The sequence below is a fragment of the Bacteroides sp. D1 genome (assembly GCF_000157095.2).
GTDB classification, from domain to species: Bacteria; Bacteroidota; Bacteroidia; order Bacteroidales; family Bacteroidaceae; genus Bacteroides; species Bacteroides xylanisolvens.
The window spans coordinates 434,802-665,487 of the sequence record NZ_JH114343.1; the positions used below are offsets into that span (position 1 = coordinate 434,802).

At 41.1% G+C, this 230,686-nt stretch carries 141 protein-coding genes, 3 tRNA genes and 2 pseudogenes (2 of these 146 only partly in view); 106 read left to right on the forward strand and 40 right to left on the reverse strand.

Annotated features, from left to right (window positions below; all coding sequences use genetic code 11):
• The 16 genes from BSAG_RS09285 to BSAG_RS09205 form a co-directional block, all read left to right on the forward strand.
• Positions 1-69: the end of a DUF1080 domain-containing protein gene (locus tag BSAG_RS09285; RefSeq protein WP_004317107.1), read on the forward strand. 1,281 nt of this gene lie to the left of the window's left edge; the window shows 69 of its 1,350 coding nt (coding positions 1,282-1,350); the start codon falls outside the window, past its left edge; the stop codon is at positions 67-69.
• Between the two features lie 167 nt (positions 70-236).
• Positions 237-1,034, forward strand: coding sequence for an FAD:protein FMN transferase (locus BSAG_RS09280; RefSeq protein WP_004317108.1), 798 nt, complete (start codon positions 237-239; stop codon positions 1,032-1,034).
• A 500-nt stretch (positions 1,035-1,534) separates the two neighbouring features.
• Complete coding sequence (locus tag BSAG_RS09270; RefSeq protein ID WP_008770548.1) at positions 1,535-5,563, forward strand: two-component regulator propeller domain-containing protein; 4,029 nt, start codon at positions 1,535-1,537, stop codon at positions 5,561-5,563.
• 93 nt (positions 5,564-5,656) lie between these two features.
• A complete protein-coding gene (locus tag BSAG_RS09265) occupies positions 5,657-7,666 on the forward strand; it encodes a hypothetical protein (protein WP_004317111.1) in 2,010 nt (669 codons plus the stop codon).
• Positions 7,667-7,853: 187 nt separating this feature from the next.
• On the forward strand, positions 7,854-9,863 hold the full coding sequence (locus BSAG_RS09260) for a glycosyl hydrolase family 95 catalytic domain-containing protein (protein ID WP_008770549.1): 2,010 nt from the start codon (positions 7,854-7,856) through the stop codon (positions 9,861-9,863).
• A gap of 240 nt (positions 9,864-10,103) precedes the next feature.
• Positions 10,104-12,134 carry a hypothetical protein gene (locus BSAG_RS09255; RefSeq protein ID WP_004317113.1) on the forward strand — a complete coding sequence of 677 codons (2,031 nt, stop codon included), beginning with the start codon at positions 10,104-10,106 and terminating at the stop codon, positions 12,132-12,134.
• A gap of 165 nt (positions 12,135-12,299) precedes the next feature.
• Complete coding sequence (locus BSAG_RS09250) at positions 12,300-15,404, forward strand: SusC/RagA family TonB-linked outer membrane protein (RefSeq protein ID WP_004317114.1); 3,105 nt, start codon at positions 12,300-12,302, stop codon at positions 15,402-15,404.
• 17 nt (positions 15,405-15,421) lie between these two features.
• A complete protein-coding gene (locus BSAG_RS09245) occupies positions 15,422-17,314 on the forward strand; it encodes a RagB/SusD family nutrient uptake outer membrane protein (RefSeq protein WP_004317116.1) in 1,893 nt (630 codons plus the stop codon).
• 19 nt (positions 17,315-17,333) lie between these two features.
• Positions 17,334-18,479, forward strand: a complete 1,146-nt coding sequence (locus tag BSAG_RS09240; protein ID WP_004317118.1) for a SusE domain-containing protein — start codon at positions 17,334-17,336, stop codon at positions 18,477-18,479.
• 24 nt (positions 18,480-18,503) lie between these two features.
• Positions 18,504-19,016 carry a hypothetical protein gene (locus BSAG_RS09235; protein ID WP_004317120.1) on the forward strand — a complete coding sequence of 171 codons (513 nt, stop codon included), beginning with the start codon at positions 18,504-18,506 and terminating at the stop codon, positions 19,014-19,016.
• 31 nt (positions 19,017-19,047) lie between these two features.
• Positions 19,048-20,112 carry a family 43 glycosylhydrolase gene (locus BSAG_RS09230; protein ID WP_004317122.1) on the forward strand — a complete coding sequence of 355 codons (1,065 nt, stop codon included), beginning with the start codon at positions 19,048-19,050 and terminating at the stop codon, positions 20,110-20,112.
• Positions 20,113-20,197: 85 nt separating this feature from the next.
• Positions 20,198-22,744, forward strand: a complete 2,547-nt coding sequence (locus tag BSAG_RS09225; protein WP_004317125.1) for a glycoside hydrolase family 31 protein — start codon at positions 20,198-20,200, stop codon at positions 22,742-22,744.
• Positions 22,745-23,172: 428 nt separating this feature from the next.
• Positions 23,173-24,603: an IPT/TIG domain-containing protein gene (locus BSAG_RS09220; RefSeq protein ID WP_004317127.1), complete on the forward strand. Its 1,431-nt coding sequence runs from the start codon at positions 23,173-23,175 to the stop codon at positions 24,601-24,603.
• Positions 24,604-24,632: 29 nt separating this feature from the next.
• A complete protein-coding gene (locus BSAG_RS09215; RefSeq protein WP_008770554.1) occupies positions 24,633-27,689 on the forward strand; it encodes a SusC/RagA family TonB-linked outer membrane protein in 3,057 nt (1,018 codons plus the stop codon).
• 8 nt (positions 27,690-27,697) lie between these two features.
• The gene (locus BSAG_RS09210) at positions 27,698-29,710 is read left to right on the forward strand and encodes a RagB/SusD family nutrient uptake outer membrane protein (RefSeq protein WP_004317131.1); all 2,013 of its coding nucleotides are present in this window, start codon (positions 27,698-27,700) and stop codon (positions 29,708-29,710) included.
• Between the two features lie 19 nt (positions 29,711-29,729).
• Positions 29,730-30,716 (forward strand): DUF4973 domain-containing protein, encoded by a 987-nt coding sequence (locus BSAG_RS09205; RefSeq protein ID WP_004317133.1) that lies wholly within the window; start codon positions 29,730-29,732, stop codon positions 30,714-30,716.
• A 515-nt stretch (positions 30,717-31,231) separates the two neighbouring features.
• Here the strand turns inward: BSAG_RS09205 and BSAG_RS09200 are convergent.
• From BSAG_RS09200 to xerD, 5 genes are all read right to left on the reverse strand, one after another.
• Entirely contained in the window at positions 31,232-32,758 is a 1,527-nt protein-coding gene (locus tag BSAG_RS09200; RefSeq protein WP_008016141.1) for a sensor histidine kinase, read from the reverse strand.
• 124 nt (positions 32,759-32,882) lie between these two features.
• On the reverse strand, positions 32,883-34,421 hold the full coding sequence (locus BSAG_RS09195) for a YifB family Mg chelatase-like AAA ATPase (protein WP_008770556.1): 1,539 nt from the start codon (positions 34,419-34,421) through the stop codon (positions 32,883-32,885).
• A 13-nt stretch (positions 34,422-34,434) separates the two neighbouring features.
• The gene (locus tag BSAG_RS09190; RefSeq protein ID WP_004317149.1) at positions 34,435-35,505 is read right to left on the reverse strand and encodes a TlpA disulfide reductase family protein; all 1,071 of its coding nucleotides are present in this window, start codon (positions 35,503-35,505) and stop codon (positions 34,435-34,437) included.
• Between the two features lie 111 nt (positions 35,506-35,616).
• Positions 35,617-37,311, reverse strand: coding sequence for a tetratricopeptide repeat protein (locus tag BSAG_RS09185; protein WP_004323056.1), 1,695 nt, complete (start codon positions 37,309-37,311; stop codon positions 35,617-35,619).
• 135 nt (positions 37,312-37,446) lie between these two features.
• Positions 37,447-38,406: a site-specific tyrosine recombinase XerD gene (gene xerD, locus BSAG_RS09180; protein WP_004317151.1), complete on the reverse strand. Its 960-nt coding sequence runs from the start codon at positions 38,404-38,406 to the stop codon at positions 37,447-37,449.
• A 62-nt stretch (positions 38,407-38,468) separates the two neighbouring features.
• Here xerD and aroQ point away from each other — a divergent pair, with 62 nt between their 5' ends.
• From aroQ to BSAG_RS09080, 20 genes are all read left to right on the forward strand, one after another.
• Complete coding sequence (aroQ, locus tag BSAG_RS09175; protein ID WP_004311171.1) at positions 38,469-38,888, forward strand: type II 3-dehydroquinate dehydratase; 420 nt, start codon at positions 38,469-38,471, stop codon at positions 38,886-38,888.
• A gap of 35 nt (positions 38,889-38,923) precedes the next feature.
• Entirely contained in the window at positions 38,924-40,381 is a 1,458-nt protein-coding gene (gene pyk, locus BSAG_RS09170) for a pyruvate kinase (RefSeq protein WP_004317152.1), read from the forward strand.
• Positions 40,382-40,401: 20 nt separating this feature from the next.
• Entirely contained in the window at positions 40,402-41,058 is a 657-nt protein-coding gene (locus tag BSAG_RS09165; protein WP_004317153.1) for an O-methyltransferase, read from the forward strand.
• 16 nt (positions 41,059-41,074) lie between these two features.
• Positions 41,075-41,407 (forward strand): 30S ribosome-binding factor RbfA, encoded by a 333-nt coding sequence (gene rbfA, locus BSAG_RS09160; protein WP_004296522.1) that lies wholly within the window; start codon positions 41,075-41,077, stop codon positions 41,405-41,407.
• Positions 41,408-41,424: 17 nt separating this feature from the next.
• On the forward strand, positions 41,425-42,651 hold the full coding sequence (locus tag BSAG_RS09155; protein ID WP_004317154.1) for an FtsX-like permease family protein: 1,227 nt from the start codon (positions 41,425-41,427) through the stop codon (positions 42,649-42,651).
• A gap of 145 nt (positions 42,652-42,796) precedes the next feature.
• Entirely contained in the window at positions 42,797-43,348 is a 552-nt protein-coding gene (locus tag BSAG_RS09150) for an RNA polymerase sigma factor (protein ID WP_004317155.1), read from the forward strand.
• A gap of 156 nt (positions 43,349-43,504) precedes the next feature.
• On the forward strand, positions 43,505-44,620 hold the full coding sequence (locus tag BSAG_RS09145; RefSeq protein ID WP_004317156.1) for a FecR family protein: 1,116 nt from the start codon (positions 43,505-43,507) through the stop codon (positions 44,618-44,620).
• Positions 44,621-44,771: 151 nt separating this feature from the next.
• Complete coding sequence (locus BSAG_RS09140) at positions 44,772-48,161, forward strand: TonB-dependent receptor (protein ID WP_008770558.1); 3,390 nt, start codon at positions 44,772-44,774, stop codon at positions 48,159-48,161.
• Positions 48,162-48,172: 11 nt separating this feature from the next.
• Positions 48,173-50,119, forward strand: a complete 1,947-nt coding sequence (locus tag BSAG_RS09135) for a RagB/SusD family nutrient uptake outer membrane protein (protein ID WP_004317159.1) — start codon at positions 48,173-48,175, stop codon at positions 50,117-50,119.
• 32 nt (positions 50,120-50,151) lie between these two features.
• Complete coding sequence (locus BSAG_RS09130; RefSeq protein ID WP_008770559.1) at positions 50,152-51,792, forward strand: SusE domain-containing protein; 1,641 nt, start codon at positions 50,152-50,154, stop codon at positions 51,790-51,792.
• A 98-nt stretch (positions 51,793-51,890) separates the two neighbouring features.
• Positions 51,891-53,453 carry a hypothetical protein gene (locus BSAG_RS09125; RefSeq protein ID WP_004317161.1) on the forward strand — a complete coding sequence of 521 codons (1,563 nt, stop codon included), beginning with the start codon at positions 51,891-51,893 and terminating at the stop codon, positions 53,451-53,453.
• 11 nt (positions 53,454-53,464) lie between these two features.
• Positions 53,465-55,114: a hypothetical protein gene (locus BSAG_RS09120; RefSeq protein WP_004317162.1), complete on the forward strand. Its 1,650-nt coding sequence runs from the start codon at positions 53,465-53,467 to the stop codon at positions 55,112-55,114.
• Between the two features lie 223 nt (positions 55,115-55,337).
• Positions 55,338-57,545: a glycoside hydrolase family 3 N-terminal domain-containing protein gene (locus tag BSAG_RS09115; RefSeq protein ID WP_008770560.1), complete on the forward strand. Its 2,208-nt coding sequence runs from the start codon at positions 55,338-55,340 to the stop codon at positions 57,543-57,545.
• A 79-nt stretch (positions 57,546-57,624) separates the two neighbouring features.
• Positions 57,625-60,075 (forward strand): beta-glucosidase, encoded by a 2,451-nt coding sequence (locus BSAG_RS09110; protein WP_004317167.1) that lies wholly within the window; start codon positions 57,625-57,627, stop codon positions 60,073-60,075.
• Positions 60,076-60,104: 29 nt separating this feature from the next.
• Positions 60,105-61,217: a glycoside hydrolase family 105 protein gene (locus BSAG_RS09105; protein ID WP_004317169.1), complete on the forward strand. Its 1,113-nt coding sequence runs from the start codon at positions 60,105-60,107 to the stop codon at positions 61,215-61,217.
• A 53-nt stretch (positions 61,218-61,270) separates the two neighbouring features.
• Positions 61,271-63,139 (forward strand): FAD-dependent oxidoreductase, encoded by a 1,869-nt coding sequence (locus BSAG_RS09100; RefSeq protein ID WP_008997604.1) that lies wholly within the window; start codon positions 61,271-61,273, stop codon positions 63,137-63,139.
• Between the two features lie 7 nt (positions 63,140-63,146).
• Positions 63,147-65,213, forward strand: a complete 2,067-nt coding sequence (locus tag BSAG_RS09095) for an alpha-galactosidase (protein WP_004317172.1) — start codon at positions 63,147-63,149, stop codon at positions 65,211-65,213.
• Between the two features lie 234 nt (positions 65,214-65,447).
• The gene (locus BSAG_RS09090) at positions 65,448-66,746 is read left to right on the forward strand and encodes an acetylxylan esterase (RefSeq protein ID WP_004317173.1); all 1,299 of its coding nucleotides are present in this window, start codon (positions 65,448-65,450) and stop codon (positions 66,744-66,746) included.
• Positions 66,747-66,860: 114 nt separating this feature from the next.
• Positions 66,861-68,657 (forward strand): glycoside hydrolase family 2 protein, encoded by a 1,797-nt coding sequence (locus BSAG_RS09085; RefSeq protein WP_004317174.1) that lies wholly within the window; start codon positions 66,861-66,863, stop codon positions 68,655-68,657.
• Between the two features lie 21 nt (positions 68,658-68,678).
• Positions 68,679-69,533 (forward strand): DUF4886 domain-containing protein, encoded by an 855-nt coding sequence (locus BSAG_RS09080; protein ID WP_004317175.1) that lies wholly within the window; start codon positions 68,679-68,681, stop codon positions 69,531-69,533.
• 146 nt (positions 69,534-69,679) lie between these two features.
• Here BSAG_RS09080 and BSAG_RS09075 read toward each other — a convergent pair whose 3' ends face one another.
• Positions 69,680-70,885 (reverse strand): ATP-binding protein, encoded by a 1,206-nt coding sequence (locus BSAG_RS09075; RefSeq protein WP_004317177.1) that lies wholly within the window; start codon positions 70,883-70,885, stop codon positions 69,680-69,682.
• A 166-nt stretch (positions 70,886-71,051) separates the two neighbouring features.
• Between BSAG_RS09075 and BSAG_RS24995 the strand changes: the two are divergent.
• A pseudogene (locus BSAG_RS24995) lies at positions 71,052-71,174 on the forward strand (N-acyl-D-glucosamine 2-epimerase); the annotation flags it as partial.
• Positions 71,147-71,347, forward strand: coding sequence for a hypothetical protein (locus BSAG_RS25685; protein WP_004317180.1), 201 nt, complete (start codon positions 71,147-71,149; stop codon positions 71,345-71,347). The pseudogene BSAG_RS24995 and the gene BSAG_RS25685, both read left to right, overlap by 28 nt.
• Positions 71,348-71,448: 101 nt before the next feature.
• On the opposite strand, the gene BSAG_RS09070 is transcribed toward BSAG_RS25685, so the two are convergent.
• Both BSAG_RS09070 and BSAG_RS09065 read right to left on the reverse strand, forming a co-directional pair.
• Positions 71,449-72,459: a 2-oxoacid:ferredoxin oxidoreductase subunit beta gene (locus BSAG_RS09070; RefSeq protein WP_004317182.1), complete on the reverse strand. Its 1,011-nt coding sequence runs from the start codon at positions 72,457-72,459 to the stop codon at positions 71,449-71,451.
• 3 nt (positions 72,460-72,462) lie between these two features.
• Positions 72,463-74,313, reverse strand: a complete 1,851-nt coding sequence (locus tag BSAG_RS09065; RefSeq protein ID WP_004317185.1) for a 2-oxoacid:acceptor oxidoreductase subunit alpha — start codon at positions 74,311-74,313, stop codon at positions 72,463-72,465.
• A 203-nt stretch (positions 74,314-74,516) separates the two neighbouring features.
• On the opposite strand from BSAG_RS09065, the gene BSAG_RS09060 reads away from it, so the two are divergent.
• A tRNA-Arg gene (locus BSAG_RS09060) sits at positions 74,517-74,588 on the forward strand.
• A gap of 173 nt (positions 74,589-74,761) precedes the next feature.
• Here BSAG_RS09060 and secDF read toward each other — a convergent pair.
• The 5 genes from secDF to BSAG_RS09035 form a co-directional block, all read right to left on the reverse strand.
• Positions 74,762-77,773, reverse strand: a complete 3,012-nt coding sequence (secDF, locus tag BSAG_RS09055) for a protein translocase subunit SecDF (protein WP_004317186.1) — start codon at positions 77,771-77,773, stop codon at positions 74,762-74,764.
• Positions 77,774-77,938: 165 nt separating this feature from the next.
• Positions 77,939-80,023: a M3 family metallopeptidase gene (locus BSAG_RS09050; RefSeq protein WP_085929003.1), complete on the reverse strand. Its 2,085-nt coding sequence runs from the start codon at positions 80,021-80,023 to the stop codon at positions 77,939-77,941.
• 30 nt (positions 80,024-80,053) lie between these two features.
• Positions 80,054-81,139, reverse strand: a complete 1,086-nt coding sequence (locus BSAG_RS09045) for an endonuclease/exonuclease/phosphatase family protein (RefSeq protein WP_004317192.1) — start codon at positions 81,137-81,139, stop codon at positions 80,054-80,056.
• A 4-nt stretch (positions 81,140-81,143) separates the two neighbouring features.
• Positions 81,144-82,049, reverse strand: a complete 906-nt coding sequence (locus BSAG_RS09040) for a rhomboid family protein (RefSeq protein WP_004317194.1) — start codon at positions 82,047-82,049, stop codon at positions 81,144-81,146.
• Complete coding sequence (locus BSAG_RS09035) at positions 82,030-82,707, reverse strand: rhomboid family intramembrane serine protease (protein WP_004317196.1); 678 nt, start codon at positions 82,705-82,707, stop codon at positions 82,030-82,032. Before BSAG_RS09035 ends, BSAG_RS09040 begins: the two co-directional genes overlap by 20 nt.
• Positions 82,708-82,928: 221 nt before the next feature.
• Here BSAG_RS09035 and BSAG_RS09030 point away from each other — a divergent pair, with 221 nt between their 5' ends.
• From BSAG_RS09030 to BSAG_RS09020, 3 genes are all read left to right on the forward strand, one after another.
• Positions 82,929-83,201, forward strand: coding sequence for an HU family DNA-binding protein (locus tag BSAG_RS09030; RefSeq protein ID WP_004296482.1), 273 nt, complete (start codon positions 82,929-82,931; stop codon positions 83,199-83,201).
• A gap of 83 nt (positions 83,202-83,284) precedes the next feature.
• On the forward strand, positions 83,285-85,102 hold the full coding sequence (gene argS / locus BSAG_RS09025; RefSeq protein WP_004317197.1) for an arginine--tRNA ligase: 1,818 nt from the start codon (positions 83,285-83,287) through the stop codon (positions 85,100-85,102).
• 63 nt (positions 85,103-85,165) lie between these two features.
• Positions 85,166-86,353 carry a low temperature requirement protein A gene (locus tag BSAG_RS09020; protein WP_004296480.1) on the forward strand — a complete coding sequence of 396 codons (1,188 nt, stop codon included), beginning with the start codon at positions 85,166-85,168 and terminating at the stop codon, positions 86,351-86,353.
• 236 nt (positions 86,354-86,589) lie between these two features.
• Here BSAG_RS09020 and BSAG_RS09015 read toward each other — a convergent pair whose 3' ends face one another.
• The 3 genes from BSAG_RS09015 to BSAG_RS09005 form a co-directional block, all read right to left on the reverse strand.
• Complete coding sequence (locus BSAG_RS09015; protein WP_004317199.1) at positions 86,590-88,614, reverse strand: LruC domain-containing protein; 2,025 nt, start codon at positions 88,612-88,614, stop codon at positions 86,590-86,592.
• Positions 88,615-88,686: 72 nt separating this feature from the next.
• Positions 88,687-91,032 (reverse strand): type I DNA topoisomerase, encoded by a 2,346-nt coding sequence (gene topA, locus BSAG_RS09010; RefSeq protein ID WP_004317201.1) that lies wholly within the window; start codon positions 91,030-91,032, stop codon positions 88,687-88,689.
• 178 nt (positions 91,033-91,210) lie between these two features.
• Complete coding sequence (locus BSAG_RS09005) at positions 91,211-95,239, reverse strand: hybrid sensor histidine kinase/response regulator transcription factor (protein ID WP_008016645.1); 4,029 nt, start codon at positions 95,237-95,239, stop codon at positions 91,211-91,213.
• A gap of 448 nt (positions 95,240-95,687) precedes the next feature.
• Between BSAG_RS09005 and BSAG_RS09000 the strand changes: the two genes are divergently transcribed.
• From BSAG_RS09000 to BSAG_RS08925, 16 genes are all read left to right on the forward strand, one after another.
• A complete protein-coding gene (locus tag BSAG_RS09000) occupies positions 95,688-96,287 on the forward strand; it encodes a DsbA family protein (protein WP_004317206.1) in 600 nt (199 codons plus the stop codon).
• A gap of 549 nt (positions 96,288-96,836) precedes the next feature.
• Positions 96,837-97,925 (forward strand): hypothetical protein, encoded by a 1,089-nt coding sequence (locus BSAG_RS08995; protein WP_004317208.1) that lies wholly within the window; start codon positions 96,837-96,839, stop codon positions 97,923-97,925.
• A 12-nt stretch (positions 97,926-97,937) separates the two neighbouring features.
• Positions 97,938-99,269, forward strand: coding sequence for a DUF6055 domain-containing protein (locus BSAG_RS08990; RefSeq protein WP_004323096.1), 1,332 nt, complete (start codon positions 97,938-97,940; stop codon positions 99,267-99,269).
• A gap of 384 nt (positions 99,270-99,653) precedes the next feature.
• On the forward strand, positions 99,654-101,795 hold the full coding sequence (locus BSAG_RS08985) for an alpha-L-fucosidase (protein WP_004323098.1): 2,142 nt from the start codon (positions 99,654-99,656) through the stop codon (positions 101,793-101,795).
• A 159-nt stretch (positions 101,796-101,954) separates the two neighbouring features.
• Positions 101,955-105,065, forward strand: a complete 3,111-nt coding sequence (locus BSAG_RS08980) for a SusC/RagA family TonB-linked outer membrane protein (protein ID WP_004317214.1) — start codon at positions 101,955-101,957, stop codon at positions 105,063-105,065.
• Between the two features lie 20 nt (positions 105,066-105,085).
• Complete coding sequence (locus tag BSAG_RS08975) at positions 105,086-107,068, forward strand: RagB/SusD family nutrient uptake outer membrane protein (protein WP_004323099.1); 1,983 nt, start codon at positions 105,086-105,088, stop codon at positions 107,066-107,068.
• Between the two features lie 21 nt (positions 107,069-107,089).
• Positions 107,090-108,520, forward strand: a complete 1,431-nt coding sequence (locus BSAG_RS08970; RefSeq protein WP_004314235.1) for a DUF1735 domain-containing protein — start codon at positions 107,090-107,092, stop codon at positions 108,518-108,520.
• Between the two features lie 26 nt (positions 108,521-108,546).
• A complete protein-coding gene (locus BSAG_RS08965) occupies positions 108,547-110,670 on the forward strand; it encodes a DUF1735 domain-containing protein (protein WP_004314236.1) in 2,124 nt (707 codons plus the stop codon).
• Positions 110,671-110,706: 36 nt separating this feature from the next.
• Entirely contained in the window at positions 110,707-112,377 is a 1,671-nt protein-coding gene (locus BSAG_RS08960; RefSeq protein WP_004314237.1) for a DUF6055 domain-containing protein, read from the forward strand.
• Positions 112,378-112,497: 120 nt separating this feature from the next.
• Entirely contained in the window at positions 112,498-114,531 is a 2,034-nt protein-coding gene (locus BSAG_RS08955) for a glycoside hydrolase family 2 protein (protein WP_008016636.1), read from the forward strand.
• Between the two features lie 82 nt (positions 114,532-114,613).
• Complete coding sequence (locus BSAG_RS08950; RefSeq protein WP_004315086.1) at positions 114,614-116,809, forward strand: alpha-galactosidase; 2,196 nt, start codon at positions 114,614-114,616, stop codon at positions 116,807-116,809.
• 20 nt (positions 116,810-116,829) lie between these two features.
• On the forward strand, positions 116,830-117,552 hold the full coding sequence (locus BSAG_RS08945; RefSeq protein ID WP_004315087.1) for a gamma-glutamyl-gamma-aminobutyrate hydrolase family protein: 723 nt from the start codon (positions 116,830-116,832) through the stop codon (positions 117,550-117,552).
• Positions 117,553-117,684: 132 nt separating this feature from the next.
• The gene (locus tag BSAG_RS08940) at positions 117,685-120,543 is read left to right on the forward strand and encodes a sugar-binding domain-containing protein (protein ID WP_004315088.1); all 2,859 of its coding nucleotides are present in this window, start codon (positions 117,685-117,687) and stop codon (positions 120,541-120,543) included.
• Between the two features lie 224 nt (positions 120,544-120,767).
• Complete coding sequence (locus tag BSAG_RS08935; protein WP_004323102.1) at positions 120,768-122,969, forward strand: glycoside hydrolase family 3 N-terminal domain-containing protein; 2,202 nt, start codon at positions 120,768-120,770, stop codon at positions 122,967-122,969.
• A gap of 8 nt (positions 122,970-122,977) precedes the next feature.
• Complete coding sequence (locus BSAG_RS08930) at positions 122,978-124,066, forward strand: hypothetical protein (protein WP_004315090.1); 1,089 nt, start codon at positions 122,978-122,980, stop codon at positions 124,064-124,066.
• Positions 124,067-124,233: 167 nt separating this feature from the next.
• Positions 124,234-126,234 (forward strand): glycoside hydrolase family 97 protein, encoded by a 2,001-nt coding sequence (locus BSAG_RS08925; protein ID WP_004315091.1) that lies wholly within the window; start codon positions 124,234-124,236, stop codon positions 126,232-126,234.
• 116 nt (positions 126,235-126,350) lie between these two features.
• Here the strand turns inward: BSAG_RS08925 and BSAG_RS08920 are convergent, their stop codons facing one another.
• The 4 genes from BSAG_RS08920 to BSAG_RS08905 form a co-directional block, all read right to left on the reverse strand.
• Positions 126,351-128,072 (reverse strand): hypothetical protein, encoded by a 1,722-nt coding sequence (locus BSAG_RS08920; RefSeq protein ID WP_004323104.1) that lies wholly within the window; start codon positions 128,070-128,072, stop codon positions 126,351-126,353.
• Positions 128,073-128,092: 20 nt separating this feature from the next.
• The gene (locus BSAG_RS08915) at positions 128,093-131,110 is read right to left on the reverse strand and encodes a tetratricopeptide repeat protein (RefSeq protein ID WP_008016629.1); all 3,018 of its coding nucleotides are present in this window, start codon (positions 131,108-131,110) and stop codon (positions 128,093-128,095) included.
• Between the two features lie 23 nt (positions 131,111-131,133).
• Positions 131,134-132,444, reverse strand: a complete 1,311-nt coding sequence (locus BSAG_RS08910) for an ATP-binding protein (protein ID WP_004315096.1) — start codon at positions 132,442-132,444, stop codon at positions 131,134-131,136.
• Between the two features lie 754 nt (positions 132,445-133,198).
• Positions 133,199-133,723 carry an NUDIX hydrolase gene (locus BSAG_RS08905; protein ID WP_008770568.1) on the reverse strand — a complete coding sequence of 175 codons (525 nt, stop codon included), beginning with the start codon at positions 133,721-133,723 and terminating at the stop codon, positions 133,199-133,201.
• Between the two features lie 213 nt (positions 133,724-133,936).
• On the opposite strand from BSAG_RS08905, the gene ahpC reads away from it, so the two are divergent.
• Both ahpC and ahpF read left to right on the forward strand, forming a co-directional pair.
• Complete coding sequence (gene ahpC / locus BSAG_RS08900) at positions 133,937-134,503, forward strand: alkyl hydroperoxide reductase subunit C (RefSeq protein WP_004307892.1); 567 nt, start codon at positions 133,937-133,939, stop codon at positions 134,501-134,503.
• Between the two features lie 84 nt (positions 134,504-134,587).
• On the forward strand, positions 134,588-136,138 hold the full coding sequence (gene ahpF / locus BSAG_RS08895; protein WP_004307893.1) for an alkyl hydroperoxide reductase subunit F: 1,551 nt from the start codon (positions 134,588-134,590) through the stop codon (positions 136,136-136,138).
• A 250-nt stretch (positions 136,139-136,388) separates the two neighbouring features.
• Here the strand turns inward: ahpF and BSAG_RS08890 are convergent, their stop codons facing one another.
• Together BSAG_RS08890 and BSAG_RS08885 are read right to left on the reverse strand one after the other, a co-directional pair.
• Positions 136,389-137,096: a hypothetical protein gene (locus tag BSAG_RS08890; protein WP_004307894.1), complete on the reverse strand. Its 708-nt coding sequence runs from the start codon at positions 137,094-137,096 to the stop codon at positions 136,389-136,391.
• A 187-nt stretch (positions 137,097-137,283) separates the two neighbouring features.
• The gene (locus BSAG_RS08885) at positions 137,284-141,231 is read right to left on the reverse strand and encodes a two-component regulator propeller domain-containing protein (protein WP_008016627.1); all 3,948 of its coding nucleotides are present in this window, start codon (positions 141,229-141,231) and stop codon (positions 137,284-137,286) included.
• Between the two features lie 367 nt (positions 141,232-141,598).
• Between BSAG_RS08885 and BSAG_RS08880 the strand changes: the two genes are divergently transcribed.
• From BSAG_RS08880 to BSAG_RS08860, 5 genes are all read left to right on the forward strand, one after another.
• A complete protein-coding gene (locus tag BSAG_RS08880) occupies positions 141,599-144,559 on the forward strand; it encodes a SusC/RagA family TonB-linked outer membrane protein (RefSeq protein WP_004315105.1) in 2,961 nt (986 codons plus the stop codon).
• A 20-nt stretch (positions 144,560-144,579) separates the two neighbouring features.
• Positions 144,580-146,214 (forward strand): RagB/SusD family nutrient uptake outer membrane protein, encoded by a 1,635-nt coding sequence (locus BSAG_RS08875; RefSeq protein WP_004323860.1) that lies wholly within the window; start codon positions 144,580-144,582, stop codon positions 146,212-146,214.
• Positions 146,215-146,237: 23 nt separating this feature from the next.
• Positions 146,238-147,911, forward strand: a complete 1,674-nt coding sequence (locus tag BSAG_RS08870) for a BACON domain-containing protein (RefSeq protein WP_004323859.1) — start codon at positions 146,238-146,240, stop codon at positions 147,909-147,911.
• A 60-nt stretch (positions 147,912-147,971) separates the two neighbouring features.
• The gene (locus tag BSAG_RS08865; RefSeq protein ID WP_004315658.1) at positions 147,972-148,955 is read left to right on the forward strand and encodes a glycosyl hydrolase family 18 protein; all 984 of its coding nucleotides are present in this window, start codon (positions 147,972-147,974) and stop codon (positions 148,953-148,955) included.
• 171 nt (positions 148,956-149,126) lie between these two features.
• Complete coding sequence (locus BSAG_RS08860) at positions 149,127-150,953, forward strand: endonuclease/exonuclease/phosphatase family protein (RefSeq protein ID WP_008997607.1); 1,827 nt, start codon at positions 149,127-149,129, stop codon at positions 150,951-150,953.
• 145 nt (positions 150,954-151,098) lie between these two features.
• Here BSAG_RS08860 and BSAG_RS08855 read toward each other — a convergent pair whose 3' ends face one another.
• The 11 genes from BSAG_RS08855 to BSAG_RS08810 form a co-directional block, all read right to left on the reverse strand.
• A complete protein-coding gene (locus BSAG_RS08855) occupies positions 151,099-152,811 on the reverse strand; it encodes a hypothetical protein (protein ID WP_008016624.1) in 1,713 nt (570 codons plus the stop codon).
• Between the two features lie 73 nt (positions 152,812-152,884).
• Positions 152,885-154,153, reverse strand: a complete 1,269-nt coding sequence (locus BSAG_RS08850; RefSeq protein ID WP_004315655.1) for an MFS transporter — start codon at positions 154,151-154,153, stop codon at positions 152,885-152,887.
• Between the two features lie 2 nt (positions 154,154-154,155).
• On the reverse strand, positions 154,156-154,761 hold the full coding sequence (locus BSAG_RS0223280) for a YhcH/YjgK/YiaL family protein (protein WP_229128455.1): 606 nt from the start codon (positions 154,759-154,761) through the stop codon (positions 154,156-154,158).
• Positions 154,758-155,687, reverse strand: coding sequence for a dihydrodipicolinate synthase family protein (locus BSAG_RS08845; RefSeq protein WP_008770573.1), 930 nt, complete (start codon positions 155,685-155,687; stop codon positions 154,758-154,760). The genes BSAG_RS0223280 and BSAG_RS08845 overlap by 4 nt, the downstream gene beginning before the upstream one ends.
• Before the next feature lie 26 nt (positions 155,688-155,713).
• The gene (locus tag BSAG_RS08840; protein ID WP_008770574.1) at positions 155,714-157,468 is read right to left on the reverse strand and encodes a glycosyl hydrolase family 32; all 1,755 of its coding nucleotides are present in this window, start codon (positions 157,466-157,468) and stop codon (positions 155,714-155,716) included.
• 26 nt (positions 157,469-157,494) lie between these two features.
• Positions 157,495-159,315, reverse strand: a complete 1,821-nt coding sequence (locus BSAG_RS08835) for a RagB/SusD family nutrient uptake outer membrane protein (protein WP_008016622.1) — start codon at positions 159,313-159,315, stop codon at positions 157,495-157,497.
• Between the two features lie 27 nt (positions 159,316-159,342).
• Positions 159,343-162,540, reverse strand: a complete 3,198-nt coding sequence (locus tag BSAG_RS08830) for a SusC/RagA family TonB-linked outer membrane protein (RefSeq protein WP_115484414.1) — start codon at positions 162,538-162,540, stop codon at positions 159,343-159,345.
• A 73-nt stretch (positions 162,541-162,613) separates the two neighbouring features.
• On the reverse strand, positions 162,614-163,600 hold the full coding sequence (rbsK, locus tag BSAG_RS08825) for a ribokinase (RefSeq protein ID WP_004315649.1): 987 nt from the start codon (positions 163,598-163,600) through the stop codon (positions 162,614-162,616).
• Between the two features lie 39 nt (positions 163,601-163,639).
• Complete coding sequence (gene rbsK / locus BSAG_RS08820) at positions 163,640-164,563, reverse strand: ribokinase (protein ID WP_004315648.1); 924 nt, start codon at positions 164,561-164,563, stop codon at positions 163,640-163,642.
• 227 nt (positions 164,564-164,790) lie between these two features.
• On the reverse strand, positions 164,791-166,332 hold the full coding sequence (locus BSAG_RS08815; protein WP_008016618.1) for a hypothetical protein: 1,542 nt from the start codon (positions 166,330-166,332) through the stop codon (positions 164,791-164,793).
• Positions 166,333-166,471: 139 nt separating this feature from the next.
• Positions 166,472-166,954 (reverse strand): DsbA family protein, encoded by a 483-nt coding sequence (locus tag BSAG_RS08810; protein ID WP_004317468.1) that lies wholly within the window; start codon positions 166,952-166,954, stop codon positions 166,472-166,474.
• A gap of 496 nt (positions 166,955-167,450) precedes the next feature.
• Between BSAG_RS08810 and BSAG_RS08805 the strand changes: the two genes are divergently transcribed.
• The 3 genes and pseudogenes from BSAG_RS08805 to BSAG_RS26190 form a co-directional block, all read left to right on the forward strand.
• Entirely contained in the window at positions 167,451-167,858 is a 408-nt protein-coding gene (locus BSAG_RS08805; protein ID WP_008770576.1) for a hypothetical protein, read from the forward strand.
• 66 nt (positions 167,859-167,924) lie between these two features.
• The gene (locus tag BSAG_RS08800; RefSeq protein WP_004317470.1) at positions 167,925-168,875 is read left to right on the forward strand and encodes a toll/interleukin-1 receptor domain-containing protein; all 951 of its coding nucleotides are present in this window, start codon (positions 167,925-167,927) and stop codon (positions 168,873-168,875) included.
• Positions 168,876-168,954: 79 nt separating this feature from the next.
• A pseudogene (locus BSAG_RS26190) lies at positions 168,955-169,098 on the forward strand (topoisomerase C-terminal repeat-containing protein); the annotation flags it as partial.
• Between the two features lie 308 nt (positions 169,099-169,406).
• On the opposite strand, the gene BSAG_RS25955 reads toward BSAG_RS26190, so the two are convergent.
• On the reverse strand, positions 169,407-169,529 hold the full coding sequence (locus BSAG_RS25955) for a hypothetical protein (RefSeq protein ID WP_255344333.1): 123 nt from the start codon (positions 169,527-169,529) through the stop codon (positions 169,407-169,409).
• Between the two features lie 251 nt (positions 169,530-169,780).
• Here BSAG_RS25955 and BSAG_RS08790 point away from each other — a divergent pair, with 251 nt between their 5' ends.
• On the forward strand, positions 169,781-170,104 hold the full coding sequence (locus BSAG_RS08790) for a hypothetical protein (RefSeq protein ID WP_229128454.1): 324 nt from the start codon (positions 169,781-169,783) through the stop codon (positions 170,102-170,104).
• 61 nt (positions 170,105-170,165) lie between these two features.
• Here BSAG_RS08790 and BSAG_RS08785 read toward each other — a convergent pair whose 3' ends face one another.
• Positions 170,166-170,765, reverse strand: a complete 600-nt coding sequence (locus BSAG_RS08785) for a DsbA family protein (RefSeq protein ID WP_004317472.1) — start codon at positions 170,763-170,765, stop codon at positions 170,166-170,168.
• A 419-nt stretch (positions 170,766-171,184) separates the two neighbouring features.
• Between BSAG_RS08785 and BSAG_RS08780 the strand changes: the two genes are divergently transcribed.
• The 24 genes from BSAG_RS08780 (at position 171,185) to BSAG_RS08665 (ending at position 207,954) form a co-directional block, all read left to right on the forward strand.
• Positions 171,185-174,604 carry a TonB-dependent receptor gene (locus tag BSAG_RS08780; protein WP_008016612.1) on the forward strand — a complete coding sequence of 1,140 codons (3,420 nt, stop codon included), beginning with the start codon at positions 171,185-171,187 and terminating at the stop codon, positions 174,602-174,604.
• Positions 174,605-174,624: 20 nt separating this feature from the next.
• The gene (locus BSAG_RS08775) at positions 174,625-176,358 is read left to right on the forward strand and encodes a RagB/SusD family nutrient uptake outer membrane protein (RefSeq protein WP_004317477.1); all 1,734 of its coding nucleotides are present in this window, start codon (positions 174,625-174,627) and stop codon (positions 176,356-176,358) included.
• Positions 176,359-176,377: 19 nt separating this feature from the next.
• Complete coding sequence (locus tag BSAG_RS08770) at positions 176,378-177,169, forward strand: endonuclease/exonuclease/phosphatase family protein (RefSeq protein ID WP_004310723.1); 792 nt, start codon at positions 176,378-176,380, stop codon at positions 177,167-177,169.
• A gap of 28 nt (positions 177,170-177,197) precedes the next feature.
• A complete protein-coding gene (locus tag BSAG_RS08765; protein ID WP_004317479.1) occupies positions 177,198-179,354 on the forward strand; it encodes an alpha-N-acetylglucosaminidase in 2,157 nt (718 codons plus the stop codon).
• Between the two features lie 8 nt (positions 179,355-179,362).
• Positions 179,363-180,505, forward strand: coding sequence for a glycerate kinase (locus BSAG_RS08760; protein WP_004317480.1), 1,143 nt, complete (start codon positions 179,363-179,365; stop codon positions 180,503-180,505).
• Between the two features lie 6 nt (positions 180,506-180,511).
• A complete protein-coding gene (locus tag BSAG_RS08755) occupies positions 180,512-181,768 on the forward strand; it encodes a GntP family permease (RefSeq protein WP_008016609.1) in 1,257 nt (418 codons plus the stop codon).
• Between the two features lie 14 nt (positions 181,769-181,782).
• On the forward strand, positions 181,783-182,868 hold the full coding sequence (locus tag BSAG_RS08750) for an acyltransferase family protein (RefSeq protein ID WP_004317486.1): 1,086 nt from the start codon (positions 181,783-181,785) through the stop codon (positions 182,866-182,868).
• 6 nt (positions 182,869-182,874) lie between these two features.
• On the forward strand, positions 182,875-185,058 hold the full coding sequence (locus tag BSAG_RS08745; RefSeq protein WP_008016606.1) for an alpha-N-acetylglucosaminidase: 2,184 nt from the start codon (positions 182,875-182,877) through the stop codon (positions 185,056-185,058).
• Between the two features lie 118 nt (positions 185,059-185,176).
• Positions 185,177-185,758 (forward strand): RNA polymerase sigma factor, encoded by a 582-nt coding sequence (locus tag BSAG_RS08740; protein ID WP_004317492.1) that lies wholly within the window; start codon positions 185,177-185,179, stop codon positions 185,756-185,758.
• A gap of 108 nt (positions 185,759-185,866) precedes the next feature.
• On the forward strand, positions 185,867-186,823 hold the full coding sequence (locus BSAG_RS08735) for a FecR family protein (RefSeq protein WP_004317494.1): 957 nt from the start codon (positions 185,867-185,869) through the stop codon (positions 186,821-186,823).
• A 31-nt stretch (positions 186,824-186,854) separates the two neighbouring features.
• The gene (locus BSAG_RS08730; RefSeq protein ID WP_004296439.1) at positions 186,855-187,628 is read left to right on the forward strand and encodes an endonuclease/exonuclease/phosphatase family protein; all 774 of its coding nucleotides are present in this window, start codon (positions 186,855-186,857) and stop codon (positions 187,626-187,628) included.
• 7 nt (positions 187,629-187,635) lie between these two features.
• The gene (locus BSAG_RS08725; RefSeq protein WP_004317496.1) at positions 187,636-188,415 is read left to right on the forward strand and encodes a hypothetical protein; all 780 of its coding nucleotides are present in this window, start codon (positions 187,636-187,638) and stop codon (positions 188,413-188,415) included.
• A 13-nt stretch (positions 188,416-188,428) separates the two neighbouring features.
• Positions 188,429-189,958, forward strand: coding sequence for a hypothetical protein (locus BSAG_RS08720; RefSeq protein ID WP_008016601.1), 1,530 nt, complete (start codon positions 188,429-188,431; stop codon positions 189,956-189,958).
• 320 nt (positions 189,959-190,278) lie between these two features.
• Positions 190,279-191,265, forward strand: a complete 987-nt coding sequence (locus BSAG_RS08715; protein WP_004317500.1) for a FecR family protein — start codon at positions 190,279-190,281, stop codon at positions 191,263-191,265.
• Positions 191,266-191,427: 162 nt separating this feature from the next.
• Positions 191,428-194,643 carry a SusC/RagA family TonB-linked outer membrane protein gene (locus BSAG_RS08710; protein WP_004317501.1) on the forward strand — a complete coding sequence of 1,072 codons (3,216 nt, stop codon included), beginning with the start codon at positions 191,428-191,430 and terminating at the stop codon, positions 194,641-194,643.
• Positions 194,644-194,663: 20 nt separating this feature from the next.
• On the forward strand, positions 194,664-196,142 hold the full coding sequence (locus BSAG_RS08705) for a RagB/SusD family nutrient uptake outer membrane protein (protein WP_004317504.1): 1,479 nt from the start codon (positions 194,664-194,666) through the stop codon (positions 196,140-196,142).
• A 23-nt stretch (positions 196,143-196,165) separates the two neighbouring features.
• On the forward strand, positions 196,166-197,242 hold the full coding sequence (locus BSAG_RS08700; protein WP_004317506.1) for a cellulase family glycosylhydrolase: 1,077 nt from the start codon (positions 196,166-196,168) through the stop codon (positions 197,240-197,242).
• 36 nt (positions 197,243-197,278) lie between these two features.
• Positions 197,279-199,156, forward strand: a complete 1,878-nt coding sequence (locus BSAG_RS08695) for a hypothetical protein (protein WP_008997612.1) — start codon at positions 197,279-197,281, stop codon at positions 199,154-199,156.
• Between the two features lie 26 nt (positions 199,157-199,182).
• Positions 199,183-201,072, forward strand: a complete 1,890-nt coding sequence (locus BSAG_RS08690) for a hypothetical protein (RefSeq protein WP_008997613.1) — start codon at positions 199,183-199,185, stop codon at positions 201,070-201,072.
• 39 nt (positions 201,073-201,111) lie between these two features.
• Positions 201,112-204,366, forward strand: a complete 3,255-nt coding sequence (locus BSAG_RS08685) for a DUF5107 domain-containing protein (RefSeq protein WP_004317512.1) — start codon at positions 201,112-201,114, stop codon at positions 204,364-204,366.
• 226 nt (positions 204,367-204,592) lie between these two features.
• A complete protein-coding gene (locus tag BSAG_RS08680) occupies positions 204,593-205,114 on the forward strand; it encodes an RNA polymerase sigma-70 factor (RefSeq protein ID WP_004317513.1) in 522 nt (173 codons plus the stop codon).
• Between the two features lie 29 nt (positions 205,115-205,143).
• The gene (locus BSAG_RS08675; protein WP_008770585.1) at positions 205,144-206,283 is read left to right on the forward strand and encodes an aldose epimerase family protein; all 1,140 of its coding nucleotides are present in this window, start codon (positions 205,144-205,146) and stop codon (positions 206,281-206,283) included.
• Between the two features lie 116 nt (positions 206,284-206,399).
• Positions 206,400-207,203, forward strand: coding sequence for an inositol monophosphatase family protein (locus BSAG_RS08670; protein ID WP_004317517.1), 804 nt, complete (start codon positions 206,400-206,402; stop codon positions 207,201-207,203).
• 43 nt (positions 207,204-207,246) lie between these two features.
• Positions 207,247-207,954 (forward strand): ComF family protein, encoded by a 708-nt coding sequence (locus tag BSAG_RS08665; RefSeq protein ID WP_008016591.1) that lies wholly within the window; start codon positions 207,247-207,249, stop codon positions 207,952-207,954.
• A gap of 718 nt (positions 207,955-208,672) precedes the next feature.
• Here the strand turns inward: BSAG_RS08665 and BSAG_RS08660 are convergent.
• Both BSAG_RS08660 and BSAG_RS08655 read right to left on the reverse strand, forming a co-directional pair.
• Positions 208,673-208,746, reverse strand: a tRNA-Asn gene (locus BSAG_RS08660).
• A 28-nt stretch (positions 208,747-208,774) separates the two neighbouring features.
• Positions 208,775-208,848, reverse strand: a tRNA-Asn gene (locus BSAG_RS08655).
• A gap of 77 nt (positions 208,849-208,925) precedes the next feature.
• Between BSAG_RS08655 and BSAG_RS08650 the strand changes: the two genes are divergently transcribed.
• Together BSAG_RS08650 and BSAG_RS08645 are read left to right on the forward strand one after the other, a co-directional pair.
• Positions 208,926-209,915, forward strand: coding sequence for an adenosine kinase (locus BSAG_RS08650; RefSeq protein WP_004317522.1), 990 nt, complete (start codon positions 208,926-208,928; stop codon positions 209,913-209,915).
• 46 nt (positions 209,916-209,961) lie between these two features.
• Entirely contained in the window at positions 209,962-211,650 is a 1,689-nt protein-coding gene (locus BSAG_RS08645; protein ID WP_004317524.1) for a S41 family peptidase, read from the forward strand.
• Positions 211,651-211,786: 136 nt separating this feature from the next.
• On the opposite strand, the gene BSAG_RS08640 is transcribed toward BSAG_RS08645, so the two are convergent.
• Entirely contained in the window at positions 211,787-212,977 is a 1,191-nt protein-coding gene (locus BSAG_RS08640; protein WP_004317526.1) for a PAS domain-containing protein, read from the reverse strand.
• Positions 212,978-213,160: 183 nt separating this feature from the next.
• Between BSAG_RS08640 and ahcY the strand changes: the two genes are divergently transcribed.
• The 6 genes from ahcY (at position 213,161) to BSAG_RS08610 (ending at position 222,574) form a co-directional block, all read left to right on the forward strand.
• Complete coding sequence (ahcY, locus tag BSAG_RS08635) at positions 213,161-214,579, forward strand: adenosylhomocysteinase (protein WP_004317528.1); 1,419 nt, start codon at positions 213,161-213,163, stop codon at positions 214,577-214,579.
• Positions 214,580-214,730: 151 nt separating this feature from the next.
• On the forward strand, positions 214,731-217,244 hold the full coding sequence (locus BSAG_RS08630) for a YfhO family protein (protein WP_004317529.1): 2,514 nt from the start codon (positions 214,731-214,733) through the stop codon (positions 217,242-217,244).
• Positions 217,245-217,527: 283 nt separating this feature from the next.
• On the forward strand, positions 217,528-218,859 hold the full coding sequence (locus BSAG_RS08625) for a TolC family protein (protein ID WP_004317531.1): 1,332 nt from the start codon (positions 217,528-217,530) through the stop codon (positions 218,857-218,859).
• Between the two features lie 22 nt (positions 218,860-218,881).
• On the forward strand, positions 218,882-219,973 hold the full coding sequence (locus tag BSAG_RS08620; RefSeq protein WP_004317533.1) for an HlyD family secretion protein: 1,092 nt from the start codon (positions 218,882-218,884) through the stop codon (positions 219,971-219,973).
• 49 nt (positions 219,974-220,022) lie between these two features.
• A complete protein-coding gene (locus BSAG_RS08615) occupies positions 220,023-221,660 on the forward strand; it encodes a hypothetical protein (protein WP_004317535.1) in 1,638 nt (545 codons plus the stop codon).
• A 38-nt stretch (positions 221,661-221,698) separates the two neighbouring features.
• Positions 221,699-222,574, forward strand: a complete 876-nt coding sequence (locus BSAG_RS08610) for a helix-turn-helix domain-containing protein (RefSeq protein WP_008770588.1) — start codon at positions 221,699-221,701, stop codon at positions 222,572-222,574.
• A gap of 4 nt (positions 222,575-222,578) precedes the next feature.
• Here BSAG_RS08610 and upp read toward each other — a convergent pair whose 3' ends face one another.
• A complete protein-coding gene (gene upp, locus BSAG_RS08605; RefSeq protein ID WP_004296418.1) occupies positions 222,579-223,232 on the reverse strand; it encodes a uracil phosphoribosyltransferase in 654 nt (217 codons plus the stop codon).
• 280 nt (positions 223,233-223,512) lie between these two features.
• On the opposite strand from upp, the gene pckA reads away from it, so the two are divergent.
• The 5 genes from pckA to BSAG_RS08580 all read left to right on the forward strand — a co-directional run bounded on the left by pckA (position 223,513) and on the right by BSAG_RS08580 (position 230,298).
• Positions 223,513-225,120, forward strand: coding sequence for a phosphoenolpyruvate carboxykinase (ATP) (gene pckA, locus BSAG_RS08600; protein ID WP_004317539.1), 1,608 nt, complete (start codon positions 223,513-223,515; stop codon positions 225,118-225,120).
• 150 nt (positions 225,121-225,270) lie between these two features.
• Positions 225,271-226,578, forward strand: a complete 1,308-nt coding sequence (locus BSAG_RS08595; protein WP_004317543.1) for a MutS-related protein — start codon at positions 225,271-225,273, stop codon at positions 226,576-226,578.
• 117 nt (positions 226,579-226,695) lie between these two features.
• Positions 226,696-229,188, forward strand: coding sequence for a glycosyl hydrolase family 95 catalytic domain-containing protein (locus tag BSAG_RS08590; RefSeq protein WP_004317544.1), 2,493 nt, complete (start codon positions 226,696-226,698; stop codon positions 229,186-229,188).
• 31 nt (positions 229,189-229,219) lie between these two features.
• On the forward strand, positions 229,220-229,777 hold the full coding sequence (locus BSAG_RS08585) for a chromate transporter (protein ID WP_004317546.1): 558 nt from the start codon (positions 229,220-229,222) through the stop codon (positions 229,775-229,777).
• Positions 229,774-230,298, forward strand: coding sequence for a chromate transporter (locus BSAG_RS08580; protein WP_004317547.1), 525 nt, complete (start codon positions 229,774-229,776; stop codon positions 230,296-230,298). The genes BSAG_RS08585 and BSAG_RS08580 overlap by 4 nt, the downstream gene beginning before the upstream one ends.
• Before the next feature lie 89 nt (positions 230,299-230,387).
• On the opposite strand, the gene typA is transcribed toward BSAG_RS08580, so the two are convergent.
• Positions 230,388-230,686, reverse strand: the final stretch of a protein-coding gene (gene typA, locus BSAG_RS08575) for a translational GTPase TypA (RefSeq protein WP_004317549.1). The gene runs 1,501 nt beyond the window's last position; 299 of the gene's 1,800 nt are visible here — the last part of the coding sequence; its start codon lies off the right edge, out of view — the gene reads right to left on this strand; its stop codon occupies positions 230,388-230,390.

Consider the following 230,686-nt stretch of genomic DNA (forward strand, 5'->3'; position numbering starts at 1 on the left):
AATATACTTCTTCAGGATCACGGAGACGAAGTATGGTTCAAGAACGTGAAAATTAAAGAACTGAAGTAAGGCGTATTCCATATTATTGTGGGAGATACGTCAAAATTCTTTATGACTTTTTATTCAGGCACGGATTGCGCGAATTTCACGGTTGTTCTAATGAAATAGCAATCGTGTAATTTGGGTAATCCGTGCCTAATTTGTCCTGCTATACGATGCAAGTCCCTATTCAACATATGTATAAGCCGTCCCATGAAGGCAGTGGACTGCTTTATGCCTGGTTTCTTTCCATGCATACACGGGTGGATATTATCCTGTATAGCAAGAAAACGGAAGGAGAATTGTTGTTTGTGGTCAATTGTATTTATGATGCATTGTGCCGGTTGGAAAAGATGGCGAACTTTTATAATCCGGCCAGTGAATTGGCTTATGTCAACCGGACAGCTTTTGTTTCTCCGGTCGTTCTTAGCGAAGAACTCTATTCAATGATTGATCTATGTCTGGAATATAATGGGAAGACTCTGGGGTGTTTTGATATTACAGTCCATTCAGAAAATTACAATCAGAACACGATACAATCGGTCCATTTATCAGCTGAAGATCATAGTATCTATTTTTCACGACCGGGAGTTGCTGTCAACTTATCTGGTTTCCTCAAAGGGTATGCTTTGGAAACAATTAAAAGCATATTGAATGAGTGTGTGATAGAAAATGCATTGATAAATATGGGAAACAGTTCCGTCCTTGCTTTAGGTAATCATCCGGTAGGAACGGGATGGAAAGTCAATAATATACTTCTTCATAATGAGTGTCTTACAACCTCTGGTAATGACTCTCCTGAACGTCGGCATATTGTTTCTCCTCGAGATGGAAAATTGGTGGAAGGTGCTCGACAGATATCTGTAGTTACAACTAATGGGGCAATAGGAGAAATATTGTCTACCGCTTTGTTTGCTGCTGACAGCGAACTGCGCAAGGATTTACTGGCTGAATTCTCTTCTGTATTAAGCCAGTTTTTCTTGATTGGTTATTAGGTATTTCTCTGATGTGCTAATATTTGTTTTCCTAAGTAGCTATGTTTGATTTTAAAGTATTCTGATGGGTTTTTCAATTATTAATAATTAAGGAGGTAGTTATTAATAGTTGAGGTGATAACTACTGATATCTGACAGGGCTTTTTGGGGCATATAGATACAAAATAGATACGGTAACTATTGTCAGGGAATGAGAACGCTATATGATAGAGATGCTCAATAATTCTGTTTCAGGTATAAATAAGGTATTGTTATTGCTAAAAGTGACAGTGTGGTACTTTGCGGTTTGGGAGGTGTTTTTGTGGAGGTGCTGAAAGATGTGTCTTCCGGTCTGGTTCCTTTTTTAGCTACACCAAAAGCCGTTGTAGCAGTTGACGCGGCGTATCCGAATAGAAAAATAGGACTATTCTTTCATTCATTGAGACATATTTACTATCTTTCCGCTGTGATTTTGCCTACATTTGGTAACTCAAACGGAAGGATAGAAAATATGTATATTTATGAAGAAAGTTCTAATACTTTTAATCTGTTTAATAGGCTATCAGATAAGCTGCCATGCACAAATGGCGGATGAACATTATTATTTTAAAAATCTAAGTGTACAAAACGGCTTATCCCAGAATACGGTTAATGCGATTTTGCAGGACAGGCAAGGCTTTATGTGGTTCGGCACCAAAGATGGCTTGAATAGATATGACGGTTTATCATTCCGTAAATTCAAACATGATGACCGTACTCGACGGAGTATCGGAAATAATTTTATCACAGCACTTTATGAAGATACGAAAGGAGATATTTGGGTAGGTACTGACGTGGGACTTTATATCTATGATCCTGAAAAAGACTCTTTCCGGCACTTTACCGAATTGAGTGAGGAAAACACTAAAATAGAACATACTGTAACCGCAATTTCCGGAGACAACGAAGGATGCGTTTGGGTGGCAGTGGAATCACAGGGACTGTTCTGTTATAATCTCGAGAAAGGAGAGCTTCAAAACTATACCTTACAGAACTTCTCCTTTCTTACTACTAATGTTGAGACCTTTGCTTTTGACAATAGCGGAACCCTTTGGATCGGCTGTTATGGTGATGGACTATTCTATTCGAAAGACCGTCTGCAAACCCTTCATCCTTATCTTTCGCCTCTGGATAACAAGGAATTTTATGCGAACGACGTAGTGACCTGTATTGTGAAAGGTGCATACAATTGTCTGTATGTAGGTTCTTTAAAGGGAGGGGTGAAAGAGCTGAACCTGACCTCTAACAAATTGCATGACTTGCTTTCAGAAGATGAAAGTGGAGAGCCTGTTTTCTGTCGTGAACTGTTGGTCGCTTCTGACAATGAACTATGGATTGGTGCAGAGTCGGGACTTTATATTTATAATTTCCGGTTAAGTAAGTACGCCCATTTGCGCAGTTCGATCAATGACCCTTATTCTTTATCCGATAATGCCATTTATTCATTGTGTAAAGATCGTGAGGGTGGCATATGGATTGGTTCTTACTTTGGTGGTATAAACTACTATCCCCGTTTTTATACGAACTTCGAGAAATATTATCCCAAAGGGACTGATAAAGGTTTGCATGGGAAACGGGTACGTGAGTTCTGTCAGGATAACCAAGGAATTCTGTGGATTGGTACAGAAGATGGCGGTCTGAATCGTTTTAATCCTAAGACCAAGACTTTTTCTTTTTTTACACCAAGCAATGCTTTTACAAATGTTCATGGGCTGTGTTTAGTTGATGATAACCTTTGGGTGGGCACTTTTTCGAAAGGAGTGAAAGTGGTGGATACGCGTACGGGAGCTATTGTGAAAACCTATCAGAAGACAGATTCGCCCCGCTCATTGATAGATAACAGTGTTTTCTCTATTTGTAGAACGACGACAGGGGATATTTATCTGGGTACTTTATTCGGTTTGTTGCGTTATAATAGACAATCTGACGATTTTGACCGGATACCAGAGCTGAATGGCCGGTTTGTATATGACATAAAAGAAGATTTCGGAGGAAACCTTTGGCTGGCCACTTATGCAAACGGCGCTTACTGTTATAATGTAAGCGAGAAGAAATGGAAGAATTATCTGCACAATGAAAATGATCCGAAAAGCCTTCCGTATGATAAAGTGGTAAGTATCTTCGAAGATTCTCACCGGCAAGTTTGGTTGACAACTCAAGGCGGAGGGTTCTGCCTGTTCCACCCGGAAACGGAAACTTTTACCAGCTATAATCTGGCAGACGGATTGCCAAACGATGTTGTTTATCAGATTGTAGAAGATAAAGACGGATTTTTCTGGTTGACAACGAATAATGGGCTCGTATGTTTCCAACCTACTACCGGAACAATGAAAGTATATACTACCTCTAATGGTCTGTTGGGCGATCAGTTTAATTACCGCTCCAGTCTGGAGACGGAAGACGGTACGATTTATTTGGGAAGTATCGACGGTTTTATCGCTTTCAACCCGAAAACTTTTTCAGAGAATAGGTCGCTTCCATCTATTGTGATTACGGATTTCCTGTTGTTTGGTAAAGAAGTGTATGTCGGTGAACCGGGATCTCCATTGAAAAAGAGTATCACTTTCTCTGATGAACTCATTCTCCAGTCTAACCAGAACTCTTTTTCTTTCCGGGTAACAGCATTAGACTTTCAAGCTCCAAGAATGAGTAAAATCATGTATAAACTGGATGGTTTTGATGCAGATTGGCTGACAATTGGCGAAAGTCCTATCGTTACTTATTCCAATCTGCGATATGGCAATTATACATTCAAGGTGAAAGTTTCTAATAGTGACGGAGTATGGAATGAAAACGAAATATCATTAAAAGTGCATATCCTTCCGCCTTTTTATTTTTCTGCTTGGGCTTATTTTGTGTATGCTTTGTTGATTATAGGTTGTTCTTTGTATATAATTATGTATTTCAAAAGACGTAGTAATAATAAGCATCGCAGGCAGATGGAGAAGTTTGAGCAGGAGAAGGAGCGTGAGGTTTATCATGCAAAGATTGACTTTTTCACGAATGTAGCTCATGAGATACGTACACCGCTGACATTGATTAAAGGTCCGTTGGAAAACATCATACTGAAAAAACAAGTGGATGCTGAAACCCGTGAGGACTTGAACGTCATGAAACAGAACACGGAACGATTACTTAATCTGACCAATCAGCTACTTGACTTTCGCAAGACGGAAAGCCAGGGATTCCGGTTGAACTTTGCAAAATGCAATATAACGGAAGTACTGAAAGAAACCCATGTACGTTTCACTTCTCTTGCAAAACAGAAAGGGTTGGATTTTACCCTACAGGTTCCAGAGAAGGACTTCTATGCTCATGTTAATCAGGAAGCATTTACGAAGATTATTAGCAATCTGCTGAACAATGGAATGAAATATGCCGAAAGTTATGTACATGTAATGTTGGAAGCTCCCCAAAGGGATGATAATAATCTATTCCGTATTCGCACAGTGAACGATGGAGTAATTATTCCTGATGCAATGAAAGAGGAGATTTTTAAACCTTTTGTTCGTTTTAATGAACAAGAGGACGGAAAGGTGACTACCGGTACTGGAATCGGTTTAGCACTCTCCCGCTCGCTGGCTGAATTCCATCTGGGAACGTTGGTTATGGAGGCAGGAGAGGAAAGTAATATTTTCTGTTTGACTTTACCGGTTGTTCAGGATACGACAATCACTTTGACTCCGGAGGCGGAGGTTGAAATTGAAAGGGTTAACGAAATTCCTGCAGAGCAGGCAGGAAAGAAAGATAATCGCCCCGCTGTGCTGGTAGTGGAAGATAATCCTGATATGCTAACTTTTGTTGTCCGTCAATTGTCGAGAGATTATACAGTGCTGACAGCCACTAATGGTGCAGAAGCCTTACAGGTGCTCGATGGCAATTATGTGAACTTAGTGATAAGTGATGTTGTGATGCCCGTGATGGATGGTTTTGAATTATGTAAGACTATTAAGTCAGATTTGAATTACAGTCATATTCCTGTCATCCTGCTGACTGCCAAGACCAATATACAATCAAAGATAGAAGGGATGGAACTGGGGGCAGATGCTTATATTGAAAAACCTTTCTCTGTAGAATATCTGCAAGCATGTGCTTCTAATCTTATTCAGAATAGGGAAAAATTACGTCAGGCTTTTGCAGAGTCTCCTTTTATAGCTGCTAATACAATGGCCTTAACAAAAGCTGATGAGGAGTTTATTAAGAGGTTGAACGAAGTAATCCAAATTAATTATGGCAACCCTGAATTTAGCATGGATGATATGGCGGATAAGCTGAATATGAGCAGGTCTAACTTTTATCGGAAAATAAAGGGAGTCTTGGATTTGAGCCCGAATGAGTTTTTACGCTTGGAGCGTTTGAAAAAGGCGGCCCAATTGCTGAAAGAGGGAGAAAACCGTGTGAATGAAATCTGTTATATGGTAGGATTTAATTCTCCGTCTTACTTTGCTAAATGTTTTCAAAAGCAATTTGGAGTATTGCCTAAAGATTTTGTTAATTCGAAAGAAGAGTAGTTTATACATAAAGCTGTATTTCATTCTATTGCATCTATTATATTGAGATTTTATAATTTATTAGTGTAAATTTTTTTAATAATACTATAAGATATGATGACCAGACAAAAGACAGTGTGGCTTGCACTATTACTAATTGGATTATATACTGATTTTTTGAATGCCAGTGAGATAATGAGATGGATGATTGCTTCTTCCGATAGTATTTGCTGGAAAGTGAATGGGGCGCATAATGACCACATTGAAATGAGTGGACTGAAAGTTTCAACGGTATTGCGCTATGGTGTTAATGAGGCAGGTGAATGGGTGATTGACCGGAATATGGTTTTACCTACTTTTCGTACTATCCCTAATGATACCCATGGTAGTTTACAACACCATTTTAATGGGGACTGGGCACATTTATGTCTTGTAAATGGCCAGCCGTTAGTAGGGGAAAAGGTGGAGACTGTATCGTTGAATGGAATTATGACTGTAAAGAGTATATATGCTGCTAGGGGGATTTCATTGACACGTACGCTTTTTCCTTCCACATCACAACCGGCCTTCTGTGAGAAATATGAGTTGGAGAATACGACAGATCACCCACAGACAGTTCAATTCCCATCGACCACTCTTTCTTATTCTACTGATGAGACAAAAGGAGTGGAGGGTAGCTATACATTAACGGCCACTCTTTCTTCTCCAGTAAAAAATGGTACTTATCTACTGAAAGCCGGAGAAAAAGCTTGGTTTCAGGTAGTCTATGCAGGATATAAGAAACATGATCAGGAGTTGGCGCTGGATGTTAATAATGAACTTTTGGCACGTCGGAGATTTTTGAGACGGATACAAGGTAACCTTGTGTTAGAAACTCCGAATGACGTAATCAATACCATGTTTTCTTTTGCCAAGATACGTGGTTCGGAAAGCATATTTGATACCAAAGGCGGATATATGCAAAGCCCTGGCGGAGAAGCTTATTATGCTGCTGTTTGGGCAAATGATCAGGCTGAATATATCAATCCATTTTTTCCATATTTAGGTTATCAAGCCGGAAATCGTTCGGCTATGGATTCATTCGGCTTGTTTATGCGCTATATGAATGATGAGTATAAACCTTTACCCTCGTCTATAATTGCAGAGGGGATTGATTGTTTTGGTGTTGCGGGTGATCGTGGTGATGTAGCAATGGTTGGCTATGGTGCAGCACGTTATGCTTTGGCATCCGGTAATCGTAATGAGGCTGAAAAATTGTGGCCGCTGATTGAATGGTGTCTGGAGTATTGTCATCGCCAACTGAACGTAGACGGGGTAGTAAAATCAGATTCAGATGAACTTGAAAATCGTTTTCCTGCCGGAAAAGCTAATCTATGTACATCTTCATTATATTATGATGCCTTGATTTCAGCTGCTTATCTGGGGAAAGCGTTGAAAAAAGAACATAAACAGATAAAGTCTTATCAGGATAGGGCTGCTGAACTTTATAAGAACATTGATGTATATTTTGCCCGTAATGTAGAGGGGTATGATACTTATCGCTATTATGATGGTAATACTGTACTACGTTCATGGATTTGCATTCCTTTGACTATGGGTATTTATGAGCAGGCGAAAGGTACTGTAGAGGCTCTATTCTCTGATAAACTATGGATGGAGAATGGGTTGTTAACTCAGTCGGGTACTTCTACTTATTGGGATCGTTCTACACTCTATGCTTTCCGGGGGGCTTACTCTTGTGGTGCTAGAGACATAGCTACTGAATATTTGGATAAATACTCTGCTACTCGTTTGTTGGGTGATCATGTTCCTTACGCAGTGGAAGCGTGGCCGGAGGGAAACCAAAGGCATTTGTCCACAGAAAGTGCTTTGTATTGTCGCATTATGACTGAGGGCTTGTTCGGCATCCGTCCCATAGCATTGGATGCTTTTGTGATGACACCGCAGTTGCCGGAAAGTTGGAACATGATGTCATTGAAACGTGTCTGTGCATTTGGTTCCATATTCGATATTGAGGTGAAGCGTGATAAAGATAACAAACTGTCGGTTTTGATAAAAAAGGATCATAAGATTGTAAAAAGAAGCAAGATAATGAACGGAAAACCGATCGAAGTGCGCATTTAAATAAGATAAAATAATCTGCCCTTTGGTTTAAGCCAATTTTGGTAACAAAATTGGCTTAAATATTATTTTTTAGTACGATTCTGGTTGATTTGTTATATCATTTGGTCTGGTTATTTCCTAATGATTGGCAGATACGCCCTATTTTTGTGTCGGATGTCATTAACAAATTAAATATATTATTTTTTATATGAGAAGTCTATTGATCGTATTTTATTGTCTAGTATCAGCTCTCACCATTAAGGCAAATGGACAGGATCGTTTGTGGAAGATACAGACAACTGATTATCACGGAACTTATTACGGGGCAACAGTAGCCAATGGAGGTATTGGTATCCTGCCGTGGAAAGAGCCGTTTTCTATTCGCCATGTCATGCTGAACCATGTTTTTGATTCTGCTACTCCTCAAGATGTGAGCCGTGTTTTACGAGGAATCAATCCATTCAATTTACAGATGCAAATTAATGGACAGACTGTAAATGGCGATAATATTTCGGGATGGGAACAGTGTATAGATATGAAAGAAGCTACTCATAATACGCATTTCATTTGTGATGGAAAAGCAGATGTGTCTTATAGTATCTGTGCTCTAAGAAATTTGCCTTATGCGGGACTAGTTCGTGTGGAGGTTACGGCACTGGGGGATATGTATTTGACAGTGTCAAATCCTATCGAGGTGCCTGATGAGTATAAAAACATAGGTTCGAAACTGGTCAATGTGAATGTTAATGGGAATGATATAAAAATAGTGCGTACTTGGGCTTTATCAAAACACCGTGAACAGAAAGTTTCGGCTTCTTCCGCATTTATTTATGATAAGAATTCTAACGTGCAGCAACAATATAATGGGAATGGGCAGATTTCTATTCCATTAAAGAAAGGAGAGAAATTCTTCTTTACTTTATTAGGTGCTGTTTGTACCGGGCGTGATTTTATAGATCCGTACAATGAGGCGGACCGTGAAGTTATTTATGGTGCGAAAGAGGGATTGGCGCGTCTGATGGATGGGCATCAGAAACTCTGGGACGAGATGTGGAAAGGTGATATTGTGATTGAGGGGGATGACGAAGCGCAGCGTGCTGTGCGTTTTGCACTTTATAATCTGTATTCCAATGCACGCAAAGGAAGTCGGTTGAGTATACCTCCTTTTGGGCTTTCTTCACAGGGATATAATGGACATATTTTCTGGGATACCGAATTTTGGATGTATCCGCCTATGCTCTTTATGAATCAGGGGATTGCACGAACAATGATGGACTATCGTACTGACAGGTTGGAAGCTGCTTGTCAGAAAGCATTAAGTTATGGATATGATGGAGCTATGTTTCCTTGGGAAAGTGATGATGCAGGAGAAGAGGCGTGCCCAACTTGGGCGTTGACTGGTCCTTTTGAGCATCATATCACTGCTGATATCGCTATTGCGGCTTGGAATTATTACTGTATGAGCGGAGATCAACGATGGTTGCGTGAAGAAGGGTTCCCTTTAATGGAGAAAGTGGCAGAATTTTGGGTAAGTCGTGTAGAAAAGAATGACGATGGTTCCTATTCGATTCGTAATGTTGTTTGTGCCGATGAATATGCAGAGGGTGATGATAATGCCTTTACGAACGGTACTGTTATTCGCGCATTACAGGATGCTACTAAGGCTGCTTTCATATGTGGGGTTAAAGCTCCGGTAATTTGGAAAGAAATAGCAGCAAAGCTACGTATCCCCAAATTTGAAAATGGAGTGACTATGGAGTATGATGGTTATAGTGGACAGGTTATCAAGCAGGCGGATGCTAATTTACTGGTCTATCCATTAAACCTGATTACCCGTCCGGAAGAAATTCGTAAAGATTTGGAGTATTATGAGGGGAAGATTGACAAAGGAGGTCCTGCAATGTCTTTCTCTGTATTGGCTTTGCAATATGCACGCCTTGGTGAGGGAGATAAGGCATATGAGCTGTTTGTGCAGAGCTTCCGTCCTAATCAGTTACCGCCGTTCGGTGTTCTTTCTGAGGGTGCAGGAGGTACTAATCCTTATTTCTCAACTGGTGCGGGGGGACTTTTGCAGACTGTAATCAATGGCTTTTGTGGTTTGGAAATTACAGATAACGGCATTAAACAATTGCCATCGAAATTGCCGGAACATTGGAGAAGGTTGGTAGTTAAAGGAGTCGGACCGGATGGTAAAACATATGTCCGGCTGCAGAAATGAGTTCAATTTTTTTGGTTGTGTAAATAAAAGTCAGAGGATGTATGCTTTGGGAGGGAAATTGAGACTGGAATTTCATTTATTGACCTGTTTTTAATATCCTAAGCTGGTAGAATTCCATATTTTTGTTGCGTATCACACAAGCTACAAGATGTTAGCTGTTGCTCAAGTTTGAAAATGAATTATTAATGTATTAACAGAACCAGTATTTATTTTATTACTGATTCATTTAATTGAATTTACATGAATTTAAAATGCTTATTTTGTGGAATACTTGTTGGGTTATATGTTGAGGCTATTGAAGCTGTCAATTATACTCCAGAAAAGATTTCAGCATCTATTTCCTTAAAAGTACCGGGAAATGAATCGGAAAAATACTCGCTGGATATGCGGCAGTTGAAGAATGACCGTTCATCTTATCTGTTGGAACCTTCAAAAGGTATTCCGATGGTAATAACTCAGAGAATGGAGGATATGAATGGTAAGTTACGCATCAATGTCAGTCTAACTGCATTAGAGGATGTTTATTTTAATTTTAGCGAGCAGTTGTCAACCGGTTTTAATCATGATGATTGCCAGTTCTATATGCCGGGGTTCTGGTATCGTCGCAATCTGCGATCTCCTAAGGAAGCACCTTCATTTCATACATCAGACAGCTGGTTGGTACGTGAGGATAGATTGAGTGCTCCTCTTACAGGTATTTATTCAGAAAAGGAAAAAAGCTTTGTGACAGTGAGTCGTATAGACAATTTTGCTAATGAGGTTTTGTCTACTCATCGAGAGGGAGAAATCATTCTTTCAGGTAAAACTTCAATAGGTTTTACTGGATTCGAAAATCAGAATGGAGTGGCAACACTTTCTTTCGGTTTTCCTTACCGTGAAGCACCTAAAAGCTATATTCGAAAATTAACATTGGCTCCGGCGGTAGAGGCTTTTCAGTCTCTGAAAAAAGGAGAAACAATGTTACTGACATGGGAGATTATGGAGAATAAAGCTGATGATTATTCTGATTTTATTCGGAATGCGTGGGAGTATAGCTATGACACTTATGCTCCGGCTCCGGTTGATACTCCTTATTCTATTGAGGATATGAAAGAAGTAATGAGCCGTTTCTTTGTCAATAGTCTGGTGACTGGTAATTCGTTGACTTTTAATTCGGGTATTCATTTGCGGACTGCTGATTGTCAGAGTAACGGCCAGGCAGAAGTAGGTTTTATCGGTCGTGTGCTTCTTAATGCATTCAATGCTTGGGAATATAGTTGGCAATGTGGCAGAGAGGATCTGAAAGAAAACAGTATGAAAGTATTCGATAGTTATTTGAAGAATGGCTTTACCCAAGCTGGTTTCTTTAAAGAATCGGTAAACTTTGATAGAGGGTATGAAGATCCTGTACATAGTATTCGTCGTCAATCAGAAGGAATTTATGCTATGCTTCATTTTCTTGCTTATGAAAAGGAGAATGGTCGTCGTCATCCTGAATGGGAGCAAAAGATGAAAAATATGCTTGATATACTTCTACAGTTGCAGCATGCGGATGGCAGTTTCCCCCGTAAATTCCACGATGATTTTACAGTAGTTGATGACAGTGGGGGAAGTACGCCTTCGGCCACTTTGCCTTTAATAATGGGATATAAATATTTTAAGGATAAACGTTATTTAGCCAGTGCTAAAAGGACAGCAGATTATCTGGAGAAAGTCTTGATATCTAAAGCTGACTATTTTTCATCTACTCTCGATGCCAATTGTGAAGATAAAGAGGCTTCTCTTTATGCTGCTACAGCAACTTACTATCTTTCGTTAATAACGAAAGGAGACGAGCATCGTCATTATGCCGACCTGACAAGAAAGGCTGCTTATTTTGCATTGTCATGGTATTATGTATGGGACGTTCCTTTTGCTCAAGGTCAGATGTTGGGTGATATCGGTCTGAAAACTCGTGGTTGGGGCAATGTCTCTGTAGAAAACAACCATATTGACGTGTTTGTTTTTGAATTTGCTTCGGTACTGCAATGGTTGTCAAAGGAATATGAGGAGCCACGTTTTGCCCATTTCGCAGAGGTGATCTCTACCTCCATGCGCCAATTGCTACCTCACGAAGGGCATCTATGTGGAATTGCTAAATCCGGTTTTTATCCGGAAGTCGTTCAACATACCAACTGGGACTATGGCAAAAATGGAAAAGGGTATTATAACGATATCTTCGCACCAGGATGGACAGTTGCATCTTTGTGGGAGTTATTGACTCCGGGACGTGCGGAACATTTCTTAAAATGACAGAAATAGGTCAGAAGATATCTCAATTATATTTTAATTTCATTTTGAACGATTTTTTTTAATTATTGGTTTATATGTTTTATTATATTTTATGTTGGTTGTCTACTTTTGCTCTCACTCAATATGAGATAAAGTATTTATTATGAGTTTTTTAAATTTAATATTATGGATTTGAAGAAAGCATTGTTTGTTTGCTTGTTGTTGTATTATGGAATAAGTGCTAACTCCGCTTTACCGGAACATTCTTCTATGTTTGGTAAGACTAATATGTCGGAGCAAGCGAAAGGTATTCGTATCAGTGGTACGATAACCGATAAGGACAAGAATCCTCTTCCTGGTGTGAATGTACGTGTACTGGAACAGACAGGGACTGGAGTGATTACGGATATGGACGGACACTTTTATTTGGATGTACCCGGAAAGAATTCCGTAATAGAGATTTCGTATATTGGTTTCAAAACTCAACAAATAAAAGTTGGAAGTAAGATTAACTTTGATGTAATTTTAGAAGAAGATATTGAAGCCTTGGATGAAGTTGTGGTTACTGGATATGGTAGTCAGAAGAAAATGTCGGTTATCGGTTCTATCGAGACATTACAGCCTAAGAAGTTACAGGTTGGTGCCACGCGCTCTTTGTCTAATAATCTGGCAGGACAGATTGCCGGTGTGATAGCGGTTCAACGTTCGGGAGAACCGGGTTACGATTCCTCGAATTTTTGGATTCGCGGTATTGCTTCTTTCTCTGGTGGACAATCTCCGTTAGTGTTGGTAGATGGTATTGAGCGCGACTTGAATAACATAGACCCTGCTGAAATTGAATCTTTCTCAGTATTGAAAGATGCATCGGCGAGTGCTATGTATGGTGTACGTGGTGCAAATGGTGTCATCGTTATCAATACGAAGCGTGGTAAAGTAGGAGCTCCTTCTGTCAATCTGCGTGTGGAACATTCTATTGCAGAGCCGACAAAACTTCCGGATTTTATTGGGGCAGCCGATCATATGACATTGATAAATGAAATAACAGAGAACAAGTCGCGTTTGCCTTTCAGCCAGGAGCAGATTGACAGAACGAGATATGGTTATGACAGAGATTTGTATCCGGATGTAAATTGGCTGGATGAAATAACAAAGGATTATGCTTATTCTACTCGTGCGAATCTGACCGTATCAGGTGGTTCTGATTTTCTGCGTTATTCGTTGGTTGGTTCTTATTTCGGTGAGAAGGGAATTATGGAGACGGATAAATCATTGCCTTATGATACGGGAACGAAACTAACTCGTTATAATATGCGTGCGAATGTTGACTTGGATGTGACTAAGACAACAGTGCTGCGTTTAAATGTCGGTGGGTTCCTTCAAACACACCGCAGACAGGCATTTAGTACGGACGATGCTTTTGATAGAGCGTTTATAACTTCCCCTTTTGTGTATCCTGCCCGCTATTCAGATGGGACTATTCCAATTATGGCTATTAATGATGTGAACCCTTGGGCAGCGGTGACACAGCGAGGTTACGACGTAGTTACAGCTTCACAGATTCAGTCACTCTTTGCTATTGAACAGAATCTGAAGATGATCACGCCGGGATTAAAAGCGAAAGTAACCTTTTCTTTCGACCGTTGGAATCAGAGTTCGATTACAAGGGGAAAGGATGCTACTTATCATAGTATTGCTACCGGACGTGACATTGAAGGTAATCTGATTCATTCGGTACTTAAATATGGAGATGAGTCTTTGGGACATGGAAATAAGGGGGAATATGGAAATTCGAGGGTGTATTTTGAAGGAACATTAACGTATGCTCGCACTTTCGGAAAGCATGACGTAGATGCATTGTTTCTGTATAATCAGCAAAGTTATGATAATGGTAGTGTACAACCTTATAGAAAACAAGGTATTGCGGGTAGATTATCTTATACTTTCGATAGCCGTTATGTGACGGAGTTCAACTTTGGATATAATGGTTCAGAGAATTTTGCTAAAGGTAAACGTTTCGGCTTTTTCCCTTCTGTGGCAGTCGGATGGTTATTGTCTGAAGAACCTTTCATGGATCGTTTCAGAAATACATTGAGTAAATTGAAATTAAGAGGTTCTATAGGAAAAGTAGGTAATGATGATATCGGAGGACGCCGTTTTGCCTATATAACAACATTGAATACCAATGCAGATAAGTATAACTGGGGTGATACAGGACAGATTGGTCGTACCGGTATTTCAGAAGGAGAAGTTGGAGTTGAAAATCTTACCTGGGAAACAGCTCTGAAAATGAACCTTGGTTTTGAGCTGGGATTATGGAATGAATTGGAATTACAGGTAGATGTTTTCAAAGAAAAACGTACCAATATCTTTATGCAGCGTAAGATTATTCCTTCACAGACAGGATTCTTGACTAATCCTTGGGCTAATTTTGGTGAAGTGACTAACCGCGGTGTAGAATTCTCCTTAAACTATAATAAACAAATTAATAAAGATTGGTTTGTAGGTTTCCGTTCTAATTTCACGTATGCTATCAACAGGGTGGACGAATACGATGAACCAGAAACTGTGAAAGGTACATACAGAGGATTGACAGGTCGTTCATTAAATACTTTGTATGGATTGCAGGCAGAAAGATTGTTTACAGAAGATGATTTCGATGCGAATGGTAATTTGAAATTCGGTATACCGACACAGGACGTTGGAGCTTCAAAAGTACGTCCCGGTGATATCAAATATATAGATATGAATGGTGATGGCATTATCACTGATGCGGATGAAGGATACATTGGTGGAACGGTAGACCCGCGTATTGTTTATGGTTTCGGAGGTAATGTAAGCTACAAAAACTGGGATTTGAATTTCTTCTTCCAGGGAACAGGTGATACTTATCGTGTGATTGGTGGAACTACGTATTTCATTCCGGGTAGCGGACAAACATTACAAGGGAATATTTACTCTAATTATAACGACAGATGGACAGAAGAGAACCCTGCTCAAGATGTCTTCTGGCCGAGACTGACGGAGGAGCCTAATAGACAGAATTACCGGAATTCCACATGGTGGAAAAAGAATATGCGTTTTATGCGTTTGAAAACGTTGGAACTTGGATATACTTTACCGCAATCTGTAACTGATAAGATACATTCCAAAGCTATTCGTTTTTACGTGAGTGGTAATAACTTATTTTGTTTCTCTCCTTTCAAACTGTGGGATCCGGAATTAAATACGAACACCGGTCTGCGTTATCCGGCTATGCGTTCTGTAATGTTTGGAGTTGACCTGAATTTCTAATTAAAAAAATGACGATAATGAAACTTAAGAAATATATAGTTGCCGGTTTAATAGGCATTGTATCGTTGGGTTCCTGTACGTATCTTGATAAAGAACCGGATACGGAAATTGACATAGACATGGTCTTTGAGAATAAGACAAAAGTAGAATCATGGCTGGCCAATGTATACAGCCGTATCCCTAATCCGGGTAATGACTGGCTAAATACGTATGGTTGGGAAGTGTTTGCAGATGACTTGACTGCTTCTGCACGCTGGCAGCAATGGGACTGGCCCAATATCACCAAGATTTTTGGTGGATGGACACCGAATACACAATGGGCAGGAAATTTCTGGGATGGTCTTCCGAGAAAAATACGTCAGGCTTATATTTTTATAGAACGTGTACACGCATTACCTGATTCCGACCTTCCTCAGAGAGAAGTGGATTATATGAAAGCGGAAGCACGTTTTCTTGCAGCTTATTATTGGTGGCAATTATTGGAAGCATATGGGCCTATTCCATTCAGACCGAATTATATTGCCCCGACTGACTTTACTCTTTCAGATTTGATGGTGGGACAAAGGCCATTTGATGAAGTTGTCAGTCATTTGGATAATGAAATGTTGGAAGCATCTAAACAATTACCTGCTGTATGGCAGAGTGTGGAGAAATATGGGCGAATAACTTCAGTCATGTGTCTGACTGTTCGTGCGAAGATGTTATTATTTGCTGCAAGCCCGTTAGTAAACGGAAATGAGTGGTATATCGGGCATAAGAATAAAGAAGGTGAGGAATTGTTTAACTCTACTTATAGCCAAGAGAAATGGGTGAAAGCGGCAGAGGCTTGCAAACAATTACTTGATGTGGCAGAGCAAGCTGGTTATCGTTTGTATGTAGAATATAATGATGAGGGAGAAATTGATCCGTTCACTTCACTTGAGAATCTTTGGTTTACAAAATTTCAGGATGGAAACAAGGAAATATTGTTCCCATATACAAAAGAAGATGCTTATCAAAGTTATCAGTTCTACACAAACAAGGCGGTTACTAAAGAATATGGTGGCGGAAATGGTTTGGGCGTATATCAAGGATTGGTGGATGCTTTCTTTATGAAGAACGGACTTCCGAAAGACGATGACAATTCAGAATATGTAGAAGAAGGTTTCTCGACAAAAGTAGAAGCTAGGTCTACCAATTGGACTGGCGGAACAGGGCAAAAGGGAGAAATAACTGCCGAAGGTACATATAATATGTATTGTAACCGAGAGCCACGTTTCTATACGGCAGTGAGCTATAATGGTTCGTGGTATGCTTTGGCAGGGCGTAAATTTGAATTTTTTAAGAATCAGAGAGATAATGACTATACACACGATGCCCCCCAAAATGGTTATTTGGTTCGTAAAAAAGTATATCCGCAAGATAGTCCGAAGAATGGTAGTTATAAATGGCGGCAAATGTTCTTGTATCGTTTGGCAGCTTCCTATTTGGATTATGCCGAGGCCGTTAATGAGGCCTACGATAATAGAGCATCTCGTGAGGATGCATTGAAATATGTGAATAAAGTCCGTGAACGTGCGGGTGTACGTCAATATACGCTGAATACTGTAGCACTGGATGATCCCAAATACATCCATGTTGATGATAATCAATTAGCTGTGCGTGCGATCGTTCGTATGGAACGTCGTGTTGAACTTTGTTGTGAAGGATCACGCTGGTCGGATATTCGCCGTTGGAAAATTGTAGAACAACTTCCGGAGATGTGTGGAGATGATTATGGTATGAACTTTGCAGGAATAAATAGTCAGGAATTTTACAAGAGAACCGTTTTTCAGACCCGTGTTTGGAAAAAGGCGATGTATTGGCTGCCGGTATATATAGATGAGATGAATAAGAACACGAACTTGGTCCAGGCGCCTTTCTGGAATTAATAAAATGAAAAGCATAATTATGAATAAGATAATGAAACTAATATGCTTGCTCTTTCTTATGTCGATAGCAGCGAGCTGTAATAAAGATCCGGAGTATTACGCGCTTGAAACTCCTGTAGATCAGATGCTTTTGAAGGCTTCTTCTACTGAAATTACTTTGGAGAAAGAGAAGGAGAATGAAGTTGCTGTTTTATTTACATGGGATGCTGCGGCTCAACGTGGGGGAGCTGATGCTACTATCACCTATTTTTTCAGAATGTATATGGCAGATTTACATTCTAATGTGACAGATTTGTATGAGATTGAATCGGAGGAACGTTCCATTAGTTTTACGCATAAGGAGTTGAATGATATACTGGCTTCCTGGAGTGTACTTCCTGGAGATAAGGTGACTATTGAAGCAGAGGTTATAGGACAGGTCAATTCATCTGTAGAATACTTGAAACCGGAGTTGTCGAAGACGCAATTGGATGTGATCGGATATGATAAGAATGCTACTGCGATATATATGGTGATGGTGGATGATGCTGGAGAGAAAACTGTTCGCCGAATGACCGAGAAGGTTGTGGGTTCAGGAGTATATCAGTCGACAGCAGAATTGAAGCCATGTGAGTACTTCTTTGCACTTAGTCCGGATTCTGATTATCCATGCTACATGAAAGCTGAGAATGGAGATAATTCTTTGCAATATGTGGCAGAAGCAGGGAATGGTGAGATGTTTGAAAACACAAAGAGCGGTACCTATACAATAGTTGTGGACTTAAATCGTTTGGATGTGAATATCGTTAGTATTTACCCTTTACCGCAAGATGGGATTTGGATTGTTGGCGATGCCAGTACCATCGGATGGGATTGGGGTAAAATGAAAAAGGAAGGTGCATTTGTGAATAATGATCCACGCCATCCAGAACGTTGGACGTATACAGGTAACTTTTATGGCGGTAAAGAGTTTAAGTTGGCGTTGGAGCCGAATGGAGCAGATTTTGCAGGAAAATTCTTTTTTGCTCCTTCACAAGGAGCAAATCCGGGCGTAGAACATGAACTCGGAGAAGCAAGGTATCAGGATAATGGCGGTGACTTGAAATGGATTGTTGCTGATGATGGTAAATACATTTTGACAGTAGACCTTAATGAGATGAAGATATATTTGGAGCCGACTGAATAATCTCCATAAGAAGTAAATTAAAATATGAAAATCATGAAAAAACTGTTTATAATACTATATCTGCTTACTAATATATTTGTATTGGGAGCATGTGGAGATGTGGAAAGTGAGGGTGACCCACAACCACGTGTACCGAGAGTAGAAGTGGAATCTGATGATTATTATGTACAGATTACACAGGAGAATATGGATGGGGTTGCTTTTGTCTACCGTTGGCTGGATATAGAAACAGCATCGAAGTATGTTATGACTTTAGGACTGCAGGTAGATGGAGAAATAACTGAAACAATGGGTGTGGAAGATAAAAGCATACTTACTTATAACGGAGTACGCGAACAGCTTTTTACCAATCAACAGATAATGGAATATATGAAAGCTTTTGGAGTGGACGAAAAAGAAGCTCAGTTTAGCATTACATTGGAAGCGTTTCAGTCGGATGGTATGCCAATTACTTCAGAAATGGACAAAGAATCAAAGACTTCCATAATCCATATTGTATTGGGACCTGGTGTTGAATTGAATTCGAGTATGGAATAGATTAGTAAAATTAATAAAAAACTGAGAACTTATGTTATACTTACAACATACGATTACGCTTGGAATACTCTCCCTGCTTACATGGGGGTGTGGTAACAGCGATAAACAAAAAGGTGAAGCAGAACAAGCTCCATTGGCAGACAAAGTGTGGTATTCAAATCCTGTCATCGATTCCGATAATCCGGATCCGACAGTGATAAAAGCGGAAGACGGATATTTCTATTTGTATGCTACCGGAGGAAATACATGGATACACAAATCCAAAGACTTGGTTCACTGGACTTATGTGGGCGGTGCTTACGAGGATGATAAGAAACCGTCATGGGAACCGGAAGCAGGTATTTGGGCACCGGATATCAATTATATCAATGGAAAATATGTGATGTATTACTCCTTGTCCAAGTGGGGAGGTGGAGCAACTTGTGGTATTGGTGTTTCTGTTTCGGACAAGCCGGAAGGACCGTTTACTGATCAAGGCAAATTATTCCGTAGCAATGAGATCGATGTTCATAATAGTATCGACCCTTTCTATATTGAAGATGATGGTAAAAAATATCTTTTCTGGGGAAGCTGGTATGGTATTTGGGGTGTTGAATTGACTGAAGACGGTCTTGGACTGAAAGGAGGTATTGAAAATGCAAAAGCGACAAAAATACAGGTCGCTGCCAATACTGGAGGTACCAATGCTTATGAAGGATCATATATCTTGAAAAGAGGTAAATACTATTATTTGTTCTGCTCTACAGGCACTTGCTGTGACGGTGCAAATAGTACATACCAGACAGTTGTGTGTCGTTCCACCGAGCTTTTTGGTCCTTATTTGAATAAATCAGGTGACAACATGAATGATAATAAACATGAGGTACTGATACACAGAAATGATGCGTTTCTAGGGACAGGGCACAATGCTGAAATAGTGCAGGATGATGAAGGTAAAGATTGGATTATCTATCATGCTTACCGGACTGCCGATCCATCTTTAGGGCGTGTAGTATTGCTTGATAGAGTTTATTGGGATGACGATGATTGGCCGTATCTCGTAGGGGACGGACCGGTTGTGAAGGCGGAAGCTCCGACTTTCAAGAAGAGTAAGTAGTTGACATAGGGTGGTTGTAGCTATGATAACTGCAACGACCCTATTTTATTCTCGAATTATAAATTTATTGCTTTTAAATGTTATCATGAAAAGAGGATTATTGCTTTTACTCTGTGTCATGCAGAGTTTTATATTTGTATTGCATGCGCAAAACACACAGCGAAATATTGCTTATACAGATGATAATGTAAGATTTACAGTCATTTCTGATGGAGCAATCCGTCTGGAATATGCACCGGATGGGAAATTCGTAGACGATAGATCTCACATCGTTGTGAATCGTAACTATCCCCAGGTAGATTACAAGCTAAAAACAAGAGGGGGATGGGTTGAAATAACGACTTCCAAAATGAAGATGCGTTATAAGAAAAACAGTGGACAGTTTACAGATAAGAACTTGGTTATCACTGCCTCTAAAGAAATATTACCTTTTACTTGGAAACCCGGTATGCAACAGAAGGGCAACTTGAAAGGAACCTATCGTACATTGGATGGTATGGATGGTGATACACAGACACAAACATGGGTGGCTGATACAAAGAAAGGTGATAAACTGAAACTGGAAGATGGTCTGTTGGCTACTGACGGTTGGACTCTGATTGATGATTCTCAGGGACTTTTGTTTGATGATAATAAAGATTGGGATTGGGTGAAAGAGCGTCCGGCTAATGGCGGACAGGATTGGTATTTCATCGCATATGGACATGACTATAAAGCTGCCTTGAAAGATTATACCCTCTTTGCGGGAAAAGTACCATTACCTCCCCGGTATGCATTTGGTTATTGGTGGTCACGCTATTGGTTATATTCTGACAGGGAGTTCCGTAATCTGATTGATAATTTCCATACTTATCAGATTCCTTTGGATGTATTGGTGGTAGATATGGACTGGCATTATACAGAACAAGGAAAAGGTGGTTGGACCGGTTGGACATGGAATCGTGATTTATTCCCGAACCCAAAGGAGTTTTTGGGATACTTGAAACAGAATGATGTGAAAATCACCCTTAACTTACATCCGGCGGATGGAGTAGCTTCTTATGAAGAAAAATATCCTGGATTAGCAAAAGATATGGGAGTCGATCCTCAGTCCAAACAGACTATTCCATGGATAAATTCAGATAAGAAGTTTATTAAAAATATGTTTAAGAATGTATTGACGCCAATGGAGAAAGATGGTGTTGATTTTTGGTGGCTGGACTGGCAACAAGGGATATATGATCCGAAGGTGAAGAATTTGAGCAACACTTGGTGGATTAATTATGCTTTCTTTAGTAATATGGAAAAGAACAGGGACACACGTCCGATACTATATCACCGTTGGGGAGGTTTGGGTAATCATCGCTATCAGGTGGGTTTCTCCGGTGATGCAGTTGTTTCATGGAAATCATTAGATTTTCAGCCTTACTTCAACTCGACAGCTTCCAATGTATTATATGGTTATTGGAGTCATGACCTGGGAGGACATATCGGTGAAAGTATAGATCCGGAAATGTACACTCGTTGGTTGCAATTCGGAGCCTTAAGCCCGATTATGCGTACACATTCTCAAAAAAGTGCCGGTTTGAATAAGGAACCATGGGTATTCAACAAAGAATATTGTGATGTTCTTCGTAAGACAATCCAGCAACGTTATGAGATGGCGCCTTATATTTATACAATGGCTCGTAAAGGTTATGATGAAGGATTAGCACTTTGCCGTCCGATGTATTATGATTATCCGGATAATAAGGAAGCATATGAATTCCGTAATGAATATATGTTTGGAGATGATATTCTGGTTGCTCCTGCCACAGCTCCTGCAAAAGATGGTTATGTACAAGTGCGTGTGTGGCTGCCCGAAGGTGAATGGTATGAGTTGCATACAGGCACCTTACTGAAAGGAGGACAAATAGTGGAACGTCCTTTTGCTATTGATGAATATCCGATTTATGTAAAAGCGGGAGCGGTATTACCGATGTATACAAGAAAGGTGATGAACCTGAACGGTAATGATGAGGAGGTTGTTGTTACCGTATTCCCTGGTGGAAATGGAATTTCGTCCTTTAATTTCTATGAAGATAATGGAAACGATAAGAACTATGCTTCGGAATATGCTGTGACTAAATTAACATCTTCCAGCCAAGGGCAGGAACGAACGATTGTTATCGGTAAACGTGATGGTCAATATAAAGATATGCCTGAATCTCGTTCATTCAAAGTGAAAGTGCTCTCATCACTTGTTCCTCAGTCTGTCACTGTAAATGGTCAACCTGCCAAATATGAATATTTGGGTGAAGAGTTTGCTCTTTCGGTTGATTTGTCTGTTTTGTCGTGTGATCAGGAAAAGGTTATTAAAATAGTTTATCCTACGGAAACAGCTGATATGAACGGCTTGTTGGGAGTATCTAGACGAATTGCTAAATCTATGGAGCAGTTAAAATACCGTGATTCATATATTTGCTTCAAGGAAGAATTTGGTAAAATGGGAAGTCTGAGTGAAGCGGTAATCTATGCACCGGAGAAGATCTCTTCTTTAGTTTCCGATTTCTGGAAAAGTTATACTGACCTCCCGGAGGTTTTGAAGCGTCAAGGTTTGAATGACGAAAATAAAGCTTGGTTTTTGCAATCTATTTGCTGGAGCAAGCAATAGTATGAGAAATGTAATAGTGGGGTGATAAAAGCATCCCACTATTTTTTTTATAAGTAATGAAGGGCAAGCCAGATACTGTAGTTGATATTTTCTGATGTTGCTCCGTTTTAGAAAATGTTTGTATTTTTATGACCATTTATATAACTATGCTATATGTAACATCACTTTCGGGGGGGGAGATATAGGCTGGATGATAATAGAGGAAAGCACACAACATAATAAAATAGTAAAAGTGCTCCAAAACATACTTGAGATAGTCGTTTTATAGGTTCTTGACCTGTTTTTGTCATTTATTGAACCGTTATTTTTATTCTATTAATAGGATAGCGTTTTATTTTGCATTTCGTTAATAGTGCGCATTGGAATAATGTATAGTTATTTTTTTCTTTTGATTTTTATATTTATTGTTTAACGAATAATTAAATACAATGAAAAACCTTTTTAAAACAAAAAAAGGAGGGAAACAGGTTAGGTTTGTATTGTTTTCCTTGATTTGCCTGGGTGGATTGGGTAGTTGCATGGACAAAAATGTGGAAGTAAATCTTCCGTCTTATGTAGCTTCTGATCCTAATGTTGAAGTTGTTTTTACTGACTATTCTCCCTTAGAAGGTGCTGTGCGCACGAACATGTTTATCAATGGTAGTAATTTTGGGACTGATCCTTCACTGATACGAGTGGTTGTTGGTGGTAAGGAAGCGAAAGTTGTTAGCTCTTCCGGTACACAGATTTATTGTATTGTTCCTTCCCGTGCGGATGGAGGATTTGTGCAGGTGGATATATTGAATAAGGATAAAAGCTTGAATGCCACCTATACATTTGAACAAAAGTTTTCTTATCAGTATAATGTAGTTGTCGGCACGTTGTGCGGTGTAGTAGATAGTGAAGGTAATACTTCTATTACGGATGGTAATTTTGATAAAGCAGGAACTCAAACTCCTCTTGCCATGTACTATGACGAATCATCAGGCGAACGTTGCATTTATTTTTTCGAGAATGAACATAGTTTACGTAAAATCTATCTAGATAAAGATTCCATAGCTACTGTGATTACCAATGGTGCTGCTGGTTGGAGTAGTGCTCCGAGTGGGCTTGGCTGGAGTGTGGGCAGGGATACTATGTTTGTGAACTGTCCGCAGGGGAATGTAGAACGTGCAGGAGCTTATTATCTACTTCGTAAAGAAAATTTTAAAAATTCTTATCCGGCTTTAAATGGGGATGATTTCAATACATTATTCACACATCCTATAGATGGTACTATCTTTTTGTGCCGTGGTCGTGATGCTACGCTTCATAAAGCGGTTTGGAATGAGAAGACACAAATGTGGGATCCGAAGCAGATTGCCAAGATGGGACCAAGCGGCTGGTTTCAATGTGTTACTTTTCATCCAAGTGGAAACTTTGCTTATTTAATAGCACGTGACAAGCAATGTGTGATGAAAGCAGAATATAATTGGGCTGGTAAATATCTGGAAACTCCTATTACTTTTGCTGGAGAGTTCGGGTCATATGGTTACAAGGACGCATCCCAAAATTCAGCCCGTTTCGATAATCCAATGCAGGGGTGTTTTGTGTTGAACGAAGAATATGTGGCAGAGCAACGTTTAGATGTATATGATTTTTATCTTACTGATGCTGCCAATCATTGTATTCGTAAGATCACTCCTGATGGTATTGTTACAACGTTTGCTGGTCGTGGAAGTTATTCGACAGATCAAATAGTATCAGGATATATTGATGGTGATCCTCGTGAAACAGCACGTTTCAACTATCCTTTAGGACTTTGTTATGAAGAGTCTACAGGTACTTTCTATGTTGGTGACAACGGTAATCACCGTGTTCGTACCATTGCATTGCAGTAAATTGATGATTAATACACAATTCTTATTTTATGAAGAAATTTTTATTTATGATATTATTGCTGACAACAGGTTGCGTCATTGATATGTATGCCCAGAGTCAAACGATAGAGGTAACCGGTATGGTCAGAGATGCCGAAAAGATACCTTTGGCTGGAGTCAATATTTCGGTAAAGAATGTTGCAGGTTTGGGAGTTATCACTAATATTGATGGTGAGTATAAGATCAAAATAGCTCCTTACAGTACGCTGATCTTTTCTTATATAGGATTTGAAACACAAGAAGTCCTGATAAAGGATAATATGAGTAAGGTTGATGTCACATTGCGCGAATCTTCTGCGAGTGTGATCGATGAAGTGGTTATCACTGGTACAGGTGCTCAAAAGAAGATAACAATGACAGGTGCAGTCTCTACGGTAGATGTGGATGTGCTGAAGTCATCTCCTACTTCAAGTCTGGTAAATGCATTGGCAGGAAATGTTCCTGGTGTGTTAGCGAGGCAGACTTCCGGTAGACCGGGAGCCAATATGTCGGAATTCTGGATTCGTGGTATTTCTACTTTTGGGGCAGGCTCCGGAGCATTGGTTTTGGTAGATGGATTTGAACGTAGCCTGAATGAAGTCAATGTGGAAGATATTGAGTCGTTCTCCGTATTGAAGGATGCTTCGGCTACAGCAATTTATGGTAGTCGTGGTGCGAATGGCGTAGTGTTGATTACTACTAAGAGAGGTAAGGCTGGTAAAATTAATATCAATGCGAAAGTGGAAACTTCTTATAATACACGTACCATGACTCCTGACTTTGTAGATGGTTATACTTACGCTACCATGCTGAACGAATCACGTACAACTCGTTCTCAACAGCCAATGTATTCCCAAGATGAGTTGAGACTGATTCAGACAGGACTGGATCCAGATTTGTATCCGAATGTGGACTGGATGGATGTATTGTTAAGAGACGGTGCAATGACTTATCGTGCTAATCTTGATATAAGTGGCGGTGGTTCTGTGGCACGCTACTTTGTGTCAGCAAGCTATGTTAGCGAGGGGGGGATGTATAAGACAGACGGCAAGTTGAAAGATTATAATACAAATGCCAATTATCAGCGTTGGAACTATCGTATGAATGTAGATTTTGATGTTACAAAGACCACCATGGTGACGGTGGGTGTTTCAGGCTGGCTTTCTACTCAAAATGATCCGGGACTTGGTTCTGATGCATTGTGGAAGTCTGTAATGGGACAGACACCTATTAATATGCCAGTGATTTTTTCGAACGGAAGAATTCCGGCCGCTGGAACAAGTGAGCGTACTAATCCATGGGTAATTGCTACACAAACTGGTTATTATGAGGAGTGGCAGAACGTAATTCAAACGAATGCAACTTTGGACCAGAAATTGGATTTTATAACGAAAGGTTTGAAGTTTACCGGACGTTTTGGATTTGATACTTATAACAATAACTATCGTAATCATAAGCAGTGGCCTGAACAATGGCAAGCCGAACGTCAGCGAGATTCTAACGGTGAAATCGTTTTCAAAAAAGTGGCAGAGAAACAGTTGATGTTTCATGAGTCTTCTGCTTCAGGTAACCGCAGGCAGTTTTTGGAGGCTATTCTGCAATATGATCGTAGATTCGGCGATCATTCGGTGGGCGGTACGTTGAAATATACTCAGGATGAATATGTCAACACACAAAGTACAGCCGGCTATGATTGGCTACCTAATAGGCACATGGGACTTGCTGGCCGTGTTACCTATGGATGGAAATATCGCTATATGGTTGATTTCAACTTTGGTTACAATGGTTCAGAAAATTTTGCCCCAGGTAACCAATTTGGTTTCTTTCCTGCATATTCAGTAGCATGGAATATTGCGGAAGAACCTATTATTAAGAAGAATCTGAAATGGATGAATATGTTTAAGCTTCGTTATTCTTATGGTAAGGTAGGTAGTGACAATATTGGAACTCGTTTCCCTTATCTGGAGCTTTTTGAAAGTAGAAATCCTTATAATTGGGGAGATTACAATACTCCTAATGTGGATAATGGACAGATTTATAAGCAGATATCTTCTTCTGGTGTGACATGGGAGATTGCTACTAAGCATGATATAGGTGTTGACTTCTCTCTATGGGATGACAGGTTTACTGGTACTGTAGATTACTTTCATGAAACACGTGATGGAATCTTTATGCAGCGTCAAAGTTTACCAGGAACTTTAGGTCTGAGTTATCTTACCCCTAGTGCGAATGTAGGTAAGGTACGTTCTACCGGTTTTGATGGAAATGTTGCTTTCAAACAGGATATCGGCAATGTCAGTCTGACTGTACGCGGTAATTTCACTTATAGTAATAATAAGATTCTAGCTGCTGACGAGGCAAATAGTGCATATCCTTATATACGTGATACTGGGTATCGCGTCAATCAGGCGAAAGGTTTGATAGCTCTTGGCTTATTTAAGGATTATGATGATATACGTAACAGCCCTCAGCAAACAGAATGGGGAACAGTAATGCCTGGTGATATTAAGTATAAAGATGTGAACAGTGATGGCGTGATTAATGATAGTGATAGGGTGCCTATTGGTTCTACAACCCGTCCGAATTTGATTTATGGTTTTGGTATGTCTGCTACATGGAAAGGGTTTGATGTGAATCTGCATTTCCAGGGTGCTGGTAAATCCTCTTTCTTTATTGATGGGTTCGGAGTCAGGCCGTTTAGTGGTGGTGATTGGGGTAACATTCTTACGGATGTAGTAGGAAACTACTGGAGTCTTGGCACGAATGAGAATCCTGATGCCAAATATCCTCGTTTGACTTGGCAGAATAACAGTAACAATAACCGTGAATCGACATATTGGTTGCGTGATGGTTCATATTTACGTCTGAAAACGGTAGAGGTGGGTTATACACTTCCAAAGAACATCAGCCGTGCCATCTTGATGAATAATGTACGCATCTTCTTTATCGGGACAAATCTGTTAACATTCTCTAAGTTCAAATTATGGGATCCTGAAATGGGGAGCTCTAACGGGCAGCAGTATCCATTGTCTAAAATACTCACTTTAGGTTTAACTGTTAATATATAATACGAAATATGAAAAAGAAACATATATTGTTTTCCACCATTATCAGTATGGGAATGATGGTTTCCTCTTGTTCTGATTATTTGAGCGTGGAGGGGAAATTGGGAGAAAATACCCAGAGTTTGGAAAATATATTTGAAAATAAAGAATGGTCGGAACAATGGTTGGCGACTGCGTACGCTTGGCTGACATGGAGTAACATCGATATTGGTTCGAAAGATAACTGTATCACTAACTTTTCCGACGATATGTGTTATAGCGACCGTAATCTTGAATATCGTGTATTCAAATATTGTGAATATGATGAGAATTGGAAACAAGACTCTTGGGCACAAGCTTATGATGGTATTCGTCATGCCTCGATTTTTATTCAGAATATTGACCGAAATAAAGAAATGACTCCGGATGAAATTGTTGATTATAAAGCACAGGCCCGTTTTGTACGCGCTTATTTCTATTGGAAGTTGTTGCAAAAGTACGGTCCTATACCAATTATACCTAATGATGGTGTGATGGACTATAATGCTGCTTATGAGGATCTTTATATCCCACGTAGCACGTATGACGATTGTGTCAACTATATTGCAGAGGAAATGAAGCTTGCAGCGAAAGACCTACCATTGAAACGTGATACACGTAATATGGCACGTCCTACTCGTGGAGCAGCTTTGGCAACTCGCGCAAAAGCATTGCTTTATGCTGCCAGCCCTCTCAATAATCCGCGTCCAACTGATACTGAACGTTTCACGGATTTGGTGGATGATGAAGGACGCTATCTGATGGCTCAAGAATACAATGAAGAAAAGTGGGCAAAGGCGGCAGCAGCTGCTCGTGATGTGGTAGAACTTGGTCGTAAGGGTGTGTATGAGCTACATACGGTCTCAGCTCACTCTACTGGTACAATTGATAATCCGGCAACGATTGCTCCTCCTACGCATGCGGTATATTCTCATGCGGATTTTCCTGCAGGATGGCGGAATATTGACCCGTTACAGTCTTACGAGACACTTTTTAATGGAGTGATTTTTCCTTCGGAAAACAAAGAGATGATTTTTACAACCGGACAGAACAACGGAGATATCAATACGATGATTCAACATCAGATGCCAATAGCATTCGGAGGTTATAATTGTCATGCTATGACAGGTAAGCAATGCGATGCCTATCAGATGAATACCGGAAAACCTTTTGATAAGACGAAAGACTGGACGGGTGATGAAAATTATGTGAGTGCCGAGGAAGCAGCTAGTGGTGATTGGGCACCATTGGTGGAAGGTGTGAATAAACAATATGGACATCGTGAACCACGTTTTTATGCTACGGTAGCATACAATGGTTGCTTATGGAATGGTACTAATGCTGTACAGTCGTATGACCGGAATCTAATCATATGGTATTATCGTGGTGAAGAGAGTGGCTGGAGTAATTCAGGTGATCGTTGGTTGGCTACTGGTATTGGGATCAGGAAATTTGTTAGTTCTCGTGACAACTTTAAGACAGAGGGAGGGGTTATCTCAAAGCCTGTGATTGGTATTCGTTATGCTGACGTGTTGTTATGGTATGCAGAGGCATTAAATGAATTAGGTGCGAGTACTTATCAGATTCCTTCATGGGATGGAACTCAGTCTTATGATATTTCACGTGATAAGAATGAAATGAGTTATGCTATTTCCAGAGTTCGTATTCGTGGAGGAGTTCCCGATTTTGGATCAGATGTTTATGAGAATGCTGATGAGTTCCGCAAGCATTTGAAGCATGAGCGCCAGATAGAGTTATTTGCAGAAAACAGTCGTTACTTTGATCTGCGCCGTTGGAAGGATGCCGAATATGAGGAGTCGCAGCAGATGTATGGTTGCAATGCATATATGAGTAAAACAGAAAGAGACTTATTTCATACTCAAGTGATCAATTCGAACTTGCCGACTACTTTTAGCCGTAAAATGTATTTCTGGCCGATTTCCCATGATCAGTTGAGAAGAAACTTGCGTCTGACTCAGAACCCGGGATGGACATATTATGATTAACCTTATTAAATGGAAAAATATGAAAAATTATATCGTATATTTTATATTGTTATTAACGCTTGTTCTGACTGGTGCATGTAACAATGAATGGGTGGAAGAAGTGTATGTGCAAAATGTCGGATTGAAAGCCCCTGTCAATAGTAAGGGAGTGACTGATGTATATTTGCGTTATCAAGCGAACGGTGAAGTGACTTATCGGCTACCGGTGATTGTAGGTGGCTCTACTATGAATGAAAGAGATCTGGATGTTGCTATTGATGTGGATCCGGATACATTGATTGGTTTGAATGAAGCTCGCTGGAAACAACGTGAAGACTTGTATTTTCAATTACTGGATAAGAAACACTATGAGTTTGCCTCTCCTACTTGTCATATTCCGGCTGGGGAATGTCAAGGTTTGTTTGATATTAAATTCAAATTTAACGGACTGGATCTTGTTGATAAATGGGTACTTCCATTGACGATTTTGGATAGTGACTTGTATGATCCGAATCCACGCAAGAATTATCGTAAAGCACTTCTCCGTGTGATGCCGTTTAATGATTATTCAGGATCTTATGGAGCCACCAATATGTTTGTATATATGATGGATAATACGAGTGCTATGGTTTCAAGTACACGTACCTTGCATGTAGTGAGTGAGAATCAATGCTTCTTCTATGCCGGAGTCATTAGTGAAGAATTGAAGGATAGAGATAAATATAAGATTGTGTTGACTTTTAACGAAAATGGGACACTGACAGCTGAACCTGCCGATCCGACTAATGCCATGAACTTCCGACTTATAGGAGATGCGCCTACTTATACGACTAGCATGTCTTTAGATGAAGTAACTCCTTATTTGGAACATCATTTCACGACGATTTATATGTCATATACGTATGATGATGTGACAACGTATGAAGATAAAGATATCGTTGTACCTTGTCGTGCTGAAGGTAGTATGTTGATGGAACGAAAAGTTAATAGCTTGATTCCTGATACAGACCAAGCTATTCAGTGGTAAAAATGGGAAATATGCCGCAAGAGTAAGATCTTATTGTCTGATATTTATTGATACAAAATATCGTGAGATGATATTCTGTAGAATAAAGCGGAAAGTCAGTTTATAAATAGAGAGAAGGCTATCTTATTATATATAAGTTAGTTTTCTCTTTATTTTTTCAGCAAAAAAACAATAGGTTCTTGACAAATGCTTTTTATTTCCTGATTAGTATCAGAAATGGTGTATCGACTATAGGCAAAAAGGCTACAAATTTCATGAAATTTGTAGCCTTTTTGTTGTAATAGATAGAGTTGAGAACTCGGAAATCCGATTGCAAAGTTTTTAATAAACTCAAATACTGTTCTTAATAAACTACTCAAAGATTTATTTAAAACGTGATATCCGTTTATATGGGAAATTGTTCATATTTTTGTATGTTTTCAAGTTTGCGTTTGGAATACTCTTTGCTAAAGGTAACTATAATAAACAAATTAGAAAGTAATCTAATGATACAAGTTATTCGTTTTATGCAAAATTTAGACGTGAAGTTCCAGTATGAAACGGGTTCCTTTGGTATAACTGGTATCTAGCGTCAGGCTACCATTCATTTTTGCGGCGATAAGTGAGCAGATTGGTAATCCTAGCCCATCTCCTGTAGTGAGGTCTTTCACTTCCGTGAAAGGCTTGAAGATATTTTCCTGTTGCTCTGCCGGAATACCGATTCCCGTATCCGTCACGATAAACTGATGAGTGTGTGCACCACGTTTCTTGAACTCAAGGCTGATACGTCCTTGTTCGGTGTAGAAGGCTGCATTTTTCAGTAAATAGAGAAGGATACGTTCCAGTTGCTCTTTGTTTGTCTTTACCTGAAGTTTGGGAGCATTAACTGAAGGAGTAACATCTATTTTTATATGCTCCTTAACCTTGTCCATTACATTTTCGCAGAAAGTACCTACGTTGATTTCACCCAATTCATAGAGTTCGGTTAATGAATTCTCTAATGAAGACAGCTCCTGGATATCATCGCTGAATTTCTTTAGAGCAGCGACCTGGCTCTGCATTTGGCTCGCTTCTTGAGGGGCTTTCTGTAAAAGTTCATTCGCAGAAGTAGCTAACGTATTCAAAGTCGGCTCCATCTGTGAAGATATGTTCTGTATGAATTTGGTTTTTAATTCATTATGTTCATTGGCAATCTTCACACTTTTCTTTAATTTGCGGTTGCCGGCGATAAATTTCAGTAATATGGCGGCCAGTATTGCCAGTCCGGCTACGAGGATGACTACAAGAACACACAGGCCTATAATGATGTATTGTTTGGCTGATAGCGTGTCGTCTTTTTCTTGTATAGTCAGTTGGCTTTCGTCATATTTCCTTTTCAGTACATTCAGTTCGTCTTGAGCTGTCAGCGCTTTCACGGAGTCTGTCCAAACGATGTAACTTTCATAGGTGCGTTCCATTAAAGGGGCGTTATTGGCTTTACGGGCAATTCCGATAAGTTTTTTGTAGCAATCACTCACTTTGGCGTAGTCTTTCTTTTCCTTGTATTGATTAATTAGTTTGCGGAAACAGGCATCACCTTGTGTGTTTTGGTTAAATGTATAGTAATAGTTGGCTTTTGTGTACAGTAAAACCTCTGTCAGTGAGTCATTCTTGGCAAGGTTAGCAGTTTCCTCCAGTTTATTCAGCTGTGTTTTTGCCTGAGCTGGATTTTTAAGTGCCGTGTACATCTGCAACCGCTCCTTGTTCACGAGGAAGCGGAGGTCATAAAAGACTTTCTTTTGATTTTGCTCTCCGGCCCATATAAGTTGGTCCATGTCACGACAAAGTTCGAATCCTTCTTTGTAAAAGTTCTCTCTGACGTATAAAGCGTTGGCCTGAACACCACATTCTATTGCCTGTGGATAGTTTTCGCGGGTTGCAAATGCTTCGTATGCCTTTTTGAATAAGTAACGTGCTTTGATGTAATCTTTTTGATTGAGGCTACTTTGTGCTTGTTCTTTTAATTCTGTGGCTCTGTCACGGGGAGTTTGAGCATAAGTCATTATACTCAAACAAAATGTCATTAAAATAGCTATTATCGATTTTCTCATATTAGAATTTATTTATTTGTTACAAATGTAAAACAAATATATGAAAAAAGATAGTGCTGATGATGAAATAATTCTCTTCTGTTTGTATTCATTGTTATTATCCTGCCCAGTTCTCTCTGTCGAGATTCCGATAACTGATAGCCTCTGCCAAATGATTGGGGAGTATTTGTTCTGCTCCTTCCAAATCGGCGATTGTACGGGCAACTTTTAAAATCCGGTCATAGGCTCGGGCAGACAGATTGAGCCGTTCCATAGCATTTTTCAGTAATGCGAGCCCTTTGGCATCCGGTTGAGCATACATTGCAAGCAGTTTGCTGTTCATTTGTGCATTGCAATAAATTCCGGTATATTCGGTGTATCGTTTTTCTTGCATTTGACGGGCTTTTATCACTCGTTGCCTGATGATATTGCTCGATTCTCCCTGTCTTTGATCGGAAATCTTATCAAAGGGTACAGGTACAATCTCTATCTGAATGTCGATGCGATCTAATAATGGACCGGATATCTTATTCAAGTACTTTTGAACCTGTCCGGGGCTGCATACGCATGCTTTTGTCGGATGGTTGTAATATCCACAGGGGCATGGGTTCATGGATGCAATCAGCATCAGATTGGCCGGATAGCTGATAGTACTTTTGATGCGGGAAATACTGATCTGGCGGTCTTCCAATGGTTGACGCAACACTTCCAGCACTCCTCGGTTGAATTCCGGCAATTCGTCTAAGAAAAGTACCCCATTATGTGCCAGACTGATTTCTCCGGGTTGTGGAAAACTACCTCCGCCAACCATCGCCACCTGGGAAATTGTGTGGTGAGGGTCGCGGAATGGGCGTTGGGAAATCAATGAGGACCCGCGTTTCAATTGTCCGGTAACTGAATGTATCTTGGTGGTTTCCAGACTTTCCCCCAGTGAAAGAGGAGGAAGAATGGAAGGAAGGCGTTTGGCCATCATCGATTTACCGCTACCCGGAGCACCTACCATTATTAAATTATGTCCTCCGGCTGCTGCAACTTCTAGTGCCCTTTTTACATTCTCTTGCCCTTTAACGTCTGCAAAGTCCAAGTCACAGTTCGTCTGTTGTTGATAGAATTCTTCCCGTGTATTAACAACAGTCGGCTCTAATTCGCGTTCATTATTGAAGAACTCGACGACCTCCTTGATATTACTGACTCCGTATACTTTTAATTGATTGACAACGGCCGCTTCCCGTGCGTTTTGTTGGGGGATGATTAGTCCTTCGAAACCATCTTCGCGCGCTTTGATAGCAATGGGAAGCGCACCTTTGATAGGTTGTATACTTCCGTCCAGACTTAGTTCGCCCATTAACAAATAGCGGGAAAACTTCTCGGAAGAGATTGTTTCGTTAGCTCCTAACAATCCGATGGCAAGAGGCAAGTCATAAGCTGAACCCTCTTTACGGATGTCCGCTGGTGCCATGTTGACCACTATATTGCTAGTGGGCATTTTATAACCATTCACCAGCAATGCGGAGATAATACGTTGATGGCTTTCTTTGACCGCAGAATCCGGAAGGCCGACGAGATAGAACATACAGCCGCGCGAGCTGTTGACTTCGATTGTGATGAGTGTTGCATCAATCCCTTGAACAGCCGCTCCGAATACTTTAATTAACACGTTTGATTATTGATTATTTTTTCTTCTTATTGTCTTGTTTTTCCTTTTCTTCAGCAGCAGTGACTACTTCCTCAATTTTCTTCTTTAATTGTTCTCCTTTGAGGTTTTTCGCGAGAATCTTACCGTCTGCCGACAGAAGAATGTTGCTGGGAACTTGCTTGATGGCGTATTGTTTGGCTACTTCGGAATTTAGTCCGCCAAAATCACAGACTTGCTCCCAATTGAGCGTATCACGTTTTATAGCATCTTGCCATTCTTGTTTATCTATATCAAGGGAGATACCGAGCATGGCTATATGTTTGTTCTTCTTATATTTCTGATAGATCTCTTTTAACTCGGTATTGCTTTGGTGATTGGAAATGCTATCTCCCCATGAAGCCCAAAAGTTGATTAACAGGTTCTTTTTCTTGAAATCTTCTGATGACCGGGTAATTTTCTCTCCTTTTATATTAGATAGACTGAAAAAGGGGGCATATTTGCCTGTCTCTGTTTTCTCTGACAGAGAGATGGCTTCGTTGAGCTGTTCAATATACAGCTTGTCTTGCAATATTCCTGTCATGATTTCAATTAGCTTCTTTATTTTGTTGAAATCGGGCGAATCTTTCTGAACAAAGTATTTATCCAACAAGTAGAGGCTGACAAAAGAAGAATGATGCTTCATGATGAATTCTTCTGCTTTTTGCTCTAAATCTTTCTCGGATGGGGTAGGCAGGCTATTTAGTTCTTTCTGAAAGTTTGTAAACTCTTCATTATATATATTACCATTGATATCCAGATATTCCGGGTGATTGACATCTCCTTTTATTTTGATTTGATTTCCTTTGTCAAGGAAGATTGGATATTCTGTCTGATTGTCAATAAGTAAAAAGGCAGAAGTAATGGTGTCTATTGAAGCTGTATAAGAGAATTTATCGTTCTTCGCGAAAATGGTATCTATCCGGTCGAATGATTCGTCCATTCCATACAGATAAAGCGTATCTGTGCCCAGACCTTTGATTTCCCCGGTTATGCTAACCTTCTTTGAAGATTTACCACAACTGCATAGACAAATGATTATGAGGATTAAAATGCTACTCTTTTTCATTGCTTTGATTTCTTTTCTGCGAAAGTACGGTTTTTACAGATAAAAAAAAAGAATTGCCCGTCATTTATAATGACAGGCAATTCTTAATATTTAAAATAGAGTGCAATTCTCTTATTTAATGATGTTCATGAAATCTGCATTTGTGAAGAATTTAGCAAATTCCAAGTCAGTAGCTGCTTTCTTAGCTAATGAAGAATCTTTAGCAACTGCGCTCTTCAAGCTGCTTGTTACCATAGAAGAATTATTAGTTCTAGCACCTAAAACTGCCATCAGGTAGTCAGTGTAAGCATCAGGTCTTTCTACGTTAGCCAACGTGTTTTTAGCTTTGTTATAGTCCTTAGCAAGGATTTGAGCCAAAGCAGCACTGTTAGTCTTAGAGTCACCGAATGAGTTTACTGCTCTTTCATATTGACCTTGAGCGATGTACAGGTTACCCATAGATTCGCCAAGTTCTTTTGTGCCGGCAGCTTTACCGAAGTATGCTTCTGCAGCAGCTTTGTCACCCTTCATCAAAGAGATCAAACCTAAGTTCATGTTAACTTCAGGAGTAGCATTAACGCTGGCAGCTTTCTTGAAGTAAGATTCTGCTTTGTCAATGTTACCGGCTTGGTAAGCTAATTTACCTAAGTTGTTATAACCACGGTAATCGTTCGGGAACTGTTTGGTAGCTTGAGTGTAGATAACTTCTTGCTTAGCAGGATCGCTAGTCAGTGTAGCAGCATACAGCAATTCTTCTACGTTCAGTTCAGAAGGATTAGAAGAAGCCAACTTAGCGATTTCTTCGTCAGACTTACCGATGATTTCATAGTTCAAAGTCAAACGAGAACGACGCAATTGAGGAAGAATAGTGTTAGCCAATTCTTTGTATACAGCAGAGATGTTCTTGATTTCGCTTTCTCTTTGAGCAGGATCTTGGTACATTGCAATAACGCGGAGAATCAACTCTTTGTCTTGGATGTTAGATTTAGAAACCAGTTCTTGGAAACCTTCCCAGTCCTGTGCAGTATATTTAGCATCGATTGGAGCATCGATTTTTGCTTTCTTCAGGTCTTTGCTCAACATCTTAGTTGTGTTGCCTTCACGGTTTTCAGCAAGAGTAGTATTCAAGCTTACACCACCATCAGGAGAAGCGTATGCAGAAACTTCGATGTTGCTGATCTTCTTGTTAGCAGCTTCGTTAACGTTAGCTACTTCTTTGTTGAATTCTTTAGCAGTCTTCAATTCGCTGGAACGAATGTTAGCTTGTTGGATCAAGAACATGATGTTGGCATCGTGTTTTTCTTTGATGATACGTTGGAAAGCGTCTTCGCCCAATGCAGGGTTAGCGTTACCTAATGTATTGTTTACTAATTCAGAAGTAGAGATTACACCATCAGCTATTTTCACAGCAGGAATAGTCACCACTTTCTTTCCGATAGTAGCTTTGAATTCCAGATACAATTCTGACTTAGCCATTTCAGGAACATAGTCAAAAGAAGTTTTCATCGTGTAGCTACCGCCCATCTTGTAAGAGATAGTCTGGTCGTTACCTTCCACTTTTTCACCTTGGAAAGTAGCTGGTTGGCCTTTAGCTTCGCCGCCATTCCATTTCAAAACCGGAGTAACTTCTACAACCGCTTTTTTGTTGAAATACTTTTCAGGAAATTTACCATTGATGGTCGCAGGAACTTTACCACCTACTGCCTCCAGCACTTGCGGAGTAACAGTGAAGTAATCAGCTGACAATTCACCCATTTTTTTGCTGCAAGAAGAGAATAATGCAACAACCATTGCCATGAGTAAAGGCAAGTACAACTTCTTAGTCATTTTAGGTATAAATTAAATGTTTGTAATTGAAATATCGTCTATTTGCCAACCTCCTTCTGCTCACACAGAAAAAGTAACGCAAAGATATTAATTCTTAATATAATTATATAGATAAGGGGGCGATTTTATCATAATTTAATGAAATAACTCCTCTTTTTCTTTCCTATACTTGATATTTCGTGGGTGATGCTCGATAATCTCACTACGAAGCATATTGCGGTCGATGTGGGTATAGATTTCCGTTGTCGCAATGGATTCATGTCCGAGCATACATTGAATGGCTCTCAAATTGGCCCCACCTTCCAGTAAATGAGTGGCAAAGGAGTGCCGGAAAGTGTGTGGACTGATGTTTTTGGTAATGCCCGCTTTTTGTGCTAATTCTTTTATCATATGAAAGATCATAATCCGGGAAAGACCTTTGCCTCTCCGCTGACTGACGAAAACGAAATCCTCATGCCCTTTTTTCACTTCAATCTGGTTACGGTCTGTGATGTAAAGCTTTATTTCATTAATAGCCCGGGGGGAGATCGGTACGAGTCGTTGTTTGCTTCCTTTTCCTTCTACTTTGATAAAGCCTTCATCAAAATAGAGGTCGGATAGTTTAAGGGTGATAAGTTCTGATACCCGAAGTCCGCAGCTGTATAGTGTTTCTAAAATAGCTCTGTTTCGCTGTCCTTCAGCTTTGCTGCGGTCGACGGCGGAGATAATCCGGTCAATTTCCTCCACAGTCAGTACTTCGGGAAGTTTGAAACCTATTTTAGGGCCTTCTAATAGTTCACTGGGATCTGCTTCCAGATAGTTTTCGAGGATGAGGAAACGGAAAAATGATTTGATTCCTGATAAGATGCGGGCTTGTGAACGGGGATGAATGCCGATGTCATGTAATCCGGCCGCAAAACGTTGAAGATCGGACAGGCATACGTCCAATACGTAAATCCCTTCCAATGTCAGAAAGCTCATCAGTTTGTCCAGATCCGTCAGATAGGCATCCAGAGTATTAAGAGATAAGGACTTTTCGAGTTTGAGATACTGCTGATACTTCCTGATTATCAGCTCTTGTTGTTCCTTCTTATGCTTTTTTTCGTTGATTTCCATTTCTTTTTTCTACCTTTGCACATTCTTTCAGATACAAAGGTATAAAAAAACAGGATTGCGCGATGAAGATACAAATTATTAATGGCCCGAATATTAATCTGTTGGGTAAGCGTGAACCTTCCATTTACGGAAGCGTTACATTTGAAGATTACTTGGCTGATCTTCGCAAAAGATACGTTGACGTGGAGATCGACTATTTTCAATCGAACATCGAGGGAGAAATGATAGACTGCATACAGCAGGTGGGATTTGATGTGGATGGTATAATCTTGAATGCAGGTGCGTATACACATACTTCCATAGCTTTGCAGGATGCTATTCGTTCTGTGACATCTCCGGTGATTGAGGTGCATATTTCTAATGTGCATAGTCGCGAGTCTTTTCGGCACGTATCGATGATTGCTTGTGCTTGTAAAGGAGTGATTTGTGGCTTTGGGCTAAATTCGTACCGTTTGGCTTTGGAGGCTTTATTGGATAGATAATAAATAAGGTAATAATATAAATAGGTAGAAAGACTATGTTATTGAAACAGACTAAGATTGTGGCTTCCATCTCGGATAGACGTTGTGATGTGGATTTTATAAAACAGTTGTTTGAAGCTGGGATGAATGTAGTGCGTATGAATACAGCGCATGCTAGCCGTGAAGGTTTTGAAGCTTTGATTGCAAATGTACGTGCTGTGTCCAACCGTATTGCGATTTTGATGGATACAAAAGGTCCGGAAGTTCGTACAACGGCTAATGCAGAGCCGATTCCATATAAAATAGGAGAGAAAGTAAAGATTGTAGGTAATCCGGATTTGGAAACAACCCGTGAGTGCATTGCTGTTTCATATTCGAACTTTGTGTCTGACCTGAATATCGGTGGTACGATTCTGATTGATGATGGCGATCTGGAACTGGAAGTTATTGATAAGACGGATGGTTATTTGCTGTGTGAAGTTAAGAACGATGCTACTTTGGGAAGCCGTAAAAGCGTAAATGTCCCGGGTGTTCGTATCAATCTTCCTTCATTAACGGAAAAAGACCGTAACAATATTCTTTATGCTATCGAAAAGGATATTGATTTTATCGCTCACTCTTTCGTACGTAACCGTCAGGATGTACTTGACATACGTGAAATTCTGGATGCACATAATAGTGATATTAAGATTATTGCTAAGATTGAGAATCAGGAAGGGGTGGATAATATCGATGAAATCCTGGAAGTGGCAGATGGCGTAATGGTTGCTCGTGGTGACTTGGGTATCGAAGTGCCTCAAGAACGTATTCCGGGGATCCAGCGTGTATTGATTCGCAAGTGTATTCTGGCAAAGAAGCCGGTAATCGTTGCTACTCAAATGCTCCATACAATGATAAATAATCCTCGTCCGACTCGTGCGGAAGTGACTGATATTGCCAATGCAATCTACTATCGTACAGATGCTTTGATGTTGAGTGGAGAAACTGCTTATGGTAAGTATCCGGTAGAAGCGGTGAAAACGATGACTAAAATTGCGGCTCAGGCAGAAAAAGATAAACTGGAAGAAAATGATATCCGTATTCCGTTAGATGAGAATAGTAATGATGTTACGGCGTTCCTTGCTAAACAAGCAGTAAAAGCTACTTCTAAGCTAAAAATACGTGCTATTATCACTGATAGTTATAGCGGACGCACTGCTCGTAATCTGGCTGCTTTCCGTGGAAAGTATCCAGTGCTGGCTATCTGCTATAAAGAAAAGACAATGCGTCATTTGGCTTTGTCTTATGGTGTGGAAGCTATCTATATGCCGGAATTGGCTAACGGACAGCAATATTACTTTGCGGCATTGCGTCGTCTGTTGAAAGAAGGCCGTTTGCAGCCTTCCGATATGGTAGGTTATTTAAGTAGTGGTAAGGCAGGAACAAAGACCTCATTCCTCGAAATCAATGTAGTGGAAGATGCTTTGAAGCATGCAGAGGAGACTGTATTACCTAACAACAACCGTTATCTTTAATTTTTAGAGAGGTAAGTTTTATGCAGGAAACCGAATCGATAGACGAATATATTTTGCAGCATATTGATCCCGAGAGCGATTACTTGAAATCGCTCTATCGGGATACGCATGTAAAGCTCCTTCGTCCTCGTATGGCTTCCGGGCATTTGCAGGGACGGATGCTGAAGATGTTTGTAGAAATGATTCAGCCTCGTCAGATATTGGAAATCGGAACGTATAGCGGCTACTCCGCCCTTTGTTTGGCGGAAGGTCTGCCGAAAGGTGGACTGTTGCATACGTTTGAGATCAATGATGAACAAGAGGACTTTACCCGTCCATGGCTGGAGAAATCACCGTTTGCCGATAAAATTCGTTTTTATATAGGTGATGCTTTAGAACTTGTTCCGCGTTTAGGTGTTACTTTTGATATGGCTTTTATTGATGGCGATAAACGTAAGTATATTGAATACTACGAAATGACATTGGCGTATCTTTCCGAAGGCGGATATATCATTGCTGATAATACTTTGTGGGACGGGCATGTGCTTGAACAGCCTCGTAATACGGACGCTCAAACAATTGGTATTAAAGCCTTTAATGATTTGGTAGCACAAGATGTGCGAGTGGAAAAAGTAATACTTCCTTTGCGTGACGGATTAACGATCATAAGGAAGAGAATAGTAAGTAGTAAATCGTAAAACAGTAAATAACTTTATGGAAACAACCAGACAGAATAAGATATCTCGCCTGTTGCAGAAAGAGCTAAGTGAGATATTCCTGCTTCAAACAAAGTCCATGCCGGGTACATTGGTCTCTGTTAGCGCAGTTCGCATCAGTCCTGATATGAGTATTGCCCGTGTCTACCTCAGTGTTTTTCCTTCAGAGAAAGCAGAAGAGATGGTGAAGAATATCAATAACAATATGAAATCCATTCGTTATGAGCTTGGGACTCGTGTACGTCACCAGCTACGTATCATTCCTGAACTGAAATTCTTTGTGGATGATTCATTGGATTATATTGAGAAAATAGATTCATTGCTGAAGTGAAATAACTCATTGCAGAGGTGAACTTCCCTTTTTATATAGCCAGGCGTTATCTTTTTTCAAAGAAAAAGCATAATGCTATTAATATCATATCCGGCATTTCCGTATGTGGGGTGGCTCTTGCTACACTTGCTTTGGTTTGCACTCTTTCTGTTTTTAATGGTTTTCAGGATATGGTGGCCAGCTTTTTTACGGCTTTTGATCCGCAGTTGAAAATTACGGTCCGTGAAGGAAAAGTCTTTGATGCACAAGATGAACGGATTCGTACTGTTTGTGCGCTTCCTGAAGTGGAGGTGTTTACAGAGACGCTCGAAGAGAATGCAATGGTGCAATACAAGGACCGTCAGGCTATGGTTGTACTAAAAGGGGTGGAGGATAATTTTGAAGAACTGACGGCCATAGACAGCATACTTTATGGCGCGGGAGAATTCGTTCTTCATGATTCGATCGTGAATTATGGCGTCATGGGAGTGGAATTGGTTGCGACTTTGGGAACTGGTTTGGAGTTTGTCGATCCTCTTCAGGTATATCTTCCCAAGCGAAATTCCAAAGTGAATATGGCAAATCCCGGCGCTTCTTTTAACCGTGATTATCTGTATTCTCCAGGTGTCGTATTTGTGGTGAATCAGCAAGAATATGATGGAAAATATATTCTGACTTCTCTTGGTTTTCTTCGTCAGCTTCTAGATTATACTACAGAAGTCTCTGCGATGGAATTGAAATTAAAGCCTAATGTAAATACTTCATCGGTACAATCTAAAATAGAAAACATACTAGGTGATGATTTTGTTGTTCAGAATCGTTATCAACAGCAGGCAGATGTTTTCCGTATTATGGAGATAGAGAAACTAATCTCTTATTTGTTCCTCACTTTTATTTTAATGATAGCCTGTTTTAATGTGATAGGCTCCCTTTCTATGTTGATCTTGGATAAGAAGGATGATGTAGTAACTTTGCGGAGTCTTGGAGCTAGTGATAAACTCATCTCCCGAATATTCCTCTTTGAAGGACGTCTCATTTCTCTTTTTGGCGCTATTTCCGGTATTGTCCTGGGCTTAATCCTATGTTTTATCCAACAGAAATTCGGTATAATTTCATTGGGAGGCGGTGGTGGTACTTTTGTTGTAGATGCCTATCCTGTCAGCGTTCACGCTTGGGATGTCGTATTAATCTTTATCACAGTTTTAGCCGTTGGTTTTCTCTCCGTATGGTATCCTGTACGTTATCTAAGTAAGAGACTTTTATAGTTAAATGGTAATGTTTTTATTATAGTCATTTTTCTATAATTGATAACTTTTAATTCCTTTTTATGGTGTTTTATTTTCGTAATTGATACGATACTGCTATATTTGGCTCAATTTTGTTAATTGGAAATAATCTATAAATACTTCTGTGAAACTTGAGAATAATGAAATATGTAGAATAGTAGACGGCGATGAAATTGCTTTCAATCGTTTTATGGAGCATTATTCTTCGCGTTTATATCACTATACATTTGCGCTACTTGGCCAGAAGGAGTCAGCTGAAGAGATTGTGAGTGATGTTTTTTTTGAAGTTTGGAAAAATAGAAAAGGTCTGGCTGAAATTGGCAATATGAATGCTTGGATCCAGACAATCACCTATCGAAAAGCGATTTCTTTTTTGAGGAAGGAAACTGGAAAGTATGAATTATCATTTGATGATATCGAAGATTTTATTTTTGAGCCGGTTCAATCTCCAGCCGAGGAGATGATTAGTAAAGAAGAAATGGCTAAAATTAATGACGCCATTCAACAACTTCCTCCCAAGTGTAAACATGTCTTTTTCTTAGCAAAAATAGACGGACTTCCCTATAAAGATATCGCAGATATGTTGAACATATCAGTGAAGACTATCAATAACCATATTGCTTTTGCGTTAGATGAAATTGCTAAAAGATTGAATATGAAATCTCGCAAGAGCTAAGTTTTTTACTCTCCTGCATTATTAATGCCTTATTTTTTCACATAGCTAATCCCACTTTTATTTGTTTTCTAAGAAAAATGAAAAAAAATCATTTTTGACTAGGAGATTTTTTTTTTAGTTGCGTCTTTATCTATAGAACAACATTAAAAAAGGATTATGAGCTTGAAAGAATACCATCGTCTCGCAGATTTATTTAGTAATTTGAATTCTCAAGAAAATATTGAGGATGATTTTACTTCTATGCCTGATGCTGAGAAGTTGAAATTCTTTTGGGAAAATTGTGCGCAGGAAAAGATTGATCCATCTTCTATCATAGAGAAGACTCAACGAAAGATGCGAAAAGATGCTATGAAGCGCAGAAAGAAATATTTTTTAGTTGCTTCAGCTTCTATTGCTGCTTCCTTTTTGATTTGCATTTCAACTATTTATTTTTTGAATCAGAATGGAAGTGTTAATTTAGACTTTCAGGCTATTGCTAAGGAAATGGATAGCCAATCTGTTGAGGAAGTGACTCTTATTACTTCCAAGGAACAGCTTAATTTGGATGAAGATGTTTTCATTAAGTATTCGAAAGAGGGGAAAGTTGCTGTCAATTCACAAGTGATAAAAGAGAAAGAAGAGAAAACCAAAGAGGAACAAGAATATAATCAGCTACTTGTTCCTGCGGGGAAAAGGGCTAGAGTAGAATTGTCTGATGGGACTCGGCTGGTCGTTAATTCCCAGTCAAAAGTGATTTATCCTCGTTGTTTTAAAGGAGACATTCGTAAAATCTATGCCCAAGGAGAAGTTTTCCTGGAAGTTGCGCATGATAAGAAACATCCTTTTATAGTGGAGTCTGATGATTTTAAACTGCAAGTGTTAGGAACGAAGTTCAATATCTCGAATTATAAAGGAGGAACAACTAATATTGTATTGGTGGAAGGTGCGGTAGAAGTTACTGATAAGAATGAAAAGAAAGCACGTTTGAATCCTAATGATCTGTTGAATATAGCAAATGGTACAATTGCTTATCAGAAGCAAGTTGATGTAGCAGAGTATATTAGTTGGGTAGAGGGGATCATGTTATTGAATGGTAATGATTTGTCGCAGATCATTCAAAGACTAAGCATCTACTATGGTATATCTATTCAATGTGAGCCAATTATTGGTAAAGAAAAAGTGTATGGGAAATTAGATTTGAAAGATGATATAGACGAGGTGATTGAATGTATTCAGCAAACCCTGCCATTCACGATCGAAAAAAGTGATACTAGTATATATTTAAATAAATAATTTTTTTAATTAATCTTTTAATATGTTTGCCTATGAAGAACAGACTGCCATTATGACAAAAAAAATCGGATAAATATTGCCGTATTTACCCGATAGTAATTCCCTAGTTAAATCAATAAATCCAAAATTGTTAACCTAAAAAGAAATTTTTATGGTAAAGAAAACTATTTTTTTACACTTAAAGAAAAGACTTAAGCTTTTTTGCATTATAAACGTCTTTTTTATGATTCCATTCTCTTCATTCGGTACTAATTCTATTAGTTGGAATTCCGAAGAAGATTTATTCTCAGTACAGTATGAGAATGTTACAGTTAAAGATATTTTAGATTATATCGAAAAACATAGTAAGTATATTTTTATTTACTCTGCTAATGTTCAGAAAAATCTGAATAACAAAGTCTCCATTTCAGTTTCCAATAAGAAAATAGATGCTGTATTAAAAGAGTTGTTCTCAGAGACAGGACTGAATTATAAGATGTCGGGAAGACAAATTACTATTTCGGTGCCAGAAGCTCCTAAAGTACAGCAAACTATACAACAAAAGGGTATTAAGGTAACAGGTAACGTTTCAGATGAAAAAGGTGAGCCTTTGATTGGTGTAACAATCATTTTGAAAAATGATTCCACAGTGCATGCATTGACAGACATGAATGGTAATTATAGTATTATTGTTCCTGAAAGAAAATCTGTGCTTTCTTTCCGTTATATTGGTTTTGTTCCTAAAGAAGAGGTTGTTAATAACCGGAAGGTTGTTAATGTACAAATGGTAGAAGATGTTGGTCAATTAGATGAGGTTGTAGTGGTTGCCTATGGCGCACAAAAGAAAGAGTCTGTTGTTGGTTCTATCACAACGATTGAACCTGCTAAGTTAAAGGTTTCTACTACTCGTTCAATAAGTAATAATCTGGCTGGTACAGTTGCCGGTGTATTAGCTGTGCAACGTTCTGGTGAACCGGGATATGATAATTCTTCTTTCTGGATTCGTGGTATTAGTACATTCCAGGATGCCGGACAAAACCCATTGGTTTTGATTGATGGTATAGAACGCGATTTGAATAATATTGATCCTGAAGAGATAGAATCTTTTTCTGTGTTGAAAGATGCTGCTGCAAGTGCTGTTTATGGAGTGCGGGGAGCTAATGGTGTTATTTTAATTAATACAAAACGCGGACAAGTTGGTAAACCTCGTGTGACTGTGAAGGCTGAATTTGCAGCTACACAGCCAGTTAAACTTCCCGAGTATTTGGGTGCGGCAGATTATATGCAGGTTTTGGATGATATCTTGATGGATACAGGACAACAGCCTAAATATACAGATCGTATTGCAAAAACTCGTGCAGGTTATGACCCTGATTTATATCCGGACGTGAATTGGATGGATGCAATTGCAAATGATTATGCTTCGAATCAGCGTGTAACAGTAGATATTTCTGGTGGTACAGAGACATTACGTTATTCTTTTGTTGCTGCTGCCTATAATGAACGTGGTATTTTGAAACGTGATAAAAGCTATGATTGGGATCCTACTATTAAATTGCAACGTTATAACGTTCGTTCTAATGTGGATTTGAAATTAAGTCCTACTACGCAATTACGTTTTAATATTGGTGGATATTTGCAAGATAGAAATTCTACAACGAAAGATATATCTCAAATTTTCCAGAAAGCGTTCGTTGCTGTACCTCATGCTTTCCCTGCACAGTATTCCAGTGGACAGATACCGACAACAGAGGAGCCAAACGTTTGGGCATGGGCTACTCAAAGTGGATATAAAAGAAGAAGTGACAGTAAGATTGAAACACTGTTTTCTGTAGAACAAGATTTGAAATTCTTACTTCCGGGATTGAAAGTAAAAGGTACATTCTCATTTGACAGGTTTTCTTCAGGTACTGTTTCTCGTGGAAAGACACCGGATTATTATGTACCTGCTACAGGACGTGATGATGAAGGTAATTTGATTATAGCATCAAAATCCAATGGTACTAATTTCCTGGATTACTCAAAAAGCGGTGACTATGGAAATAAGAGCGTATATATGGAAGCAACTTTGTCTTATGACCGTACATTCGCAGAGAAACATTCCGTTGCTGCAATGTTATTGTTTAATCGTCGTAATTATGATGATGGAAGCAAGTTGCCTTACCGTAATCAGGGATTGGCAGGACGTGCATCTTATACCTATTCGGGTAAATATGTAGGTGAATTTAATTTTGGCTATAATGGCTCTGAAAATTTTGCCAAAGGTAAACGTTATGGCTTTTTCCCTTCAGGAGCAATTGGCTGGATTGTATCGGAAGAGGCATTTATGCAACCATTGCGTAAGGTCATATCTAAATTGAAATTGCGTGCGTCTTATGGTCAGGTAGGTAATGCTAATTTAGGTGGACGCCGTTTTGCGTACCTTTCTACAATTACCGATGACTATGATACATTAAACATGTATAAATGGGGATTGGATAGTAGTTATGGTTTAACTGGTATGGCGGAAGGTGAGTTTGCTGTACAAGATTTGACGTGGGAGATTGTTAATAAGATGAATTTGGGGGTTGAGCTAGGTTTCCTGAATGGTATGATTGATTTGCAATTAGATTATTTCGACGAACGCCGTAAAGATATATTTATGCCACGTGAGTCTGTTCCGATGACGGCTGGATTTATGAAGCAGCCTTGGAAGAATTTTGGAAAAGTGACTAATCAGGGTGTAGAAGTTTCCTTAAATGTTAATAAACAGTTTGGCAAAGACTTATTTGTCAGCTTAATGGGAACATTTACCTATGCTCATAATGAAATAACAGAAAAGGATGAACCTAGTGCAGTAGTTGGTACTAACCGTGCTGAAACAGGACATCCGGTAGGGCAATTAACTGGCTATATAGCAGAAGGTTTGTTTACAGAAGACGATTTTGAAGACGTAAGTACAGGTAAACTGAAAGAAGGAATTCCGACTCAAAGTTTTGTAAGCAAACTCCGCCCGGGAGATATCAGATACAGGGATGTCAATGGTGATGGTAAAGTGGACGTATTTGATAAATCTCCAATCGGAGGAACAAAAGATCCAGAGATAGTATATGGCTTTGGACTGAATATGAAATATAAGAATTTAGATTTTGGAGCTCTCTTTCAAGGAATAGGTCGTAGTTGGAATATTTTAGGATCAAGCATTATTCCGGGTGCCAATAGAGGAGTGACAGGCAATATGTTTACTAATGCAAATGATCGTTGGACTGTAGACAACCCAAGTCAGAACGTATTTTATCCGCGATTGGATGACGGTATAAATAGTAATAATAACCAACCATCTACATGGTGGCTGCGGAATATGAGTTTTTTACGTTTAAAAAACATTGAACTTGGTTATTCCTTACCAAAGAATTTGTGGAGAAATACTACAGTTATATCAGGCATTCGTCTTTTCGTGAGAGGAACAAATCTTTTGACATTCTCAAAATTTGATTTGTGGGATCCGGAAGTCGAAAATACTACAGGGGCTGCGTACCCAATTATGAAATCGTTATCTGCAGGTTTTGAAATTAAATTCTAATAATAGCGCATATGAAAAATAGCATATTAAAATTTATAGTACTAAGTATTATTACGACATTTACTTTTTCTTCTTGTTCTGATTATCTGGATAAGCAACCGGATGACCAGTTGGATTTAGAATCAGTATTTGAGAATAAAAAGAATATGGAACGTTGGCTGGCATATGTTTATCGCGGCCTGCCCGAATATTATACTTATGATGGTCCCGATGCCATAGCTGATGAACTGATTCCTTCAGTTGGTTGGGAAGCGCAAGGATTTAAAGCCATTCAATATCAAAAAGGTAACTGGACAGCAGACAATCCCGGGGTAATTGCTTATTGGAATACTTATCCCAAATATATTCGTTCTGCTTATTTGTTTATAAAACATGCTCACCCATTGGAGGCTGTACCGGCTGAAGAAGTAGACTTTATGAAAGCTGAATGCCGTTTCTTTATAGCTTATTATAATTCTATGATGGCTATAGCTTATGGTTCAGTTCCTATTATTCGCGAGGCTAGTGAAAGTACTTCGGCTGATGATCTGATGTTGAAACAAGAGCCGTTTTATAATGTAATTGATTGGGCGGATCAAGAAATGCTGGAAGCTTCAAAACAATTGCCTGCCACTCAAACTGAAGATAAGAAATATGGCCGTGTGACTTCTGTTGGATGTTTGGCAATGCGTGCGCGTATGTTATTATTTGCTGCAAGTGACTTGGTGAATGGTAATCCTGCATTGGCGAATATAAAAAACATTGATGGAACTCCTATCTTTAATTCTGCACATGATCCGGAACGATGGAAAAGAGCAGTAGATGCTTGTAAACTGGTTATCGATGAGGCGGAAGCCGCTGGCTATCATTTGCATTATGAATATTTGGATAACGGTGATATTGATCCTTTTCTTTCTTATCAGAATGCAGTGATGAAGAGATGGAACGAAGCTAACAGAGAATTACTGTTTGTTCGCACAATGGATTCCGGTGGATGGTATGATAAAAACTGTATTCCACGTGGTTTGGGTATTAATGGAGTGGGAGCGATCGGAATAACTCAATCTTTGGTTGATGCTTTTTTCATGAGAAATGGTCAAAGACCTATTATAGGCTATAATTCGGATGGTTCTCCTAAAGTTAACCCTGATGCTAATTATTCAGAGACAGGCTTTAGTACGCAAAAAGAGACTTATTCTACAAAGTGGCAGTATGGGTCTTCAGAAGGAGATCGTAATAAAGATGAAAATGTAGTTGTAGATGCCAATACCTATAAAATGTATTGTGACCGCGAACCTCGTTTTTATATTTCAGTACTGCATAACGAACAATGGCATATTGGTGGTAAGAGAAATACAGATTTCTATATGGATGGTAAAGACGGTGGTCCTTCTCATGACGCTCCATGGAGCGGCTATCTGGTACGTAAGAGAGTAGATCCATCTGCAAATCCCAAAGAAGGTAGTGGAGATTATAAAAACCGTCATGGTGCATTATGTCGTTTAGCAGAGATCTATTTAAGTTATGCTGAGGCGTTGAATGAATATAGCATTGAGAAGGGCACTTATACTGCCAATCAAAAAGAGATTCTGAAATATGTCAATTTGATTCGTGAGCGTGCGGGTATTCCCGAATATAGTGTTTCAGCTGAAGAAGGCAAGATAACAGCCCCATCAGATCCTGTAGAAATGCGCGAGTTAATTCGTCAAGAAAGGCGTGTGGAATTGAATTGTGAATCTGGACTTCGTTTTAATGATCTGCGTCGCTGGAAATTAGCCGAGAAAGTATTGGATGGTGATTTTTATGGCATGAATGCTTATATTAAAGTATCCGATGCGGACTATAGAAATAAATATTATACTCGTACAGTATATCAGACACGTAAGTTTATAAGCTATTGGTGGCCTATTCCACAGGACGATATTGATAAGAATTGGAATTTGGTACAAACTCCTGACTGGACCGTCGGAAACCAATAAATAGTTATAATATTAATATATTGAATATAGATATGAAAAACGGATATATATTTAAGAAGAACCTTTTACGGTTCTTCTTCCTGACACTTGCTTCGTGTTTCATAGTAGCATGCAATGATGATGACGATGCTACTAATTCGCTCGACAATCGTACAAGTTTAGTTCTTACTCCTTCTGATTATGAAATAGAACTCAAGGAAGATACCCCGGATGAGGTTGCATTGACGTTAAACTGGACGGAAGCTGACCCAATAGGCTCTGACTATTATATTTCCTATCTTTATAAAATGGATCTGGAAAATAACAGTTTTGGAACAAACACAATGATAAGGGAGTATATTGATGATGATTTTTCTAAAAGTTATACTCATAAAGAATTGCAGAGTTTATTGGTGTCAAAGTGGAAGCAGCAGCCTGGTGATTTAGTAAAGTTACAAGCCCGTATTATCGGTTCTGTAGAAGGACCTAAGTTTGTAAAACCGGAAGTTTCTACAGTTACTATAAAAGTAAAGATGTATTCTGAAAAGACTTTTGTAGCAGACCATCTTTATATGTCAGGCACAGCTGTTGATGGTGAAGATCTTGAAATCTTGCCAATGGAAAGTCAGCCGAAGCGTTATGTTTCCATTTGTGACTTGAAGGCAGGTAATCTTCACTTCCCGATTGTTTGGAAAGATGAAAATAAGATTAATGCCATCTCACCAGTTGCTGCAGAACAACAGATTACTGATGGAGCAATGGAAGCTAAAATTAAGGGGATAGATAATGCTGGATATTGGGTGATTCCTGAAGATGGGCAGTATCGTGTAGTGGTAGATTTTGAAACACGTACCGTTACTATAGGTTTGGCTAGTAATTTTATAGAAGCTGATAAAATCTATATTGCCGGAACTTGTGTTAGTGCAGATGTAGAGATGACTCGCACGATAGAAGATGAAAATCAATATGCGTTCCATGCAGAACTGCAACCTGGTACTATTTATTTCCCGATCTTGTTTAATGGACAGAAAGATATGGCTATTGCTCCCGAAGAATCGGGCGATTTTACAGATGGTACAGCAATGAATATCTCGACAATGAGTCCGGAAGCAGCTGCACTTGCTTATCATTGGAATATCAAGACTGCGGGTGTCTATCGTGTTGTGATTAACATAAATACTAAAAAGGTTACGATTTACTCCCCCGAAACAGATCCTAAACCAATGGTTGTTTCGTGGACATGGAATAATAATACGATGACTACCACTATTGAAAGAGTCTTTATTTGGGGACCATACGATGGATGGGCTAAAGATGGCACTGGTGATACAGGATTCACTATGGCTCATTCTATGACACCTAGTTTGGCAAATCCTTATTTGTTTATATACAAAGGAGCGGAGTTACCCAGAAAGAATTCCATTAAAGACAAAGATGGAAATGCACATCCGGGTGGATTGAACTTTAAAGTCGGACCGCAAAGTGCAGGTTGCTATACCTTTGGTTCAACAGCAGATGCCATCAGAGGATCTTATGACGGTTGCCTTGATATTGCAGAGAGTGACTACAATCAGAAACAGACTGTAGTCGGAGGGCAATCTCACAACCGCTATGCCTTCTTTAGTGTACCTGTAGGAGTTAATTACATAGAATTAGATATTAAAGAACTGACAGTCTTCTTTGATAAGAGATAATCAAGCAGGATAAAATTAAGAGTGCTATATCAATCTCGTGATTTTTATATGAATAAAGAGAACAATGATATAGCACTCTTTAAAAAACAATTAGTAGTATGGTTATAAGAAAGATTAGTTATTATAGAGTAATTGTGTCTCTTTGTCTGTTTATGTTCCTTTTATCTCCTGTTTTCGGAGACGAGAATTCAGCCGTTTCATTTGATAAGGAACTACCGGAGAATAACATAGTTACGATTCAGCCTGATTCTTTGCGTATTCTTCATAACCCGCTTACAGGATGGGTGCTCTATGCAAGTATGGGAGTGGATGCTGCAGATTTTTGGGCACAGTATGACCATATGTATATTCCTGAACTAGGACACAATGTTAGTGTGACAGATTATGCTCATACGCTTTATATTCGCGCTAGTTGGACAGATTTTAATCCACAGGAAGATGTATATGGTTGGAAAATTGATTCTAATTTAAGAGCATATATTGAAGGAGCTTATCAGCGGAATATGCGTTTGGCATTTCGTGTTGTAGTTGACAGTCGTGATAAGAGAACAGAATTTACTCCTCAATTTGTAAAAGATGCCGGTGCAAAAGGATTTATGAATAAAGGTAAATGGTCACCTTATTCTGACGATCCTGTTTTTCAGAAGTACTATACTAAATTTGTGAAGGCTCTGGCTAAAGATTTCAACGATCCTTCGAAAGTTGAATTTATAGATGGATTCGGACTTGGGAAATGGGGAGAATATCATACAATGATTTATTCAACAGGTGATGATACTCCAAAGAAAGCAGTTTTCGATTGGGTGACAGATATATATTCTCAAGCTTTTGATAAAGTTCCAGTAGTAATTAACTACCATAGATGGATTGGTGCGGGAAAAGATTGGGTAGATGATGAACATTTTGCTGCTGACAGTGAAGAAATGTTGGAAGAAGCAATCAAGAAAGGATATTCATTGCGTCATGATGCATTTGGCATGACAACCTATTATGGCAGTTGGGAGCGTAGGTTCGCAAAAAAATATCGTAATATCTGCCCCATTATTATGGAAGGTGGCTGGATTGTCAAATCACATAGTTATTGGCAGGATCCTAGAGGATATCGTAAGGATTCACACGAGGACGTAAGACGCGGTGAGTTTGATGACAGCAAAGAGGCACATGTCAATATGATGGATTTCCGTTTTGGCGATACAGAGTCTTGGTTTAAAGATGCTTTTGATTTAGTACGCCGATTCCTTCGGGAAGGCGGGTATAGGCTCTACCCCAGTGAGATCTCTTTACCGTTAGAAGTCTCTAAAAAAACAACTCCGACTATTAAACATTGCTGGAACAATATGGGATGGGGGTACTGTCCTACTAATATTCCGCAATGGAATCAAAAATATAAAGTAGCTTTCGCTTTGCTCGATTCTGAAACGAATGAGGTGCGATATACATTTGTGGATACGAATACAGATTTATCCAAGTGGATAAAAGGAAGTCCCGCTGAATATGTATTTGAGCCGGATATGTCCAAAGTTGAAACGGGTACTTATGTTTGGGCTGTGGGCCTGGTTGACCGGAGTAATAAAGATCTCATAGGGCTGGACATTGCCGCCAAAGGGGATATATTGGATTCGGGCTGGTTAAAATTGTCGAAAGTAAGCATAAAAAAATAAGAGCTATAGGTATGAAGATTAATTTTCAAAATATGTGCAGTTTGAGAAAAATAAGTTGTGGGCTTATTTTTTCTATGGCTATATCATTAGTCGCTTGCGGTAGTGATAATGATGAAGAAGGAGGTGGTAATGGTGATGATGGTTTGGTAGAAGATACTTCTATTCCTGGAAACAGCATTGTTACGGTAAAGCAGAATCGAAATATCATTTTGCATAATCCTCTTTCCGGATGGGTATTATATGCGGGTATTGGTGATGGTTTATCTTCCACATTCTGGCAGGATTATGATAATTTCCCGTCATCGGAAGGCACTGTAAAGGTCTCTGATTATGCAAATACCTTATACCTTCGTGGTGCCTGGGCTGATTTTAATCCTGAAGAAGGAAAATATGCATGGAACTCCGATTGTGATACCCCTTCGGCTAAGCGACTGAAGATGTTGATAGAGGGAGCTAAGCAAAGAAATATGAAATTGGCCTTTACTTTTGTGGTGGATAGCCGTGATAAGCACTATAATTTTACTCCGAATTTTGTAAAAGAGGCTGGCGCGAAAGGATATGAAACACAAACAGGTTCAGTAAAAGTATGGTCTCCCTATCCGGATGATCCTATTTTCCAGAAATATTATGAGAAATTTATCAGGGCTTTGGCTAAGGATTTTAATGATCCCGACAAAGTACAGTTTGTAAGTGGTTCAGGATTTGGAAAATGGGGAGAGTATCATAGTGTATGGTACTATCAGGTGCGTGAGTTGGGAAAACCGGAGCTGCCGACTCGTGAGGCTGTTTTCGATTGGGTGACAGATTTATATTCTCAAGTATTTGATAAAGTTCCTGTGTTTGTAAATTATCATCGTTGGATAGGTACAAGTAAAGAATGGGATGGCAATAACTATGATAAAGATACTGAAAGATTAATAGGAAAAGCAGTAGCTAAAGGATATTCATTACGTCACGATGCGTTTGGTATGAAAACTTATTATTCTACTTGGGAACGCAATTTTATAGCCAAGTGGAAGTATCTCGTTCCTGTAGTAATGGAAGGTGGCTGGGTGAAAAATTCTCATGGAAACTCGATTCAGGGAGATGGATATGCCAATTATGCAGAAGTACGTCAGGGTGAGTTTGATGAGGCTAAAACAGCCTGCGTCAATATGATGGATTTACGCTATAATTCAGACTTTCGCAATGGAGAAACTTATTCATGGTTTAATGAAGCTTTCCAATTAGTTAAACAATTCTGTACAGAAGGAAGCTACCGTTTATTTCCGGACAGAATTTCTTTGCCTACAACTATCTCTAATGGTAAACAGATTGAAATAGCGCACCGTTGGAATAATTTTGGTTGGGGATATTGTCCGACGAATATTCCCCAGTGGAAGAATAAATATAAAGTGGCTTTTGCTTTATTGGACATCAAGAATGATAAACCGAAGTATGTATTTGTTGATGGAGAACCGGAAGCTTGTGATTGGGTGAAAGGTACGGCTAAATCATATACGTTTACAACCCGGGTTGAAGGCGTGGAGGCAGGTAAATACATGTGGGCTGTTGGTATTGTTGACACGGCAAAGCAGAATGAGATTGGAATTCACCTTGCTGTGAAGAACAATGTAACATCTGCCGGATGGTTGAAATTATTTGAAGTTACCGCTCGGTAAGTCATAGTCAATTGCTACGAGATACATTAATTGTTGGAAATGAATGTATTGGCAGGTCATAGTTCTCCGGTTCGTTGGGCATATATCTCCAATGAACTGATTGTAAGTATCTGGTACTTAGCTAAATGATAAGTGCATGGAATGGCTGGAATAAGTATCTGCTTACGTATTGCCTGATATACATCTGAAAACTAGAAATAATAATTAACTGACGAAAACATTGATGAGAAAAAAAGTTTTGATTTTGGGATTGTGCCTATTGGGAGTCACACATTCTCTTTCGTCAAAAGATAAAAAGAGTATTCCTTTGTATAAGGATGCCAAAGCTCCAATTGAAAAACGTATTGATGATTTAATATCGCGTATGACATTGGAGGAAAAGGTTTTGCAGCTAAACCAATATACATTGGGACGAAATAACAATGTGAATAATGTTGGCGAAGAAGTGAAAAAAGTACCGTCAGAGATTGGTTCTTTGATTTACTTTGATATAAATCCAGAGTTGCGTAATAGTATGCAGAAAAAAGCGATGGAAGAATCTCGTTTGGGCATTCCCATCATTTTTGGCTACGATGCTATTCATGGTTTTCGCACCATATATCCTATTTCGTTGGGGCAGGCCTGTTCATGGAATCCGGGATTGGTAGAACAGGCATGTGCGGTATCTGCACAAGAAGCCCGCATGTCTGGGGTTGATTGGACTTTTTCTCCCATGATCGACGTGGCACGTGATCCTCGATGGGGACGTGTAGCCGAAGGATATGGTGAAGATCCTTATACAAATGGAGTGTTTGCCGCTGCTTCGGTGCGTGGGTATCAGGGAGATGATATGTCAGCAGAGAACCGTATGGCTGCTTGTCTGAAACACTATGTAGGTTATGGTGCTTCGGAGGCTGGGCGAGATTATGTTTATACCGAAATTTCAGCTCAAACTCTTTGGGATACTTATCTACTGCCCTATGAGATGGGAGTGAAAGCTGGTGCGCCCACTTTGATGAGTTCTTTCAATGACATCAGTGGAGTACCCGGGTCAGCTAATCCTTATATCATGACCGAGATATTAAAGAAACGTTGGAAACATGACGGGTTCATTGTGTCTGACTGGGGGGCTGTGGAACAGTTAAAGAATCAGGGATTAGCCGCTACAAAGAAAGATGCTGCTCGGTATGCTTTTAATGCGGGGCTTGAAATGGATATGATGTCTCATGCCTACGATCGTCATCTGAAAGAGCTTGTAGAGGAAGGTAAGGTAACAATGGCACAAGTTGACGAATCAGTCCGTCGAGTATTGCGTGTAAAATTCCGTCTGGGTTTGTTCGAACGTCCTTATACTCCGGTTACTAATGAGAAGGATCGTTTTTTCCGTCCGCAAAGTATGGCTGTGGCCGCTCAACTGGCAGCAGAATCAATGGTGTTGTTGAAAAATGACAATCAGATATTACCACTTACAAACAAAAAAAAGATTGCCGTAGTAGGTCCAATGGCAAAAAATGGTTGGGACTTATTGGGTTCCTGGTGCGGACATGGAAAAGATACGGATGTGGAAATGCTCTATGATGGGTTGACTGCCGAGTTTGGAGGAGATGCCGAATTACGTTATGCAATGGGATGCAAACCGCAGGGCAATGACCGTTCAGGTTTTGCTGGCGCATTGGACGTTGCTCGTTGGTCTGATGTAGTCATTGTTTGTTTGGGCGAGATGCTTACCTGGAGTGGTGAGAATGCCTCCCGTTCTACGATTGCTTTGCCACAGATTCAGGAAGAATTGGTGAAAGAGCTAAAGGAGGCTGGTAAACCTGTTATATTGGTACTTTCTAATGGACGTCCCTTGGAGTTAAATCGCATGGAACCTCTTTGTGATGCTATATTGGAGATATGGCAACCGGGAATAAATGGTGCACGTTCAATGGCAGGTATTTTATCAGGACGTATCAACCCTTCCGGTAAACTAGCCATGACGTTCCCTTATTCCACAGGACAAATTCCTATTTATTATAATCGCCGCAAGAGCGGACGCGGACATCAGGGATTTTATAAAGATATAACAAGCGATCCGTTATATCCGTTCGGGCATGGATTAAGTTATACCGAATTTAAGTATGGCACTGTTACCCCTTCTGCTACTAAAGTGAAGCGCGGCGATAAACTGTCGGCAGAAGTGACTGTCACCAACACCGGTTCTCGCGACGGAGCAGAGACTGTTCATTGGTTTATCTCCGATCCTTATTGCTCTATCACCCGTCCGGTGAAAGAACTGAAACACTTTGAGAAACAACTTATCAAAGCCGGCGAAACGAAGACTTTCCGTTTCGACATCGACCTGGAACGTGATTTCGGTTTTGTCAATGAGGATGGTAAACGCTTCCTTGAAGCCGGCGAATATCATATTCTGGTACAAGGACAGACCGTTAAAATAGAACTGATAGACTAAAAATGTAAAGAACAAAAGTGTGTGAAGAGCTGATAGCTAAGTTGGTTTTTTACACATATTATATTAACACAGAATCACCATGAAAAAGAAAATAGGAGGCATAGGTTTATGTATGCTATGGAGCATATTAACCTGTGCACAAACAATCACTCCCCAAGCCGAACAACGTGCGAAGGACATTGTATCAAAAATGACTTTGCAAGAGAAAATAGAGTATATCTCCGGATATACCAGTTTTTCTCTGCGTGCCATTCCCCGTTTGGGAATACCTGAAATCAAGTTGGCTGACGGGCCGCAGGGAATTCGTAATCATGCTCCCAAGAGCACTTTATATCCTTCCGGAATACTTTCCGCTTCTACTTGGAACCGGGAATTACTTTATAAGTTAGGGCAAGGCTTGGGACAGGATGCCAAGGCAAGAGGAGTTAATATCCTGTTGGGTCCGGGCGTGAATATCTATCGTGCTCCGTTGTGCGGCCGTAACTTTGAATACTTCGGTGAAGACCCTTACTTGACAGGTGAAACGGCGAAACAATATATCCTGGGAGTACAATCGGAAGGAGTCATTGCTACAATCAAACACTTTGCTGCCAACAACCAGGAATGGAGCCGCCACCATGCCAGCTCTGACATAGACGAACGTACTTTGCAGGAAATCTATTTCCCGGCTTTCCGGAAAGCAGTACAGGAAGCCAATGTCGGCGCCGTAATGAACAGCTACAATCTGTTGAACGGTGTCCATGCCACCGAACATAAATGGCTGAATATTGATGTCTTGCGCAATCTTTGGGGCTTCAAAGGTATTCTGATGTCGGACTGGACTTCTGTATATTCCGCCGTAGGCGCTGCTAACGCCGGACTTGACCTCGAAATGCCGAAAGGACGTTTTATGAATTTGGAGAATCTGTTGCCTGCTATCAAAGCCGGCACAGTGACAGAAGAAACCATCAACCTGAAAGTACAACACATCCTGCAAACTCTGATTGCTTATGATATGCTGGATAAGGAACAGAAAGATAGTAACATCGCAGAGGATAATCCTTTCTCCCGCCAGACAGCTTTAGAGCTGGCGCGCGAGGGTGTAGTCCTGTTGAAGAATGAAGGAAACTTGCTCCCGCTGAAAGGAAAGACAGCCGTGATGGGGCCTAATGCAAATTTGATTCCTACCGGTGGCGGCAGTGGTTTTGTCACTCCTTTTTCTACCGTCTCAGTGGCTCAAGGCTTGAAGGAATTGAAGAAAAAGAATCTGTTACTATTGACGGATGATGTGATTTATGAAGATATTGTCCATGAGTTTTATACTGATGCTAATCGTCAGATGAAAGGCTTCAAAGCTGAATACTTTAAAAACAAGACCCTTTCGGGACAGCCTGAAGTAATACGCACGGAATCCTCTGTTGATTATGACTGGGGATATGGAGCACCTTTGGACGGCTTTCCGACAGATGGGTTCTCTGTCCGTTGGACAGCCTGCTACATGCCACAAACTGACGGTCAGTTGAAACTTCATATCGGTGGTGATGACGGTTATCGTCTGTTTGTGAATGACAAGCATATTACGGGAGATTGGGGAAATCATTCCTACTCTAGCCGTGAAGTTGAACTGCCGGTTGAGGGTGGTAAGGAATACCGTTTCCGGATTGAATTCTTTGACAATATTTCTTCGGCCATCATTCGTTTTAATGCTTATAGCCTTAATGAGGCGAAACTTCGTCAAGGATTGGCAAAGGTGGATAATGTTGTGTTCTGCACAGGTTTCAATAGTAATACCGAAGGCGAAGGCTTTGACCGTCCGTTTGCCTTGCTCCGCTATCAGGAATTGTTTATCAAGAAGATTGCCTCCATGCATCCCAATGTTGTGGTTGTACTGAACGCCGGTGGCGGTGTGGATTTCACTAACTGGTATGATGCCGCAAAAGCGATTCTTATGGCCTGGTATCCGGGACAGGAAGGCGGCCAGGCGATAGCTGAAATCCTGACCGGTAAGATTTCTCCAAGTGGAAAGCTACCGATTTCTATCGAGTGGAAATGGGACGATAATCCGGTGCACGGCAGTTATTACGAGAACTTAAAGGCGGAGATTAAGCGTGTAGACTATTCCGAAGGTGTCTTTGTCGGTTATCGTGGATACGACCGTTCGGGAAAAGAACCTTTCTATCCGTTTGGCTACGGTTTGTCCTATACTACTTTCGCTTATAGTAATATGGCTGCAGAGAAAACGGGTGAGCATCAGGTTACCGTTAGCTTTGATATAGAGAATACAGGTAAGATGGATGCTTCGGAGGTGGCACAGGTGTATGTGCATGATGTACAGTCTTCTGTTCCCCGTCCGTTGAAAGAACTGAAAGGATATGAAAAGGTATTCTTGAAGAAAGGGGAGAAGAAGCGGGTTGCTGTTGTGCTGGATGAGGATGCATTCTCTTTTTACGATATGAATCAACACCGCTTTGTAGTGGAAAAAGGAGACTTTGAGATCTTAGTCGGGCCTGTTTCCAGTCAATTGCCTTTAAAGGCTACAGTTGAACTGTAATGACCGAATGATAAACAAATAAATATAGAATGAAAAAAACACTTTTATTGGGAGCGTCTCTGTTATGTTCCGTTTTTATAATGGCAACGGAGATTCCTTTTCAAAAAGCAGAAATAAAGTCTATCATGCGAAAGGTGGCGGATTGGCAGATTGCCAATCCACACCCCGCTCCTGAACATGACGACTTGAACTGGCCGCAAGGTGCTCTTTATGTCGGCATGGTGGATTGGGCGGAATTGGCTGAAAAAGAAGACAATGATGATACATATTATAAGTGGCTTACCCGTATAGGCCGACGGAATTGCTGGCAGCCGGACAAACGGTTTTATCATGCTGATGACATCGCTGTATCACAGTCCTTTTTGGATTTATACCGCAAGTACAAAGACGAAGCAATGATTATCCCTACGCTCGCCCGTACGGAATGGATTGTCAATCATCCATCCGAAGGTAGTTTCAAGCTGGTGGAGGGAGACTTAAAGACCTTGGAACGTTGGACTTGGTGTGATGCTCTCTTTATGGCTCCCCCTGTATATGCCAAACTGTATATGCTGACCGGAGAGAAAAAATATATCAAATTTATGAATCGTGAGTATAAAGCGACTTATGATTACCTGTTCGATAAAGAAGAAAACTTGTTCTACCGTGACTGGCGTTATTTTGATAAGCGCGAAGCCAATGGTAAGAAAGTCTTTTGGGGACGTGGCAACGGTTGGGTGCTTGGTGGTCTGGTTGAAATATTAAAGGAACTGCCCAAGAAAGATAAGAACCGCAAATTCTATGAGGAATTATTTGCAAAACTGGCTACCCGTGTTGCCGGATTACAGCATCCGGACGGTTTCTGGCATGCCAGTCTTTTGGATCCTGCCTCTTATCCATCACCGGAAACGAGTTGCACTACTTTCATTGTCTATTCCATTGCTTATGGAATAAACGAAGGTTTATTGGATAAGGAAATTTATCTTCCTGTAATGATAAAAGGCTGGAATGCATTAGTCTCGGCTGTGGAACCGAATGGGAAACTGGGTTATGTGCAGCAAATCGGTGCCGACCCGAAGAAAGTGACTCGTGACATGACGGAAGTTTATGGAGTTGGTGCTTTTTTGATGGCAGGCAATGAAATTTATAAAATGGCGAGATAATCTGTTCCCTCTGTGAAGATAGTAGACAATAATCATAAAAACGCTGTACTGTGATGAAAAAATTCTTATTGACATGCATAGCCGTAGCTTGTAGCCTTGTGGCTGTAGCCGAAGAACTGCTCATCGAAGCTGAAAGTTTCAGCCAGCGAGGCGGCTGGGTGCTCGACCAGCAGTTCATGGATCAAATGGGTTCGCCCTATCTCATGGCACATGGTATGGGCATCCCTGTGGCGGATGCTATGGCAGAAATCAACATTCCCCAGGCGGGCACTTACTACGTATATGCCCGTACTTACAACTGGACTTCACCTTGGACCGATGCCGAGGGCCCCGGAAAGTTCCGCCTGGCTTTAGGCGGCAAATTGCTGAAAGCTACATTAGGACATACAGGTAATTCCTGGCAATGGCAATTTGCCGGAAAGACAGTATTGAAAGCAGGGACTACCACCCTTGCGCTGAAAGACCTCACCGGTTTCGACGGTCGTTGCGATGCCATTTACCTTACGACCGATGCGAACACGCAACCCGCTACCTGGGATACGGCAGAGACAGCGGCACTTCGTACCCGCCTGCGACAACAACAGACGGTGCCCGCTCATCAATACGACTTTGTGGTAGTAGGAGGGGGAATAGCCGGAATGTGTGCTGCCACATCTGCTGCCCGATTGGGTTGTAAGGTAGCACTAGTGAATGACCGTCCTGTATTGGGCGGCAATAACTCGTCGGAGATTCGTGTACATCTCGGCGGTATCATCGAAATGGGGCCTAATCAGGGATTGGGGCGTATGATACGTGAGTTCGGTCATGAACGTTCCGGCAATGCACAACCGGGTGACTACTACGAAGACCAGAAGAAAGAAGACTTCATAGATGCCGAAAAGAACATTACTCTTTATGCCTCTCAGCGTGCGGTAGCCGTGAAGATGCAAGGAGACCGCATTGCGTCAGTCACTATCCAGCATATCGAGACGGGCGGACAAACCGAACTTACCGCTCCTCTTTTTAGCGACTGCACAGGCGACGCTACCATAGGCTATTTAGCCGGTGCCGATTGGGCTATGGGACGTGAAGGCCGCGATGAATATGGCGAGAGCCTTGCTCCCGAGGAACCCGACTCATTGGTGATGGGGGCTTCTATACAATGGTATAGTAAGGATATGAAGAAGAAAACCTCATTCCCTCATTTTGAATATGGCGTGCGCTTTGACGCTGAAAACTGTGAGCCTGTAACCATGGGCGAGTGGAAATGGGAAACAGGTATGAACCGCAATCAAGTCAGCGAAGCTGAACGTGTACGCGACTATGGACTTTTGGTGATATATTCCAACTGGAGCTATCTGAAGAATCACTATAAAGACCATAAGAAGTATGCCAACCGTTCCCTCGACTGGGTGGCATATGTCTCAGGCAAACGTGAATCACGCCGTCTCTTGGGCGACTACGTACTGTCACAGGACGATATAGACAAGAATGTGGCGCACGAGGATGCTTCGTTCACCACTACCTGGAGCATCGACCTTCACTTCCCCGACAGCGTGAATAGTGTACGTTTTCCCGGCAATGAATTCAAGTCGGCTACGGTGCATCGTTGGATTCATCCTTATGCCGTTCCCTATCGCTGCCTCTATTCTCGCAATGTGGACAACCTCTTTATGGCAGGCCGCAATATGAGCTGCACCCATGTAGCTTTGGGTACGGTACGTGTGATGCGTACTACCGGCATGATGGGTGAAGTAGTAGGTATGGCAGCCGGACTCTGCCACAAGCATCGTGTAGAGCCGCGCGACATCTATCATCATCACCTGCCGGAACTGAAGCAACTTATGCAAGCGGGTCTGGGCAAACGCGATGTGCCCGATAACCAACGCTTCAACGAACCCAACAAATTGTTGGAAGTTCCGGGAGCTTACATCAAACCGTAGACAAACTATGAGCAAAAAAAATATTATCACGATATTTCTATCGGCAATATGTACCTTGCCGCTTTGGGGAGGACAACAGTATTACGCTTTTCTGAAAGGTGACACGCTACGTATAGGCAATAACTATATGGAACGCGCCATGCTGTGGAATAACGGTGCGCCTGTTACCATCAGCCTTACTGACAAGCAACACGGAAAAAACATTCCGGTACAGGGCAAACAACCCGATTTCTCGATTGTGAAAGGTATCCCTACGGACGCCACATTCACCGTGAACGAGATACCGACGAACGGCATCCACGCCAGTTATTTGCAGGCTACCGTGGCTTGCACTATCGGTTCGCTGAATATAGAGCGTCGCTATCGCATTTATGCAGACTGTCCCGCCATTGCTTGCGACACCTATCTGAAAGGGCAAGTGGAACTTTATCAGAATAAGGAGGATAACCGTTCTAACGCCGACCGCAAAAATATAGAGCACACGGCCGATATGGCTACGGGGGTGAAAACTCCCACGCTCGACAGGTTGCAACTATCCGGCAATCATTGGAGTGCCCGCACAATAGAGTTTTTCGACTACACCGATTGGAACGACAATCTGGTGGCCGGGCGTACCTGGCTTCCTTACCGTCGCAATACGTATCGTGGTAATTTGCTTTTTGCTCATGACGTAGTTACGCGTCAAGGCTTCTTTTTTTTGAAAGAGGCTCCTAGCAGCAGTACCCAATTACATTATCCGGGTTCTGACTTCGTGGCGGACTTTAGTGATTTTATGGTAGTGGGGCTGGGCATTGCGTCTCATGATGTAAAGCCGGATAGCTGGACCCGTGTTTATGGATGCGTTACTGGCATCTATACCGGTGGCGAGCAAGAAGCGCTTACTGCCCTGCGCCTCTATCAGAAACAACTGCGCCACCACACCGCCGCACAGGATGAGATGATTATGCTCAATACCTGGGGCGACCGTAGCCAGGATGCCAAAATAGATGAGGCTTTCTGCCTGGCAGAACTGGACCGTGCCGCACGCATGGGCATCACCCTCTTTCAACTGGACGATGGCTGGCAGAGCGGAAAAAGCCCTAACTCGAAGACTGCCGGAGGTAGTTTTAAGGATATTTGGAAGAATACCGGTTACTGGACGCCCAATCCCACGAAATTCCCTCATGGTCTGAAACCTATTGTAGAGAAAGGCAAGAAATTGGGTATTCGCATCGGATTATGGTTCAACCCCAGCATACAGAATGATTTTGCCGATTGGCAAAAAGATGCGCAAGCCATTATCGGACTTTATAAGAAGTACGGCATCTGCTGTTTCAAGATAGACGGCCTGCAGATACCTACCAAGACAGCCGAACAGAATCTGCGCCGACTGTTTGATACCGTGTTGGAGCAAACCAACTATGAAGTGATTTTCAACCTCGATGCCACTGCCGGTCGTCGCGGCGGGTATCACTATATGAACGAGTACGGCAACATCTTTCTGGAAAACCGCTATACCGATTGGGGCAACTATTACCCTTATCGCACCTTGCGCAACCTCTGGATGCTGTCTCGCTATGTACCGGCGGAGAAGGTGCAGATAGAGTTCCTTAATAAATGGCGCAATGCCGACAAGTATGACGCTGCCGATCCTTTTGCCCCCGCCCGTTACAGTTTCGATTACCTCTTTGCCATCACCTTGGCGGCACAGCCGTTGGCTTGGATGGAGGCTTCGAACCTGCCCGAAGAGGCTTATATTACGGCATCTCTGCTCAAGAAATACCAACCTTTGCAACTCCGGTTTCATCAAGGCGTCATACTGCCTATTGGTGAAGAACCTTCGGGACGCTCGTGGACAGGATTCCAATCGACTGTTTCCGGCACGCAAGGCTATCTTGTAGTTTACCGCGAAGATAATGAGCAAGCCAGGGGGACTATTGACACCTGGCTTCCTGAGGGTAAGAAAGTTACTTTTACCCCTGTAATGGGAAGTGGCAAAAAGTTTGCCGCAAAAGTCGGCGCACAGGGTAGAGTAAGTTTCGAGCTAAATGACAAGAACTCTTTCACACTCTATCAATACGAAGTAAAACCATAAAAAGGCGGCTATCTGCATTTTACGCTAATCACGAATGATGTGTTAACTTCTGATTCGCAGAGTGTTATGATGTGTGGAGAGGAGCATTAATATCTCTGCTGTTGGATGTTAATAGTTGAGTTGTCAGGTATTAATAGTTGGGCGGATAGGTATTAATAGTTGAGACAATGGGTATTAATAGCTGATAAATGGAATATTAATATAGCAATGACAAATGAAATAAAATAGGGAACTATGATAAAAAGTGTACGTTTTCTTCTTCTCCTGATAGCATTTGTCTCCATGCAGATAGTTGCATGGGGGCAGCCACAGGAAAGACTGGTTCAAGTGCAGGTCACTCCCGACCACACCAATTGGCTGTATAAACCGGGAGAAAAAGTGAAATTCAAAGTGGCGGTATTGAAATGCAATATCCCGCAGGATAATCTGGAAGTGCGCTATGAGATTTCGGAAGACATGATGAAACCTCATCAGACAGGCAAACAGCCTTTGAAGAATGAAAAGCTTGAAATTAACGCAGGGACTATGAAAAAAGAAGGGTTCCTGCGTTGCCGCGCTTTCGTCACTTGCCAAGGGCGTGAGTATGAAGGCGTGGCTACCGTCGGCTTCTCTCCTGAGAAATTGCAACCGACCACTCCGTTGCCTGCCGACTTTCTGGAATTTTGGAAAAGTACCAAAGAAGCTGCAGAAAAGTGGGCATTGGAACCGATAATGACTTTACTGCCGGAAAGGTGTACAGATAAGGTGAACGTATATCATGTCTCCTTCGCGAACAATGACTATGCGTCCCGTATGTACGGCATCCTTTGTGTTCCGAAGGCTTCCGGGAAATATCCGGCGATTCTGAAAGTGCCGGGTGCAGGTATCCGTGCCTATAACGGAGAAGCCGAACGTGCCGGAAAAGGTTTTATCATTCTGGAAATCGGTATTCACGGCATTCCGGTCAACCTGACGGGAGATGTGTATCATCGGCTTTATAACGGAGCTTTGAAGAATTACCACTCGTTCAATATGGACAATCGGGACAAGTACTATTACAAACGGGTTTATACAGGCTGTGTGAGAGCCATTGATTTCATTTACACACTTCCCGAATTCAATGGTAATCTGGCGACCTTTGGAGGAAGCCAGGGCGGTGCGCTTTCCATCGTGATTGCCGGACTCGATGACCGTGTCAAGGGATTGGTTTCTTTCTATCCAGCCTTGTGTGATATGGCGGGTTATACCCACGGTCGTGCAGGCGGTTGGCCGCATTTGTTTAAGGATGCGAAGAACCGGACACCGGAAAAGATTAAAACCATTCAGTATTTTGATGTGGTGAACTTTGCCCGACAGGTCAAAGTTCCGGGATTCTATACTTTTGGTTATAATGATATGGTCTGTCCGCCTACCACCACTTACTCCGCTTACAACGTGATTAATGCTCCGAAAGAGCTGTTTGTAGCTGAGACGACTGCTCATTATGCCTATGCCGAACAGTGGAGCGCAGCCTGGAACTGGGTAATGAATTTCCTGAAAAATAAATCGAAATAGCACGGATTACACGGATTAACACTGTTGTTTTACCTATTCTATTCTAAAAACCATGAAATCCGTATAATCCGTGCCTGAACTTATTATATACACTAATTATAACAACATACTTAAATGAAAACAGGTGAGAAATTAAGTCTATGTCTATTGTTGCTAATCGTTTTTGCTGGAAGCGTTGCGGCACAGGAGCTGATAACGAATGTATATGGTCGCAACATCCATTCGCTGAATGGTAAATGGAATGCTATCATCGACCTGTACGACCAGGGGCAACGGATGAAAATCTATGAGAACCGGCAACCGGAAGGAAATATCGATTTCTATGAATACGCGTTTGAAGGCGGGTTGCGTCTTAATGTTCCGGGAGACTGGAACTCTCAATCGCCCGAATTGAAGTATTACGAAGGCACTGTATGGTATGCTCGTCACTTTGATGCCAAACGCTTGGCAGACAAACGCCAGTTTCTTTATTTCGGTGCTGTCAGCTATCGTTGCAAAGTCTACCTGAACGGAATAGAGATAGCAGAGCACGAAGGCGGTTTTACTCCTTTTCAAGTGGAAGTGACAGACCTGTTGAAAGACGGTGACAACTTCCTGGCGGTAGAAGTGAACAACCGCCGTACCAAAGACGCCATTCCCGCTATGGCATTCGACTGGTGGAACTATGGCGGCATCACAAGAGATGTGCTGCTGGTGAAAACTCCCCGGACATTTATAGAAGATTATTTTATCCAACTGGATAAAAATGCTCCCGACCGGATAATTGCCCGTGTGCGTCTTTCTGATGAAAAGGCAGGTGAGAAAGTAACAGTTGCCATCCCCGAACTCAAAATCAACGCGGAGCTCACCACCGACGCGGAAGGAAAGGCGGAAACCGTATTGAATGCGAAGAAGCTGCAACGCTGGTCGCCGGAAGAACCGAAACTCTATGGCGTGACTGTATCTTCAAGTGCCGACCGCGTGGAAGAGCAAATAGGCTTCCGCAATATCACCGTGAAAGGAACTGATATTTACCTGAACGGGAAGCCGACATTTATGTGCTGTATCTCTTTCCACGAAGAAATCCCGCAACGTATGGGGCGTGCTTTCTCGGAAGCCGATGCAGCCATGTTGCTAAATGAAGCGAAAGCGCTTGGTGTGAACATGATTCGCCTGGCTCATTATCCGCAGAATGAGTACACGGTACGCCTGGCGGAAAAGATGGGCTTCCTTCTCTGGCAGGAGATTCCTATTTGGCAAGGCATTGACTTTACAGACGATGATACCCGTAAGAAAGCGCAGAGGATGCTTTCTGAAATGATTAAGCGCGATCAAAACCGCTGCGCAGTAGGTTATTGGGGGGTTGCCAATGAAACACAGCCTTCCAAAGAACGGAATGAATTCCTTACTTCCTTGCTCGAAACGGGAAAACAGCTGGACACTACCCGCCTGTATGTTGCCGCTTTCGACCTTGTGCACTTCAATAGCGAAAAACAGCGTTTTGTAATGGAAGATTCTTTCACTTCCCAACTGGACGTCGTAGCTATCAATAAATATATGGGCTGGTATCATCCGTGGCCTGTGGAACCGAAAGACGCTATATGGGAAGTCGTGACGGACAAACCGTTGATTATCTCGGAATTTGGCGGCGAAGCATTGTACGGTCAGTCCGGTGATGAGAATGTGGTCAGCTCCTGGAGTGAGGAATATCAGGCACGTCTGTATAGGGATAATATCCGTATGTTCGACAATATCCCGAACCTGCGTGGTGTATCTCCCTGGATTCTGTTCGACTTCCGTTCGCCGTTCCGTTTCCACCCCACCAATCAGGATGGCTGGAACCGCAAAGGACTCATATCCGACCAGGGTATGCGTAAGAAGGCGTGGTATCTGATGAGAGATTATTACATGAAAAAGAGAAATAACCGATAAGTTTAGCTATATTTGAATGTGATGAAGCAATATAAGATTGTAGTGATTTGTATGTGCATACTGCTCCTTCTTGCCGGAGGAGTGTATGCGCAGCAAAAAACGGTCAGGATACTTGCTATCGGCAACAGTTTCTCCCAGGATGCCGTGGAGCAATATCTGCATGAACTTGCCGAAGCCGAAGGCATTTCAACCATAATCGGCAATATGTTTATCGGCGGTTGTTCTCTAGAACGTCATGTGAAAAATGCCCGTGACAATGCTCCTGCCTATGCCTACCGGAAAATCGGTACGGATGGAAAGAAACGGGAAAAAGGCAAGATGTCTTTGGAAGCGGTGCTGGCAGATGAAGCCTGGGATTACGTCAGCCTGCAACAGGCAAGTCCTTTTTCGGGAATGTATGAGACGTATGAAGCCTCTCTGCCGGAACTTATAGAATATGTAAAAGCACGCCTTCCAAAGAAAACAAAGTTGATGTTGCACCAAACCTGGGCGTACGCGTCTACTTCCAAGCATAGTGGATTTAAAAACTACAACTGCAATCAACTGACCATGTATCAGGCTATTGCCGATGCAGTGAAGAAGGCGGCTAAGGTGAATAAGATAAAGATTGTCATCCCTTCGGGCACTGCCATACAGAATGCCCGTACTTCTTTTATCGGCGACCATCTGAACAGGGACGGCTATCATCTGGATGTGAAGATTGGACGTTATACCGCTGCCTGTACCTGGTTCGAACGCATCTTCAAACACAGTGTAGTCGGGAATCCTTATGCCCCGGAAGGGTTGGATGAGGCGAGGAAAGCTGTTGCCCAGAAAGCTGCCCATGCAGCAGTAAAGCATCCGTATAAGGTAACCGAGCTGTCTATTACTAACTAACAATAGACATTGCCGCCCGTCTTGCAGCAGAATCCATGGCATTATCGATGACTTGATTCAAATGTAAATGCAGCACACCAAAGGCGATTTGATTGCTCGTGGTAACCCGATGGTGTACTGCATTTATTTTTCGTATATCGTATGGTTTACTCCATTAAGAACTGGCGTATGGGACAATGGCGTATACCCTCGTAACTGTTTCCGCTGAATGTATCTTCTGTTACCACTATTTTGGGATAGTTGTCCTGTATCTTTAGCAGGTTTCCAAATTCTCTTTCTGCTGTCTTGTCGCTATCTATTTTTAAAGCGACCTGTATATATAGTTTTTCTCCATTCTTTTCTCCGATAAAGTCAATTTCCTTATCTCCGTAATAGCCAACCTTAATATCGTAACCTTTGTATAAAAGGTGGTTATACACTAGATTTTCCAATATTTTGGCTTTGTCTGTAATGCGATATCCGATGACAATGTTCCGGATTCCCATATTTTCGAAATAATATTTCTCTCCTATCTCAAATACACGTTTTCCAATCAAATCATACCGCTCTACCCGGTGGATCAGGAAAGCATTGTTTAAATATTCCGTATAGCTTTGTATTTGGTTAACTGATATGGTGGTATGTTGTGATTTTAAATAATCACTGATATTCTTTGCCGAAAAGAGATTGCCTATGTTTTCGGATAAAAATTGAATCAGTTTCTCAAGGAACAAAGTATTGCGTAATTTGTATCTACTGACAACATCACGAAATACAATCGTGGAATATACACTTTTCAAATATTCATTGACCGTTTCATCTTCGAGAGGGAGATTTAATAAATAGGGAAGTCCGCCATAACGGCTATATAATTCGTAACTCGTTTCACTTTCAGTTAATCCGTGGAATTCAAGAAACTCAGAATAGGAGAGACTATATATTTTGAATTCGATATATCTGCCACTTAAATAAGTGGCGAGTTCTCCTGAAAGCATCTTGGCGTTACTACCTGTAATGTATATATCATTATCTTCATTGAGTAGGAGCGAACGGATGATTTTTTCAAACCCGGGAATATCTTGTATTTCATCGATAAAGATATAATTCTTAGCTTTTTCTTTGCTATGAGAAATGATGTACGAGTGTAAATCTTCTGCTGTTTGCAGAGAACTGAATGTAAAATCTTCAAGATTGACATAGATAATATTCGCATCCGGTTCTTTTGCTAAAATTTCTTCAATAAGCTGGTAAAGGAGGAAACTTTTGCCTACACGGCGTTGCCCTGTTAACACCTTGACTACAGATTTTTGCATAAAAGGTTTTATTCGGTCAATATAACCTTTTCTTTTTTTGAGGATTCGAGGGAAGTTCATACGCCTGAAAGTTTTAATTATACTTTAAACTCTTGCGAATATACGGAAAAGTTTTAATTATACTTCAAACTTTTATAGATTTAATGAGATGTTTTAATCATACTTCAAACTCAGTGAAATGATGTAGGAGGCTTGAGTAACTCAAGTACATGGCTCGGCTTGCTTCGGTGAATGGTACTGGAGCCTTTCGGCTGATGGGACTGTCAACCGTGAGGATGATAAAGCCGGATTTTGGAAATGTCCTTACCATAACGGGCGTATGTGTATGGAGATAATGGAGCGCTTTTGATTTCATTGCAGTCGTTTAGTTCCAACCCTGTTTGGAACTGTTTGTTTCTCGGCGTGAAACACTTTGTTTCCCTGCTTGAAACATTTCGTTTCTCGGTGAGAAACAAATGGTTTCATGGCATGAAACAAATCACGGCTTGTGGGGTGACGCCCAGTATGCTGTGGGATGACTGAAGATGACCTTTAAGCAAACTTGAGGTGTATTTATAATGAAAGCTGGAGAAAGGGATTGTTTTATCCTTCCTCCAGCTTTTATATTATTGATGAGCAGTGAATTACTTCACTTCCCAAGTCTCATTAGTCATCAACAGCTCCTGGAAATTGTGATATTTCTTCTTGCCTTTGATTTCTTCGATTTGTTCAACGACAGCATCGTTGTAAGTCGGAGCGTCTACATCACGGATTACACCGAGTGCAATCGGGAAGTCGGGACCTTCCATCAAAGCCAGCTTCAGTTGAAGCGTATTATCTTGGCAGTGTGCGTCGTGGATAAGGATATCCTTTTCTGTGATACCGTTCTCACCCAGTTTCACTACCTTCAGCCCGAAGCCTTCCTGCATCAATCCGAACTCCTTGTTTTCACCAAATAACATCGGTTTGCCATGTTCCAGATAGATAGCATTCTTGGCACGTCCTTCTTTGGTGGCAACGCTGGCGTGAGTTCCGTCGTTGAAGATCACGCAGTTCTGTAGAACTTCTACAACAGAGGCACCTTTGTGATTGGCTGCTGCTTTCAACACTTCTACAGAAGCGGCACCATCTACTGCAATGCAGCGTGCAAAGAAACGTCCGCGGGCGCCAAAAGCCAGCTCTGCCGGATGGAACGGGTCTTCCACTGTTCCGTAAGGAGATGATTTGGTGACAAGTCCGCGTTCTGAAGTCGGTGAATATTGTCCTTTTGTCAGACCGTAGATACGGTTGTTCAGAAGAATCATATTCAGGTCGACATTACGGCGTAATGCGTGGATGAAGTGGTTACCACCAATTGCAAGGCCGTCACCATCACCGGAAATCTGCCAGATAGTCAAATTGGGATTGGCTACTTTAGCTCCTGTTGCAACAGCAGCGGCACGTCCGTGGATAGTGTGGAACCCATATGTATTTACATAGTAAGGCAGACGGGAAGAACAACCGATACCGGAAATGACGGCAATATCATGCGGAGCTACTCCCAGTTCGGCCATAGCTTTGTGCAGTGAGTTCAGGAAAGCGTGGTCACCGCATCCCGGACACCAGCGTGGTTGGCCTGATTTATAATCTTGTACGGTATATACTTTATCGCTCATCTTTTATTCCTCCAATAATTTAGTGAATGCATCTATCAATTCTCTCGTAACGAAAGGCTGTCCTTTCACTTGGTTGAACTGGCTGATGTTCAATCCGGGCACTTTCATGCGCAAATAACCTGCGAATTGTCCCAGATTCTGTTCAGCTACCACGATTTTCTTGTATTTATGCAATACATCGGCTGTGTTCTTCGGCAGCGGGTTGATGTACTGGAAGTGAACGAAAGCCACTTTCTTTCCATGTTCGCGCATATAGTCCATAGCCAGACGGAGATGACCGTAAGTACCACCCCAACCCACAATCAATAAGTCTGCATCTTCGTCACCCAATACTTCGAGTTCGGGGATATAGTCTGCAATTTTATCCACTTTGGCCTGACGCAGATGAACCATCTTATTGTGGTTTTCGGGTTCGGTAGAGATAGCGCCTGTTTCGTTGCTCTTTTCAAGACCACCGATGCGGTGCATGAATCCTTCAGTTCCCGGAGTAGCCCAGTAGCGTACGCCTGTTTCCGGATTACGTTGGTAAGGAGTCCAGTTGCCGGCCATATCCGGGGTCACATACGGAGGATTGATGGCAGGATATTCATCCAGATTAGGGAGTTTCCATGCGGCAGAACCGTTAGCTACGAAAGCATCAGTCAGCAATACAACCGGAGTCATGTGTTCCAAGGCAATCTTGCATGCCATATAAGCGGCGTCGAAACAGTTGGTCGGCGATGTTGCAGCGATTACAGGCATCGGGCTTTCGCCGTTGCGTCCGTAAAGGGCTTGTAATAAGTCGGTCTGTTCTGATTTAGTAGGAAGACCGGTAGACGGACCGCCACGCTGTACATTGACAATCACCAATGGAAGTTCACCGATTACAGCAAGGTTCATCGCCTCACTCTTCAGGCAAACACCGGGGCCGGAAGTCGTAGTCACTGCCAAAGCACCGGCAAAAGCGGCACCAACTGCAGAAGCACAACCTGCGATTTCATCTTCGCACTGTACGGTTTTGATTCCCAATGATTTATGTTTAGCTAATTCGTGCAGAATATCAGTAGCCGGAGTGATAGGATAAGAACCTAGGTAGAGCCCCAGACCTGCTTTTTCAGCTGCGGCAATCAGTCCGTAGGCGGTTGCTTTATTACCGTTGATATCTGTATAAAGTCCTTTTGATTTCGGAGCTTTGCTTTCAATCTTATAAGTAGAGACAGAAGCATGAGTGTTTGCTCCGTAGTTGAAGCCATCGTTCAATACCTTAATATTAGCTTCTGCTATTTCGGGTTTCTTGGCGAATTTCTCGCGCAGCATTTTTTCAGCAGCAGCAAGGTTACGGTTGAACAACCAGCAAACCAATCCGAGTGCAAACATATTTTTGCAACGGAGAATCGATTTGTTATCTAATCCGGAGTCTTTCAGGCTCTCTTTGCACATGGAAGAGATAGGAACTTCCAATACTTCCTGTTTTATTCCTAATTCTTCAAAGGGATTGTTGGTTTTAAATTGTGCCTTTTCCAAATCTCTGGCTTCGAATGAGTCGGAGTCGGTGATGATAAGTCCTTGCGGTTTACAGAATTTGATTTGTGTTTTCAGTGCGGAAGGGTTCATAGCCACCAATACGTGGCAACGGTCTCCGGGAGTGTAAACTTGTCCGGCGCCGATGTGGACCTGGAAACCGGAAACACCGGTTAGCGAACCTTGCGGGGCGCGGATGTCTGCCGGATAGTCAGGGAATGTACAGATGTCATTTCCTACTGTAGCCGACACGTTCGAGAAGATGTTGCCGGCCAGCTGCATACCATCGCCGGAGTCGCCGGAGAAACGTACTACTACTTCCTCCAATTCTTTAACCATCATTTCGTCTGCCATAACTTTAATTACTATATTTAATTTAAAAACTGATTTTACTTTCAATTTGTGAGCGCAAAGGTCGGAAAGTTAATCGAATTATCAAAATAAATCCTACTTTATTGTCCTATTGACGCCAATTATTTGAAATATCTGAAAGGAACCTGCATTTTTATTCTTGTTAAATCGACAGAAACCGTTATCTTTGCAAGCAAATTTGAAGCGGCCTTGTAGTTCAACGGATAGAATAGAAGTTTCCTAAACTTTAGATAGGGGTTCGATTCCCCTCGGGGCTACTACAGAAGAATCTATGAGAGTGGTATTGTTTTGCTTTCATATTGTATCAAGTTTTAAGTGTAACAATAGCTTCTTTTAAGATGAACGTCTTATAGCTTCTATTTGTTTTAATAATCAATAGAAAAAGCCTCTACCGAATGTTCGGAAGAGGCTTTTCTATTTGTGGAGTTTATTATTCTTCCGTAGCTGGTACTACGACTTTTTTGTTCTTCATCATGTTGTATGCAATTGGAGATGCAATAAACAATGAAGATAATGTACCGATAACAACACCCAGGATCATTGCGAATGCAAAGCTGCGGATTGAATCACCACCAAGGATGAAGATACACAGCAATACGATCAATGTACTTAATGATGTATTGATGGTACGAGCCAGCGTTGTGTTCAGAGAGTCGTTGAACAATACTCGTTTGTCACGTTTCGGATATAAACCGAAGAACTCACGTACACGGTCGAAGATTACCACCTTATCATTAATAGAGTAACCGATAGCTGTCAGGATAGCACCAATAAATGTCTGGTCGATTTCCAGAGAGAATGGCAGGATACCCCAGAACAGTGAATAGGCACCGATAATCATAATGGTGTCGCAACTCAAAGCTACGATAGAACCGATACTGTAAGCAATGTTGCGGAAACGGAGCAAGATATACAAACCGATGGCGAGCAATGCCAATACTACAGAGTAGATAGCACCTGTCTTGATGTCATCTGCGATACTCGGACCTACTTTCTGTGAGCTTACGATACTACCACCTGTGTGATTGTCACGGTCGATGAAAGTTTCCAATGTGATATTCTGAGTCAATACCGGCTTCAAGGTTTCATATAGATATGATTCGATTTCAGAGTCTACATTGTTGCCTTCATCTTCGATACGGTAGTTTGTACTGATACGTACGGTCTTTTTGTCTGTACCGATAGCAATAACGCTTACGTTGGCGTCGCCAAATTTGCTAGAGATCAATTCACGAACTTGTTCCGGTTCTACAGGATTCTCAAATTGTACCTTAAAGTTACGTCCACCAGTGAAGTCGATACTCTGACTCAAACCACGGATGGCAAATGAACCGATACAAACAACGATGATTGCACTGACGATAATAAGGGACTTTTTGTTTGTACCCATAAAATCGAAATGTGTATTGGTCATCAGATTCTTTGAAATCTTGGTTGTGAATGTCAGGTTCAACCACTTGTCTTTGTTCATGAAGTGTTCATAAACAATACGAGTAATGAACACTGCAGTAAAGAAGGATACCAAGATACCGATAATCAATGTCGTAGCAAAACCACGAATTGGACCGGTACCAAAGTTAAACAGGATGATACCTGTGATGATAGATGTTAAGTTAGAGTCGAAGATAGCCGAGAATGCATTTGAATAACCGTCGGCAAGTGCTTTCTTCACACCCTTACCTGCACGAAGCTCTTCTTTTGTACGTTCATAGATAAGTACGTTCGCATCCACAGCCATACCAAGTGACAATACCATACCGGCTATACCGGACATTGTCAGCGCAGCCTGGAAGGATGAAAGAATACCTAGCGTGAAGAAGAAGTTGAGGATTAACGCGCAGTTAGCAACCATACCTGGGATGAAGCCGTACATAGAGCACATGTAAATCATCAACAGAATCAGGGCTACAACGAATGAGAAAATACCCGCATTGATTGATTCTTGACCCAGTGACGGACCAACGATATCTTCCTGTACGATGTGAGCCGGAGCCGGCATCTTACCTGATTTCAATACGTTAGCTAAGTCTTTTGCTTGTTCAGGAGTGAAATGACCTGTAATCTGTGAACGTCCACCTGTAATTTCAGAGTTTACGTTTGGTGCAGAATATACATAGTTATCAAGAACGATAGCAATGGAACGGCCAATGTTCTGCTTAGTCAACTGAGCCCAGCGGCGTGCACCGTCAGAGTTCATTGTCATGCTTACAGCCGGTTTGCTGTATTGGTCGAATTCATCTTTCGCATCAGTTACTACGTCACCTTCCAACGGAGCTTTGCCGTTACGTTCGGTAGACTTGATAGCATATAATTCGAAAGTCTGTCCTTTCTTGTCAAATTCAGAAGGAGAAACACCCCATTTCAGGCGAAGGTCTTTTGGAAGATCAGCTTTGATTTCCGGCATAGCCAGATATTTGTTGATGTCAGCAGTATCTTTGTAGTTGGCATAACCAATAACGGGACCTTGTCCGCTAGAATTCAACTGAAGTATGGACAGCAAAGGATATTGCTTTTTGATTTCTTCCATATTTGCGGCAGACTTATCTTCAGCAGTTACGTCACCTTTCAGGGCAGCTGCAAGGCTGTCGGCAGCACTTACAGTTTTTTTCTCAACCGGAGTGGCTTCGGTAAGGACTGCTTCAATAGTATCTGTATCAGCTGTTGTTCCTTCAGCTAAAATAACACGCAATTTGGCGTCTGCAGATTGCATGGCAGGGAGAACTTCTCTAGCTGTATAAGTTTCCCAGAACTCCAGATTGGCAGAACCTTGGAGAAGTTTTCTCACACGTTCCGGCTCTTTGATACCCGGAAGTTCCACCATGATACGTCCCATTTTGTCTTCCAGACTTTGGATGTTCGGTTGAACAACACCAAAACGGTCGATACGGGTACGAAGAACGTTGAATGAGTTTTCAACAGCAGCTTTTACTTCTGCTCTCAGCACTTTTTCAACTTCTGCATCTGATGATTTCTGGTTAACTTTATCTTTCAACTGTTGTGTTGCGAAAAGTTCGGAAAGTTTTGCGTCCGGAGCAATTTTGTGGTATTCTCTGATGAACAGGGTGATAACATCATCCTGACTGTTGACAGCCTGTTTTGCAGCTGTCGCCAATGCGTTGTTGAAAGCTTCGTCAGGCTTGTTGTCTGCCAATGCTTTGATAACATCAGGTACGGAAACTTCGAGGATAACGTTCATACCACCCTTCAGGTCCAAACCTAAACTAATCTCCATCTCACGACATTGTTTCAGTGTCCAGTTCCACAGCATTACTTTCTCGTTAGAGAGAGAGTCGAGGTAGTCTTGTTCCACTTTCGGGTCGCCGTTCGCAATTTCTTTCGCCTTGTTGGTATAATGGCGTGTTACGAAGGAGAAGGAGAGGTAGAACACGCATACCAGCGTGAGTAATACCGCAAAAACCTTTACAAATCCTTTGTTTTGCATTTTACTTTTAATTTATGATGATTACTTTTTTAATTTAATTTTCAGTTAAATTCTGTCGTACACAAGTTCTTTTTGCCGTATACAAGGCTGCAAATATAGTTTTTTTTTCACATTCATGTGTAATAAGCCCTCAAATATTTGATGTTTAAGGGCTTTTTTACTGAATTATTTCATTCCTCTGTTTTTCAGTAGCGGTTCCAAGCTTGGTTCCGCTCCACGGAAATTCCGGTAAAGCACCATCGGGTCTTCGCTGTCGCCCTTCTCCAATACGTTGTGACGGAAGAGGTCGGCGGTGTTTTTATCAAAGATACCATGTTCTTTAAAGGCTTCAAAAGCATCATTATCCAGTACATTGGCCCATAGATAGCTGTAGTATCCGGCTGCGTAACCACCAATGATATGATTGAAGTAAGTCACGCGATAACGCGGTGCTATTTCGGGGATGAGACCGAGCTTGTCCATGGCTTCTTTTTCGAATGCAAGCATGTCTATATTCTTTACATCTGTTACGGTGTGCAGGTTCATGTCGAGGATGGCGGCAGCCAGTAATTCGGTAGTCATGAAGCCCTGATTGAAAGTCTTCTGTTGCAGTATCTTTTCGATGATTTCGTCGGGTATCACTTCTCCTGTCTGATAATGTTTGGCATACATTTTCAGTACTTCCGGTTCAGTAGCCCAGTGTTCATTGATTTGAGAAGGAAGTTCTACAAAATCGCGTACTACATTAGTGCCTGATGTTCCTTTGTATTCACATTTTGTCAGCAGTCCATGCAGAGCGTGGCCAAATTCGTGGAACAAAGTTTCTACTTCATCCATTGTCAATAGAGAGGGAGTATCGCCTACCGGTTTGGTAAAGCTGCAAACATTGCATACTAACGGACGGGTATCTCCTTGTTGTTCGCGGTAGTTGCTCATCCATGCGCCACCGCTTTTTCCGGAGCGTGGGAAATAATCGACGTAGAAGATACCGAGTTGCGAACCGTCTGCGTCTTTCACTTCAAAGACTTCCACATCAGGATGGTAGGTAGGGACACCTTCGAGCTTGGTAAGAGTGATACCATATAGCTTGTTGGCTACAGTGAAAGCGCCATTGCGCACATTCTCCAGCTTGAAGTAAGGTTTTGTATCTTCTTCGGACAGGTTGTATTTTTCTTTCCGTAGTTTCTCGGTATAATACCACCAATCCCATGCTTCCAGTTTTTCTCCTTTGCCTTCCTTATCCATTAATTTCTGAAGTTCGGTAGCTTCCGCTTTTGCTTTTGGCAGTGCATAGCTCCAAAGGTTGTTTAGAAGGCTCATTACGTTGCTGGCGTTCTTTGCCATCGTTTCGTCGAGAACGAAGTTTGCATAGCAGTCGAAACCTAATAATTTAGCTTTTTCCAGGCGGAGAGAAACGATCTTACGGATATTTTCCTTGTTATCGTTTTCGTCGTTGTTGTTACCGCGGTTGATGTAAGCTTTGTATATTTGTTCCCGAAGCGGGCGATTTTCTGAATATTGCAGGAAAGGCAGGCGGCTGGCATTATGCAGGGTGAATAGCCATTTTCCGGGTTGTCCGGCTGCTTTTGCTTCTTCAGCGGCGCTTTGGCGGAACCATTCGGGCAATCCTGCCAGATCTTCTTCTTTGTCAACGAAGAGTTTGAAAGCATTATTCTCATTCAGTATATTGTTGCTGAAAGTAATGCCGAGTGTAGAAAGTTCCTTGTTGATTTCGCGGAGGCGGGTTTGGTCTTCGGCATTAAGGTTTGCTCCGGAACGGACAAATCTTTTATAAGTCTTGTCCAGCAGACGTTCTTGTTCCGATGTCAGGTTCAGCGAATCCTTCTTTTGATAGACGTCGTTCACGCGCTTAAACAGTTTCTCGTTCAGAGAGATATTGTCATCATGTTCTGAAAGAACCGGTGCCAGTTTGATGGAAAGTGCGGTTAGTGAGTCAGTCGTTTCCGCATCTGTCATATTGAAGAAAATGGCGCTCACACGGTCCAGGATAGGTGCGCTGTTATCCAAAGCTACAATTGTATTTTCAAATGTCGGAATTTCCGGACTTTCGATGATAGCTTCGATGTTTTGATTCTGCTCTTCTATCCCTTTCAGGAAGGCAGGTTCATAGTGCTCCAATTTAATCTTGTCGAAAGAAGGAACACCGTACTGGGTTTGAAACTCTGTAAAGAAAGGATTGCTTTCTGTTTTCGTAGCACAGGAGTACATCATACAACTTACTGCTAAAATGGTTAGTGTCTTTTTAATCATCATAAGTGTTTTTATTAGAGTTTTCAGTTCTCATCGTTTACTGATATAGCACCAGATCGGGTAGTGGTCTGATGCTTTGATAGACCGGTCTACCGTGCAATTGTAGGCTTTCAGGTTGGGGCTGATCAAGATATTGTCTATGCGGAAATAGAACTTGTTCTGATTGTAGGAAATGCCCAATCCTTTACCGGACTGTGTGAATGCATCGTCTAGTTTTTGAGTCAGGATGCGATGTGTATACGAGATAGAACCGTCGTTGAAATCGCCGCATACGATAGTTGTCGGATATTTACATGCTGCAATGGCTTTAGCCACAGAATCAGCTTGTGAAGCCCGGATAGCCGATGCTTCCGCCAGTTTTCTGATTAATTGCCTAAGTCCGGTTTTTACTTTCTTGGCATTCGGGTCTTTAATCATATCCTCATACATCCCTCTGTCTTCTTTGGTGAGTTTGTTGGATTCCAGGTGGTTGTTGATTAATGTAAGAGTGTCGTTATTTACATTCAATACATATTTCATGGAACCGTTATAATTACTTTCATATTTGATGGGATGTATCGAGAGTATGGGGAACTTGGAGAAACAGGCAAGTTGCACATCTCCTTTCCCTTGTTGGTGGACGGATTGGTAAGGATAGGCTTTCAATGCTTTTTTAATATCCTGTTCCGTCAGGTATTTCTTGTTGGTAGCGGTGTTATATTCTTGCAGACAGATAATATCGGCGTTGCTATCTACAAGATAAGATAATACAGGGTTCTTTCCATCTTTCTTCTCCAGATTGTTGAAACTCATTACGTTATAGGATAGGATTTTGATGCTTCCTTCCGGTATGGTTTTAGTGGTGGAGTTAAAAGGAATATAAGTTCGTATCTGCGGAATACAAATCAGAAAACCGATGGCGGGCAAGAGCGCATAGCGGTAGTTGACGAATGCCCAGAAGCCGATAAAAATCAGATTAATCGTCAGGAATATCGGAAATGCAAGTCCCAAGCTGGAAGCAAGTGGGTTTATTTTCGGGTTAAGGTAAGGGCTATAAGCGCTTAATATCAACGTTCCCACGAAGAGAGCGTTGACAGCAAGTATCAGATATGCGACAAATTTGCCAATATGTTCCATTCTTTTATCTTTTGCTTGCGTCGAACAAGCTTTTCTTTTCTTCAGTTGTCAGACTGTCGTAACCGGATTTTTTTAGTTTTTCCAAAATACGGTCCACTTCATCTGACTGTGCTTTTTTGTGGGCATTGTAATCATAATCCTTCTCGCGACCGGTGGCACTGCTTCCATAGTGTACCTTCATTTTCGGTTTCCGTTTCCATGTTTTCTTCTGAAACAAGGAGATGAAACCATCCAGAATCCAGTTGATCCAAGAAGTCAAATCAGTTCCTTTATTTAGGCTGGCAGCAAACCAAAGTCCAGCAAGAGCACCGCCCAAGTGGGCGATATGTCCTCCGGCATTACTTGAGGTGATGGATAATACATCGATTCCGATAACAACCAGTGCCAGGTATTTGAGACGGATAGCGCCGAAAAGAAAAAGTTGCACCCTGTAATTAGGCTCACGATAAGCCGTAGCGGCTACGATGGCTAATACGGAAGCCGACGCTCCTACCAATGTTGAGCCTACCACTTGCGAACTGAATAAAGGAAATACATTGTAGGCGATCATATACAGTAAACCTCCGCAGATACCTCCCAATACATATAGTCCTCTTAAATGTTTGGCCGAGAAAAAGTAGAGAAACAAACTTCCGAACCAATACAGCCAGAGCATATTGAATAAAATATGCAGGATACCGGCATGCATAAACATATAAGTAAATAGCGACCACGGTTGATGAATAAATCCGATAAAGGATGCCGGTAAGGCAAATATACCGAATATATCGGGGGTACTTACTTCAAAAAGTCGTAGGAAAACGTTAATCAACGTGCCGATCAGAAAGATGCCTACGTTGATATAAATCAGTTGGATGAAAATATTTCCTCTTCTGAATGTCTCCTTTAAATCAGCTATAATATGTCCCATTGTTATTGCTTTTTTTTCTCCAATATAAAATCAGGATCAATCCGAATAACATTCCTCCCAAGTGAGCAAAGTGAGCAACATTATCTCCGGTGCTGTTGGCAAGCCCTGCCCATAATTCAATTGCGGCATATCCTATCACGAAGAACTTCGCTTTGATAGGGAAAGGCAGCGGAAAGATGAACAACCGGTTGTTGGGAAACAGCATGCCAAATGCTAGCAAAATGGCGTAAACGGCTCCCGAGGCACCTACGGTGGTCAACATGTTCAAGTATTGCTCCATAGGGATAACACCATATCCGATCAAATTCACTTGTGTATGTTGGCTAAGTTCTATCACATACTGGATATATTGTACTCCTTCTTGGATAAGTCCCGCACCGATACCGCAGAGAATATAGTAGAAGAGGAAACGTTTGGGTCCCCAGGTTTGTTCGAGAATCGGTCCGAACATGAAAACAGCAAACATATTAAAGAAAATGTGGCTGAATCCGCCGTGCATGAACATATAAGTGATAAGCTGTGCCGGATTAAAGTCACTTGCGAGGAAAAAATGTAATCCTAGATAATTCGTTAAATCTAGGCCGTAACGTTGGGCTACGATTGTCCCGAAAAATACTAGTACATTGATAATTATCAGGTTTTTAGTTACAGTTGGCATCATTTTAATTTCTGAATATTTAGATAATAGACGCAAAAGTACGAATAAATTCTGTTTTAAAGCATGAAAAACGCTTCCTATTAGCTCTTTTTCAATAATTTGCTGCGTTTTTTTTATGTTTTTATTTGATATGTTGTTTTGTTCGGCTATATTTGTGGAATCAATCCATTGTGGGATAATCTTTTGTGTAACAAATATATTAATTAATCATTTTACGTATTATGAATAAGTCTGATCTTATTAGCGCAATGGCTGCTGAAGCTCAAATGAGCAAAGCCGATGCAAAAAAAGCACTTGATGCTTTCATCACTTCAGTTACTAATGCTATGAAAGCTGGTGACAAAGTATCTCTCGTAGGTTTTGGTACTTTCTCAGTAAGCGAAAGAGCTGAAAGAACTGGTATTAACCCTTCTACAAAGGCAACTATTACTATTCCTGCTAAGAAAGTAGCTAAATTTAAAGCTGGTGCTGAATTATCTGCAGCTGTTGAATAAGATAGATAGTTGAAAGAAATTAGGAGAGGAGACGCGATGCGTCTCCTTTTTTTGTATCTTTGCGCGCAAGAAATAACTTGATTATGAAGATAGAAGATAAACTTGTAGCGTCCGTTATCAGCGGACTGAAAGCACTCTACGGTCAGGAAGTCCCTGAAAAAATGGTGCAGATGCAAAAAACGAAGAAAGAATTTGAAGGACATTTGACACTGGTCGTGTTCCCTTTCCTGAAGATGTCAAAAAAAGGACCGGAGCAAACGGCACAGGAAATCGGTGAATATCTGAAGGCAAACGATCCGGCTGTAGCAGCGTTTAATGTGATAAAAGGGTTCTTGAACCTGACTATTGCATCGGCTACATGGATTGAGTTGCTGAACGAGATTCAGGCAGATGAACAGTACGGCTTAATGCAGGTCACTGACGCTTCTCCATTGGTAATGATTGAGTATTCTTCTCCGAATACAAATAAACCGCTTCACTTGGGACACGTGCGTAATAACCTTTTAGGCAACGCATTGGCTAACATTGTAGCGGCAAACGGCAATAAGGTAGTCAAAACAAATATTGTAAACGACCGTGGTATCCACATCTGTAAGTCCATGCTGGCATGGAAGAAATACGGAAACGGTGAAACTCCTGAAACTTCGGGTAAGAAGGGTGACCACCTGGTAGGTGATTATTATGTATCTTTCGATAAGCATTATAAAGCGGAAGTAAAAGAGCTGATGGCTAAATTTACAGCGCAGGGAATGAGTGGCGATGAAGCGAAAGCAAAGGCTGAAGCTGAATCTCCATTGATGCAGGAAGCCCGCGAAATGTTGGTGAAGTGGGAAGCCGGTGATCCGGAAGTACGCGGATTGTGGGAAATGATGAACAACTGGGTATATGCAGGATTCGACGAAACCTACAAGAAGATGGGGGTTAGCTTTGACAAGATCTATTATGAATCCAATACTTACCTCGAAGGAAAAGAAAAGGTAATGGAAGGTCTGGAAAAAGGTTTCTTCTACAAGAAAGAAGACGGTTCCGTATGGGCCGACCTGACTGCCGAAGGACTGGATCATAAGCTCCTTCTCCGTGGTGACGGTACTTCTGTCTACATGACTCAGGATATCGGTACGGCTAAACTTCGTTTTGCCGATTACCCGATTAATAAGATGATTTATGTAGTAGGTAACGAACAGAACTATCACTTCCAGGTGCTTTCTATCTTGCTCGATAAACTTGGTTTCGAATGGGGTAAGAGTCTGGTACACTTCTCTTACGGAATGGTGGAACTGCCGGAAGGTAAGATGAAATCCCGTGAGGGTACGGTAGTTGATGCTGACGACTTAATGGAGGAAATGATTGCCACTGCTAAAGAAACTTCACAAGAACTCGGAAAACTGGATGGTTTAACACAGGAAGAAGCGGATGATATTGCCCGTATCGTTGGTTTGGGAGCTTTGAAATATTTCATCCTGAAAGTGGATGCCCGTAAGAATATGACATTCAATCCGAAAGAATCTATCGACTTCAATGGTAATACAGGTCCGTTTATTCAATATACTTATGCACGTATCCAGTCTGTACTTCGGAAAGCTGCCGAATCAGGTATCGTAATTCCTGAACAGATTCCGGCTGGTATTGAATTGAGTGAAAAGGAAGAAGGGCTGATTCAGATGGTTGCCGACTTTGCTGCTGTTGTAAAACAAGCCGGTGAAGATTACAGCCCGTCTATTATTGCTAATTATACTTATGACTTGGTGAAAGAATACAATCAGTTCTATCATGACTATAGTATTCTGCGCGAAGAGAATGAGGCAGTGAAAGTATTCCGTATCGCTCTGTCTGCTAATGTAGCTAAAGTTGTTCGCTTGGGAATGAATTTGCTGGGTATCGAAGTTCCTTCCAGAATGTAAGACTTTCTCTGAACAAAATAGACTTCTGCGGGGTTTCTTTTATATATATAAAAGGAACCTCGTATGTTTTACTCCCCCCATCCATTGCTTCGGAAGAGAGAAACGGAAACTGCTACTGTCTCTTATTCCGAACTGCTGTTTGACCTGATTTATGTTTTCTCGGTCACGCAACTTTCACATTATCTGCTTCATAATCTCACTTGGGAAGGATTATTGAAAGAAACAATCCTGTGGTTTGCAGTCTGGATGTTGTGGCAACATACCATCTGGGTGACTAACTGGTTCAACCCGGATACCCGGCCGATACGTATTCTTCTTTTTATCAGTATGCTGGTGGGGCTGGTGATGGCGGCTGCCATTCCTTATGCCTTTACTTACCGGGGATTGATATTTGCTGTCTGCTATGTTCTGATACAGGCAGGGAGAACACTTTATATTATCGGGGTGTTAGGAGATCATCATCTGGCTGCTAATTTTAAGCGAATTATGGGCTGGTTCTGTATATCTGCCGTCTTTTGGATTACGGGTGCCATATTGCAGGGAGAATGGCAAATTCTACTGTGGATTATAGCCGCCATCTGTGATTATACAGCCCCGATGCACGGATTTGCTTTACCTCGTCTGGGACGTTCGGACAGTAGCAAGGAATGGACTATTGAAGGGCATCATTTGGTGGAACGTTGCCAGTTGTTTGTGATTATTGCTTTTGGAGAAACTCTATTGATGACAGGAGCTTCTTTGAGTGAAGTAGAAGAATGGACGCCTCTCGTGATTATTTCTGCTGTCATATCTTTCATTGGTAGTTTGGCTATGTGGTGGGTTTACTTTGATGTGAGCAGTGAAGCCGGTAGCCGGAAAATACAGGAAGTGAAAGATCCCGGCAAGCTGGGGTTGATTTATAATGCAATTCATATCGTACTGGTGGGAGCATTGATTATTTGTGCGGTAGGAGACGAACTGATTGTTGCCCATCCCGAACAAGAAATGAGAGCGGAAGTTGTTTTTGTTCTGATTATCGGACCAATCGTTTATATTCTGGCAAATAGTATCTATAAATATGTCACGTGCCGTATGCTTCCTTTATCACATATTATTGCTGTAATAGCTTTGGCTTTACTGCTTCCCTGGCCTTATCACATTTCTTTATTGACGATGAATATCTTGGTAACATCTGTTTTTATATTCGTGATTGTGTTTGATATGCTATTCCCTAATAAAGGTTTTAAGATAAAATGGGAGCCGAAGATTTAATGATGGAAGCCTATTCATAACGGATAATACTTACATCCTATAATGTTGTGGCTTAAAATAAAAACACAGTTCACACGAATTCTTGGTGAGTATTCGAGAAGTTGTGTGAACTGCGTAATTCGCGCCTTTCTAAACAGATGTCTATTATGTCTTTTTCATCGATGGTTCGCAATGCGAAGTCCCGATAGCGATTCCGTACAATATCCGGGCTGCTTTTATTTAAATCGTATCAATCTTTATTTGTACCAATCTTTATTTTGTTTCCCATTCGATGATACCCATCCAGAGAACTTGGGATATGATTGATCGATTCGTTTCCCTTCCTCTGGAACCGGGAGATTACTTACTGGCATATTGATAGCAAACGGCATCAAGTCTGCAGAAACATAATACATCCCTTCTTCTGGTCTGTAGATGTCTTTTCCGGTTCCCAGTAACGATAAGTCGGCTTTGTCAGTCGGGGGATAATTTATCAGATGTAATTCTTTGCCTCTACCCTCGTTGGAACTGATGAAGATAAACGGGTTGTAAGGAGGTACCACCTCTTTCTCACTAGCTCCATCAAGCGTGATGGTTACAGTATATTCTTTCTTTGATTCATCAGTGATATTTTTGAATTTTGTCATGTCGTCATACAACAATATGGTTGGGTGAGACTGTCCAGGCTCTGTTTCTTTTCCTTCCATGTATATAGAACTTGATAAACCACTGGCATCAGGCCCCGTTATTTTTACACTCTTGACATTGCTGTTTGAGAGCTTGTGTAATTGATATCCAAATCCGTTTTGCAGATAACCGCCACAGTGCTGTAAGATAAACTTGTCTTCTATTTCGTAAATGCGATTGTCAAGAGCATTTCGGGTCATCGTACTGGTGTACTTTACCATTACGTCATTCATATCGTAATCACCTAACTTAGGCCATAAGTCTTCAAAAGCCAGTGTACCGGAATAAGAAATTTTATATTGCTCGGGGATTGCTTCGGGGTCCTCAGGCAGTGGAGGCAATGTCGGGTCAATAGCATTCTTTTCTGACGTATGAATATAGAAGATGGCATCTGCATAATCGAAGTCAATATTATCTTCGAATCCTACTGCTACAATCTGCCCGGACTTGGAATCACGGAGAGATACAGTTCTTTGTGTGTTATTCGTGTTTAGATTCCTGGTGGAATAGCGTGCCCCCATACCTTTTATGATATCGCCCACTTTGTCTTTATCTGTTTCTGAGGTGAGTTTGCTCTTGAATCCCATACCTTGCAGGCACCAGCCAATTGTGACTCCTGCAGGAAATTTGTCTTCGTATTCCTGTGTGTCTTCATTCCAATATTTGAGTTTTATTTCTTCGCCACACACTAATGCTCCTGCTCCTAAAGTCTTGTAAATAGGAGAGGTGTTTGGAAATGCGATTATTTGTTTTATATCACTCGCGCTCTGGGGCGGATTGTTGGTAGGATAGGTGTAATATCCAACTGTATTGTACCATGCAGCAGAGCTGGTTATAAATACGAGACTCACTTCAGTCGGGTTAACAATTGGAATATCTGAAGTCATTTTGATGGAACCATCAAAAAACTCCGGATAATTCTGACTGATGTTCATAACCTTGCTTTTACCGCTCTCATCTTTGACTGTAACCTTTCTGAAAACATACTTGATGTTGTATAGTACGTCTGCCGGAGGTATATTTATTTTAGGTTCCAGGTTGGTTGGTCTTCCGCTGTCATCCCAGTCTGCATCGGGAAGAACATGCCATTCTTTTAGATAGGTATGTTGGTTCACGGTCACTCCTCTGGTTTTTGATGCCGTTTGTGAACGTAAGGTAGCGATATATGCATCTTGATTAAATGAAAGCCGACGACTGTCGTCAATCGTTAGTTTAAGAGGAGATACGGTGGCTAAATAGTCCGATGATAACCATACTTCCGAGAGGTCCGCCGGAATATTCATCTCTCCGCTGAATTTGCCTTCTTCGTCTGTAACTGCACGGTAGATAGGCTCTATGTCCTTTTGGGACACGCTGCCGTCAGCTGAGTATTCAATGGGATCCTGATCGTAAATGTCAAAAAGGACACGATAATTTTCGCTTTTGAAACAATAATTGATATCCAAAGCAACAGCTTGGGTCATGTTGAAGTCGAAGTATGCTTCTTTTGGCATATGCCTTCTCTCCCAAGATAAGTCACGCTCTTTGTCCATACAACTGATGGAAGCTATGGTAAGCACTCCTATCATTAAATACTTTAAATTTGTTTGCTTCATAAGTTTGTGTATTAAAAGATAAAGAGCAAATATATACATTTAATTATATAATTTGCTCTTTTTCTAGTTTTTTTATTTCTTTTTTGCGAATCGTCCTTTTTTTGTGGTCGCTGGTCCTTTTTCATCTTGTAATTTGATGAGTTCCAAACAGCTAGCCAAACTCAAATCCTGCGGGACGATATCTTTAGGAATTTTATAATTGGAACCCTTATAGGTAATATAAGGTCCGTAACGTCCGTTCAGAATCTCAAGTTCCGGCTCCTCTTCAAACTTCTTGATGTGGCGTTCCGTTTCTTTTTGGCGTTTCTCCAGAATCAGCTGTTCTGCCTCTTCCAAAGTAATTTCCATTGGATCAAGTGTTTTCGGGAGCGATACATATACCTTATTGTGCAGGACATACGGACCGAAACGGCCTACGCCTACACTGACTGATTTTCCTTCATATTCGCCCAGTGTACGAGGTAATTTGAATAATTCCAGTGCTTCTTCCAAAGTGATGGTTTCCATGGATTGACCTTTCTTCATTTGTGCGAAGCGTGGTTTTTCTTCATCTTCTACAGTACCAATCTGTACAACAGGACCGAAGCGACCAATCTTAACAGAAACAGTCTTGCCTGTTCCCGGTTCTTCTCCCAGAATACGTTCGCCTACTTTATGTTCCGTCTTGATAGCCAATGTGTTTTCTACAGATGGGTGGAATTTATCATAGAAATTCTTCATGATAGAAGTCCATTTCACTTCTCCTTCTGCAATCTCGTCAAATTCCTTTTCTACACTGGCGGTAAAGTTGAAATCCAGAATGTCTGGGAAATATTCGGTAAGGAAATCATTTACCACAGTGCCGGTATCCGTTGGGAACAACTTCGCCTTTTCTGCACCGGTAATTTCAGTATGGTTTTCATCCTTAATCTGACGATCTTTCAATGTCATGACATTAAACTGTCGTTCTTCCCCGTCTTTATTACCTTTCTCCACGTATTCGCGTTGTTGGATGGTAGAGATAGTAGGTGCATATGTAGACGGACGTCCGATACCCAGTTCTTCCAACTTGCGTACAAGACTTGCTTCCGTATAGCGTGGAGGACGTTGGGTGAAACGTTCGGTTGCGATAATAGGCCCATGTTCCAACTTTTGGCCTTTTTTCAGAGGAGGAAGCAGGTGACTCTCATCTTCTTGTTCGTTGTCATCATCATAAGATTCACGGTATACGCGCAAGAATCCGTCGAACTTAATCACTTCACCGATAGCTGTAAATACATCGCTGCTGCCACTTATTGTTATGGTAGCAGTTGTCTTTTCCAGTTCCGCATCTGCCATTTGTGAGGCAATGGTGCGTTTCCATATCAAGTCGTACAGTTTCTTTTCCTGTGCTGTTCCTTCAACGGACTGGTTTTCCATATAGGTAGGACGGATAGCCTCATGCGCTTCTTGTGCACCCTTAGTCTTTGTTTCGAAATGACGGAGGTGTACGTAGCGGTCACCCATCATTTTGATGATAGCGTCTTTACTGCCTGTTGTCGCAAATTCCGAGAGGTTGACAGAGTCCGTACGCATATAAGTGATGAATCCCGATTCGTATAAGCGTTGCGCGAGCATCATGGTCTGCGCTACGGTATATCCCAGTTTGCGTGCGGCTTCCTGTTGCAATGTAGATGTTGTGAACGGAGCAGGAGGCGTTTTCTTGACCGGGCGGGTAGTAATATCGTCGATAGCAAAGCTTGCTCCCTGACATGCGTTGAGGAAGGCTTTTGCTTCTTCTTTTGTTTTAATGCGGCGAGCCAGTTCAGCTTTCATTTCTACCAGTTTTCCATCCGTGTCCGGGACGAGGAATACGGCAGTGATGCGATAAGCAGCTTCCGTTTGGAAAGCATGTATTTCACGTTCACGTTCAACGATCAGGCGGACAGCAACTGACTGAACACGTCCGGCAGAAAGTGCCGGTTTCACTTTTCTCCAAAGCACGGGAGAGAGTTCGAAACCTACGATACGATCCAGAATCCGTCGTGCTTGCTGTGCATTTACGAGGTTGAGGTCAATGTCGCGTGGTTGTTCAATTGCTTTTAAAATAGCGCTTTTCGTAATTTCATGAAATACGATTCGTTTTGTGTTTTCCGGTTTTAGTTTTAAGACCTCATACAGATGCCAGGCTATCGCTTCTCCTTCGCGGTCCTCATCGGATGCGAGCCATACGGTTTCTGCGTCTTTAGCTTCTGTCTTCAGTGTGTTAACCAGAGCCTTTTTGTCTGCCGGGATTTCGTAGCTGGGTGTAAAATTCTTCTCTACGTCGATGCTGAATTCTTTTTTCTTCAGATCGCGTATGTGTCCGTAACTAGAAAGGACTTTGAAATCTTTCCCAAGAAACTTTTCAATCGTTTTTGCTTTTGCCGGAGACTCGACAATGACAAGGTTTTTCTGCATAATTCTTTCTTTTATAATGGCTTGTACCACAATATTCGGGGACAAAAGTAAAAAAAAGATTCTCCTTACCTTATATTATAAGGAGAATTTAATAAAATCTTAAGATTTACCAATGTTGATGTTAACTTTTACATCTGTAAATCTTAAGATTTAGCTTAAAGGGAGGATGCTTGCCGGCTTATTTTGTTGCGGATGAGGGGTCTTCCTTTATTTTTTTGAGAAACTCTGTCGGTAACATTCCAAATTGTTTCTGAAAACATTTGGCAAAGTAGGAAGAAGAACTGAACCCGACGAGGAATCCTATTTCGGTAACCCTATATTCTCCCTCCACCATCATTTTGCAGGCTTTCTTTAATCGAGTGACCTTGATGAAATCATTGGGAGTCATGCCAATAATGCCTTTGATTTTGGTAAATACAGAGGTACGGCTCATTCCCAGTTCCTGTGCCAGTGTATTTACCGAAAATTCGGAGTCCTCAATATTATTCTGGATGATTTCGGTACATTTATTCATAAATTCTTCATCCAGTTTATTGTGGACAGCGGAGTGCAGATCGGACAACGGAGTAGAGGCATACGTTTTCTGCTGACTTTCCCTTTTCTTGAGTAAGTTCAGCAATTGTGCTTTCAGGTGGAAAGGTGAGAATGGTTTCTCTATATATGCATCCGCACCGGCTTCCAGTCCTTTGATTTTACTTTCCGTATCCGTTTTGGCTGTCAGCAGAATGACAGGAACATGGGAAATATTGATGTTACTTTTAATTTTCCCACAGAGTTCGAACCCGTCCATTTCCTCCATCATCACATCACTGATGATGAGATCGATGTTGTTCTTTTCAAGAATTTGCAACGCTTCCTCTCCACTTGAAGCCGAAATGACGAAATATTCCTCGGACAGAATTTTGGAAAGGAAATCCAGAATCTCCGGGTTGTCGTCCACAACCATAATGGCATATTGTTTTTTCAACGGTTCACCGGGAAGAGTGCTTTCCAGTTCATTTTCTTCTATGCTGTTTTCTGGAATAATCGTATCTTCCACTCGTTTGGCCACTTGTGGCAAAGCAGTGATGGCCGCTTGTTTGGGGAAATATACAGAAATAGAAACACCGTTTTCACCGCCTTCCCTATCGCTGACTTCGATCTTTCCGTTCATCAATTGGACGAGTGAGCGTGTCATGTGAAGCCCGATACCAATGCCCAGTTTATTTATTTCACTGTTGTTCTTAACCTGATAGAATGCGTCGAATATTTTAGTCTTTTCTTGATCGGTGATGCCTATACCGTCATCGGTCACGGTGACTACTATCTCGGAATCCTTTTCTATAGTCGTAATACGAATCGTGCTTTTGGCATATTTCAAGGCATTACTTAGTAGATTGCTGATAATCTTGGTAAAAGCTTCTTCATCTATGACAATGCTCAGTTCTTCCGGGATAGAGGAAGTGTCAATCGCCACTTTCTTTTGTCTGGCAGATAATTCAAAAATGCAGCTTACTTTGCAGATTATTTCTTTAATCCGGTAACAGTCATACGATAGTTTATAAGATCCCGTATCTACTTTGCGGAAATCCAGCAATTGGGTGACAAGCGCATACAAGCGTTTGTAATTCTGTTCAATAATACTTAGGTATTCCCCATACACATTGTTGATACTTGAAGTTTTCATCAGGTATTCCAATGGGCCGATAATAAGGCTCAATGGAGTTCGAATCTCATGAGCAATGTTAGTGAAGAAATCTATTTTGGAGTTATAGAGCTCTTTTTCTTTTTCATCGTTCAGCCTCTTGATACGTTCTTTCTGACGTTTCTCCGTGCGTTTTACGTAATACCATACGGTTAACATAATCGCAATCAACAGGACGAGGGCATAGATCAGATAAGCCAGTTGCGACCGGAAGAATGGAGGCAGCACCTTGATTTTTAGCTGTACTTCATTGCTGCTCCATAGTTTATCACTGTTCGTTCCCTTGATCCTTAATACATATTCACCGACGGGTAAGTTTGCATAGGAAAGATGGTTGTTACTTCCTTTAGTGAACTGCCATTCGCTGTCCAGACCTTCCAGCATATATTGATAATCATTCTCTTTGGGAGCAATGTAACTTAGTGCGGCAAAATCGAATCCGATCATGGACTGGTTATATTTCAACACAATCTCATCTGTATATCCTATGGACTGGTGAATAGGTGAATTGGGCGTGTCAGCCTGTATGTCTTTTCCGAAAATGGTCATATTAGTGAGGATGACAGGTGGATTGTATGTATTTTCTCTCAAGTCTTGCGGAAAGAAATAGCAGAAACCGTCTGTCGAACCCAGAAATAGTCTACCGTCAGAAGATTCAAAGCCGGAGCAGGGTGTGAATTGTTCATTGTATAGTCCGTTTGATTTCGAATAGGTTTTTATATGTTTCGTGTCCGGGTTGTATACAACAAGCCCTTTATTGGTACTTATCCATAGTAAGTCTCCTTTGGGGATAATTGAATTGATGATTTTATTTGGCAATTTCAGGTGATCATATCTGGTGAAATCGTCCGTTTCATCATTATATCTGCAAAGCCCTTGGCCATACGTTCCCACCCATAGCTGTTTTTTGCTGTCGATAGCTAATGTGGTGATTACATTCTTTGTTAGTGAATTCGGATGGTCCGAACGTTGATAAGATGTTATCTTTTGGGTTCTGACATTGTATGAATATAATCCACTGATGCTTGTTCCTATCCATATTCTTCCGAAGTAATCTTCAATGATATCCGATATTTTGCCTGTAAAAGAACCGATTCTGATGAAATTGTTTTTTTCGGGGTTATAGTAACAGAATCCTGCAGAAGTGCCCACGTAAATACATCCATTACTGGCTTTATATAGAGTGAATACCCGTGAGGAGGGGATAGATGTTGAATCTTCCGGATTATTGAGAAAACTTTCCACTTTTCCTGTTTTTAAATCAATCACCTCCAAACCTCTTCCATAAGTGGCGGCATATAGTTTATCTCCGTCTACCAGCAGATCGTGTATACAATAGTAAGTTGTGCCTATACTGGCTGCATCCCGGAAAGGGGTAATTTCTTGAGTTTTGGCATCAAATCGGAAAATGCCATTGTCATCCGTACCTATCCAGTATTTATCATCTTTGTCTTCTTTGATAACATTGATTACTTTTCCTGATTGTGGCGTGGACGATGATGAACAGCTATAATATTTGAAATTATTCTGAAATGCCGAATAGAATTTGATTCCATCGAAATAGGAGCCCAGCCAGAGGCTTTCTTCCTTATCTATATAGATGGTATATATAAACTTATTGGCTCCGGTTCTTATTTTCAGATTCGGATTGTCGGATTGTATAATTTCTCCTTTGTCTGCTTTAAAAATTCCCATACCGTTGTCGGATGAAATGAACAACTCGCCAGGTCTGTATTCTTTAATGTCGTGGATATGATATAATAGGTTGTTCGGACTTCTGTCCCGGTAGTTGGTGAAAGTTTTAGCCACAGGATCGAACAGGTCGAGCCCGTTCTGAAAAGTTCCTATCCATAAATTGCCGTGTGAGTCTTCAAACACTTTCTGAATGGAATTATCTGATAAACTATTAGGGTGATTGCTCTTTTTGTAAGTGACGAACGTGTTTTTCTGTTTGTCAAAGCAGCATAATCCTTCCGAATAGGTTCCTATCCAAATGTTTTGTTTACTGTCTTGCTGCAATGTCATGATAATGTTTTGGGAGATGCTATTAATCTTTCCGGGAATATTCCGGTATACTCTAAGCCTGACTTTATCAGATGGAGAAAAACGGTAAAGCCCTTCTCCACTCGTTGCAATCCATACTTCTCCGTCACTGTCTTCTATCATATCGGTGACGTAGGTTTGTATCATTTCTCCAGTTTCAGTTTTGGCATGGAAAGGTTGGAAAGTGTCTGTTTTCGAGTCGTAAATGACAATTCCGGTATCCAATCCTATCCACATTCTGCCCCTGCGGTCGATAAATATTTTCTTGACGCTGTTACTGGTTGTTGCGTTGATATATTCTGATAGATAGTAGTTCTTGAATGCAATACCGTCGAATCTGCTTAATCCATCATCGGTACCGAACCACATGAATCCACATGAATCTTGCAAAATGCTGTATACTCTGTTGGCTGCCAGTCCATCATCCATTGTATAGGAGGTGGAGAAGATACGCTGCGCATTCACGACAAATGAATGCATGCACAGGATTTGTATAGTTATCAAAAGAACGATTTTTTTCATGGGGGATTCTTTATGTTGTATTAGTTTTCATTAGTATAGGACAATATTAGGAAGAATTAGTAGCAAAAGCAAATGATAGGCTGTCTTTTTAGGTGTGGAATAAAACTTTTGAAAGTGAACAAAAAAATCGTTCAAATCTTGGATAATTATTGGTTAATATGGTTGTGGGCTTTGGGATAATTCATTAGTTGAAATTAAATCTCGCTTTGCATAGATTAGTATCTGTATATTCTATGTACATTTGTCTCGTTAGCATATCGGTTTTCGTTTGACTTAAGTTAAACGAAAGGATGACTTAAGTTGAACTATCGCCTGACTTAAGTCAAACGAAAATAGGAATGCGTTTTAGAAAATTAATCCATAGGAGAGAGGAATTTAATCTTTCCTATTGAAAAACTAATTGATAATGAGTGTAAATTATGATCTTTATGAAACTCCCGATCTTGCTAAAAGTGGGGAAGAACAGCCTTTGCATGCACGTGTCGTTTTGAAGGGCAGTTATACAGCCGAAGAATTTGTGGAACAAGTGACCGTATTTCAGCATATGCCCCATGCACAAGTGGTCGGCGTTATAGAAGCTATATCAAAAGAACTACGTCATTTGCTTTTGAAAGGATTTTCGGTAGAGCTGGGCGATATCGGTTATTTCTCCCTTTCATTGAGTGTTGACAAGAAAGTGATGGATCCAAAAGACTTGCGTTCACCGTCCGTATCTCTGAAAGATATTAATTTCCGTGTCAATCGGCAGTTTAAAAAGGATATTGAGAGTGAGATTGAATTACAACGTTATCATTCTCCTTTTCGTGTGAAGAACCCCTTGGATAGGGAGAGATGCTTACAACGGTTGGAAAAGTTCTTGGAAGACCATCCGTGCATCAACCGTCAGGATTATGCTATGCTTGTGGGAAAAACGAAGATACAGGCATTGCAGGATATCAATGCTTTTATCAAAGATGGTGTCTTGAAGAAGTATGGTTCAGGGCGTTCTGTAGTCTATATAAAGTAGGAATTGGTATAGTGACGGTATATGTATGGAATAGCGTCACTATCTAGTTGGTATACCGTCACTATATCGAAAGGATACCGTCACTCTTTTGAAAGATGTTTCTGCTTCCGTACAAGTGTCAGCGAATGTGGGGAGCGGAAGTAAGACAGCCAAATATATTGTAGGCAAGCAAATTTTGCAGGCAACTATTCTATTCTGTAGAAATATGGGACAGGGCATTCTGTGGTATATATAAAAAGCGACCTGATATTTTATAATAATTCAGGAGTCTATTATAAGAGGGGATTCTTTGGAATATCCTCTTTTTTGTGACTTCCGGATAAATTTAGTATAAAATTAAATATTCAATTTTTCTTTTTACGATATTGTTGCTCTTTTGTACATAATTAGCCTTGTTAAAGTGTTCTATTGCATACTTTTGTTTCGAAAAGGATAAAAACATAAGTTAACCTTACTGGAGTTTGGCAATAGCGGATGATATTCTGGTAAAACGTATTTTATCAGGGTATCAACTGAATTATAATACGGTATAAATCTAAAAGAAAATCTATGGGTATTCTAAAGTGTATATTAATAGCATGCAGTTGTCTGGTTTGGGCGACTCATGCTTTTTGTGTGGAGGTGAAAGATACGATTGAGTATCGTGCGCAAGTATGGGTGGATAAAATCGATTTGGAACGTTATGGCGGAGAAGCATCTTTTAAAAAGAATTTGCAGCAGATGTTTCATAATACAACCCGCTTTTGGAATGAAAGTCCCAATAAGTTTAACTATTATTTCCGGTTTGTTCCTGCTGACGAATTGTGTGTGTATGATATTCAGGGAGATAAAGACAGATACGGAGAGTTTCAGAGAAAGGCTTTCGGTCGGCTTGATTTGTCGAAATATGACTTTGTGTTGTTTCTGGCGTTGGGCGCAAAGAATGAAGGACTATCTTGTGGTGGCGGTGGAGCCAGTGGGCAGTCGGTGGTGATGTGTTATGTTCGTGAAGCTCATAACATTTTTACAGATGCGCTATATCCCGATCAGGGGACATATAGTAATCTAGGGCACGAGTATGGACATGTGCGTGGTGCTACAGATTTATATCAATATATGATTGCTGCAGAAGATAATCCGGTAAGTCATGAGAAATTAACTCCTCCTAAATGTAATATGGGGACTGGATATCGCGTCTGGAGTGATTATTGTTCGGCTTTATTCAATTATACAGCAAAAATGAGACCACTGGATAAAGACTTGTCGGACAAAGTCTTTCCTCGTAAACTAGTGATTAAAGTGGGTAAAATGGGGAAACCGTTATCTAATTGTACAGTGAATTTTTATGGAACTCGTGCCGGTGGTAAATATAATAAGCGGGATGTATATCCGAAAGCTTACAGAACATACACTACCAGTAAACGAGGCATAATTGAGATAACTGATTTGTATAAGTTGTATCATCCGGATATGACAGATGCCAATATTCCTCCCAAAGAACCACAAGATTTATTCCCATATTCTTATTGGTTTAGTTTTCTAGTAGAAATAATAGATGAGGTGGGACAAAAGAAATATGTATGGCTTCCTGATGTGGAACTACAGAGAGAGCATTTGGAAACAGGTAATGATACTTATACGGTTAATGTAACATTTTAAAAGTAAAGTAATATGTGCTGTAGTAAGCGAAATTTTATCTATTTGTTTTGTGGATTGATGTTGGCCCTTAATATACAAATGTTGCAGGCTAAGTTGGGAAATAAAATTATTTTTATTCCGGAAGATGATCTTAAAAAGCACGGTTTTGATGTTCCTGATGGTAGATTTGGCTATGATTGTATGGCAGAATCTGATAATCTAGTTATTTTCTGGGAGAGGTCTTTTGGCAAGGAACCTGCTGTAAACATGGATGAGAGTAAACGATTTTATCCGAATGAAATATTGAGTGAGGGCGAACGGTACTATCGTTATTTTGTAGACAAATTGAAATTTGTGCAGAAAGGGAAATCTTATACTGATAAGTATAAGATGATTATATGGATGTATGATGACAATGAGAAGACAGTCTATGGTGGTGCTCATGACAATGTCGGAATGACCTGGTTTCGTCCGTGCAGAATAAACGGGTATCCTTACTGTACACTTGCTCACGAGTTAGGGCATTCTTTTCAGTTTATGGTTGAGGCAGATGGTGGCAAAGGATTTCCGGGGACGACACTCTATGAGTATACTTCTCAATGGATGCTATGGCAGGTACATCCAGACTGGGTGACTATTGAGAATTATCATTTGAATAATTACATGAAACAGACACATTATACATTGTTTCATAAAACGAACCAATATTGCGCTCCGCAGTTTATGGAGTACTGGTCTTATAAGCATGGATTGCCGGTGATAGGCAGAATGTGGAGTGAAGCTTTAAAAGAAGAGGACCCAGTGTCCACTTATATGCGAATAACGAAGACTTCTCAAGATTTGTTTAATGAAGAAATCTATGATGCGGCAACTCGTTTTGTAACTTGGGATCTTCCCCGCATAAAATCAGTTTGTAGTTCTTATGCTAATGAGCATCGTTGTAAATTAAAGAAAATGGGGAACGGATGGTATCAAATAACAAAAGAATATTGTCCACAAAGTTATGGTTATAATGCAATTAGATTGAAGGTTCCTAAAGGAGGGACAGTCATAGACTTGACTTTTGAGGGAATGGCTGGAAATGAAGGTTTTTATTCGGAAAATAAGGCGTATGCAGGGTGGCGTTACGGCTTTGTTGCCATGCAGAAGAATGGAAAGAGAGTTTATAGTAAGATGAATAGAGCTGTAAATAGCGTGAATCAAACTGTTAATTTTATAGTTCCTGACGATACCCAGTTCTTGTGGCTTGTCGTGACAGGAGCACCAGATAAACATACGAAATATCATCAGAAAATGGAGCAAGTTGCTGAATGGCCATATCGGATAAAGATCAGTAAGACTTCATTTCATCCAGATACTTTGTAATGGAATGATTGAAGTATCTGGTTATGGAGGTTATTATTTGAGATGGGAAAAGTGTGGTATCGGATTGAAAAATATGATAATAAAGTACTTGATATTTATTCTATTTAGATGAAAGTGACCTGATAGTGAAAAGAGATTTGTTTGTAGAAATAAAATATGAGCAATAAAATGGTACATGATCTAGGATAATAATTGGTGAAATACAGAGCAGTAAGTGAAAAGATCTCACGTTTTACTATATTGTTGTTCTTTTGTACGCAATTTGCCTTGGTTTTACTGGCATACGTCTACCTTAGTGGCGCAGAAGATGATTTGATTGTTTTTTAAGACTAAGCTATATCTCTTTTGTATTAACCTTATTAATCTTTTATAATACTAATATTTATGAGTTGTAAATTATCTTTCACGTTGTTATGTATAGCTATGTTAGCTTCTTGTATCTCCACTAAAATGGATCCACCGCAACCGTATGGGGTATTGCCTACAGATCGTCAACTAGCTTGGCATGAAATGGAAATGTATAATATGATTGAATTCAATCAGAACAATGCACTTGATATTCATTGGGGATGGGGTAATGAGTCTCCGGAACTAGTGAACCCTGTAGATTTTGACGCAGAAAAAATAGTTCTTCTTGCAAAAAAAATAGGTTCGAAAGGATTTCTCATCAATGCAAAGCATCATGGTGGGTTCTGTATGTGGCCAACGAAAACCACTGATTATAATATTTCTAAATCACCTTGGAAAGATGGCAAAGGAGATTGGGTTGGCGAATGGGCGAAGGCTTGTCGTCAGCATGGGCTTAAACTCGGACTTTACTTATCGCCGTGGGATAGAAATGCTGCATGTTTCGGAACGCCCGAATATCTGAAAATGTATAAGGAACAACTAACAGAATTGTGTACCAATTATGGAGAACTGTTTACTCTTTGGTTTGATGGTGCTCCAGGTGCCGGTGGTTCGGGATATTACGGAGGTGCTAATGAATATCGTGGCGGATTCATCGAATATTATGACTGGGATAATATTTATGCGATTGTCAGAGAACTCCAACCCAACGCTGTCATTTTTAATGACCCCGGACCTGATATCCGTTGGGTAGGAAATGAGGATGGATATGCCGGAAGATATAAAAAAACTTGTTGGGCAACATTATTCCCTGAAGGAAATTGGAACATGAGACCACGCCCTAATAGTGACGGTGAGCGGATTAAAATGTTGAATGAGGGACAACGACATGGGAAATATTGGATTCCGGCAGAGTGTGACTTTTCGCTAAAAAGGCGTTTTGCTTATCATACTACAGATAGCTTGACTACTAAAAGCCCTCAAAAATTATTTGATATCTATCTTGCGAGTGTTGGGTTGGGGCAGGGATTTGATATGTGTCTTCCTTTAACTCCAAAAGGAGTAATGGAGTGGAGAGATGTCAAATCTTTGGAAGGTTTCGCTGAATTAATGAATAAAACTTTTAGCAAAAATTTTATTAAAGGAGCACGTTTGGTGCCATCTAATGTGCGTGGGAATATAACTAGGCATTATGGTACTGCAAAGCTTACAGACAATGACCGGTATTCTTATTGGGCGACTGACGATACAGTAACAAATGCATCATTGATGATAGAACTTCCAAAGAAACAAGTTTTTAATCTGATAAAAGTGCGTGAAAACATAAAATTAGGTCAACGAATCGACTCTATGAAAGTCGATGCTTGGGTAGATGGTGGCTGGAAAGAAATAGCAGAGGCTACCAGCATAGGGGCGTGTCGAATTATTCGTCTTGAGAATGATTTGAATACAGACAGAATCCGTTTACGCTTTTTTGCCCCAGTAGCATTGGCTGTGAGTGAAGTAAGTCTGTTTAAAGAACCTGATAATTTAGAAGCACCAAAAATTTATAGAAAGAAGGATGGAATGGTGAGTATAAGAACAGACCGGCCTGTAATTTCTATCCGATATACAACAGACGGAACCGAACCGTCATTTACCTCAAATGAGTATAAAGAGCCATTCCTTTTTGATAAACAGGGAGTTGTAAGAGCAGCAGTTTTTACATCTGATAAAAAAAGTGGAGAGATTACTTCAGTGATTTTTGATCAGTGCAAGAAGAATTGGAAAATTATATCACCTGTTAAATCTGGTGTTGATAATATGATTGATGATAATGTAGAGAGTTACTTCCATACGTATGATGCTGGTAATAAGAAAGAATTTGTACCCGACGAGGTTATTGTTGATATGGGAACTACTATTCCTGTGTCCGAGATCATTTACACACCACGTCAGGATATGTATAGAAATGTGGATGGAGTCATTGAAAATTATGAAATTTATTTGAGTGAAGATGGACTGAAATGGGAAATGGCTTCAAAGGGTGTCTTTCAGAACATTAGGCAGACACTTGTGCCTCAAGAAATTAAGTTAAATAAGGTTTATCGGTCACGTTATCTGAAATTTGTGGTCAATGGTGTGTTGGAGAAGAATTTTATAAGTGTAGCTGAAATTGGAGTGCGAACTGTTGACTAATTTCTTTGTAGTGTAGAAAGGAATATTCGCTTTTGATGAGCATTGTGTAAATACCCCTTTCTGTATGTGAATAAAAAATGATTTTTGGGTGATAATTGATGAATTTTAAATTTAAAAAATATATAGTTAACTGATGTCTAATTTTATAAGAAAAAGCTTATGAAGTATTATTTAAGAAGGATTGCTTTTGTAACGTTGGGAGCTTTTATAGTTGCCGGCACTACGAGCCTACCGGCGATAGCTGACTCCGGAGTTAAGGGGGCAGTGTCTGCTCAACAACAGCAAAGCAAAAGACAAGTAACAGGCACTGTCACGGACGCTTTGGATGGCAGTCCCATTATTGGTGCCAATATTGCATTGAAAGGCACTCAAACAGGTGTAATATCAGATTTGGATGGTAATTATTCTATTCCAGTTAATAGTACCAAAGATATCTTAGTCGTTTCTTTTATTGGCTATAAAACTCGGGAGGTTCCTGTAGAGACTTCAGGTATTATCGATATCAAGTTGACTTCCGATAATGAGATGCTGGACGAAGTAGTGATTGTCGGATCGGGAACACAGAAAAAAGTAAGCGTTACGGGGGCTATTTCTACCGTGAAAGGATTGGAACTTAAAGCTCCTAGTTCTTCGTTGACTAGCTCTATGGCCGGTAAATTGGCCGGCGTAATCGTTAATACCAAAAGCGGAGAACCTGGAACAGCTTCTGAATTCTTTATTCGTGGTGTATCGACTTTTGGTGGACGAGCTACTCCCTTGATTTTGCTAGACGATGTGGAAATTGCTACAGGGGATTTGGACAATATTCCAGCCGAAACCATCGAAAGTTTTTCTATCTTAAAAGACGCATCTGCAACTGCCATTTATGGTGCTCGTGGTGCGAATGGTGTGATGCTCATCACTACCAAGAAAGGACAAGAGAATTCAAAAACCCGTATTAACATCACTTTGGAAAATTCATTCAATAAACCAATGAACTTTCCAGAGTTTGTAGATGGAGCCACTTGGATGGAAATGTATAATGAAGCTGAACTTACTCGTAATAAGTCAATTAGGCAAGGAAGATATAGCAGACAGCAAATTGAAGGAACTCGTTATGGGTTAAATCCATATGTTTATCCGGATGTGAATTGGGGTGATTTGATATTCAAGGATTTTGCGACTAATCAACGTGCGAATATCAATATATCTGGTGGTGGTCAGAAAGTAACTTATTATATGAGTTTAAATGTGAACCACGATACTGGTTTGTTGGACTCACCCAAGTATTATTCATGGAACAATAATATCAATAACATGGGGTATAACTTCCAAAATAATATCTCTGTGAAAGTGACATCTACAACTACAATCGATTTGAACATGAATACGCAGATTCGTAATAATCGCGGTCCTAAGAATTCGGTCGATGATTTATTTAAAATGATGTTATCTTCAAACCCTATAAACTTTCCGGCCGTGTTTCCTGCACAGGAAGGCGATCAGCATGTGAAGTATGGTAATTCCATTCTTACAGCCAATTACACAAGAATAAACCCTTATGCATATATGGCCACCACTTTTAAACAAGTGGACTCAAATATGCTACATACTACATTGAAAATTAAGCAGAACTTGGATTTTGTTACAAAAGGTTTGAGTGCAAACGCATTGGTGAACTTTAAAAACTGGTCCAGTTCTGAATATAACAGAACGATTGAACCTTATTATTATCGAGTGAAAGAAAATTCTTACGACCCCAAGAATCCTGTCTCATACGAATTAGAACGTTTAGGCACTTCAGGCAAGCAATATATTGCTGAATCCGGTATAACCAGATCTGGTGATCGTACTATTTTTATGCAGTTCCAGATAAACTATACACGTCAATTTGGCAAACATAATGTAGGCGGTATGTTGATGTATATGCAGCGTGATTTTAAGAAGGATGTGCTTCCTAATCGTAACCAAGGTTTTTCCGGTCGTTTTACATATGATTATGGTCAGCGCTATTTACTCGAATTCAACTTTGGTTACAACGGCACAGAGCGTTTGGCAAAAGGTGACCGGTTCGAGTTTTTTCCGGCTGCTTCTTTAGGCTGGGTAGTGAGCAATGAAGCTTTCTTTGAACCCTTACGTGACAAAATCGATAATTTGAAGTTGCGTGCATCTTATGGATTGGTAGGTAGTGATGAAACAGGCACTGACTTTGGTCATTTTCTTTATTTGGATAAAGTGGAACTAGACAACATCAAATATAGTACCGGTTATGATTGGCAAACTACATTTGGTGGCCCGAAAATTTCAAGCTATTATGTATTGGATGCTGGCTGGGAACGTTCTAAGAAGTTGGATGTCGGTTTAGAAATGACACTTTTCCGTCATTGGAATATTACGGCAGATTATTTCTACGAAAAACGTTCGAACATTCTGATGCAAAGAAAAACATGGCCAAGTCAATTGGGATATAGTGCCACACCTTGGAGTAATGTCGGGAAGGTAGACAACTGGGGCTGGGAGTTCAGTACCAACTATCATCATTCCATTAACAAGGACTTGTCTATGGACTTTCGTGGTAACTTTACGTATGTGGAGAACAAATATGTGTATAGAGATGAACCCTATACACCGTACCCATGGAAAAGAGAAACCGGACGTCCTTTGAACTCGACATGGGGTTACATAGCAGAAGGATTATATCAGACCGAAGATGAAATAAAATACGGTCCTAAGGTAGAACTAGGAAGTACCGCTCAAGTGGGAGATATCAAATACCGTGATTTAAATGGTGATGGTGTAATCAATGCAGATGATCAGGGAATGATTTCAGAATATGGTGGAAATCCACGTATACAATACGGATTTGGTTTGAATATAAACTATAAGAAATTTGATCTTGGAGTGTTCTTTAACGGTTCGGCTATGCGCAAGATTATGTTAACAGGTATTCATCCGTTCGGAGAGTCTGATTACAACATTTTCAAATTTGTAGCGAAGGACTATTGGACAGAAGCTAACCCTAACCCTAATGCAGCATATCCGCGTCTTGGACTACAAAAAGCAAACTCAGACAATAACGTTGTACCGAGTACATTCTGGATGCGTAATGGTAATTTTTTACGTTTCAAGACGTTGGAAATCGGATATCGTTTCTGCAGATACGGTAGAATCTATGTGACCGGGGATAATCTGGCTGTTTTCAGTCCATTCAAAGAATGGGATCCAGAGTTGGAGTGGTATAAATATCCGTTGCAACGTACATTCAATATAGGATTGCAATTAAATTTCTAAACCTTTAAAAATTGTCATATATGAAACTATTAAATACAATTAGAATACTAAGTGGGGCATTGTTCATCTCGCTATGCTGCTTAACAGCCTCCTGTAATTTCCTTGAGATTGTTCCGGTAGAACAAGCTGATTTGGATGACGCAACACAAGATTTCAACAGCACTTTGGGGTTCTTGCATTCTTGTTATGCAGGAATACAATCGCCTGTAGCTTTTGAAAATACAGAAGCCTCTGCAGACGAATATGCTGTTCCGCTTGAGTATAGTTTGCAAGGTTATAATTCACTCAAAGTAGCTCATAATCTATTTACAGGTAATAATAATGATGGTGGTAAATGGAGTAACTATTACAGATATATCGGGCAAATTCATCTGTTCCTACAGGAACTGAAAAAGGCACCGGTAAGTGATTTGATAAAAGAGGAGTGGGAAGCAGAGGCTTATTTCCTGATGGCCTATTACCATTTTGAGGTGCTGCGTTGTTATGGACCTTGTCCCATCAGCGACAGATTACTTCCACAGACCGCTAGTGAAAATGAATATCCGGGTCGTATGCACTATGATTATGTGACGGATTGGATTGTTCGGCTATTGGATGAAAAGGTACTTGCAGGTGATAAGTTGAGGAATACTCGTTCGAACACAGAAGTGGGTAGAGCTACTCGCCCTATCGCTCTTGCACTGAAAGCAAAAGTATTACTTTATGCAGCTTCTCCTTTATGGAATGGAAAGTTCCCCTACCCAGAGTGGAAAAACGTAAAGTTAGGAAAGGCCATGGAAACTCCGGGATACGGTACAGCGTTGGTGAGTACTACATACGATCGTGAGAAATGGGTACGCGCAGAGGAAGCTGCTCAAGAAGCATTGAATGCAGCTTTGGATGCAGGACACTATTTATTTGGCACAAGAGCTGGCGATGAAAGTTTGCAGGAGCAGAAAGGACTTCCGATGCCCTATATTCCTAATATAGAGGGGACCGATACTGAAGTTAAGGCATTTCAGAATAAAGTATTGACTTTGCGTTATATGATGACAGCCAAAGGCAGTGATGGCAATCTGGAAATTCTGTGGGAGTTACACAAAACTACCAACTTTGTCTTCGGAAGTATACCAAACAACATAATGAAACTTAACAATGGTTCTGAATATGGAGGTTGGAGCTCAACTTCTCCTTATTTATATGCTGTAGAACATTTCTATACCAATAAAGGGACCTTGCCCAAAATCGCTGCATCAAAGAATGAATATCCTGCTGAAAGTAAATGGTTGGACCCGGCGGGTGTTACTGGCCGTTCGGAACTCTTTAATATTTGTGTAGCTCGTGAACCTCGATTTTATGCATGGTTGGGATTCCATCAAGGCGATTATTCTTCTCGTCTAGCCAATGGACAACCGATTCAAATAGATACGAGAGATCCTGATAAACAAGGATATAATCCGGCAAAGTATAACCGTAATCACTTGGTGACCGGCTTTGCTATCCAGAAGTTCCTGGATCCTAACACGCAACTGGACTTATCCGGTGGTGGAGGAATTCCGAATCCTGCCTATCCATTGATTCGTATGGCAGATCTTTATCTGATGTTAGCAGAATGTCAGGCCAATTTGTCTTCGGATGGTAAATCGGATACTTACGCGACTGAAGCGCTTAAGAATCTTAATGCGGTGCACCAACGTGCCGGTTTGAAGGCCATTACTAAAGAGGATTTAACAGATATGCCATTGATGGAATGGATTAAGAACGAACGTTATGTAGAGTTCTATGCAGAAGGACAGCGCTACTTTGACGTACGACGTTGGGTAGAAGGAGGTAAATATTTGGCTGCTGGAAAGCGTGAAGGATTGAGAGCTGAAGAAAAAGGATTGGAGTATGACGAATTCAGGCAACGTATTAAGGTGAATCAACCTTATGAATGGAATAATAGACAGTATATACTTCCAATTTACTATGTTGATGTGAATTCTAATCCGCAATTGGTTCAAGCTCCCGGTTATGGCAATTAATTAATTAAAAAGATATACAGTATGAAAAATATATATATTTTATTTCTTCTCGGAGTAGTGGTGACCACTCTCTCTTGTGAAGATGGTAATAAAAACTATACGGAGGAATTTGACTCTGTCTACTATTATCTGAAAGAGGGGGTTAATGAATTTGACTTCTATAGTGTGAATAGTGCCAAAGTTCAGACCATCACTGTTGGAAGAGGAGGACATGGGTTGAATGGAGTCAGCACTATCAATTTGGTTCCTTTTACTCAGGCTGAAATGGACGAGTATAATGCAACTATAGATGGCGATTATAAACTTTTAGCTCCGGAATACTATGATATGCCTGCTACAGTAGCCTTTGAGGATGGTGTCGAATATAGAAATGTAGATGTGGTATTCAAAGGAAATATGAGTGAACTGGCTAAGACCGGCGAGTATATGCTCCCCATTCGTTTAGAAGCTGATAATGGAACGGTGAATGATAACAAAAATATCATTTATTTCAAGCCGAACATCATCGTACCTAGCATCATTACGGATCCTACGGGGGTTCATGTAATCAGAATGGAAGAGGGTAAGAGAGAGAAACAAAGTTTTGAGCTTGCTTTCTATTTAGACGTGAAAAATGAGTGGGATCTCAAATTGAGAATAGAGAACAACGAAGATGAGTTGGAAAAAGCTGTAAGGCAATATAATGAAACGATGGGAGTTGATTATCTTCTTTTACCTAAGGAAAATCGTTCGTTTGAATCAACAATACTTTTTCCTGCAGGCGAGGCACTTGCTTCCTCTTTTGTGGAGGTGAATAATAATAATCTCATGATGGATGATTACCTGCTTCCAATTATTCCGAAAAAGGTGGTGGGTATGCCGTTTGATGTAAGAGAAGCAATCTGTTACATTCATGTGATGGTTACCGGTGAATTGAAATTAATTTCTTTGGCTGATGATATGTTGAGTTCCAATAGTATACATCCTGGTCAACCACTCAGAAATATGCTTGATAATGATATTAAAACATATTATGAATCTATTTGGACAAGCAATACAGACCCTAAGCATGATTCGAAATATGGTGTGTATATAGATATTGACGTATCTGATGTTACTCCTATGATAGAGAAGCAAATTAAGATTGATTATTCGACTAGAGAGTATGCAAATGCTGTACCTAATCAGATTATTCTTTATGTAGGAACGAGTGTGGATAATTTGAGAAAAGTGGGTGAGTTGAGTGCAACGAAAAATAATTTGCCTAAAAAAGGTGGAGTTTGGACAGATGACTCTGAACAAAATGTAGATATGCCTCAATTCTCGGTAGGACGTCAAGAGATATCTTTAATTCGTGTCTCTTTCTTGTCTAGTGCTAATGGTACACAAATTAAAAACCTGACACAATCCGGAGCCATAAGTGGAGACCAAAACTCGGTCGCAATATCAGGATTTAGATTGTATGGTAAATAATTGTGAAGGAATAAAAACGAAAATATATGGAAGCTTTAATGAAAAATATATGGAGAATCATTCCCGTGCTACTATTATCTGTAGCAATGGCAGGTTGTAGTGACGATGATGATACAACTTCGTCATTCTTCGAACTTTCTTCAACGGATTTGGAATGTAACAGTAATAATGTTATCGATGTTGTAGTACCTATAGAGGGCCAGACATATAAGTTGACTGTAAAATCTTCTGTGGATGTAATTTGGACAACTAAGCTTGAAGGTGGCAGTTGGATAGTAGCCACACCTGTGACTAAGCAAAGTGGGGACGGAGAGATTTTGATTGTTGCATCGAGCAACCCGACTAATATAAAAAACAGAGTAGCTACAGTGACTATTAGAAACAGTGTTAACGACGAGATTTATAGATATGCGTTTACACAGTCGTATGATCCGAATCAAATGGCGCAAAAAGAAGAATTATATGCTTACATTCATTATAATGAGGACAGATATAACAAAGAAGAACTTATTTATACTACTTCTATAAATAAGGTAGAGGGTAATGTTTCAATTTCTTCACTTGGCCAAGAAGAACTGGATAAATATAATGAGGATAATCTCACTCTGTATAAACTTCTCCCTACTGATTGCTATACTTTGCCAAATTCGATAAGTTTTGATGGAGAGGTATCTGCCTTATTGGATATTAAATTCAATAAGAAAACAGGAGATTTGAGTACAAGTGAAGAGTATATGTTGCCCATAATAGTTTCTGTAGATGATAGAAAGGCTGAATTGATTTGGTTGGTAGTGAACATATACGATCGGAATATCTCAAGGAGCGTGAAACAATTTGATTTTTATAATGCCAATCAGGATATCACTACCTTATTGACAATTAATAAAGAAGAGGGTGAAGTGACTCTTTCTGCATTCACAGAAGAGGAACTGAACGCACATAACTCTTTGTATGGTACAAGCTACATGTCTATTCCTGAAGATTATATTGTAATGCCTGCTTCTGTTGATTTTGATGATTCGGATCTGTCGAAAGATGTAAAAATAACATTTAAAAAAGAAGTAGGAGAGTTGGATGAGGATAAAGAATATGTTTGGGGTATTCGTGTTTATGTAGATGGTTTCCCTGTCTCTGAAATCTTTATGAAACCTCGTATTGCAACTCCTGTTGTTACTATGGAGTCGAAAGAGTACAAGCATATTCTTATTTTGGACCAAGGAGAGAAAAAGGCATCTTACGGTTTTAATCTTTCTCTTGATGTAATCAATCAGTGGGAATTTACGGTGGAATTTGAAGAGAACGAAACTGCTTTGAAAGCTGCGGTTGATAAATATAATGCGGATAAAGGTACTTCCTATACATTATTACCCAAAGGCAACTGCGTTTTATCATCTTCCGAATTTACACAGGAAGATAATGAGAAATTAGTGACTGCTACATTGTCAGGGGATGGTTTGACTTTAGATAAGGATTATTTGTATCCGATTATTCCAATTGGATGTGGTAATAGTCCTTTCGAAGTCAAAGAAAAGATAACCTATGTTCACGTGATTATGGAAACAAAAGTGGAGTCGATCAGTGACTTGAGAAGTATAAATCTAGAAGCGAATATGCTAAAGGCAAGTGCTACTGACGGAGGCAATAATGTAGGTAATCTACTTGCATATAATAATTATTGGCAATCCATTTGGTCACCTAACGGAGGTAAAAACGATCCTAAAATAGATCCGGTATATGGCGTGTATCTCGATATTGATTTCTCAAATAAACCTCTTTCCCAAGCATTCTCATTCAACTATTTGCCGAGGAATTGGCCTAATGCTGTTCCTAATGAAATTGTTGTTTATGCTGGAACAAGTAATGATGATTTGAAGAAGATTGGAGAATTGAAATATGAGGATAACCAACTGCCGTTTGCAGACAAAACTTGGATTGGTCGTGTCAGCGAAGAAGATTTGTCCAAATTGTCACTTTACAGTTTGAAAGAGAGTGGAGCGACTTTGGTACGATTGTCATTCATATCTAGTCGTGATAAGACTTATAGTAACAATAGTGTAAAGAATATATTGGGTTATGATTATACGAAGTGGAATAATAGTGGTGATTACCCGTGCGTTGCCCTTCAACAGTTGAAGATATATGGTAAGTGATAAATTTTATAAGATCAAATCATAAAAGAAACAAATATGAATATTTTAAAATGGATGTGGAAGATTCTTCCTATAATGTTATTAGCAGTTAATGCAACAGCTTGTAACGATGATGACGATAGCGGAAAGAGAGAAAGGCCACTTACTTTTGAAGTGACCTTCTTGAGCTTGGTTTGCAATTATACCCGACCGGTTGTTGTAAATGCTCCTTTTACTGGTAAAGATTATCACTTGACGGTTACAGCTTCACCGGAAGTGACGTGGAAAGTGGAAGTGGTAAGTGGAGATTTGGTGACTGCTACTCCCTCGGGCGAGCAAAGTGGTAGTGGAGAGATTACTCTTACGGTAGCTGCCAATCCAGCTAAAGACCCTGGGAAAAAAAGCGAAGTCGTGATAACTAATAACGCAAATGATGATACTTATAGGTTTGTATTTACACAAGTAGAAAAGGTGTTACTTATTCCGGAACATACTATGATCGGACAAAGCGGACCTGAACTTTTTGAAAACGAAAACAGCAAATTTAATAAGCACTACATGAAAGAAAGCGACAATGTGGCTCTCTTTTGGGAAAAATCATTTGGTACCAATCCACAAAATGCAGAGCGGAAGTTCAATCCGGATGATTTGCTGAAAATGGCGGAGGAAGTATATGACTTCATGAAATATGATTTGTACTTTGGAAATAAGGAAGAATCCGTGACGAATAAATACAAGCTCATTGTGTATGTGATAAATGATAGTGAGGGTGGTGCTACAGGAGGAGGAAATTATCCGGTAGGTGAGTTGGCTATTCGTCCACATCATTCGGGAAATCCTAATATGGTATATCATGAGGTGTCTCACAGTTTCCAATATTTGGCCTTGTGGGATTCAGGTATTAAAGATGCTTGGTTCCCTGGCCCGATATTTGAAATGACTTCGCAATGGACATTGCTTAGACGTTCTCCGGAATGGATTGATCAGGAATTTAATCATTTTACGAATTATATTAGTGGCACGCATCGATCATTGGGGCATAATGACAATGCATACAATAACCCGTATATGTTTGAGTATTGGGCGAATAAGCATGGAGTGGAAATCATGAGCAGAATATTTCAGGAGACTACTTTGGACGATAAGACAGAATCGGGCCAACTCAACTTTATTAAAACCTATAAACGTTTGACTCACATTAATCAAGAACAACTCAATGAAGAAATGTATGATGCTGCATCCCGTTTCATTACCTGGGATTTGCCGCGTATTGAAATGGCATATGCTGCCAGAGGAGCTAATGTGCATACTTGTCAGCTTGTTCAATTGGGAGTGACTTATCGGATCTCACCCGAACGTTGCCCAAGCAACTATGGATATAACGGTATTAAATTAACAGTACCGGAGGCCGGAACTACAGTAAAAGTTAATTTTAGAGGTATAATAAACAGTTCAGAGTATAATATTCACAAACCGAATAATGCTCAATGGAGATATGGATTTCTGGCTGTGCTGAAAGATGGTTCACGTGTATATGGCGAGCCAAGCAAAGAAGATATAGGATCTGCAAGTCTTCAGGTTCCCGAGAATACGGAACATCTTTGGCTGGTAGTGGCTGCTACTCCCAAAGAAATCTATGATACGGGGGCTGACAATCAGTGGCCTTATCAGTTTACATTGGATAACACAGAACCAGATGGTGACAAATGTAGAGTAATTAAGAAGTAAGGTCTCAATAAACGAATGATTATTTCTGAGAAAGTTACCTTAAGTAGCTCTTTAAAGATAATCATTCGTTTTTGTTAATGGATATTGCTATTCGAAACCGTAATTTAAGTCTTGGTAAATATGAAACATCGTTTATGGGCATTTGTTGTTGCTTTTTTGTGTTATAGTTCGATAGTCTTTGCTGAAAGACAGGATATCCTGCTAAATAATCAGTGGAAATTCCGTTTTTCTCATCAAGTACAAAAAGGTACGGAAGTTCGAGTGGATCTACCTCATACTTGGAATGCGCAGGATGCCTTATCTGGTAAAATAGATTATAAGCGAGGAATTGGCAATTATGAGAAGAAGCTATTTGTCCAGTCACAATGGAAAGGGAAACGTCTCTTTTTACGTTTTGAAGGAGTGAATAGTATAGCTAATGTGTTTATTAACCGTAAACATATTGGTGAACATAGAGGAGGATATGGAGCTTTTGTGTTTGAAATCACAGATAGAGTAGAGTATGGAAAGGACAATTCTATTTTAGTACGAGTGAATAATGGTGAACAGTTGGATATAATGCCTTTGGTCGGAGACTTCAATTTTTATGGAGGAATTTATCGGGATGTGCATTTATTAGTTACCGATGAGATTTGTATTTCTCCTTTGGATTATGCTTCTCCGGGCGTTCGACTGATTCAAGATAGCGTAAGTCATGAATATGCTTGTGTACGTGCTCTTATTGATTTGTCTAACGGAAGTGACAAATTACGGGAACTGGAACTTAACATTATTCTCTCGAATGCAGGTAAAGTAGTGAAAGAAAAAAACGAAAAGGTTACACTTTATCCTGATTCTGTTTCACAAAAAGAAATGAGGATAGAGTTGAATAATCCACATTTATGGAATGGACGACAAGATCCGTTTCTGTATCAGGTAGAAGTCTCTCTTTTGCATAACGGAGAGATACTAGATCAGGTAATACAGCCTTTGGGACTTCGTTTTTATCGAATAGATCCGGATGAGGGTTTTTTCTTGAATGGAGAACATTTGCCACTTCGAGGAGTATGCCGTCATCAAGATAGGAGCGAGATAGGTAATGCTTTGCATCCCGAGCATCACGAAGAGGATGCGGCATTGATGCTGGAAATGGGAGTGAATGCCGTGCGACTGGCTCATTATCCTCAAGCTACTTATTTTTATGACCTCATGGATAAGCTTGGTATAGTGGTATGGGCTGAAATCCCTTTTATCGGTCCTGGCGGGTATGAAGATAAGGGTTTCGTTGATTCACCGTCTTTCCGTGCCAATGGAAAAGAACAGCTTAAAGAATTAATTCGTCAGCATTATAATCATCCTTCTATTTGTGTTTGGGGATTGTTTAATGAGTTGGCAGAATATGGAGATAATCCGGTGGAGTACATTAATGAGTTGAATGTACTGGCACATCAGGAAGATACTACTCGCCCCACCACTTCTGCCAGTAACCAATCAGGAAAAATAAACTTTGTGACCGATCTTATTGCCTGGAACCGCTATGATGGATGGTATGGTGGTACCCCACAAGATTTAGGAAAATGGCTGGACTGGATGCATAAAGAATATCCTGAAATTCGTATTGCTATTAGTGAATATGGTGCCGGCGCAAGTATATATCATCAACAAGATTCGCTAGTGAAAACAAATCCCACAAGTTGGTGGCATCCGGAAAATTGGCAAACTTATTATCATATAGAAAACTGGAAAGCGATAACCGAACGTCCTTTCGTTTGGGGAAGTTTTGTGTGGAATATGTTTGACTTTGGTGCTGCGCACCGCACCGAGGGTGATCGTCCTGGAGTTAATGACAAAGGGTTGGTTACATTTGATCGGAAAGTGCGAAAAGATGCTTTTTATTTTTATAAAGCGAATTGGAATAAAGAGGATCCTATGATTTATTTAATAGGTAAACGTAACATAATACGTGTGCAGCGACAACAAACGATTATAGCCTTTTCCAATCAACCTGAAGCAGAATTATTTGTCAACGGAAAGAGTTGTGGTAAAGTGGAAACAGACCGGTATTCTATCTTGGAGTGGAAACATGTGATATTGACCCCTGGAAAGAATAAAATAGAAGTGAAAACTACAAATAAGAAACAGACACTGACAGATATGTATTATTGCATTTTATGAAAAGTATATATTATACTGGGTTGAATACATCTAATGGTCAGGAAAAGGTAATACTTAATATCAATATAATAAAAACAAATCTATGATTATAAATATGAAGCAGAGCTTAATAGCCGCTATTGGTTTGTTATTATCAAGTTCTTTATTTGCTAAAGATTATTTGATTTCGACGTCTAAAACGTCATTGTTGATTACAGCAAATGCAGGTGAACCATCAAAGATGCAATATTATGGAGTCAGTATTGCTCCCGGGCAGATACAAAGTATCTATGATGCCGGACTGGTATTGAATGCGAACAGCTATCCCGCTTTCGGTCTCCAGACGGTAGGGGAGAAAGCGATTGCTATTACTCAACCGGATGGCAATATGTCACTTGACTTGGCGGTAGATGCGGTTACTCAATACACTTCCAAGGATGGAGAGATAACCGAAGTTCTTTTGAAAGATAAGATATATCCTGTTTGGGTGAAACAATGTTATAAGGCTTATAAAGGAACGGATATAATTACCACTTGGGTTGAGATTGGCAATGCAGGTAAGAAACCAGTAACACTGTTTCAGTTTGCTTCCGCTTATTTGCCGATGTTTCGCGGGGACAACTGGCTGACTCATTTTCATGGAGCCTGGGGTGCGGAACATACGATGGATGAAGAGAAACTGACGAACGGGCAAAAAGTGATTGCTAACAAAGACGGACTGGCGAATACGGAAACGGATAATCCTTCTTTTATGTTGTCGTTGGACGGCAAACCGCAGGAAGAAACAGGAAAAGTCTTTGGGGGCGTTTTGGCTTGGAGTGGTAATTATAAGTTGAAGCTGGATGTTCGCAACACAGCACTGAATATAATAGCCGGTATGAATGAGGAAAGTTCACAATACATACTGGAACCGAAAGAGACATTCGTCACTCCTGAATTTGCCATGACATATAGTACCAATGGCAAAGGTGGGGTGAGTCGTGCTTTTCATCATTGGGCACGCCAATATAAAATGAATCGGGGTGAAAGGCTGCATGACATCTTGTTGAATAGCTGGGAAGGTGTTTATTTCAAGGTGAACCAAAAAGGGATGGATGAGATGATGGAAGCTTTCTCTGCCATGGGTGGAGAGTTGTTTGTCATGGACGATGGCTGGTTTGGAAATAAATATCCCCGTAATGGTGGAAACAGTAGTTTGGGTGATTGGGAAGTCTGCAAAGAAAAACTGCCTGAAGGTATTGAAGGACTGCTTGCGTCTGCCAGGAAGCATCATATAAAATTCGGTATCTGGATTGAACCGGAAATGTCGAATACCAAGAGCGAGCTGTTCGAAAAGCACCCGGACTGGATTCTGAAAATTGATAACCGTCCTTTATCTACCGGGCGTGGCAAAACGCAGGTAGTTCTGGATTTGACTAATCCGAAAGTACAGGATTTTGTTTTTGGAGTGGTCGATAATTTGATGGCGAACTATCCGGAAATTTCCTATATGAAATGGGATGATAATTGCAGTTTGCTGGATTATGGTTCTTCTTACTTACCAAAAAACAAGCAATCACATCTCTATATTGAGTATAATAGGGGTTTGCAGAAAGTACTTCAGCGTATTCGTGCTAAGTATCCTGAACTCGTGATGCAGCTATGTGCTGGTGGCGGTGCCCGCGTCAATTATGGATTGCTTCCGTATTTTGATGAGTTCTGGACGAGTGATGATACGGATGCTTTGCAAAGAATTTATATGCAATGGGGAGTTTCCGGTTTCTTTCCGGCTATTGCTATGGCATCTCACGTAAGTGCGGACAAGAATCATCAGACCGGACGCCGTATTCCATTGAAATTCCGTTTTGATGTGGCAATGTCCGGGCGATTGGGAATGGAAATTCAGCCGAAGGACATGAATGATGTTGATAAGGCATTCGCCAAGCGTGCTATTGCAGCGTATAAAGATATTCGTCCTGTGGTTCAGTTCGGTGATTTGTATCGGTTGGTGTCTCCATACGATAATAAAGGAGTATCCTCTCTGATGTATGTCACTTCCGAAAAGAATAAGGCGGTCTTTTATGCATATAAGATTTCTCATTTCATCAATATGGTTATTCCGAAGGTTTGTATGAATGGATTGGATCCGTCGAAGAATTATCGTTTGGTAGATTTGACACCTGTGGACAGTAGCAAACCTTGTGACCTGAATGGTAAAATCATTAGTGGAAAGATATTGATGGAAGAAGGCATTGCATTAAAATCATTGCTGAAAAGTGAATATTCAAGTTTGGCTTTACAACTACAGGCTGTGGATTAAGTTGATAAAAGACAATGAGAATGATAAAAAGAGAAATTCCTGTTATTGGTATTTCTACTGAAATTGATATTCCGGGAAGAATATCTGTGAAAAGAAAATATGTGGATGCTGTCCTTCAAGCGGGCGGCATCCCTTTTATTCTTCCGTTTACCGACAATGTACAGATTTTACAATCTGTGGTTTCTTTTATTGATGGTTTACTCCTGACAGGTGGGGGAGATATATCGCCTGTGATATACGGAGAATCGACTCTTCCTGAATGTGGAGAATGTTGCCGGGATAGGGATGACTTTGATTATGCTTTGCTGCGCTTAGCATCCGAAAGGCAAATTCCCGTTTTAGGTATTTGTCGGGGAATGCAGATTATTAATACTTATTTTGGTGGAACATTATATCAGGATTTGCCTGCTCAATATCCCTCGGAAATTAATCATCGGTCACCGGATGCGTTTATGATATTACAGCATAATGTGCGATGTTTGAGGACCGGAAAATTGTATTCTGTTACAGGCAAGGAAAGTTTGAAAGTCTCCTCCATTCATCATCAAGCCGTTAAGAAATTGGCTTGTGGATTCAAGGCATCTGCTTTCGCTGATGATGGAGTCATAGAATCAATCGAATCTGATTCCGAACATATTTGGGGTGTTCAGTTCCACCCAGAGTTGCAGGCTGTGGAAGGGGATGAAGCTATGAAAAAACTATTTGTGTATTTTATCAGTCAGGCAAGGACATTATCATGCTGATAGTGATATAAAAGAGATGATACACAGTATCTTTTACGATATTATTGTTTTTTTGTACGGGATTTGTCATTGTGGTTTGTTCTCCGTCCTATCTTTGTAAACAGATAAATTAAGGACATTAAATCATATATTATGAATAAAGTTATGCGTAATCGATTAGCTGGAACTCTTTTATTATTATTTGTTTTTTTGTGTACATCATGGGCGCAGACATCAGGTTTGCGCAAAATGATTGATTTGAGCGGAACGTGGAGTTTTGCATTGGACCCTCACGGCAAGGGAGAACAGGAAAAACTGTGGAACATGGATTTTGCAGAAACTGTGACTTTACCCGGTACAACAGATTCGAATCGAAAAGGAATAGAGAATACCAACAAGTCGGAGACCACTTATTTGTCCAGATATTATAAATATGAAGGTGCGGCATGGTATAGCAGGAATATAGAAATACCAGCCGACTGGAAAGAAAAGCATATCGTGTTGTTTCTGGAACGTACTCGTCCGACAACCGTGTGGATCGATGGTCGGGAAGTGGGTAAATGCAACTATTTATCTACCCCACAGGAATTTAATCTCACTCACTTCCTGGCTCCCGGTTCACATAAGCTGACTATTCGTGTAGATAACGGAAAAAGTATTCCCGGGCAGATTCGTTCAAGTTCTCACGCTTGTACGGAATCTACCCAGACAAACTGGAACGGTATTATCGGACGGATGGAATTGCAGGCAATGAATCCATTGTTTATTGAGTCCATTCAGGCTTTTCCTCAAGTAGAAGACCGCTCCGTAAAAGTGAAAATAACTCTTTCCAATTCTTCAGGCATTGGTGGGAAGAAACTGCAGTTGTCAGCTTCTGCTTTCAATACTGCCAAAAAGCATAAAGCCAGATCTGCAGAATATAATTTGAAAGAGGGGAGCAAGGAATATGAATTCACTTATCAGTTGGGAGATAATGCTGTATTGTGGAGTGACCTCCAGCCGGCTCTATATCAACTGAAAGCAGAGATAAATGGCATAGACGAGAAAACAGTTCGTTTCGGTTTGCGTGACTTTAAAACTGAAGAAACGCATTTCACTATCAATGGCGCCAAAACATTTCTTCGAGGAAAACATGATGCCTGTGTATTCCCTTTGACGGGCCATACGGCGATGGACTTGGAACAATGGCGTCGTTATTTCAGGATTTGTAAGGAATATGGATTGAATCATTGTCGTTTTCATTCTTGGTGCCCACCTGCTGCGTGTTTTGAAGCTGCGGACTTGGAGGGTATTTACTTGCAGCCGGAATTACCTATCTGGGGAGGGTTTAAGAAAGAATCTGCCGAGCTGATGGATTTTCTGATGAAAGATGGAGAGAATATCATGCGTGAATATAGTAACCATGCTTCTTTTGTACTCTTTGCCTTGGGAAATGAGCTGGGAGGTGACATCAATGTGATGAAAGAGTTTGTAGATCGTTTCCGGTCCATAGAGCCGAGACACCTATACACGTATGGTTCGAATATCTTTTTAGGCTCACGAGGACATATTCCGGGTGAGGATTTTCTGGTAACTTGTCGTGTAGGCAGTGGTGAGGGTTATTCTACTCATGCTCGTGCTTCTTTCTCTTTCGCAGATGCGGAAGAAGGTGGCTATCTTAATAATACCTATCCTAATTCGGTAATGAACTTTGATGAGGCTCTGGAAAAATCTCCTGTTCCGGTGATCGGACATGAAACCGGACAGTTTCAAACTTACCCGAATTATGAGGAGATGAAGAAATATACAGGAGTCTTAGCTCCCTGGAATTTTGAAGTGTTTCGTGACCGCTTGGAGAAAGCCGGCATGCTGGAGCAGGCGGATGATTTTTTTAAAGCATCGGGTGCATGGTCTGTGGAACTTTACCGGGCAGATATTGAAATGAATCTCCGTTCCAAACGGATGGCTGGTTTTCAGTTACTCGATTTACAGGATTATCCGGGACAGGGGTCGGCTTATGTTGGTATTCTGGATGCTTTTATGGATAGTAAAGGATTGGTTGAACCGAAGAAATGGAGAGAATTCTGTAGTGAAGTGGTTCCTTTATTGACAACTGCCAAATTCTGTTGGACAGGCGGTGAATCATTCGCAGGTACTGTTGAGATTGCCAATTATGGAGAAACTTCATTGAACGAAAAAAGTATTTCATGGGAACTCAAAAATGGGAAGAAAAGCCTTGGCAAAGGTAAGATGGCTATTCCATCGGGATTAGGATTATTGACTGCCGGAACTATTCGTTTGACATTGCCCGATGTGGAGCAAGCGTATAAAGCCGAATTACTTTTGAAAGTATCCGGAACTTCCTATCAGAATAGTTATCCGCTATGGATATATCCTGCAAAGAAGCAATTGAAGGCAGGTAATGTTGTAGTTGCCCGCCAACTAACGGATGATGTGCTGAATGCCTTAAAGCAAGGTGGAAAGGTATTGTTGATGCCTCTTGAGGAAGACTGTAAAGAAGTAACAGTGGGAGGATTGTTCCAGACCGACTATTGGAATTATCGTATGTTCAAAAGTATCTGTGACCGCATCAAGAAACCTGCTTCACCTGGTACATTGGGGATTCTGACCAATCCCGAGCATCCGGTATTCGATGATTTCCCGACCGAATACCATACGAACTGGCAGTGGTATCCAATTATCAAACATAGCTATCCGCTTATTCTGGATGGTATGCCAAAAGAATACCGCCCTATTGTGCAGGTAATTGACAATGTGGAACGAAATCATAAACTCGGCTTATTGATGGAGTTGAATGTAGAGGGCAGTAAATTACTGCTTTGTATGTCCGACTTGGAAGCGGTACGTGACACACCGGAAGGATTACAATTCTATGCCGCTTTGCTGGCGTATATGAATTCTTCAGATTTTAAACCGTCCACTTCATTGTCGGTAGAATCGTTTAAGAATCTGTTTGAGACAGGTGTTCGGAAAGAGGGAATAAAAGTGCTGGATAATATCTCTTACGAATAAGTGAAGAGTAAGGAGAAAATCGTATCAATAAAGGCAAAAAAATGACAGAAGTGCTTGAATGCTATACGGAAAGAAATAGAAAAAAAGCAGACTTTACGATATTATTGTCCTTTTGTACGCAATTCGCCAATGTGAATCTGACCAGCGGCTATCTTTGCGATAGAAAGTAAAACGTATGGAGGATATTAACATTTAAATCAATACAGATAAACTCTTATAATAAAATGATGAAAAGACTAATTACATATTCGTGTATGGCGATTTTCGCTATGGGAAGCATGGCGCAGAATCAAAAGGATGAGGCTCAAATGAATCGTTTCATATCCGGTCTGATGAAAAAGATGACACTGGAAGAAAAAGTGGGGCAGTTAAGCCAATGTTCCGGTGGATTTGCCACAGGTCCTGATAATACACGTATCAGTCGGACAGAAGATATAAGTAAGGGATTGATCGGTTCTTTGCTGAATGTATCCGGTGCTGCCAATACTCGTAAATATCAGGAGGCAGCTATGAAATCACGTTTACAGATTCCTTTGCTTTTCGGATTGGATGTTATTCATGGATATAGAACAGGTTTTCCGTTGCCATTGGCAGAGGCTGCGAGTTTTGATCTGGATGCTATAGAAAGAGGATCGAGATGTGCGGCAAAGGAAGCTGCAGCAGCCGGGTTGCATTGGACGTTTGCTCCAATGGTGGATATTAGCTGGGATGCCCGGTGGGGGCGTGTGATGGAAGGGGCCGGTGAAGATCCTTATTATGGCTCGTTGGTTGCTAAGGCGCGTGTACATGGTTTACAGGGAGATGATTTATCGAAAGAGAATACTATTTTATCCTGTATTAAGCACTTTGCCGGATATGGTGCAGCTATTGCCGGAAAAGATTATAATAGTGTGGATATGTCGATGGGACAGTTTGTCAATTTCTATATGCCTCCTTACAAGGCTGGTGCAGAGGCCGGTGCTGCTACTTTCATGAGTGCGTTCAATGACTTTAATAACGAACCGTCTACCGGAAGTACTTTTCTGTTGAGGGAGCTCCTGAAGAATCAATGGGGATTTAAAGGATTTGTGGTATCCGACTGGGGATCAGTGGGAGAAATGATGAACCACCGTTATGCGAAAGATGAAAAAGAAGCTGCTTATAAAGGAATCAAGGCCGGACTGGATATGGAGATGGTAAGTGAATGCTATTCCAAGAATCTGGTGTCTCTGGTAAAAGAGGGTAAGGTATCTATCAAGCTGGTGGATGATGCTGTCAGACGTATTTTGGAACAGAAATATAAACTGGGATTATTTGATGATCCGTTCAGATACTGTGATGAAGAAAGGGAACGTACAGTGATTGGTTCACAGGAATCCCGCAAGGAAGCATGCTACGTTTCCGAACGTTCTATTGTTCTTTTGAAAAATGAAAACTCGGTGTTACCGCTTTCTTCTTCTATCAAGAAAGTTGCTTTGATTGGTGCACTTTCCAAATCGCAGAAAGATATGTGCGGTGCATGGTCCTGTGCAGAGGTTGGTAAAGTAGTAACCTTGTATGAGGCAATGGAGAAACGAGGAGTGGACATCAACTATAACGATGGCTACGACTTGAAAACGAATAAAATTGTAAATCTGGATCAGACTTTAGCTGCTGCCCGCCAATCGGATGTGGTTATCGTTGCAATGGGAGAACAAGCTTGGGAAAGCGGTGAGATGCGTTCGAAAGGAGATATTTCTATTGCTGCCGAACAACAGCGTTTGGTTTCCGAATTGGTGAAGACTGGCAAACCGGTAGTTGTACTAATGATGTGTGGTCGTCCTGTTATTTTCAATGAAGTTCGTCGGGAGGCTCCCGCTATCTTATGTACCTGGTGGCTGGGGAGTGAAGCGGGTAATGCTATCTGTAATGTACTTTGGGGAGATTATAATCCTTCGGGTAAGCTGCCAATGACTTTTCCGCAGCATAACGGACAGATACCATTGTATTATCAATATAAGAGCACAGGACGCCCCACTGCATTGGGCGGATGGTGTGCGAAGTACATTGATATTCCTACGGAGCCTGCTTATCCGTTCGGCTACGGTTTGTCATACACTACTTTCAATTATTCGGATGTGAAACTGCTTCCGGGTGATGGAAAAGGTACTTATACACGTGTTGCTGTAACGGTTACCAATACTGGAAAATGCGAGGGCGAGGAAGTTGTTCAGTTGTATGTGCGTGATGAGGTGGCTTCTATCACTCGCCCTATCAAAGAATTGAAAGGCTTTGAAAAGATTAAGCTGAGTCCAGGTGAAAGCAAAACGGTCACCTTCGACGTAAAAGATGAACAACTAGGATTCTACAATAATCAAATGAAGTTCATTGTGGAGAAAGGAGACTTCACTTTGATGGTCGGTGGAAATAGTCGTGATTTACAAGAAATAAAATACATTCTTAACTAAGAACTAATATGAAAAACAACTGGAAAAGATGGCTCATATTTCCCGCTCTATTGCCTTTCTTCTCTTGGATGGAGGCAAAGACATTGGAGGAAAATCAGATTCGACAATCTTTGGACACCATTGAATACCGGGTATTTGTGGCTGTCGATAAGGCCGGAGTGGAGCATTGGGGAGGTAAAGAAGCTTATCAAGCGAAGCTGAATGCTTTTTTCGACCAAGTGAACGACTTCTGGAACAAAGCCGGCAATGGACGTTTCAACTACTATTTCCGTTATATACCGGATCTGCAGGTGATTTACGACTGCTCCTCCCGCCAATTGGAGAAAATCTATCAGAAGAGTGCCGGTTTTCCCAATCACGATGTACTGCTGATTATAGATTCTATTCTTGATTTTGACGATGAAGAATCGGCTAAAGGATGGTATTGCGGCGGTGGGGCGGACGATCTGAATATGGTAATTTGCCGTAGCCGTAGCAAGACGGAACATGAAGATCTGTTTGGTATCGACTATTTTCATAGAGGAGTGGCACATGAGTTCGGACATTATCGTGGGGTAACCGACTTGTATGCTGATAGAATCCGGGCAAAGAACAATCCGGTGAACCATATCGAATATGAACCTGACTCTTGTGTGATGAACAGTCATTATAAAACATATAAATGGAGCTCGTATGCAGTTCATATAATCAATCACACCGCCAAATCCAAACGTCCGAGACGTGATTTCGACGGATTCTTCAAACAAATGTTCCCCGAAAACATACAGGTATCTGTAAAAGTGAAAGGTAAAAAGCAAAAAGGGGTAAAGCTGAATCTGTATGGTTCACGTGCAAAATTCAATGACCTGATCGCTACTCCTTACCGTACTTATGAGACGGATAAGAAAGGAGAATATCTGATAACTGGTGTCCCCAACTTATATGATAGCCCCGCACCTCCTTTGCATACCGACGAATTGCCTTATAACCGCTGGTTCACTTTCTTGCTCGAAGCCGAATATAAAGGGGAAAAAAAATACGTATGGCTTCCCGAATATGAGGTGCAACAGACCTTCTTTGAGAATAAGGATACCTATCAGGTGACAATTGATTTCTAAAAAATGGTAGCGCGAATGAGATAAGAAAGGTGCTATTTAGCACTTGTTCAATGCTTTATTAGCAGGAAATTCTTCCTGTTAAGCTTCCTCCTTTATCTCTGCCAAGCGGTACTCTTATGATAAATATGTAAATAAAAAACTGTGTGAAATACAAAAAGTATTAGTTTATGAAACGTATGATGAAAAGACTTTTGCCGGTTCTAATGGCTATCGCACCTTTAACCATTTGTGCACAGAAAGTGTACGAGCTGAAAGACATTTCCGGTAAAGTGCAGGTGAATGTGATTGTGAATGATAAGAATGTGGAATACTCCGTTCTTCACGACAACGATGTGATGGTGGCTCCATCTCCTATTTTCATGAAACTAACTGATGGTACAGCTTTCGGACTCAATCCGAAAGTAAAGAAGATCAGCCGCCGTTCTGTAAATGAGACTATCTATCCTCCCATCTATAAGAAGAAATCAATCAAGGACCAGTTCAATGAACTAACCATTGACTTTAAAGGAGGATATAGCTTGGTGTTCAGAGCTTATGAAGATGGTGCAGCCTATCGTTTTGTCTCTGAACTGAAGAAGCCGTTTATGGTGGAAAGCGAGCAGGCTTCTTTCTGTTTTCCGAATGATCCGAAAGTTTTTGTAGCTTCACCGAAAGGCCGAATGAACGAGGGCAAGAAAGATCCTTTCTACAGTTCTTTCCAAAATACGTATCTGGAAACTGCCTTGTCTGCATGGGATAAGGAACAGATTGCCTTTTTACCGGTTTTGGTCGAGGGAAAGAACGGAAAAAAAATCTGTATCACTGAAGCCGATTTGATGAACTATCCGGGTATGTATGTGAAACATGGTGAGCATGGATATTCTCTGGATGGAATCTTTGCAGCTTATCCGAAAACGATAGTAGACGAAGTTCGCGGACTGAAAGGGGTAGTAAAATCTCGTGAACCTTATATTGCTAGAGTGGAGGGAAACACAGCATTTCCCTGGCGTGTCATGGTCATTGCCAAGGATGATGCAGAACTGCTTTGTAATGATATGGTATATAAACTGGCTACTCCGGCACAATTTACAGATTTTTCTTGGATTAAACCGGGTAAAGTGGCTTGGGACTGGTGGAACGACTGGAATCTCTACAACGTGGATTTCCGCGCAGGTATCAACAATGAGACTTATAAATACTATATTGACTTTGCCTCGAAATTCGGTATCGAATATGTGATATTGGATGAGGGATGGGCAGTGCCGGGTAAAGCGGATTTGTTTGAGGTGATTCCTGAAATCGATTTGAAAGAGTTGATTAGCTATGCAAAAAGCAAAAATGTAGATTTGATACTTTGGGCGGGCTATCGTGCTTTTGAAAAAGACATGGATCGTGTATGTAAGCATTATGCCGCAATGGGAATCAAAGGTTTCAAGATTGATTTTATGGACCGTGACGACCAACAAGTAGTTGAGTTTAACCGTAAAGCGGCTGAAACCGGAGCAAAATACAAATTGCTGATAGATCTCCATGGAACGTTCAAACCGACTGGTTTGCAACGTACTTATCCGAATACGATCAATTTCGAGGGTGTCCATGGACTGGAAGAAATGAAGTGGGCAGAACCGGGAACAGATCAAGTGATATATGATGTGACAGCTCCTTTCATCCGCATGGTTGCCGGACCACTTGATTATACACAGGGAGCGATGAATAACGTAATCATGAAGAACTTTCATGCTGTCTATACAGAACCGATGAGTCAGGGTACACGTTGCCGTCAGTTAGCATTGTATACTATTTTTGATTCTCCTATTAATATGCTGTGTGATGCACCTACTAATTATCTGAAAGAGGAAGAATGTACGAAGTTTATCGCTGCCATTCCTACTGTATGGAATCAGACACTTCCAATAAGCGGAAAAGTAGGCGAACATATTGTAATGGCACGTGAGAAAGACGGTATCTGGTATGTGGGTGGATTGACCGACTGGAAAGAGCGTGATGTTGAAGTCGATCTGTCTTTCTTGGGTGATGGTGAGTTCAATGCAGAAATATTTAGAGATGGTATCAATGCCGATCGTGTTGGGAAAGACTATAAGCGTGAAGTGATCCGCGTATCAGCCAATAAGAAGTTGAATTTACACATGGCTCCTGGTGGTGGGTTTGTTGTGAGGATAACAAAATAATAATTGAAGATTAAGTTTTTGGTTTGAAAGAGGACATCATCCCTATGGGAGATGCCCTCTTTTTTATGAGATGAGTGTCTCGTGTTATAACTGTTACTGTGATTTATTGATAAACTTTAGAACCGGAAACTCAATCCTCCTAAGAAATTGAATCCTTCCGTAGGATAACCTAAATAATATTGATATTTCTTGTTCAGCAGGTTATGTACTTGAGCATAAACGGATACTCCTTTGAATACATTATAGCTGGCTCCGATATGCAAATCATTAATTGCGGTCATTTTTGCATATTCTTTCACTTCTTTCCGGCTGATGTAATCATAACCTAGATTTATGTTAAGAGCAGAGATCGGATGAATACGTACATTGAAAGACATTTCACTGACTGGTTTCACAGCCAACAGATATTCCTCTGTTTTGCTGTCCCAATTACGGTAAGTATATTTAGCTGATATTCCGAGGATATCTTTGTAATCGTAACTGATTTCACCGCCAAGGTAGAGATTTTCTGTATTATCTTGAGCAAAAGAAAGGTAAGAACCTGAATGAATATTACTTGGGTCAAAACCTAAATAAGATAAGTCGTTCTTTAGATTCTGATAACCACCGAACACGTTGAACCAAAGTCCCGGATAAGGGCTTGCTTTGAATCCGATACTACCGTTGATTTGCTCGTAAGTATCATAAGGACGTTGTACGTATCCCAAAGTGGCAGTGGTATTTGCCTCCGGCAGTTCACCGTAAGGACAGATACTTTCTAATCTGCGGAAATCATTCAATTGCTTACCGCCGGTTGCTTTTGCATAAACAATGTAGCTATCAGAAAAAATATACTGTGCAGTGATATCGGGTGAGATACGGAAAGACTTGTCAAATCCGAAAGATAAATCTACATTGGCTCCGATATGCAGTTTCCAGTCATCATTATCCAGTTCGTAATATGGATTTAAAAGAAGCGTTGTGTAGTTTTTGAAGTATTCATCTCCGGTGGAAACATTCTTTGTATATCCGTTGTAGAGAAGATTGTTCATTTCCAAAGCGATAGTTATTAATTGTTGGTCGCCGATAGCTCCCGTGACATCGCCTTTGGTGCGTATGATTGTTTCCTTGATACCTGTATTGGCTTCAGATTCATTGAACATGTTATGTTGACGTTCATACATCAACAGATTTGTTTCTGCGTTGAAACGCAGTGGGGCAGTCTCATCAGTGAAATGAATGCCCGCATGGAAGTCACCGGATGTGAATTTCTGCTTGCTGTTTACGCTTTCCGGTTGGAAGTTGAAGTTGCTCAATCCGAAGTTTCCGGCAATATTTAAGTCCAGTTTATTAAATTGGTGTGTGTAATCTACATTTGCGCGTGTGCGATAATAAAATGCATTCCATTTTTCGGAGTCTGTGAAAGGAAGCGTTAGTTTACCATCCATTCCATCCATTTGGAAACGTACATTCAATTTGTCTTTCTGCGACAGACGGAATAGATAATTGGCAAGAATATCCAAATTGCCATAATTACCATATCCGGCACGTACATATCCCGGGGTAGTGCCGGGTTGAACTTCTTTTCCGGTATAGGGGCGCATCAGGCCTGCCGGAACGGAAGTGGCCGGAAAGAATGTTGTAGCATATTCTACTTCTTTCTTGCTCACTGTCGGTTCTTCTACTTTAGGCAGGACGTTCACTTTCGAAGCATCCATAATGTCCGGGTTATATTCTTGTTCCACAACGACCGTGCGGGTCATTGTTGTATCCTTCGGTTGGGTGGTTTGGGCTTGAAGGCAGGATGGCATTGAGATTGCCAATGCGAGTCCTCTTATTATATAATGAGATCGTTTCATACTTTTCTATTTTTTTATTCTCAATTCTCAACTTTCAATTTACTAAGTCTGCTTTCAATCATGCTTTCAATATCGTCATTCCCTTGATAATTTTGTTGCAGACTTAGCAGATATTGGCGTGCGTCCAGATCTTTACCCGTAGCATGATAGACGTCGGATAGAAGGATAAAACTGCGCGCTAGCCAATAAGCATGTGGCGTACTCTGTTCTATATAGTTGAGCAACTCTTTCTCTGCAGCGGCATATTCTTTTGCGTCGTAGAGGGATTGTGCAACCTGATATTTAGCTTCGGCACCGTAAGAGTTACGTGTGTCTTTGGCCAGTTCACGATAGTCTTCCATTGCTTTCTTGTCAGCCTTTTGCTTGGTGTAGGCTTTAGCACGGTAATAAAGAGCTTCATTTCTTAGCTCCGGACTAAGTTTGGCTTCTGCAAGCAGGTCGGTAGCTGCATGGATGGTTTCTATATCATCTCGTAATAGGAAGGCGCAACGCAGAATACCCGTTTCAGCAAGTTGGCGGCGCTCTACGTTGGTTGCTTTTTCTTTCAGCATTTTGTAGCTAGCCAATGCTTCAGCCATATTTTGCTGGTTGAATTGCACTTCAGCACGCAAGATTAGTGCTTCTTCTGCAAACGGATTGTTTGGATATTCCAACAACTTACCGGAATGTAGAAGAATCATATCATAATTCTTCTGCTCGTTTCCGATCAGGCAGAGATAATAATGTGCGTTCAGGCTGAAGGCTCCTTCCGGGAAAGTTTGCAGGTATTTGTTGAGGCTTGTTTTGGCTTCTTCCATTCTGCCTCGTGCATAAATCTTTTCTGCGGCGGCATACGTAAGCGAGTCTTGTTCGTTAGCATCGAAACGGATGTGTCCTGGCATGGCATTTGCTAAAGCAGCAAATTCGTCGATGCGGTTGAGATCCACATAAATAGATTTCAAATCACGCATGGCAAGGCGTGCTTCTTCACTGCCCGGATATTTTTCGATAACCTGTTTGTAGGCTTCGATTGCTTGGTTGTAATCTCCTTTTTGGTAATATAATAATCCGATTTCGGCGGCAGCTTTCCTGCTGACCGGACTTTCAGGATATTTAGTCAGCAATTCTTTGAAAGAAGTAATGGCTTGGTTGTTGTTATCCATGAGAACATAGGAACGCCCTTTCTCGTAAATAGCGTTTACGGCATAAGGAGAAGCAGGGTACTTTCCTACCAGACGGTTCAGCAAGGTAATCTTACCGGTATAGTCTTTCTGCAGACCGGATACAAGAGCCAGCTGATAGAAAGAATAGTCTCCGGAAGAAGTATTCATCTGTTCGGCTTGCGAATAATACTGTTTGGCTTCTTCAAAGTTACGTACATGCAGGTGGCAGTCACCAATACGATTGTATGCATCGGCAAGTGCGGTTGCATTTTCGCCTTTCTCCAGTTGAATGTATTTTTGGAAGTAATTGCTTGCTTGCGTATAGTCTTTCCGGTGGAAAGCGATATACCCTAAGTTATAATTGGCAAGCGCATACATTTCGTTATTGGGTTGGGTGGTGAGTTGCAGATAAGCATTAAAATCACGTGCGGCTTCTACCATTCGGTTTAGACGGTAATAGGATTCTCCGCACCAATAGTAAGCGTCTGCCTTGGTCTGACGATTGTATTGTCCGATGGCAATGGATTGGTTCAGATATTTCAGAGCTTGTTCGAAGTCGGCGTTAGCGAAAGATTGAGTTCCTAATTGGAACAGTATCTTCTGTTTGGCTTCCAATATTTGCGCGCTTGGTTTGGCAATCCGGTCGATTGATTTCAAAGCTGCATCGTAGCTACGTGTATTCATATAAACTTCTACCAGGTAGCTGCTGACTTTTTCAGCGTATGGAGAAGTCGGAAATTCATTCAGGAATTTCTCGAAGGCAGTAACTGATTCACCGAAAGCGGAGAAAGAAGTCTCGTGCAGGCAAAGAGCGTAATTGTAAGCTGCCTGTTCCTTGATTTGCATATTAGCATTGGAGGCGGCTGCCTGTTCAAAAGCCATGCGTGCTTTGTTTTTTTCTGCCAGTTGCAGATAAGAGAGTCCCATGTGGAGATATGCATTTTGGGTAAGGGCATCGTTGTCAGTTGTCACCTTACCTAATGTTTCGGCTGCTTTGGAGTATACTTTTGTTTGGTAGTAGGAGAGACCCAGCATATAAAGGGCATCGCGGCGGGGAGCCGAGCGATCCTTATTCAGGTAATTGTTGAATGCTTCTACGGCTTGGTGATATTGTCCGAAATGGTAATAGGCATCTCCCAGAATACGGTACATTTCTGCAGCGTGCTCGTTGTTCGGGTAGGCTGACAGGTAGTTTTGTGCTACAATTTGTGCCTTATCATAGTTTTTGAGCTGCGTATAAATTTCGGCTATGTAATAAGGGACGAGTGCTTTGTACTTCGAGTCGTCCTGTAAGGGAAGGAAACCTTTCAATGCTTCACTATAACGTTTTTGTGTATAGCGGATGTAGGAAAGATAGTAATCACAATCTTTGGCGTATTTGGGGCTGTTGGCACGCAAAGTTTCAAACCAGATGGCTGCTTCTCTTAGATTATCGGTTTTCAGATAACAGGTAGCCAGTTGGTAGGTGCAGTCGTCCCGTTCTTCATTACCTAACAAATCGAGGTCGGCAGAGTTGAAAAGTGCCAGTGCTTCATCATATTTTCCTTCGTAGAAATAGCAGGAGGCTAACAGCGCATAAATACGGTTAGCGTATGGAGTATCAGGATAACGGTCAAGGTATTTGCGGAGGAGTTCGATGCGGTTTTTGTCTTTCAGTTCGTAAGCCGAACTGACCAGCATATACTCTGCGTCCTGAAGAAGGCTGGCTGCAGGTTTTTGTTTTACAAATGCTTTCAATGCCGGCAGAGCAGCTGCATAATTTCTTTCCTGGAAAAGTTCTTTCCCTTCTTTATAAAGGTTGTCAGTCGAAGTGAACTTATCACCTGTCTGGGCAAATCCTATAATGGGCGTGCAGCAGATGGCGGCACAAATGAGTCTAGTAATTTCTTTTTTCATAATCGGGTGTTTATGCAAAAGTACTACATATCTTTCAATGAGAATCCTTTGAAAGTTATTTTATAATCATTTAATTCTTTATGTAAAGTTTCTCCTTTCTTTTCCAATGCCGGGATACTTATTTTTCTCGGATTTCTTTTTACTTCTCCGATAAGTGCTGTTTTGTTAAACCGGTTGAGGGCGATCAGGTCTATTTCATTTTCTCCGTTTTTGTCCCAATAGTTACCTACGTCGGTAACTTCCTCTTCTTCAGCGATAAGTTCACGGAAATATTTTTCTAACAATAGGCCGCTGTATTGTTCATAGTTCTTTTCTACATATTCTATCAGTAAATGGTTTTTCCCCATTTCTAGTACTGCGTTGTTTGAGAAAATAAAGCGAAACCAGAATCGTAGAAAATTGTCTTGCAGGCAATAACGGGTAGCACGACTATTAGGTTTAGCGAACATCGGTTTCACTTTTTTGATTAATGAATATTCATCCTCAAGGTTGGCTAAATAGGAACCGGTGTTTTTATTGATGATGGAATCAATCTCTCGTTGTGTTGTTTTTCCTTCTGCAATGAGAGATAGGATAGAAAAATAATTGGCATAGTCTTTCCCGAACTCGGAAATCAACATGTCTTTGCCTTCTGTCAGAAATGGTGAGCCTTCGGAAAGCGCATAATTTATCATGGCAGTTTTATTAAATGCTTTCGCTTCCATCAATAGGGTGATGTATTTGGCTACTCCACCTGTCAGCAAATACAAGCAAAGCAAATCTTCCGATGTGAATTGGGGGGCATGGTCTGCTAGAATCTCTTTGATAACGGTGGTGGTGAATGGATGCAGAGAAATTCGGGCGGTAAGGCGTCCGTATAGTGGCTCCTTGCGGTCTTCGAATATTCTTTTCATCATTGAATAAACGGAACCGCATACAATGAAATTGATTTTGGAAGTCGCGTGATATTGGTCCCAAATACGTTGTATGTCACTGACGATAGACGGATTGATATAGAGAAATTCTTGAAATTCGTCAATGATTAATGTGAAATTTTCCTTTTGGGAATGTTGCATCAGCAGTTCAAAGAGCTGTGCGAACTCTCTGATTTCTCCATAGATACGAATGCCAAGCGTTTCCTGAATGACAGGTTGATATTGTGCGCAAAGCAGGACTTCACTCTTTCTTGCTACAAATATATATACGAATCGGGTGTCTTTGACAGACTCTAAGAGTAGAGCTGTTTTTCCGATTCGTCGGCGTCCGGTCATTACAGTAAAGCAAGCGCTCGTTTGTGATTGCTTTTTAGCTGCATACAGTATCGCCATTTCTTTCTTTCGGTCGTAGAACTTCATATTATTGCTATCTTAATGGCAGTTAATTTAATGGCCATTAAATTAATGGTGGTTACAAAGATAACACAATATGTTGTATTTTGTTCATTTATAGTAATATAATATGATTGTTTAAGATTATGTGATAAATTACTTTGATCTATTTGGTTGAGATGAACTTCTATTTTACAAATACATCAATTGGCTACTGAAAAATGGCCCATCTTAAGAAAAGGAATATTTAAACGAGAATAAAAGGCGTAATTACTGGGAGGATTGAGAAATATAAAAAAACGCAGAGATTTGTAGGTGCGAAATTCTTTCTTTTTGTTATATGAGATGTTTGTCGATTAAATTGTAATGCTTTTCTTCTTTTTCACTTGTTGTGTAAACTGAAATGTGGTTAGAAACTGGCATTTTGTTGTTTGTTGCCTTTTCGATATTTGTGATGAAATAGAAGAAAAACGGTCTTAATTTTCCCTTATTTGTCTTCCTCACCGAGCAAAAGCTGCTTCGTCGGTGAGAAAGGAAGCGTTCCTCGGTGGGGAAGAACTCCTTGGTTTTAAACCAACGAATCTTTTCTTGATAGAAAAAGATGCATATTCGACTTGAATTTATACGGTATTAGCCTGTGATTTTGCATACAGTTGCATGTTTTTATGCATTTTATTCTCCAGATCATTATTTTTTTATCTGATGTTTTGGAGGAATATCTTAAAAATGGGACATAACTATAGATGAAATACTCTCAATCTATCAGGCTGATGAGATTATCTTAGCGGCATTGAGCTAGAAACAAGCTAAGTCCGCGACGGATAGAATCCAACCCAAAATCTTCCGGATGAATCTCGGAGAGAGGTAGGAAGAAAGAATCTGCTACATCATCCATGGCGGAGAAATGGCTCATGTCTTCTACGGTGCAGAGAAAAAACATATCAAGTGTGTGTACAGGAAAACCTGAATAGACATAAATATTGGGAAGTGAAAACTGGTAAATAGCTTTTTTTACCTTCAATCCGGTTTCTTCCAGCACTTCACGGGCTACGCCTTCTTCACCTGTCTCGTTCATATCGATAAATCCTCCGGGAAGGTCGAGAGTTCCCTTTGCCGGCTCTTTAGCACGCCGGCAGACAAGCAGTTCATTTTTCTCATTCAAGATGAGTGCTACTGTGGCGGCAGAAGGATTGAAATAATAGACAAAGCCGCAATCTGCACATTTTTTAGATTTCTCGTTGTTAATCTCAAAATGAGAGGAACCACATTTAGGGCAATATAAGAATTGGTCAAGAGGATGTTCCATAATCGTATATATTTTCCAGTTTTTTTGTTTATGCATGCAAAGGTATAAAATGCTTTTATTAATTTCATCTATCACCGCATAGAAATATTCGATTGGGCTTTTTTTGCAAAGGCGGGGTTTCTGCCTTTATCTTTGCATCAGAAACAAAAAACAAAACGTTGTTTCTGATGTTATAAGTCAAATCAATTAATAACAATAAAAGCAATAAAGATTATGGAACCAATTTTAAATTCTCAACTTCCTGAATTCAGCGTTCAGGCTTTTCACAACGGAGCTTTCAAGACTGTAACCAACAATGACCTGAAAGGTAAATGGGCGATTCTTTTCTTCTATCCTGCTGACTTTACTTTCGTATGTCCTACTGAATTGGTGGATATGGCTGAAAAGTACGATCAGTTCAAGGCGATGGGTGTAGAGATCTATTCGGTAAGTACTGACTCTCATTTCGTGCACAAAGCTTGGCATGATGCTTCTGAAAGTATTCGCAAGATTCAATATCCGATGTTGGCAGACCCGACTGGCGCTTTGAGCCGTGCACTGGGTGTATATATCGAAGAAGAGGGTATGGCTTATCGCGGTACATTCGTTGTCAATCCGGAAGGAAAGATTAAAGTGGTGGAACTGAATGATAACAATATTGGCCGTGATGCAAGTGAATTGCTTCGTAAGGTGGAAGCTGCACAGTTTGTAGCCAGCCATGACGGAGAAGTTTGCCCGGCTAAATGGAAGAAGGGTGAGTCTACCCTGAAACCAAGCATTGACCTGGTAGGTAAGATTTGATAGATCTTGATAATGGTGATTATGGGAGGCCGGTAACGAGAGACGCTGCCGGCCTTTCTTTTAAAAAAATGAAAGGAAAAAGATATGTTAGAATCTGCATTAAAAGAACAACTAAAGGGTATTTTTGCTGGGCTGGAGGCAAACTTTACTTTTGATATATCCGTATCATCCAGCCACGAAAACAAAACAGAATTATTGGAGTTGCTGGGAGATGTAGCGGATTGTTCCGATCATATCACTTGCTCGGTGAATGAGGGAGAAGCATTGAAGTTTACTTTATTAAAGAATAGTGATCGTACCGGAATCACATTCCGGGGTATTCCTAACGGACATGAGTTCACATCATTGCTTTTGGCTATCCTGAATCTGGACGGCAAAGGAAAGAACTTTCCCGATGAGGCCGTTTGCAACCGTGTGAAAGCACTGAAAGGCCCGATACATCTGACCACTTATGTTTCGTTGACTTGTACGAACTGCCCTGACGTAGTGCAGGCTCTGAATGCAATGACTACTTTGAATCCGGCTATTACGCATGAAATGGTAGACGGTGCGCTTTATCAGGATGAAGTAGATGCACTGAAGATACAAGGAGTACCCTCTGTCTTTGCAGATGGAAAATTGCTTCATGTAGGCCGTGGTGAATTTGGCGAATTGCTTGCCAAGTTGGAAGATCAATATGGTATTGACGAAACCAAAGCGAATGCAGAGGTGAAAGAATATGATGTGATTGTAGTCGGTGGAGGACCTGCAGGAGTATCAGCAGCTATTTATTCTGCCCGTAAAGGACTCCGTGTAGCTATCGTGGCCGAGCGTGTTGGCGGACAGGTAAAAGAAACGGTGGGTATTGAAAATCTAATTTCTGTTCCGGAAACGACAGGAAATGAACTTGCCGATAATCTGAAAACTCACTTGTTGCGTTATCCGGTGGATTTGCTGGAGCATCGTAAAGTAGAAAAAGTAGAAGTGGTTGGAAAACAAAAGCAGATCACTACCTCTGTTGGGGAGAAATTCCTGGCTCCGGCACTGATTATTGCAACTGGTGCAAGCTGGCGTAAACTGAATGTTCCGGGAGAAGCGGAGTATATCGGTCGTGGTGTCGCTTTCTGTCCTCATTGTGATGGGCCGTTTTATAAAGGAAAGCATGTAGCGGTAGTAGGTGGTGGAAATTCCGGCATTGAGGCAGCCATTGACTTGGCCGGTATCTGCTCCAAAGTCACTGTTTTTGAATTTATGGATGAGTTGAAAGCGGACAGTGTACTTCAAGAGCGACTTAAATCATTGCCGAATGTGGAAGTGTTTGCAAGTTCACAGACTACGGAAGTGATAGGAAATGGTGATAAACTGACTGCCCTGCGCATCAAAGATCGCAAAACGGAAGAAGAACGTTTGGTTGAGTTGGATGGTGTATTTGTACAAATTGGGCTTTCTGCGAATAGCAGTGTATTCCGCGACATAGTGGAAACCAACCGTCTGGGCGAAATCATGATTGATGCACATTGCCGTACGAATGTGACGGGTATCTATGCAGCCGGAGATGTTTCTACGGTTCCTTATAAGCAAATTATTATCTCTATGGGCGAAGGAGCGAAAGCTGCGCTTTCTGCATTTGACGATAGAGTGAGAGGGATTATCTGATTGATGTATTCAGATATAAAAAGCACATAAACAAAACATTAGCAAGAGGAGAAATGACTCCTCTAAAAAATACCCCCGTTACAGATTTGTAGCGAGGGCTATTTTATATTTAGAGAGCATGACCTTCATCAACTGCTCTATCCTGCGCATTGAGACAAATGTTCATGAATATCCGAGAAAGTGAAATGAACGTTGTTCTCATGGTATGTAATTGGGGGGATTTTAAGAAATGTGTACTAAGTTCATTTATTTAGTCATGATATGTATATCTGACGAAATCAAACAATCCGGAATTTTCCTGTTGTGCCGGTTGTTCTCCAATAAATTTAAGATTCTCTACACTGCAAAAAATATGGAATGCAATGTCTTTCCCAAATTCCAGTTGAAGTTCATGTTTAGGTTCGTTGTCTATTAACCAGGTGATGTAATAGTTCCCGTTTTTTAATGTCAGATCAATTTCGAACAGATGCCATCCGGTCTTGATTACTACAGGAACGGAAGAAAAAGGATATGCCTGCGATGTCATATAAGCAATCATTTCGTTGGGAGCTGCATTTAACTCCTTGCGAACTGTGTCTTTACCATATCCGACTTCAAAATCCAATTCATGTTGGTCGTCATGGTATATCCACGAACCCACGCTACATTGATCTCCTATTCCCATTTGCGGGATATGAGTACGCCAGGTATATCTTCCTGTTGTATAAATCCGTTCTACAGTATGAACCTTTTTCCGATCCACCGAGTTAGCTCGGGTAAAGATCCGTAAGTAGCCATTCTCTAATATGCATTGATTATCCGGGTTGTTATCCTGATGTCCGTATTTCCATCCATCCAGATTGTTGAAGTTCCATTCTTTGTTTGGCGGATTTTTAGTACTGATGTCATTGGTCTGTTGCTGTGCAAAGCAAAGGCCGCAAATGCATATTAGTAACAGAGTTAAATAGTAGTTTCTCATAATAATTGAATTTAAGTGTATTCGTTTTCTATCAATTGCTTGCTGCAAAAGTAGTCGAATACCTTATTCTACTCATCAGATTTTAGTCATTTCAAATCATGAAACGTCCAAATCTGCACTGGAAATCTTAATCGCTCTGTTCCGGGAAGTATAATTTCTATATAAATGATAAACTAAAGTGCTGAATCTATTCTGATTGTTGTTGGGTGGAACCATGTTGTGCTCTGAATTGAGAAGGAGTCATTCCTTTCATTTCTTTAAATAACGTACTGAAATATCGTTGATAAGTGAAACCTACCTGCTCTGATATTTCAGTAATGCTCATGTCAGACTGAATTAAAAGAATGATTGCTTTGTCGATTCTTCTACGATTGATATAATCGTTTGCTCCCATGCCGGTCAGTTCCTTGATCTTATTATATAAGGATGTCCGGCTCATAGCCATTTGAGCAGTCAGGAATTTTACGTCCAGATCTGGTTGAGACAGATTCTGATCGATCATTTCATTCAATTTAATCATAAATTGTTCATCCGCATTGCTGAAAGTAGCCTCTTGCGGAGACAGAATGAATTGATTGCCCCTGTATCTGGATTTAATATATTCACGATTTCTCATCTGGTTCTGGATCACGCTAAGGAGCATTTCCATTTCAAATGGTTTGGGCAAATAGGCATCGGCTCCTAATTTGTATCCTAACATCTGGCTTTCAGAATCGGCTCTGGCGGTAAGTAGAATAACAGGGATATGGCTAATATTCAGATTCTCTTTAATTTCCTTGCATAGCTGATAGCCATTCATTTGTGGCATCATTACATCACTTACTATAATGTCCGGTTGCTGTTGCTTAATAACTTCCAGCGCTACTAATCCATTTTCTGCCTGATAGATCTTCTTGAATTTATCCTTAAGAGCATTTTTTAAGAATTCCCTTAAGTCCTGTTTATCTTCTACAATCAACAGTGAGTATCCTTGTAGAGAGAAAGCTCCGGATTCTATTTTCTCTTCTTCCTCCGGAGAACTTAAAAGTTCGTTGAGGTAGGAATGTTGAGGACATGATACTTCTTGTTCTTGTAGATTAGCCGGTATTTCATAAAAGAATGTGGCCCCTCTGTCTTCATTATTGAAAGCCCCCATCCTGCCTCCATGCAGGTCAATCAACATTTTAGCATAAGATAAACCGATACCACTTCCTCCCTCATTATGTTTGCCTTGGTAGAAACGGGTAAAGAGCTTCTTTATATCTACATTATCCAATCCAATTCCCTGGTCTTGTACGTGTACTTGTATACTTTCATTTGTACGGATGGTTTTTATAACAATACGAGTCTGATTAGGACTATATTTCAAAGCATTCATAATCAGATTGGAAAGAACAACTTTGCATTTAGTGTCATCATACGCGATAGATTGTATACTGTCGTCAAAGTCGTATGTAATTTCAATTTCTTTGGCTTTAGATGCAGTTTGAAATGTTTCTGCCACTTCCTGTATCCACTTGTGTAAAGGATGCGAAGAGATGTGTAGCACTTCCTGTCCTACCTCCATTTTGCGTGCATCAAGCACAATGTTGATAATATCTTTCATCTGATTCGCCTGTTTGAATGCTCCCTGTAGATATTCCGGTAGCTCGTCTTGCTTCACCTCTTTATTTAGAATTCGTTTCAGGGAAGCATAGATGAGTGTCAAAGGGGTACGTAGCTCATGGCTGATATTGATTAAGAAGCGTATTTTCTCTTCATATATCTTCTTCTCATGTTCCCGCATCTCACGTTTCAGCCGATTTTCTTTTTTTCTTATCAAACTAAAGAAGACCACTCCTGCCACTAAAAATGCAAAGAAAATGCATAGTATAATAAACCAGATAGATTTCCACCAAGGAGGTGAGACTATAATAGTTAAGATCTCTATCGGCTGGCTCCATTCACCGTTGGAGGTGTCGCAGGATACGCTGATGGTATATTCTCCTGATGCTAATGTACCCAATTCGAGTGTCTGGAGATAACTCTCGATCACCATTTTGTCTTTTCCTGTGATGACATACCGGAAAAGGTGTTTTCGGAAGGAGTTCTTTTCGTCAGCAATCACTTTAATGTTGAACGATGAATGATTCCAAGGAATCGAAATACAGTTATTATTAACCTGTTTCAGAGTTGATTTACCATTCAGTTTTACTTCAAGTAGCTTGAGAATAGGAGACGAATTACTTTCGAAAATAATATCCGTATTAATGCGTACCAGTCCCATAGTACCTCCCATATACAGATTGGGAGTACGAAGAGCAGGAATAGGGGTAAATATCAATTCGTTGGAAGGAACTCCATCGGATTCGTCCAGGATAACAAAACGTTTTTCGTTGATAATATACGCAAAGAACATGTTCTGCGCTCCTATCCAGACTTTTCCTTTTTTATCATAGGCAAGGCTGGATACACTGTTGAACAAGTTGGTATGTATTTTTTCTGTTTTTCCAGTCTGTTTATTATAGAAGAGCAGTCCGAAATTACTTCCTATCCAAAAGTTACCTTTATCATCCCGGCAGGCCGATGTGAAATCATCTCCCTCTTTCATATTGACTAATGAAGATAGTTCGTTAGTTTTGAAGTTTAGTTTAAACAGGTTATTGGTTCCCATTAGATACAGATGCGTATCGTCGGAATAAATTGCCTGCATAGCTATTTGGCGTTGAATGTCTATTTGGGGCGCGTAGAGAATAGATGTTTGCCGGGTATGCTTGTTGTAGATATAGACTTTTGCTCCTAATATGTAAATATTATCTTTTGTAGCATATAGATTTACCAAATCACCGGATGAAAATTCTCTTTTCGAAATAGAGTCATTGATAATGGGAAAAGGTTGCATCTGTGCGGTTCTCTTATTAAAGGTAAAGACCCCTTTATTAAAACATGATAATAAGAGCTCATTTTCAGAAAAATCTGTGATAGAGGTAACTTTCTCCCCGTATGTAGTAGGGTAATGATGAAATGTATTCGTTTTTTGGTCAAATGAGTTGATACCTCCTCCGTCTGTTCCAATCCAAAGCAATGTATCCTTATCTTCAAAGATGCTAACCACGGTACGTTCGCTAACTCCATTGGGATTGTTCAGTGGAACATCTTTATAGGTTTTGATGAACACTTTCTTAATGGCGAATAATCCTCCGTGTATACTGCCTATCCATATATTGTCCATCTGATCTTTATACAGCCGGTAGATAGAGTTATTCGGCAAGGATTGTTCATCATCGGAAATATGTTTAAGATGAGAGAACTTCATAGTCTGGAAGTCAAGTATGTTGATACCTCCTCCGTCAGTAGCTATCCAAAGTTGGTTGTCTTTTTCAAGAAAATCAAAAATGATATCGTTGTTGAGCCCGGAATTTTTGGTGGATAAACTGAAAAGCCTTTTCCCCTCTTTCGAGTAGCAGGCTATTCCTTTGCCATAGAATGATACCCAAAGCCGGTTTTGAGAGTCAACAAATATGGTGTTTATCTCACGCTCTTTTACAAATGGACATCGATACATTTTCTTTTTTATCAAGTCGTACATCCAAAGTCCGTCTTTTTTACTACTGGTTATCAGCATATCGGGACTCCACTGAAAGATGCGATTGATACATTTTAACTTGTCTCCATCGATGTCGGGGAAGATCGTCGTAATACTTTTATCCGTCAGATTGTATTGGTATAAAGTTTCTTCTCCTCCAAACAGGAAATTGTCACCTATTTGAAGATAAGACCAAGCGTTAAATGGCTTCCCGTTATATTTCAATGGCTGAAACTGATTTTCTGCTTTATTGTAGATGGCAATTCCTTTATTGGTAGAAACGTATAAATCGCCTAAACGATCCTCTGTAATAAAACGAATGAAATTGTCGGGCAATGAGTTGGGCTGCTCCCGGTCATGAAAATAACTTTTCAGTTCAGATTGGTCATAACTATTTAATCCCCATTTGGTACCTATCCATATTACTCCTAAATGATCTCTGTAAATGCACTGCACTCTTGATTGTGACAATCCCTGTTCCAAAGAAATTTGTCTGAAGTAGTAGTCTTGTTGTTCAGCCTTTGTAGAAAGAACAAAGAATAATATCCAGATTAGAAAAGAATACCTCTTTAGTACGTGTGCTTTTGACATAGTTATGTTCTTTTGATAGAGCAAATATAAAAGAAGTTATGAAACTGTACAATAGATTTCATCTTCTTTTGTCCACAAAGCTCATTAGATAGCTAGAAAGGATATTCAGAATGATCCTTTTGAACAGTAGCGGACTAATTATGGATGTTATTTGATCTCTATTTCCATGCTTTGCGCCTATATTTGCACAGTTAACACTAAATACGAAACGTATTAAACCTTAAAAAAAAGACTATTTACTATGGATACATCCTAAAACTGTAGAATGAAGAGGCGGAGTAATGTTGGGAACATTTTAAATGCCTTGACTTGTATCTAAAATTCCTAAAAATCTAATATCATTATATTCTAACTAAATGAAAAGTATATGGATAATCTAAGAAAAACGCTTGGCTGCTTGCTACTATTTCTTTTTGCAGCAGTTACATCTACTTATGCACAGGTTGCAAAACAGTATTCGGGTACTGTTACGGATGCCGACAGCAATGAACCTGTCATCGGTGTCAACGTAACCCTTAAAGACGCACAAACAGGCACCGTAACGGATCTTTCCGGAAAATTCTCGATTAGTGCTCCTGTTGGGTCTACACTATTGTTTTCTTATATCGGATACGTGACTAAAGAGGTTAAACTGGGAACGAATACCAGTTTGAAGATTACAATGCAGGAGGATCAGAACCAATTGAGTGAGGTAGTGGTCATCGGATATGGTGTAGTGAAAAAATCAGATATAACCGGTGCTGTGGCTTCTGTTTCTTCCAAACAATTTAAGGATCAGCCGGTAAAGCGGGTGGAAGATATTCTGCAAGGACGTACTGCAGGTGTGGCAGTGACGAGCGTAAATGGTTTACCTGGTGGTACAGTTAAAGTTCGTGTTCGTGGTACCACTTCTCTTAATACCAGCAATGACCCCCTGTATGTCATTGATGGTATTATGTCTGGTGGACTGGATGTAAATCCAGCCGACATTCAATCTATTGAAGTTCTGAAAGATGCTTCGGCAACAGCTATTTATGGCTCACGCGGCGCTAATGGTGTGGTGTTGGTAACTACTAAAAAAGGGGTGGAAGGTAAAGTACAGATTTATGCAGATGTGGCTATAGGCGTATCGAACATCCTTAAAAAATATGACTTACTGAATGCTTATGAATATGCGACTGCATTAAAGGAGTATAATGGTATCTCATTTGCAGATGATGAGATGGAAGCCTATAAGAATGGTTCCAAGGGTATTGACTGGCAGAATTTGATGTTGCAGACCGGTATTAGTCAGGACTATAAATTAGGTATTTCGGGTGGAACGGCTAAAAATAAGTATCTTATTTCAGCCAATGTACTGAATATGACAGCCATGACCATCACGACCAAGTATCAACGTGCACAGTTACGGATAAATTTGGATAATGAACTCACCAAGTGGTTGACACTTTCTACCAAAATTAATGCTTCACGTACTCACAGTCATAATGGGGGTATTGACATTATGAACTTCCTGAACTATTCTCCTACGATGGAAATGAAAGATCCGGTAACGGGCGTTTATAATATGGACCCTTATAATTCAGTAAATGGAAACCCTTATGGTGCACGTGTCGCAAATTATGGTGACTCATACGTGTATGCTTTGAATACTAATATGGATTTGACTTTCAAAATAATGAAAGGGTTGACATTGTCTGTACAGGGTGCTGCTAATTACTCTCATGTTCCGAGTTACTCTTTCACCTCGTCGTTAGCAAAACCCGGACAAATTAGTGGTATGGAAAATGCGAGCAGGATGAATCTATTCTGGCAGAATACCAATAATGTGACTTATAACACAAGTTTCGGCGATCATCATCTGACTGCAACAGCTGTATTTGAAGCAAGTGGTGCCGAAGGCAGAAATCTAAAATTGACCGGAAGTGATTTAGCCAATGAGTTTGTTGGTTATTGGAATGCAAAAAATGCAAAGACACGCGATGGAGAGAATGGCTATTCCGCAGAAGCTATTGTGTCCGGACTTGGTCGAATTATGTACAATTACAAAGGGAAGTATATGCTGACAGGTACTTTCCGTGCCGACGGTTCATCTAAGTTTCAGAAGAAGAATAAATGGGGATATTTTCCGTCAGCAGCTGTTGCTTGGGATGTTGCCAAAGAAAACTTTATGAGCAAACAAAACATTGTCCAGCAATTGAAACTAAGAGCCAGTTTTGGTGTTGTTGGTAATCAAAGTATCGGTGCTTACACAACATTAGGTATGTTGGCTCCTACAAATTATGACGGTTATGGTAGCGATGCAATCCATACCGGTTATTGGACTGGAAATCTCGCTACACCGGATGTAACATGGGAAAGCACCTATCAGTATAACATAGGTTTGGACGCCAGTGTTTTAGACGGTCGCTTGAGTTTTACAGCCGAATGGTTCCGGAAAGATACTAAGGACTTGTTGCTTCGCAAACCTGCTCCTCAGTATAACGGAGGTGGCTCTTTCTGGGTCAACCAAGGTGAGGTTAGAAACTCTGGTGTTGAATTCACCATCACAGCTACTCCTTTGACTGACAAAGATATATTTGGTTGGGAAACATCGCTGAATGCATCTTATTTAAAGAATAAGATAATCGATCTGGCAGGTAGTGATTTTATCGTTGGGGAGAATTATACAAGTATTGGCGGTGGTCCCATTCAAATTAAAAAAGTAGGGTATCCGATTGGCTCTTTCTATCTTTATGAATGGGCAAACTTTAATGATCAGGGCGCCAACTTGTATAAACATCAATCTAATGGAAGTTTGACAACCAATCCGGGTGCTGACGATCTGGTTACTAAAGGGCAGGCCGAGCCTAATTGGACTTTCGGATGGAATAATACATTTACTTGGAAAAATTGGACGCTCAATCTCTTTATCAATGCTGCATTAGGACAAGATAGACTGAATGTAAGCCGCTATGCGATGGGATCTATGACAGGTGTATATCGTTTCATCTCTTTATCTGATGCTTATTACAAAAGTTGGGATAAAGTAGCCAATAAAGCAGATGCTGTGTATGCAAGTCATAAAAATTCAGATAATAGAAACTATCCTGATTCCGACTTCTGGCTTGAAGATGCATCATTTGTGAAACTGAAAAATATAAGCCTTACGTATAATATTCCTAAGAAGATAACGAAAGTAGCCGATATTCAACTGTCGGTCAGTGCTCAAAACCTGTTTACATTAACGAAATATACAGGTATGGACCCAGAAGTGTACAGTGAATCCGATTATGGCTTTAATGGTGTGGATATGGGATCTTATCCTGTTCCAAGAACATTCACTTTTGGTATGAAACTTAACTTTTAATCTTTTAACTATACATGGATATGAAAACAATATATAGAATATTCAAATCTGTCGGACTAGCATTGATAGCACTTTGGATGGTGTCTTGCCAGGATTTACTGACAGAAGATCCTAAAGGGCAGTTGGCGGTAACTAATTTCTTCAATTCAAAAGGTGATCTGGACTTGGCTCTGAATGGAATGTATTCCAAAGTTGCGAGTGATATGTATGCAAATATCTGGGCAGGTTTCGAATCAGTGATGGGTGATGATATTTCTACACACCCTGCAGCTAATAAACAGGGGTTGCGTGAGGTAGATACTTATAATGTTTCGGACAATAACACTTGGGTGACTGAATTGTGGGGAGCTCGTTGGAGATTAGTAAAAGCTGCTAATTTCATTATAGATAATGCCGGACGAACTCCGGAGGTGAGCCAGGAAGAGAAAGATGCAGCCATTGGACAAGCTTATTATTGGCGTGCCTATTCTTATTTTTACTTTGTAATGGCTTGGGGAGAGGTACCTATGGTTGTGAAAGATGAAATCAATTACAACATGCCATTGGCAACCGTTCCTGAAATTTACGAGCTGATTATATCTGATCTGAAAAAGGCAGAAACAATGGTTCCTGCTAATTATACTAAAGAACCCTACGCAAGAAATGGGGTAAACATTGCTGTTAGTCAAGGAGCTGTAAAAGCAACATTGGCTTATGTGTATATGGCAATGGCAGGATGGCCGTTGAACAAGGGAACAGAATATTATCAACTAGCCGCTGCAAAGGCAAAAGAAGTAATCGATGCTTCGAAGAAAGGTACTTACTACTACAAGCTATTACCTGATTACAAGCAAGTATATTCGATGGAGTATAATAAGAATAATCCTGAAGTGTTGCTTGGTGTTTATTATAATTTAGGAATAGATGCACTTACCAATGCCCCTTTAGCTGATTTCCTGGCAGACTATGCTTATGGTGGCGGTGGATGGGGAGATACGAACGGAGAAATTAAATTCTGGTATGATTTCCCGGAAGGCTCACGCAAAGATGCATCTTATTTCCCGAAAATCATATTGAAGAATGAAACGAAGTTGCGTGATTGGTGGGAAGACCCCAATCCGGAAGCGCCGCGTGTGGTTGTTGCTCCCTGTTTCATGAAGAAAGTAGAAACGACCACTGGAGAAGAATTCGATTATACGAATCCGAAGATTTCGATGAATCAGAATGGAGAAAAGACGCATCAGATTATTCGCTTGGCAGAAGTATATTGCTGGTATGCCGAAGCTGTAGGTCGTTCCAAAACAGGTAGTATCACGGAAGCTGTCAACTTATTGAATGAGGTACGTAATCGTGCCAATGGATCTGTTGTTGCAGACCGGGATATCTATAAGACAACCATGTCGTATGATGAACTGGCAGAAGCTGCCTATAATGAACATGGTTGGGAAATAGCCGGATATTATTGGGGAAATATTGCCACTAGAGCGAGGGATATGTTTCGCATGAATCGCATTAAAGATCATTTTGAATACAGAAAATTAAATCCGGAGATTGAAGTGGCTCCCGGAGTCTTCAGGAAAGAAGCTGTTTCCGTATCAGGTACGTGGAATGACAGTAAGATGTATCTTCCCCGTCCTTTTGTAGATTCGTCTATTAATCCGAATTTGAAGAACTGAATGAAACAATAAAAACAATCATTATGAAACTAAGATATTTATATTTAGCAATAGGTGTATTATGTAATGCCTCTTTAGTATCATGCGGTGATAGCTTCAAAGAGAAAACAGAGATTGTTGCATGCGGAATCTCCACAAATGCTTTAACATTCGGAGTCTCCTCTACTGAAGTTCAGACTGTAGATATTACGTCAGAAGCAGCTTGGGAAGTAGCAGTGGATCAGGCAGGTGGTAATTGGCTTACAGTTTCTCCTTTGGAAGGAACTGGTAATGGTACGCTAACAATTGCTGCTGATAAGAATAACGGCCCAAAACGCAGTGCAACCTTGACCATAGCGGCGAAAGGTGCTGAACTTCGAACCATCACAGTTATTCAGGATGGCTATAAAGGAACCATTTATAATTACGGTGACTTTACTGGATTGCAAAAGACGGGGCTTGTGGCAGGGATCAATCCGATCACTATCGTAGATAATGACGAATGTGAAGATGGAAAAGCGTTAAGAATCTATACCCGGGCAGGTGAAGAGTATGAAGGTACTAATGGGGACCGTTTCAAGGTGCAGACAACAACGCAATTCGGATCAGGTCGTTATGAATGGAGGATATATGTCCCTAAATTCGGAATGAATGACCGGGCTAGTATTGGAGCATTTTTATATTTTGATGATGGGCATGAATTGGATTTTGAAATTTGTTCCGGTACAGCTGCAGACCGTGCAGCACATAGTGCCGGACCAGATGATATGCTGTGCCTTGTGACTAGTCAGGCTAATCCTTTTTTCTCTGAATTCACGCCTATTAAGGGGGATGCTTGGCATACGTTTGTATTGGATTTGAAGTTAGAAAATAAGAAATATCTGGCGGAGTGGTCGGTTGATGGTAAAGTTTTAAAGAGGGCACAATTAGATTATGGTGAAGAGGCTTATTTCCGTGCTATATCTAGTGTCGAGAATCTTTATGGTATGGGCGATCATGCGGCAACTCAAGAAAATTATGCCTTATTTGATTATCTTGAATATGTTCCTTATGATTATTCAATGAAGCCGATTATCGAAGGTCAGCTTCCTCCCGAACCAGAGGGAACAACAGTGAAGTGGGACTTTGAGGAAGCTGGTTTTGTTCCTGTTGGATGGACTAACAATGGAGGAACGATTGCGGATGGAAGTTTGAATCTATCTAACGGGAATAACTTCGTTTATAGTCCGGAAGTGGGAGCTGGAAAATATACATGGGAAATAGATGTTCCTTTGGTAGGGGTAGGTGAAAAATGGTTGGCAGGTGGTAATATCGCTGCAACTAACGCTGAAGAAAGGTCATTCTCTATGTTTGTTTTCTCGGGTACTGAAAATGATCGTGCGGCTTGTACGGTTCCTCCTGTTCCAGGTCAGATGCTGGTACGTTGTTATACGGAAGCTATGGGAGTTTACGGTGTACCTATTGATCCGGGTAAACACACTTTGACTATTGACCTTAGACTTAATGCAGATGGTGCATATTGGGCGGCATGGATTATAGATGGTGAAGTGGCGAAAACATTTACTACTTGGTATACTCCGGCACAGTTTAAATTTGGATTCTCAATGATGACCTTTGCTGATGGAGGTGGCTGGCAAGGAGATAAGCCTACTGCAAAGACATATACAGTCAAATATGACTATATAGAATATAAGAAGTATAATTATGATGAAGAATAACAGTTTACTTTACATTCAATGAGGTATTTAAGCATAATTGGAACAGCTATATGCTGTGTAATGTTGGTAATGACGAGTGTTTCCTGCAAGCAGGAAATATTCTCTTCCACCACCCAGGAGAAGAAAGTAGCTCCTTGGTATGTCTATATAGATGGAAGCTCTCTTAAGGATATAGAGCCAGTGAAAGAGATTATTAGTTCCATTAGCGTTTTCGGGAATCCTCCGAAATCATTTATCGATGAATGTCATCAGAATCATATCGAAGTATATCAGGCTGTAGGTGGGAATGAAGAAACGATTGATACGCCACAGAAAAGAAAGGCGCTTGTTGAGAAGTATGTAAGTGATTGCAATGCAAACGGATATGATGGAATAGATCTTGATCTCGAACATTTGAACCCTGATATTCAGGATGCATATACCGAATTCCTGAAACTGGCTTCAAAAGAACTCCATGCTGTTGGAAAGAAATTAAGCCATTGCGTTAGTTTTTATCCGGCTTTGTATCAGGATAACGAAACTAAGATGTTTCACGATCCGGCAGTTTTGAATACTACTTGCGACTTAGTTAGAGTGATGTGTTACGATATGTATTTTGCACCTGGGATAGATAAGCCCGAGCTCAAACATAGGGATGATTGTATGGGCATTGGACCTACGTCTAATTATCTATGGACTAGAGAGGCGATGCTTTTCTGGATGAAACACATTCCGAATGATAAATTAGTGATGGCTCTGCCTGCTTATGCAAATGATTATGCTGTAACTGGCGGCATCAAAGGAAGGCAGATTTACCAATCTGTGCCTGACAGTATAAATGGAATTTTGCCTTCTCCTACCTGGTTATGTTATGAAAAGGTAAACATGTATCTGTATGATGGTACTGATGGTAATCGGCATCTGTTTTATGCAAGTGATGCCAGAAGTACGGAAGCGCTACTTGAACTAGCTGATGAACTGGGAATCTCTCAAATCGGTTTTTGGCACTTTAATAGCGTAGATCCGCAAATGTGGGATACTGCCGCAAAGTGGCAAAAGAAATAATAAGATAATAAATCGACCTTGTAAATAATATAGCTTTATTCTCATCCCCCCATTTAGAGAAAAGTTATTCTTAACAATAAGAGGCCGCAAAGGTATGAATCCGTATCTTTGTGGCTTTTTATTTTTTTCTTACCTTTGGGGGACTTAACATAACCCCCAAAAATGAAGAACATGAAAAAGATCTTTTTACTCATTTCCGCCATTCTATTTATTTTTCCAGTACAGGCTCAACATACATTGAGACTGATGACTTATAATATTAAAAATGCGAATGGCATGGATGATATTTGTAGTTTTCAACGGGTAGCCAATGTGATAAATAATGCTTCTCCTGATGTTGTGGCTATACAAGAGGTAGACAGTATGACCCGTCGGAGCGGACAGAAATATGTGCTGGGTGAGATAGCTGAATGTACGCAAATGCATGCTTGTTTTGCACCTGCTATAGAGTTTGAAGGAGGTAAATATGGAATCGGACTGTTGGCAAAGCAAGTTCCGCTACGTTTACAAACTATCCCTTTACCTGGTAGAGAAGAGGCCCGCACCTTGATTCTGGCAGAATTTGAGGATTATATTTATTGTTGTACTCATCTGTCATTAACGGAAGAAGACCGTATGAAATCTTTGGAAATAGTGAAGTCATTGATTGCTTCCTGTAAAAAGCCTCTTTTTCTAGCCGGAGATATGAATGCTGAACCGGAATCCGATTTCATCAAAGAATTGCAAAAGGATTTTCAAATACTCTCCAATCCGGAAAAGCATACTTATCCTGCTCCCGATCCAAAAGAAACCATTGATTATATTGCCGCATCAAAGCAAAACGCTACCGGATTTGCTGTCATATCTGCGAGAGTAGTTAATGAGCCAATGGCTTCCGACCATCGTCCCATACTTGTGGAATTGCGTACTGCTGAAAAGGCAGACAAGATATTCCGTACTAAACCTTATTTGCAGAATCCTGTGGGTAATGGCATTACTGTGATGTGGGAAACAACCGTTCCTTCTTATTGCTGGGTGGAATATGGCACAGATACTACCCGGCTGGAACGTGCGCGTATGATTGTTGACGGTCAGGTGGTCTGCAATAACAAACTGCATAAAATACGTATAGACGGTTTGCAACCCGGTCAGAAATATTATTACCGTGTATGCTCACAAGAAATGCTACTTTATCAGGCTTATAAAAAAGTATTCGGAAATACTGCCCAGTCAGATTTCTCTGAATTTACTCTTCCGGCAACCGATACAGATTCTTTCACTGCTGTTGTTTTCAACGATTTGCATCAGAATACACAAACCTTCCGGGCTTTATGTAAACAAATCAAGAATCTCAATTATGACTTTGTTGTCTTCAATGGGGATTGTGTGGATGATCCTGTAGACCACAACCAGGCAACCGCTTTTATCAGTGAGCTAACCGAAGGTGTCCGTGGCGACCGCATACCGACTTTCTTTATGCGCGGTAATCACGAAATACGAAATGCTTACTCTATTGGTTTACGTGACCACTACGACTATGTAGAGGATAAGACTTACGGCTCTTTCAACTGGGGAGATACCCGTATCGTTATGCTCGACTGTGGAGAAGACAAGTTAGATTCTCACTGGGTATATTATGGTTTGAATGATTTTACCCAACTGCGTAATGAACAAGTGGATTTCCTGAAAAAGGAGCTGTCTGCCAAAGAATTCAAGAAAGCAAAGAAACGTGTCCTTATTCATCATATTCCGCTTTACGGTAATTATGAAAAGAATCTCTGTGCAGATCTGTGGATTAAATTATTGGAAAAAGCACCTTTTAATGTCAGTCTGAATGCACATACACATAAATACGCTTACCATCCGCAAGGAGAACTGGGTAATAATTATCCGGTTATTATTGGTGGAGGATATAAGATGGACAGTGCTACGGTGATGATCTTGGAAAAGAAGAACGATGAATTGAGGATTAAGGTGCTGAATGTAAGAGGAGAGGTTTTACTGGATATTACAGTTTAGAGAAAACTGTATAAAGAAATGAAGGCCACTGGAATCATTTATAATCCTGTGGCCTTTATTCTTATAATCAGAAATATAGCTTGCACCGACTTTGATAATGTTCTTATTTTTTATATATGAATAAAATTATGAACTTCTTCGGGATTTAGAACTTTTGGAAACCACTCGCTTTTTCATAAGCTTTTTTCCCTTCCGTATCTTTATTGCTTGTATATCCGGGACCGCCACCGGCAACATATCCATTACTTTCACCATTGGTACTTGGACTTACCCAAAAAGCATACAAATCACCATTTTTGAGTTTGAATCTGAATCTGACTTCTTGTCCTGCCAGAGAGGATAAGTCACTGGCTCCATTCCATTCTACCTGTTGAATAGTAGAATCAATAGTAACTGCTTTACATTTGTCAGCCGAGAAGCCATCAATAACTTTATTATTTTTGTCCAGGATCTCCACCTTGAGTTCTCCTGCCGGACAGTTGACATTGACAAACATATATTTTCCGCTGAATTTGACAGGGTGGGTTGTCAAGCTACCTTCTCCTGTTGTCGACATAGAAGCAAATCCGTCTCTGCGAAGAGTAGCCATACCAGTAGCACCGTTTGAATGCATATAGCTGGAGCTATCTCCACCTTTAAAACCGATGTAGTAGAATCTTAACTGGTCTCCTACAACAGTACAGATACCACCTACGGATTGTACATATCCACGATCCCAGCTACCTGGCACACGGGTAGCAGGAATAAATGCATCCCTGTAAGGTCTGTCCCAATGAAAACCATCACGGCTGAAAGAAACTTTCAACTCTGTAATTTTTGGTCTGTTGGCTGCTTTGGCAATTTCATTTTCATCCAATAGAATTTGGTGGAGTCCCAACATGATGCTTTCGTAACCTACAGCATTCAGATTATAAAGTTCCGGTGGCAGATTGAATTCTGGATCCGGGGTATCTTTATTATCTGCATTACACCAGAATACTACATCCGCTTTTGACCAAACGGCTCCGGCCAGAAAGTCAGAGTGTTCCCGGTAATATCTGGCTCTTCCATGTGGAGAATTACCCAGTACACCCAGAGTACGTATGCTGAATACCCATTTCTTACGGAAAGGATTGTAGAACATAGTGCTTCTGTCACCGCAAGGACCTGTTTTGGTAAACCAGCTCCACTGCTTTCCATTCGAAGAAATCATACAATAGCCGGCATTGTCTGTTGCGTCAGCGTTCGGCGAGCGTAAAAACATTTTGTATCTCTCGTTGTCGGATGCCTCGTAATCCAGTACGACGGCGCATGAGTTTGCAGGAAATCTGGATAATGTCAGAAGTTCGTTCGAACCATTATTCAAATCCGGGCGTACCCAATTTACACCATCATTACTGGTCGCATAGGCCATTTTATTAAGCCATCCGGCCTCATACCACATTTTGAATATTTGTTCTCTGGGTTCCCACCACACACCACCGTCTTTGGCAGAAGCACCGGGAATGTTCGATGTCTCCAAAGCTGTTTCAGGTTTTAATATAGGGTTTTGTGCATACTTTTTAGGCTTATAGAATTTACGTTCCAGGTCTGTGTTAGCAATCAGAAAATTGTCAAAGAACAATTGACGGCCTACATCAATGGGAACCACTTCTGGCGGAGTCTGCAAATAAGGGACATTCATCGGTTCATACGAACTGATATTGATGTTTTTGGGCGGCCATACGGAAGGTAGGATAATACCGTTGTATAAAGTTCTCCAGTCGTCCGATGGATCATCGGGGTCTGGGGCAGGATCTGTTCCGGGATTTCCCGGAGGTTCGGATATTCCATCGTCTGATCCGCCACAACTATAAGATACTAAACATAACAAGAACATGCTAATGCATGCGTGCAGTTTTATTGATCTGCAAAGTGAGTACATATATTTCATAATCGTTCAGTTTATGTTTCTATTTATTCTTTGATTCGGTCATTAATTCGTCTGTCATATCTGTAGTTTTAGGGTTCAGCACTTTCAACTGCAGGAATATGGACAGACATACAGAGAAGATCATTATCAAAAAGACAAGATCTTTATAATTAGCTTCGAATGCTTTACCCAATTCATTGGTAATGATGGCTCCGGCAGCAATTCCGACAAAATTCATGAGACCGTAACCAGTGGCGCGGTAGCGTGAAGGGATAAACTGGCAAAGAATTGGCATATTATTGGTATCATACATTCCGAAGCCAAGTCCAAAGAGTATAGCTCCTGCTACAATAAACACAATGTTATTTCCATAAACCATTAGCAAAAGAGCAGGAACGATCAGGGATAGTCCTGTGGCACTGGTGTAAACCCTTCCTTTGATATTCTTTTGCACCCACTTGTCGGAGATAAAGCCACCAAGAAATACACCGACAAATGAAGAAAGGGCAAGGGTGGTGGTAGAAAGTGGCCCTGCGAATTCCATATCCATATTTAATGTGTCGGAAACCATGGTCGGAAGCCAGTTTTTGGTAGTCCATCCGGGAAGATTAAGTGCGGCAAAATAATATAGCATTACCCAGAAGGCGATATTGCTGAACAATACAGCCAGTCCCTTGAAGGTCATGGAAAGATTTTCCTTAATGCTTTTCTTTTGTTCGGTTTGTACTGTATATGTTTTTTTCTCATGCAGCAATGCGATGAGTACCAGGCTATAAATAATACCTATCATACCAAAAGAATGAAAGGTAAATTGCCAAGAAGTATGTGCGGCTACTGTTGCTCCGAAGCCACCGATAGCTTGTCCCAGATAAATCCCCGAGGTCAGTACACCAATGGCGATTGACCTTGTTTTCCCTTGGTGATAATCGGCTGTGAGAGACAGAGCGGCAGGAATATAAAATGCTTCGCTGACACCCATTAAAGCTCTTAATATATACAAGTGGCTGATGTCATCAACGTATCCCATCATAAGAGTGACAGTAGACCACACGAACAAGCTGATGACAATTAGCCATTTACGGTTCAAACGGTCTGCAATCATTCCCGATATAGGGCTCATAATGGCATATATCCAAAGGAATATAGCCATCAACCGCCCGAAATTGGTGATAGACTCCAGCTCTTTGATGTCCACCATGATAAATGGACGCATCGTAGCCAGCATCTGTCTATCTAAATAGTTGAGTAGAGACACTACGACGAGCATCCCTACTACCATCCATGGATAATATTTCTTATCTTTCAGCATATTTACATTTTGATTTTAATGACTATTTTCTTCACAGTCACCCCATTTTCGTCTTTTATGCTGGGACGATGTGGATCCTTAGGGAAGAAAACATAGAAAAGATCGGGTGTTGCCACTTCATATATAGCCGATGCATCGGGTTTGAAGAAGACAATATCCTTTTCTTCGTCATATTCACAAATAGGGACCACTTTGTCCAGTGTTGTTACCCCCATCTTCTCTTTTCCGCTAATCAGATATTGGAAGTCGATATATTTGCGATGTGCTTCAAAGTTGCATTCTGTTGCTTCTTTAGGGGTATATTCGCTGACAATAGCATATACTTCACGTCCTATGATTTCGTGTTCACCGGGAGACAGCCTGCCTAGATCTGTATTCTTCAGATACTCGAATGTGGCTTTCCATCTTTCCGGGTATTGGGCCTGGTGCTTTTTCAGAGCATCCATATCGAGTATCGGACTGGCAGCTACTGTCCAACCGTATCTCCAATCTATTTCTGTGGGGTCGGCTGCGGATGTGGCAATGCTATTATTCTTTTTAATGTTTTCACAGGAACAAGTCATGGTAATAATCATTAGTAGAGTGATTAATTGGTTGTTTGTTCTCATAATACTTGAATGATTTGTTGTTTCAATTCTGTTACATTCTTTCTGATTGTTTCCAGATCGGCATTATTCACTTTTTGCAAAGGTTCGCAGATATAGTCGGTTATCAAGCCTTCTGTAAACAATGCTGCTTTCAGACCTTTGAGAAAGGATACACTTGACTTATCTACGGAATAAACTCCGGTGGAAACCTTCATTACCAGTTTCTGTAGTTTAAGTATTCTTTCTGTATCTTTCGCTTTGCAGGCTTTGAATAAGTTGACGTATAGTTCTGGAAACAGATTAGAACCGGAGTTCACGCCACCATTGCCACCCATTGCCATGGTAGAAGCCAGCATTTCATCCGGCCCTACGAGAATGGTGAAATTGGGATATTCTGCTTTTATTTCTGCGAGTAGTGTGTTGAAGTAAGTACCATTACCGGAACTGTCTTTCATGCCGATGATGTTCGGATGCTTAGCCAATGTCTTGACTGCTTCAACGGAAATCATTAATTTAGTTTGTGCCGGGATGTTATATAAGAACAAAGGCAGAGGTACATTATCGGCAATAGTGGTATAATAGTCGATAATTTCTTTCTGTGTCAACCCTAGATAGAACGGAAGTGCGGATACTAAATAAGTAACCCCACATTCTTTTGCGTAACGAGCCATATTCAGGCTTTCTTCGATACAGCAGTCGGCAATACTGACAAATACTGGAACACGTCCCTTTACGTATTCTATCGAATATTTAATTAAATCTTTTCTCATCCGGGGAGAAATACTTGTTCCTTCGCCTGTAGTACCCATGAGAAACACACCGCTGACTCCGCCATTAATCAGATGATCCAGCAATTTTTCCAAGCCTTTGAAATCTATGTTTTCTCTGTCGATAAGGGGGGTAACCATTGGGGTTATCACACCTTCAAATAAATCTTTATTCATCATTCTTTATATTATTACTGATTATTATCTTAACATCTTTCTAATAAGTTGGGGAAATCTTGTGCCTTTTTGTAAGCCCTCATCCCTTCTTTGTCTATACCACCGCTGAACCCCGGTCCTCCTGCTGCATTATATCCGTTGCTGGCACCTTCCGTATCGGGACTTACCCAGAATGAATACAAATCTCCATTGGTGAGATAGAATTTGAATCGGACCGATTGGCTTTTTAAGGTAGACAGGTCTTTTTTATTTTTCCACCTAATTTGCGCAATCGTACTGTCTACTGTCAACGGTTTACAGTCATTGGCAGAGAATCCCTGAATGACTTTATTGTCTGCATCCAATACCTCGACCTTTAGTTCTCCATTTGGACAGTTTACGTTTACAAACAGGTATTCCCCAGTAAATGTAACAGGACGTGTCACTAGTGTTCCTTTCTCCTTTTGGGCGGAGTAAGATACAAAACCATCTCTGCGCAACACTGCTACACCGGTGCTTCCATTGGCATGCATCCCATTTTTCTCATAGACAGTGCTTTTCTTTTTCTTGTTCCCTTCGAAGCCTATGTAGTAAAACCAAAGCTGATCTCCTACGATGGTGCATAGTCCACCCACAGATTGTACATATCCTCTGTCCCATGAGCCTGCTTTCCGTTCGGCCGGGATAAAAGTATGCCGGTCGGTACGGTCCCAATAGAAACCATCGCGACTGTAAGCCACTTTCAGTTCGGTTATTTTAGGAACTCCGGCTTCTCTACATCTCTCATTAGATGGTCCCAGGTGTATCTGGGGTAATGATAGCATGATACTTTCGTAAGGAACTGCTGATAGATTGTATAATTGTGCCTTATCGCCAATATATGGATCTGGGTCATCCAGGTAATCGGCTCCTAGCCAGAAGATAAGGTCTTCTTTTGTCCATTTTGCCCCCTCCAGAAAGTTTGGATGCTCGTGGTAATAACGGAATCGTCCGATAGGAACCCGGTTTATGTTCTCCGGATTCCGAAGACTGTATACCCATTTTTGGCGGAAAGGATTGTAGAACATCGTACTTCGGTCTCCACATGGCCCGGTTTTGACTGGCTTTCCCCAATGAATCCCATCTGGAGAAACCATACTAAACCCATAGTTGAAACGTTCCGTAGAGCCGGGTATGGAATTCGGAGAACGTAGGAACATTTTAAAACGTTCTTCCGGATTCTTAGTAAAATGATCCAGCCAAACCGTGGAAGAGTCTGCTACAATTTCTGGTACAATCTGGTTGGTTCCCGCTACTACATCCAGATTTGGACGTTCCCAATGTATTCCGTCTTTACTTGTAGCGTAAGCCATTCTATGTAACCAACCGGCTTCATACCACATTTTAAAAATATTATCTTTGGGATCCCACCATACTCCACCATCTTTGGCACTGGCTCCGGGAATACCATATGTCCCTTGTTCCAGTTCTGTTTCGGGTTTCAATACGGGATTAAAACTCATTTTGCGCGGTGTGTATGATCTGCGTTCCATATCTGTTTGTTCAATCAGGAAATTGTCGACAAAGAGCTGTCTTCCCAGATCGATAGGAACGATTTCCGGGCGGTTGGTCAGATAAGGTAAAGGCATGGGATCATAATTCATGCTAATATTTCTTGGTGGCCAAACGTCGGGTAGTGTAATGCCATTGTATAGTGCACTGCTTGGAGAAGCACCCCCTCTTAGGAAAGAGGGGAATGCTATATTAGGTATAAATGCTGTGGACAATGCTAAACCTGCATTTCTTATAAAATCACGTCGTTTCATTTATATGCTATTTTATGATAGATTAGTTAATTGGAAGGGCTGTCCCAATACGGATTCTGTTTTAGATTCGGATTGATAACAAGGGCAGAGCTTGGCAATGGTGCTAAGTAATCACGGTCTTCATTCCAGGTTTTTACTTTATCTGTATTGACAACTTTGTTACCGGAATCTCCATTGCTGAGGAAGATGCCTACATTTAGTCCGATTGAGTTTTTTTCTGTAAGATTACTGGGACGTTCACCTATATAAATATAGAAGTTAGCGTTTCTGGCTGTGTATGCAGGCTTGTCCAAATCATACTTGGTTGAAGGCGCAGTAACTGTTGAAAAATAAACTCCTTTGAATTGCTCGGTAAACAAATGGCCGGCTTTCCAACGAATGATATCATCATAACGTAAGTTTTCCATAACCATTTCAACTCTACGCTCTCTCCGTATTTCGAGGATAACTCCCTTATTGCTACCGTTTACCAACGGATATTGTGCGGACAGTACCGGATCTGGATTAGCATTTGCTGCTGCCATGTCCATGTTCGGCATTCCAACACGGTCACGTATTAATTTTATACTTTGTTCCAAGTCTGTTTGGAGTAGTGTGCCCAGTTCTGCCTTTGCTTCAGCATAGTTCAGTAGGACCTCGGCATAGCGATACAGGATGATATCATTTTCATTACTGGTCTGCTTATCATAATCGCCGGATTGTATGTACTTAATTGGCATATATCCGGTGGTAGAGATTATCATAGCCTCATATAATCTATTCACATCATGTGTCTTGCCGATACGTGCATAGCCGGGACACCTGACTGTTTGGAACATACGTGGATCTCTGTTTTCGAACTCCTCACCAAAAATCATCGTTGCATAACCCGGTTGGTCGGTGAAACGGGTACCATCATTCATTAGATAAGAATCCATAAATGCTTTACTTAGTCCAATTTGGTTACCACTGGCATTGATGATCGAATAATTAGTGTTATGTTTTACCCCTAGTGAAATACTGTAGGCATAAGCAGTGATTACTTCTACATCACTGGCGTTATTGGTTGCAGGTTGTGCAAATAAATCCCGGTAAGCAACATCCGTTCCCTCCCCTTTGTCAATAGTGTATTTACCTGAAGTCATTAATGCTTCAGAAGCTGATACGCATTCTTTTAGGAATTTCTCCGATCCTTCTATGTTATGGTATTTTCTGAATGTACCTTCGAATAAGCAAAAACGGCTCTTTAAGGCCAATGCTGTCCATTTGGTTATTTCATTCAAGCTTTTGGCTTCCACCCCGTTCTTGATCGCCTTATCCAAGTCTTCCAGGATTTTATCTGCAATCATTTCACGGGAATCACGTGGCTTGTACAGTTCCGGACTGTTATCTTCGAGCACAGTATCATACCAGGGGACTCCACCAAACGTTTTCAGTTTGTCGTAGTAGAATTGCGCTCTCAAATAGTATGCCATTGCGTTATACTTCTCACGTACAGTCTCGTCCGGACAGTTCACCGAATATTTCAAGAAGATATTAATCTTTCGCAGATTATCCCAATCCCAGCTTCCGGCTGATTGTGTGGAACTCCGTTTACCGATCATATAGTCAGGGAGTGTAGGCCATATTACGTCGTCAGTCTTTTCCATCATTCTTCCGGCGGCTACACTGGCTCCATTATCCACATTGGATGCTCCTGACAACATGGGCAGAAGTCCATTGATGTATAATTTTAGCTCTGTTTCATTTTTTAGAGAGTTTTCCGGAGTCATTTGATCTTGCGGTAACTGGTTTAAATCACAGGCGCAAAATGAAAGCGATAGTGAACTTATCAAAAAGGCTTTCTTTAGTATCGTTGTTGTTTTCATACTTATAGATGTTTAGCGTTGAAAAAATTAGAACGTCAGATTTACACCGACAGATACCGTTTTAGAGAACGGATAGATACGTGCGTCGTTGGCAGACATGGCTTGTTCGGGATCTATATAGTCTGTCTTGAACGGTGACCAATAACATAGATTTTCACCAGCAAAATAGATTCTTAGTCGTTCGATTCCAGCTTTTGTTGTAAGTTTGGTTGGTAATGTATAACCTATCGAGAGATTTTTCAGACGTAAGTATGCCAGGTTCTGTAAATATCTGTCATTAACAACTTGCATTTGTCCGTTATCATTGTATGCAGCACTACCACGTTCGAGACGAGGAAAGTATGCACCTTTATTCTCTTCCGACCATGCTTGTTCGGCCATGCCTTTCGGAAGAAAAGCACTGTTGACACGTCCCCATGAGCCCCAGAATTTTTCCATTTCTTTGTTCGGATACAAGTCTCTTTGGCCAATACCCTGGAATGAGATGGAGAAATCGAATCCATACCAATTTATGTTTGCTCCGAAACCATAGTTGTAGCGCGGTGTTTCGTTACCGATAACTTCGAGGTCACCATGATCCTCAAGTGTGTTTGCTCCATTGTTAATAATGTTATTCCCGTCCTTATCGAGGTATTTTACATCTCCACCACGGGCAACAGACCATTTACCCTGACTTTTCAAAATGTCTCTGTTTACTGCCGACTGGTCTATCTTGCTAGTCCATTCCGTAGCTTCTTCATCTGATTGGAATAATCCGCCAGTTCTGTAACCCCAGATTTCACCGATTTTCTTTCCTACATAATAATCTGTCAGAATGTTCGTGTCATTTCCTTGGTATTTAGTGATTTCGGAGGTTGCGTCACCTATAGAACCGAAAATTTCATAATTCAGTGATCTCCCGGCCAGTTTGAAATTATCACGCCAGGTTACAGTGATTTCATATCCTTTTGTTTTCATTTCTCCGGCGTTTTGGCGGGGAGGGTTTGCACCGTAAACAGCAGGAAGAGTCACTCCGTCGACAAACATATCAGAAGTTTTTCGGATAAAGTAATCCCCACTGAAGTTAAGTCGGTTGTCCAATACACTGATATCTATACCCATGTTGAGGGTACCTACCTTTTCCCAGGTATAATCGCCTGCTACAGGAGCGGGAGTCGTTAGATAATAGGCAAGCGAATTACCAACAATATAAGAAGACTGTTTCTGGGTAATGGTAGAATATGGATACATACTTACTCCCAACTGATTTCCCAGAACACCATAAGAAGCTCTAACTTTCAGGTTATCGAAGATATTCAATCCTTTCATAAATTGTTCCTCGCTGATTCTCCATCCGGCCGATACGGAGGGGAAGAAACCATATCTATTTCCTGAAAGGAATCTGGAAGAACCATCATATCTTCCGTTGACTTCTAGTAAGTAACGTTCTTTATAATTATAATTGGCTCTAAAGAAAAGGCCGAACAATTCGTAAGCAGATGCGCCTCCTGTGGCTTTGAGGTCTGAAGCTCCTGTTCCTGTTGCCAAATTCAAGTCGTTCAGTGTTTCGGACAATACATCTGTGCGATAACCGAGTAGATCATGGTTTTGTTGTTTCTCATAGTTCATACCTACTGTAGCTGATACATGATGTGCTTTTGCAAAAGTATTACCATAGGTAGCATATACGTTGAATACGTGAGACGGATCATAAGACATTGATTTCTGTATATAGTCTTTTTTATGAGTGGAAGTAGTACTCAGCTGTGTCTCGTTGGCATATCCGTTAGAAATATATACTAATCCCTGACGCTTCCAATTATCATCCATAGTGAAACCAAATGTGTAATCTGCATTTACAGATAAATTCTTGATCGGAGTGATTTCAACAGAGAATGTATTCCGAAAGCGTCTTTTTCCTACATTTCCTTTAGATACACCTCCATAAATATCTGCCACACGTCCTTCATTGAGAACTTTACCGTTTTTCATTAAGCCGGTGTAGTTGCCATCTGGCCCGATAGGTACATAATAAGGTGCGCAGTTAATCATGGTTCTGGCAAAAGCTGCATTGGCTGCGTTCTCACCCGGATATGTGTGCGAACTATCAAAATAGTTTGTCTGGTTTCCGATTTTCAACCATGGTTTTATTTCCGCATTAAATTTGGAAGTCAGGGTATATTGTGTATATTTCTCATCAACGCGCTTCATCATACCATCTTTCGAATAGAAATTTGCGGATACGTAATATTGAATCTTGTCTGTACCACCAGAGATACTTACGTTGTGAGATTGCGACGGCATTCTTTCTTTATACATCCAGTTCCACCAATCAAAGTTGGCATAGTAATTGTATTTTTGTCTGCCATTACTTTCTGTAGTGGTGACTACCCATGGGCGATCCGGATTTTCTGTAGTATCATATCGGCGTGCTTCCAATTCTTTATAATCTTCCTCTGTATATCCGGTAGCAGCTCCCATGAACCCTTTCTGTCCCATGTATGATGTATCATAAATATAGGCGTGTTCATAGCCGGAAGTGACGAAATCGGTGGAGACGGTCGGTTTTGACCATGAAAAATAACCGTCGTAAGAAATTTTGGCTTTGCCGGATTTAGCTTTTTTAGTAGTGACTAAAACGACACCAAAAGCAGCCCGTGCACCATAGATGGCTGCCGAAGAAGCATCCTTGAGTACGGAGATAGATTCAATATCATTCGGATTTAGTTGGTCTATGCTACCAGGAATACCATCTACCAGAATAAGAGGCGAACTGGAATTCACAGAACCCATTCCACGAATGGAGATTGTTCCGCCTGCTCCGGGACTTCCCGTGTTTACCTGAATATTAACGTTAGGCATAGCTCCTTGTAACATTTGTGTAACAGATGATGTAGACCTGTTTTCCAGCACCTCGGCTGTGACCTGGCTGACTGCTCCTGTCAGGTTCACCTTTTTCTGGGTACCGTAACCAACAACGACCACTTCGTCCAGCAATTGGTTGTCGTCATGCAGGGTTACATTGATCACTTTTTGGTTGGCAGGTACTATTACTGATTTGAATCCGATGAAACTGAATTCAATAGTATCACTCGGATTTGCTTTTACCTGATAGTGACCGTTGAGGTCTGTGACAGTTCCGGTAGTCGTTTTCCCATGTTTAACGATGACGGAAACTCCTAACAAAGGTTCTCCGTTACCGTCTCTAACGGTACCAGATACAGAGTTTTGAGCATACACATTCATAGAGAAAATGAATAGGCAGCTTAATAACAGTATAAGTTTATGTCTTATACTGTCAGTTACTAACTGAAGATTTCTACCTGATAGAATAAATCGTCGGTTCGAGTAGGTTTTCATGTTCATTAAATTTAGAAGTTGAGCGATAAGGTAATTCGTTTTCTATGATGAAGTGGTTCACTTCTTCGAGAGTAGGGATAGATGGTTGAGCACCCGAGCGGGTAACGGCAATTGCGGCCGCTGCATTCGCAAAATTGATGGCTTCTATATTTATCTCCTTTTGAGCACACATGACAGCCAATGCGCCGCAGAATGTATCGCCGGCCGCAATTGTGTCAATGGCATTCACTTGGTAACTGGGAAGCCGGACGCTTGTATGAGCATTTTTCATATATACGCCATGGCTTCCTAGTGTTATCACAACATTTTGTGTACCTGCCGCAATCAGAGCTTCGGCTATCTTTTCTAGGTTATCCCCTGTATGTTTGATACCTGAAACAAAAGCTGCTTCTACTTCGTTGACTACCAGAATGTCGATAGCTTTCATCAACTCTGCATCAATCAGACAGGCAGGTGCAGGATTAAACAAAACCTTTTTACCTTTTTGTTGTGCTAATAGTGCAATACTCTTAATCGTATTGTAAGGAATCTCCGCTTGCATTACTACTATTTCCGTCTCATCAATTACTTTGGAAAAATGATTGATTGATTCGGGAGATAAAGAATAGTTTGCCCCCGGGGCTACGGCTATACAATTTTCTCCACTATCTGCTACGAAGATTAATGCTGTTCCTGTAGGATGCTGGGTGTCATTGATAATATAATCCGTAGTGATTCCCTCTTTTTCAAAATTCTTTTTGAGTATATCGGCATACATATCATTCCCAAGGGAAGTGACAAAGGTGACCGAACCTCCCAGCCGTGCTGCAGCCACGGCCTGGTTTGCACCTTTTCCTCCAAGAGATTGCATAAAAGAGGCATCACCGACAGTTTCGCCGGGTGCCGGTAAATGGTTGACTTGAGCAACCATGTCGATGTTTGAGCTTCCAATAACTACTACTTTCATGTGAATCAGATTTATATTTAACCTAGGTCTTTTATTTTTTTATAAAGTAACTTCCATTTTATAAGGAATAGCACTCTGTGCACCGATACGGGTAACGGCAATTGCTGCCGCTGCGTTGGCAAACTCGACAGCTTCTGTCAGTGAATGCTTTTCGGATAGACAAACACTAAATGCACCGCAGAATACATCTCCAGCTCCGGTAGTGTCGATAGTCTCTACTTGTTTGGCAGGAATCATTGCATATTTATCTTTCTCCTTTACATAGGCACCATCTTTACCTAATGTGATGACGACATTTTCTATGCCTTTATCTCCTATTGTTTTGGCGGCCCGGTGGGCGCTTTCTATATCTATGACTTTAATTCCGGACAACATTTCGGCTTCAATTCGGTTAGGAAGTATGGTGTGTATGTTTCTAAGAAATGTATCACTCAAGGTAGATGCAGGCGCAGGATTGAGTATTACCTTTTTGTTGTACTTATTGGCGATAGTAGCTGCAAACTCTGCAGTTTCTATTGGAACTTCAAGCTGCATGAGTATAATATCAGCTTCCTTGATTTTTTCTTCGGCTTTGTTGATATCTTCAATGGAAAGGGAACGGCTTGCACCCGGTGCAACAATAATACTGTTTTCTCCGAAAGAATCGACAGAGATAAGTGCCACTCCTGATGGACTTTTCTGATCAGTGAAGATAAATTCTGTATTAATTTTTTCCGATTTATATATTTCCAATGCCTGTAAACCGAACAAGTCATACCCGATTTTGGAAATGAAAGTGACCTCGGCTCCTAATCGGGATGCCGCAATTGCTTGATTGGCTCCCTTGCCGCCGGGATTCATATAAAATGTTCCGCCCAGAACGGTTTCTCCCGGTACCGGTAGTCTGTTGGCTTTTACAACCATGTCGGTGTTGCAACTTCCAATTACTACTACTTTGGGTTTATGAATAGATATAGTTTCCATGGTATTTAAAATTAGGATAATGCAAATGAAAGGAATAATAATGCATCGTTTTCTACATTAATAATTGATTTATATAAATTCAAAGATAACATAATGAAGCTAATTCTCCTTGATAATAAGGATGTATAGAATGAATATATAAAGTATGTTTATATAATTACAAATAGAAAAAGTGAACTTGAAAGATGCTTTTTTATGATAGGGAAAGGATGCAACAACCTTCCTTTTTAGGGTTCTTTAGCATTTGTGTGTATTCTCAACACCTCGGAAAGCTTTTCTTTCCGGATTTTCGATTCCATCCATGCTGTGAAATCAAAGATGCGTAAAAGCTGGTTCTCGTATTTATCATTATATAGCTCCTGGATTTCCGGAGATAGCTTTTCCCAAAAGGCTTCCCGATCTTTGCGCAGGATAGGGAGGTTCCTTTTATTCAGGAACCATAGAATAATTCGTTCAGTCTTAAATGTCTGTTCTTTCGGTGAAGAAAGACTTCGGGTAATGGAACGTGATTCGTGCCGGATCAGTTCGTATTCTTGTGTTTCGTAATAAGCGATGAGGCGAACCAGACGAATGGTTCTCATCAGTGGGAGGTATTTAATATTATGGTCGACAATGGCGTTACTTATATATTTTTTGGCTGCTTTATAGTTCTGATTACCAATATGCACAATCGTTGTATAAAGTAATAGTTCACTTTTGCGTATAGGACTTAGCCAGGCTTCTTTGTCGTAGAGCGTCTCCTGGTAACGATTCATGATCTCTGTACAGTCTAAGAAATCTCCTTTGTCCAAATAAGGGAACAGTTCGTACTGAAAGAGCAGGCAGGTGGCATTTACTTTAAATTCAAGAGAAGAATCTTCAGCTATCAGTCTTTTTAATTTTTCCAGGAAGTACGGCATTTCGTTGTAGTTGCCCACTGAACGTAAACTTCCGAGCACTCCTTCGAGCACTGACAAATAATAAATGGGTGGATTCGACCAAAACTGTTGGTTCTGTTCAAACAAAGAATTCAGTTCCTTGTATGAGTTTAGGGCGGCTCTGTAATCTCCCGCTCCCATTAAATAGTTTGCTTGGAAAAGTTTATGGTTTCGTGTCAATTCAAAATTCCCCTCCGCATCTGAAGAAGCGGCTATATAAAGTTCGTTGACCATGAGGTCATTCATATCCTGTTTCTGTTTTGAAGTCCGTATCGCCCCGATATGAGAGAGACGATATTTCAGTAAATTGTGTAGTGAGGATTGCTCCGTTATCTTTCGGATTTTCTTTAAAGATTCATTCTGAATAAAATGCTTGTGAAAGAGTTCCTGTTCTGTCATGTTAGGGAAATTCAGCCGTAGCAGATATTCCAGTTCCTGTTTCAGGGCAATCGTCAGAATTTCGTTATTCTCATAAAATTGTGCTTGCTCTATTGTATTGGATAAAATCTCGAAACACTCTTCGAACAGAGAGCGTTCATAAAGCATACGGGCTTTGCATAGATCGTTTAGCAAATCATAGTAGATGTCTTTCTTCTTTCTTAATGTGAGTAGCGTATCTACCAGTTTCTCATATAAATATTGAATGGATACTTCGAAAGAACCTTTAGGTCTGCGCTTATAAAATTCTTCTTTCACTGCATTTCCATTGGGCTGTTTGCTCTTTGTGATAATATCATAAATAACCAGATAGTCTTTCTCCTCCTTATCTTTGACGACTTGCAAAGAGAAGTGTTTCTTTTCAGATTTCGATAGTGAATATATTAAGGAAATAACGGAATCGACTCTTTTCATGAAGCCCTTTCGATTAGTATTAGGTTGCAATAATCGGGAATTTCTGTGAGAAAAACAAGTTATTTGAGAAATTAACAAATCCGGCTTAAATGAGCTTAAGCCGGATTTGTCTTTAAATATTAATCATTGATGCGGTTTCTTATGCTGCCGGATCCGGTGCTTCACCACCACCTTCGTTTCCACCTTCTCCACTGCCTCCATTTCCATTGTCAGGTGTGCCGGAATTGTTGCTTTTAGAACTATCCAATTTCTGGATGCTTACTGACTTTATCATGCCTTTAAACATGCTACCTGGAGTGAAAATTATTTTACGGTTCTTTAAAGTATCCGTAGTCACTTCTTTTTCATCATCCTGACTTTTGCATCCGAATGAAGGACGAAATGTTCCGAATTCTCCAAGGCTTACCGAAGCCCCGATTTCCATATAGGTTATCAGCGAATCTATCAATCCGTCGAGTACTGATTTTACAGTACCGCGTGGAACGAACCCTACTTTTGTTACCTGGTCACATAGCATTTTAAAATCAACAGTAACCACGTTGAATGGTCTTGCTACATATTTTTCAGCTTTTTCCTTATCAAAGCCAAAGGTTGTTTTCTTGACTACATATTTCAGTGCCATAATTTTTAATAGTTTTAATCGTTAGTAAATCTAGTTATTATTTTGTGATCACGTTGCAAAGATATGGTATCGGAATTTGCTGTGCAAGCGATTTTGAAGAAGTGCGTTAATAAAATAATTAATATTGAGACAATAGACTGTTATATAGCTGCTTATACGTTTCTTAATATTTACATCATCGCAGCCGCATCTATAAATAGATACTTTTTGCTTGTTTTTTCTAAAAGGCTTAATATAAGATCAATGATAGGTTAGGGCTGCGGTTCATTTTTCATTATTCTGCAACAGCATTGATTGAAAATTGGAATCGTGTGATAGGTAAGCAGAGTATGGTCTTGGCTTCGTCAATGCACCACCCTAAACCATCCTATTTTCCATCGGTTAGTGTTATTGAATAAATATCTCACCTGAATAGTTCATTATAAAAGAATAATGCTTACCTTTAGCAACAATAAAACAGAACTAACACGAGGTTACCCCCCCGAAATTTAATAATATGAGAAAGATTATTATAGTAAGTGCTATATCAATGGTCATTTTTTCCTGTTGTATCGGTGTTTCTTCTAATACTGATAAAGATAAGAAATATCTATATATAGAAGCGACAGGAACTAATTCTCATGGTGATTATAGTGCTAAGATAGACACCCTTGAAATAATGGAGAAGAACGATTCACTGGCATATTTGAAAGCTTTTGAAGAATTATGTGTATCACAACGGGCGAGTGCTTTAGTAGTTGAAATAATGAAGGAAAAAATGGGAGATCGTTTTGATGAGTATGAGGAGGTTCATGATTTCCGATTATTGAATGAGAAATTAGAGGAAGTGGACCGGACTATAGTTCCCGATAGCGTCTTGGCAGAAATAGCCCAGAGCATTTTCTCATTAAAATTGGAAAAATAGTTACCTGGCACTTTATCATTATTAGTTAAGAGTTAATTATCCTGATATTATTAACATATAGACATTATGAAATACGACGTTTTTATATCTTATTCCAGTAAAGACAGTGGGGTTGCATTTGATGTATGTGCCATGTTAGAAGCAGCCGGTCTAACTTGTTGGATTGCTCCCAGGAATGTATATGGTGGTAAGTCATATGCACGGGAAATAATTGAAGCGATAACCGAATCACAGATCGTGCTTTTTATCTTTTCGAGTTATTCTAACTGCTCTTCCCATGTAGAAAGTGAAATAGATATAGCTTTCAACCAGGAGAAAGTTATCATTCCTTTTAGGATAGAGGAAGTAAAGATGTCTCCGGAACTTACTTACTATATTAATAAGAAACATCATATTGATGGAATCCCAGAGCCAGCTCTATCATTCGATATTTTAAAAGAAAGTGTGTTGAATAATATTCCCCGGCTTCAAAAGGAACTGGATAAAGAAAGAGCTTATAAATTGTTGAGAGAAGATTTAGGTGATTTTGATATTGAATTTTTAAAAAGTGTCTTGCAGAATAGTAGAAACAATAGAGCTGATCCAAGAAATGTTAATTGTGAAGATAATGTGGCCGAGAACGAATTTAATATATTGCAAAATGCCGCAGGAGAACTATGTCTTTTAATCAGATCCCGGAATGGAAGACCTAGAAAACCATGTTTTATTTGCGATAATTCAAACTTTACTATATTATTCCGGAATAATTCGTCTGCTGTATTTTTAGAAGATATTAATCCTGTAGCTGTTGAAGCTCTCAATAAAGTGAATCAGATGTTGGTCGTGGAACTTAATAATGACGAAGTAGTTAGAGAATATGTTGTACCGATAGTTCTGATTGAGGGATTAACATCATATTTGCAAGATGATGCTATATATGATAAAGATAGCGGTATTCAGGGAACTTTAGACCGTGTATTGAGTCACAAGCAGCAAACATTGTTAAGGAAGCTGTACTGTAACTGGAGAGAGAATTAAAAAGTATAACTAACAATGGAATAAAATTAGGAGAGTAGGCTGCTGCTTTATTTATTACTCAAGAAAAAGTATTTTTCTACCCGAAGGTACCAAATGTAGCAACGTGGATTGTAGGCTTACCGTCTTCCGCGACAAGGGCGACAAACAACTTGCCGACGAACAGGTTACCGAACTCGCCACCAAAGACAGAACGCCTCTTATCAAAGGCTTCTCCGTAAGAAACTGTCAGGTGATAGTTCAGTTCTATAATGAATATAGTCAACAACTTACAAATACGCAACAACCTGTTTTGCATTTGCAGTTAGTTTTCATGACATTGTCGGTTAAATAACTAAGCTGGTCACACAATGTTATTCTGATGCAAAAGGCAAAAGACCTCAAGGCCCGGTATTGGTATATGATACAGTGCCTCAAAACAGTTGGGACGTACCTTCTCACCGCCAGCCCGTTATCTAGCAGTATATCTGCAATCCCTTGACTGTAGACGACGATCACCCCGTCCGTTTCCGCTTTCACCGGAGCGTCACGAACTCACGTTCCTTTTATCCGTTTTTTCTTTTTCTTTCGTTCATCCATCGCTTTCCACAGGTTGCCCGGCATATCGCCCAGATATTTCTTGCAGAATCCGTTGAAGTGCTGTACAGTTAACGACATCTCCGACACAGTCTTCAGAAAATGGCTCAAACAGTACGATGAGGGCGGTCTTGAAGCTTTGGTACGTGCTGACGCAGAGATAAAGGATGTACTTCCTGAGGGTATTGACCGCACGGAGGAATTCTATAAACGAGAAATCTTACGCTTGTGTATAGAGAATGAACGTCTAAAAAAAATTATGCGGTGCGGACGAACGAGGTTGGGCAAACGGAGTATGTTTGTTTAAAAACGAAGAATTCAAAATAGTCGACATGCTGTCAAGAGATTTTGCAATAACGGATATTTGCGCCATGATGGGCGTAAGCCGTGCAGGTTACTATAAATGGAAGCGTCGTGATCCCTCTACGCGTGACCTTAATAGGGAAACGATGGTGGAGTTCGTTGAGCAGATGCACTCGGAACATTCTACCCATGGATACCGTTGGGTGGTAGCTTTCATACGTAATGAGCTTCGAGCCACCGTTAGTGACAACTTTGTCTACAAGTGTTTTCGTTATCTTGGTATTCAGTCGGAAACACGTCCTTGTTTTGCCATAGGCTATGATACTCCAGTGAACTATCATCTGATTTCATGAAGGGTGTAAATACTTGAAGAACTTTCATATTGGAACAGACTATCCTATTTTCTTTGTTTTTCTATTTCTTTAAATATACCACCGTCTTACCTCCACCATATTTTCGTATAATTCCCTCTTCTAAATAGGTATTTAACAGTATAGTTGCCTTGTATCGGCTTATGCCGGCTAGTCTCGTGAAATCGACACAAGTGATGCAACCTTGTTCATCCAGATGTTGCATAAGGATGCTAAGGCATTTGTCTTCATCGGGATTGCCATTGCTTCGGTAAGGTGATTCCATGCGTTCCAACGGTAATGGCTCCATGTTCTCACGGAATTTTTTGTTGATGCGCAGGTTTACTTTATTCAGGTGGATGGAAGGAGAGCGGATTTCTTTCTTCTCCATTACCGGATGGTCGCATTTCAGCGATAAGGAGAAATAACCTAATTCTCCGACTTCCACAATCCAGCCTTGTTTCAACCAATGTTGTAACTCATCGGTGACTGCTTGCAAGCATCCTTCAATGGTAGCCTGACTGAAGCCGTTGCTTTTAGATACTAATTCTATAAACTTCTTAGCATCAAGAGTTCCTGATGGAATCACTCGTGCGTGAAGTGGTTGCTGCTCATCCTTTTTTTGTGGGTTGCCACTGGCATAAAGATCATAATAAACACTCATATCTTATTTTGTTTTTAGTTATTCAGTAAATATTGTCTCCGGCTACATGATTTTATTCGTTTGACTATAGTCATTTAAAATGTTGACTATAGTACTTCTTTTATTTGACTATACTCTAACGAAAGAAACACTATAGTCAAATGAATTAATTCATGCACTCAAAGGTATTAATTATTTCAGGTAAAGACACTAATTTATGCATTAAATGAGAAAATACGATATCCCCCCTTTATATTTTCTTTTAAAAACGATATCTTTGAAGTGTTTTCTTTCTTTTTTATCAAGTATGGATTGATTTCCGGCAAGTTCTCCTATATTTCCCGAATTAATATTCATTAACTTATTTGCCGTAATACTTTTTAATGCCTCTTGTGTATTAGCTAATAGATATTGAACTATTAACTTTAAAGACTAATATTATGGAAAAAGATTCTCCTTTTTCATCCACCGGCAGAAGGTGTATTGTAACCCTAATGTGCATATTTGTCACTGCTTTTGTTTATGCACAACAGCAAAAAATATCGGTTAGTATCAAAGAGCTTCCTCTTAAAGAGGCTATCAGTCAGATAGCAGAGAAGGCTTCAATGCATGTAGCCTATAGCAAAGAATTTGTGGATACGAGTAGGAAAGTGTCATTGGAGGTAAAAGACACAGAGGTAAACAAAGCGCTAACTCTTTTGCTAAAAGGGACTAACATTGGGTTCCGTTTCCTGGATGACAGTATTTTATTTTATAATAAAGAATATCAAAATAAAACTGAACCTGTTGATTCGCAAGGAGAGAAAAAGGAACTGTATGTGAAAGGTAAAGTTACTGACGAGAATACGGAACCGATCATCGGAGCCACCGTATCGGTAAAGGGATCGACTACAGGTACAATCACCGATATCAATGGTCAGTATTCCATCAAGGTACCTTATGGAAGTACACTTCGGTACTCATACGTCGGCTATCGTGAAGAAAGCGTCATAGCGAAAGCAACGACAGTAAACGTGGTGATGAAAGAAGATGCTGTCAGCCTGGAAGATGTAGTAGTTGTAGGCTATGGCGTGCAAAAGAAAGTGAATGTAACAGGTGCTGTATCTATGGTTAAAGCGGAGGCTATTGAGAACAGGCCTATAACTAACGTAACTACGGGGCTGCAAGGACTGTTGCCTGGAGTTAGTATCGTTTCTTCTTCGGGGCAGCCGGGTGCTGTGCCCAGTATCAACATTCGTGGTACGGGAACTATTAACAGTAGTACAGCACCTTTGATCTTGATTGATGGAGTAGCTGGGGGAGACATTAACTTATTGAATCCTTCGGACATCGAAAGCGTATCCGTACTGAAAGATGCCGCCTCATCAGCTATTTATGGAGCACGTGCCGCTAACGGTGTTATTCTTGTAACGACTAAAAAGGGAGAAAAGAAAGAACGTGTAGTATTCCAATATAACGGATATGCCGGATTTCAGACTCCCACAGCATTGCCCGAACTTGTTAACGGAAGGGAATACATGGAACTCTCCAATGAAGCCATGAGTGCTGCCGGATTTTCCAAGCCCTATACACAAGAGGCGTTCGATAAATATGATTCGGGACTGTATCCCAACGAATATTCCAATACTGACTGGATTGACGAAATATACAAAAGCCGGGCTTTTCAGACGGGGCATAATGTGAGCGCACGGGGGGGAAGTGAGAAAACCGGATTTTTTATGTCGTATGGTTTCCTGGATCAGGATGGACTGGTTGTAGGTGACGGATATAGTTCAAAAAGACATAATGCGCGTATCAGTGTAAACACGGAGGTGTATGATCGTCTGAAACTGACCGGACAGATGAGCTATGTCGATTTCTATAAAAAGGACTTAGGTTATAGCGGCACATCAGGAGTATTCCGCCTATCACAGCGTATGTCTCCGTTACTTCCCGTCATGTGGCAAATTCCTGACGAGAATGGCCGGATGGTAGATAGTGAGAACTGGTCGTACGGTTCGGTACGTAATCCCTTGCAGGTAGCCTATGAGTCGGGAATGGAAGAACGGAAAACACGTGTGCTCAATGGTATTTTCAATGCAGATCTCAAAATTATAGACGGACTGAACGTAGGTATGCAGTACTCTGCTAATATATATACTCGCCAAGTGGATGAGTTTAACCCGAAGATGTTGTCTTATTACTCGGACGGTAGCCCGTTGAAAGCAAATGAAGATGCCAAGGACTATATCTCACAAAGCCATCTTGACGTTATGACCCAAACGCTGCAATTCACCCTGAACTTTAATAAAACCATAGGACGCCACGAGTTGGGAGCATTGTTGGGATTTTCGCAAGAGTGGGAAAACAGAAGCACACTGGGTGCTACGCGTGATAATGTGATGGTTGAGGATATTCACGTTATTAGTGCCGGAATGATTAATTTTATGAATAGCGGAACAAAAGATGAGTGGGCTTTACGTTCTTACTTTGGTCGTGTCAACTATGCTTTTGACGGTAAATACCTGTTTGAAGCTAACCTGCGTGCCGACGGAACTTCAAGATTTGCCAAGGGCAATCGCTGGGGATATTTTCCATCGTTCTCGGCAGGATGGAACTTTTCACGTGAAAAATTCATGGAGTTCGCTACTTCGGTATTGAGTTCGGGTAAGCTGCGTGCTTCCTGGGGTGAGTTGGGAAATCAAAACATTCCCGGTAATTACTACCCCTACTTGTCACCTATCATAACCGAAGAGTCTTATCCTATCGGAGCTTCTAATACACCTGTTATGGGACTTTGGCAAAACAAAATCGGTAATCCCGACATCAAGTGGGAAACCATCCGCATGCTTAATTTCGGGGTAGACCTTAGTTTTTTGAACAATAGACTGAATGTGGACTTTGATTGGTATAAGAAAGAAAATATTGATGCATTGGTTCGTCCCGATGTTCCGGCTATTGTCGGGGTTTCCAGTAGTAACGTAGGTTATGTCAATCTTGGTAAGATTGATGTCAAAGGATGGGAGCTTAATCTGTCATGGCGTGATAAGATCGGAAGTGTAAATTACAATCTCGGGTTCAATCTGTCGGACGCCCGTAATAAGATTACCGATTTGGGTGGAACTCCGGAGTCGCTGACCAGTACGGCTTCCGGTTCGTATCGTCGGGTAGGTGATCCGATAGGTGCTTTCTATGGTTATCTGACTGATGGGCTGGCGCAAGTGTATGACTTCGAATCGGTGAATACAACTACAGGTAAGTACCAGAAACCAAAATTTCCTCTTGTTGCATCACAAAACGGCATTGTACAGCCCGGAGATATTAAGTATCGGGACATCAGTGGTCCTGACGGCGCTCCCGACGGGGTAATTGATGACTACGACAAAGTGGTGTTTGGCGAGAAAGAGCCCCATTACACCTATGCAATCAAGGGTGGTTTGGAATGGAAAGGCATTGATTTCAGTTTCTATTTGCAAGGCGTAGGCAAAGTTGCCGGTTACCTTGAGGATGAGGCTCGACATGCGTTTATCAATGACTACTCAATCCCTAAAAAAGAGCATCTTGACAGATGGACGCCTATGAATCCAAATGCTTCTTATCCCAGACTTTATCAGTCGCAGGAGCACAACAGGCTCTTCAGTGATTACTGGAAAGAGGATGCATCGTACTTGCGCCTGAAGAATATTCAGATAGGTTATCGTTTTCCTGCCCGGATGGTGGCACCTCTTGGCATTAATAGTCTTAGAGTATATGCTTCGGCAGATAACTTGTTTACTAAAACCGATTACTTCGGAGCTTATGACCCTGAAGTGAGGACCACCAGCGGAGATGTCTATCCGCAAGTAAAAACCTATGTTTTTGGATTATCAATAACATTCTAACCTATTAAACGACTATAAAGATGAAATACTCAAAATACTTTTTAATCATTGCTTTATTTGGTATAGTTACCTCATGTAGCGATTTTCTGGATAGAACGAACCCTAACGAGCCGGACAATGTGACATTCTGGGTGAATGAAGATCAGCTTAAAAATGCCTTGCCTCCCTGTTACGAAGCTTTACAAAAAGACTATCTCGTGAATTGGAGCGAATCGACGGCCGAAACTGTTATGTGGGGGAATATTACTAGTGGACTAAGTAAGGTTTCGGGAGGCAAGCACTCTTATACTGACGGCTTCCCCTTCACTACCTATTGGACAGGAGCGTATAGCTATATTTATCGCTGCAATAATTTTCTGGACAACTATAATAAAGCGCAGGTAGCTCAAAATAAGAAGGACGTTTATGCCGCAGAAGTAAAAACCATCCGGGCGCTTATGTACTTTTACCTCACGGTGTTTTGGGGTGATGTACCTTGGGTAGGAGAAGTCATCCAGCCCGAAGATGCATATATCGAACGTACTCCCAGAGAGAAAGTCATCGACCAGCTCGTCGAGGATTTGAAATGGGCGGCAGAGCGCATGCCTGAAGAAAGGTATACGGGCGATAAACTGGGAAGGCTTGACCGCTGGGGCGCTTTAGCCATATTGGCACGTATTGCCTTGCAAAACGAAAGATGGGAACTGGCTGCAAAAACGAGTGAATATATCATCGAAAACAGTCCCTATGGGCTGTATGAATACGAAAAACTATTTCATCACGAAGGGGATGTCGAGAATGATCCGAAAAATATCGAAGCCATCGTATATAGCCTTTTTGTACCTGAAATCCGTACACAAAGTCTACCCAATGAAACTTGCAGTCCGACAGACTATATACGCCTCAATCCAACGAAGTCATTAGTGGATGCTTATCTGTGTACAGACGGTAAACCGGCAAAAACCGGATTGGAATATTATAAAAAGACCGGTGTGCAGACCTCATCGTTATACAAGTCGCCTGAAGAGCATTATGTGGATTACTTCCAGAACAGAGATCCTAGAATGAAGATGACTTTATATGCTCCGGGTGACAAATGGCCGGGAGGAGATGACGGTGACCCTGATACAGATAAGGCCAACGAGATATTTAATCTGCCTCGTTTTGCTTCATTGCAAGATAATAATCGTGTGGGGGCAAATAGCCGTACAGGTTTCTATCTGAAAAAGTATAACGATATTGATTTGGCCGGCTCAAGTGTGGGTGGGCATGGGAATCTCAATGTCATCCGCTTTGCCGAAATCTTGCTGATTTATGCCGAAGCCACTTTCGAACTACAAGGCAAGAAACTGACACAAACACAGATTGATTACTCCATCAACAGGCTTAGAGATCGTGTGAATATGCATCGTATGAACCTTGACGAGCTTAGCGCATGGGGGATGGATCTCGAAACCGAATTGAGAAGAGAACGTCGCATTGAGTTGGCAGGTGAAGGAACAAGATACGCCGATGTGATGCGCTGGCGTGAAGGCGAACTTCGCTTTGGACGTGCCATCACCGGTCCCAGCCTGAAAGTTTGTATGAATGATTTGGGCGCCAACCCATATCCCGATACCGGAGTAGATGAGTTTGGTGATGTTATCTACGAAAAGTCTACCGCAGAAGGCGGAGCACGCTACTTCGACGCAACGAAACATTATTTGTGGCCCGTGCCTAATCCCGAGCGTCAGAAGAACCCTCTGTTAGGACAAAATCCGGGCTGGGAGAAGTAATCATTAAAAAATAGAAACTATGTATTCAATGAAGAAATATTTATTATTGTTTTTATGCCTGACTTTGGGCGTTGCCTATGCGCAAGATACTCTACGGGTGCGGGTAATGACCTATAATTTAAGATTTGGCGAACTGGCATCTTTAGAGGAACTTGCTCATCACATCAAATCCTTCAAACCTGATTTTGTGGCGCTTCAGGAAGTGGATAGCAAAACAGACCGTAAGCGTACCCCGCATCAGAAGGGGAAGGATTTTATATCCGAACTTGCCTATCATACAGGGATGTTTGGGCTTTACGGAAAAACGATTGACTATTCTACCGGTTATTACGGTATTGGGATGTTAAGTAAATATCCATATATTTCTGTTCAAAAGATAATGCTGCCCCATCCGGTCAAAGAGCATGAGAGACGGGCCATGCTGGAGGGATTATTCGAAATGGGTAATGATACCATTGTTTTTACCTCTACGCATCTGGACGTCAACTCTCAAGAAACAAGGGCGGAGCAAATAAAATTCATTACCGGTCATTTCAAGAATTATAAATATCCTGTAATTTTGGGAGGCGATTTCAATGCGCGTCATTACTCCGAGGCAATACGTGGTATGGATAGCTGGTTTGCTGCGAGTAACGATGATTTTGGAATGCCGGCATGGAAACCTGTGATTAAGATAGATTACTTGTTTGCTTACCCGCAAAAAGGATGGCGCGTGATTAGTACGCAAACTGTCCAGTCGCTTTTGTCAGACCATTTACCGATTATTACGGAACTGGAATATGTGAAAGAAGCATCGAAGAAAAAATATTGATACTCACTTATAACATTTATGATTTTCTATGATACATACAATAATCAAGTATTTACTGATTTCAACAACGCTTTTTTTCTGCTCATGCCACAAGCCTAAGACGGATATTATCACCCCCGCCAAACAGTTAATAGAACGTCAGATTGGGGAAAGAGCACAGTCTATCCACTTTGAATATATCGAACCATCCGAAGGTAAAGATATATTCGAAGTGATAGCAAGCGACGGCCGGCTTACCCTAAGGGGAAGCAGCTCCGTTGCTATCTGTTACGCTTTTCATACATACATGAAAGAGGCCTGCAAGAGTATGAAAACATGGAGCGGTGAACACATAACGTCGGTGATGCCGTGGCCCGATTATGAATTGTATGAACAGATGTCCCCTTATGAGTTGCGCTATTTCCTTAATGTTTGTACATTCGGCTACACTACTCCTTACTGGGACTGGGAGCGTTGGGAAAAGGAAATTGACAGGATGGCTCTTTATGGTGTAAATATGCCCTTGGCTACCGTGGCCAGCGAAGCCATTGCGGAACGGGTATGGCTGCGTATGGGATTGAACAAAGAAGAAATCCGTGAGTTTTTCACTGCCCCTGCACACCTTCCCTGGCATCGCATGGGCAATCTGAACAAGTGGGACGGTCCCTTATCTGATACATGGCAACAGAACCAAATCGCTTTGCAGCATCAAATCCTGACCCGTATGCGCGAGTTGGGTATGCAGCCCATAGCACCTGCGTTTGCAGGTTTCGTGCCGGAAGCATTTGCACAGAAACATCCCGACACACAATTCCGGCACATGCGGTGGGGTGGTTTTGATGAAGAGTACAACGCCTATGTATTGCCACCGGATTCACCTTTTTTCGAAGAGATAGGCAAACTGTTTGTCGAAGAGTGGGAAAAAGAGTTTGGAGAAAATACGTATTATCTCTCGGATAGTTTTAATGAGATGGAGCTGCCTATCGATAAGGAAGATAAAGAAGCGAAATATAAGTTATTGACCGAGTATGGAGAAACGATCTATAAATCAATTACAGCCGGAAACCCGGATGCCGTTTGGGTTACACAGGGATGGACATTCGGATATCAACATTCATTCTGGGATAAAGAATCGCTTAAAGCCTTGTTAAGCAATGTACCTGATGATAAAATGATTATCATTGATTTGGGCAATGATTATCCGAAATGGGTGTGGAACACCGAGCAAACATGGAAAGTACATGATGGGTTTTACGGAAAGAAATGGATATTCAGCTATGTACCCAACTTTGGTGGGAAAAACACCATGACAGGAGACTTGGACATGTATGCTAGTTCCTCGGTCAAAGCGTTACGTGCCGCAAATAAAGGTAACTTGATTGGGTTCGGTTCTGCCCCTGAAGGACTCGAAAACAATGAGGTTGTTTACGAACTGTTAGCCGATATGGGATGGTCATCAGATAGTATCGACCTGGACGATTGGATGAAGATATACTGCGAGGCCCGTTATGGAGGATATCCCGATGCCATGGAGGAAGCTTGGAAGCTTTTTCGGAAAACAGCATATAGTTCTTTATATTCATACCCCCGTTTTACCTGGCAAACTGTAGTACCCGATCAACGGCGGATCAGTAAAATCGACCTTAGTGATGATTACTTGCAGGCTATACGTTTGTATGCTAGTTGCGCTGACGAACTGAAAAGCTCTGAATTATACAGAAACGACCTCATAGAGTTTGTTTCGTATTATCTGGCGGCTAAAGCTGAAAATTTTTATAAGCAGGCCCTGAAAGATGATTCGGAGAATCGTGTTTTCGCAGCGCAACGTAATCTGCAACAAACTGTTGATTTGTTGATGGACGTTGACAGGCTGTTGGCCTCTCATCCTTTATATCGATTAGAAGAATGGGTGGAATTTGCGCGCAATAGCGGAACAACTCTTCAGGAAAAAGATGCTTATGAAGCAAATGCCAAACGCTTGATTACAAGTTGGGGTGGTATTCAGGAAGATTATGCTGCCCGTTTCTGGAGCGGGCTGATTAAAGACTACTATATCCCTCGTATACAGCTCTATTTTACAAAAGACCGGAATAAAATCCGAGAATGGGAGGAGCAATGGATCACATCTCCCTGGAGCAACAGTACGACTCCGTTTGATGATCCGGTCAAGGCTGCATTGAATTTAATAGAGAAAACAAATAAGTGATAGCTTTTATGAAAAAGATTGTATTGGCATTCGACTCGTTTAAAGGTTCGGTCGGTTCTTTCGAGATAGCGAAAGCTGCCGAAAAAGCGATTCAGGAGGAATTACCCGACTGTCAGATTATACGCTTCCCCATAGCTGATGGCGGCGAAGGGACTACAGAAGCTTTATGCTCCGCCCTTCATGCTCAAACGGTGTCATGTCGGGTGCATGATCCATTCATGAAGCCAATTGAAGTATCGTATGGCATCGTAAACAATGATGCGATGGCTATTATCGAAATGGCCTCGGCCTGCGGTCTGCCATTGATTGATTCAAGCCGGAGAAGCCCCATGAAGACTACGACTTATGGAGTTGGAGAGATGGTTGCTGATGCATTAAAACGCGGGTGTCGGGAATTCATTATCGGGATCGGCGGAAGTGCTACGAATGATGCGGGAATAGGTATGCTGAAGGCTTTAGGTGCACGCTTTTTAGATAGCGGAAACGGTGAGTTGGAGCCTGTCGGCGAAAATCTGATAAAAGTTCATCAAATAGATATTTCCCAATTAAATCCGGCATTGAAGGAAAGTAAATTTACGATTGCCTGTGATGTTAGTAACCCATTTTTTGGAAAAGAGGGTGCGGCCTATGTATATGCTCCCCAAAAAGGGGCAAATAGTTTGCAAGTGATAGAGTTGGACAATGGGTTGCGGCATTATGCACAGGTGATAAAGGAATATACAAATATGGATATATCGCAGCTTCCCGGTGCTGGAGCAGCCGGAGGAATGGGAGGCGGTCTGCTTCCGTTTTTGAATGCAGAATTGCAATCCGGAATAGAAGTTATATTGAAAACGCTTCGTTTCGAGGAGGTCGTCCGACAGGCAGACCTGATACTGACCGGAGAGGGGAAGCTGGATCGCCAGACTTGTATGGGAAAAGCGCTGGACGGAATCTTACGTGTCGGTGAGAGATGTCAGGTTCCGGTGATAGCGTTGGGGGGAGCGGTCGAAGCCACCGAAGCGCTTAATAGGATGGGGTTTACTGCCGTACTGCCTATTCAACCTTTTCCGGTAACACTTGAAGAGGCGATGCAACCGGAGTTTACGAAAGAAAACATAGAGAGAACGGTGCGACAGGTGGTGAGAATCATAAAACAATTTACTAAATAATACTCAATGACAGCGATAGGCGCATTAATCGGGCTTTCATTATCCATACTGTTAATCATAAGAAAGCTTTCTCCGACATACAGTCTGATTATCGGAGCGATAGTCGGAGGGTTGTTGGGAGGACTATCTTTAAATGAGACTGTTACGGTGATGACCGAAGGGGTGAAAGAGGTCACCCCGGCGGTATTGCGGATTCTGACAGCCGGAGTCTTGTCAGGCATATTAATACAAACCGAGGCTACCACGGTCATCTCCAATGCGATTATAAACAAAATGGGTGAAAAACGGGTATTTATGGCATTGGCACTCGCAACGATGTTGCTTTGTACGGTAGGCGTATTTATTGATGTGGCTGTGATAACCGTTGCGCCGGTGGCTCTTTCGATAGGCAAGCGTCTAAACCTGTCTCCATCTGTATTGCTTATTGCTATGATCGGGGGAGGTAAATGTGGAAATATCATATCACCTAACCCGAATACCATTATAGCAGCCGGAAATTTTAATGCAGATCTATCGGCTGTAATGTTTGCCAATATTTTACCGGCAGTGATCGGTTTGTTTTTCACTGTTTTTGTTATTGTCCGTCTGATGCCTCAAACAGTGAAAAACAAAAAAACGATGATGCAAACAGAGGATAAAGAGGAAGAAAGAAATCTGCCTTCGTTAAGAACCAGTCTGATTGCTCCTGTTGTTACGATTGTTTTATTGGCATTACGTCCTGCGGCAGGAATCAATATTGATCCTTTGATAGCTTTGCCGGTAGGTGGTTTATGTGGTGCTATCTGTATGAAACAATGGAAAAACATTCTTCCGAGTATAGAGTATGGACTGCAAAAGATGTCTGTGGTAGCTATTCTGTTGATAGGAACCGGAACTATTGCCGGCATCATAAAGAACTCTTCTTTGAAAGACTGGATTCTTACAGGATTAGATCATGCTCATATGAGTGATGCATTGATTGCTCCTATATCAGGCGCATTGATGTCAGCGGCTACCGCATCGACAACAGCCGGAGCGACACTGGCTTCTTCTTCGTTCGCTGAAACGATATTGGCTATAGGTATTTCTGCGGTTTGGGGGGCAGCTATGATTAATTCCGGAGCTACAGTTCTTGACCATTTGCCACATGGCTCGTTCTTTCATGCGACAGGAGGCGTATGCGAACTCAACTTTAAGGAACGTCTGAAACTGATACCTTATGAGTCGCTTATAGGGATAGTGTTAGCTGCCGGAACGACTATTTTATATATAATAAGTAATTAAAAGAATCAAATATTATGAATCCGAACAAACGGTTACTTTCGCTTGATGTACTTCGGGGTATTACTGTTGCCGGGATGATCTTGGTCAACAATACAGGAAAGTGCGGGTATAACTTTGCCGCTTTTGCACATGCCAAGTGGGATGGCTTTTCGCCGGCCGATCTGGTATTCCCGATGTTTATGTTCCTGATGGGTATTTCGACCTACATCTCCTTGTGTAAGTATAACTTCCAGTGTCGACCGGCCATTGCGAAAATCATAAAAAGAAGTCTCTTATTAATATTTATAGGTCTGGTTATGGAGTGGTTCATTACAGCAATAGATAGTGGTAACTATTTTGATTTGAGTCAGCTCCGGTTGATGGGAGTTATGCAACGGCTTGGGATTTGTTATGGCATTACAGCCTTATTGGCTGTAACAATACCGCATAAGAAGTTTATGCCATTGGCTATTATCTTGCTGGTTGTCTACTTTATTTTTCAGTTATTTGGAAACGGATTTGAAAAAAGTGTGGATAATATCGTCGGGATTGTTGATTCGGCTATTTTAGGGTCTAACCACATGTATCTTCAGGGCCGCCAGTTTGTCGATCCCGAGGGGATACTTAGTACGATTCCCGCTGTGTCTCAAGTAATGATCGGTTTTGTTTGCGGAAAGATAATCATCGATATTAAAGACAATGACCGCCGGATGCTGAATCTATTTCTTATAGGTACCACTCTGTTGTTTGCCGGCTATTTGTTAAGCTATGCCTGTCCTTTGAATAAACGTTTGTGGTCTCCTTCGTTCGTTTTGCTTACTTGTGGGATTGCGACATTGTCATTGGCATTGCTGCTTTATATCATTGATGTAAAGCAGAATAAAAAGTGGTTTTCGTTTTTTGAAACATTTGGAGCGAATCCGCTTGTAATTTATGTGTTTAGTTGTATAGCCGGAGGATTGCTTGTGCATTGGCATATTCATACAACAGTGTTCAATAATTTGCTTAACCCGTTATTCGGAAATTATTTCGGTTCATTTATGTACGGTGTATTTTTCCTGTTGTTCAATGGGCTGTTGGGATATGTTTTGTTAAAAAGAAAAATCTATATAAAATTATAAATCAGGATGAAAAGAAAAAGTGTATACACGTGTCTGGTTATGCTGTTTATGTCGTTGGTTCTTCAGGCTAAAGACAAAGACGTAGCTGTTGCGGAAGCATTATTGAAACGTTTGCTTCCGTCATACATCGAGAGTTTTCAGTTTCAAAAGTTAAAAGGAGAAAAAGACTGCTTTACGATAGAGTCTGTAAAAGATAAAATTGTAATTGGCGGAAACAATGCCAATTCAATGGCGATGGGACTGAACCATTATCTAAAATATTACTGTCTCACTACAGTGTCATGGTATGCGGATATAGCCGTTGAAATTCCTGAAGAATTGCCGATGGTTGATGAGAAGGTCGTTTCGGAAGCGAGAGTGGATACTCGCTTTTTCCTGAATTACTGCACGTATGGTTACACGATGCCTTGGTGGCAATGGAAAGAATGGGAACGTTTTATTGACTGGATGGCCCTTAATGGTATAAATATGCCTTTGGCAATTACCGGACAAGAAGCCGTGTGGTATAAAGTCTGGTCGAAAATGGGAATGTCGGACATCGAAATACGCTCTTACTTCACGGGACCGCCGTATCTGCCCTGGCATCGGATGGCTAACATAGATCGCTGGAACGGTCCGTTGCCGATGGAATGGCTGGAACACCAGGTAAGCTTGCAAAAAAAAATACTCGCACGTGAGCGTGAATTGAATATGAAGCCCGTATTACCAGCCTTCGCCGGACATGTACCTGCCGATTTAAAACGGATTTATCCCGAGGCTGATATTCAACATTTAGGCAAATGGGCAGGCTTTGCTGATGCATACCGTTGTAATTTTCTGAACCCTAACGATGCTCTGTTTGCGAAAATTCAGAAGCTATTTCTTGATGAACAAAAAAAACTTTTCGGAACCGATCATATTTATGGTTTAGATCCTTTCAATGAGGTTGACCCGCCCAGTTTCGAACCCGAATATTTGCGGAAGATAGCTTCGGATATGTACGCTACGTTGACGGCTGCCGATCCCAAAGCCCAATGGATGCAAATGACGTGGATGTTTTATTTTGATAAAGATAAATGGACTTCCGAGCGAATGAAGGCTTTGCTGACAGGAGTGCCACAGAATAAAATGATATTACTGGATTATCATTGTGAAAATGTTGAATTATGGAAAAGAACAGAGCATTTTCATGATCAGCCCTATATTTGGTGTTATCTGGGCAATTTCGGGGGAAACACGACTTTGACAGGTAACGTCAAAGAAAGTGGCGCACGACTTGAGAATGCTCTCATTAACGGTGGAGGCAACCTTAAAGGAATCGGCTCTACGCTGGAAGGGTTGGATGTGATGCAGTTTCCCTACGAATACATTCTTGAGAAAGCATGGAACCTGAATGTAGATGATAATAAATGGATTGAATGTCTGGCTGACAGGCATGTGGGATGCGTGTCGCAGCCTGTGCGCGATGCTTGGAAACGATTATTCAATGACATTTATGTACAGGTGCCGCGCACATTGGGTACCTTACCCGGGTATCGTCCTGCATTGAATAAGAACAGTGAAAAACGGACAAGTAATGTGTATAGCAATGTTGAACTACTAGAGGTCTGGAGAAAACTGAATGAGGCGCCTTCTGACCGGAGAGATGCTTTTCGCCTGGATTTGATTACTGTAGGTAGACAGGTGCTTGGAAACTACTTTCTTGATGTGAAAATGGAGTTTGACAGGATGGTTGAAGCTAAAGACCATCAGGCTTTGAAAGCTTGTGGCGAGAAAATGAAAGAGATATTGAATGATTTGGATAAGCTGAATGCCTTTCATCCTTACTGTTCGCTGGATAAATGGATTGATGATGCACGGAAGATGGGGGATTCTCCCCAGTTGAAAGACTATTATGAAAAGAATGCTCGCAACTTGATTACGACTTGGGGTGGAAGCCTGAACGATTATGCCAGTCGTTCGTGGGCCGGGCTGATAAGTGATTATTATGCAAAACGCTGGGAGGTGTATGTCAATACATTCATCAAAGCGGCCGAGGAAGGTGTAGAGGTGGATCAGAAACAACTTGAAGATGAATTAAAAGAAATAGAAGAAGGTTGGGTAAATGCAACTGATCGGAAGGATACTCGAAAAGATGTTCATTCAACAACTGACGGATTATTATCATTCTCCACCTTTTTATTCAGCAAATATCAAAGACTGGTGAAATAAATAAGAGGCCTGTTTCATTTGTTGTTCGCGAATCATGCTATATCAGAAAGAATTAATATATTTGAAAGTAAGGACTTGATATAATAAGCTTTTTATTTTCATATTTAAAATGATTAAGATGTCCCAGAAATACTCACAGGATGAAGCCCAAGCTTTGGTTAAGGCTCTGAAAGAGGGGAACCAGCTGGCATTTAGTATTGTATATAAGACGTATGCGGCGCAGACCTTTTCTTTGGCATTTAAATATTTGCTGAATAAGGAACTGGCTGAAGATGCCGTGCAGAACTTATTCTTAAAACTCTGGCTGAAAAAAGAAGAGATCGACGAGACAAAACCCATAAACAGATATCTTTTTACGATGTTGAAGAACGATCTACTCAATACGTTGAGAGACTCAAAGAAAAATATCTATTTACTTGAGGATTGCCTTTCAATGGTTTTGGAATTGGAAGACAATTCTCAAAACGAAAACCTTAAACAAGAACAAATGAACATCATACAGCAAGCTCTTGAGCAACTTTCGCCGCAACGCCGCAAGGTTTTTGAAATGAAAGTTTCGGGAAAATACTCCAATCAGGAAATAGCCGATAAACTTAATCTTTCGATCAATACAATTAAATTTCAATATAGCCAATCTTTGAAGCAGATTCGCGCGACAGTGGGAGAGCTTAGCCTATTGTTGCTTTATTGTATGATGTAGTTTTATCTCTTTTTGCTGATATGGAACGTTCTTTTGAATTAACACGGTTTAACGTAGTCTGTATAATACTTTTTTGTAACAGTGTGTATTACTAATAGATATTGAAATATGAAATCAAAAAAGAAACATACAAATCAGGACTTTGAAGTAGTTGACGGCATCGGGAAATATATGGATGACGACATTCAGAGGATAATAGAAGGCAAACAGCTCGAATTGGGCGACAGAGAATTGCCTCCTTTTGATGAATATCGCATTTATAAGAATATTCAGGAAGCCGTGATGCGGGAAGAAAAACGAAAGAACAGGAGAATAAGGATGCCATTGTTCTTTAAGTGGACGGTAGCTTGTGCAATTGTTTTGCTAGTGATAGGTGTAGGATATAATTTCTATCAAAGTCATAATGAGGCAAACCTTGTTTATCGGGAGGTCTGTGCTGTAAGGGGGGAGAAGCTATTCGTATTACTTCCTGATGGTAGCCGGGTGTGGTTAAATGCCGATTCTAAATTGACCTATCCGGAACAGTTTGCAAAATACAACAGGAATGTTACATTGGAGGGAGAGGCTTATTTTGAAATAGCAGAAAACAAGAAATCCCCTTTTCAGGTGCTTGCCGAGAATGTGAAAATACAAGTGACGGGAACGTGTTTCAATGTAAAAGCATACGCTTCGGATAAGGTAATCAAAACTACACTCGACGAAGGAAGTATAAATATCGGGCATGTGCAAAGCCGCAGGCCTATGCAGCAAATGCTTCCCGGACAAACTGCAGTTTATGAGAAAAGGAGTAATGTAATAAAAATAAAAACTGATAGATATCACGATGATGCTTCGAGTTGGAAGAGTAACCGGCTTATTTTCAGAAATGCATCATTGAAAGAGGTGCTTACAACACTCTCGCGTCATTTTGATATAGAGATTACAGTTAAAAACGAAAAGATTGCTTCGTTTACGTACGACTTCGTTTGTAAAGGGAACGATTTGAACTATGTGTTGGAGGTGATGCAATCCATAACACCGGTTAGCTTTAAAAAAATATCAGAATATACATATACCGTTGAATAAGTAAACTTAATCTAATAATAAAAACAAATTTATGAAAGCACTTTTAAAGCCCATTGTATGGGTATGCCTTTTCTTTTTTGCGTATCAAAGTACGTATGCGCAGGCTCTTAAAATAATGAGCTATAATTGCCGGATGTCCGGGGAAATGACCGGCTACTCGGTGAAGGAGTATGCTGTATTTATCAGGAAATACAATCCGGATGTTGTAATGTTGCAAGAGATAGATTACAACACAAAAAGGAATAAAAATCAGGATTTCACCACTCAACTGGCTGCGGAGTTGGGATTGTTTTCCGTATTCGGGAAAGCGATGGATACTGGTGGTGGAGAATATGGAGTAGCTATCCTTTCAAAATATCCTTTTGTTTATATCAATAACAAAACTTTTGAAGGTATAGACGGAGCCAAAGAACCCCGGACGCTATTATATGTAGATATTCAGGAACCGGGAACTTCAGACGTAATCAGGATAGGAACGACTCACCTGGATCATTCGACGGACCTGATAAGGAGTGCAATGGCCGAACAGATTAATGAGCGGATTGGTACGGGAGATACCCCGACGTTGCTGGGGGGAGATTTTAATGCCCGGACCGACTCTAATGTGATTTGTGAGGTAATGAAGAACTGGCAGAGAATCTGTGATGATACATTCACCTATCCGGCAGATCAGCCGACAATCAAGATTGATTATATATTCGGACTTCCACAGAATAAGTGGAAAGTGAAGTCGTTTAAAGTTTTATCTAATCCGGAGGTTTCTGACCACAGGGCTTTGTTTGCTGAAGTTGAATTTGTAAAATGAATGAAATATGAAATCAAACTATCTATATCTGCTATTTATATGTGTCATCTCTTGCCTGTTCGTTTCGTGTAGTGATGAGGATAACAAGGGAGAAGATATTCCGGAATGGAACCGGTTCAGAACAACTAACGTATTGGTTTATGCGCACTTGTCAGAGCAAAATTTATTTAGCTCTTGCAGTTATAAAGAGGTGGCGTCATCTATCAGAAACACTGTTCATTCAGTGGCATTGCTGGACAGGACGAACGCTGTCTATGGGCAAACAGCAATCATAAATACGGGTACGGAGACTGCTAGAGAGAGCAAGAAAGTGCCGGTGTTTGTACCTGTCAGCTATAGTAACGGAGAGAAAAAGATAATCGGTAGTACGGTTCTTTTTCCTTCTACTATTTCCGAAATGACACAATATGTAGTAAAAAACGATTGCAGATATCTTGAAACAAAAACAGAAGCAGTGAACGGAATAGATATGCTCTTCTGTTCTGTATCATTAAATAGTGAAGACCTGATAGCTCCGGCTGTCGACGTTTTCAAGAAAAAGGTAAATGAACAGACGGTTCTGGTAGGCACTGTTAAACGTGCGTTATTGCCTAATCTTGAGTCGGCAATTACTTCTAACTTAACTTCTGATACCTATTCTTTCGTAGAAGTGGAAAATAGAAATAGAGACTCCGAGTATTGTATATTTGTCCTGACTTCACACAAATGGGCTTTTAGGGGGGTAACCGAAACAAGTGTAAGCGGAGATTTACATTGTTTTCAATTACAAATCGAATCTTTAAAATAAAAAATGAACGGTCATGAAGCAATATATCAAAAATATAATGATCCTGATACTTGCCCTTCCATGGGGTTTGTTGTTGACAAATTGTAGTGATAGTAAGTCTGATTATTCGGACGACAACGCGTATCCGCCACCTACTGTAGAACTCACTTCTCCTTCCGAAATAGATGTGGTGGAGTATAACTCGACGGTGACTGTATCTGCCAGAAGTTTTTCAGCTGTGGGTATACATAGCATATATGCTACCTTGTTGAAGATGGATGAGAATGGAGAATATGAAGAGATAAACGCGACTGAACGTCAACGTTTAAAGATAGATACCTTGCAAACTGATATGACACTTGAATTTGACTTGAATGTCAAGGTCAACACGCGTGAAGCAGCCGGGATACTGGTAACATCAACGGACGTTTTGACAAAAACGGCACAAAAGGTAATACCTATTAAAAAGATAACCAAACTTCCATCCCAGATATTCACCGAACCATCAGATTTCCCTGTTTTAGTACCCGATGAAGAGGTTTCTCTGTCTGTAGTGATTCGTTCAGCTGTGGGCATTAAGTCTATAAAACATACATTGTGTAATAAAGTACTGGGTGACCTGAAGGAATATACGACTATTCCGGTATCAGGCAATCCGTTGGAAATGGAATTTATCTTGAAAACTGTCGTAGACAATAAAGAGACCAATGGAATCAAGATCGTGGTGGAAGATATAGAAGGGTTGAAAGAGGAAAAGATTATCAATGTCGAAGGTCTTGAGGGTGTTGACAATAATGTTGCGCTTGTTTTCAACGATATCGAAATGGCACCTGAATGGGAACATTCAACAGAACCGGATCAACCTTATATTTTCTCCATAGAGGGAATAATGATACGGGGTGTGCAGAAACATGTACTAAGCTTGAAGGAAATTAAAGGATATGGCTCAAAGGCAAATAGCATAGACTTTGCTTTCATCAATATATGGAGAAATCCAAGCTTTGTTGCCGTTAAAAACAGAGGTTTCTCTTATGTCAGTGCGTCAAGAATTAATGGAGGCCCGATAGGGAGAGCTTATGATGTGAATGACTGGATTAAACCGGCAGGTGTTGCTACCAACAAAACGCTGTTTACTCTTATCCCTGATGATAAGGTTGTTGACCTTGGAATTGATGCGATGATGGCAAATGCGGCTTCGGACGTCAAGACTTTTGAGGCGTTGAATGTATTGGAAAGTATAGCTAAAGGAGGTGCCGATATGTTAATGCAAAGAGTCAATGCGTCTGATGGATACCCGAATGATCCTTGTAGTCTGCAGATAAAAGACGGTTCTTATATTGCCTTTGTTACTGCGGCGGGCAAATACGGTGTCATTCATGTCATTGAAGCCGCAAATGATATGGATGCATTAGTTGCCGGAGGATGTAAAATAGCTACTCCTACAGGAGTGGTAGGAAGCCAGGGACCAGCCTACTCGGGAGCTGGCATAACCGGACTCACCTATGACGGTGTGGCATTACTTTACGGACGTACCTGTAAGTTGAAAATTGTGGTTCAAAAGTAAGGTTATTATAATGGAAGAATGAAAAAATATGTATTTTATATAAGAATCAAGAGGGGTTGGCTCTGAATTTGAGATGCTTCCTTAATATTGGCTATAATTAAAGTAGTCCGAAAAGCCTTGAGCTTACTAAAATCACCTTTACTACAAATATATCGTAGTAAGGGTGATTTTTCTTTTAGGGTAAAGTCATTGACTTATGCATTAAATGAGAAAAAATAGAGTTGTTTAGTGAGTGTTATGAAAAAAATGTCGAATGCTTTCAGGGTAATTCAAAAGTTACGGGTCTATTTAATAAAAGAGCTTATAAAACACATTAAAATATGGAAGACATTTATATTATCATATCTAAATATCTATTGAGAACAGCTTCTCCGCAGGAGGAGATGGAAATTATGGAATGGCGGAATGCTGATGCCGGGCACGAACAGGAATTTCAGGAACTGTGCGAGAGCTGGCAGATAGCTCATGCGGGAATACATCCGGTAATTCCTGATAAAGAACGTGTGTGGGAAAAGATAATGAGTAATCTGAATCTGGTGAAACCTGTGAAGATGTACACGCAGCGGTTGTTGTATCGGGCAGTGGGAATTGCTGCTATGCTGGCACTGGCGTTGGGTTTCTCGCTTTCTCTGCTGGTTTCGGAAAAGGAAGAAGTAGGATTAGTCTCATTTACAGCTCCTGTTGGCCAGAAAGCAGAAGTCAGTTTGCCGGATGGCACTAAAGTTTGGTTGAATTCTGGTTCTACTTTGACCTATTCTACGGATTATGCCAAAGATTGCCGTTCTGTAAAATTGAATGGACAGGCCTTTTTTGATGTGGTGCAAGACAGTAAGAGACAGTTTGATGTATCGGTAGGTGATGTAAAAGTGTTGGTTCATGGTACCGCATTCGATGTCAATGGATATGGAGACCATTCAGAATTGGAAGTTGTACTGCTTAGAGGGCACGTGACGGTTGTCTCGACTTTAACGGACAAGCTGTTGGCAGATATGAAACCCAATCAGAAAGTCATTATTCCTTTGCATGAAATGGAGAAGTGTAAATTGGAGGCTTGCGATGCTGAAGTAGAGTCCGTATGGCGATTGGGCAAGTTGAAAATTGAAAATGAGAACCTGCAGGAAATAGTTCAAAAAATGGAACGATGGTATGGCATCAAAATTCAATTGCATGATGTACCGGAAAATAAACGTTATTGGATGACAATTAAAACAGAATCTTTGCGAGAGATGCTTGAGATCATTAATCGGGTGACTCCGATTACATACACTATTAACGGAGAGGAGGTGAGCATAACCGGAAGAAAGTAATCGAAGAATAAAAAAGGACGCAGAAGAGTGCCATCTTCCACGTCCGAAGAGCAAAACCTGCGTATGTATGCTATCCGTCAGACGGATGGCACAGGTATCGCCTTGCTTTATGCAGACAAAGGTAATAATTAATTCCTTTATTTAACCTTAAATGAGTTTACAATGTTGAAGCTAAAACAAATATTATGTAGCATTCTTGTTTTGGGCAGCCTGCTTTCCAGCCCTTCGCTATGGGCGCAGAAAGAGACTAAAGTCAATATCGCTGCCAGGCAGATTTCTTTAAAAAATCTGATACAAGCTGTTGAAAAACAGACAGATTATACTTTTGTGTTCGATAATTCTATCCCTCTGTCACGTATTGTTTCCCTGAAAGGAGGTTCTCAATATCTTTCGGATGTGCTGAAACAGGCCTTTGATAAAAGTGACATTGCGTATGAAATAGTAGGCAAACAGATTGTTTTACAAAAGGTGCAGACGAAGACCAACCGGACGATTTCGGGTGTGGTGAAAGATGAGCAGGGAGAAGCGGTCATCGGAGCGAGCGTATTGGTAAAAGGTACCACCAACGGTACGGTTACCGATTTTAACGGAAAGTTTGAGTTGCAGAATGTACCAGAAAGTGCCACTATTGATGTGACGTTTATAGGTTACGCCCCACAGAGCAAAAAGGTGGTGGCCGGAGTACGTTCAATGAATTTCGTTCTTGAAGAAGATACAGAGACATTGGATGAAGTAGTAGTGGTAGGTTACGGCGTACAACGCAAACGGGACCTTTCCGGTTCGATAGCTTCCGTCAAAGGCGATATCATTACTGAATATGCAAATACTTCTGTTGCGTCAGCATTACAGGGACGCGTGTCAGGCGTACAGATTCAGCAAACTAATGGCCAGCCGGGAGCCGGAATACAAGTGAGGGTACGTGGTTCCAATTCTATTCGGGGTGACAATGAACCGCTTTGGATTATCAACGGATTTCCGGGTGACATTAATATGATTAATACGGCCGATATCGAATCTGTTGAAGTGATGAAAGATGCTTCCGCAACTGCTATCTATGGCTCGCGCGGTGCCAATGGTGTCATCTTGATTACGACGAAGCAAGCTAAAGAGGGGAAGATTACGGTGGAATACAATGCCAGCTTCGGTGTGCAGAGTCTGGCTAAAGAACTTGAGCTACTCGATGCTTGGGAATATATGAGCTATCTGAATGAAAAAGCAGCGATTAATAATCAGCCGACGATATATACCGATGAAGAGATTAAATCTACTCGGCATAGTACCAACTGGCAGCGTGAACTGTTTCGTAATGCACTTGTTACCGACCACTCTGTGAATGTCTCTGGTGGTACGGAAAAAGTTCAGGGAACGTTAGGCGCCAGCTATTTCGATCAGCAAGGTATCGTGAAGGAAAGTGGCTATAAACGTATGTCTATCCGTTCGAGCCTGAATTATCATATATCAAAATATGTCACCGTGTCGAGCAACTTGATTTTCAGCCGCTCCAATCATAATCAGATGAATTCGCAGGGAGGTAGCCGGGGAACGTCTGTTATCGGTTCTACACTGATTCTGCCGCCAACAGCGACACCTCATTATGACGACGGAACCTGGAATGACTTCCAAACACAACCGATTGCACCGGTAAATCCGTTGGCTTATGTGAAAGAAGTGGATAATAAATGGTACGCCAACCGGATTATGGCAAATGCTTCATTGACAATAAAACCGATAGACGGGCTTTCAATTCAGTTGTCTGCCAACGTTAACAATAACCAGAACCGCAAAGATTATTACAAGTCATTGCAATACCCTAATTCACAAGGAGCTGCCTCTATTACATTTGGAGAGACAGTCGGTATCACAAGTAATAATATCATAACCTATAATAAGAGTTTTCTAAAAAAACACCATTTGAGTGTGATGGGCGGTTTTACTTACGAACAGAGTACATCGAAAACTGCGGGAACGGGTACGGCCGAAGGCTTCTTGAGTGATGTGACCGAAACCTATGACATGGATGCAGCTACCGTTAAGGGGCTGCCGACATCTTCTTATTCAGATTGGCGCTTGTTCTCATTTCTGGGACGTGTCAACTATAATTATGCTGATCGCTATCTGTTGACTGCCAGTCTTCGTGCTGACGGTTCCTCACGTTATAGTAAAGGAAATAAATGGGGATACTTCCCTTCAGCGGCAGCGGCCTGGCGTCTTTCGCAAGAGTCTTTTTTGCGTGATGTAGAGTGGCTTTCGGATCTAAAGTTCCGTTTGAGTTACGGGGTGACCGGTAGTACTGCCATCTCACCGTATTCTACGCAGAACACATTGAGGACGGAAAATGTAGTATTCGATAAGAATACAACAGTGGCGTATGTTCCGTCAGATACCTACACCGGTGATTTGAAGTGGGAAACCACCTCACAGTTTAATGTGGGGGTTGATCTGTCCCTGTTTAATAATCGGCTCCGCATGACTGCAGATTACTATCGGAAGAAAACGACTGATTTGCTGAACAATGTAGAGATGCCTCGTTCAAGTGGATACACCACTGCTTTGCGTAACATCGGTTCCATCCGTAACTCGGGGTTTGAGTTGCAACTCGACGGGCGGATTATTGATCGTGCTGTGAAATGGGATTTGGGTGTCAACTTCTCGCTCAATCGCAGCAAAGTGTTAGTTCTTTCGGAAGATAAGGATATTTTCGGTGGCGAATTGGATAACACCATTCTGAAAGACCAGCTCAATCTGATGCGTGTGGGTGAGCCAATGTATGTTTTCTACGGATATGTTGAAGATGGATATGATGAGAACGGTCATATTGTATATAAGAATATGGATGACGATCCTGCCATCACAGCAGCAGACAAGACCATCATCGGTGATCCTAATCCTGATTTTCTGGTCAATCTGACTACAGCAGTCAGTTATAAAGGGTTTACGCTAAGCGCTTTCTTCCAGAGTTCAATAGGTAATGATATATATTCGCTTAGTATGGCTGCACAAGCTTATGATTATGGATATAACGGGAATACGTTGCGCGAGGTGTACTACAATCACTGGACCCCCGAGAATCCTACCGCAAAATATCCCAATCTCGACCAGACTTCCTATAAAATGTCCGATCGGTTTGTCTATGACGGCAGCTTCGTCAGACTGAAAAACCTCGAATTGGCCTACGATGTACCTTGTGCCCGTAGCAAATTCATCAAGCGCGCCCGTGTCTATGTGAGTGCCCAAAACCTGTTTACTATTACGAGCTACCCTTTCTGGGATCCGGATATAAATGCCAATGGTGGCGGAAGCTCGATGATTCAGGGGGTAGATTCGTATTGTTATCCTAGTGCCCGTACTTATACGATTGGATGCCGACTCACTTTCTAACATATAAAAACTGATGTCTTATGAAAAAATTATTGATATATATTGCCGCTTTTGCTATGATCCTGGCAATGAACACATCCTGTGAAGATATGGGCTCTTTGGAAGAACATCCGAAGAAAGTGGATGCAACGACTTTTATGGCGAATGCCAAAGAAGTGGAGAGTGTTATCAATTCCATCTATTTCCAACTCCGTCGTGATCCGGGATTCAGCCGTTATCTGATTGTTCTGGAAGAAGGATTGGCGGATTATTGCATTGGAAGAGGTAACTATGCCACAGCTTATGATACCGGGCTTACCAGTGGTGGGGTGGGCTTCTCCAAAGATAGCTGGGCGGTGTTGTATCGTGCCATTCGTTTTGCCAATAATATTCTTGACGGTATAGGTAATACTCCACTCTCGCAACAGGAGTATAACAACCTTACCGGGGAAACACGTTTTCTACGTGCATTCGCCTATTCATGGCTGGCACGAAATTGGGGCGCCGTTCCTTTTTTTGATGAACAGAACATGAATGACTTTAATAAACCCCGTACTCCGGAAGCTGATATCTGGAAGTTTGTGATTGATGAGGCCGATTATGCTGCATCCAATCTGCCGGAAGTGGCTAAATCTGCCGGACGTCCTTCGCGTTATGCCGCATTGGCATTGAAAACAGAAGCTTGTCTTTATGCCGGTCGCTATGAAGAGGCGGCTGAAGCAGCCGGTTTAATTATTTCATCCAAACGATATTCTCTGGTTGAGGTTGGCAAAGCGGATGATTTCCTCGACCTTTACGGTCATACGGCTAATGCCACTTCTGAAGAAATTTTCTATATAAAGTTCAACCGCGATAGTGGATCGACCATCGCCTATATGTATCTCTGCAAGCCCAATCCTTTCGTGAATATGGGAGCTGTAGGAATTTATACCGATTATCAGAAGAATAAATTTATTCAGAATTGGGACCAGAATGATTTACGCTATCAGTTCGGATTGTATAAACAAACGCAGAATGGAACACTTAATGCACTGACTAAAACGGGTATGATTTGCTCGAAATTCAGAGACTCGGAATGGACAGGGAGTAGTACAACCCCCAATGACAATCCGGTATATCGTTATGCTGATATTCTGCTTTATTATGCAGAAGCTGTTTGTCGCTGGAAAGGAGCTCCTACCGATGATGCCATGGAAAAATTGAATATGGTGCGGCGACGTGCTTACGGACAGAAACCGACACAAGCATCTTCTTCAGACTATAAACTGGCTGATTATGCAAGTAAAGATGCTTTTCTTGCACTGGTGTTGCAGGAGCGTGGCTACGAAACGATTTTTGAAGGTAAACGCTACAATGACCTGAAACGTTGTGGAAAGCTTGCAGAAGCAGCTTTGGCTGCTGGACGTATTTCGGCTTTATCCGAAGTGGGAGATGCAGCTTACTGGTGGCCTATCCCTACCGATGAATTTAATTATAATATGGCATTGGATCAGACAAAAGACCAGAATCCTGGGTATTAACAACTTAATTAATTTGATTTCTTATGAATAGATTGAATATACTGATTGTAACAATTCTCTTTTTATTGACAACAACCGGCTGCGCCCAACAGGCTGAAAGATGGTCGACCGAAAAAGCAAACGCATGGTACGCATCTCAAAAATGGCCGGTGGGTATCAACTACGTTACTGCTACGGCAATCAATCAGTTTGAGATGTGGCAAGAGGAGACTTTTGATCCGAAAACCATGGAGTTGGAGTTGGGACGTGCCGGGGAACTCGGATTCAATACGGTACGCATATTCCTGCATGATATGGTGTGGGAAGCGGATCCGGCAGGGTTTAAACAACGACTGGATACATTTCTGGGTATCTGTCAGAAACATGGTATGCGTGCCATCGTCACTTTCTTTACGAATGGCGGGCGTTTTGAGAGTCCGAAACTCGGTGTACAACCGGCTTCTGTACAGGGTGTTCATAACTCTCAATGGATACAGAGTCCCGGAGCGCCATCCGTCAATGATCCGTCAACGTATCCGCGTCTGGAACGTTACGTGAAAGATGTGATGACTACCTTTAAAGCAGATGATCGTATTTTATTGTGGTGTTTATATAACGAACCGGAAAACTTCAAGCAGAAAGCACACAGCATGCCATTGTTGCGCGAAGTGTTCCGTTGGGCGCGTGAGGTGAATCCCTCGCAACCGCTGTCGTCTCCGATATGGATTTATCCCGGAGGACATGGCACACGCAGTAATTTGCCGATTATCAGTTTTCTGGGTGAGAATTGTGACGTTATGACCTTTCACTGTTATTACGGACCTGAAGAAATGGAAAAATTCATCGCTTTCATGAAGCAGTTTGATCGTCCGGTTATCTGTCAGGAGTATATGGGACGTCCTCGTTCAACTTTTGAAGAAATAATGCCGATTCTTAAACGTGAAAAGGTAGGTGCCATCAGTTGGGGATTGACAGCAGGAAAGTGTAATTTCCATTTACAGTGGTCGAGCAAGGCCGGAGATCCGGAACCTGAAATTTGGTTTCATGATATATTCCGTCTGGATGGTACACCTTATAGTCAACAAGAAATTGATTTTATAAAAAGTATGACTTCAAACTGATAGATAACGGATTGAATAAATAAAAGAATGAATATGATGAAAAAGTTAAAAACTCATAGATACCTTTTGGTAACAGTGATGGGGCTTCTCGTTGCTTGTACATCTTATACCTCAACGGATGAGTGGCCCAATCCGCGTCCTAATTCAAATCCTGACCCTGAACCGGTCACTGGAGAGATTACCTCTATTCAGTCACTCAATAAAAGTGAAAATGTAGCAGTGAACTCTCATGCGGATGAATGGGGGAATAGTTCTCTCGAATTAGACTATCGCCGGTTGCTGACTTTGGAAAGTCCGGCACTGTCGGCTGTGAATGCTCTTTATCCCCGTATCAAGAAATTAGGTGATGGGACCTATTTGCTATTATACCAGCAGGGACCACAGGCTTGGAATGTCTATTATGCTTTAAGTACTAATCTGATTACATGGCAGAATGCATCCAGTCCTCTGTTTCAGAGCGAAAGTGCCCGGCAAACTTCCGGTGCCAGTGATACACGCTGTTTCTCATCATGTGATGCAGTCGTTCTGGCAAATAAGGATATTTTGGCATTCGCTTCCTTTCGCTTGAATCAGGGATACAGGGTCGATCCGCAGAGTAATGGCATTATGATGAGGCGTTCTTCCGATAATGGACGTACCTGGTCGACTGCCCAGATTATTTATCAGGGAACGACTTGGGAACCTTATGCATTACAACTTCGTTCGGGTGAAATACAGGTCTATTTTACGGATAGCGAGCCTCTCACAGCCGATTCGGGGACTGCCATGCTGCGCTCTATGGATAATGGGCGGACATGGACGGTCGTTGGAAAGGTGATCCGTCAAAAGACCGGACTGGCTATAGATGGTTCGGGCAAACAAATTTATTCGGATCAGATGCCTTCTGCCCGCGAATTAAATAATTCGACGAAGATTGCAGTAGCTACAGAAACACGTTTCAGAGATGAAGGCGACGTTTATCATATTTCAATGGCGTGGAGCTCCGACAACTGGGCTTCGGCTCCATTGACCGGAGATGAAGTAGGGCCTTCGGACCGTAAACTCAATTTTGTGCAGAAGGCTGCAGCACCTTATCTGGTACAATTCCCCTCGGGAGAGACTGTCTTGTCGTACAATGCTTCTTCTCTCTTTACCATGCAGGTGGGTAACGCAGAGGCTTCCCAATGGGGAGAAACGTATCAGCCATTCAGTGGAAAAGGATATTGGGGAGCAACGGAAATTATTGATCCGCATACTCTTGTAGCTGCCATGCCTGCTACTTTTGTCAATAGCGAGAATAAAGATGCTGCCCGTATTCAGATTGGACAGTTTGTTCTGAATCATCGGATTAATGCCTCCGGAATGACACCGGTGATAGACGCCGACAACTCGGATTGGAGTGCAGTCAGTGATGCGCTATTTATCGGAAGTGTGTCCACTACACAAGCCGTGTTCCGCTTTGCTTATGATGCAGAAAATGTATATTGTCTGGTGGAACGTCTTGATAAAGACTTGACTACAGACGACAGCATGGAATTGATTTTTCAGGGTGGAGATGCTACCGGAACTCCTCTTAAAATCTCTCTTATTCCGGATGCAGTTCAATATACCATTAAATGCAGTCATTCTTCAGTAACTTGTAAGGGTGCAGTTCACGGAACTTTTGGTGATACGGCAGCCGATAAGGGATATGTAGTCGAAATGGCTATTCCACGGACTTTACTTCGGGTGGTGGCCGATCGTTTGATGTTTAATGCTACCTTATACGATCAGAATGGTAGTGATACCTTCACTGGACTGACTGCTACGAATTATGAGAAATGGTTACCAATCGTTTTGAAAGCTGCTACGGATCCTGAACCTCTCCCGGGGGAAGGAGATACCGGTACCGGACCGTCCTGGAATAATGGCGATACGGAAGGTACATGGAAATAATGATAACATTTTAAATTTGCGAGACCATGAAAAAAAATAAAATCCTGATTCTTCTGGTAATTGGTTTATCATTGGGTAGTTGTGTGCAAACTGATGACGAGGCGTTTTCTCCGGAACCGGCCGTAAAAGGAGGAGAAAAATCCATTACGGCCATTTGTGCTGTTACTGCCACAACACGCACGTCGCTTAATGCATCCATGAATGTGGTTTGGACCCAAAATGATGAGATACGGCTGTTTGGCACTTCAACACCGAATGGAGCTGTTTATACTACTACTGCCAGTAGTGTTCGTACCGCTGTTTTTGACCCGGTGGACACTTCTGTAGATGATGCCATCCGATATGCTGTTTATCCGGCGTCGGCTGCGTCAGGCAGCCAACTTGAAGGTACGACACTTGCTGTTGACTTTTCGGCACTTGCCGGACAGAAATGGATGGGTGCATTTAATGCCGATAGTGAAATATCATCTTTGCCGATGGCGGCAGCCTCTGATGGTGAAGCCTTCTCTTTTAAGAATCTGTGTGGTGGAGTACGGATACAACTGACTGATTATCAGTTAATGGGAATTAACGTTAAGTCTGTAGCTGTACGCGGTAATGACGGAGAACAGGTGTCGGGTATAGCTGATGTTAATGTAGCGGATGGAATCGTATCACTTCGGAAGTCTTCCACTCCTTCTGCTGCGGCTACTGCATTGGTTACTTGTGATACAAGCGTACCTCTTTCTGCAGATAATAATCCATCGGCTCATACAGACTTTGTTTTATTTCTTCCTGCGGTAAATTATACCAAAGGGTTGACTTTCGTCATAACGGATGCTGCCGGACGGATTTACGAACAAGCGACTCCGGGTGCTTTCACTATTGAAGCCGGAGTTGTCAAACCGATGGAATTATTGCCGGTGACATTGTATTATGGTAAGGCAAACTGTTATCGTACGGCATCTGCAGGAACACTTGAAATAGATGTTACACCTTATTATTCATTGGCAGGAGATTATACTTATGAAAATCGTCCGAGGGTGAATATCAATGGGGAATTAGTAGATAAGGCTGTGTCTGCAACTGTTTTGTGGACACAAACGAATTCGTCTTCATCGGGAGATGTTCTTTCTGCTGTCCCTGCATTGGAGGGAACTACTTTAAAAGTTCCTGTAAGCGGCGTGAAAGGAAATGCCCTTGTGGCTATTCGAGATGCATCGGGCAAGAACGTATGGTCTTTTCATATTTGGGTGACTGAAGCATCGGATCTTACCTATATTAATGAGGAACGGGGAACATTCAAAATGATGGATCGTAATTTGGGTGCAACTTCTGTTACTCCTAAAGATCAGAATGCTTATGGTGCGTGGTATCAGTGGGGGCGTAAAGATCCGTTCCCGCGTCCGCTTGATATTGTCCGTTCGAGTGCGACGACTGTGAGTGATAAGGAATTAACTGCCAATGCAACCACTTCTGCCGAAGTAGGAACTGTGAGTTATACTATCTCCAATCCTGATACAAGAATCTTTTCTGCGAATGACTGGCATAATGAATGGCGGAATAACGGACTGTGGGGAAATTCAGACGGTTTGACTAAGAATGTAAAGACAGTGTATGACCCCTGTCCGGAAGGTTATTGTGTGCCCGATCAGAATTGCTATCAGGGATTTATCTTTACTTCAAAAACAGAATGTGATAATAATTACGGGCATCTGTTTGTGATTGATGGTTCGCAAACTTCTTACTTCCCGACAGGAGGCTATCTGGATAGGGGAGCTAATAAAATTGCTTATCAGGAATATCGGGGGTATCAATGGACTAGTAATCCGGGGACAACAGGAGCTTATTACTTCTATTATAATAATGCAAATCTTAATTTTACAGGTCTGGACCGTGCTTCGGCAGCATCTGTCCGTTGTGTCAGGATAGAGTAAAATGAAAGATATTTTTTAATCATAATAATACATGCATTCATGAAATATTTCAATATTTTATTTCTGATTTTGTTTCTTACTACAAGCGCGAAAGCGCAATCGGTCAAGGTGTCTGTAAGTAAAGTCAGTATTCCGACATACACAGAACCCGAACGTGAAGAACTGCCGATGTTTGCTGAAAACCGGGTACACCAACGCTCGAGTGGCAATCCTTATCCTAATAAAATCGTTCTGAAAGTGAATCGGGAACAAAAAGTGGATAAGGAATATACACTAATCAAATTGGAGAATGAATATTTGGAACTTCAAATATTGCCGGAAATTGGTGGTAAGATATATGCTGCCAAAGATAAAACGAATGGATATGATTTTTTCTATAAGAACCATGTCATAAAACCTGCTCTTATCGGTGCATTGGGGTCATGGATTTCCGGTGGACTGGAGTTTAACTGGCCTTTTCATCATCGGGCTTCGTCTTTTATGCCTACTGATTATGAGATAGAAAAACTGCCGGGCGGAGGAGTGATTGTTTGGGTTTCGGAACATGATCCGACAGACCGGATGAAAGGCATGGTTGGTATTGTGCTTAATCCTGGTGAGTCTATCTTTGAAACGAGAGTCAAGTTGTCGAATATCACACCATTAAGACATTCGTTTTTATGGTGGGAGAATGTGGCGGTACCTTCGAATAAGAATTATGAGATATTCTTTCCGCACGATGTAAGCCATGTGTTTTTCCATTACAAACGTTCGGTTACCACTTATCCGGTTGCAACAAATGCGGCGGGGATATTTAATGGTATTCGTTATGACGGTGCAGTTGATATAAGCAAACATAAGAATACGATTCAGCCTACCTCTTATTTTAGTGCGGCATCACAGTATGATTTCTTTGGCGGTTATGATACGGGCAGGAAATGCGGGGTTGTACACATCGGAGATCATCATGTGTCACCCGGTAAGAAAATGTTCACATGGGCTTACAATCAGTTGTCCCAGTCTTGGGAAAATGCTCTCACAGATACAGATGGAGCCTATTGTGAGTTAATGGCAGGCAGTTATTCTGACAATCAGCCGGACTTTACATGGCTTGAACCGATGGAGACTAAAACCTTCTCGCAATATTGGTTCCCGATCGGAGAAATCGGGGTTCCGGATTTTGCGAACACGACAGGAGCTATATACGTCAAGGATACGATTAAAGTGCAACTGAACAAGACTCGTAATGTGAAGATTACGGTCAAAGGTGATAATCAGATTTTGTATTCAGGAAAAGCTACGGTTAAAGCCAGAGAAGAATATATGCTACCTGCGGATGTAAGAATGAAGTTGGGATATTCAATAGATGTCACCGCTAATGACGGAACTGTTTTAATGTCTTATACAGTGAAGAAACACGATACTTTTAATATTCCTCATACAACACAGGATATGCCGAATATCAAAAAGGTTGAAAGTCCGCATTTGTTGTATCTTGAAGGTTTGCATGTGGACCAATACCGTGATCCTGCCACTAAAGGAGAGAGCTATTATAAAGAAGCTCTTGAACGTGATCCGAATTTTGCTCCTGCATTGATCGCTTTAGGAGAAGCAAAATTACGCAATGCTTTTTACAGTGAGGCTTTGGAATATCTTTTGAGGGCGGAAAAAGTGTTGACACGGTTCAATACGCGTCTTGAAAATGGGAAACTGTACTATTTGTTAGGGCATGTTTATTTAGCGCTCGATGAGCAGGAGAAATCCTATGATTATTTCCGGAAAGCGGCATGGAGCAGTGCTTATGTTTCTTCAGCCATGACTTATGCGGCTATGCTTGACATACGTAAGCTGGAGTATGACAAGGCTGTTCAACATCTTACTACTGCCATTACTTATCATAAAGATAATGCTGTAGCCAATGCGTTGATGATATATGCTTCTTATTTGCAGGGAGATAAAAAAGCATCGGAACGTCAATATTTGTCTGTAGAAGCGAATGATAAACTTAATCATTTGGCACGTTATTTCGGTGTGTTGACCGGTAAAGTTAGTGCCCGGGATTTTATGGAAAAGATACGGACGGATAAGAATCAGGTATGTCTCGATCTTATAGAAACTTTGCTTGTCGCTAATCTGCAGAAAGAGGCTGTTTCCCTGATAGAGATGTTGCAAACACACGAACCTCTGATTTTTAGTCTGTCTGCCATATATGCAGATATAAAAGGCGGTTCTCCGAATGATTCGGCAACGGAGGGGATTGCTTTCCCAAGTCGGCGAATTGAAATGAACAGTTTGTCTCATTGGGCAAAACAGGGAAGTCGGAAGGCGCAGTTGCTGTTGGGATGTGCCCTTTACGCCAAAGGACATTATGAGAAGGCAGTCGCTCTTTGGGAAGGCTTGTCCGGTACTGATTATCGTGCTGCACGAAATCTGGCTGTCGCTTACTATTCACACATGGATCGTAAAAATGAAGTGTTACCCTTATTGAAGCAGGCATTATCCTTGAAGCCGAATGACGAACAGTTGATTTTTGAAACGGTCTATGTAATGGGTAAGTTAGGAGTTGCTCCTATTGAACGTATTTCTTTCCTGAATAATCATAAGTCTGTAATTAGCCGCGATGATATTATGCTTGAATGGGCACGAGCTTATAACATGGCAGGACAGGAGGATAAGGCAATAGAACTTCTTAGGGGACGTAACTTTGTCCCGGCTGAAGGTGGAGAACATGCCGTAGCAGAACAGTATATGTTTGCTTATTTCCTGAAAGGGCGTAGATTAATGAAAGAAAATAAAATGCAAGAAGCGGTTGATTGTTTTAAGGCTGCGCAAACTCTGCCTCAAAATCTGGGAGCAGGTTTGTGGAATATCGTTAGATTGGTTCCATTTAAATATTATGAAGCAATCTGTTTGAAATCTTTGGGGCAGGAAGACAAGGCCAATGAGAATTTTGATTTTATAACGGGTATTGAGGTAGATTATTTTAGTAATATGAACTTACCGGAATTGCCATTTTATCAGGCACTTTGTTATCGTGAAACCGGTATGCCTTTCAAGGGGGATATGCTCATCAATTATAAACTGCAAGATTGGAAAGAAGGCATGAAGACTGTTGATGCGGGTTATTTTGCCACTACTCCTTTCTTTATAAGTTTCTGCGATCGTGCCGTACAGCAAAGGAGTGCTTATTATAGTTATTTACTAGCGCTGGCTTATCGCTACACCGGTGATACGAAGCTGGCACAGAAATATATTGAGCAGGCAGCGGTGAGTGATCCTTATGCTCTGAATATTTTTGCAGAAAGACAATTCTGAACGATCTTGTAAAGCTCATTTGGACGCGGATTCATACAGATTTATATTTAGAAAGAATCTGTATGATCCGCTTCATTATCAGCATCTTTGTTTAGTGCAATTAATGTAATTTCGGTTTTAGTATTAGAAAGTGTTTTGAAGGTATGGTTCTCTTTACGAAAATATATTCCGAAAGAAGATTATTTTTTGTAGATTTGTGAGACTGATAAACACAATTCCGGGAACGATGGATATTCAAGCCTTTCGAAATTATTACGATACATACTATGAACAACTTTGTTGTTTTCTCAACTTCTATACGCATGATGTAGCAGTCATAGAAGATATTATTCAGGAGGTGTTTCTCAAACTATGGGAGAATAAAGATTGTATTGAAATAACCTATATAAAAACCTATCTTTTCCGGGCTGCCAAAAATCGGGTATTAAACTATCTTCGTGATGAGGAAAACAGGCATCAGTTGTTAGAGAATTGGTTTAACCAGCAACTGGAAGAAAGGAAATATAAAGATTGTTTTGACATTGATGCCTTGACAAAAGTGGTGAATCGGGCAATTGAACAGCTTCCGGAGAGATGTAGGGAGATATTTTCCTTGAGCCGGAAGGAGGGACTTTCTTATAGGCAGATTGCCGAACGTCTCGGGATTTCTGTAAAAACAGTAGAGACACAAATAAGCATTGCGCTCAAACGAATAAGAGAGATCTTATCTTCTTCTGCATTTGCATTTTTGTGGCTGTTTATTCGATAAAATATTTATTCTTTACTATTGAATGTCAGATGAATAGATTTTTTGCTTGTTTGTATTTAGCCGTACTTGTTAGTGCTTGTGCGGAATGTGAGGTCATTCCTGGAGTGAAAACAGCATTTTATGGTGTTACTCAAGGTGGTGATACCGTTACTCAATATATCCTGACTAATGCTTCAGGAGCTCAATTCAAGGTCATTGACTATGGGTGTCGTGTGACAAATATTATGGTGCCGGACCGGGAAGGAAAAATGGCAGATGTAGTGCTTGGATATGAAAACCTAAAGGATTATGAGACTGGAGCCGAGCGGTTTTTCGGGGCTTTATTAGGACGTTATGCTAACCGTATTGCCGGTGGGGATTTTATGATTGATTCTGTTCGGTATCAACTTTCGTGCAATGAATCTCCAAACGGACATCCCGGGCATTTGCACGGCGGTGTGAAGGGATTTGATCGTGTCATGTGGAAAGCGATGCCGGTCAATTGTTCTGATACGCTTGGCATTGTTTTTACTCGTTGCAGTCTTGACGGAGAGGAGGGATATCCTGGTAATTTGGACTGTAAAGTCACTTATTACTGGACTCCGGACAATACTTGGCGTATAGAATATGAGGCAGTTACCGATCAGCCGACTATCGTTAATATGTCGCAACATTGCTATTTTAACCTTCAGGGTTATGACGGAGGTTCGGTTTTAAATCATATCGTACAAATTAATGCGGATTCAGTTACGGTAAATACTCCGTGGTATGTGCCGTTTTCGGTTGAATCAGTAGTGGGAGGACCTTTAGATTTTCGCACTCCTCATAGCTTTGCAGAACGTGTCACCTCTCCTAATGAGCACATGAAACTTATGGGTGGTTATTCGGCTAACTGGATACTTCGTGATTATAACGGAGATTTGCGTTATGCTGCAACTGTCACGGAACCTCAAAGTGGCCGTCAATTAGAAACTTACACTACAGAGCCCGGCTTGTTGATCTATACTGGTATCGGGCTTTCAGAAAAGATTGTGGCCAAAGGTGGCCCACAACAGAAATATGGTGGTCTGATATTGGAAACCATCCATCATCCGGACACGCCACATCATCCTGAATTTCCATCCTGTGTGTTGCGTCCTCATGAGAAATATTATTCCGTTACGGAATATAGATTTACTGTGCAAAAGTAATTCAATAGAGTATACCTTGGAATTACCTATCTTTTTCCGGGAAAACTCTTATTTCTATCAAAAAAAGTAATAATTTTGGCATTGATTTGCGGATTGCCTAAATTATGAAAGATAGAATGTTAGATTTAAAACAACTTACAGCTGATGTATGCCGGATTGCTACAGAAGTTGGATCTTTTTTGAAAGAAGAACGAAAGAACTTCCGTCGTGAACGTGTGGTGGAAAAACATGCACACGATTATGTGTCTTATGTGGATAAAGAATCTGAAGTGCGTGTGGTGAAAGCCCTTACTGCTTTACTGCCTGAAGCGGGATTCATAACAGAAGAAGGCTCTGCCACTTATCAAGATGAACCCTACTGTTGGGTGATTGACCCCTTGGATGGAACCACGAATTATATTCATGATGAGGCTCCTTATTGTGTGTCCATCGCTTTACGTAGCCGTACCGAACTTCTTTTAGGTGTCGTTTATGAAGTTTGCCGGGATGAATGTTTCTATGCCTGGAAAGGCGGAAAAGCGTTTATGAATGGCGAAGAAATTCATGTGTCGAACGTTGAGGACATCAAAGATGCATTTGTCATTACAGAATTACCTTATAATCATCTGCAATATAAACAGACTGCTCTTCATCTGATCGATCAGCTTTATGGGGTAGTGGGAGGCATTCGCATGAATGGCTCGGCTGCTGCCGCAATCTGCTATGTGGCTATTGGACGTTTTGATGCATGGATGGAAGCATTTCTCGGAAAATGGGATTATTCTGCAGCGGCACTGATTGTTCAGGAGGCGGGAGGAAAGGTGACTGACTTTTATGGTGAGGATCATTTCATAGAAGGACATCATATTATTGCAACGAATGGAAATCTTCATCCTGTCTTTCAGAAACTCCTGTTAGAAGTTCCTCCATTGAATATGTAGTTGCAATATGTAGGTGCTATTGCAACTTTAAATTTCTATTATTATGAAACACACACTTCTTATCAAAGACTGGCTTAGTTCCTTCTTATCTTTGCTATTTCCCCGTTGCTGCGTTGTTTGCGGCCGACCGTTAGCAAAGGGTGAAGAATGTATCTGTACAGTATGTAATATCAATCTACCCCGTACTAATTATCATCTTCGAAAAGATAATCCGGTAGAACGGCTTTTCTGGGGACAAATCCCTTTGGAACGGGCTACTTCTTTTTTCTTTTATGAGAAAGGAAGTGACTTCCGCTTGATTCTTCATCGGTTGAAATATGGTGGACAAAAGGAAATAGGCGCAATTATGGGGCGATACATGGCTGCCGAGCTTTTATCTTCCAATTTTTTTCAGGGAATTGATGTGATAATCCCCATACCGCTTCATAAGAAAAAACAGCAAATCCGTGGTTATAATCAGAGTGAGTGGATTGCCCGTGGTATTGCTGCTGTAACAGGAATACCCATCGATACAGAATCTATATTACGTAAGAAAAATACGGAAACGCAAACGCGCAAATCTGTATTTGAACGTCGGGATAATGTGGAAGGTATCTTCGAGCTTCAGCATCCCGAAACACTTGCAGGTAAACACATATTGATAGTTGACGATGTGTTGACTACCGGCTCTACTACTCTGGCATGTGCTTCCTGCCTAGTAGATATGGAGGAAATACGGATTAGTATATTGACGTTGGCAATGGTGGAATAAATATGTATATCAGTACCCTAATTCACTATGGGTATTCAACGAAAATGAAAATAATCTGTGTGAATCTGTGTAATCCGTGGTGAACTCTAAATTAGCATTTAGCTTGTTTCGGTACGGAAATAACCCAAAATACTATCGCTGACAATAACTCGTCAATATGCAGCTTTTATCTCTTTCTCTTGCTTATATTATTTTTTCAATTGCCTAACGAATTATCGTTTGACAGTTGTTGAACGAACGCTTGACAGATGTTGAACTATCGCTTAACAATTGTCAAACGAAAACTCCTTAGGCAATGAAATAACTATTAATAGGTAAAGGATCGCTTAAAAATAACTAATAAAATCATTAGTGGTAATTGATTCCAAACGGTGCGGAAATGAGGTAAACTCATACAATTATAATTCAAAAAAAACTTCCGTAAACATTCTCAACTATACTTATCCCTATGAGAAAAAATACTCATAGGGATGAGAAGAAATACTCACTGTAATGAGAACTTTTTCTCATTGCAGTGAGAATATACCCTTGTTAGAATAGGCTGAAACAGCGCATTACTGTACGGGAATGAATCTATTTTAAGAATGTGATTGCCCTGAATCAAATCTCCCAAGTTTTCGAACTGATCTATCCATCCCAGGATTCCGTCATGCTCCGAAAAACATTGGATCCGAAAAATAGAAAAAGAGATAAATCTTCTGATTTACCTCTTTTTTTGCTCTTCCTCTTGGACTTGAACCAAGGACCCTCTGATTAACAGTCAGATGCTCTAACCGACTGAGCTAAGGAAGAATGTTTGCAATCAAGATTTTCAACTTTGCTCTTCCTCTTGGACTTGAACCAAGGACCCTCTGATTAACAGTCAGATGCTCTAACCGACTGAGCTAAGGAAGAATGTTTTTCTCAATTGCGATGCAAAAGTACTAGGTTTTTTTGAAATATGCAATATCTTTGCAAAAAAAATATTAGGAATGGACAAAATAATAGGATTGGGCAACGCCCTGGTAGACGTACTCGCAACCCTGAAAGATGATACTCTTTTGGATGAAATGGGTTTACCCAAAGGAAGCATGCAGCTCATCGATGACGCTAAGTTACAGCAGATTAACACAAAATTTTCACAGATGAAAACCCACTTGGCAACAGGCGGATCGGCAGGAAATGCCATCCTCGGACTGGCTTGTTTGGGGGCTGGAACAGGATTTATCGGAAAAGTGGGAAATGATAATTATGGAGAATTTTTTCGTGAAAATCTGCAGAAAAATAAGATTGAAGACAAATTATTGAACTCGGACCGACTACCTTCCGGTGTGGCATCCACTTTTATTTCACCGGATGGAGAGCGCACTTTCGGAACCTATCTGGGAGCAGCCGCTTCTTTGAGAGCGGAAGAACTGACGCTGGATATGTTTAAAGGTTACGCGTACCTATTTATAGAAGGCTACCTCGTTCAGGATCATGAAATGATTCTTCATGCCATTGAACTGGCTAAGGAAGCAGGTTTGCAGATTTGTCTGGATATGGCTAGTTATAATATTGTGGCCAATGATCTGGAGTTCTTCTCTTTATTAATAAACAAATATGTCGACATCGTCTTTGCAAACGAAGAAGAAGCGAAAGCCTTTACCGGCAAGGAGCCGGAGGAAGCTTTGGGAGTGATTGCCAAGAAATGCAGTATTGCTATTGTAAAAGTCGGAGCAAGCGGTTCTTATATCCGCAAAGGAACAGAGGAAATAAAGGTTTCGGCCATTCCGGTTCAGAAAGTGGTGGATACTACCGGTGCTGGTGACTATTTCGCTTCCGGATTCTTATATGGATTGACCTGTGGATACTCGTTGGATAAATGTGCAAAAATAGGTTCTATTCTCTCGGGAAATGTTATTCAGGTAATCGGAACAACGATGCCACAGGAACGCTGGGATGAAATTAAGTTAAATATTAACAGGATTCTGGCAGAATAACAAAGGATTAAGCTACTTTTACGACTCATTTAGATTAAAAAGAGGTATGAAAAAATTGCTGAACAGGCGAATAGCTATTGTTGCAGTAGCGGTGATAGCCACAGTTGCTTTCTTTAGTTTCAAGAGCGGAGACGACCGTAATTTCCAGATTGCAAAGAATCTGGATATATTTAACGCGATTGTGAAAGAACTGGATATGTTCTATGTAGATACCATCGATCCGAATAAAACGATTCGGGAAGGGATCGATAATATGCTTTACACCTTGGACCCTTATACGGAATATTATCCGGAAGAAGATCAGAGTGAGTTGGAACAGATGATTAAAGGATCATTCGGTGGTATAGGTTCTTACATTGCTTATAATACGAAACTAAAGCGTTCGATGATTTCTGAACCTTTTGAGGGAACACCTGCTGCAAAAGCCGGACTGAAAGCGGGAGATATCCTGATGGAGATTGACGGAAAAGACCTTGCCGGTAAGAATAATGCGGAAGTCAGCCAGATGTTGCGTGGGCAGGCAGGGACCAGTTTTAAGTTGAAGATTGAGCGTCCGAATGTGAAAGGCGGACGTACGCCGATGGAGTTCACAATTGTGCGTGAGTCTATTCAGAATCCGGCAATACCTTATACTGCCGTATTGGATAACAATATAGGTTACATCGGCCTTAGTACTTTTTCCGGCAATCCTTCCAAAGAATTTAAGAAAGCGTTTCTGGATTTGAAGAAACAGGGAGCTACTTCATTGGTGATAGACCTTCGTAGTAATGGCGGCGGACTGTTGGATGAAGCAGTAGAAATTGCGAATTATTTCTTGCCGCGTGGAAAAGTGATTGTGACGACCAAAGGAAAAATCAAACAGGCCAGTAACACTTATAAAACGTTGCGCGAACCGTTGGATTTGGATATTCCGATTGCCGTACTGGTAAATAGCGGAACGGCTTCTGCTTCTGAAATCTTATCAGGTTCTTTGCAGGATCTCGACCGTGCTGTGATCGTTGGTAACCGTACTTTTGGAAAAGGGCTGGTACAGGTTCCCCGTTCTTTGCCTTATGGCGGAACGATGAAAGTGACTACCTCCAAATATTATATTCCGAGCGGCCGTTGCGTGCAGGCTATTGATTACAAACATCGCAATGAAGACGGAAGTGTCGGCACTATTCCCGACAGTTTAACTAAGGTATTCTATACGGCTGCCGGACGTGAAGTCCGTGATGGAGGTGGTGTAATGCCGGATATTACGATCAAACAAGAGAAATTACCGAATATCCTTTTCTATTTGGTACGTGATAATCTAATCTTCGATTATGCAACGCAGTATTGTTTGAAACATCCCACTATCGTTGCTCCGGAGAAGTTTGAGGTGACAGATGCTGATTATAATGATTTTAAAGCATTGGTGAAGAAAGCCGACTTCAAGTATGACCAACAGAGTGAGAAGATTCTGAAAACGTTGAAAGAAGCTGCCGAGTTTGAAGGATATATGGATGACGCTTCAGAGGAATTCAAAGTGCTAGAGAAGAAGTTGAACCATAATCTCGACCGTGACTTGGATTATTTCTCTACCGACATAAAGAAAATGATTGCTACTGAAATTATCAAACGTTACTATTATCAACGGGGTAATATCATCCAGCAGTTGAAGGATGATGACGGTTTGAAGGAAGCGATGAAAATACTGAATGATCCGGTGAAATACAAAGAAATGCTTAGTGCCCCGGTTGCTAAGAAATAAAGAAATATTTTTCAAATATAGATAATACAGAAAACGCGGCTTTGTCATCGACAGGCCGCGTTTTCTGTATCTAATTGTAAATAGTCATATAAGTGTCATCCTCGGATACAGGTATTTGTAACCTCGACTGACACATTTATTGGCGAATCAAAGGGAGAGTGAAATAGAACCTGCTTCCCTGCCCCTCCTGGGAGCGCAGCCAGATACGTCCTCCCATTTTTTCTACTAACATTCTGCAAAGAGTCAGCCCCAATCCGGTTCCCTGAACAAAATCGTTGACCTTTCCAAAGCGGCGGAAAATAGTGGCAACTCTTTCTGCCGGAATACCGATGCCGCTATCTTTCACGTAGAACTCTACAAAATCCTCTTTTTCCCGATACCCGAAATGGATTTCTCCTTTGGGGGTAAACTTTGTGGCGTTACTAAGTAAGTTACTTATAATTTGTATAATACGATTCCAGTCACCGGAGGCATACATGTCCGCATCTACATCATCTAAAATAAGTTTGACTCCGTTTTGCGTCTTATGGCAAAACTGTTGCTTCAGTTGCAGACAGATATCTGTTAACTTGATCGGACGGATGTTGAATTTTAAAGAGTCGGCCTCCAGTGAGGACAGATCCAGAATATCGTTGAATAGATTCAGTAACATTTCCGAATTTCGTTCGATGATTTCCGCATATTGATTCTTCTCTTCCGTAGATGTTGCGAAAGTGATTAGTTTGGAGAATCCGACAATCGCATTGAGCGGAGTGCGTATTTCATGGCTCATGTTTGCAAGAAAAGCAGATTTCAGCCGATCCGACTCTTCTGCCTTGACTCTGGCGGCCTTCAACTCTTTCTGTTGTTGCGCGTTCGTCTGTTCTGCTTCCCATTGTTGGGATATATCACGGCACATACACAACAGATATTTATTATCCAACGGAAAGATGCGGTTTTCGTAGTGATGTAAAACACCGTCCAACATCAGGTCATGTCTGGCTGTGGAACTTTCTCCCGTGAGGATCACTTTATCCATATTCTTGCGGACACTCTCATAAGCTTCTTCCGGCAGAATATCTTTTACGTTAGTGGTGGTGATATTACTGGCATTGATACCTTCTACGTGGTTGGTTGCCGGCGAAGAAGCAAGCTCTATAATATTGGCATCATGGTCGAAGACGGTGAGCATATCGGGGAGGGCATCCAATATCCGGGTGCTGTATTTATCGCGAAAACGCTCTTGGGAAGGAGGCGAAAGATGGGAGGAAAGAAAATCTATCTTCTCTTCTAATTGTTCGATTATTTTTAAAAGTTCCTCCTTCGTTTTGCCCTCGTAATGTCTCATAGAAGATTTATTGTTATTCATTAGAATATTGTAGAATTTGTTTTATCTGTTGCAAATATAAGACAATATTCCGAGACGCGGATTGTCTCCCAAGTTATTATAATATAAAAAAAACGGATAGCTTTTGCCCTACTAATCAGAATGTTCTATCTTTGCATTCATTATATATAAATGATTTACAATATGTCTACAGAATTATTCTCTACTCTGCCCTATAAGGTGGCAGATATTACGCTTGCTGATTTCGGACGCAAGGAAATCGATTTGGCAGAAAAAGAAATGCCCGGCCTGATGGCTCTTCGCGAAAAGTATGGAGAATCCAAACCGTTAAAAGGTGCCCGCATTATGGGATCGTTGCACATGACCATTCAGACGGCTGTGCTGATTGAAACGTTAGTGGCTTTAGGAGCTGAAGTACGTTGGTGCTCTTGTAATATATATTCAACGCAGGATCATGCGGCGGCTGCAATTGCTGCTACGGGTGTGCCTGTGTTTGCATGGAAGGGGGAGACTCTTGCTGATTATTGGTGGTGTACATTGCAAGCATTGAGCTTTGCAGGTGGTAAAGGACCGAATGTGATTGTAGATGATGGCGGTGACGCTACGATGATGATTCACGTAGGTTATGATGCAGAGAATAATGCTGCCGTATTGGATAAAGAAGTACATGCAGAGGACGAAATAGAACTGAATGCAATCTTGAAGAAAGTGTTGGCGGAAGACAGTACTCGCTGGCATCGTGTAGCGGAAGAAATGCGTGGCGTGTCTGAAGAAACTACGACAGGCGTACACCGTTTGTATCAGATGCAGGAAGAAGGCAAACTGTTGTTCCCGGCATTCAATGTGAATGATTCGGTCACAAAATCTAAGTTTGACAACCTGTATGGCTGCCGCGAATCGCTGGCTGATGGTATCAAGCGTGCAACGGATGTAATGATTGCCGGAAAAGTGGTGGTAGTATGTGGTTATGGTGATGTGGGTAAGGGCTGTTCTCATTCTATGCGTTCTTACGGAGCGCGGGTACTCGTGACGGAAGTAGACCCGATCTGTGCATTGCAGGCTGCCATGGAAGGCTTTGAAGTGGTGACTATGGAAGAAGCTTGCATGGAAGGCAATATTTTTGTGACTACCACAGGTAATATCGATATTATCCGTATCGACCACATGGAGAAAATGAAAGATCAGTCTATCGTTTGCAACATTGGTCATTTCGATAATGAAATTCAGGTGGATGCCTTGAAACATTATCCGGGTATCAAATGTGTGAACATCAAACCACAAGTAGACCGTTATTATTTCCCGGATGGCCACAGCATCATTTTGCTTGCTGACGGTCGTTTGGTAAATTTGGGATGTGCAACCGGTCATCCGTCATTTGTGATGAGTAATTCATTTACCAATCAGACATTGGCACAGATGGAACTGTTTAACAAGAAATATGATATCAATGTATATCGCTTGCCGAAGCATCTGGACGAAGAAGTTGCCCGCCTGCATCTTGAAAAGATCGGCGTGAAATTGACTAAGTTGACTCCTGAACAGGCTGCCTATATTGGTGTGTCAGTGGACGGACCTTATAAAGCAGATCATTATAGATACTAATTTGATTTACGATTTGACGATTTACTATTTGCGATTGATAAATGTGGGAGATCGGTATTCTACTGTTATCAATTGTAAATATTGGATTGTCAGATCGTAATTTATTTTATATTCAAACTTCAATCGTAAATAGTAAATCGTGTCATTGTAAATGAAAAAGTTTCTTCCCGACTTAATAGCCATTCTGGCTTTTATCATTCTTTCTTTCGCCTATTTTTTTCCGGCTGATATTGAAGGTCGTATCTTGTTTCAGCATGACACGGCTGCCGGAGTCGGCGCGGGACAAGAATCGAAAGAGTATCTCGAACGTACCGGAGAACGTACGCGCTGGACGAATTCGATTTTTGGAGGTATGCCTACCTATCAGATGTCTCCGAGTTACGACTCGACAACGTCCCTGAAAGGGGTGGAGAAGGTTTATCGCCTCTTTCTTCCGGATTATGTAGTGCTGACTTTTATTATGATGCTCGGATTCTATATCCTTTTGCGGGCCTTCGGAATATCAGCCTGGCTGGCAGGATTGGGCGGAGTGATATGGGCATTTTCTTCCTATTTCTTCATTCTGATACCGGCAGGGCACATTTGGAAGTTTGTGACGTTGGCTTATATTCCACCTACGATTGCGGGTGTCGTTCTGGCTTACCGGAAGAAATACTTGTTGGGCGGAATTATTACAGCGTTGTTCATCGCCCTTCAGATTCAGTCGAATCACATTCAGATGAGCTATTATTTCATGTTTGTGATTCTGTTTTTTGTGGGAGCGTACTTTGAAGATGCTTATAAAAAGAAAGAACTGCCCCATTTCTTCAAGGCCAGCGCAATTTTGGCATTGGCTGCCGTGGTAGGAGTTTGTATCAATATCTCCAATCTGTATCATACTTATGAATATAGTAAGGAGACGATGCGCGGCAAGAGCGAATTGAAGCAGGAGGGCGCTGCGGCCAGCCAGACAAGTAGCGGGTTGGACCGTGACTACATAACCAACTGGAGTTATGGTATCGGCGAGACATTGACGTTACTGGTTCCAAACGTAAAAGGAGGAGGATCAGGGTCTACGATGTCGCAAAGCGAAGTTGCTATGGCAAAGGCCAATCCAATGTATAGTGGTATTTATTCGCAGTTGCCGCAATATTTCGGTGAGCAACCGTGGACAGCCGGTCCTGTATATGTCGGGGCATTTGTGATGTTCCTGTTCGTATTGGGTTGTTTCATAGTGAAAGGTCCTCTGAAATGGGCATTGCTAGGAGCTACTATCTTCTCGATTCTGCTTTCATGGGGAAAGAATTTCATGGGATTGACGGACTTCTTTATCGATTACGTCCCGATGTACAATAAGTTCCGTGCTGTATCTTCCATTCTGGTGATTGCTGAATTTACCATTCCTTTGTTGGCGATTTTTGCTTTGAAAGAGATTTTGAGCAAACCGGATACTTTGAAGTTGAAAGAGAACCGTGGAGGGGTGATTGCCACTTTGGTACTGACTGCTGGTGTTGCGTTGATTTTAGCTGTCGCTCCGGGTACTTTCTTCTCCGGTTTTATTACGACACAAGAGATGGCTGCTTTGAAACAAGCACTTCCAGCCGAACATTTGGCTCCGTTTGTGGCAAACCTGACTGAAATGCGTGAAGCTATTATTGCTTCGGACGCATGGCGCAGTTTCTTTATTATAATGATTGGTTGCCTGTTTTTATTCTTATATCAACAGCGGAAGTTGAAAGCTTCTTTCACATTGGCTGGTATTGCGCTTTTATGTTTGATAGATATGTGGAGCATTAATAAACGCTATTTGAATGACGAACAGTTTGTGCCGAAATCCAAACAGACAGAAGCGTTTGTTAAAACACAGGCGGATGAGATGATCCTTCAGGATACTACTTTAAATTATCGTGTGTTGAACTTTATAGGCTTCCCCGGTAATACGTTTAATGAAAACAACACGGCATACTGGCATAAGAGTGTCGGTGGTTATCATGCAGCGAAGCTCCGTCGCTATCAGGAAATGATCGATCATCATATCGTGCCCGAAATGCAGGAAACCTATCAGGCGGTGGCTACTGCCGGCGGACAGATGGACAGTGTAGACGCTTCCAAATTCCGTGTACTGAATATGCTGAATACAAAATACTTCATTTTCCCTGCCGGAGAGCAAGGGCAGGCTGTTCCTGTGGTAAATCCTTATGCATACGGCAATGCGTGGTTCGTAGACAAGGTGCAGTATGTAAATAATGCAAATGAAGAAATCGATGCTTTGAATGATATTCTTCCAACGGAAACAGCCGTAGTGGATGTGAAGTTTAAAGAACAATTGAAAGGTGTGACAGAAGGATATAAAGATTCTCTATCTACCATCCAGTTGACTAGTTACGAGCCGAATCGTCTGGTTTACAAGGCTTCCACTCCTAAAGACGGAGTTGTTGTCTTCTCCGAAATATATTATCCAGGATGGCAGGCGACTATTGACGGTCAGCCTGTCGATATTGCCCGTGCAGATTATATCTTACGTGCGATAAATATACCGGCAGGAGAACATACCATCGAAATGTGGTTTGATCCACAAAGCATACAGGTTACAGAAAGTATTGCTTATGCGGCACTGACTTTGTTGTTGATCGGAGTTATAATCTTTGCGTTGATGCAGCGCAGCAAGATAGCGAAGAAGCCTTAAGCGAAATGTAATAGTCATTAACCTTCATAATGTATTGTAAGGTTATAAAATAAGGGCGGCACTCCTCCTCACAAAGAGCGCCGCCCTTATTTTACATTCACTAAAAAAATATGAAAAAACAAACGCTGTTCATAGAAACATATTAAGTGTGATGTTTTATGAGAGTAGTTGTTTATTGTTTGTTCATTGAAAAAGGAAAATATGAATATAAACAAATAGTTTGTGGATAGTCTTATTATGCTGTAAGCTACTAAATTTGTAGCCAATAATAGAGCATTATGTTATGAAAAGACTACTATTCATTTTTTCCTTTTTTTTCTTGTTCGTGTTACGTGGGAACACACAGGAGGTAGAGATTCTGACATTAGAGGATTGTCTCCGCATTGGTGTTGACAATAACTTGTCGTTAGAAGGGAAACGTAAAGAAATACAAAAAAGTAAATATGGCGTATCTGAAAACCGTTCAAAGCTGCTGCCGCAAATTAATGCGATAGCCGGTTATAATAACAATTTTGATCCTCCGGTGTCAGTCACAGACGGTTCATCTTACGGAGTTCCCTATAATATAACGAAAACATTGCAACATTCTGCTAATGCAGGACTGGAAATGCAGATGCCGCTTTTCAATCAGACTCTTTATACTTCTATGTCCATAGCTAAAGTGATGGAAGAAATCAGTCGTCTGTCTTATGGAAAAGCTAGGGAAGATGTTATTCTTCAAATCAGTAAGATGTATTATCTCGGACAGGTCACGGCCGAACAAATCATGCTGATAAAAGCAAATATCACCCGTCTGGAAGAATTGAGAGATATTACACAGGCTTTCTTCGATAATGGAATGTCCATGGAAGTCGATCTGAAAAGAGTCAATATCAATTTGGAAAATCTGAAAGTGCAACATGACAATGCACAAGCAATGATGAAACAGCAATTGAATATGCTGAAATACATTATGGATTATCCGGCTGAAAAGGAAATCGCGCTGACACCGGTAAATACCGATAGCATTACTACGGTAGCCCTGACCGGCTTGTCGGAAAATATCTATGAACTTCAACTCTCACAATCGCAAGTGCAACTGGCGGAACGACAAAAGAAGATCATTACTAATGGATATATCCCTTCTCTTAGTCTGACAGGCAGCTGGCGATATGCCGCATATACGGATAAAGGTTATCATTGGTTCCACTCCGGTCCGTCCAATCAATGGTTTCGTTCCTATGGAGTGGGGCTAACCTTGCGTATTCCGATTTTCGACGGACTGGATAAAACCTATAAAATAAAGAAGGCGATGATCGATATAGAGAACAAAAGACTGGCATGGGAAGATGCCCGGAAGAATTTGCAAACTCAATATCTGAATGCTGTGAACGACCTGATGAACAATCAGCGTAACTTTAAGAAACAGAAGGATAACTACTTGCTTGCCGAAGATGTGTACGCAGTCACTTCCGACCGTTACCGGGAAGGCATTGCTTCTATGACAGAAGTGCTGCAAGATGAAATGCAGATGAGCGAAGCTCAAAACAACTATATCAGCGCACATTATAACTATCGGGTGACTAACCTGATGCTGCTTAAACTAACCGGACAAATAGAATCATTAGTCAAATAATACGCAAATAACAATCATAAATATGGAAACAATGGAAAATAACCTTCCTTCCGCTACTCATGAGGAGAAAGCAAAAAAAATGAAGAAACTTCGTCGCTGGCAGATTGCTATCAGCCTTCTCGGAGTGGCTATTATTGTTTGGGGAGTGATTGAAGTGATCTGCCTTTTTTTGAATTATAGCCAGACGGAGACTAGTAACGATGCACAAATAGAACAATATGTGTCTCCTATCAATCTACGTGCTTCAGGTTACATTGACAAAATCTACTTTACAGAACATCAGGAGGTACATAAAGGAGATACTTTGCTGGTACTGGATGATCGTGAATATAAAATTCGCGTAATGGAGGCTGAAGCTGCCTTGAAAGATGCGCAAGCTGGTGCGACCGTCATCAATGCTACACTCAATACCACGCAGACAACAGCATCTGTTTACGATGCGTCTATTGCCGAGATTGAAGTACGGTTGGCGAAACTGGAAAAAGACCGGAAACGATATGAGAACCTTGTGAAACGAAATGCGGCTACTCCTATCCAACTTGAACAGATTGTCACTGATTATGAAGCTACGCGTAAGAAGCTGGAAGCTACGAAAAGGCAGAAAAAAGCAGCTCTTTCCGGTGTAGATGAAGTGTCCTACCGTCGCATGAATACCGAAGCGGCTATTCAAAGAGCAACAGCTGCGCTCGAAATGGCCCGGTTGAATCTTTCCTATACGGTTGTAATAGCTCCTTGTGACGGAAAACTCGGTCGTCGCTCATTAGAGGAAGGACAGTTTATTTCGGCAGGGCAGACCATTACCTATATTCTTCCTGATACCCAGAAATGGATCGTTGCCAATTATAAAGAGACACAAATCGAGAACCTGCATATCGGACAGGAAGTATTTGTCACAGTAGATGCCATTAGCGATAAAGAGTTTAAAGGCAAAGTCACCTCTATATCAGGAGCTACCGGCTCCAAATATTCATTAGTGCCGACTGATAACTCCGCAGGCAACTTTGTGAAGATCCAACAGCGCATCCCCGTACGCATCGACTTCACCGATTTATCGAAAGAAGACAACGAACGATTAGCAGCAGGCATGATGGTAGTAGTGAAAGCCAAACTCTAACCACCGTGCACCTATAATTCATAAATCATAATTCATAAATCAAAGATTAATGCCCTCTTATCCTAAAAATTATCCTTTCTATAGCTGGATGCCCAAACCGTTGGGTATTATCATTCTGTTATTTTTCTTTCTGCCGATTCTTACGGTAGGTGGGGTTTATTCGGTGAATAGCACCGAAATGATGAGCGGGCTTGGCATTATATCCGAGCATATCCAGTTTGCCAACTTTGTTACTTCTATTGGTATGGCAGCCTTTGCTCCTTTCCTATATCAGTTGGTGTGTGTGCGGCGGGAGAAGATGATGTGTATTGTCGGGTTTGCGTTCATGTATATATTCAGTTATATCTGTGCAAAGACAGACAGCGTTTTTCTGTTGGCGCTTTGTAGTCTTCTGACGGGTTTCTTGCGTATGGTACTGATGATGGTCAATCTGTTCACACTCATTTGGTATGCGGGTGGAATGGAAGCTACCCGCAATATTACTCCGGGGTTGGAGCCGAAAGATACTGCTGGTTGGAATAAATTGGACATTGAAAGATGTGTGAGTCAGCCGGCTGTTTATCTGTTTTTTATGATTCTAGGACAGTCGGGCACAGCATTGACGGCTTGGCTGTCCTTTGAATATGAGTGGAAATATGTGTATTACTTTATGATGGGGATTCTCCTGATCTCTATTTTGCTCTTGTTTATTACCATGCCGAATTATAAGTTTCCCGGAAGGTTTCCTATTAATTTCCGTAAGTTCGGCAATGTCACTGCATTTTGCATCTCGCTGACTTGTCTCACGTATGTGCTGGTTTATGGAAAAGTACTCGACTGGTATGATGACGAATCTATCCGTTGGGCGACAGCTGTAAGTATTCTTTTTGCGGGAATTTTTCTATATATGGACGTAACGCGCCGGTCGCCTTATGTTTTGCTGGATGCGTTCAAACTGCGTACTATACGTATGGGAACATTACTTTACTTATTATTGATGGTGATAAACTCCAGTGCTATGTTTGTCAATGTGTTTGCAGGAGTGGGGATGCATCTCGATAATCTGCAAAATGCTTCATTAGGTAATTGGTGTATGGTAGGTTATGCTATTGGCGCCGTGATTGCTATGGTGTTGGGAGGTAAAGGGTTACATTTTAAGTATCTGTTTGCGATGGGATTCTTCTTCCTGTCTTTATCAGCTGTTTTCATGTATTTCGAGGTACAGACAGCAGGAGTTTACGAGCGTCTGAAATATGCAGTTATCATCCGTGCCACAGGCATGATGATTCTGTATGCGCTGACGGCTGCTTATGCCAATCAACGTATGCCTTTTAAATATCTTTCTACCTGGATCTGTATTATGCTTACTGTGCGTATGGTTGTGGGACCGAGTATTGGCGGAGCAATTTATACAAATGTTTTGCAGGAGCGGCAACAACACTATATAACCCGTTATGCGCAAAATGTGGACCTGCTTAATCCGGATGCTTCCACTTCCTTCCTTGGTACGGTACAAGGTATGAAATATCAGGGAAAGAGTGAGACGGAAGCCCGTAACATGGCTGCTATATCTACCAAAGGGCGTATTCAGGTGCAGGCCACGCTCTCTGCACTCAAAGAGATGGCGGGATGGACAATTTATGGTGGGTTAATTTGTATGATATTTGTGCTCGTTGTTCCTTATCCTAAACGAAAATTGCTAACTTAGCGTCGTTTTTGATAATGATCTGTTAATATATTAGTATGATGGATAGCGGACAAGATCGTTTATTGCAGTTTGATCGCGATTTGTTAAGTGGGAAAAATATATGTAGCTCTGAAGGGATATTTGTAAATTTTCCACCCTCACTGAAGAAACCTTTCCAAATGAAAGGGCTGGGGGTGATTATTTGCCGCCAGGGTAATTTCCAGTTTTCGCTTAATCAGAAAAAGCATTTCGCAGGAGCAGGCGAAAGTTTGTTTATTCCCGAAGACGGCGAGTTTCAGGTTTTGCAAGAGTCGGAAGACATGGAGGTGCGGATTTTGATCTATCAGATAGAACCGATCCGGGATATTATGGGGAATCTGGTTGTTTCCATGTATATGTATTCCCGCCTTACTCCCGAAGAACCTTCTTGTGTCTGGTCTACTGGTGAGGAAGAAGAGATCGTAAAGTATATGTCCTTATTGGACAATGTGTTACAGTCGGAAGAAAATTCATTTAAACTTTATGAGCAGAAATTACTTCTACTTGCATTGACGTACAGGATTTGCTCTATTTATAATCGCAAACTCGTCAATGACGGGCGGGAAGTGGGAGGACGCAAAAACGAAGTCTTTATTCATTTGATCCAGTTAATCGAAAAATATTATATGCAGGAACGGGGTGTTGAGTTTTATGCGGATAAATTGTGTTTATCTCCTAAATATCTTTCTGCCGTTTCTAAGAGTATCTGTGGATATACCGTGCAGGAACTTGTATTCAAAGCTATCATTCGTAAGAGCATCTCATTGCTTAAAAATACGCAGAAGGATATTCAGGAGATTTCAAATGCCTTCGGCTTCCCCAATGCTTCTTATTTCGGTACGTTCTTTAAGAAGCAGGTTGGGGTTTCACCGCAGCAATATCGCAAGAATCTTTAAACGTTTATTCTTTTTCACCATAGGCAAGATCGCCTGCATCGCCCAGTCCCGGAACAATGTAAGAATGTTCGTTGAGTTCGGGATCGATGGCTGCGCACCAGATTGTTGTCTTGTCTTCAGGAAATACATTCTTTATATGATCGATAGCCTTTTGGCTGGCGATAATCGAAGCAACATGAATTTCGGCAGGGTGTCCTTTGGTCAGCATTGCCTGGTAACTAAGTTCCATACTCCCTCCTGTTGCCAGCATAGGGTCGGTGATAATCAGCGTTTTGTCATCAATGCGGGGAGAAGCGATATATTCTATATGTATATCGAATTTTAGCGTATCTTTATATTTGCGGTAAGCGGAAACAAACGCATTCTCCGCCCCGTCGAAATAGCTAAGGAAACCTTGATGGAAAGGCAGACCAGCACGCAGGATCGTACTGATTACTAAATTGTTGTCCGGTGTACTGACCGGAGCGATTCCCAGTGGTGTCTGGATGTTCTTTACCGAGTATTTAAATTCTTTACTCATTTCATAAGCCATGATTTCTCCGATCCGTTCGATGTTACGGCGGAAACGCAGGCGGTCGTTCTGAACTTCTACATTTCTAATTTCGGATATGTACTGGTTTAGAATCGAATTAGTTTGGCCAAAATCAATTACTTTCATATTATATTTTAATCAGATTTTAATCTCATTTTCACAGTATTGCTAGCATACTGACTTGCAAAGTAAACGATAATCTTTCAAATTGCAATATTCAGTTTGCAGATATTGTTAGGAATTTATAAAAGAGTTTCAATTAGGGAAAAATTTCTCTAATACCTTCTTCCTTTCCAAAGAAAGTATTACTTTTGTAGCCGGATTTACAAGGGGGTATCCAAAGTTCCCCGTGTTAAGGTGAAAAGAGATAGAAAACAAAATACCAATTTTAATTAATTCAAAGAAAATGGCAAATTTAGATTTAAGCAAGTACGGCATCACAGGTGTGACTGAGATTTTGCACAATCCGTCTTATGATGTTTTGTTCGCTGAGGAAACAAAACCGAGTCTGGAAGGCTTTGAAAAAGGTCAAGTTACTGAATTAGGCGCTGTGAATGTAATGACAGGTATCTACACCGGTCGTTCTCCTAAAGATAAATTCTTCGTTAAGAATGAAGCTTCTGCTGATTCTGTATGGTGGACTTCCGAAGAATATAAAAACGATAACAAACCATGTACTGAAGAAGCTTGGGCTGACTTGAAAGCTAAAGCTGTAAAACAACTTTCCGGCAAACGTTTGTTCGTTGTTGATACTTTCTGTGGTGCTAACGAAGCTACTCGTATGAAAGTACGTTTCATCATGGAAGTAGCTTGGCAGGCTCATTTCGTAACTAACATGTTCATTCGCCCGACTGCTGAAGAACTTGCTAACTACGGAGAACCTGATTTCGTATGTTTCAACGCTTCTAAAGCAAAAGTTGACAACTACAAAGAACTGGGCTTGAACTCTGAAACTGCTACAGTATTCAACCTGAAGACTAAAGAACAAGTAATCCTGAATACTTGGTACGGTGGTGAAATGAAGAAAGGTATGTTCTCTATCATGAACTACATGAACCCGCTTCGTGGTATCGCTTCTATGCACTGCTCTGCTAACACTGATATGGAAGGAACTAGCTCTGCTATCTTCTTCGGATTGTCTGGTACAGGTAAGACTACTTTGTCTACTGACCCGAAACGTAAATTGATCGGTGACGACGAACACGGATGGGATAACGAAGGTGTATTCAACTACGAAGGTGGTTGCTACGCTAAGGTTATCAACTTGGATAAAGAAAGCGAACCAGATATCTACAATGCTATCAAACGTGACGCTTTACTTGAAAACGTAACTGTTGACGCTAACGGTAAGATTGATTTCACTGACAAGAGCGTGACTGAAAACACTCGTGTTTCTTATCCTATCTATCACATCGAAAACATCGTTAAACCGGTTTCTAAAGGTCCTCACGCAAAACAAGTTATCTTCTTGTCGGCTGATGCGTTCGGTGTATTGCCTCCAGTATCTATCCTGAACCCGGAACAGGCTCAATACTACTTCTTGTCTGGATTTACAGCTAAATTGGCTGGTACGGAACGTGGTATCACTGAACCGACTCCGACATTCTCGGCTTGTTTCGGTGCTGCTTTCTTGTCATTGCACCCAACTAAATATGCAGAAGAACTGGTTAAGAAGATGGAGATGACTGGTGCTAAAGCATACTTGGTTAACACTGGATGGAATGGTTCTGGTAAACGTATCTCTATCAAAGATACTCGTGGTATTATCGACGCTATCCTTGACGGTTCTATCGACAAAGCTCCTACTAAGGTTATTCCTTTCTTCGACTTTGTTGTTCCTACAGAACTTCCGGGTGTTGATCCGAAGATCCTTGACCCACGCGACACTTACGAATGTGCTTGCCAATGGGAAGAAAAAGCTAAAGATTTGGCTGGACGTTTCATCAAGAACTTCGCTAAATTTACTGGTAACGAAGCTGGTAAGGCTTTGGTTGCTGCTGGTCCGAAACTCTAATTGGAGAATCAGATATAATATGGAAGGCGGTTCGATTTCGAACCGCCTTTTTTATTGCTATACTGTGTCTTTCTATGAAAAGGAATACTGTCTGTTTAGTTTTTTTTCCTATATTTGTCAAAACGAGACTATTTACTTTTAAAGACAGCTATGACGTATCTGGATACAGACAAACAGACCTATGCGGATTTAAGCATAACGGAGACTGTAAACAATGAGCAGTTTCTTTTCTCTTTGTTTTCTAAAACAGAGACGAAAGAAGGAAAATCATTGATGATGAACTGGGTTATGTATCCGCTAAGTGATTTGGATATGATCCGCAAAAGGCAGGAGGCTGTTGCGTGGGATGCTTTACCTGAACTTCTTTTGAATGAAGAAGAACTGGATTTTATTGAATATTATCTGGCTTATCGCTACCAGATCAGGGAAGCACACGTCTTACTGTCATGTGCTACTGTCATAGATCGCCTGTTGAGATATGATTCAACCCGTTATGTTATTTGTCGGGGAGTGAAATTGGTAATACATTTGCTGCATTGTTTGGAGAGGTGGGCGAAAGAATTGGATGAGGATGCCCCACAATTGATGAAGGAGTCAGCCCGTATGGTGAATGATATTTTGTCCGGAAGTGAATTAGGTGAAGTCTTGGAACAGACTTCTGGCGAAGAAAGGCGGCTATCTAATTATACGATAGATAAATACGATTATCTATTTCGATGTACCCGTTTGTTGTCTTTGAAAGAATTATTATCAGTTTTGTATTTATTGGATGTCTGTCGGACAGCTCACCGGGTAGCGAGAGAGAAAAATTTCTGTTGTACACCGAAAGTGGTGGAGACAATGGATTTTTCGGTTGAGGGTGTAGTTCATCCTTTTGTGAAAAATGTACGGGAGAATAGCTGGGTGATGTCTCGGGGAAATATCAGTATTTTTACGGGTTCTAACATGGCGGGAAAGTCAACCACTTTAAAAGCACTGACTTTGGCTGTCTGGCTGGCGCATTGTGGACTGCCTGTCCCGGTGAAGTCAATGGTTTGTCCTCTTTACGAAGGTATTTATACTTCTATTAATTTGCCGGACTCTTTGCGTGACGGGCGAAGCCATTTCATGGCAGAGGTTCTTCGTATAAAAGAAGTGATGCAAAAAGCGCTTACAGGAAAACGTTGTTTGGTCGTTTTGGATGAAATGTTTCGCGGAACTAACGCTAAGGATGCTTTTGAGGCTTCTCTTGCAGTCAATGAATTATTGAAAAGATTCTCTTGTTGCCATTTCCTTATATCAACTCATATTCTGGAGTATGCGAAAGCATTTGAAAAAGATCCTGCCTGTTGTTTTTATTATATGGAAGCGGAAATTATTGACGATGCATTTGTTTGTCATCATCGGCTATTGCAGGGGATTTCGGAGGCTAGGGTAGGATATTGGGTCGTGAAAAAACTACTGGCCGGTTTGATATAGTTTCACCTTATTATTGTGTCCATTAAGACAGTATTTTATTTTTATTAAAGGCATATTTTGATTACTTTTGTACAAACCATATACGAGAGAATAATCTTGAATAATAATGCGACAACCATGAAGAAACTCTATTTCTTTCTTATCTGCTCTTTGTTTCTTGTCTCCGGACTTTACGCGGGTGAAACTGATTATACCAAAGGACTTTCCATCTGGTTTGATACTCCCAATACTTTGCAGGGGTATGCCGTGTGGTATGGGGGAAGACCGGATCTGTGGAAAGGTGGTGATAAACCGGAAACAGCAGGAAATGCAGGTCATAATCCGGATCCCGCTTGGGAATCGCAATCATTACCGATAGGGAATGGTAGTTTAGGTGCGAATATCATGGGGTCGGTGGAAGCTGAACGTATTACCTTTAACGAAAAAACGCTTTGGCGTGGCGGTCCGAATACAGCGAAAGGGGCGGACTATTATTGGAATGTCAATAAACAGTCGGCTCATCTTTTGGATGAAATACGTAAGGCATTTACGGAAGGAAATCAGGAAAAGGCTGAAATGCTGACACGTCAAAACTTCAACAGTGAGGTGTCTTATGATGCTGACGGAGAAACACCTTTCCGTTTCGGCAGTTTTACTACCATGGGAGAGTTTTATGTAGAAACGGGATTGAATATTATAGGGATGAGTGACTATAAACGTATCCTTTCTTTGGACTCTGCAATGGCAGTTGTTCAGTTTAAAAAGGATCATGTGGTTTATCAGCGCAATTATTTCATTTCTTATCCTGCCAATGTGATGGTGATGCGTTTCAGTGCGGATCAACCGGGTAAACAAAACTTGGTTTTCAGTTATGCGCCTAATCCGGTGTCTACCGGGAATATGGCTTCTGACGGTAATAAAGGACTGGTGTATTCCGCATCTCTGGACAATAACGGAATGAAATACGTCGTTCGTATTCAGGCGGAGACAAAAGGCGGAACCTTGTTTAATGCAGATGGAAAACTGACGGTGAAAGGTGCGGATGAAGTAGTGTTTTATATTACGGCTGATACTGATTATAAACCTAACTTTGATCCGGATTTTAAAGATCCGAAGACGTATGTGGGTGTCAATCCGGAAGAAACAACCAAGGAATGGATGAATAACGCAGTGTCACAGAGGTATACTGCTTTGTTTAGTCAGCATTACAATGATTATGCTGCTTTGTTCGATCGGGTTAAATTGAATCTGAATCCGGCGATCAAGGGAAGAAATCTGCCGACTCCCCAGCGGTTGAAAAACTACCGGGCAGGACAGCCGGATTACTATTTGGAAGAATTATATTTTCAATTCGGCCGCTATCTGTTGATTTCAAGTTCCCGTCCGGGCAATATGCCGGCGAATTTGCAGGGTATCTGGCATAATAATGTCGATGGACCGTGGCGTGTGGACTATCATAATAATATCAATATTCAGATGAATTATTGGTCGGTATGCTCCACCAACCTGAATGAATGTATGCTTCCATTGGTCGATTTCATTCGTACGCTGGTAAAACCGGGTGAAAAGACCGCGAAATCTTATTTCGGTGCCAGAGGATGGACGGCATCTATTTCCGGCAATATATTCGGATTTACCACTCCGTTGGAAAGTCAGGATATGTCGTGGAACTTCAATCCTATGGCAGGTCCCTGGCTGGCTACTCATATCTGGGAGTATTATGATTATACAAGAGATCTGAAATTCCTGAAAGAAACGGGTTATGAGTTGATAAAAAGTAGTGCGGACTTTGCTGTCGATTATTTGTGGCATAAACCGGATGGAACATATACGGCTGCTCCATCTACTTCGCCGGAGCATGGCCCTATCGATCAGGGTGCTACCTTTGTACATGCCGTTGTACGTGAGATTTTGCTGGATGCAATCGAGGCGAGTAAAGTGTTGGGCGTAGATAAGAAAGAACGTAAGCAGTGGGAGCATGTGCTTGCCAATCTCGTTCCTTATAAAATAGGGCGGTATGGTCAGTTGATGGAATGGTCGGTAGATATTGATGATCCGAAAGACGAGCATCGGCATGTGAATCATTTGTTCGGACTGCATCCTGGGCATACGGTTTCTCCGGTCACCACTCCCGAACTGGCGAAAGCCGCTAAAGTAGTACTGGTGCATCGTGGTGACGGGGCTACCGGCTGGAGCATGGGCTGGAAGTTGAATCAATGGGCACGTTTGCAAGATGGTAATCATGCTTATACCTTGTTTGGCAATTTGTTGAAGAACGGTACGCTGGATAATTTGTGGGATACACATTCGCCTTTCCAGATTGACGGAAACTTTGGCGGAACAGCTGGTATTACCGAGATGTTGCTTCAAAGTCATATGGGTTTTATTCAGTTGCTGCCTGCTTTGCCGGATGCATGGAAGGAAGGCTCTGTTAGTGGTATCTGTGCAAAGGGAAATTTTGAAGTGGATATGGTTTGGGAGAATAATCAGCTGAAAGAAGCTGTGGTTCATTCTAATGCGGGAGGAAACTGTGTGATAAAGTATGCTGATAAGACTCTTTCTTTTAAAACAGTGAAGGGGCGTAGCTATCGGGTTGAATATGATGTGACTAAAGGACTTATTAGACAGTAAATAGAAAATATCGGAAAATTAGAAAGTAGGAATGGTATTAGAGTATTTGAAATTGTTCGTGACGTTTGCGAAGATTGGAATGTTTACTATTGGTGGCGGTTATGCCATGATTCCGTTGATTGAACGGGAGATCGTTGCCAAACAGTGGATGAGTAAGGAAGAATTCATGGAGATGTTTGCCTTGACGCAGTCACTACCGGGTGTGTTTGCTGTGAATATTTCTATTTTTGTAGGATATAAATTGTATAAAGTGGGTGGGAGCCTGGTATGTGCTTTGGCTACGATTCTTCCCTCTTTTGTTATTATGATGCTGATAGCCATGTTTTTTGCACGGTTTCAAGATAATGAAGTGATGATTCGCATCTTTAATGGAATACGTCCTGCCGTGGTAGCGTTGATTTTGTTTCCTTGTATTTCTGCTGTAAGAGCTCTGAAACTGAAATACCTTCAGTTGGTTGCTCCTGCCATAGCTACTCTTTTGATTTGGCAGTTTGGACTGTCTCCTATTTATATTGTATTGGCAGGAATTCTGGGAGGATTGGTATATACATTGTGGTTGAAAGAAAAAATAATGAATAAAGAGGTATGATATATTTGCAATTACTTTGGGTGTATCTTAAAATAGGTATGTTCGGTTTTGGAGGTGGATATGCGATGCTTTCCCTTATTCAACATGAGATAGTGGATATTCATCATTGGCTGACTCCCCAACAGTTTACGGATGTGGTGGCGATTTCGCAAATGACTCCAGGGCCGATTGGTATCAATAGTGCTACTTATGTAGGGTATGCGGTAACGCAAAGCGTGTGGGGAGCGGTGCTGGCTACGGTAGCGGTTTGTTTACCTTCTTTTATTCTGGTGTTGCTCATTTCTTATTTCTTTGCGAAGTGCAAGGATAACAAGTATATTAAGGCGGCTATGTCCGGACTGCTACCTATGTCGGTTGCTTTGATTGCTTCGGCTGCATTGCTTATGATGAATAGAGAAAATTTTATGGACTATAAAAGTATCGGTATTTTTGCGGCAGCCTTTTTGGTTACATGGAAATGGAATCTTCACCCTATCCTGTTGATTTGTCTGGCGGGTGTGGTAGGATTGTTGTTGTATTAGTAATACGTGCCATACTGCAGAAAAAAATAAAATCCCGGTAAAACACAGCGTTTCACCGGGATTTCTATTATAATATAATGAAAGAATGGTTAGTTCTTGTTGGCACGTTTACGTTCGATTTCGTCCAAAATCACTTTACGCATACGCATTGCCTTTGGAGTAACTTCTACATATTCGTCTTCCTTAATATATTCCAGTGCCTCTTCAAGTGAGAACTGGATAGGCGGAATCAGACGTACTTTGTCATCCGAACCGGAAGCACGCATATTCGTCAGCTTCTTCGATTTGGTTACGTTGATAACCAAGTCGTTGTCGTGAGAGTGCTCGCCTACTACCTGTCCTGCATAGACTTCGTCCTGCGGGAAAATAAAGAACTTACCGCGATCCT

Coding starts and splice junctions, on each gene's coding strand:
- BSAG_RS08770 (WP_004310723.1), top strand. CDS start 176,378: ATGTATTCAATGAAGAAATATTTATTATTGTTTTTATGCCTGACTTTG.
- BSAG_RS09120 (WP_004317162.1), top strand. CDS start 53,465: ATGAAGATTAATTTTCAAAATATGTGCAGTTTGAGAAAAATAAGTTGT.
- BSAG_RS08855 (WP_008016624.1), bottom strand. CDS start 152,811: ATGTTCTTGTTATGTTTAGTATCTTATAGTTGTGGCGGATCAGACGAT.
- BSAG_RS08755 (WP_008016609.1), top strand. CDS start 180,512: ATGACAGCGATAGGCGCATTAATCGGGCTTTCATTATCCATACTGTTA.
- BSAG_RS08745 (WP_008016606.1), top strand. CDS start 182,875: ATGAAAAGAAAAAGTGTATACACGTGTCTGGTTATGCTGTTTATGTCG.
- BSAG_RS08925 (WP_004315091.1), top strand. CDS start 124,234: ATGAAACGTATGATGAAAAGACTTTTGCCGGTTCTAATGGCTATCGCA.
- rbsK (WP_004315649.1), bottom strand. CDS start 163,600: ATGAAAGTAGTAGTTATTGGAAGCTCAAACATCGACATGGTTGCTCAA.
- BSAG_RS08700 (WP_004317506.1), top strand. CDS start 196,166: ATGAATAGATTGAATATACTGATTGTAACAATTCTCTTTTTATTGACA.
- BSAG_RS09130 (WP_008770559.1), top strand. CDS start 50,152: ATGAAAAACGGATATATATTTAAGAAGAACCTTTTACGGTTCTTCTTC.
- BSAG_RS08665 (WP_008016591.1), top strand. CDS start 207,247: ATGAAACACACACTTCTTATCAAAGACTGGCTTAGTTCCTTCTTATCT.
- BSAG_RS09100 (WP_008997604.1), top strand. CDS start 61,271: ATGAAAAAATTCTTATTGACATGCATAGCCGTAGCTTGTAGCCTTGTG.
- BSAG_RS09210 (WP_004317131.1), top strand. CDS start 27,698: ATGAAAAAGAAACATATATTGTTTTCCACCATTATCAGTATGGGAATG.
- BSAG_RS09145 (WP_004317156.1), top strand. CDS start 43,505: ATGAGCTTGAAAGAATACCATCGTCTCGCAGATTTATTTAGTAATTTG.
- BSAG_RS08915 (WP_008016629.1), bottom strand. CDS start 131,110: ATGAAAAAAGAAATTACTAGACTCATTTGTGCCGCCATCTGCTGCACG.
- BSAG_RS08840 (WP_008770574.1), bottom strand. CDS start 157,468: ATGAAACGACGTGATTTTATAAGAAATGCAGGTTTAGCATTGTCCACA.
- BSAG_RS09015 (WP_004317199.1), bottom strand. CDS start 88,614: ATGAAGCAAACAAATTTAAAGTATTTAATGATAGGAGTGCTTACCATA.
- BSAG_RS09230 (WP_004317122.1), top strand. CDS start 19,048: ATGTTATACTTACAACATACGATTACGCTTGGAATACTCTCCCTGCTT.
- BSAG_RS08675 (WP_008770585.1), top strand. CDS start 205,144: ATGAATAGATTTTTTGCTTGTTTGTATTTAGCCGTACTTGTTAGTGCT.
- secDF (WP_004317186.1), bottom strand. CDS start 77,773: ATGCAAAACAAAGGATTTGTAAAGGTTTTTGCGGTATTACTCACGCTG.
- BSAG_RS09265 (WP_004317111.1), top strand. CDS start 5,657: ATGATGACCAGACAAAAGACAGTGTGGCTTGCACTATTACTAATTGGA.
- upp (WP_004296418.1), bottom strand. CDS start 223,232: ATGAAAGTAATTGATTTTGGCCAAACTAATTCGATTCTAAACCAGTAC.
- BSAG_RS09205 (WP_004317133.1), top strand. CDS start 29,730: ATGAAAAATTATATCGTATATTTTATATTGTTATTAACGCTTGTTCTG.
- BSAG_RS08625 (WP_004317531.1), top strand. CDS start 217,528: ATGAAAAGACTACTATTCATTTTTTCCTTTTTTTTCTTGTTCGTGTTA.
- BSAG_RS09270 (WP_008770548.1), top strand. CDS start 1,535: ATGAAGAAAGTTCTAATACTTTTAATCTGTTTAATAGGCTATCAGATA.
- BSAG_RS08975 (WP_004323099.1), top strand. CDS start 105,086: ATGAAACTATTAAATACAATTAGAATACTAAGTGGGGCATTGTTCATC.
- BSAG_RS08830 (WP_115484414.1), bottom strand. CDS start 162,540: ATGAATGTGTATGCTCAAAACTCTGTATCTGGTACCGTTAGAGACGGT.
- BSAG_RS08725 (WP_004317496.1), top strand. CDS start 187,636: ATGAAATCAAACTATCTATATCTGCTATTTATATGTGTCATCTCTTGC.
- BSAG_RS09030 (WP_004296482.1), top strand. CDS start 82,929: ATGAATAAGTCTGATCTTATTAGCGCAATGGCTGCTGAAGCTCAAATG.
- BSAG_RS08965 (WP_004314236.1), top strand. CDS start 108,547: ATGGAAGCTTTAATGAAAAATATATGGAGAATCATTCCCGTGCTACTA.
- BSAG_RS08765 (WP_004317479.1), top strand. CDS start 177,198: ATGATACATACAATAATCAAGTATTTACTGATTTCAACAACGCTTTTT.
- BSAG_RS08920 (WP_004323104.1), bottom strand. CDS start 128,072: ATGAAACGATCTCATTATATAATAAGAGGACTCGCATTGGCAATCTCA.
- BSAG_RS08640 (WP_004317526.1), bottom strand. CDS start 212,977: ATGAGACATTACGAGGGCAAAACGAAGGAGGAACTTTTAAAAATAATC.
- BSAG_RS09255 (WP_004317113.1), top strand. CDS start 10,104: ATGAATTTAAAATGCTTATTTTGTGGAATACTTGTTGGGTTATATGTT.
- BSAG_RS08710 (WP_004317501.1), top strand. CDS start 191,428: ATGTTGAAGCTAAAACAAATATTATGTAGCATTCTTGTTTTGGGCAGC.
- BSAG_RS09125 (WP_004317161.1), top strand. CDS start 51,891: ATGGTTATAAGAAAGATTAGTTATTATAGAGTAATTGTGTCTCTTTGT.
- aroQ (WP_004311171.1), top strand. CDS start 38,469: ATGAAGATACAAATTATTAATGGCCCGAATATTAATCTGTTGGGTAAG.
- BSAG_RS09045 (WP_004317192.1), bottom strand. CDS start 81,139: ATGGAACATATTGGCAAATTTGTCGCATATCTGATACTTGCTGTCAAC.
- BSAG_RS09005 (WP_008016645.1), bottom strand. CDS start 95,239: ATGCATTCATTTGTCGTGAATGCGCAGCGTATCTTCTCCACCTCCTAT.
- BSAG_RS08990 (WP_004323096.1), top strand. CDS start 97,938: ATGTGCTGTAGTAAGCGAAATTTTATCTATTTGTTTTGTGGATTGATG.
- BSAG_RS08670 (WP_004317517.1), top strand. CDS start 206,400: ATGTTAGATTTAAAACAACTTACAGCTGATGTATGCCGGATTGCTACA.
- rbfA (WP_004296522.1), top strand. CDS start 41,075: ATGGAAACAACCAGACAGAATAAGATATCTCGCCTGTTGCAGAAAGAG.
- BSAG_RS08860 (WP_008997607.1), top strand. CDS start 149,127: ATGAAAAAGATCTTTTTACTCATTTCCGCCATTCTATTTATTTTTCCA.
- BSAG_RS08650 (WP_004317522.1), top strand. CDS start 208,926: ATGGACAAAATAATAGGATTGGGCAACGCCCTGGTAGACGTACTCGCA.
- BSAG_RS09035 (WP_004317196.1), bottom strand. CDS start 82,707: ATGCCAACTGTAACTAAAAACCTGATAATTATCAATGTACTAGTATTT.
- BSAG_RS08910 (WP_004315096.1), bottom strand. CDS start 132,444: ATGAAGTTCTACGACCGAAAGAAAGAAATGGCGATACTGTATGCAGCT.
- BSAG_RS09225 (WP_004317125.1), top strand. CDS start 20,198: ATGAAAAGAGGATTATTGCTTTTACTCTGTGTCATGCAGAGTTTTATA.
- BSAG_RS08995 (WP_004317208.1), top strand. CDS start 96,837: ATGGGTATTCTAAAGTGTATATTAATAGCATGCAGTTGTCTGGTTTGG.
- BSAG_RS09115 (WP_008770560.1), top strand. CDS start 55,338: ATGAGAAAAAAAGTTTTGATTTTGGGATTGTGCCTATTGGGAGTCACA.
- BSAG_RS09110 (WP_004317167.1), top strand. CDS start 57,625: ATGAAAAAGAAAATAGGAGGCATAGGTTTATGTATGCTATGGAGCATA.
- BSAG_RS08585 (WP_004317546.1), top strand. CDS start 229,220: ATGGTATTAGAGTATTTGAAATTGTTCGTGACGTTTGCGAAGATTGGA.
- BSAG_RS08580 (WP_004317547.1), top strand. CDS start 229,774: ATGATATATTTGCAATTACTTTGGGTGTATCTTAAAATAGGTATGTTC.
- BSAG_RS08980 (WP_004317214.1), top strand. CDS start 101,955: ATGAAGTATTATTTAAGAAGGATTGCTTTTGTAACGTTGGGAGCTTTT.
- BSAG_RS08680 (WP_004317513.1), top strand. CDS start 204,593: ATGGATATTCAAGCCTTTCGAAATTATTACGATACATACTATGAACAA.
- BSAG_RS09000 (WP_004317206.1), top strand. CDS start 95,688: ATGAGTGTAAATTATGATCTTTATGAAACTCCCGATCTTGCTAAAAGT.
- ahpC (WP_004307892.1), top strand. CDS start 133,937: ATGGAACCAATTTTAAATTCTCAACTTCCTGAATTCAGCGTTCAGGCT.
- BSAG_RS08950 (WP_004315086.1), top strand. CDS start 114,614: ATGATTATAAATATGAAGCAGAGCTTAATAGCCGCTATTGGTTTGTTA.
- BSAG_RS08775 (WP_004317477.1), top strand. CDS start 174,625: ATGAAATACTCAAAATACTTTTTAATCATTGCTTTATTTGGTATAGTT.
- BSAG_RS08720 (WP_008016601.1), top strand. CDS start 188,429: ATGAAGCAATATATCAAAAATATAATGATCCTGATACTTGCCCTTCCA.
- BSAG_RS08935 (WP_004323102.1), top strand. CDS start 120,768: ATGATGAAAAGACTAATTACATATTCGTGTATGGCGATTTTCGCTATG.
- BSAG_RS08620 (WP_004317533.1), top strand. CDS start 218,882: ATGGAAACAATGGAAAATAACCTTCCTTCCGCTACTCATGAGGAGAAA.
- BSAG_RS09080 (WP_004317175.1), top strand. CDS start 68,679: ATGAAGCAATATAAGATTGTAGTGATTTGTATGTGCATACTGCTCCTT.
- BSAG_RS08930 (WP_004315090.1), top strand. CDS start 122,978: ATGAAAAACAACTGGAAAAGATGGCTCATATTTCCCGCTCTATTGCCT.
- BSAG_RS08890 (WP_004307894.1), bottom strand. CDS start 137,096: ATGAGAAACTACTATTTAACTCTGTTACTAATATGCATTTGCGGCCTT.
- BSAG_RS08690 (WP_008997613.1), top strand. CDS start 199,183: ATGAAAAAAAATAAAATCCTGATTCTTCTGGTAATTGGTTTATCATTG.
- BSAG_RS09215 (WP_008770554.1), top strand. CDS start 24,633: ATGAAGAAATTTTTATTTATGATATTATTGCTGACAACAGGTTGCGTC.
- BSAG_RS09185 (WP_004323056.1), bottom strand. CDS start 37,311: ATGACTAAGAAGTTGTACTTGCCTTTACTCATGGCAATGGTTGTTGCA.
- argS (WP_004317197.1), top strand. CDS start 83,285: ATGAAGATAGAAGATAAACTTGTAGCGTCCGTTATCAGCGGACTGAAA.
- BSAG_RS25955 (WP_255344333.1), bottom strand. CDS start 169,529: ATGTCGTTAACTGTACAGCACTTCAACGGATTCTGCAAGAAATATCTG.
- BSAG_RS08955 (WP_008016636.1), top strand. CDS start 112,498: ATGAAACATCGTTTATGGGCATTTGTTGTTGCTTTTTTGTGTTATAGT.
- BSAG_RS09090 (WP_004317173.1), top strand. CDS start 65,448: ATGATAAAAAGTGTACGTTTTCTTCTTCTCCTGATAGCATTTGTCTCC.
- BSAG_RS08985 (WP_004323098.1), top strand. CDS start 99,654: ATGAGTTGTAAATTATCTTTCACGTTGTTATGTATAGCTATGTTAGCT.
- BSAG_RS09190 (WP_004317149.1), bottom strand. CDS start 35,505: ATGAAAAAGAGTAGCATTTTAATCCTCATAATCATTTGTCTATGCAGT.
- BSAG_RS08610 (WP_008770588.1), top strand. CDS start 221,699: ATGGATAGCGGACAAGATCGTTTATTGCAGTTTGATCGCGATTTGTTA.
- BSAG_RS09140 (WP_008770558.1), top strand. CDS start 44,772: ATGGTAAAGAAAACTATTTTTTTACACTTAAAGAAAAGACTTAAGCTT.
- BSAG_RS08685 (WP_004317512.1), top strand. CDS start 201,112: ATGAAATATTTCAATATTTTATTTCTGATTTTGTTTCTTACTACAAGC.
- BSAG_RS08730 (WP_004296439.1), top strand. CDS start 186,855: ATGAAAGCACTTTTAAAGCCCATTGTATGGGTATGCCTTTTCTTTTTT.
- BSAG_RS08705 (WP_004317504.1), top strand. CDS start 194,664: ATGAAAAAATTATTGATATATATTGCCGCTTTTGCTATGATCCTGGCA.
- BSAG_RS08760 (WP_004317480.1), top strand. CDS start 179,363: ATGAAAAAGATTGTATTGGCATTCGACTCGTTTAAAGGTTCGGTCGGT.
- BSAG_RS08740 (WP_004317492.1), top strand. CDS start 185,177: ATGTCCCAGAAATACTCACAGGATGAAGCCCAAGCTTTGGTTAAGGCT.
- BSAG_RS09260 (WP_008770549.1), top strand. CDS start 7,854: ATGAGAAGTCTATTGATCGTATTTTATTGTCTAGTATCAGCTCTCACC.
- BSAG_RS08835 (WP_008016622.1), bottom strand. CDS start 159,315: ATGAAAACAACAACGATACTAAAGAAAGCCTTTTTGATAAGTTCACTA.
- BSAG_RS09240 (WP_004317118.1), top strand. CDS start 17,334: ATGAATAAGATAATGAAACTAATATGCTTGCTCTTTCTTATGTCGATA.
- BSAG_RS09280 (WP_004317108.1), top strand. CDS start 237: ATGTATAAGCCGTCCCATGAAGGCAGTGGACTGCTTTATGCCTGGTTT.
- BSAG_RS08810 (WP_004317468.1), bottom strand. CDS start 166,954: ATGGCACTGAAATATGTAGTCAAGAAAACAACCTTTGGCTTTGATAAG.
- BSAG_RS09200 (WP_008016141.1), bottom strand. CDS start 32,758: ATGACATTTTGTTTGAGTATAATGACTTATGCTCAAACTCCCCGTGAC.
- BSAG_RS08715 (WP_004317500.1), top strand. CDS start 190,279: ATGGAAGACATTTATATTATCATATCTAAATATCTATTGAGAACAGCT.
- BSAG_RS09250 (WP_004317114.1), top strand. CDS start 12,300: ATGGATTTGAAGAAAGCATTGTTTGTTTGCTTGTTGTTGTATTATGGA.
- BSAG_RS09020 (WP_004296480.1), top strand. CDS start 85,166: ATGTTTTACTCCCCCCATCCATTGCTTCGGAAGAGAGAAACGGAAACT.
- BSAG_RS08885 (WP_008016627.1), bottom strand. CDS start 141,231: ATGTCAAAAGCACACGTACTAAAGAGGTATTCTTTTCTAATCTGGATA.
- BSAG_RS09220 (WP_004317127.1), top strand. CDS start 23,173: ATGAAAAACCTTTTTAAAACAAAAAAAGGAGGGAAACAGGTTAGGTTT.
- BSAG_RS08970 (WP_004314235.1), top strand. CDS start 107,090: ATGAAAAATATATATATTTTATTTCTTCTCGGAGTAGTGGTGACCACT.
- ahpF (WP_004307893.1), top strand. CDS start 134,588: ATGTTAGAATCTGCATTAAAAGAACAACTAAAGGGTATTTTTGCTGGG.
- BSAG_RS08615 (WP_004317535.1), top strand. CDS start 220,023: ATGCCCTCTTATCCTAAAAATTATCCTTTCTATAGCTGGATGCCCAAA.
- BSAG_RS08790 (WP_229128454.1), top strand. CDS start 169,781: ATGCTGTCAAGAGATTTTGCAATAACGGATATTTGCGCCATGATGGGC.
- BSAG_RS09165 (WP_004317153.1), top strand. CDS start 40,402: ATGCAGGAAACCGAATCGATAGACGAATATATTTTGCAGCATATTGAT.
- BSAG_RS08815 (WP_008016618.1), bottom strand. CDS start 166,332: ATGAAAAGAGTCGATTCCGTTATTTCCTTAATATATTCACTATCGAAA.
- BSAG_RS08870 (WP_004323859.1), top strand. CDS start 146,238: ATGAAACTAAGATATTTATATTTAGCAATAGGTGTATTATGTAATGCC.
- BSAG_RS08845 (WP_008770573.1), bottom strand. CDS start 155,687: ATGATGAATAAAGATTTATTTGAAGGTGTGATAACCCCAATGGTTACC.
- BSAG_RS08850 (WP_004315655.1), bottom strand. CDS start 154,153: ATGCTGAAAGATAAGAAATATTATCCATGGATGGTAGTAGGGATGCTC.
- BSAG_RS08750 (WP_004317486.1), top strand. CDS start 181,783: ATGAATCCGAACAAACGGTTACTTTCGCTTGATGTACTTCGGGGTATT.
- BSAG_RS09040 (WP_004317194.1), bottom strand. CDS start 82,049: ATGGGACATATTATAGCTGATTTAAAGGAGACATTCAGAAGAGGAAAT.
- BSAG_RS08590 (WP_004317544.1), top strand. CDS start 226,696: ATGAAGAAACTCTATTTCTTTCTTATCTGCTCTTTGTTTCTTGTCTCC.
- BSAG_RS09245 (WP_004317116.1), top strand. CDS start 15,422: ATGAAACTTAAGAAATATATAGTTGCCGGTTTAATAGGCATTGTATCG.
- BSAG_RS08875 (WP_004323860.1), top strand. CDS start 144,580: ATGAAAACAATATATAGAATATTCAAATCTGTCGGACTAGCATTGATA.
- BSAG_RS09075 (WP_004317177.1), bottom strand. CDS start 70,885: ATGAACTTCCCTCGAATCCTCAAAAAAAGAAAAGGTTATATTGACCGA.
- topA (WP_004317201.1), bottom strand. CDS start 91,032: ATGCAGAAAAACCTTGTCATTGTCGAGTCTCCGGCAAAAGCAAAAACG.
- BSAG_RS08630 (WP_004317529.1), top strand. CDS start 214,731: ATGAAAAAGTTTCTTCCCGACTTAATAGCCATTCTGGCTTTTATCATT.
- xerD (WP_004317151.1), bottom strand. CDS start 38,406: ATGGAAATCAACGAAAAAAAGCATAAGAAGGAACAACAAGAGCTGATA.
- BSAG_RS08880 (WP_004315105.1), top strand. CDS start 141,599: ATGGATAATCTAAGAAAAACGCTTGGCTGCTTGCTACTATTTCTTTTT.
- pckA (WP_004317539.1), top strand. CDS start 223,513: ATGGCAAATTTAGATTTAAGCAAGTACGGCATCACAGGTGTGACTGAG.
- BSAG_RS0223280 (WP_229128455.1), bottom strand. CDS start 154,761: ATGAGAACAAACAACCAATTAATCACTCTACTAATGATTATTACCATG.
- BSAG_RS08780 (WP_008016612.1), top strand. CDS start 171,185: ATGGAAAAAGATTCTCCTTTTTCATCCACCGGCAGAAGGTGTATTGTA.
- BSAG_RS08785 (WP_004317472.1), bottom strand. CDS start 170,765: ATGAGTGTTTATTATGATCTTTATGCCAGTGGCAACCCACAAAAAAAG.
- BSAG_RS09050 (WP_085929003.1), bottom strand. CDS start 80,023: ATGATTAAAAAGACACTAACCATTTTAGCAGTAAGTTGTATGATGTAC.
- BSAG_RS08735 (WP_004317494.1), top strand. CDS start 185,867: ATGAAATCAAAAAAGAAACATACAAATCAGGACTTTGAAGTAGTTGAC.
- BSAG_RS08960 (WP_004314237.1), top strand. CDS start 110,707: ATGAATATTTTAAAATGGATGTGGAAGATTCTTCCTATAATGTTATTA.
- BSAG_RS08865 (WP_004315658.1), top strand. CDS start 147,972: ATGTTGGTAATGACGAGTGTTTCCTGCAAGCAGGAAATATTCTCTTCC.
- BSAG_RS08595 (WP_004317543.1), top strand. CDS start 225,271: ATGACGTATCTGGATACAGACAAACAGACCTATGCGGATTTAAGCATA.
- BSAG_RS08800 (WP_004317470.1), top strand. CDS start 167,925: ATGAAATACGACGTTTTTATATCTTATTCCAGTAAAGACAGTGGGGTT.
- BSAG_RS08645 (WP_004317524.1), top strand. CDS start 209,962: ATGAAAAAATTGCTGAACAGGCGAATAGCTATTGTTGCAGTAGCGGTG.
- BSAG_RS09135 (WP_004317159.1), top strand. CDS start 48,173: ATGAAAAATAGCATATTAAAATTTATAGTACTAAGTATTATTACGACA.
- BSAG_RS08695 (WP_008997612.1), top strand. CDS start 197,279: ATGAAAAAGTTAAAAACTCATAGATACCTTTTGGTAACAGTGATGGGG.
- BSAG_RS09235 (WP_004317120.1), top strand. CDS start 18,504: ATGAAAATCATGAAAAAACTGTTTATAATACTATATCTGCTTACTAAT.
- rbsK (WP_004315648.1), bottom strand. CDS start 164,563: ATGGAAACTATATCTATTCATAAACCCAAAGTAGTAGTAATTGGAAGT.
- BSAG_RS09105 (WP_004317169.1), top strand. CDS start 60,105: ATGAAAAAAACACTTTTATTGGGAGCGTCTCTGTTATGTTCCGTTTTT.
- BSAG_RS09095 (WP_004317172.1), top strand. CDS start 63,147: ATGAGCAAAAAAAATATTATCACGATATTTCTATCGGCAATATGTACC.
- BSAG_RS09065 (WP_004317185.1), bottom strand. CDS start 74,313: ATGGCAGACGAAATGATGGTTAAAGAATTGGAGGAAGTAGTAGTACGT.
- BSAG_RS09085 (WP_004317174.1), top strand. CDS start 66,861: ATGAAAACAGGTGAGAAATTAAGTCTATGTCTATTGTTGCTAATCGTT.
- BSAG_RS08940 (WP_004315088.1), top strand. CDS start 117,685: ATGAATAAAGTTATGCGTAATCGATTAGCTGGAACTCTTTTATTATTA.
- BSAG_RS08945 (WP_004315087.1), top strand. CDS start 116,830: ATGATAAAAAGAGAAATTCCTGTTATTGGTATTTCTACTGAAATTGAT.
- pyk (WP_004317152.1), top strand. CDS start 38,924: ATGTTATTGAAACAGACTAAGATTGTGGCTTCCATCTCGGATAGACGT.
- BSAG_RS08905 (WP_008770568.1), bottom strand. CDS start 133,723: ATGGAACATCCTCTTGACCAATTCTTATATTGCCCTAAATGTGGTTCC.
- BSAG_RS09070 (WP_004317182.1), bottom strand. CDS start 72,459: ATGAGCGATAAAGTATATACCGTACAAGATTATAAATCAGGCCAACCA.
- BSAG_RS08805 (WP_008770576.1), top strand. CDS start 167,451: ATGAGAAAGATTATTATAGTAAGTGCTATATCAATGGTCATTTTTTCC.
- ahcY (WP_004317528.1), top strand. CDS start 213,161: ATGTCTACAGAATTATTCTCTACTCTGCCCTATAAGGTGGCAGATATT.